This window comes from Ruegeria sp. B1, from assembly GCF_056535885.1.
Genome location: NZ_JBQFJA010000001.1, coordinates 4221728 through 4452413 on the forward strand (window position 1 = coordinate 4221728; position 230686 = coordinate 4452413).

The following is a 230686-nucleotide window of genomic DNA, read 5'->3' on the forward strand; positions in this document are numbered from 1 at the left end:
CACCCGCCCAGACCGCGTTTATTGAAGCGGAAGCGACACGCAGCGGCGTCACGCCAACGGAGATGGCTCAGACCATCACCACCAAAGACGCAGAATACCTGGGCCATATCGGACAGGGCGCTGCCCTTTGTGACTCGGGCTGCGCCGCCGTCGAGGCCGCAACCACCCATGAAGCGCTGCAAGCCGCGCTGGACGCGTTCGCCTCGGAGGCGCAGGCGGCGCTTCAGGCGCTGGCGGGAGGCTAATCCTTTTAAAGGAGGAGTGGCGCATGAAGTTGGACTTCGAAAAGCTGACCAGATTTTCACTTCAAACGCCGGGCCAGACACAGAGTTTTCCGGCATTGAGTTGATCCCGTCTCATATCATGCCGGAAGCATGGTTCGGGATACGCTATGATAAAGTCATCACTTGCATCGTTCCGAAGAGCGGCTTTTTCGTTCCAGCGTTTGATCTGCAAGAGCATATGAACCGCCCGCTACCACTACACAAAAACGAGGACCTGGGAAGTTAGTGCGGATCGCAGCCTTGGCCGTAACCCCGGCCAACGGAAACGGCGTTTCTTTCCCACACATGGTGAAATCCTGCTATAAGCAAACCACTATCGAATCATAGGGCTTGGCAATTAAGTCACCCGAGTGTATCCGGTCAGCATCCCGATAGTTTAAGAAGGTCATTTGGTAGCACGCGCTACCATAATACCACCCGTCCGCGCATGCGAGGAACGCTCCAGATGAACGAGACGATCTCGACAGATGGAGTAAGCTCATGCCAGTCGCTTTTCACAAGGGCATCGGGACGGTTGAAAACCTGAAAGGCGGACGGCCCGTTGAAGTGGCGCAGGCCTCGACCGTGGCAATCGCTTTCACCGCACCCGACGCGGACAATGCCAAGTTTCCGATGAACGAACCGCTCGCCTTGGTGGGCGGCGCTGAGATTCTCGAAGGCATGGGCACCACTGGCACCGGCCAGGATGCCTTCGCGCAGATCTTCGCTGAAGGCACGGGCGTGAATGCAATCGGCGTTCGCGTCGAGGAAGGGGCCAATCTGAACGCGACGATCGCCAATATAGTCGGTGCGGCCGGGCCCCAATCCGGGGTGCATGCTTTCAAGGCCGCGCAATCCGAACTGGGCCTGACGCCGCGCCTGATGCTGGCACCGGGCTTCACTTCGCAGCGCATCGATGGCGCCCGTAATCCAGTCGTGGCCGAGATGCTGGGCATTGCCGATAGGCGTCGCGGTATCATCCTGAAAGACGGGCCAAATACCACGAAGGAAGATGCGCTTAAATCCCGCGAGGACTGGGGCTCGCACCGCATCTATATGATCGACCCGGCCGTGAAGCGGTTTGTGAATGGCCAGACGGTTGTCAGACCCGCCAGCGCCTCGGTCGCGGGTGTCATCCTGCGTGTGGACAAATCGCTTGGGCCGCACCATTCGCCCTCGAACCATGAGTTCTTTGGCATTACCGGCATTGCGCGCCCGATCGACTATGCGGACGGCGATCCCGACACCGAAGCCGATTACCTGACCCGCAACCAGATCGCGACCATCATCCGCGACGGCGGTTTCCGGCTCTGGGGCAACGAGACCACCTGGACCGAGCCGCTTAACAAGTTTCTTCCGGTGGTGCGTGTGCATGACATCATCATGGACAGTGTGGCGCAGGCCCATCGTTGGGCGCGAGACAAGCCGTTCTCGACCCAGCTCATCCTCGACATCGCAGAAACCGTAAACGGGTTCCTGCGCACCATGCGCGCGGCGGGCTGGACCATCGGCTATGAAGTCTGGATCGACCCTGCGCTGAACACCAGAGAGACCTGGCTGAATGGCGATCTCTATGTCTCCTACGACAGCGAAGCCCCGGCACCGCTTCAACGGCTGATCTTCCAGTTCAACCGCAACACCAACTACTACGCCGAGCTGGCGCGCGAGGCGATCAGCGAGGTCGGGCGGCTGGCCTGAGGCCGCTGATCCTGTCCTGACAAGGAGAGAAAAATGACCCAGGTCCTACGCAAGTTCAACGCCTTCGTGGAAGGGTACTCCACCCATCTCGAAGTCGAGGAACTGACCCCGCCCAACGTCCGCGACCAGGTGGAAGCTATTACGGGTGGCGGTCTGCTTGCCGAATACGATGTGGCCCTTGGCCTGCAAAAGCTGGAAGCGTCGATAAAGCTAAATTCCCGCCAGCGCGAGCTGATGAAGCATGTCGGTCTGGCGCCAGGCGTTCACAAGATGATCACCTTCCGGGGCGTCAGCGTCTCTGAGGTGGATGGGTCGCAGCAAGACGAGGTGATGAGCATCACCGGCCGTCTGAACCTCGACCAGGGCAACTGGCAGGCCCAGTCCAAAACGACGACCGACTACAGGATCGGCTCGATCCTCTTCTACAAGCACGTGATCGATGGATCTGTGGTCCATCACATCGACCTGAAGAACTTCATCGGGATCGTTGATGGCACCGATGTCTGGGCCGACATGCGCGGCGGTTTGGGCTTTTGATTTGAGCGCGGGGTAGAGCAGCGGTAGCTCGTCTGGTTCATAACCAGAAGGTCGCAGGTTCAAATCCTGCCCCCGCAACCAAGTTTCAAGCGCCTGTTTTGGACCCCTCGAATAGAGCGCTTTAACGTGAAGGGAAAACGATGACCAAGAATGCGAAACCCTCTGAAAAGGCTCCCGTGATCGAATTCGCCGAAGGCGGCAAAGCCCGGTTCCGCGACGTGCCTCTGGCCTATCCGCTCAAGGTGGATGGTGAGGTCCTGGACAAGATCACCGTGCGCCGCCTGACGGCGCGTGAGGTGAAGGGGCTTCAGGAGGCCATGGATGACAACGGTTTCCTCTTCGAACGAATGATCCAGCCCTTCACAGATCAACCGCAATGCGTCCTCGATGAGCTGGATCAGGATGATTTCGCCGAGCTTGCGGAGACCGTCATCGATTTTTTGCCGGAGAAGATGCGGGCCGAGTTGGAAAACGCGCGCGCAGATGGAAGCGATGCTGAAGCAGCGGATGGAAGACGCCACCGACGCGAAAGCCGAGCCATCGCCCCCCGAATTGCCCCGTGGCGCAGCCTCATCGCCGACATCGCCTATGCCTTCAAGTGGGACGAAGACAAGCTCCTAGACAAGAACTGGGACGATTTACTCGCTTACCACGCGGAGGTTCAACGCATCCACAAACAGATGGGACTGAAAGATGGGCGGGAATGATCTGAGCTTTTCCATGCTGATCCGTCTGATGGATGGATGGTCAGGCCCGGCCGATAAGGTCCGCCAGTCGATGCGCAACATGACCCAGGGCGCCCGCGAAATGCAGCGGGAGATGGGCCGCAGGATCAGAACAGGCTTCTCGGCCGATGAGGTCGAGGCTGCACTTTCCCGAAGTGAACGCCGGATCAGCGAAGCCCGAGGGCGTCTCATGGGTGCTGCCGCCATGGCCGTCACGCTGGGTGCGCCGGTCATTCAGGCGGGCAACTTCGAAGAAAGGCTGATCGACTTTGCCAACCTCGCCGAGATCGATCGCGAGCGCGTCGTCCAACTCCAACAAGAGCTGAACGCATTGCGCGCCCTGACTGGGCAATCGAACGTTCAGCTTCTTGATGGTCTGGCCACCTATGTCGGCAGAGGCATGGACCTGGACGCGGCCCTTGCGGCCCTGCCCGCGACCGGCCGTGCCGCCAAGGCCACCAGATCCCAATTCGATCAGATGGCCAGTTCCGGGTATGCGGTGATGGACAACCTTGGCGTTGCCCCAGACATGCTGCGTCAGGCCTTCGACATCATGGCCCAGTCAGGCAAGGAAGGTTCGTTCGAACTGGCGGCAATGGCTCGGAAATTCCCCGAGATCACTGCTGGGGCCAAATCGCTCAAGATGGAAGGGGTGGACGCCGTGGCTTCCCTCTCTGCCGCGCTTCAGGTCGCTATGAAATCCGCCGGGTCCGAGGATCAGGCGGCCACCAACATGACCAACTTCCTCGGCAAAATAACCGCGCCCGATACGGTCAGGAAGTTCCGCGAGTTCGGCGTCGATGTCGAACAGGAAATGCGCATCGCCCTTGAGCGCGGGGCCGATCCTCTCGAACACATGCTCCTGGTCATCAGGGAAATGACCGATGGCGATCCCTTCAAGATGGGCGAACTCTTCGCCGACAAACAGGTTCTCGATTTCCTACGGGCGATGATCCCGAACATGGAAGAGTATCAGCGCATCAAGGCTGCGGCCCTTGGCGCAGATGGTATCATCGATGACGATTTCGAGCGCGTGATGCAGGGCTTTAACGAAGAATGGCGTCAACTGAAGAATTCAGTGTCCGCGGTTCTGCTTCCATCCGGTGCACTCCTGCCGATCATCACCGACATCATGCGCGAGATCCGTTTCGGCGTCGAAGCCGTCTCCGCCTGGACTGCCGCAAACCCTGAGCTGACCGCCACCATTGTCAAAGGCGCTGCGGCACTTCTGGCATTCGGGATCGCAACGCGGGTGGTGGGCTTTGGCTTTGCCGTCATACAAGGCGGCGTCCTGCGCACCGCCGCGCTCTTCCTGAAGTTCGACAAAGCAGGGAGGAATGTCTCGCTGTTAGGGCGCGCAGCGCGTGGTGCGGGCTGGTCGATTGCCCGTTTGTATCGTGGTGGACGTGGCTTGGCACGTCTAATGAGGACCCCGCTGCGTTGGTCGATTGCGCCTCTTCGCTGGACGGCCAGTCTGATACCGGCGATCCCATGGCGTCGGTTGGCCACGATGTTGCAGTGGGGAAAACTGGTGAAGCCGCTGCAATGGACGGCGCGGCTGATCCCCGCGATCGGTTGGGGTGCCATGGCTGGTAGGCTTGGCACCTTTGGGATGAATGCTGCCGGATGGGGGCGGCTTATTACACCTCTCAAATGGTTTGCCAAGACTGGGCTACGTTTCATTGGCCCGATTGGTTGGGCGTTCTTTGCTTGGGAACTCGGCAAGTTTCTTTGGAGTTATGTCATCGAGCCGCTGGGTTGGGATGAATGGATCAACGCAGAAGGGTTACTCAAGGCTTGGAATGCGCTGCCCACCCTGTTTTGGAGCGACAAGATCAAGCAGGAAAGGCCCGCGATTTCCGGGACACGCGGCTTCACATCGCTTCCTGAAGAAACACAGGTCGCAGCAACCCGGATTGATGAACAGCTCCGCGAAGGCACCAACAGCGGTAATCTTGCGACGGATGAGTACACGGCTGATCTGTCAGCCCATATCGCCGAACTTGGCGGACAGATTTCCGCACTCGAACAGCAACTCTCCATCGTCAAGGACGGCCCAACCGCAGAAACCCTGCGCCGCCCAATTCGGGAGGAGCTGGCCATCCTTCAAGAGGAAATGGATTGGGCGCAATCAGAAGCCGCCGCCGCGGCCGCTCGCAAAGAAGCTCTGCGTGATGCTCTCACCGAGACAACCGGCGCACCACCTGCTGACGGCGTCACCGAGGCCAGCATTCTCGCTGCGTTGGACAGAGTTCGTGTCGACGCGGCCAATGAGGCTGATCGAGCCGCTGGCGAAGCGATCCAGCAAGCCCTGACGCCACTGACCCAAGCCATCCGCGAAGGCAAAGAGCGCAACCTGGCGCCAGAGGTATCACTGCGCCCTGAAGCGCGGCCTGAGCCTCAATCATATGAAGCGGCCCAGCCGAACGTGACCGTTGAAAGCACCTTTGAAAGTCATCCGAATATCGATGTGAGTGTGCAGGTCAGTATGCCGATCAGCATCACAAGAGTGCAGGAGGTCGATAACCGCGCCATTGCGGCGCGTGCCGGTCGCGAAGCCGGAGCCGCCACCGAACGCGCCGTGCGGCGTAGCCTCGATGACGCGGCAAATGTGGAGTGATCTGACATGCTCTTTGCCCTTGGACCTTTCCGAATTGCCCTGGATACCCAAGCTCTCGAACGACTTGAGGATCGCGAGACCGCGCGGATTGCGCGCAGGGATCGCGCCCTGACCATGCCGACAAAGCAGTTTCTTGGCCCTGGCGATCGCACGATCACGCTCGATGCCACAATCTACAAGGAGGTGCTTTCACCCGGTGGTCCCGCCCAGATCGAGATGATGCGTCTCTGGATGCGCACGGGGCGGCGCTTACCGCTGATTGCCCGATCAGGCCACTTCTATGGCTTCTATCTGATCGAGGAACTCGCCGCAGAGAAGACCCATGTGCTGCCCAACGGCACATTCCAGAAGATCACAACGCAAATCACGCTGACCCGCGCGCCCAGTGGCTTCAGCATCTTCGGCATTCAGGTGTTCTGATGTCTGCGCCGCTTCCCTTGTTCGCTGTCCAACTCATCAAAGAGATCGAGCAGTTGGCCTTGGAACGGGTGGAGCTGGCCGATCGCATCAAGGACCTGCCACCCACATCCCATCGCAGCATCGCGCTTCAGGACCGCCAAAAACGACTGACATGCCGGGCTCTGAAAGCCGAATGCGCCCTGTCTGAAAAGGAGACACCCCATGGCTAACCCAATTATGAGGCATTTCGAATGCGCACATCTGCCCGAGCATCTTCAGGATGTCAGCGCCCCGATCGCTGATCTGGCCGAGTACCTGGACGACACTTTGCCCGATGGACCTGAGAAGTCGGCCGGGCTGCGCAAGTTGCTAGAAGCAAAGGACTGCATGGTCCGGGCGGCGTGTTCTTAAAGGAAGGCCAAGGGGCGCTGTAACGCCTCTCAACACGGGGCCGAAATTCTCAAAGACGACCCCGCCGACCAGCCGAAGCCTCATGGTCGCTTCCACCCTGTACAGGGACGGCCAGATTGAGGTGAGTCGCCTAAATGAGGCAGGAGGAAATCCGATGCACGCAATGTGCAAAACTATTATTCAAGATGGAGCCGAACGGGCTGAAGGGCGCATTGTCCATCAAATGCCCGCGTTGTCGGTCCATCAATATCATGAGGCCAGCGCCGAGCCCCAAACCAGAGCACCCCGAGTGCGATGGAAAGGAGGCCCCATGTGGCTGTTCATCCCACCGCAAAACATGACGAGTTTCTCGGCATCAGCCTTTGCGCAGGCGTCGGCGGACTTGACCTCGGACTGCACATCGCAGAACCCGGATATCGAACTGTTTGCTTTGTCGAGCGAAACAGTTTCGCCGCGGCCGCTCTCGTGGCGCGGATGGCAGATGCGTCCTTGGCACCGGCACCTGTCTGGGACGATCTCAAATCCTTCGACGGCCGACCATGGCGCGGCCGCGTTCATATCCTCACTGCCGGTTATCCGTGCCAACCGTTCACACTCTCGGGTCTCAGAAAAGGCGAGAACGACCCCCGCCACTTATGGCCGGAGGTCGCGCGCATCACGGGAGAGATCGCGCCCGAATGGGTCTTCTTTGAAAACGTCCCCGGCCATCTCACCCTTGACGTCCAGGACGTCACCCGAGACCTTCAGGCAATGGGCTACCGGGTTGCAGCGCGCGTCGTATCAGCGGCGGAAGTCGGCGCGTCGCATACCCGCGAAAGGCTCTTCATTTTGGCCCACGCCGACCTTCAAGGGCTCAGGCAATCGGGCCTGCATCGTGGGATCGCCAGCAGGCATCCAGTTCAAAACGGACGAGAACCAGACAGGCAGTCAGATCGGAATCAAGAACGCGGCCAGCGCCTGGACGCTGATGTGGGAGCTGATGACAGCCGCAGGCTGGACGCCCCAACCATTCCGCTTTTCCCACCGCTTCCGGGTGATCTTGATCAATGGGGAAAAACACTCGACCGATCCGCTGAGCTTAAACCCTGCCTTCACGGATTGGCTGATGGGGTGGCCTTCGGGATGGACCGATCCGCTGCGGCCGGTAACGGGGTGGTCCCTCTGGCTGCGGCGCATGCGTATTGCGCTCTCCGAACTGAACTTGGACAATAGTGCCATGGAATGACCATTGGAGATTTGAAATGCGTTACTTGAGCCTCGGATGTGCTGTCTTGTTGATTGCCGGAAACCCAATCAAAGCGGACACGACATGTGACATTTCGGCAATCGAGCTGGAAATCCAAAATCCACGCATAATCGCGAACTCGGTCGCATTTGATTTGTCGATCGACAATGGAATGGAATTCGATCTCGGTGGGGTTCTCATAGAATACACTGTGTGGGCGGATGACCGTCCGAGGCCATTACATAAGTGGTATTCCGAGCTGGCCTACGACCTCGGTGGCGGCTTGCTGGCGGGTGAAAGAACAGAGTTTCGGGACTTCGTGGCGCTGTTCCAACGCGAACTCGGATTGGCTGAGAACGCCGAAAATCTGACTGTTGAAGGCGAAGTTTTGAACGCTGCCGACGCTGACCTTTTCGCTCTTACAGACGCCGATGATGTTTACGGCATGTGGAACGCCGATAACTCAAAATACCTCTGTGATGGGGGCAAATCAGCAAACTGAGGACGCAATGCCAGAAACATACCGCACCATAGAAGGAGACACGATCGACGCCATCGCCCACCGTCACTATGGGCGACACAACGGCACGACCGAGGCCATTCTGGAAGCCAATCGTGGGCTTGCCAAACAACCCATGATCTTGCCCGAAGGCCTTGTCCTGACGCTTCCTGATCTCGACGAAAACGAACCGATCCGAACGGTGAAGCTCTATGATTGAAGCCTTTCTCAGCCCCGGCGCACTGACCCCGATTTTCGAACTCTATGTTGATGGTGCGATTTTCCCACCTAGTCGGGTTCTGCGTATTGAGGTCACGGACACGGCCGGGTTTGAAAGCGACGAACTGACGCTCACGCTCGATGACGCGCCGCCCCAGATTGCTCGGCCGCGTGAGGGCGCAAAGTACGAGCTAAGGCTGGGTTATCTGGAATGGGGACGGCCGTTCTATGTGGGCACCTACGTGTTCGAAGAAATCGAGCGCAACGGCTATGAGCGCACGCTCACACTTATTGCAAAAGCGGCCGATCATGCGGAGACACTGAAGGAACCAAAGACCCGCGCCTGGGAGAACATGACGTTCGGCGATATCGCAGGCACCATCGCCCGCGAGCACAACCTGCAGCTGGCTATCGCCGATGCCTTGGCCAAGCATCACATTCCCTATGCCGCTCAGACCGAGGAAAGCGATCAGCATTTCATGACCCGCATCGGCCGTAAGATCGGGGCCATCATCGCCCCGAAGGATGGGCGTCTTCTGGTCAACGAACGCCGCTCGGGAAAGACCGTCTCCGGCAAACCCATGCCGACAATCTTTGTCACCCCAAACCGCCTGATCGCCGACAACGCCTATTACGTGCGGATCAAACCCCGCTCGCGCTATTCCAAGGTGATCGCCAAGTGGCAAGATCGCGGGGCCGGCCGCACGCGACAGGTTTCGCTTGAAGCGGCTGAAAAAGGCCCTTCGATGACGCTTCGAGAGGTCTTTCAAAGCGAGGCTGAAGCCCGCAAAGCGGCCAAGGCCAAGGTGAAAGAACTGCGCGCCGGAGAAGGTGAGCTGAACTGCGATATCGTCGGTTCGCCCAAGGCACACGCCGAAGCTCCGATCAAGGTACTGGGCGTGGCACCCGACGCCGATGGCGACTGGATCGCCTCAAGCGTCACCCATGTCTGGGACTACTCTGACGATGGCGGAGCGACCACCACCATTTCTGCGGAGTTTGGCATGGAAGAAAGTGATGATAAGAAGGGTTCAAAGAAGAACACCCCGAGCTCTCAACAATCTGGTGAATATGTCTCGATCCTTGATCGATAATCACGCCGCTACAAGTAGAAATTCTCCTGACAGATCATGTGATCCATTTTGCCAATCCGCGCGATCCGCTACACCCGATGACCAAGCCCCGCTGGCACCGCCCCACCCCGGGGCGTGGGCCCGCTTTGGGATTTCCCCGTTCCCGTCGGCGGCAAACTTGGCCCGATCGCAACAGAACTTGGCCCAAACGCATCACCGTTCGTTAACAAATTGCCTATAAGGGCGCAGCTACCCTTCAGGCCGCCGTCAGCCTTCGTCTCACGAAGGACCTACTCAACTATACGGGTCGAACCATGTCATTTGACGCGAATTGCGGGGTCAAAGCCTCTGCCGGGCTCCTTGCTCTGTTCTTGAATTCAACCCTGATCGCAGGCTCTGCCCTTGCCCAGGAAGAGACCACCGATCTCGGTAACATCACTATCAAGGGGGACGAAGACAGCCCGATCTCGGGCGGGTCGATCTATACGGCCCCAACATCGGGCGCGGGTCTGAAAACCGGGCTGCCGATCAACGAAACCCCGCGCTCGATCTCGGTGATCACTGAACGCGAACTGATCGACCGCGACCCGGCACAGATCGAAGACGCAGTGGCCTACACGCCCGGCGTGCAAGCCTCGCAATGGGGCGTGGACGACCGGTTCGATCAGTTCAGCATCCGCGGTTTCAATGTCGGCTCGACCAGTGGGATTTTCCGGGACGGGCTGGTGCAGCGCACGCAGAACTTCTCGGGGTTCAAGATCGACCCCTACATGGTCCAGCGGATCGACCTGTTCCGGGGTCCCACAGGTGTCACATTCGGCAGTGGCAGTGGTGGCGGCCGGATCAATGTGATCACCAAGCGCCCCTTGTTCGAAGAACACTTTGAAGGTCGTTTAAGCTATGGCTCATATAACACCGGCGAAGTCGCGCTGGATTTCGGCGGGGTGCTGAACGCGCAAAACACACTCTCCTATCGCTTGATCGCGCTGACGCGCAATGGCGAGAACGAGCCGAACGGATCGGTGGATTGTCTTGGCCCCCTAAAACTGTGCCACAGTTGGCTTAGTTTTGGAGACGGGATTGATGGCGCGGAAACGGTATTCGGACGAAGATATTCTGCGGCTTTTGCGCGAGATTGAGCTGGGCCTGGCATCTGGTTCGGATGTCGCGACGGCGTGCAGAACGGCTGGTGTCAGTGATGCGACCTATTACACATGGCGCAAGCGGTTTGGTGGGATGGGACGATCTGAGATGGCCAATCTGAAGGCGCTGCAGAAAGAGAATGATCGGCTCAAGAAAATCGTGGCTGAGCTTGAACTGGACAAACTCATTCTCAAGGAGAGCCTTGATTATCTAAAGCCAAAGGCCTGACGGCAGACCAGCTTCGTCAGGCCGTGGTCCACACCCGACAAAAGCTGGCAACCTCTGAACGGCGCACCTGTCGCGTGATTGGATTGGCGCGGAGCACGCTGCAATACCGCGCAGCGCCAAAGGATGATGAGGCGTTACGTCTGGCGATGATCCGATTGGCCAAACGGTATGGGCGCTACGGCTACCGCAAGGTCGCCGAGCTGCTGCGTGTCGAAGGCTGGGCAGTCAATCATAAAAGATCGAACGACTATGGCGCGAAGAAGGCTTGCAGCTCCCACAACGGCACAAGAAACGCAAACGGCTGTACCACAAGGACAGCTCGATCATCCGGCTCCGACCGCAACATCCCAATCACATCTGGAGCATTGACTTTGTCCACGACAAGCTGAGCAACGGACAGAGCTACAAGATGCTGACGGTGCTGGATGAGTATACCCGTGAGGCGCTCTGCGTAGCGGTCAAGCCGAAGATGAACAGCGCAGACGTGCTGGATGCGCTCTACCCACTCTTATTGCGGCACGGGAAGCCCGAACACATCCGTTCCGACAACGGCGCGGAGTTCATCGCAACGGCCCTGCAGACCTGGTTAAGAAAGGTGGGCATTAAGCCGATCCAAATCTACCCGGGATCACCTTGGGAGAATGGATACAACGAGCGCTTCAATGGCACTCTGCGCCGGGAAGTCCTCAACGCAGAATGGTTCCACACCACCAAACAGGCTCAGATCGTCATCAATACCTGGCTTAGACAGTACAATCGTGTCAGACCCCATCAGGCTCTAAACATGCGACCGCCCGTTCCAGAAACCTTGCTCAAAACTGGCCCATAGAATTGGGGCTGGACACCGGGCCAACTGCTTTTTTCAACTCTCCACCCATTGCGTGATGCCCAAGCCGATCTAGCATCCGCATCTGGCACGTTGCCATATGGTTCATCGACAAGCACGAATTGACCATTTTCTTGATCGATCCAACTGGTCGGATGATCGGTGTTTGGGAGGTCGTCTCTATCTAGAAGCTTTGGATATTTCCGTTGATCACGGTTTGGTATAAGGCCCGTGTGCTCCATAAAACGTAGCGAGCGTTCGGCAGTGCAAAGCCTGTCGCGTGCGTAGTCTTGGCTGTGATCAACGCTGTCGCAAACAAAGTGGTCATCAGCCACCATTCTGAGGTCGCCGAAACCACGTGCATATTTAAGTGTGTTCTTCGCGCACAACTCGGAAATCGGAATTGACAACTGCACCCGCAAAGTCTCCCGCCCTAAACTTGGGCGACTGTCTTTGTCGTACCAGTACCTTGTTAGTAAGATATAAAGTTTGTTGTTCGGGTTTCCGCCAATTGGCAAGGTACGCTGTGCGTGCCGGAAACTTTCACAGTGGGCAGCTTTGGATGCCAGTTCTAACGCGTCAGAGTGCTTTATGCCCTTGCTCTTTTTGAGCTGAGAAGCGAGGCGTTTAACGCCGGTGATAGTGGTGGGACTAAGATCCTCAATCAACATAGCAGTCTCCTGGCTCGAAATGAGACGTTGCTCGCCAAACGCCCTTCAAGCCGGAGTGTCAGCTGATAGGGTTCTGCAAAAAAGAATTTTGAAGCAGTGCTGCCAGCAGCTTTGGAACGGCGAGCGCCTTGCTCCTGCCAAGAGCAGATCGAAAATGGCCTCTACTTCAATGCATTTCAATACCTAGACTTACGGCTGGCTTGCGATATTTGCTGTTCTGTTGAAGAATGCCGTTCTGTACGCTTGGCTAGGAATGTAGGCGTTTGGCTCAGAATTGAATGACGTGAGTGGCTGATTTTCTGAGCCTTTGGTGTCGATTAAAACAAAGTTTCGTGACCTTCTATACATCCACACTCTTAATGATCAAAGTCCGCATTGGAACTTCCCGAGTGTCTCCGCTGCAGAGCGGCGAATTCACACTTTCCGCCCTAAATAATGGAACACGCAAAAGGCTGCTAGGAAAGTTGCAGGTTTGACGCCGAGAAATGGCAACTCGGCGTCAATAAATGTCACCTTATGTGTCGTTCCACACCACATTTACATTATCAAATTGCTAACTACATTTGGAGTAGCCACAACTTCGGCAGGTCATGCACCCTTCGATCATGACCATGTCATACTGACCGCAAGCCGGGCACGCCTTTCCGCGTGGCGCGTCCAGGTTGACCACTTGTGCCTGAGGGTCGCTTTTAAGCCCCATCCCTTCGCCTTCCAGAAAGCCGATGGCGACCATGTGCTGCTCAATCACACCGCCAATGGCCGCAAGGATCGACGGAATATACTTGCCCTTAACCCAGGCCCCACCGCGCGGGTCGAAGACTGCCTTTAGCTCCTCGACCACAAAAGACACATCGCCACCCCGCCGAAACACGGCCGAGATCATGCGGGTCAATGCAAGGGTCCAGGCATAGTGCTCCATGTTCTTGGAGTTTATGAACACTTCAAACGGGCGACGGCGGCCGCCGATAACGATGTCATTGATGGTCAGATAGATCGCATGTTCACTGTCGGGCCATTTCAACTTGTAGGTCGACCCCTCCAGCGATTGTGGACGATCCAGCGGCTCGGACATATAGATCACATCGCCCCCATCAACCTCCTGTGGCGCATCCGCGCTTTCGCCCGGGACCTTGTCCGAGCTCTCCGACACCGTAAGAACCGATCCGGTCACATCATTCGGTCGATAGGTCGTGCATCCTTTGCAGCCCTGATCCCAGGCCTGCATGTAGACATCCTTGAAGGCGTCAAAGCTGATGTCTTCAGGGCAGTTGATCGTTTTGGAGATCGAACTGTCGATCCATTTCTGCGCCGAAGCCTGCATCCTGACATGGTCGGAGGGAGACAGCGTTTGTGCGTTGACGAAATACTCGGGCAGTTCGGTATCGCCAAACTTGTCGCGCCACATCTGCACCGCGTAGTCGACGACCTCTTCTTCGGTGCGTGAGCCGTCTTTCTGCAGGACTTTGCGCGTATAAGCATAGGCAAAGACCGGTTCAATGCCGGACGAGACATTCCCAGCATAAAGCGAAATGGTCCCGGTCGGTGCAATCGACGTCAGCAAAGCGTTGCGGATCCCGTGTTCACGGATGGCATCGCGCACATCCTCGTCCATCTGCAGCATTGTACCGCTGGCCAGATATTTCTCGGCATCGAACAAGGGGAAGGCCCCCTTCTCCTTCGCCAAGTCGACCGACGCCAGATATGCGGCGCGGGCGATCGCGTGCAGCCAGCGCTCGGTCTGACGCGCCGCCTCGTCGGACCCGTAGCGTAGGCCTAACATCAAAAGGGCGTCGGCAAGCCCAGTCACGCCAAGCCCGATGCGGCGCTTGTCCTGCGCCTCGGCCTCTTGCTCGGCCAACGGAAACTTCGACGCGTCGACCACGTTGTCCATCATACGTACGGCCGTCGCAACCAACTCTTGCAACGCCTCTTCGTCCAGATGTGCCGCGTCCTCAAAGGGGTCCAGCACCAGCCGCGCGAGGTTAATCGAACCCAGCAAACACGCGCCGTAAGGAGGAAGGGGCTGTTCGCCGCAGGGATTCGTGGCCGCAATGGTCTCAACGTAACTCAGGTTGTTGGCCTGATTGATCCGGTCAATGAAGATCACGCCGGGTTCAGCATAGTCATAGGTGGCCTGCATGATCTTGTTCCAAAGATCGCGCGCCTGAACGGTGTGATAGACCTTGTCGCCAAAAACCAGCTCCCATGGGCCGTCCGCCTTGACCGCCTCCATGAACGCATCGGTCACCAGAACCGACATGTTAAACATGCGCAGGCGTGCAGGGTCGGATTTGGCGGCAATGAACTGTTCGATATCCGGGTGGTCGCAGCGCATGGTCGCCATCATCGCCCCGCGACGCGACCCCGCTGACATGATCGTGCGGCACATCGCGTCCCACACATCCATGAACGACAGCGGGCCGGACGCATCCGCTGCCACGCCGTGGACATCTGCACCGCGCGGGCGGATGGTCGAGAAATCATACCCGATCCCTCCGCCCTGCTGCATGGTCAGCGCGGCCTCTTTCAGCATGTCGAAGATACCACCCATACTGTCCGGGACCGTGCCCATGACAAAGCAGTTGAACAGGGTCACCTGACGTGCAGTTCCAGCCCCCGCTGTGATGCGACCGGCGGGCAGATATTTGAAATCCTCCAACGCCTGATAGAATTTCTCTTCCCAATGGCTCGGGTTTGTCTCGACCCGGGCAAGATCACGGGCAATCCGCCGCCAACTATCCTCGACCGTTTGGTCGATCGGCGTGCCATCCGCTTTTTTAAAGCGGTACTTCATGTCCCAAATCTGCTCAGCAATGGGGGCGGCAAAGCGGCTCATGTCTGATTCCCTGGCTAGGAAGAGGTACCCAGAGTAGCTCAAGTACACCCCAAACCACAACACCTTGATGACAGCGCCCTACAGGCTACAATATCAAGACGGGTCTCGGGACGACTCTGTGGGAAAGCTGTGGATAAGTTTACTAACCTCATAAAACTATCGGTTGGATCGGACAGCGTTGAAACGCTGATCGCGTGGCAGGACAGCCGCAAACTGCTTTATGAGGACGGATGCCCGCGCCATGTCACCCGCATGTGGCCCAAGCGCGAGGCCGAGGTTCTGAATGGCGGTTCAATCTATTGGGTTATCAAAGGCGTCGTTCAATGCCGCCAGCGCATCCTGCGACTGGATGAGGTCATCGGTGATGACGGTATCCGCCGCTGCGCCATTGTGCTGGAGCCTGAGGTCCATCGCACCCAAAGCGCCCTGAAACGCCCGTTCCAGGGATGGCGCTACCTGAAACCCGAGGACTCTCCGCCCGATCTGCCCAAAGGCCGGTCGCAGGATGATGCCCTGCCCGATGACCTGAACCGCGCGCTGGCCGAAATCGGCGTGCTATAGGGTCAAGTCAGGCGGTCCAAAACTTCGCTGAGCACCTTTTTGTCTGCATTGTCATAGTCGGCAACTCGGCTGCGCCACAGCGTCGCTTGCGATTTAAGGATCAGCCCATCCGACAGAATTTTCAGGTGATTGGCCCGCAGTGTCTCACCCGTCGAGGTGATATCAGCAATCGCTTCGGCGGTCTCATTCACAACCGTTCCCTCGGTTGCGCCCTGACTATCCACCAGCGTGAAATCGGCCACTCCGGCATCGGACAGAAACTCTCGCACCAGACGGTGGTATTTCGTCGCGATCCGCAAACGGTGACCGTGAGTTCTGCGAAAGGCTGCAGCAGCGGCGTCGAGATCATCCAGCGTATCCACATCCACCCAGCAGGCCGGTGTCGCGATGATCAGATCGGCCTGTCCAAACCCAAGGGTCGCGACTTCCTCGACCTGCTGTTCCCAGCGTGGCAGCTTCTCGTGCACAAGATCGGTTCCCGTCACGCCAAGATGGATGCGCCCAGAGGCCAATTCACGGGGCATTTCACCTGCTGACAACAGGACCAGAGAAACACCGTCTATGCCTTCGACCTTCCCCGCATATTCCCGCTCGGACCCGCTGCGAGACAGGGTGAGGCCGCGTTTCTGGAACCACGAGAAGGTCTTTTCCATCAACCGGCCCTTGGAGGGCACGCCAAGTTTCAAACTCATTGCGCGGCCTCCTCAATCTCTAGCATCAGATCGGGGCGCAAAACACCGCCCACCGCTGGGATCTCTGCGCCGTTGCCCAACTGCCGGGTCAGCGCATCATAGCGCCCACCAGTGGCAACCGGCGGCAGATCGGGGCGCCCCTCGGCATAGAATCCAAATACGAACCCGTCGTAATACTCCATGGATGTGCGACCATAGGCGGCTTCGAAATCCAGATTTTGGACATCGACGCCGCGCGCCTGCAAGGCCGCGATACGCGCCTCCAGCCGGTCGAGTGCGGCGGTGATCTGAGGCAGGTCCACCGCGACATCCCGCAACTGTTCGAGTGCAAAAGGCATGGCTTCCCGCACCGCCAAAAGCGACTCCAATCCAACGAGCTCTGTGTCGGAGATTGGAGGCGATTGGCGATCGTCGCGCAGCGCCTTGATCCGCGCCGCGATTTCAGAGGCGCGCCGTTTGCCGATCATCGGCGCGTCGAAGCTCATCGGGTCTGAAGAAACCAGCAGCGCCACCCTTGCCTCGGGTTCCGGAGTCCGCCCGGAAAACCGATCCAACAGAGCCCGAAAGCGCCGCGGACGCCAGAGGTGCCTCATCAACGCGGCCTTGCGTCGGTCGGTTGTGCGCAAACCTTCAACAGCTGCTGTCAGGATGCCGATATCGCCCGTCGCCGCCCGCAGCGGCAAACCCCGCAGTTGCAAGGCAAACAGCGAGAACACCTCGGCATCCGCACCGGCGGGGTCTTTACGGTCAAAGACCTCATACCCGACCTGGACGTATTCGTTGGCTCGGTCCGGGTCGTGCTCCTGCCGCCGAAACACCTCGCCCGAATAGGTATAACGCGCCGGTTCCGCCCCATCCTTCATGTGCATTTGCACGACAGGCAGCGTGAAATCCGGGCGCAGCATCTGCTCACCACGCAGCGCATCTGAGGTGACATAGGCGCGGGCGCGGATATCCTCGCCATATAGATCCAGCAGTGTTTCCGCTGGTTGCAAAAGCGGTGGGTCCACAACCCGCGCGCCAGCGGCCTCGAACTGAACGCACATCTTCGCAGCCCGCGCCTGTATCTGGGATCGGTTGGGCATGCCTAATCCTGACTGCCCAAGATTTCGCGGACCTTTGCGACCAGATCCCCGCGCGGCACTTCGAACTGGCTGGGACGTTCTTTCCATTCTTCTAGCGTGGCGCTTTCGGCAATCTTTGCGCCCAGGATCAGGTCCTTGATCTGCACGATCCCATTGGCTTTTTCGTCGCCCCCCTCGATCACTGCAATCGGTGAATTCCGCTTGTCGGCATATTTGAGTTGGTTGCCGAAGTTCTTGGGATTGCCCAGATAAACCTCGGCCCGGATGCCTGCGTTGCGCAACTCTGCAACCATCGCCTGATAATCAGCCATACGGTCCCGGTCCATTACGGTCACGACCACGGGGCCCTTCGTATCGACCCCGATCCGTCCTTTTTCACGCAGCGCGGCCAACAGACGGTCGACGCCGATGGAAATACCGGTGGCGGGGACTTCCTGCCCCGTGAACCGCTTGACCAGATCGTCATAGCGCCCGCCGCCCGCGACAGACCCGAACTGCCGCTTGCGACCCTTCTCGTCAAAAATTTCAAAGGTCAGCTCTGCCTCGTAAACCGGCCCTGTGTAGTAGCCCAAGCCCCGCACGACCGAAGGGTCGATCTCGATCCGATCCGCACCGTACCCGCCAGCGTCCAGCAGGGCGCCGATCTGCTCAAGCTCGGCAATCCCGTCTGCACCGATCTTGCTGTCGCCAACAGCCGCCCGAAGGTTGGCCAGGGTTCCGCTTGTATCCATAGCCTTTGACGTGAGGAACGCAATTACCGGTTCGGCTTGATCTTCGCTGAGACCGACGCCGTCGATAAAAGCACCGGACGCATCCAGGCGCCCTTTGGTCAGCAACTCTCGCACGCCTTGCTCGCCCACCTTGTCGAACTTGTCGATTGTACGCAGGACGTTGTCGCGCGCGGCGGCATCGTCACCCAGCCCCATTGCTTCAAGCACACCATTCAGGACCTTGCGATTGTTGACGCGCACCAAATAGTCACCGCGCGGAATACCGACGGTTTCCAACGTGTCTGACAGCATCGCACAGATCTCGGCGTCCGCCGCCATAGAGGCCGTGCCTACGGTGTCCGCATCACATTGATAGAACTGACGATAGCGACCCGGGCCGGGCTTTTCATTGCGCCAGACCGGACCCATCGCATAGCGGCGGTAAGGTGTCGGCAGATCATTGCGGTGCTGCGCATAGACACGCGCCAAAGGGGCGGTCAGGTCATAGCGCAAGGCCATCCAGTCACCATTGCCGCCTTCTTCAAATTCCTGCCATGCAAAAACGCCCTCATTCGGGCGGTCGACATCGGGCAGGAACTTGCCCAGCGCCTCAACCGTTTCAACCGCACTGCTTTCCAGCGCGTCAAAGCCGTACCGATGATAGACACCTGCGATGGCCCGCAGCATCTCCGTGCGCTGCGAGACTTCCTGGCCGAAATAGTCGCGGAACCCTTTTGGCGTTATGGCCTTGGGGCGAGGCTGTTTCTTGGGCTTGGCCATGTGCGGCGTCCTTGGGATTCAATCGCTTGCGCGCGCGGTCTATCCCATGGTCCGGATCGGGGCAAGCCAAGCCTCTGTGGCCAGGCGCGGTTTCTCTGGTGCAGACGCCACCTGACCGTTATCAGCGACACAAAAGACAGGAGCCTAATATGCAGCATCTGGAAGAACAGATCGCCCATCTGACCCGCACCGTCGAAGAGCTGAATAGCATCGTCACCAAACAGCAGGACGAGATCGACCGGCTGACTCGCCGCGTCGAGATATTGATGCGACGCGAAGGTGAACGGGCGCAAGAAGGATCAGGCGGCGTCGTGCTGGGGGACGAGCGACCACCGCACTATTAGGATTAAAGACCCAGCGTTGATTTCACGGCATTGTCAACGACACCGGCCAGCAATGCGTTTTTGTCGTCAGCACACCCATTGCGCAACGCGGCCACAAAGACCTTGTGCAGATTGGCTTTGTCCTCGTCCGAGGTCGCGTGGTCATTGATGTCGATCTCTCGATTATAAATTGACACGATGGTCAGCTTTTCCACGACAGCATAGATAAACGCCTCATCCCCGTCGGCCTCTTCAACAACAGTGGCACAGGTATGGTACATCACGGGCAGCGCATCCTGAACCATTTGCTCGGCCGCCTCATCAGCGAAGGTCGCGCCCGGAAGAGCCACGCAAGAGCTTGCCAATACAGTTTTCAAAAGGGTCATATGCATCGCATTCACTTCCAGTTATGTCCGATAAACGCACCGGCCACGCCACCGATGGCTGCGCCCTTGCCGTCTCCAATCAGCGCTCCAACGCCTGCGCCGATCAGCGCGCCTTCTATCGTATTTTTCTTCTTTTTGTTTTCGGCAAGCCCGGCTGATGCTGTCACCAGCGCCAGCGAAGCGGCCGCTGCAAAAGTAAGTGTTCTGAACCCGATACCCGCAATTGTCATAGGGGTGCTCTCCTGTAATCTGATCCCAAAATACACGTTCTGAAGTCAGCCTAGCGAGGCCCGGACTTTCTGGCAACAAAAGGCTTTGCCGATCAGATTTCCTCGACCGACACGACACCGTCCAGCGATTTGAGCGCTCCTTTGATTTGGGGGTTGATCGGAAACTCTGTCACCAAATCCATCTCGACATCACCCGGCAGATCAGGATCCAATAGAAGCATTTGGATCGGCCCTTTCGCCGCACAATTGGACGCGTTGCCAGCTTCTTCAAGCACGCGCGCCACCCTCGACACAGCCGAAACTCCGTCCACAAACACTCGGAACCCCTTTGATCCGGCTTCGGCAACCGTGTCCGCGTCGGTGACAGTACGAACCAGAAGTTTGAGTTGATCCGCCTCGAAGGTCGCATCTGCAGTAATTATGACGTTGTTTCCGGTCTCTAGGCTATTGCGAAACTTCTCCAGCACTTCCGAGAACAGCGTAACCTCATATGCACCCGTCGGATCAGACAGCTGGACGAAGGCAAAACGATTTCCGCGCGCAGATTTTCGCTCCTGTCGCCCGGCGACCACACCCGCCATCTTAACCTGCCTTGCTCTCTCAACTTGCAGACGTTCCAAGACCTGATCCAAAGTCAAAACATCCTGACGTCTTAGGGATGGCATATAGTCGTCCAACGGGTGACCGGACAGGTAGAAGCCGATGCCCTTGAACTCTTCGCTCAGCCGTTCAGCGGGCAGCCAATCGGGCGAAGGCGACAAGCGCGGTTCCGGCAGGTCATCGCCTGCCTCGCCGAACAGCGACACCTGGTTCGAGTTCTTCTGATCGTGGATCGCAGCCGAATACTGGACCATTGGGTCAAGGCTTTCAAAAACCCGCCTGCGGTTCTTGTCGAGTTGGTCAAACGCTCCTGATCGCGCCAGCATCTCGAGCGGGCGTTTGCCAACCTTCTTCAGGTCAACACGTCTGGCAAAATCGAACAAGTTGACAAAGGGTTTGTCTCCGCGCGCATCAACGACGAGGTTCATCGCCTCAACACCCACGTTCTTGAGCGCGCCCAGCGCATAAACCAGATGTCCATCGGTCACACCGAAGGTGGATTGGGATCGATTGACGCACGGGGGAATGTAAGGCAACTCCAGCCCCTTGCGCACCTCTTCGAAATAGACGGCCAGCTTGTCTGTCAGGTGAATATCGCAGTTCATAACGCCGGCCATGAACTCGACGGGATGGTTCGCCTTCAACCAGCCGGTTTGATAGCTGACCACCGCATAGGCAGCGGCGTGGGATTTGTTGAAGCCGTAGTTGGCGAACTTGTCGAGCAGGTTCCAAACCTCGGTCGCTTTGTCGGTGTCGACGCCGTTCTCTGCCGCACCTTTGAGGAATTTGGGCCGCTCGGCATCCATCGCCTCTTGGATCTTTTTGCCCATCGCGCGGCGCAGCAGGTCAGCGCCCCCAAGCGAATAGCCGGCCATTTCCTGCGCGATCTCCATCACCTGTTCCTGATAGACGATGATGCCTTGTGTCTCGTCCAGAATATGATCGACCGTTGGATGCAGCATATCGCGCTTGCTGAGTCCGTTTTTGACCTCGCAATACTTCGGGATGTTTTCCATCGGGCCGGGACGGTACAGTGCAACGAGGGCCACAATGTCTTCGATACAGGTCGGTTTCATGCGCTTGAGCGCGTCCATCATGCCCGAGGATTCCACCTGGAACACCGCCACCGTCTTGGCTGCCGAGTAGAGTTTGTAGGTAGCCTCGTCATCCAAGGGTATGGCATTTATCTCGTTTTTGGCCCCTTCAGCGGGTTTATAGAGTTCTGTGCCATCGGCGGCGATATGCAGATCCCGCCCGGATTTGAAGATCAAATCCATCGCATTCTGGATCACGGTGAGTGTTTTCAAACCCAGAAAGTCGAACTTTACCAGCCCGGCCTGTTCCACCCATTTCATGTTGAACTGGGTCGCGGGCATGTCTGAGCGTGGATCTTGATAAATAGGCACCAGCGCGTCCAGAGGGCGGTCACCGATGACAACACCCGCCGCATGCGTCGACGCGTTCCTCAATAAACCTTCAACCTGCTGACCGTAGTTCAACAGACGCTCTACGACTTCCTCACTGCGCGCCTCTTCGCGCAAGCGCGGTTCGTCTTTCAGGGCCTTTTCGATGGACACCGGCTTGACCCCTTCGACCGGGATCATCTTGGACAGGCGATCCACCTGTCCGTAGGGCATCTGCAAAACCCGCCCGATATCGCGCACAGCGGCCTTGGACAAAAGCGCACCAAAGGTGATGATTTGACCGACCCTGTCACGGCCATATTTCTCCTGCACGTAGCGAATTACCTCCTCGCGGCGGTCCATGCAAAAATCGATATCGAAGTCGGGCATCGAGACCCGTTCGGGATTCAGGAACCGCTCAAACAGCAGCGAATAGCGCAGCGGATCAAGATCCGTGATCGTGAGCGCGTATGCCACAAGAGAGCCCGCACCCGAACCCCGCCCCGGCCCCACCGGAATGTCATGGTCCTTGGCCCATTGGATAAAGTCCGCAACGATCAGAAAATAGCCGGGGAAGCCCATCCCTTCGATGATGCCCAGCTCGAAGTCCAATCGCTTCTGATACTCCTCAACCGTCACAGCATGAGGAATAACGGCCAGTCGCTTCTGCAAACCTTCGTTGGCAATACGACGTAATTCAGCGACCTCGTCATCCGCGAATTTCGGCAGGATGGGGTCGCGCCTGTAGGCCATGAATGCACAGCGTTTGGCAATCTCAACCGTGTTTTCGACCGCCTCTGGCAAATCGGCGAACAGAGTCACCATCTCTTGCTGTGACTTGAAATAGTGCTGTGCCGTCAGACGACGCCGATCTTCCTGCTGATCGACATACGCGCCTTCGGCGATGCAGATCAGCGCATCATGCGCCTCATACATGTCAGAGGTCGCAAAATACACGTCATTGGTGGCCACCAAAGGCAGGTTTTTGGTATAGGCTATCTCGACATGGCCGCGTTCGGTCAGGCGCTCGGCTTCGGGCTGGCCGCCCTCACCGGGGTGGCGTTGCAATTCGATGTAAAGGCGATCCGGGAACATCCCTGCCAATCGATCAACCAAAGCCTCAGCTGCTGATCGCTGCCCTTGCTGCAACAACCGCCCGACCGGACCGTCCGGCCCACCGGACAAGCAGATCAAACCCTCTGACCGCTCGGCAAGCTCATCCAAGGTGATCTGGGGCAATTGCCCGCCTTTATCCACGTAAAGACACGAGCTGAGTTTCATCAGGTTCTCGTATCCAAGTTCCGACTGGGCCAGCAGCACCAGAGGCGCCGGGGGCTTGGCCTTTTCACCGGGTTGCGCGTGAACATAGGTCAGATCGACCTGGCATCCCATGATCGGCTGAATACCAGCGTCGCCGACGGTCACCGAAAACTCCAGCGCCGAAAACATGCTGTTGGTGTCAGTCACCGCTACGGCGGGCGTGTCCATCTTCTCGCAAAGACCGGGAAGTTTTTTCAGACGTACCGCGCCTTCCAGAAGGGAATATTCGGTATGCACGCGGAGATGGATGAATCGAGGAGTGCTGCTCATACACCGCAAGCTATCTGAGGCGACGGCCATGCAAAAGGCAGAACTGCGGACATCAATTGCCTGAAAAATCACCTTTGATTATTCAGTCTTTTTTGAAGGTGCTTCGGTGTTCCGCATGAGCTAGATGTAAAAAATGCTTAAGTTTCAGGCGCCTGAACACCAGCCAGCCGCACCTTTCTAAGGCTTTTTCAGCGTAATGATACATCATATAGGCAGTTTTTCTTGCCAGATAAGCCATGCTGTTTCTAACATCTGACGGCAAGCTATCCGCCCGCCGCTCTTTCTACGTCGCATCGAAGGAGGGCACCCAAGGGCGCAACCGGGTAACGCGACGGGTTTCACGAATGAACATCACGTTTCTTCTGAACGGAGAGACAGTGGAGCTGGCGGATATCAATCCGACGGCGACTTTGTTGGACTGGTTGCGCGAGGACCGAGGACTGACTGGCACCAAAGAGGGTTGCAACGAAGGCGATTGCGGTGCCTGCACTGTCATGGTGACAGATGAAGCAGGTCACAAAGCGTTGAATTCCTGCATCCTGTTTCTGCCTCAGCTTCACGGCAAGGCCGTGCGCACGGTGGAAGGTGTCAGTGGCCCGAATGGCGAAACACATCCGGTGCAGCAAGCCATGGTTGATTTACATGGATCGCAGTGCGGATTTTGCACGCCGGGTTTTGTTATGTCGATGGTGGCGGGGCACACAAACGGCGCAACGGACCATGATGTCCAGCTTGCTGGAAACCTGTGCCGCTGTACGGGGTATGCACCGATTATCCGCGCTGCAAAAGCGGCCGAAAAACACCCCGTTCCCGTATGGGTTCAAGATAAACCCATGGCCGCGCAGCCATCCCCCGCCATGCTGCCTTCATCCTCCGACGAACTGGCATCACTCTACGCCGAACATCCGGACGCCACGCTCATTGCCGGCGCAACCGATGTGGGGCTTTGGGTAACCAAACAATTGCGGGATCTGGACCCGGTGATTTTCCTGAACGGGTGCGATGATCTCAAGAAAATCGAGATCGGCGATACCGAAATCCGCTTTGGCGCAATGGTGGATATGAACCGCATGGGCGATGCGCTGGACGACCTGCACCCGTCATACGCGAAAATGATCCGTCGCTATGCCAGCGTGCAGGTACGCCATGCTGCTACAGTTGGCGGAAACATCGCCAATGGCTCGCCGATCGGCGACAACCCTCCGGCGCTTATTGCTTTGGATGCGACGCTCTGCCTGCGCAAAGGGGATAAACGCCGACAAATACCGTTGGAAGACTTTTTCCTCGATTATGGCAAACAGGATCGCGCGGCCGGCGAATTCGTCGAAGCTGTTGGCTTTCCGCGTCAAAAGGATCGGCTAAAAGTCTACAAGCTGAGCAAACGCTTCGATCAGGATATCTCGACCGTGTGTGGGTGTTTCAACATCACAGTTCAGGACGGATTGGTATCGATGGCCCGCATCGCATTTGGCGGACTGGCCGGCATTCCGAAACGCGCCAAGACCGTTGAGTCAGCACTGATGGGCGCACCTTGGACGCATGAAACGATCAATGCAGCCCTTTCATCCTTTCCCTCGGACTTTGAACCTCTTACAGACATGCGGGCCTCGGCAACCTATCGACTGGAAACGGCCAAGGCGATGCTTGAGCGGTATTTCCTGGAAGATCAGGGTGCGGTGACAGACGTACTGGAAGTGTCGGCATGAGCGTGACCAAACCCCTCCCACACGACGCGGCGCCGCTGCATGTTGCCGGTACGGCCCGCTATGTGGATGACATTCCAACACCCAAAGGAACGCTGCATCTCGCTTTTGGGTTTAGTCCGATAGCCAAGGGCAAGATCACAGCGATGGATTTGTCGACTGTAAGGGCGGCGAACGGGGTCGTATCGGTCATGACCGCGGACGATCTGCCATTCGCAAATGACGTCTCGCCATCGATCCATGACGAACCGCTATTATCTGATGGGTCGGTTCATTACATCGGCCAGCCCGTGTTCCTTGTGGTCGCCACCAGCCATCTGGCTGCCAGAAAGGCTGCACGGCTGGGTGAAATCGAGTATTCTGAAGAGCCTCCTATCCTGACTGTTGAAGAGGCCTTGGCCGCCGACAGCAGGTTCGAGGATGGTCCGCGCATTTACGCCAAAGGTGACGCAGTCGCAGCCATTGCCAATTCTCGTCATGTGATCGACGGCAGTTTCGAGATCGGTGGTCAGGAGCATTTTTATCTGGAAGGTCAGGCCGCATTGGCGATGCCGAATGAAGGCGGCGATATGCTGGTGCATTCATCCACACAGCACCCGACAGAGATTCAGCACAAAGTAGCAGACGCTTTGGGCGTTCCGATGCACGCAGTGCGGGTCGAAACCCGGCGGATGGGCGGCGGTTTCGGGGGCAAGGAAAGTCAGGGCAATGCACTGGCTGTAGCATGCGCTGTCGCGGCACAGGCAACCGGAAAAGCCTGCAAGATGCGCTATGACCGGGATGACGATATGATCATCACCGGAAAACGACATGCGTTCCGCATCACGTATGAGGCCGGGTTCGACGAATATGGCCATATCCAGGGTGTCTCCTTTCAGCACTATGCAATCTGCGGCTGGGCGCAGGACCTGTCCTTGCCGGTCGCGGACCGGGCCATGCTGCATTCCGACAATGCCTATCTTTTGCCCAATGCACGGATCGAGAGCCATCGGTTGAAAACCAATACCCAATCCGCGACAGCCTTTCGCGGGTTCGGCGGACCGCAGGGCATGGTCGGGATCGAGCGGGTCATGGATCATGCCGCGCATGAACTGAAGATGGATCCGGTCGAATTACGGCGCCGGAACTATTACGCACCCCCGCACGCCGCCAAAGAAAGCCCTTCGATCGAAAAGCCTCTTGGGCATCCCGATCCGCATGAAGACCTCACAAGCCGCGGCGCGGTGGAGATGGGAAGCGCTCCGGTTCGACCTGTACCTGCGGGCGGCAACACGACGCCCTACGGAATGGACGTCAGCGACTTTGAATTGCACGGTCTGACCGAAGCCTTGCTTAAGTCCAGCGATTATCACGCGCGAAAGGCTGCTATTGAAAAATGGAATGCTGATAACAGCGTCATCAAGAAAGGAATCGCCTTTTCTCCGGTCAAGTTCGGCATCTCATTCACATTGACCCACCTTAACCAGGCCGGCGCATTGGTGCATGTCTACCAGGACGGCTCGGTTCACTTGAATCATGGCGGAACCGAGATGGGCCAGGGCCTGTTTCAAAAGGTGGCGCAGGTTGCTGCGTCGCGCTTTGGTATTCCGCTGGAGATGGTGAAAATCACCGCGACCGATACGGCCAAGGTGCCGAATACGTCGGCCACTGCGGCGTCTTCGGGTAGCGACTTGAACGGTATGGCGGTGAAGGCGGCATGTGACACAATTCGCGACCGCATGGCCGACTATCTTGCCGAGCGACATCAGGCCGAACCTGCGTCGGTCATTTTTGCCGATGGACACGTGTCCGTTGGCCAGGAACGCTATACGTTCGCCGAGGCGGCTGCAATAGCTTATCAGGGGCGCATCAGCCTGTCGGCAACAGGCTTTTACAAAACGCCCAAGATTGAGTGGGACCGAATAAAAGGGCGCGGGCGGCCGTTTTTTTACTTTGCCTACGGCGCATCCGTTACCGAAGTCGCCATAGATACACTGACCGGAGAGAACCGCATCCTGCGCACAGATATTCTGCACGACGCCGGGGCATCGCTGAACCCGGCCCTCGACATTGGGCAGGTCGAAGGTGGGTATGTGCAGGGCGCGGGCTGGCTTACGACCGAAGAATTGGTCTGGGACGGTCAGGGCAATCTCAGGACCCACGCGCCGTCAACATATAAGATTCCGGCCTGTTCCGACCGACCGGATGTTTTTAACGTCGCGCTTTGGGATGGCGAAAATCGGGAAGACACGATCTACCGGTCCAAAGCAGTGGGGGAACCGCCACTTATGCTGGGCATTTCAGCCTGGCTTGCCCTATCCAATGCGGTGGCGGCGTGCGGTGATGTCTATCCGGCACTCAATGCTCCAGGAACGGCCGAAGAGGTGTGGCGCGGGGTTCGAAGGGTAAAAGGAGGCGCGTAATGGGATTTGATCGGGAAGCTTTGAGTGAGGCCGTCAAAATCCACGGGACAGTTGTCCGGGTGGTCATCGCCGCCATCAAGGGGTCATCCCCGCGCGAAGTAGGTGCCGCGATGCTGGTTTGGAAGGATGGGCAGTCCGGCACCATTGGGGGGCCAGCTGGAGTATCAAGCGGCCGAGGCCGCGCGCGCTCAAAAGATGGCTTCTCGCCTGACTCACCACGCACTCGGCCCGGGTCTGGGACAATGCTGTGGTGGGGCAGTGACTCTGCTCAGCGAGGTCTATAACTCGGACCGCCTTAAGCTGTTGGACGATACCGTCATTGCCCGTGCGATTGCAGGCTCTGACATGCCGTTGACCGTGAAGCGCATGTTGATGCAGGCGCGAAATCAGGGCGTGCGACCCGAGGCGCAGCTGATCGACGGCTGGATGGTGGAGCCTGTTCACAAACCGGCGCGCAGCCTGTGGATTTGGGGGGCGGGTCACGTGGGCCGGGCTTTGGTCGAGGTTCTGTCGCCCTTGCCCGATGTGGCGATTACGTGGGTGGATACCGGACCCAAGCGTTTTCCTGACAAGATTCCAAGCGGGGTCACCGTCATACCGGTTGCAAAGCCATCGGAGCTGGTAAACCACGCACCGCATCATGCAGAGCATCTGGTGCTGACATATTCGCACAATCTGGATTTGGAACTGTGCAACAGGCTGCTTTTGCACGATTTCCGCTTTGCGGGGCTGATTGGCTCGGCTACGAAATGGGCGCGATTCCGGTCGCGGCTGGCGGCTCATGGGCATTCGCCCGAGCGGATCGGGCGGATCACCTGCCCAATTGGCGACCCGTCACTTGGTAAGCACCCGCAGATGATCGCCGTTGGCGTTGCCGCACAAATCCTGCGTCCGGCCCAATCGAACGACTTGAAGAAGGACCTGAGCGCGTGACCACTCCACTGTTAAGCTTGCAAGGGCTGACCAAAGCCTATCCCGGTGTCGTGGCCAACGATCAGGTGTCTTTTGACATCGGAGAAGGCGAAGTGCATGCGCTGCTTGGTGAAAATGGTGCTGGCAAATCAACGCTGGTCAAAATGATCTATGGCTTGGTAAAGCCGGACAGCGGATCAATGCTGCTGCGGGGGCAGCCCTATGCACCTCCCGAACCGCGAGCCGCGCGCGCCGATGGGATCGCGATGGTATTCCAGCATTTCTCATTGTTTGACGCTTTGAACGTGGCCGAGAACATCGCCTTGGGGATGGAGAACCCACCCGCGATGGGGGATCTGGCCTCGCGTATCCGCGAAGTGTCCGAAACCTATGGCCTGCCGCTGGACCCTTACCGCACCGTTGGAGATCTGTCCGCCGGTGAACGACAGAGGGTTGAGATCATTCGATGCCTGTTGCAGGACCCAAAGCTGTTGATCATGGACGAACCGACCTCGGTGCTGACCCCTCAAGAGGTCGAGATCTTGTTCGAAACCCTTAACAAATTGCGGTCAGAGGGAACTTCGATCCTTTATATCTCGCACAAACTGGAAGAGATCCGCACACTCTGTGATCACGCCACGATCCTGCGATTGGGCAAGAATGTGGGAGAATGCGTGCCTTCCGAGACCTCGGCGCGGGATATGGCCGAGATGATGGTGGGCTCGACTCTGCAGACGCCTGAGCGTGGGGCGCGCGCGTTCGGCGATGTCGCACTGGATGTCAGCGGCTTGTCCGTGCCGTCCCCGTCCGAGTTCGGGACCGACCTGCGCAATGTTCATATGACAGTCCGCAAGGGCGAAGTTCTGGGCATCGGCGGCGTGGCCGGCAATGGGCAGGACGAATTGCTGGGCGCGCTGTCCGGAGAAATCCTGACCGCAGCCGATGCCATCAAGTTCGTAGGTCAGCCGATCGGAAAACTGGGACCAACCGCGCGGCGGAAGCTGGGTGTTCTGACCGCGCCCGAAGAACGGCTGGGGCACGCTGCTGCACCTGACATGAGCCTGACCGAAAACGCGCTACTGACCGGATCGGTCCGCGAAGGATTGGAACGCAGTGGATTTCTGAAATGGGCCGAAACCCAAAGCTTTGCCGAGAAGATCATCTCTGCCTTCGACGTCCGCACACCCGGCGCTGAGAACGCCGCGCGATCCTTGTCCGGAGGAAACCTGCAGAAATTCGTGATCGGACGAGAGGTTTTGCAAGATCCCGACGTTCTGGTGGTCAATCAGCCAACATGGGGCGTAGATGCGGCGGCGGCAGCGGCGATCCGGCAGGCCATTCTGGATTTGGCGGCCAAGGGCACGGCGGTTGTCTGCATCAGTCAAGACCTCGACGAGCTTATGGAAATCTCGGACAGCTTTGCCGCCCTGAACGAAGGCCGACTGAGCGCGCCGCGCCCGACGACCGGTCTGACCGTAGACGAGATTGGCCTCATGATGGGCGGCGCACATGGCATGGAGGTGGCCCATGTGTGAGCGCAAGGCAGAACCAGAAAAGTATAAGAAATACAGGGGGATGGGTCTGTGATTGTGTTGGAGAAACGGCCTCAGCCGTCCAAGGCTTGGTCCTACGCGACCCCTTTGGTGGCTGTTCTGGCAACGATGGTGTTCGGGGGCGTGTTGTTTGCGCTTCTGGGCAAGAACCCGGTTGAGGCCATCGGCACCATCTTCTGGGAGCCTCTGTTCGGTGAATTTGCATTTTACTACCGCCCGCAACTGCTGGTGAAGGGCGCGCCTTTGGTGTTGATTGCCATCGGCCTGTCGCTGGGCTTTCGCGCGGGCATCTGGAATATCGGTGCCGAAGGTCAATACATCATGGGGGCCATCTTTGGCGCCGGAGCGGGCCTCGCATTTTACCCGCTGGATGCGTTTTACATCTTCCCAATCATGGTTCTGGCCGGCGCTTTCGGCGGCTGGGTCTGGGCCATGATCCCGGCAATTCTAAAGGTTCGCTTTGGCACCAACGAAATCCTCGTCTCGCTGATGTTGGTCTACGTGGCCGAGCAGATGCTGGCTTCGGTCTCGCTGGGGTTGCTGAAGAACCCAGAAGGCTTTGGCTTTCCCGGCTCGCGCAATCTGCAATCTTACGAGAGCGCCCACAATGCCGAGCTGATCGCCGGTTCGGGGATGCATTGGGGCGTCGTAACGGCGCTGATTGCGGTGATCTTCGCCTATGTCCTGCTGAACAGGCATATGCTGGGGTTCCACATCCGTCTTACGGGTGAAGCCCCTCGCGCGGCGAAATTCGCAGGTGTGAACCCGGCGCGGTTGATCCTGTTCTGTCTTGGCCTGTCCGGTGCTCTGGCCGGGCTGGCAGGCATGTTCGAAGTTTCCGGCCCCTCCGGCGTTGTTAGCATCGACTTTAACGTCGGTTACGGATTTACCGCGATCATTGTCGCTTTTTTGGGGCGCCTGCATCCTGTTGGCATCCTGCTGGCCGGCTTCCTGATGGCGCTCACCTATATCGGCGGCGAAATTGCCCAGTCTCAGCTGGGTCTGCCCGCTGCGGCCATTCAGGTCTTTCAGGGGATGCTGTTGTTCTTCCTGCTGGCCTTCGATCTTTTGACCAACTACCGCATTCGTGCGGCCCGTAGCGAGGTAGCCTGAGCCATGGACCTAGGTGAAATCAATCCCGTCCTCCTGATCGCCTCGCTTATGGTGGCCGCAACCCCCCTGCTATTGGCAGCCATCGGAGAACTGGTCGTTGAAAAGGCAGGCGTCCTGAACCTCGGCGTCGAGGGCATGATGATTGTGGGTGCCATCAGCGGCTTTGCGATCTCGGTCGAAACAGGTTCACCCTGGCTGGGTTTCGTTGCTGCGGCAGTCGGGGGGGCGGCGTTGTCGCTGCTGTTCGTTTTATTGACGCAGGTGGCGTTGGCCAATCAGGTGGCCAGTGGCCTTGCGCTTACGTTGTTCGGTCTCGGGTTCAGTGCACTGATGGGCCAGGGTTACGTAGGTGTTAAGCCGCCGGATATGGCCGAGATCCATATCCCCGTGATCAGTGATATCCCGGTCATAGGGCCCATTCTGTTCCAGCACGACCCAATTCTCTACGTTGGCATCGCTTTGACCGCAGCGGTTTGGGCCGTTCTGAAATACACCCGCGTCGGTCTGATCCTGCGAGCGGTCGGCGAGAACCACGACGCAGCGCATGCGCTGGGCTACAAGGTTATCAAAATCCGTATCATGGCGATCCTGTTCGGCGGCGCCTGCGCGGGCCTCGGTGGAGCTTACATCAGCCTGATCCGCGTGCCGCAGTGGACCGAAGGTATGACCGCTGGCGTCGGCTGGATTGCCCTTGCGCTGGTGGTCTTTGCCAGTTGGAAGCCATGGCGCGCCTTGCTGGGTGCCTATTTGTTCGGCGGCATCACCGTGTTGCAGCTGAATTTGCAGGCAGCGGGCGTTGCCATTCCTGTCGAGTATCTGGCAATGTCGCCCTACATCATCACGATCCTTGTGCTTGTGATCCTTTCGGCCGACAAGAGCAGCGCACCTGCCGCATTAGGCCGGATTTTCCATGCCTCGCACTAGACGGGGCCAATTGAACCAACTTGGGGAGTAACACATGAAATTCACGACACTTCTGGCAAGCGCCGCCATAGCGCTGGGTCTGGCCTCGGGGGCAATGGCTGACGACAAAACCAAAGTCGGTTTCGTTTATGTCGGGCCTGTCGGTGACGGCGGCTGGACTTATGAGCACAACAAGGGTCGTCTGGCTGTAGAAGAGCACTTTGGCGACAAGGTCGAAACCGTGTTTGTCGAATCAGTTCCCGAGGGTCCGGACGCAGAGCGCGTCATGACCCAGATGGCGCTAGAGGGCGCGGATCTGATTTTCACCACCTCGTTCGGCTATATGGACCCCACCATCAACGTGGCCAAGAAATTCCCGGACGTGAAGTTCGAGCATGCGACCGGTTACAAAACGGCTGACAATGTCTCGGTCTACTCCGCTCGTTTTTACGAGGGTCGTGCCGTTCAGGGTCACATCGCGGGTAACATGACGGAGTCGAACATCATCGGCTACATCGGATCCTATCCGATCCCCGAAGTCATCCGTGGCATCAACTCGGCTTACATCCATGCCCAAAAGGTTAACCCGGATGTCGAATTCAAGATCGTTTGGGCCTACACTTGGTTTGATCCCGCGAAAGAGGCTGACGCCGCCACCGTTCTGATCGAACAGGGCGCAGACGTAATCCTGCAGCACACCGACTCGACCGCGCCTCAGGCGGCTGCGCAAGAGGCTGGCAACGTTGTGACCTTCGGTCAGGCCTCGGACATGAGCGAATACGCTCCGTTCCCGCGCGTGTCATCGATCATTGATGATTGGGCGCCCTACTACATCGCACGGACTCAGGCCGTTATGGATGGCACATGGGAAAGCGCCAATACATGGGATGGCATCCGCGAAGGCATGGTTGCAATCGGCGAGATCACGGACGCGGTTCCCGCCGATGTCAAAGAAGAGGCACTGGCACTGAAGGCCGCAATGGCCGCAGGCGAATACCACCCTTTCACCGGTCCAATCAAAAAACAGGATGGCAGCGATTGGCTTGCTGAAGGGGAGGTCGCGGATGATGGCACCCTGGCAGGCATGAACTTCTATGTCGAAGGTCTGGAAGGCGAAATTCCGCAATAAACAGCGATGGACGAATACATGGGCCGGTCAAATGACCGGCCCTTTATTGTTTTGGATTAGGTCGAACGAAATTCTTGACGGACAATTAATGTTGCCGGACTGATAGATCAGTCGCAGAAAGGAACTCACAACCCCGATGGCAACCCAGACACAAGGCGCCACCCGTTGGTGGATATTGGCGGCCATGGGGGCCATTCTGGGCGTGATCCTGTTGGATGAAACGGTGGTCAGCGTCGCCCTGTCCACGATCAAGCAGGACCTTGGCCTGACGCGGCTGCAATCCCATTGGGTCGTCAACATTTACCTTCTTGTTCTGGCCTGTTTTGCAGGCGCAGCCGGACGTTTGGGCGACATTCTTGGGGCCCGCTGGCTGCTGAGTGCTGGATTGCTGATCTTTGGTCTGGCTTCTGCCTTAGGCGGCTTCGCAGAAAGCGCGTTGGACCTTCTTTTGGCCCGCGCGGTGCAAGGCCTAGGCGCGGCGCTCATATTCCCCCTGTCTCTGTTGATCTTGATCCGATCCTTTGAAACCGACGAACAAGGATTGGCACTGGGTCTGTATGGCGCAATCGGAACGGTGTTCCTGTCGATGGGTCCACTGGTCGGAGGGCTGTTGACCGAACATCTGTCATGGCGCTGGATTTTCTGGGTGAACCCGCCAATCGTTCTGATCGTAGCGGCCATTGCCTGGACCTGTTGGCGTGATACGCCGCAAGAGCCAGAGCTAGGGTTCGACTGGAAAGGCGTCCTGTTACTGGTAACTGGCTTGGCTGCTATGGTTTTTGGCATCATGGAAGGACCGGATCGCGGGTGGCTGCAGCCTGAGGTTCTGGCGGCGCTGATTACCGGGATCCTGCTGCTTGCAGTTTTCATTCCGGTCGAACGCGCCGCGCCATCTCCGCTGATTGATGTGGCGCTTTTTGCAAATCCCAGTTTCGGCGCAGCCAACATGATTATCTTTACCGCGCAATTCGTGAAAATCGTGCTGTTCGTGTTCGGGGCGCTGTATTTCCAGTCCGAACTTGGATTTTCGCCCCTTGCGGCGGGTGCTGCGCTGCTGCCAGTTGCAATCCCGCAGGTCTTCATTGCGCCTTTGGCAGGGAAGGTCGCGGATCGTTTCGGCACCCGGGTGCCTTCGATTTTAGGCGTTGCGTTTGGCTTGATCGGAGTGGTTTTGGTTGCCGGTGGGATGCAAATCGGGCAGAGCCGGTTGATCGTCGCCGGTTTTCTGATCTGGGGGTGTTGTGCCCCATTCCTTTTTGTCCCGCCACGTCGGGCTGTTATGACCTCGGTGCCACAAAACCTGCATGGTCAGACAAGCGGAATATCCATGACGTTCCAATTGTTGGGTGGAACCATGGGTATGGCCTTGGCCAGTACCACTTTCGCAATTACGAGGTCGTACCCGGTGGTCTTTTGGGTGATCGCTACATTTGTTGCTTGCGTTTTTGCGTATGCGTTCTTGGCGCTCGACCGTCCGAATAACTCGGAAGAGCAGAACAAGGTCGCATGACGGCTAAGGCCCGCGCTTTAGCGGGCCTTCGAAACTTCTGTGGTCTTTTTCTTGTGTTGCCAAGCAATCGCCGGATTTATTCGTGCATTCGAATGACATCCTCGCCGTCTTGATCGGTGCAGAACCACAGCGCCGCTAACGGTTTTAGTGACCTGTCAGAACCAGCGTGTTGACCGGCATCAGGATCAGACGCAAACGCAGACCCGCCGCGTGCACAACACCAATGGTGTCGACGACGTGCAGAAAAGCCCTATCCCAGAACCCAAGGCTCTCATCCTCGAGCTTTTCATGATTGTCGGTATAGACATTTGCCAAACAGTTGCTGCCCGGTGGAATTGCGTCGGCCATGCCTTTGTACAGAGGCTCCAGATAGACCAGGATGGACCCCGGAACCCTGTTGCTCTGCACGTCGCGCAACTCGTCGGACGGCCTGATCTGGCCGGATGGGATCACATCCTGGACCTCGACCACAACAACCGGGATCACTGTGAACGGCTTGGTCATGCAGCCCAGTTCCCCGATCATGCCGGGTTTGATGACCTGCGCGGAAAGCTGGTTGAAGGCAGCCTGAAACCGGTCATGCCCGGACGCGGACGGCACAAGTATGCCGGCCGGGCGCAGCAGCGGGCTGACATAATCCCCAGCCTGCAATCCGAACTGTTCGATCCGGCCGGTCACCCCTGCGTTGATCACGGTTTTGTCCAGCTCGGTAAGAGCCGCATCCAACTGCGCATTGGCGCTGGCGAGTTGGGCGGGGATCAGTTCCTCGATCTGCTGAACGACGGCGGCGCGCTGCGACTCGGCCGCTGTGACCTGAGCTTCTCGTTCGGCAACCAGATTTTCCAGCCGTTCGATTTCAGCCAAGCGCACAGCGCTGGAGCCTTCGTCGCGCAAAGTGGTATTGCGTTCCAAATCCTCAATAGACTGCGCCAGCGCGGCGCGGGCACCGGCAATACCGGCCTCGGCCTCGGCCAGATCCGTTTCGGCCACTTTTAACGATGCCTGAACCTGAGCGATCTGCGCGTGTGCAGATTCCACCTGTGCCGTCTGCGTGAAATCCTCGATCCGGAATATCGGCTGACCTGCTGTCACCAATTCGTTGTTGCGAACATAGACTTCCGAGACGCGGCCGCCGAGTTGAGGCAGGATCGTTACCGTCCGGAAATACGAGGCCGCCGTTTTACTGGCCGGGTGAAAGTAGAACAACGTAGTGATCACCGTCAGCGCCAGAATTGCGCAGGTGGTCAAACCCCAGCGCAACTCATACCACATCGTGAACAAGGTGATCTCGCGCCCGATCCGCTTGCCCTGTACGAAGCGGCGGAACAGATAGTCGGGCAGCACGGTGACAAGCGCGCACATCATTGTCTCAAGCATGTCTTAATGCTCCTGCGGCGCTGTGGGTTCGGGGTGTTCGACCGGCATTTCCTCGATCACCGGTTCGGGCTCGCGTTGCGGCCCAAGGGACCGGATGGCGTCGGCGATTGAGCGCAGAGGGGCGGCAAAATCGGGGAACTGAAATCCGGCAACTAAAATGGCGGCCACCCAGAACAACCCGTTATGCGTGAACAAGGCCAGCAACGCCAGAATGCCCACCAATTGAAACTGGGGGTGATTTGATTCATGCGCGATCTTTTCTGGTATCGAGTGCAGGGTGAAGTACGCAACACCAATCAAGATGATCAATACAACTGTGAAAACGACCATGAACGTGAATAGGAAATCACTTCCGTCCGCCTGGGTCACGTAGGACGGAATATGTCCTGTGGCCATCGGGTGCAGTTCTGCGGTGTCCACCCTACCCTCCTGCTTATGCTTTTCCCTTGTTTGGATGGGTTGATGCGCAAATTCAAGCCTGCATATAGTGGCTGCGATGGATTGCAGACCCCTCCACTATCTCACAAGGCTCAGATGACCAACGAATTTATCCTTTTGCCAAACCGAGCCGGACCCGGTCGGTATTCAAGCGAGTTATGATTGATTTCCTCGTTATTGGCGGCGGCATCGCCGGGTTGAGCGTGGGTGCACGCCTATCCGGCAATAGCACCGTCACCGTGCTGGAGGCGGAAGATGCGCTTGGGTACCACAGCTCGGGCCGGTCGGCGGCCATGTTTGCACCCAATTATGGCCCGCCTTCGGTCCTTACCTTAAACCAGGCCAGTTCCGCGTTCTTCGAAACGCAGGGCTACCTGTCGCCGCGCGGTTGGGTGCTGGTGGGAGGAAAAGATCAACGCAATGTGTTTGAGCAAGACACCATGCACCTTGGCGGAGAGCAGATTTCGATCGATGAGGCGATCCGTCTTGTTCCGATCCTGAACCCAAAAACCGTTGGATATGCGGCCCACAGCATGGATGAGTCGGACATCGACACCGACCGTATGATGCAGGATTTTGCCCGAACCATTCGGCGCAATGGCGGTTCGGTTCTCACACAGCAAAGCGTAAAGGCGATGCGCAAATCCGGTCACTGGACCGTCGAAGCCGCCGAGGTGTTCGAGGCCCGCAACGTTGTGAACGCGGCGGGCGCATGGGTCGATGAAATCGCTCAGATGGCTGGTATTGCACCCATTGGAATCACGCCTCTGCGCCGGTCGATGGCGCGCATCTCCGCGCCGGGTGATCACGACCTGAGGAACTGGCCGATGATGCTGGGTGCGGGCGAAAGCTGGTACGCCAAACCTGATGCCGGCAAGCTGATCGTGTCCCCTGCAGAAGCGGACCCAACAACGCCGCATGATGCCTATGCCGACGATATGGTACTGGCCGAAGGGCTGGCACGGTATGAGGACATGGTGACCGAGCCGGTGACGCGGTTGGAATCCAACTGGGCCGGGTTGCGGAGCTTTGCTCCGGATGGAACCTTGGTTCTGGGTCCCGAGCCTTCTGACCCTTCGTTCATATGGTCTGCCGGTCAGGGTGGGTACGGGTTCCAGACCGCCCCCGCTGCCTCACAACTGGTGGCCGATCTTGCAACGGGCGTGCCACCACAGATTGATGCGGCCAGCGTCTCGGCCCTGAAACCGGAAAGACTGCGCCAATGACAAAGCGCACGCTGCCTCCAAACGCCAGCGTTGTCACCGAGGGTGCTGGCGCCAAACTGGTCGCTCCGGCAGCAACCAGAAATGCCGCGGCGTTGTGCGATCTGCTGGATCGCTTCGCGCCACGGTCTGGCCGTGCGCTGGAACTGGCCAGCGGGACCGGGCAGCATATCATGGCGTTTGCCCAGCGCTTGCCAGATTTGCAGTGGCTGCCCAGCGAAGTGACCGCTGAACGCCGGGCCAGCATTGGTGCCTATACCCACGGCATGCCGAATGTATCGGCGGCGGCGCATATCGATGCAGTTCAGGTCGGGTGGCATGAGGCATTCGGAAAACAGAACCTGATCGTTCTGATCAACCTCCTGCACCTGATAAGCTGGCCGGAGGTCGAAACCCTGATCACCGAAGCTGCGTTGGCCCTTGAGCACGGTGGGCGCTTGGTTCTGTACGGGCCTTTCAAGCGCGCAGGGCGGCTGACGAGTGACGGTGACCAGAGGTTTCACGATGCGCTAAAGCAGCAAGACCCCGACATTGGCTACAAGGATGATGGTCAGATGCGGGACCTGCTGCACGCCCGCGGTCTTCAACTGGAGGAGAGCGTAGAAATGCCCGCCAATAACCTGGCTTTTGTGGCAAAAAAGCCAATCACCTGATCAAGATCAAGGCTGGTCTCATCCTTCGCGCATCATATGCGGTTTATCATATGTTTAAAGAAGGATGCCACAATGACATGGCAGAACGCATTGTCGGGAACACGCGACGGATTGCGCAACCTACACGGAGCGATCCCCGATACCGCCCGCGCCTTTGGTGCGCTTGGGAAAGCGGTCAAGGAAGGCGGCGCACTGGATTACAAGACCAAAGAACTCATCGCCTTGGGCATGTCGATCGCCATCCGCTGCGAACCCTGCATCACATTGCATACCGAGGCCCTGATCAAGGCCAGAGCTACGCGCGCAGAATTCTCGGATGTGCTCGCCATGGCCGTGCAGATGGGCGGCGGTCCTTCTATGATGTACGCGGCCAAGGCTTTGGAGTGCTTTGACGAGCTAAGCGCATAGACAACCCACCAATGGTGGTCCGTTCACAGGCGGCACCTTGTGGTGCCGCCCGTTTTAATATGCTCAACCGTCTTTGCGGATGGTCTCGTTTTTCGGATCATAGGGGCTGTCGCAGGTGACGACCGCATCCCACAGCTTGTCTTGCATCTTGACCTGCAGCTTTGTGCCTTCGACCGCCAGTTCTGGGGTTACATAGCCCATACCAATGGATTTTTCGAACGCGACCGAGTACCCGCCCGAGGTCAGACGCCCCACGCGCGCGCCTTCCGGTGTATACAGCACCTCGCGGCCCCATGGGTCGGCGTCGTCCGGTCCGTCGATCAGTAGCGTGCAGCACTTCACGCGCACACCGGTCTCTTCCAGCTTGGCCTTGCCGTAAAAGTCTTTCGACAGGTCGACAAAGCGCGGCAGGTCGGCTTCCAGCGGGGTCGCGTCGCGGCCCAGTTCAGTACCGAAGGCGCGATAGGATTTTTCCTGACGCAGCCAGTTCTGGGCGCGGGCGCCGACCAGTTTCATACCATGCTTCTCACCGGCTTTTTCAAGCAGGTCGAACAGGTAGTTCTGCATTTCGATCGGGTGGTGCAGTTCCCAACCCAACTCACCAGTATAGGCCACGCGGATCGCGTTGACCGGGCACATGCCCAGTTCGATCTGACGGGTCGACAGCCACGGGAAGCGCTTGTTGGACAGTGCGGTTTCCGGATCGGCGTCTTTGATGACCTCTTTCAGAACATCACGCGATTTGGGGCCGGCGATGGCGAAGACGCCCCACTGAGTGGTCACGTCCTGGATCTCGATGTAACCGAACTCCTTTATCTTGTCGTCAGCCGCCTTGCGCAGGTAGTCGGCGTCGTACTCGGTCCAGGCACCGGCAGAGACGATGTAGTAGGTGTTGTCACCATTGCGGACGATGGTGTATTCGGTACGGGTGGTGCCGTGCGCGGTCAGTGCGTAGGTCAGGTTGATGCGTCCGACCTTGGGCAGCTTGTTGCAGGTGAACCAATCCAGGAACTGGGTCGCACCGGGGCCTTTGACGACATGCTTGGTGAAGGCCGACGCGTCGATCAGGCCAACGCCCTCGCGGATCGCTTTGGCTTCTTCGACAGCATGTTGCCACCAGCCACCACGGCGGAACGAACGGCTTTCTTTGTCGAAACTGTCAGGTGCATCGACCGGACCGAAGTAGTTCGGGCGTTCCCAGCCATTAACCCAGCCGAATTGAGCGCCGCGCGCTTTCTGGCGCTCATAGGCCGGAACAGTCCGCAGCGGACGGCAGGCTTCACGCTCTTCATCTGGGTGGTGCAGGATGTAGACGTGCTCATAGCACTCTTCGTTCTTGCGCGCCGCGAATTCGGTGGTCATCCAGTTGCTGCTGTAGCGTTTGGGGTCTAGCGAGGCCATGTCGATCTCGGCTTCGCCATCGACCATCATCTGTGCCAGATAATAGCCAGTGCCGCCTGCAGCGGTGATACCGAACGAGAAGCCCTCGGCCAGCCACATATTGCGCAGGCCCGGAGCGGGGCCAACCAGAGGGTTGCCGTCGGGGGTGTAGCAGATCGGGCCGTTGAAGTCGTCTTTCAAACCAGACTCGGCGCAAGACGGCACACGCTCAGCCATTGCCATGTACTGATCTGCGATGCGGTCCAGATCCAATGGGAACAGGTCTGCACGGAAGCTGTCCGGCACACCGTGTTCGAATTGCGCGGGTGCGCCATGTTCGTAGATACCCAGAATCCAGCCGCCGCGTTCTTCGCGCGCGTAGGATTCATTGTCGGCGTCACGGACAACGGGGTGCTCCGGGTTGCCCGCTTCGCGCCATTTGACCAACTCGGGGTCTTTGTCCATGACGATGAAAGTGTGTTCGACCGGGATCGCAGGCATCTTGATGCCCAGCATCTTGGCGGTGCGCTGTGCGTGGTTGCCCGATGCGGTCACGACGTGTTCGGCGGTGATCACCACCTGCTCGTCTGACGGGATGAGGTTAGCGCCTTTTTCCACCATCTTGGTGCAGGTGACTTCCCAATGGGTGCCGGTCCAGTAGAAGGCATCGGCCTGCATCTTGCGCACAATGTCGACACCGCGCTGACGGGCACCCTTGGCCATCGCCTGTGTCACGTCGGCAGGGTTAATATAACCGTCCTCGGTGTGATAGATCGCGCCTTTCAGGTCCGAGGTTTCGATCAGCGGCCAGCGTTCCTTGATCTGTTCGGGCGTCAGCCATTCATAGGCGACATCGCAGGTCTCGGCGGTCGAGGCATAGAGCATGTACTCATCCATACGCTCCTGTGTTTGCGCCATGCGCAGGTTACCGACTACCGCGAAGCCGGCGTTCAGGCCGGTCTCTTCCTCAAGCGTCTTGTAGAAATCGACCGAGTATTTGTGGATGTGGGTCGTCGCATAAGACATGTTGAACAGCGGCAGCAGGCCAGCCGCATGCCAAGTCGAGCCCGAGGTCAGCTCATCCCGCTCGATCAGCATCACATCATCCCAGCCCGCCTTGGCCAGATGATAGGCAATCGAGGTTCCGACGGCGCCGCCGCCAACGACCAGTGCTTTGACTTGGGTTTTCATTCGCCCGCTCTCCGGATTGAGTCTGTTTGGCATGGTTTATGCCCAACGCGGGACCAAATCGCCAAGTCCATCCGACGCAATTGCGCGCAAAACCGACGCAAGCGACCCCAACTGGCCCTGTGCCCGTGGGTCGACGGTTGAAATTCGCCAATTACGAAAGGTGAAATCTGTGCCGCGTCAGACGATTTTGCCGGGATTCATGATGTTGTGTGGATCAAGCGCGGCTTTGATCGCGGTCATGTACCGGGTGGCCGCGCCCAATTCCTTGAGCAGATAAGGGCGTTTCCCCTGCCCTATTCCGTGCTCGCCAGTACATGTCCCCTCCATCGAGATGGCAAGATCATTGAGCCACCCAACAAATTCATCCGCCTTGGCAATTTCATCCGCATTCTGCATGTCGATCAGTGGCAAAGTGTGAAAATTTCCGTCCCCAACATGCCCGACAATGGGGGCGATCAAACCCAGTTCGGCAGCCTTGCCTTGCGCGGCTGTAACGGCCTCGGCCAGCCGAGAGATCGGAACGCAAACATCTGTCGAAATCCCCTGCGCACCCGGACGCAGTTGCAAACAGGCCCAATACATATCATGACGCGCCTGCCAGAGTTTGTTGCGTTCTTCTGTGGTGGAGGTTGCCGCGAAATCTGCCCCCCCAAATTCCTGCGCAATCTGCCCAAAAGTTTCGGCCTGTTCGGCGGCCCCCGTTACCGAACCATGAAACTCCAGCAACAGCAATGGCGTTTCCGGCAAAGCCAGACCGGAATAGGCATTGGCCGCCCTGACCGACATCTCATCCAGCAATTCGATCCGGGCGACCGGAATGCCATATTGGATGGTCATTATCACTGCCTGACAGGCGGCATCAATCGTTGGGAAAGAGCAGCGGGCTGAACTGATCGCTTCTGGGATGCCATGCAACCGAAGAGTGAGTTCTGTGATGATACCCAACGTGCCCTCTGCGCCGATCAGCAGGCGCGCCAAGTCGTATCCTGCCGACGATTTTCTGGCACGGTTGCCGGTGCGGATGATCTGCCCGTCTGGCATGACAGCCTCTAAGCTCAAAACGTTGTCTTTCATGGTTCCGTACCGCACCGCGTTGGTGCCCGAGGCGCGGGTGGCGGCCATCCCCCCCAGCGAGGCGTTGGCCCCGGGATCGATTGGAAAGAACAAACCCTTGTCGCGTAGATGGGTGTTCAGATCTTCTCGTGTGACTCCCGGCTCGACCACACAATCCAGATCCGCTGCGTTTACGGCCAGAACTCGGTTCATTTCAGTCAGATCAACCGAAATCCCGCCGGCCGGCGCATTCACATGCCCTTCCAGCGAGGTACCGGTTCCAAACGGGATCACCGGCACCTGATGCGCGGCACAGGTTTTGACGATTTCGGACACGTCTTCGGTGGAGTGTGGAAAGACGACCGCGTCAGGGCTTTGATTTTCAATCCACGTCGTTGTGTGGCCATGCTGTTCGCGGATTGCGGCCCCCGTCTGCAACTGGTCTCCGAACCGCTGCTTCAGAATACCGACGGCTGTCTCGATACCAGACTCGTTTCGCGGCATTGCAGATGCCTGCACCATTGTAGTCCTCCCACACCCGCGCGCAGCAGGCCTTTCAGATCATGACTAAAAGGCATGCCAGATCGCGGCAATACCTACAAAACGGGGTGCTTACTCGCCCAGCGCGATCCCTTCGCGCCTGGGATCAGCACCGCCGCGCAAACCATCCCTGATTTCGATGGCGTGAAGGCCAGAGGTCAGGTCGCGCGGGTTCACTTCGAACCCGATCTCAGTCAGCACGTCGACATATCCTTCCGCATCCGTGCCAAGCTCGACATCATAGGTGCCGAACCGGTTAACCAGATGCGGTAGCGATACGGCCTGCTGGATGTCCATGCCCCAATCTGCCCAAGCGATGATCGACTTGGCGACGTAACCGATAATGCGGCTGCCGCCCGGCGATCCAATCGCCAGCACCGGCGCGCCATCCTGCATCACAATCGTCGGGCTCATTGACGAACGGGGCCGTTTTCCAGGCGCGAGCCGGTTGGCGATCGGCACGCCCTCGCGATGGGTGCGGAACGAGAAATCCGTCAGCTCGTTGTTCAGCAGAAACCCGTTGGTCATCAGGCGCGAGCCAAATCCATTTTCAATGGTCGTCGTCATCGACAGAACGTTGCCGTAGCTGTCCACAATCGAGATATGCGAGGTCGAGGGCAGTTCTAGTGACTCATCGTCCACCCAGTTCGAAGCGTGATCAAATTCCGGATTGCCGGGTGCGACCTCAATCAACGCGCTTTCCGCATCCAGCAATTCGGCTCGCTGAGACAGGTAAGCAGGGTCGACCAGACCCTTGGTCGGCATGGGGACGAAATCACTGTCGGCCATATAGCGTCCACGGTCTGCAAAGGCGAGGCGCGAGGCTTCTCCGATCAGCCGCCATGCTTCTAAGCTTTCTGGTCCCATCGCTGCCAGATCATAGCTGTTCAGCATGCCCAGAATCTGCCCTACGGTCAGTGCGCCGGATGACGGCGGCCCCATCCCGCAAACCTCATAAACCCTATAGGCCGCACAGACCGGCTCGCGCTCGATGACCTGATAGAGCGCAAGGTCAATCCCGGACAGAACGCCGGGATTGCCGGGTGCAGTACGGACGGTACTGATAATCCCGGATGCAATGTCACCGCCGTAGAAGCCTGCAGCCCCTTCGGACGCCAGAACGCGCAGCGTTTCGGCATAGTCCGGGTTCATCAGGCGCTGCCCTTGCTGCAAGGGCTGACCACCCGGCAGGAAATACTCGGCAGTTGCCGAGAACCGAGACAACCGCTCGGCATCGTTTTCGACAAGGCGGGCCAGTCGGGGCGACACCAGAAAACCCTCATCCGCCAAGCGGATACCATCGGTAAACAGCCCGGGCCATGGAGAGCGTCCCCATTTGCGATGCGCCTCTTCCAGCAGCGCAGGCGTGCCCGGCGTTCCAACTGACAGACCGCCAACAACGGCGTCAAAGAACTTCATCGGCTCACCGTTTTCGTCCTGGAACAGGGTCGGTGTGGTCGCCAGAGGTGCGGTTTCGCGCCCATCCAGCGTGGTCAACTGGCCGGTGGCTGCATCATACCAAACCAGAAATGCACCACCACCCAAACCCGACGATTGCGGCTCGACCAGCCCCAAAACGACTTGAACGGCAACCATTGCATCTGCCGCTGAACCGCCCGCACGCAGTACCCTGGCGCCAGCCTCAACCGCCAGAGGATTGGCTGCAGAGACCATCCAGTTTTCAGCCACGACCGGAACACCGGTGGACTTCGCTTCCAGCGCCGCAATGACCTCGTCGGTCAAGGCCTGAACCTGACCTTCAGACGCACCTTCAGGTGCAACGGCATCGGCGGTTTCCTGAGCAAAGGCCGGAGCGGTAAAGGCAATGGCAGAAAACAGTAACCCGGAAATTCGACTGGTGTGCATTTTATCCTCCAATTCGTTCATTGCTTTCAACGCTGTACCGGCCTCACCTTCCGGACAACCGCGAACTGAAACGCGTCTGATCCGCGGCAGCCTTCGCTGCGCAGTTTGGGGCCCAAGTGTCAATCACATACGACGTTAGACGATGTTTCGCGATCTTTTTCATACTGATCCAAACAGGGAAACTCGGGCAACCATTCCTCGCGGTGGCGCACCCAGCATTCATAGGTTGGGGTCAGCTGGTTGGGTTGATCAAGCGCTCCCAGATGGATTTCGATTTCGTCACCCGTGCGGGCAAAGACCGGCGAGCCGCAACTCGGGCAAAAGAATCGACCAGCATAGCCGCGTGTTTCGCCTTCGATCTGCACCGAATTCTCAGGGAAAATTGCGGCCGTATAAAACAAAGCACCGTGATGCTTGCGGCAGTCGATGCAATGGCACAACCCAACCCGCACAGGCTGGCCTGATGCCACAAATCGTACCTTGCCGCACCCGCATCCCCCTTGAAACTGATCCATATGCGACCCTTTCCCGACGCCCTAAAGCATCGATGGGACAACCTGATCCGGTGGGCGATGGCCATCCTCAAACGTCTTGATGTTGATGATGACTTTTTCGCCCATTTCGATTCGACCCTCCAATGTAGCCGATCCCATATGGGGCAGCAGAACCACGTTGGGCAACTGACGCAGGCGAGGGTTCACGTTAATGCCGTGTTCATAAACGTCCAGACCGGCCCCGGCGATGTCTCCCGTGCGGATCAGACGGGTCAGCGCGTTCTCGTCGACAACCTCGCCCCGAGATGTGTTCACAATCACTGCCGTTGGTTTCATAAGCTTCAGGCGACGTGCGTTCATCAGATGAAAGGTGGATGGCGTTGACGGGCAATTGACCGAGATCACATCCATGCGCGCAACCATCTGGTCTAGGCTTTCCCAATAGGTTGCTTCCAAATCCTCTTCGATCTCTGGTCGCAGCCGTCGGCGATTGTGATAATGCACCTGCATGCCAAACGCGCCCGCACGCCGGGCCACGGCCTGTCCGATCCGTCCCATGCCCAGAATGCCCAGACGCCGCCCGCCAATCCGGCCGCCGAGCAAGGCGGTGGGTGCCCAACCGGCCCAGTCCCCCTGCTGCATGACACCAAGACCCTCGGGGATACGGCGCGTCACCGCCAATATCAGCGCCATCGTCATATCGGCCGTGTCATCGGTCAGGACACCCGGCGTATTCGATACCAGAATACCGCGCTGCCGTGCGGTCGCGACGTCGATGTTATCGACGCCAGCCCCGTAATTGGCGATCAGGCGCAGGTTTTCTCCAGCCTGCCCAAGGAGCCCGCCGTCAATTGCATCCGTGACCGTCGGAACCAGCACATCGGCCTCTTTGACCGCGCTCACCAACTCTTCCCGTGACATGGGGGTGTCGGCCTCGCGCAACCGGACATCGAACAACTCACTCAACCGGGTTTCCACCGCTTCGGGCAACCGTCGCGTGACGACAACACTCAGACGTTCTCTTGGCACCTCTGCCCTCCCACTTCTTTGCAATCGTGCGCGCGCCATGGCATCGTGGCGCAGGATAAGGCGGGGCACAAGAACCCTGAGGCATTGAGTCCACCTTTTTTCGAAAGCAGATCAACAGGCATAAGAGCAGATAGTCAGTGAATGGTCTTCTACCGGTAAAACGTCGTTTATTGGCGATCCTACCCGTAATCGTTCTTGCGTTCAGCCCGCTTGCGGGGGCTGCGCAGGACAAGCGCGGTCCGGTGACCAATCTGCCACTGCCGCGCTATGTGTCGATGAAAGCCGCCGAAGGCAATGTACGGCGCGGTCCGTCTTTGACCCATCGGATCGACTGGGTGTTCAAGCGGCGCGGCATGCCGTTGCAAATCACGGCCGAGTATGGGAACTGGCGCAAGGTTCAGGACCGAGACGGCGCCGGCGGCTGGGTTCACTATGCGCTGCTATCCGGCGTTCGAACGGTATTGATCGACTCTGAGATTCTACCAGTCTATTCCCGGCCAGACCCGAGTTCGCAGGTCAACGCGCATTTCGAAACTGGTGTGGTGGCACGCCTCGGAAGTTGCTCGCTCGACTGGTGTCGCATTTCCGCAGGCGGCTACCGCGGTTGGGCGCTGAAATCGAACCTGTGGGGCGTCGATCCGTCGGAAATCCGCGACTGACCTGCGATCGTTCGTTGCGACGGTGTGCGCTCTTCAGGCCTCGCCGTCGCCCTCACCGCCACGTGCGCCCAGTTCCTTATCCAAAAGCAAAAGGTTCCAGCGATCTCCGTTGGCCGCCTTGGTCTTGTCCAGAATCTGAGTGAACAGGTCTTCTTCTTCGGTTTGTTCGGCCAAAAACCAGTTCAGCATGTTCTGTGTGCTGTATTCCTTGACCTTATGCGCCAGCTCAAAAAGTGCGTTGATCTGACCGGTCACTGTTTCCTCGTTTGCCAAGGCGTGCTCGAGCGCTTCGACAGGGGACGCGTAGTCCGCCTTTGGCTTGGCAATTCCGTCCACGTCAATACGCCCGCCGCGCTTTGCCATGAAATCAAAGATGCGCATCGCGTGGGTGCCTTCTTCGGCAGAGTGTTCCCGGAACCAGTGCGCAAAGCCCGGCAATTCCTGGGCTTCGAAATAGGCCGCCATGGCAAGATAGGTGTAGGACGCATGAAGCTCGCTATTGATCTGACGGTTCAGCGCATCCGCAACGTCTGGATTCAGTTTCATGGACCGTTCCTTTTTTTTCGGTTTTCGAAGTGCACCCGTAAGCTAGGCAGTTCCGATGCGGATTGCAACGACGATCAGGGCTTTTACCAATTGATTTCATTGTGTTAATACGCCATCTCTGGTAATGAAACGCAGTCGCAACCAAACGTGGCGACCACCGATACAAAGGGCAGAAAATGAGAGCTGTCACATATACCAAATTTGGCACAGCTGCGGACGTTTTGCGCATTCAGGACCTGCCGCCGATACCTCCGGGCCCCGGCGAGGTGACGGTCGATCTAGTTTATTCGGGTGTGAATCCATCGGATGTCAAAGCCCGTGCCGGTGCCCGACCCGGCGTGACCAAACCACCCTTTCCGATGGTTGTGCCGCACAGTGACGGATCGGGGGTGATCTCAGCGATGGGCACCGGTGTAATGCCTTCACGGATCGGCGAGCGTGTGTGGATCTGGAACGGGCAATGGCAACGCGCCTTTGGCACAGCCGCGTCGCAGATCACGCTGCCAGAGGCTCAGGCAGTCCCGCTTCCGGATGCTGTGTCTTTGCAGACCGGCGCGGTGCTGGGGATACCGGGCCTGACGGCAGCCCATGCGGTCTTTTCCGGCGGAGATATCGCAGGCCAGACCGTTCTCGTCCACGGCGGCGCGGGTACGGTCGGGTATCTGTGCGTGCAGCTAGCCAAATGGGGTGGCGCGCACGTGATCGCGACGGCCAGCCCCCATAGCTTCGGCCGGGTGCAAGAGGTCGGTGCAGACCGTGTTGTAGATTATGGTGCCGATGATGCGGCTGCGCAAATCCTTGACGCAAACGCCGGACAGCCGATCAATCGAATCATAGACGTGGAGTTTGGCCAGAATGCCGAGACCAATGCGGCTGTCATTGCAGAAAACGGCCGCATCAACACATACGGCTCAGCACGCAACATGGCCCCCAGCCTGCCGTTCTATCCCCTGATGTTCAAGGCGGTAACGGTTGAACTGATTCTGGTTTACCTCCTGCAACCCGACCAGCGCCGCGCAGCCGCAGAAAAACTGCACAGCGCATTGACCCAAGGCGGGCTGACCTGCCCTGTTCAAAAGGTTCTACCGATGCAGGACTGCGCGGTAGCGCATGAATTGGTACACGCCGGTAACCGGACCGGATCGGTATTGATGGAGACTGTATGAACGGGGTTCTTGCTCTTGTTCAAACTGTTCGATGTTTTTGCCTAAAAGCTCTTGAACACCACCGGCAACAATCGTAGATAGCCGCTCACCGTTGGGGTGTAGCCAAGTGGTAAGGCAGCGGTTTTTGGTACCGTGTATCGTAGGTTCGAATCCTACCACCCCAGCCATAAATTTTCCCTACTTTACAATAGCTTACGAGTATCGTTTTTGCGTGGCTTCGCAAATCCAAGCGTAAATTACTGTGGAAAACTGTGGAAAAACTGTGGAAACGGCAAAAATGTTACCGGAAAGAAACCGGTAACATTCTGTTTTCATTATAAAAATGAAACCTACGATGTATGGTAATTGAATCTGGGAATAATTGGCTGTTCACGCCTAGCTCGTGGCCTAGCGGTCAGCGTCCCGATACCAGCGCATTATCATCTTCTCTAAAACGTCTTCACGAACCCGACGATACTTGCCAACTTTTGTGCAGGGTAGTTGCCCTCGGTCGATGCGATTATTAACCCAAGTTACGTTGACGTCAGTCATCCCTATCCCTTGCAGTTTTTCTACGACTTGGTCTGTGCGCAGTAACCGAACTCCCTTTAGGTCGGCATTCTTTTTGTAGCTCATGGTAATTTGCCTCCTAGCAACTTACCAACACCAAAGCTGGTCTCAGCGCTGTCATCTAGGTAAGTCTCCCTGACACTCGAAAGTGAAGCTTGAGGGTCACACAAGCATCTGATGCCATCACCAAAAATCGCCTGCAACGCTCCGGTTCGCTCGCTGCGCGGCATTTTGAATCATCCCGGCGTCAATGGCCTTGGCTGTTGGAAATCCCGGCACTACACTATCTGAAAGCTCCTATAACACGCTACAACTCTTAAGTTATTTTAAGTCTACATATCCGCGAACGTCGAAATGCGATTCATACAAAACGGCCCAAACATCCCTGACGAACTCTTGCACGCTTTGGACGAAGGAAGAGTGGTGTTTTTTTGCGGTGCTGGTGTCTCTAGAGCCAAAGCCCAGCTTCCGGACTTTTTTGGGCTGGCTGAGCAAGTCCTTGCGTCTCTAGGCGTAGGGGACGACAGCCCTGCGGCCAAGATTCTCAAGGCAGCGCAAGACATGGAAAATCAAACTGGGGTGCCGGGTCTCATCTCGGCAGACAGGGTTTTCGGTCTTTTGGAGCGGGATTTCCTGTCGGCTGACATAGATCGAGCCGTAGCGAAGGCTCTTATCCCGAAGGATAACGCGGACCTGTCAGCACACGAGCTCCTTCTTGACCTTGCCACATCAAACGACGGGGTGACAAAACTCGTCACCACCAACTTCGACAGGCTTTTTGATGATTGCGGACGTGAACTTGAGGTCTGGCAACCTCCGCGTTTGCCAAACCCGGGACACCCGGGCGAGCTCAATGGTGTCGTGTACCTCCACGGTCGCGCCACAGAGAAGTATGATGGGTCAGAAGGCGAAGGGTTTGTTCTATCCAGCGCTGAATTTGGAAGAGCCTATTTGGCAGAGGGCTGGGCAACAAACTTTTTCAAGGATGTAATCGATCGCTATGCGGTTGTCTTTCTTGGTTATGCCGCCGACGATCCACCCGTGCAATACCTGCTTGAGGCTTTGAACAAGTCGCGTGGGCGCTTGGACGAAGTCTATGCATTCCAATCGGGCACAGACGATGACGCTAACGCACGCTGGCAGCACAAGGGTGTGGCGGCTATCCCCTACGCCAGTGACAACCAGCACGAGGCGCTTTGGACCTCTCTAGCAGAATGGGCCGACCGTGCGAGGGAACCTGAAGCATGGCAAGACCGCACAGTTGAGCTCGCTCTGCGCGGTCCAGAAGCACTGACGCCGATAGAGCGCGCGCGAGTTTCGCATTTGGTCTCGACCAAAGAAGGCGCACGAAAGTTTTTCGAAAGCGATCCGCCTCCACCTGCAACTTGGCTTTGTGTGTTTGATAGAACGATCCGCTATTCTCCGCCTCGTGAAATCCGTTTCGGTGAAGATGAAGGCAAGTTTGCTGATCCGTTCTTGCTTTATGGTTTGGCAACGGATCAGGTTCCGCCACCGGTAAATCCAGATGATTTGAACCCGAAACGAGAAATTCCGTCGACGGCATGGGATGCGTTTACGTTGAACCGGAGGGACAGGGCTGGGCTTAGAGACGATCATGTAACATTGCTGCGTGGCGGTGCTACCCTGAAAGCAGGCGTATTACCCGATCGCTTAAACATGTTGGGGCTTTGGTTGTCCAAAGTATCCGACCAGAACGCGGCGGTTTGGTGGGGTGCAAGGCAATATGGATTACATGAATGGATTCAAAAGAACATCCGATGGCACGTTGGAAGCGCTCAAACGAAATGTGAGCCGCACGTTTTGCAGGCTTGGTATTACCTTTTCGAGCACTGGCGTTTCGCGAGCGATGACGACAGATTGGATTGGTACAGGTTCTTGGATGAATTGGAAGTCGTCGGTTGGAGCAAGGCAACGGTACGAAAATTTGAAACTCTTTCGCGCCCCAGATTGGCCGCGAAGCACAATTATTTCGGGTCGGCCGTACCTCCTCAAGTTGAGGAGAAAACCAAACTTAGTGATCTGGTTCATTTAGAGCTCAAATACCTTGAGCATGCTCCCGAAATTGGCATACCTGACGAGTGGCTTGCTGACGTAGTCTCTGCTTTGAAACGCAACCTAGATATTGGCATTCAGCTAAAAACCGAGAGCGGAAACTACAAGTGGCTAAACATACCTCCGATTATCCCGTCTGACGATCCAGACATCAGTGGGCACGAACGAAGCGAAGGCTTTCGTGGAGCAGTTCTAAGATACTCCACTGTTTTTGAGCGCTTAGCTGAACTAGACGCTCGAAAGGCACGCCAAGAGGTTGCGAGTTGGCCTACCAATGATGACATCACGTTTGCCCGGCTTCGGATTTGGGCCAGTCGATTTGCAGAAGTCGTGCCAAACGATGAGTTTGAAGACTATTTCGAAAGCGTCACCCGGGAGGCCTTCTGGAACATTCGCCATCAGCGAGACCTGCTTCTAGCTCTGAAAGAGCGATGGGCTACGTTGCCTATGCCTGCAACGAGAAGACTTGAGCAGCGAATTCTTGAGGGGCGAGAGCGTTGGGAAAACGAACCCGAGCACGAGTTTGCAATCAGACGCGCGTGGGGAATTGCCGACAGGATTCACTGGCTGCATTCCAATGGCTGCAATTTGAATCTCAACTACGATGCTGAGATCGAACGACTGCAAAAGGCTGCTCCAGATTGGTCTCCAGAACGTGGTGAAAGGGCTGATGAATCTCTCGAAAGCCGTGGTGGTATTGTTCGCACTCATACCGACTTTGATGAGCTACTAGCCGAACCTTTAGCCAACATTCTGCCCAAAGCTCAGGAATTGTCGAATAAGTCCGGGTTTGGTCTTGATGAACGAGACCCATTCTCAGGCTTGTGTACAAAACGGCCAGTCTTAGCGATTTCTGCTCTTCGTCTCGAAGCAAGGAAAGGTATCTTTCCTGAATGGGCTTGGCGAAGATTTCTAAATCGTGAGAGCCGGAAAGAGGACTTAATTCGACTTAAGAACTTTATTGCCGAAGTCTTGTTAACGGCCAACGATGAAGCTCTAGGAGGTGTCATTTATCCTGTTTCCGACTGGCTTCTAAATACCTCAAAGGAGCTTCCCCACGAATGCGTGCCGATATTTGAACGATTGACTTCAAGGTTACTAGATACGCTTACCAATAACCCCGATGTAGGCGGTTCTGGTATTGTGAGAGGCGGCAACGAACCAGATTGGGCATCTGAGGCGCTAAACTCGCCAGCAGGTAAAATCGCTCAGGCTCTGTACAACGATCCACGGCGAAACGACTTGGACTTAGGGCAAGGGTTACCAAACGAATGGAGGGTGCTTGTTGAAAGAGCTTTGTCGTTGCCCGGAGACGACGGTTGCCTTGCCTTGGTGTTTGTCAGCCACATGCTGCATTGGCTCTACGCTATTGACCCAGAGTGGGCGGATGAAAAGTTACTAAGTGTTTTGAATGGGGATTCCACTGCCAAAATTGACGCTTGGTGGACAGGCTATCTTTGGGGTGCCAAAAGCATTCCCAGCTTCGAATTATCCGAAAAACTGAAACCTCACCTATTTGACAAAGTGGCCAGTAGAGCAACCGACGATCAAGAAAACAGAGACGGTTTGGTGGGTCTCGTACTGGCAAGTTGGGTGTACTCAGACAGTGCCAACGGGGAAGTGCGGATAAGCGACGCCGAACTTCGTCATTTGTTACTTAACGCAGGGGATTCTTTCCGAGCGCAAGCGCTTTGGCAGTTGGAGAGACGTGGCAAGGGCGATGACGACGATTCCAAGCTCTGGAAGTCTATGCAAGATCGCTTCCTGCGGAACGTCTGGCCAGTTCAGATAGCCGCTCGCACACCAAAAAACACTGCGAGATTGATTGAGTTGGCTTTCTCCAACCCAGATACTTTCATGCAGACATCCGAAGCTATCTTACCGCTCATTGGCCCAATCGAGCGCGATCATATTGTCCTGCCTTCTATTAGACGAGGCGAAGGCAATATCGTCGACAAATACCCTGAGCGAGTTCTAGAAATCCTCTATATCGCTCTGCCCGAGGACGCCAACTCATGGCCTTACGAGATTGACGCCGTATTGGAGCGGATAGTCGTGGCGGATTCAGAACTACGCGCTAGCCCTAAGTGGGTTGAGTTAATGCGTCGCTGGAATTCGAGATAGCGTCATCGGTTGGGTCAACCAGTTGAATAGAATCAGCACACAACTGTGGAAATTTTCCACAGCAATGGACGGCCAGTAAGGATTTGTGATGTGCGCTGCAATGGAAACACGGCTCGATCCACAACATTGTAAGTAAAAATGCACATCTCGCGTTTTTTAGCCACGCAAGCTTTTGTACTTTAAGTAAAAAATGTAAGGCAAAATTAGCACCCGGTAAGGCATTTTCGCATTTTGGTACCGTGTATCGTAGGTTCGAATCCTACCACCCCAGCCATGATTTTCCTTGAAGTCAAAAAACCTTGAAGGAATGTGAATTTTATGTTGATTTTTCAGAACCTTAAGTTCTGGCGACTTCAATTGAGACCCGAGCATGCGCGCAACAATGGTCGATTTCGAGCCGCAGTCTCAGTTTGTGATTCCGGCGGTACGAGTTTGGTGACTTTGGGAGAAACACCATCCTTCGAGGACTCCAAAAGAGGCCATACAGGTCCAGAATGACGATCTCGGCTGTGGCGCAGCCAAGAGCGTCATCGCGAAAGTGGTTTGCGAGATCCAGCGTTTGCAACAAAACTTGTGCAAGTTCGCACCGGGTTGTTCTACCGACGTCGCCTCAAGCGGGACACTAACATGCACGTACCGGCTGTGAGGTTCCAATGGTCTCTTGGACAAGTTGGGTCGCGTTGTCCAGTGCCGCCAAGTTCGCTTGTTCAGGCATGACACTGCGTACAAGAACAAGCCCAGGTTGCTGAAGTTCCAGCCGGAGGATCGAGAGCGCAAGCCTATGGTGTGCGGCAACGTTGGCGCCACGTTCCTTCAGTTTGGCATCTAGGCCGCCAATTTCGGAAATAAAATCCAGTTGAGCAATACGCTCGGCGGTTTGCAGAATTTTCGCGTCAGGCGGCCTGGGTCGCAGACCCAGGGTCAGAGCGCGCCGCAGACTGCCCTTCAGGATCAACGGCTGCTCTGTGACTATACCGACGCATCGACGCAAACTGCCGGGTGTCAGATCGGCAATATCCGAGCCACCCAGTTTGAGTGAGAAATCCGCGGTCACCGCGTTGCCCGTCAGGGACTTTTCCACCAGATCCATTGCGGTGCTGGATACAACGGCTGTATGACCTGCGGCCAGTTTCAGAATGGGCTCTTCTCCACGAAACATCTCGACAGTACACGGTTTGCGGCGCAAACGAATCCTTTGGTGCCTCGGCGCAACCATGGGACGCCCTAGCGCACGCTTTAGACTGCTGTATGCCGCATGAAATTTAGCAGCCTTGTCGCTGGAAGACATGATGTTGCGCAACGGCCGGATCATAAGACCCAGCGCTGCCAACGCGGCGGCAATGGTGGCTGCGGGCAAACCATTAAGGCTGCCAATGACCATAGTCAGGCTTGCAGCGACAGCAGCTGAAATCTCCGGAATCGCCATTCGGTTTTGATAAATGGCGCGTCTGTAACGAGCTGTTTCTATAACTTTTTCAGCACCCCGTTCCAGAGACCTTAGTTCCAGTTGCCGGCGCCCGAGCGCAGCGAGTTTCGGGGCAACCGGAAGTCGTTCTGTAATGTCGGCAGCAAGCCGGGCGCGGCGCTTTCGAAGAAGAACATGGGCTTCAAAAAGTCTTCGATGCGTTGCGATCGCCCAAACGGCCGTTGGCAAAATTGCACCCGCCGCGCCCCAAACAAACCTGGGATCCAAGTAAACCAAAACAGCGGTTGACGCAGGCAGCAATACACCCGCCTGCACAAGTCGCGGCAGGCCCAAACCCGGCCAGTCTTTCAGGGCGTTCAGATCGCCCGTCGAACGCAGCACCTGGTAGCCCATGCGCCGGAGGTCAAGATCATGCTGGTCACTGCGACTGGCATGCTCGAACAATGCTAAACGAACATCTTTGGCGTAGTCCTGACCCAGGTGTTCGGCAACATTTCGAAAGAGCAACTGGCTTAAGGCAGCACAAATTCCGGCAATACCCACCGCGAGTATTGAGACGATCGGGATCCCCATTTCGGCATGTATCGCAACAAATACACTGCGCGTGGCAATGGCCGCCGCTGCAAGAGCGGCGGCCTGCGCCAGTGTCAGGAACAAAATCCGCCCCAGCAGGCGGCGCCTGAGACCCGCAAAGAGCTCGGGAGGGGTCATGCTGCTTGCGGGGCACGTCCGATCCCGGTTCGCGCCGCCAGTGTATTGGCGTAGGCTGGGTCAAGGAGTTGGCCGCGTGTCAGTACTTGCACGCCTGTCACCGACTGCGCCTCGGTGGCAGCCATCGGAGAACACGACAGCATTCCTGTCAGCGCCATCGGTCGAATACCGTTACGCGCGAGTTCCGAGACGCCCCCTGCCGCAGCCACCGGGTCGGCACAGGCAAACAGGTATTTCGAGAACCGGGTCCGTGCGTCCGCATCTGCGAGCAGTGCAGCGGTCTCTCGTTGGTGGATCCCGTCCGCCAGTTCCATGACCGCAATGTTGCAGCCCCGTGTTTCGGCTTCGCCCAGAAGTGCGTCAATTCCGGCGATGATCCTCGACAATGGCTCCAGGTATGTCGTGACCATTCCCGCGTCGGTGAAATCTGCGACGTAGGACGCTCCGGCATCGGCGTAGGCATTGTAGTCTCCGAACGCACCTGTCCCTGTGCCTTTGAGCACCGCAACCTGCCAGCCGGCCTTGCTCAGGCCATGCGCCAATGCGGCAGTTGCTGTTGTCTTACCGGAATTCATCGATGTGCCCACAACGCCGATTACGGGAAGCTGAAAGGGCCGCGTTTGTGCGGGCAATGCATAATCGATCGTGTTCAGGACTTTCCCGTCATTTGACGTGATGCGCCCCAATGGCTGAATCCGGGTGGGTGGTCTAACGCGCTCATTGCGTTGTGTCATTCGACCGATACATCCCCCACCCGCAAGCATGTCACAGCCGGTTTCGCTGATCTCGGCCAGCCCTTCAAATTGGTCCGGGGCATAGCGAGCGCCGCAGGGCAGAACCACAAGGTCACCGGGATACAATGCCGACGGGCGGCCCGCCCTCAGTTGAATGCGCCGGTGATTTCCAATTTCAGACACGCGCCCCAGGATGAGATCGCCCGGCTTCGAACTGGAAAAATCCTGGCATAGCCCGTGGGCAAGCCCGGGATCAATGCGCCTGGTCGTAAAACTCCATTTTGCATCTTTGAAATTGCAACGGTCCATAGTTAAGCTCCTCTATCTAAAGGTTTTCAATTGCTGCAAACAAGCCGCGTCAAGCCGGCGTTTGCGCAGTCAGAAAAGCTGTGAGCACAGCCGGGAAGTTCCGTCAGGGACACGTCCGGACTGATCCCTCTGGCCTCTGCGGCGGCTCGAAATGAAGTGCAATAGTGCCGTGCCCGCGCTAGACGATGGCGTCCCTGCGCTTCGTCGATCAGTGGCCCCTTACGCAAGGCGTCATCACGATGGTGATCTTCAGATCCAACATAGACCCGCAGCTTCAGGGCTAGGTAGTTGCGCAGCTGGTTGTGGGCCAAAGCGGGTATGTTTGCTTTGCTCGACTTCTCGGATGGGGCAAGCCCCATCGGAAAGGGCTGTGTCAGATCGGGCAGGCAATACCATCCTGCGGCCGCCAGATGCAGCGTCTCGGTGCGTTGCGGATAAAGCATCGCAAATCGATGCGCGAGCTGGGCGCCGCCGGAGTAACCGAATATCTCGACCTTATCAGTCGTCGCAGCACCCATTTGCTGCACCAAATCAAGCAGTGCGAGGATGGCACGATCCGGCCGGTAGGCACCGATCCTCTGAAAGTGAGGCCAGCTTCTACCGGAAAACAGAGGAGTAATCAGGATTTGGCCTTTCGCTTCGCAAAGGGCCGAAAACGAGTTTGCTATGCTGGCCGCATCGCGTGAGATTCCGTGCAGAGCCAACAAAGGCGGCTGTGTTGGAGAGGCTAACCTGGGTATCCGAACTTCTGCGGATAGTATTCTTTTTCCGACCGTGACGGAAAGTGTGTGGACCGACATCGGTCTCGCTACAGGTATAGTATCCATGGCAGTGTCAAACATCTGTTGCTCCCAAAATTCGCAATCTTGCAGAGACAACGGAGGGCTTGGCGATCTATTCCAAAAAAACTTAGGCGCCAAGTGACAATTGAACCGAGCAAAACCCTGCTAGCGGTTGGATGCGTGCCGCACCACCTCCTGGCTTGTTTCAGCAAACAATTACGTCTGAGTTTCATTTTTCGACCGGATTGGAATAAATGTCTGACAGATCCGTTGTTAATGAAGAAAACGCGCAACAGGAGAAACAAATGTCGGATCGGTTCCGCAAAGATCTGGTGATCCTTGTCCCAAAACTGCGCCGGTTCGCGTTGACTTTGGCAGGTAACCAGCCGGACGCAGACGACTTGGTGCAATCCGCTTGCGTCAAGGCGCTGAGAAACGCCGCCCAGTTTCGCGAAGGAACCCGGATGGACAGCTGGATGTATCGCATCATCCAGACCCTCTGGATCGACGACTGCAGACGCGCGAAAACGCGCGGGGCACAGATCGATCCGGAGGTTGTGAGCCTCAGCGACGGAGGGCGCGGCGCGCGCCTGCCCGAAGATCGCATGATGCTTGATACTGCGCGTCACGCGATGAGTGCATTGCCCGAGAACCAGCGCGTTGTCCTGTCGCTCGTGGCCATTGAGGGGATGAGCTACAAGGAAACGGCCGAGGTTCTCGAGGTTCCTGTCGGCACCGTCATGAGCCGTTTATCGAGGGCCAGAGAGGCATTGCTGCCGCAACTGGGGATGTCGAGGGGACCGATGCAATGATTTCTGCCACTGTAATGGATCAGTCTCGTCTTGCCGCTTTTGTTGACGGGGAACTGTCGCCGGAAGAAGCAGCGGAAATCGTTCTGCATCTGGCAGATCATCCGCAGGATCAGGCCTATGTCGACGCGCTTATGACGGCGAACGAGGCGTTGTCACAGGCGTTCTCCGACCCTTTGGACGAGCCTGTTCCAAACGCGATCAGGGAAACGGTTTCGGGCAAGTCAAAAACCGCCAATGTATTGCCGTTTCGCAAACGCAGTGTCGTTTGGCTGGGTACCGGATTGGCAGCCGTATTGGCGTTGGCCGTGACCATCGGTCCAGAGCTTGCTGGTCCAAACGACGCGCTTAGGCTCGCGGTCGGACCGGTCGAAAACGGGTCCGCACTGGCCACGTCGCTTGACCATCTGCCGTCCGGAGTTCCTGAGACACGAAATTCCGAACAGAGCCTGATGGTTTTGGCAACGCTGCCGGTGAATGACGGATACTGCCGGGAGTTCGAGATTATCAGCTACGAAGATGAACGGGTCGACCTTGGCATTGCCTGTTTTCAGTCAGACGGTTGGGTGGTCGAAGTCACCATGTCAGAGCCGCTTTCGGCCACCGGAACGGAAGACGGCTTTGTGACTGCCAGCGGAACAGAGATGCAGGGCTTGATGCCTTTCCTCGATCGGCTTGGGGCAGGCGATGCTCTGGCTCCCGCACAGGAAGCCAGCCTGATTGAACGCGGTTGGAAAGATTAACACAACCAACCCGCGTTCAGCAGCCCATGACCAAATATGTCGTCAACGCCCGGTGCGCCAAGATCCCGGGCGGATTGCAGTAACCGCGTACTGACCTCATCCGGTGTCAGTGTTTCGTCCTCTGACAACATGAGGGCGACAGCAGCGGTGACAAATGGGACCGCAAATGAGGTGCCGGATTTCAGGCGTGCGCCCCGGATCGAGGTCGCTGACAACATGTTTACACCGGGCGCGGTCAGATCAATATGTGGCCCACGTTGGGCCTGACGATACACACGCGCCCGCGCGTCGACCGCTGTTACTGCAAGCACGCCGTCAAAAGCGGCCGGAAAGGCTGGCTTGCCGGACGGACCGGCATTTCCTGCCGCCGCGATCAGGACGATCTGGTCCTCTACGACCAGCTGATTAACGACGTCTTCAAGAACGTTGTTCTCGGGACCTGCGAGTGACAGGTTGATTACGCGAACGCCGCGCTCTTTCAACAGATCGAGTCCCCGCAACAGTGAAACCAGATCCGCGCGTTCGTCAGAGCCTTGGCGCGCAAACGCATCGACGGCTATGATTTCTGCGCCGTGAATGAGACCCGGAACTCGGCTCTCCGGATCACCGACCATAAGAGAAGCGACTGCCGTCCCATGGATCGCTTTGGATGGAGCCAGAGACTGATCCGACAGCTGTATCAGTTCCAGCCGCGCGCTCGACATGATTTCATGGTTGGAATTGATTCCGGTGTCGATCATCCCAACAGTTACACGCACAGAACAGGCGCCGACCGTCTCCGCCATTTTTGGCCATTCGATCATCTCCCAGGCAGGACAGTTTTCATGCGAGCAGCTGTCAGAGGCCGTCTCAGGCGTTTCGTTTTGTTCGAACCGGTAGAAATGATTAAAATCCGCATTGCTGCCCGACGGCAGCGACCGGACCCGATCGCGGGCCGCCTCCAGATCCAAGTCTTCAGGAAAAGACAAACGAGTCAGAACCCGGTCCACAGCGTCCAGATTGACAGTGGCATTTATCGTGAACCCCTCGGAGACGAGTTGTTCAAGATCTTCAGCCGTGGCATCCGAGACAACAATTTCGGAAGATGCCTGTGTCGGAAGCGCAGCGACAGCCGTCGGCCGCACAGCCTGGGTTTGTCGGGGTCTGTTGAACAGTTGCCCTAGGACTCCGCTGCCGGGTCGCTCTCCCGACGATCCGCTACCGCCCGGGGAACCAGAGCCATTGTCATCGTCGTCGTCATCGTCATCATCATCATCGTCGTCGTCATCATCTGCCCAAGCTGCAGAGACGAAAGATAGTTTTGGTTCAAACGGCAAAGCCAGTTCCAGAGGGAGCCAGAAACCGAGTATCAGGCAAACCTGAAGGAGAAGCTTTGCGATCTTTTTCATTTCGGTTTCCACCCTGGTTGAACAGCTTTCGGGACGACAACGCGGCGCAAGGCGTTTTATTCCATATCAATGGAATTCGAGGACTACCGGATTTACATCACTCGGTGTCACAAAAAAAATCGCAGCCGCACTGCAGCAGCGAACAAAGGGACCTGCCAGAAGCACTTATCTTGAGGCGGGATGAGGGCTTTCGTAACCTCGGTCCATGAATAAGAGATTGCCATTCAAGTACTTCAAAACAAGTGCTGAGATCATCCGTCTGGCCGTAACGTTACACGTTCGGATTTGTTTATCTCTTCTGCGGAATACTGTCTGCGGGTCGCACGGCGGATGTCTTTGACAACTTTCTCGCCGTGGCTCGGCTTAGTTCCGGATTTCTTTCTCATCTTATGGAATGGACGCCCCTTGCACCGATGCCGATAGTTTTCGGCAGACGTATCAAGCAGAAGGAGTTCACAGAATGCAGTTACTTGCGATTGATTTAGGCAAACAGTCGTTTCACATCCACGGAATCACCAATGAGGGCGAGGTAATCTCGAAGAAGGTGACCAGATCAAAACTCGCCGCTGCCGTTCAGGAGTATTCCCCGGAAACAGTCGCCATGGAGGCTTGTGCCAGCGCTCATCACTGGGGCAGACAGTTTGAGGCGCAAGGCTATGCCGTGCGCCTCGTTCATCCGCGGTTCGTAATGCCGTTTGTCAAAGGCTCCAAGAACGACGCTGTTGATGCCGAGGCGATCTATGAGGCCGCACTGCGCCCGACTATGCGATTTGTCCCAGTGAAGACGACGGAGCAACAGGATTTGCAGATGCTGCATCGAACACGTGATCGTCTCATCACACAACGGACCGGATTGATTAATCACATTCGGGGCCTTCTGGGGGAGTATGGCGTTGTCATTCCAGTCGGTGCCTTTCGGTTCCGAAAGGATATCAGAAACGCCGTCGCTGAGGCCAAGTTGTCAGCGCTGGCAACGGAAAACTTCAACGCACTTATCGCCGAATTCGAAGCGTTGGACAAACACGTCGCTGAGCTCGACCGTAAGCTAATCGCGATCTGCCGGACCGATGAGCGGTGCAAACGTCTTGCAACCCTCCCCGGCGTCGGGCCTGTGATCGCCACCGCCTTGATCGCTGCCGTTGATGACGGTCGACACTTTTCGTCTGGCCGGGCACTCGCGGCATGGATAGGCTTGGTTCCCAGACAATATACGACGGGCGGCAAGCCCCGGCTTGGTGGCATAGGCAAACGAGGCAACCAATACCTGCGGCGCCAGCTCATCCACGGCGCCCGGTCCGTCCTGATCAGGATCGCCAATCGTGATGATCAACGCGCGAGATGGGCGCAGGGCTTGCTGGCACGCGCAGGTCACAACAAAACGCTCGTGGCTATCGCCAACAAGACAGCACGCATTGCCTGGGCGATTTTGCGGAGCGGAGAAGGCTACAAAGCGGCGTAGCGGGCAGCCCGGAAAGTACTGGCGCTCTAAGAATGCGAGGTGACGAGACGATGGTGTAACGGCAGGGGCCGCAATTCACAGCCTGTAAGGAGTGGTGGCCAGGAAAGGCCGGTCATCTTGGAAGGCACTGAAACCAGCGGATCCCATCGAGGCCAGGAGCAAAGATGCTTCAATCAAAGGCCGGATAGATTCACGCATCCAATGCCGTCAACATCATCACAAAAAACACCTTGCGCAGGGGGCGTCCATAGATCCACTCCTTGGCGGTTACGATGAACCAGAAACCCTCTCTTATCAAATCAACCTAAACTGTCCCATTGGCGCTGACGTCAGGCAAACTGAAGGAAAAGCGGTGTGACGCGCGTATCTGCAGCGTCGGGGAATTTTTCAGCGGTTTCGAAATCCGCCACAGGCTCTTCCAAGCTCTAAATCTTGAAGCCGCTTAGAGGAAGAAGACAACGCCAAGAAGGAACAGGATACACGCCCGTCGCCTCCACCAGATACGTCTCGCAAGACAAACGTAATTTAGGGCTCGGTCATGGAAAGCCGTTTAATAACATCTGAAATTGCCTGCGCTTCTGCACAATCAGTGCGCATGATTTTTAGGCGTGCCGGGGTTGTAACGAGCAGATCACGGAGTTCCACAACTGTGCCAGTGCGTAGGGCCGCCGGCTTTACGGCTTCCATGTCACCGCCAGAAACGCGGATTGAGGCCGCTTGTCCAGTGCATTTTGCAAAGAAGCAAATGTCTGTTCATGGATTTGGTTTGATTAGTTTCGATCAAACCAATTCATTAGAAACCTCCCATTAGAACATCAATAACGCGAGTAATCTCATCTCCTTGCCTTTCAGCACTACCAACCCGGCGGAGAGCCGATCTGTGAACAGCAGCGATCAGCCTGGTGGCTAAAACCAAATCCCAGCCGTTAAACCGGATGACGGGATTGAGATGACGTACAGCGGGATAGTCAGCCAGCAAGGGAATAACGACAATCGCTGCGTCGGGAGGCAACAGATCGCTTTCGATGACCACCATCGCCACATCGCCATGCACGGCAATGTCGAAGCGCTTTAGCTCTTCCATGAGTCACTGCCAGGACCTGCTAGGATGTCCTTCAGGGGATGGCCATTTTTCTCATGCCAGCTTGCCTGGGCAGCAAATGCGTCTGCATTCTCCTCCAGCCATTGCCGGCGCTGCTCCTCAGCAACAGCACGAACGAGCGCCTCGTCTGCAACTGCGGACACATTGACGCCGAGCTCGCGTGCGGCATCCAGCGCATGCGCACTCAAGGTCAGTGATGTCTTACGTTTTACGGCTGCAGTCATGGGCCTCACTCACATCAAGCATACCGTCATAGTATACCGCATCCGAGTAGTGCGCAAGCTCGAGTAGCAAAATATGGATCGGGATATAGTATCGAGACCTGGCACCCTTAGAAAACGCGATCAAAAGTGGAAACCGAGCTTCCGACTTACGATCGCTCAAAAAGGAGCAGGGGGAGACTGCAACCCGTCATTGACGCAAAAAGCGGTTGGCCTGCAATCGATTTTCTATGCTCGTCAAGGCATTGCTCCTATTTGTCGTCTACTTTTTCACTGACAGATTGAGGACAGTCTTCGAGATCAGTAGAGGCCTCAAAAAAATCCACAGAAACCATCGCCATCATGGCGGAAATCCCAGCGACAATCACAAACGACCCCAAATCTGCTGCTCGGTTTTGAGGAAGAAACCTAAGATAAAACGCAAGAAGAACGTCCAGGAGAATTCCAACAGCCAATAATATAAGAAAAATCGCCGCTATAAGGAGCGCAGTGTAGACGAACCAGCTTGGAACTGGTCCGGTTTCACAGCGAACATAGTATTCCGTACTCGTGTAAAAAAAACCCTAACAGTACAAATAGGGCCACAGCCTTCAACAGACTTTCGGTTGCGTAGATTGACAAGGTATTTTCCTGCATTCACCTAAATTCCTCAATCACTGTTTGTTTGAATTCCACTCCAATGATCCGGCTTGTCGCGTTGCCCAGTGCCAACGTATTTGATCAACAGATTGTACACCCACGATGATTTCATATCGTGGACATCCGGCAAACCCAGAATTTTCCTGGTCAGGTCAACAATCTCAGAGCGCTTGCGCTAAGGCTCTTCGAGCCAATCACCCCATGACTCCAGCTTTTGTTTCCCTTTCCGTGGGCTGCCGGCAATCAAGTAGAGCTGCCGCTATGGCATAGATGCCGCTTTTGATCCGTAGCGCCTGCAGGTCAGTCCCCTGCCCCGGCAGCGTGTCCGGAGCCTCGTAATAGTGATGCTCGAAGACCAGCGGCCGCCGACCAAGCGTCTCAAGATCCGCGATTTCACCAGGTTCAACCTAAGGAGTTTGGCACATGGTCAAGCATTCACCGGCAGTTTCGAGGTTGGACGTTCCAATAGTTTGCCTCACATCCAAACTTTTCGTCATCATTCGGGCTTCCATCTGAAAAAGTCAAAACAGACCCGCCTAACGACGGGCCTGTCTTTCAGCCTTCCGATGTAATGGGAGGAACATCGATTAGCCGATGTGCAATCGTTAGATTTTCAGTCAAAATGCTCTTTGAAACGACCGACGCAACGACGGAAACCATCTTCGTAGTTGCCATTTCCCGGATGGTATACGCTCTCGAATGAGATGACGCCATTATAGGCGTCGGCCCGCAGAGCGTCCGCCATCGGCTGAAACTGATCTGCCAACTGGCCCTCGCCCATTTGTTTCACCGTCAGGGTTGCGCGGGGCGTGTCGACCTGAACATCCTTGATGTGAACGTGTCCCAGATAGCCGTCTTTCACCTCTTCATACCCGGCAGGATACGCTTGTTCATGGCACCAGCAATTGTTGGCCGGATCCCAAAGCACTTTCAGTGTGCCCTTGGCATCCAAGTCGTCGATCAGCTTACGCCCGGTGTAGTTCGAGTTCACCATCGTGCCATTGCCGGTTTCGACAACAAGCGTCACGCCGCCATCCTTGGCGACATCAATCGCCGGGGCAATCAGGGGCAGCATCGCATCCCACGCGCCCTTGGCGACATTCCATTTCTCGGCCCCTCCGAAACCCCAAAGGATTTGTTCCTTCTTCGGGGTCATGATGCGCACGAGCGGGCTGCCGACCACATGGGCCATATCGATCACGCGCTTGAGGGCATCCATATGTTTGGAATGCAACTCATCCCCCGGCTTGTTCGCCCCGGTCATCCCCGCAAAGATGTGGCGGGACAGGCACGATACCGGCTTGCCCCGATCCCGTAACAGCGTGTCAATGTCGCGGATTTCGTCGGCCGAATGATCGCCGACCTCGGTGTCGCTGACAAATTGCAGTTCGGCATATTCGAGGTCAAACTCATCCATCACATCGACCGCGTGTTTCAGATCACGGCTGATGCCATCGCAGATTACGCCAAGTTTCATGTTCTTATCCTTTCTCAGCGATGCAATTCAGCGCCGACAATCTCTTCGATGACGCGGGTACAGGCCCAGTTGTCCCCGTCGGGAAACTTGGCCTTGCCGGCATGGAAAATCTGCATGGCCGAGGACGCCACATGCATCGGAACGCCCAGTTCCTCGGCCAGATCCAGTGAAATGGTCAGGTCTTTGTGCATCGTGCCGATGCCGGACCCGGTGTTCTCGAATTTGCGGTCGATGATGTTCTCAAGGGCGGTATTGGTGCAGCCGCAGCCGGCACCGGATGTCGAAAAGACCTTGAACAGGTTCTCGCCCTTGACCCCGGCCTTGGCGGCCAACACAGAGGCCTCAAACGTTGCCGAGAAGATCGAGCCGATCAGGGTCTGCAGACACGCTTTCACAGTCTGGCCCTGACCGGGCGTGTCACCCACATGGTGAATTGTGGCCGAAACTGCCTCCATGACCGGCCGAAACGTGTCCAGCACCGCATCGGGCGCTGCGGCCATCATTGTCAGGGTGCCGCCCTGCGCGCCGGGGAAACCGCCCGAGACCGGGCTGTCGATCAGGTGAATGCCCGATCCTGCCATGGCGTCGCCGATCTCACGCGCCTCGCGGGGTTTGATGGTGGCCGTGAGGATGATTGCCCCGCCATTCGGCATGTGGCTGATCAGACCATCTTCGCCAAAGATCACCGCTTTGGCCTGATCGCCGTTCATGACCATGACGTAGACCGCATCCGAATTTGCGCCGACGTCTGCCACGCTGGTTCCGGGCCTGCCCCCCATGTCGACCAAGGCGCTCATCCGCGCCTCGCTCAGGTCGAAACCGGTGGTCTCAAACCCGTTCTTGATCAGGTTCTTGGCCAGCCCGCTGCCCATATCGCCCAATCCTATGACACCTGCACGTTGCATTTCTGTCTTCCTAATGTGTCGTCCGGCCTGGCCGGAATTGAGATTTGGCGCCCCCAAAAATTGTGAGCGTCGATGTGTGCGGAGTTTCAGGCTCTGATTGACCAAAGCCGGGCAGGTCCGGAAGACACCCCGCTGCCCAATTCTGTCACGCTACGGCCCCATAACCGCGTTCGGTATCCACATGACCAGTTGCGGGAAGACCGCAATCAGGATCAGTACCAGGACGTTCGCCATCAGAAACGGCGCGGCACCGACAAAAATCCGCCCGATCGGCAACCGACAGATCGCTGCACAAACGTTAAGGCAGTTGCCAACCGGGGGGGTACACGCGCCAACCGCGAGCCCCGACACCATCACCACGCCAAAATGTACTCCCGACACACCCATCTTCTCGGCCACGGGCAAGAGAACCGGGGTCAGCAGCAAAATGGCGGGGCTGACGTCGATGAACGTGCCGGCCATCAGGATCAGAAGCGCCGTCAACACCATGAAGGCAACCGGCCCAAGCCCCAATCCTGAAACAAAATCCGCAATCTGGTTCGGCACGCGCTCAAGCGCCAGAACCGTGATAAACACCTGGCTGAAGGCGATGATCATCATGATCTTGGCCGACATGATGATGGCATGGCGCATCGCGCCGGGCAGGTCGCGCAGAACCCCAAATCCGACAATGAACAGACCTATGATCAGGCCGTAAATGACGGCGGCGCCTGCGGTTTCGGTCGGCGTAACGAACCCAAAAACAACGGAACCAACAATCAGAACAGGCATCAAGGCCACAGCCGCAGACCGACGCGCCTGCCGCGCGGCTTCGGCCAGCGTGAACGGCACGTTCTCTGTCGGATAGTTGTTCTTTTTGGCAACCAGCCAGACGATGATCAACTGCATCAGCCCGACCATGATGCCGGGAATGATCCCGCCCAGAAACAGGCGCCCAATACTCTCTTCGGCAGCGACGGCGTAGATGATCATCGGAACCGAGGGCGGGATGATCATGCCCATGGTGGATGAGGCCACCGTGATCCCCGCAGCGAAACTCTTGGGGTAGCCGCGCTTTTCCATCTCGGGGATCAGAACCGATCCGATGGATGCCGTGTCCGAGGCGGAGGACCCGGAAATCCCGCCAAAGATCATCGATCCGACCACGTTGACCAAACCAAGCCCGCCCTTGAGCCGGCCGACAAAGAACATCGACAGGTCCAGTAAGCGCCGTGTGATGCCGCCGGAATTCATCACCAGCCCCATCAGGATGAAGAATGGCAGCGACACCAAGGGATAGTTGTTGATACCCGAAAAGAAGCGCTGAACGATAAATCCGGTTGCTGCCGGGGCTTCCAGCAGGAAGTAAGCCAGAGAAGCCAAGCCAAGCGAATACGCGATCGGCACGCCGGAAATCAGCAGAATTCCCAATGTTGCGAACAGGATCAGCATTTCAGTCCTCCGGCATCCAGAGGGCGTCAATGGAATCACGACCGCTGACTGTCATGACGATCCGAACAAAGCAATAAAAGACGGCAATCGCGCAAGAAATCGGAACAATAACGAACACATAGGCCTGTGGCATTCCAAAGGGCTGCCAAATGTTTTTACCGGGACCGGCGATCCAGTCGATGGACAGCCAGACCAGCGCCGCGTTCATCACGCCAACCAGAACCAGCCCCACCAGATAAAACGCCCTTTTGATTTTGTAGGGCATCAAGTCGACAAAATAGGTGATCGCGATATGTTCGCGTTTGGTGATTGCGACCGCTCCGCCAAGTGCGGAGGTACACAAAAACGCAATCTTGACCTGCTCGTCGACGCCATAGATCGCCATATCGAAGGGGCGCATCAGAACCTTGGTGACAACGATCACCAGAAACACTCCAAACAGCACGACCATCAGCCATTCGATTGCGCGCGTTAGAACGCGGTCGATTGCAGAGAGCGTATCCATAGTCTGATCCCAAAAAGTGAAGAAATCCGGGCCCGGTGATCCACCGGTGCCCGGAGATGTTACGGCAGATCAGCTACAGGATGCAGCAGCGGTCCGCGCGGCGTCGACATCTTCCATCGAGAAATGTCCGGCGTCGATCATCTGCTGATACACAGGCCCGACGGCTTCCTGGAACCCGACAAGGGCCTCGGGCGTCAATTCATTGATTTCCATGTGTTTGCCCAGTTCGCCGATGATGTTTGTTTCCGCATCCCGGTACAGTTGATCTGACATGGCCATCGCCTCGACAGCAACTTCGTCGAATGTGGCCTGCAGATCGGTGGGCAGACCGTCATACCACGCTTTGTTGACAATCAGCGGATCGGGACCGGTCATGTGGTTCGACAGCGTCAGATAATCCTGAACTTCGTGGATGTTGAAGTCCCAGATATTCTGCGGCGGGTTGTGCTGCCCGTCGATCACGCCCTGCTTAAAGGCCTGATAAGCCTCGGAGAATGGCATGGCCACAGGAACCGAGCCGATGGCTGTACCGGTTGCGATCATCAGGTCCGACTGGGGTTCACGGATACGCAGGCCCTGCAAGTCATCGACCGACGCGATCGGCTTGACGTTATTGGTATAGGCGCGGAACCCCTGGCTGATGCCGGTGGCCGGAATATGGTAGCCGTTTGCCTCGGCACGGGCCTGAACGCCTTTGGTAAAATCTGAGGCAACCAGACATTCCATCTCATCCCAGTTCGCGACGAGGAAGGGCAGCTGGTACAGGTTGAACGCACCGGACGCATCGGCAAAGAAACCGCCACGTGTACCCTGCAACAGGCCAGCCGTCACCTGGTCCATCATCTCGCGCTCGTTGCCCAATGCCGCGCCAAAGAAGTTCTCGACCTCGATGCGGCCGTTAGTGCGCTTTTCGAGTTCGGTCTTGAACCAATCCATGGACTGCGACCGGATCGAGGTCTCGGGCTGCTCGTTTCCGTACTTAAAGGTGAAGTCGGCGGCCAGTGCCGTGCCGGCGGTCATCATCAGGCCGGCCACTCCGGCCAGCAGTTTGGCTGTGTAGGTCATATCATCCTCCCTGAACGGGACTCGATCCCGCTGCATGCCGTTGAGATATGCCGCCGCTGCAATGGCTGGCAAGCGAAACCACATCAATTGGCGGAAATGATGGTTTTTGATTTATCATGTGCTCATAATGAGGATGATTTTGATCTTAAATGATGGTACGTCACAGACATGAACGACGATGCCCCCATCATAACGAAGAAAGCGCGCGTGTCCGAGATCGCCAAACTGGCCGGCGTGGGAACCGCCACCGTTGACCGGGTGCTGAATAACAGATCCAATGTCAAAACCGAAACCCGTCAGCGCGTATTACAGGCCAAACACGCCATCGAATCCGGTGCGCAACTGGACCGGCGGGCCCGTCCTTGGCGGCTCAAGATATTCCTGCCTGAAGAGGCCGGTCCTTCAACCGAATTTCTTGCGGATTGCTTTCAAAACGTTTTCACCAATGGCCGCGCTACGGTGGAGTGCGTGTTCTCAAAAAGCTGGAGCCGCCCGTTCTGGCCCGCAAGCTGCGCGCCTGCGCCGGGCAAGGTGTCGACGCGGTGGGTTTTCAGGCCCTTGACGACCCGCGCGTGCGAGACGCCGTAGAGGAGCTGCACGCGCTGAATATCCCCTGTGTTCCCGTGGTGTCTGATCTCATCAGCCCTGTTCTGGGGCAGTTTGTGGGAACGGATAACATGGCCGCAGGGCGCACGGCCGCGTATCTGATGGGGCGCATGCTGCGTCAGGCCGGTCCGGTCGGCGTCGTATCCGGCGAGCAGTTGTATCGCAATCACTCTGACCGGGAGATGGGGTTCCGATCTGCGCTGCGGAAGGATTTCAGCCATCTTGCCGTCGTGGGCACCTATATCGGGCATGATGATGTGGAAGAAAACCGCGCTCTGGTCGGCAAGATGCTCGACGAGCATCCCGGTCTGCTTGGGATCTACAACGTCGGTGGCGGAAACGAGGGTATTGTCGCGGCGCTGAACGATCGAGGCGTGTCCGGCGAGATCATGTTGATCGGGCACAATCTGACTCCCAAGACGCGGAACTACCTGCTGGAGGGGTCAATGGATCTGATCATCCACCAGAACATGCGCCGCATCGCCGAACAGACGGTTCAGACATTGATTGCCAAACTAGAAAACCGCCCCTTTCAGGCCGAGGTCGTGCCAGTTGAGGTCATTACGCGTGAAAACATCAACGGAGCCACATTCGGCTGACTGTTCTTACAGGTTTTCTGGCGTGCAGAGTTCGAACGACACCAGCCCATCCTGTGCCGAAAGCGATTGCCCGGTCAGACGCCGTGACATCATGCGTGTCACACGGTCGGCGACCTGATCCACAGGGTTGTGGATCACCAGATTGATGCTGCCATCCGCCAGCGCGGCCTCTGTCACTGGTGTGCGTTCATGGCAAATGTAAATCATGTCCTGAGCGCGCCCCGTTTCGCGTAGTGCCTTCAGGGCTCCTGAAACCCCGCCGCCGCAATGGTAGATACCCGAAAGGTTCGGGCTAACCCGCAGCAATTCGGCGGTCGCCTCATAAGCGACAGCTGCGTCATCCAGATAGACCACGGAATCGCGGATCGAAGTTTGCTGTGCAAACTCGCGCATATAGCTTCTGAACCCGCTCTCAAGAGCCTCATGCCCAAGATAGCGATGTGATCCGATCAGGATGCCGACAGGGCCATTGGATCGGTTCAATCGTGCCATGGCCCAGCCCGCAGTGCGCCCAGCCTTTCTGCCGTCGATCCCAACGTAGGCGGCAACATCCGGGGATGACAGCGGGGACAGCAACGCAAATACAGGGATATCTGCGGTCGCAATCGCCCGGTTGATATCCGCATGATCAATGGCGACCAATCCGATGGCGTCCGCACGGACGCTCATTTCCTCAACCGCTGACGCAAGGTCTGATGGCGACAGGCTTTCAACAAAGCGGATGTCGACCGTGGCCCGAATGTTTCGCAGCTGTTCTGCCTGTCTTTGTAGTGCAGTTGCCAGTTCTCGATAGAACCATTTTCCTTCTTTCTGAAGGACGAAACCCAACCGCTTTGCCGGGGCCATCTCCTCGATCCGGCGACGCAACAGTCCTGCCGAGCGATAGCCCAACGCATCAGCTGCGGACAGAACCCGCGCAGACGTGGCCGCAGAAACAGGTGCCCGCGCGTTCAGAACCCGGTCGACAGTTGCAACGCCGACCCCGGCCTTCTGAGCTACGTCTTTGAGGGTGACACGCGCCACGATTAGGCCCCATGATAGATTTCATCACCTTATTTGCAGTGCATTGTGAAAGAAAAGATGAAAAATATCATCTGAAATTTGACCTGGGACTGATGCAACTGCTCTGCTCTCTGTGGAAACGCAAAGAAGGATGTTGATGTGTCTTCTGAAACCACACAGCAATGGCGGGACTACTCGCTGACAGGCCGAGACAGCGGTCCAAGCTTCACGCCGAAGCAGTGGTACGCCACGCCGGTTCCTCGCAAACGGATGAAAGAACTGATAAAGCGTCGCGACGGGCCGGCTCTGATCGACTACGGGATCTGGCTGGGCATGGTGCTGATGACAGGTGCCATAGTGATCGTGACATGGGGCACCTGGTGGGCCGTTCCGTCCGTCATCCTCTACGGCATTTTGTACGGGTCCTGCGCCGACAGCCGTTGGCACGAATGCTGTCATGGGACCGTCTTCAAGACGTCATGGCTGAACACAGCCGCCTATCAGCTGGCCTCGTTCATGTCGTTGAAGAACCCCTATCTCTGGCGGTGGAGCCATACACGGCATCACACGCATACCGTAATTGTCGGCAAGGATCCCGAGATCGCCTTTCCGCGGCCCCCGCATCCACTGAACATTCTCTGGAACATGCTTCATCTGCAATCGGGATGGACCGAATTGAAAAAGATGGCTCTGCTTTCGGCAGGCCGGCTGACCAGGGATCAGAAGACGTTCCTGATCGAAGCTGACCGGTCCAAGGCCTTCTGGGCCTCGCGCATTCACCTTGCAATCCTGTTGGCGACGCTCGCCGCATCACTGGCCCTTGGATCGTGGCTGCCGATCGTTCTGATCGGCGGGCCCACCTTCTACGGCTCCTGGCTGCATCACCTTTTGGCGTCGCTGCAACATGCCGGGCTGGCCGAAGATGTTCCGGATCATCGGCTGAATTCACGGACCGTCTATATGAACCGGTTCTTTCGCTTCGTGTACTCAAACATGAACTACCATGTCGAACACCACATGTATCCCATGGTGCCCTTCTACAACTTGCCTGCGCTGCATGAGGAGATCAAAGGCGATTGCCCGCCCGCATATAACGGGACGCTGGTCGCTTTTCGCGAGATGCTCCCCGCGATCCTGAAACAGCGGCGCGATCCGCTTTATTTCGTGGACCGGAAACCGCTGCTGCCACAGGACGCTCATCCGAGCCCTGACTATACGCGCCACATCTCAATGGCGGCGGAATAAAGCACTCTCTTTTAAGGACAGCAAACACCATGACCCAATGGACCCGCGCCTGCGCCTGTGACGATATTGAAACTGAGGATCTGATCCGATTTGACCACGGGCACCGTACATTTGCGATCTATCGCAGCCCCAAGGATGAATTCTACTGCACTGACGGTTTATGTACGCACGAAGAGGTGCATCTCGAAGATGGGTTGGTGATTGATCACCTCATCGAATGCCCAATGCACAACGGCCAGTTTGACTATCGCACCGGTGAAGCAAAACGCTCGCCGGTCTGTGTGAACCTGAAAACCTACCCCGTTAAAGTCGAGGGAGGGAATGTCTTCATCGACATCGGATGAGATCGGGAAACGGAACTGTGATCGGTACGCGAGAGGCTCGTACAACGCCGATGCCGCCAACCAAGGTCGCAAACGCTAAACGCGTTCAAGGAACACACCTAAAGTAAACTTGTCCGGATATGCCCCCTGCGACTAGAGCGATTCAGGTAAGACAACCTCAGGTCTCAGCAGTCTTTCGCTTCCAGTTGGCTTCTTGGTGCTATGCACGGCTTCAACCAACTCATCGACGACAGCCCGGGCCAACGCATCCACCGGTGTTTCGATGAGCATCGAGAGCTGACGTTCAGATAGCGCGAGGCGTGCCATGTCTGATGAAGAATGGGCGACAACATGCGGCAGGTCTGACCGATTGCTGGACCTCAGCGCTTCGATCGCACCTTCGACGCCGCCGCCTGTAATGTAGACACCCCGCAGATCCCTCCAGGTTTCCAGTACATCCTGAATCAAATCATGCGTGACAGTGTTGGTCTCAAGCGTCAAAACCGCATCGCGCAGGGCAAAATCGGGCGCGTGCTCGCGGACGTAACTGCGCAATCCGCTTTCGCGCAACTGGTGCGCCTGCCAGAGATTGCCACCAACAAGCACCGCAATTGTTCCCGGAGTCCGGGACAAACCCGCAAGCATCCATCCCGCCAAGCGCCCCGCCCGGTAATTGTCGATGCCAACGAAACGGCGGCGCTCTTCCTTTGCGAAGTCGTTCAGCATTGAAACAACCGGCACCTCTTCGGCACTCAGCTCGCGCGCGGCCTTTGTCACCAGTGGGTGATTTACAACAGATGCCGCGATGACGTCTGCCGTTCCGACAAACCCCATCATTAACTCCGCGTGTTCCTGCGGCGTTTGCGTCTGCGCATAGCGAACAATCGCGCGGCCGCGCACATCGGTGCGCAAAGCGACCGCGTCCTCCAGAGCGGCAGACAGGCGTTTGTAAAACGGTTGCTTTTGTTTCGGAAGAATGAAGCCAAACGTCATCGGCGGTGCCGTTTGACTAAGCCTGTACCGAATGACCGGGGTCGCATGATAACCCAGTTTGGACGCCGCCTCATAGACGCGGCGGGCGTTCTCTTCCCGCACCTTGCGGCGCCCCGTCAGAACCCGATCCACGGTCGCGATGCCGACACCCGCCAAAGCTGCGATATCGGCCATTGTTGGTCGTTTAGCCATGGATAGATTTCTATCCGAATCTATCTTGTTTTGGAAAGGTTTTGATAGATATTTTCGGCAGTTCTCGAACTGCGCGAGATGTGTTGGGTATCCTACTCCGAAATCGGAGGAACTCATCCATGAGTCAACGCGACTACAGCCTGCTGGGCGAAAACGCCCGGCGCGCGAAGGAAACAGGTTTGGCGGATGCCAACTGGTACATGACAGACATTCCGCGTAAGGAGATGAAGGCCTTGATGAAAAGGTCGGATGGCCCCGCGATCCGCGACACGATTATCTGGCTTGCCTGTCTCGTTGGGTTTGCTGCTGCCGGGATCGCGCTGTGGCCAAGCTGGTGGTCGGCCCCCTTTTGGCTGGCATACGGCGTGCTTTACGGGTCGTCGACAGACAGCCGCTGGCACGAATGCGGTCATGGCACCGCCTTTCGGACCCGTTGGATGAACGATGCCGTGTATCAGCTTGCGAGCTTCATGATCATGCGCAACCCGGTCACCTGGAAATATGGGCATGCGCGTCACCATACCGACACGACGATCGTCGGGCGCGACCCCCAGATCCTGTCCCGACGCCCGCCGAACCTGCTCAAAATGTCCGCCAATCTCTTTGGGTTGCTCGACGTACCGCTGGCCTTCAAGTCGATGATTGAGCTTTCGGCCGGGCATATGAACGCCGAGGAACGATCGTACGTCCCTGAGGCTGAGCGCCCAGCCGCCATTCGGATCGCACGCATTTGGTTGTCAATCTATCTGGCGACCTTTGCCCTCGCCTTTTGGACATGGTCCATTTTGCCACTGATGGTGATCGGGCTGCCACGGTTCTATGGCGCCTGGCACATGACCATCACAGGAATTCTGCAACACGCTGCCTTGGCCGATAACGTTATCGATCATCGTCTGAACAGCAGAACGATTCTGATGAATCCGATCAGCCGATTCATCTACTGGAACATGAACTACCACGTTGAACATCACATGTTCCCGATGGTGCCGTATCACAATCTTCCAAAGCTGTACGAGCGCATGAAACAAGATACGCCTGCCGCAAACACGTCGATAGTTCAAGCCATTGGAGAAACTGTTCCGGTCCTTCTGAAACAGCTGAAGGATCCCGAGTTTTTCCTGGTCCGCGATCTGCCAGAAACAGCGAAACCCTACAGGTGGACCGGGCAGGAATACGCAGCGGATGCAGCGGAATGATCCACTCGTGCAGGCCGAAGAGGAAAGAAGGATGAAGCGCGTTTATACATGGACGGCGCAGCCGGCATTGCGGTCGGTGACGGTTGCCGGGATGAGAGCCGCCAAGGGAACGCGGAAATGGACGCAAGTAACTGCGAACACAGGAGAAGAGGCCGCAGCTGCCGAAACCGCCGGAATCGACATGGCAATCGGGAACTTCCGCAACACCAAAGCGGTTCGGGAAGGATCGAAAACGATCTTCTTCACTGCGGCCATCGGGATACCCGACTTTGCCACTGCGGACGATTTCTTGCGGGCGGCGCTTCAGGCCCTGTCTGACGGGGCCGATGCGGTGATGACGGCGCGCGGCATGAAGGTTGTCCAAACCCTTACCGAAGAGGACATCCCCGTAATGGGTCACCTCGGTCTGGTGCCGCGCAAATCAACCTGGACCGACGGGCTGCGCGCTGTAGGCAAGACAGCAGACGAAGCCTATGACCTGTTTTGCCGTTTCAAACGGCTGGAGGACGCTGGCGGCGCTCTGGTCGAGGCAGAAGTCATCCCGGGTCCGGTTCTTGCAGAAATCAGTAAACGCACAAAGATCATAACTGTCTCACTTGGCTCGGGGCCGGATGGAGATGTCGACTACCTGTTCATGAACGACATCTGCGGTGAGCAGGAAGAACTGCCACGGCACGCCCGTGCATTTGGAAACCTGAAACGACTTCACGATCAGATCAGGGAAGAACGGGTCTCAGCGGTGCGCGCTTTCCGCGAAGCAGCGGTTACCGGTGAGTTCCCTGGTAAAAATGAGACGGTAGGCATGGTTCCAAGAGAGTTTGATGCCTTTCTGGAGAAGCTCGAACACCATCGGATCTGACTCAAACTCCCTCACCAATCTGGCGTCACGTTCCAGCCACCGAACACGGCGGACCGTTGCCGGAACCCTATCAACAACACTGGAAAAACAGAAAATGGCAGAATGGATTCGCGCCTGTACCCGGGACGACATAGAAACTGAAGACCTTATCCGGTTTGACCATGGATCAAGAACATTTGCAGTCTATCGGAGCCCGGAGGACGAGTTCTTTTGTACAGACGGCCTGTGCACACATGAAGAGGTCCACCTTGCTGACGGTCTGGTTCTGGATCACCTGATCGAATGCCCGGCACATAATGGCCAATTCGACTACCGCACAGGCGAAGCGGTTCGCAGCCCGGCCTGCGTGAACCTCAAGACATATCCCGTCCGCATCGACGGCGATGACGTTCTGATAGACGTGGGTTCGTAAAGAACACCAGACGGCGGTGAAACCACTGCCGTCTATTGTCGTGAGGGCTCGCGCATATCAAAGTCGGGCGTCGTGCGTTGCACACGCTTGGACTAAGACGCCAGAAGTTGACGCACTTCGTCGTCGGCCATTTCCTTGCCAAGATACGCTTCGATCACGGCGTGATCATCCCTGACTTCATCAGGACGGCCCTCAGCAATCTTTTCGCCATGATCGAGCACGGAAATCCTGTCGCAGGTTTCCATAACGACCTTCAGGATGTGCTCGACAATGATCAGTGTCAGGCCATATTTGTCCTTCAGTTTCATCACGATCGCCATCAGATTGTCGACATTGACCGGCGACAGCCCGGCTGCCGGTTCGTCCAACATCAGAATGCGAGGTTTCATGGCGATCGCACGCCCCAGCGCCAACAGACGACGCTGACCGATCGACATCTCCGACGCAGTGACATGCGCGTAGTCCGCCAGACCGATGGTTTGCAGGATGTCCATCATCTCCTCCCGCAAGACCTTTTCCTCACGCGCGATGGTCAGAGGTGCAAATGGTGCGCTGAGGGCGCCATAGTTTACCTGACAGTGACACCCTATCATCAGGTTATCCAAGACCGACATCTCGGTGAACATGCGCAGCAGCTGGAATGTGCGCGCAATCCCATGAGACGCTATCCTGTGTGGCTCCCACCCGGCGATATTGTGCCCGTCATAGATGATGGTGCCTTCGTCCGGAGTGTATATGCCTGTCAACAGGTTGAAGAACGTGCTTTTGCCAGAACCATTTGGTCCGATTATGCCACGGACCTCACCTTCCTGCAGACTGAAGTCGATGTTGTTCGCGGCGTGCACGCCTCCGAAGCTCTTGCACAGACCGGTGACTTTAATGATCTCTGTCATCAGCCCTCTCCATCTTCATCAAGCTGGGTGCGAACGCGTTCAGCGGTTTTATCCATTGCCGCGACGAACGAGCGCGAGACAAAGTATCGATCAATCAGCCCCCCGATCCCTTTTGGCATGAACAGAACCGTGCCAACGATGACCAGACCAAAGGCCAGAAGCTGGTAGTGATACAAATCGCGGGTCAGATCGGCGATGATTGTGACCAGAATGGCCCCGATAATGGCCCCCCAGATGTTGCCGATACCGCCCAGAACAACCATCAACAAGACCACGACCATCTCAATGATGGTGAAGTTGTTGGGATGGATGTACCCCGGCCGCATATGCGCCAGCAATGCACCGGCCATGCCAGCATAGGCTGCACTGATAACGAAAGCCAACAGTTTGTAGCGCCTCACATTCACACCCGTCGCAGCCGCTGACACAGGGTCCTCGCGCACTGCCATAAACGCGCGCCCGGTAGATGATTTCAGCAATGCAAAGGCAAAATAGATCGCAAACAGCACGAAGGGCAGCATGAGGTAGTAGTAGGTCTGATAGGTATCAAACGAGAAGCCAAACAAAACGGGTGCCTTGATGCCACCCAGGCCAGAGGCTGATCCCAGATAATCGGTTACACGGATGAACACTTCGACGGCCTGCGCAAATCCAAGGGTTGCGAGCGCCAGGTATGCGCCTTCCAGTCGGAAAGACGGAAAGCCGACCAAAACGCCAAACATCATGGATACGATCATCGCCGATGGCAGGGTGATCCAGAACGGCATGGCGAAATAGACCGAAAGCACGGCGGCGGTGTAGGCTCCGATCGCATAGACCGCTACATGCCCCACAGTCACCTGACCGCAATATCCTTTAACGATGTTAAGCCCGGTGGCCAGGATGATCATCACCCCGATGTGATTGATCAGATAGATTTGGTAATTGTTCGTCGTCAGGTAAGGCAACGGTAGCAAAATGAAAAAGGCGACAATCCACGGCAAAACCGGGTGAATCGCAGCAAGCCGCGCAATTCCATTCTTAGGTGCCTGAAGTACAACATCCATGTTTAAGTGCCTTTTCTGCCCTAGGTGAACCGCGCGGCCTCCGCGCGGTTCAGTGAGTGTCGTGAGTGCTTATTCCAGACCGAAATCAACCGGCATCGTGACGCGGTCGAGAATGTCGACCTCGAAATCCTCGCCACCAGACAGGTATTCGATCAGCACAGGCGTGCGATTTCCGTCCCGGCATTCGGGTGTGGAATCTGCGCAAAAGCTGATCGGCCCCGAGGCCAGCCCTTGATAGTCACTGACATTCGCAATCGCATCGCGGATTGCGGCGCGGTCTGCTGTCAGAGACCCGTCGGTCAGCTCCAACTCGGCATTGTTAAGCGCAATCTCGACGATCCGGATAAGATCCCAGGCCTGACTGAAATCGTGATCGACCTTGTCGACGTCATATCGCTCTTTCATCAGTTGGTTGAAGTCCTGAGCGATCTGGCAATCATCCGAGTCGGAATAGGCGGCGGAGAAGAACACACCTTTGATCGCATCACCGGCCAGCTTTGGCACCGGTGCGTTTGAGGCGCTTGAGTTCGCCAGACGCTTCACATCTGCCGGAATGCCCACCTCGTAGGACTGCACCAGGAAACGGGCCATTGGTTCCTGCAACGCACCAATAAAAACCGCGTCGACATCCAGTGCTTTGATCTTCAGCAGGTGGCTGCGGAAATCGATCTCTTTCTCCTGAGTCTGACCCCAGTACGCAGGCTCGACCCCGAACTGTTTGCGCATTTCGTCCCGCAAACCTTCGGTATCGGCTTGGGCCGCAGCGTCCGACGCGTAGACATAGGCGATATTGGTACCGATGTTCTCACCGACGTATTTCGCCATCACGCCTTTGTAGTATCTGGCCGAGATTGGCACCCGGAACACCCATTCAGAACCTTTCTGGGTGATCTCGTGATTGGTCGAATGCGGTATGATCTGGGGAACTTCGGCCTGCGCGGTGACATCGACAATCGGCAACGAAACCGACGAACAAGTCGAACCGATCACCAGATGCACGTTGTCCTGATAGACAAACCGGTTTGCGTTTGCGACGCCCTTGTCGGACTTACACTCGTCGTTCAGCAGGATCAGCTCGACTTCCGCCCCATTGATGCCGCCCGCCGCGTTGATCGCGTCGAATTCATCCTGCATCATCTGGCCGTATTTCTGACCGTTCTCCGAGATCATTCGCATAGTTGCCCCGATCCGGATGGTTTCGGCGCTTGCTGCCGTTGCGGCCACTGTTGTCATCAAGGTCGCCAGCACAGCGCAGGTTCCAAGTCGTTTCATTTTCACCTCCATTGTTTTATTGACTCCGCTTACGCCTTGACCTTCGCAAGGACACCGAGGAAGCCGGTCGGCTTGACAAGAAGAACGATGATGAGCAGCAGGAACGCGTAGATGTCCTTGTGACTGCCCGAGATGTAGGCCGCACCAAAGGTTTCAAAGACACCAACCGTCAAACCACCAAGGACGGCGCCGGGGAGCGAGCCGAAACCCCCGATCACGGCTGCTGCGAATGCCTTGATGAGGATCAGGTACCCCATCTCGACCTGCACATAGTTGATGGGACCGATCAAAACGCCACCGGCGGCAGCCAATGCACAGGCAACACCAAAGATGAGCGAAATCATCAGCGGAACATTGACCCCCATCAGGTAGGCGATGTCCTTGTTGGCCGCGACTGCGCGAATGGCGAGACCGAGTTTTGTCTTTTTCAGCAACAGGTGCAGCAGCACCATCAATGAGACAGAAACCAGCAGTATCCAAAGATAGGCCTTCGGCAACGCAATGCCGCCGATCTGCATGGGCATGCTGAATGGCAGATCGAAGGCGTGACCTTCGGCCCCCCAGATGAGAAAAGCGATGTTCTGCAAAATGATGGCCATGCCAAATCCGCAGATGATCATCCCCATTCCTGCGACGGTATAGCCGCCGCCCTGTGACGTGAGACGCCGATAGAATACACGCTCGAGGATCACACCCATGATGCCGGTCAGGATCATCGCCAGGAACAGGGTGATCGGGTAGGAAAATCCCATATTGTTATACAGGACCAGCCCGAAGAACGCCCCGAACATGAACACTTCACCATGGGCGAAATGCACAATGTCGAGCCCGGAATAAATCAGGGAAATCCCAAGTGCGACAAGCCCGTAAACAAGTCCAATCGACAGACCTACCACCAGAAAATCAAAGAACATTTCAGACCTCCTCTGTCTCTGCAACTGTTCCGCCAAGAAAGGCGAGGCGCACTTTATCGTCATCGATCATTTCATCGGCGTTGCCCTGCAACCGGATGCGGCCGTCGTGGATGACATAGCCATATCGCGCGAGCAGCAACGCCATTCTGACGTTCTGCTCGACCACCAGAATGGTCATGTCCATCTCGCGGCGAATGCGATTGATCTGTTTGAAAATGTCGAGCACCACCAACGGGGCCAGCGCGGCCGAGGGCTCGTCGAGCATGATCAGTTTCGGCGCCGCCATCAGACCCCGTCCAATCACCAGCATTTGGACCTGACCGCCCGAGAGAAGGCCGGACAATTGGTGCCGCCGCTCCTTCAGGATCGGGAAAAAGTATAGACCCGGTCGAGGTCCTGCCGGATCGCTTTTTTGTCCGACCGGGTGAACGCGCCCAGCATCAGGTTCTCTTCGATGGTCAACCCGGGATAGGAATCCTTTCCCTGGGTCACCTGAACCAGGCCAGCGCGGACGATTTCATGTGGTTTGAGGTTGTGGATCGGCACACCATCCAGATGGATTTCTCCGCCCATAAGCGGGATGAGGCCCGAGACAGCCTTGAGAAGGGTCGATTTACCCGTTCCATTCCCACCCAACAGCGCAACCACATCGCCTTTGTCGACCGTCATGTCGATGCCCCGCAGGATCTTTAGCTTTCCATATCCGGCTTCGACGCCTTTCAGACTCAGCACGCGATCTCCTCCCCGGGCTGCGAGCCCGTAATCTGTTCGACGCGTGACAGGATCGTTTCGACCAGCTCGTCCGGGTCGGCCTGCCACAGTATTTTTGAAAGAATCTCCACCTCGATGTCCGGCGCACTACCTCCGGCGCAAAGGGCAGCGTAGGTCTCTGCGATATCGATCACCCCATCCCCAGGGATGCCCCGGTCCAGCCTCAGATCTTTGGTCTCCGCTAGCCAGTCGGACGCATGAAAACTGATAATTCGGTCCCTGTGTCGACCGATCTGAGCCAAGAGCGTTTCGTCCCACCAAAGCGCGTAGGTATCCAGAACCAGCCCGGCCCGTGCCCCCGCATCGATCTTGTTCAAGACCACGGCCGCTTCGTCCAACGTCGACCAGAGGCTGCGATAGCCGCAGACCATCGGGTGCAAAGGCTCCAAACCAATCTGAAGACCACTGGCATGAGCTGGTTCAAGCAACCTCTCAAGGCGCTCTGCCGCCGCCGCTCGGGCACTTGTGATGTCACGGCTGCCCGGAGGCAGACCGCCGGAAATCACGACGATCGTTTCTGCACCCAGTTCTGCGGCCTGTTCGATCTGCCGCAACACGAGGTCCGCTGATCCTTTTTCGTGCGGCGACAGCAAGGCCACACAGAAAGAGGTCGCGCGCACGCCCTCGTCCCGCAGGGTTTGCCGGGCACTTGCGATTGACAACCCATCAAGCTTTTCATGCCAAATCGCTGTTTTGCCCACCCCATTGCGTGCCAGACACCTGACCGACTCGGCAAAGTCGCATTGCATCAGTGTCGCCTGATGAATGCACAACTCGTGATTTGCCGGTGTCGAGGTCAAAAGGTTGTCCTCCCACCCGTTACGTCGAACAGTTGGCCTGTGGTAAAAGAACAGCGGGGACTGGCCACAAAAGCGGTCATGTCGGCGATTTCGCTGACCGTGCAGAACCGTTTCATCGGAATACGCGACAGCTTGTCGGCGATGTAATCCTCGCTCATTTCCGAAAATAGATCGGTTTCGGTTATTGCCGGGCCGATGCAATTGACCGTTATGTTTGAGGGCATGAGTTCACGCGCGAGGGTCTTGACATACCCGTGCACCCCGGCCTTTGCCGCGCCATAGGCACAGGCCCCGGGGTTGCCTTCCTTGCTGGCGACCGAGGCGATGACAATGATGCGTCCTTCACCGCTTTCGCGCATGTCGAGAACGGCCTCGCGCGTGGTCAGAAATACCCCAGTTAGATCGACATTGATGACATGCTGCCACTCCTCCAGCGAGTACTCCCATGCGGGTCTCGTCGAACCGTTGACGCCGGCATTTGCAATAACGATATCGATACCACCAAGGGCTTGCTTGGCAGCGCGATATCCTTCTTGAACACCCTTCTCGTCGGTGACATCGACCGTCTGAACCAGTTCGAAATCAGTGTCATTAAGGATGGGTTCAGGGGCAATGTCCCAGCCGACAACTCGCGCCCCAAGCTCTTGGAAGCGTTTACAGATACCCAGCCCGATACCCCGGGCCGCGCCGGTCACCACTACGCGTTTGTTGTCCAGCTCAAAACTCATGCGCCCGCATCCTCGTTTGGCACCCATTTCAGGATGTGCTGCGCGACCGTGGTCAACTCGTCATGCTGATTGAACAGTTTGATATCCGCGACGGATCGGCGACGTTCGACGTCGATTTCGACAATCTCGTACCGGACAGTGATCGTGTCACCCAGGAACACCGGCTTGAGGAAGCGAACCCGGTCATATCCAAGCGATACGGGCGTTTCATCCGCATCCCTGGAATGAGCAATGGCCATCGTCGATGCCGTCGACATGTATCCAACCATCAAGGCGCCATGTGCCATCAAACGCCCGTAGGACGACTTTTCCATATACGCCTTGTTCACATGGTTCGGAGACAGGTCGCCGGTAATCCCTGCGAAGAGATAGACATCACTTTCCGAGACGGTTTTGGAAAATGTCACCGTGTGACCAACATCCACGTGGAACTCACTCATGAGCGCTCATACCTTTTTGTCAGAATGGTTTTTGGCAGGCCGCGCGCTTCCGCGCGGGTGCTGGACAAATGGGTCAGCGTGCCCCTTGTAATGCGATCACGCCACAACATGAGTACCGTCCTTTGTGAAACATGTCGGGTTCATCGATTTGAGGTCATCGGCAACCACCGGGCTGAAACCCAACCGATCCAAGATATCCCTTTGCAGGTCGACACCCGGTGCGATTTCAGTCAGCGTCAGCCCTTGATCGGTCAGGCGAAAAACGCAGCGTTCAGTGACATACAAAACCTCTTGTCCCTGCCTGCGCGCCTGTTCACCGGAAAAGGTCACCTGTTCGACCTTCTCGACCAGCTTTTGGATGGTGCCCTGCTTAGTGATGGTCATCTGTCCATCGCCGGTTTCGAACGCGGCGCCCTTGGCGTCAAACGTGCCGCAGAAAACCACCTTTTGCGCGTTCTGAGCGATATCCATGAACCCTCCGGGGCCAACGGGCAGCCCTCCGAACTTCGATGCGTTTACGTTGCCTGCGCCGTCAAACTCGCCGAAGCCGAGGAACGCGATGTCCAGCCCGCCGCCGGAATAGAAGTCGAACTGGGCTGGGCCATCGATCATGGCTGACGGATTGCGGGCATATCCGAATAGGCTGCCATTCAGCAGTGTTCCGCCATAGGTCCCGTGCTCGATCGTCTGGTAATACAGGTTCTGTTCACCGCGTGCCGCGATGATGGCGGCGACAACGTCGGGAATGCCAAATCCGAAATTGATGACGCTTTCAGGAACCAGTTCGTCATGCGCACGCATCGCGATGACACGGCGGATAGTGAATTCGGGCATCCTCGGCAGCGTTTCCGGCATGAAGCGTTCGCCCGAAATGGCCGGGTCATAGGTGAACTCATACCCCTGGCGTTGATCGGGATCGACTACGACCGCGTCGACAAGCGCGGACGGAACGCGAACGGAACGTGCCGGTAAGGCACCATTCTGGACAATTTCGCGCACCTGAAAGATGACCTTACCGCCGGAGTTTCGCGCGGCCGCCGCCATCGCATAGATGTCTACATTGGCGGGCTCTTCGTCAAGGCTGATGTTTCCGTCATGATCCGCACGGCTGCCCTTGAGCAGCGCAACGTCTACGGGAATAGGCAGATAGCGCAGATACTCCTGGCCGCCGATCTGAAAAACCTCGACCAGATCGTCTTGAGCCGCCTCATTCATCTTGCCCCCACCCAGACGGGGGTCGACGAAAGTACCAAGGCCGACATGAGTGACCAGACCGGGGCGTTTTGCAGCAACCTCGCGCAGCAACTGCATTGCGACACCGCCGGGCAGGACATAAGCCTCGATCTCGTTGTCGCGGGCCATCTCCTGCATTTTCTGAGACCAGACCCAATGGCCGCCAATAACCCGTTTGACCAACCCGTTATGGGCAAACCGGTTCATGCCCCGCCTATCCTTGTCGCCGATCCCCAGGGAATGCAGAACGGTCAGGTCTCGGGGGGTGCCAGTTGACAAAAACCGCCGTTCCACTTCTTCGTGCAACAGAGTGGCCTCGACCAATCCGCCACCGCCGCCAATCAGCCCGACAGTGTCACCGTCTTTAATCAATTCGACGGCTTCGTCGAGAGAGGTTTGTTTACGTCGCACCATGATCACACCGCAATCTGATAGGGGTCAGAGGCGTCTCCGCGCAGGTTCTGCGCGACGATCTGCTTTTGGATGTCCGAGACACCGTCAAAAATCCGGTAGATTCGGGCGTCACGGTAGTAGCGCTCGATCGGCAGCTCCTTGGAATAGCCGGATCCGCCATGGATTTGCACGGCGCGGTCCGTCACGCGATTCAGGAGTTCCGAGGCCTGAAGCTTGACCATGGCGATCTGCGCCCGCCCATCACTGCCTTGATCGAGTAACCATGCGGTCTGATAGAGCAGTAGCCGAGCGGACGAGATCTCGACAGCGCTCTCGGCGAGCATGGATTGAACCGCCTGAAACTCAGCGAGCGGCTTGCCGAACTGACGCCTGTTCCGGGCGTGTTGGACCGTCTTTTCAAGAACCATGGCGGCTTTGCCGATGGCACGTGCCCCGACCTGTGCCAGCCTTACCCGTCCCAGCGTTTTGAGCGCCAGTTTGACGCCCCCACCCTGCTCCCCCAGCAAGGTCTCTGCCCCCAGTCGCACATTGTCGAACGTAAGGGACGCATGAGTGGTGCCACGCAGGCCCATCATTGGCTGATCCGCACCGATCTGGAATCCGGCGAGACCCTTGTCCACGATGAAGGTTGAAACGCCTCCTCGGTCGTCCCGGCCCTTTGTACGGGCGGTCACAACAAAAAAGTCCGAGAAATGCGCATCGGAGATGTATTGCTTGTACCCGTTCAGCACCCATCCGTCGCCATCGGGCGTGGCCTGGGTTCTGACAGCGCCCGCGTCCGAGCCTGCCTCGGGTTCTGTGAAGGCAATCGAGCAGGTGCGCTCCCCCTGAATACAGGGAACCAACCAGCGCTCCTGCTGCTCGGGCGTTGCGGCCAGCAAAAGATCATAGATGTTCCCGAAAGCCCGCCGGATCAGGATATCGGTGGTCCGTCCAAACTGTTCTTCGGCGATGATCCAATCCAGTGTTGAAAGCCCACCACCGCCAAGTTCGGCTGGCATGCTCATGGCATAGAAGCCGTTGGCGCGAGATTTCTCGAAAATGTCCCTGGCAGATGTGGGGTCCAGTCTTCCCGACAGCTCCACCTTTTCTTCCAGCGGTAGCAATTCGCGGTCGATGAACCTTCGCAAAGAGTCGACCAAAATGCGTTGATCAGAGGATAGCCCGAATTCCATCAGTAATACCCTCTTGAGCCGCCGCCATCGACACTGATCCCGGTTCCGTGGATATGCCGTGCTTCGGGGCTGCAAAGATACGCAACAAGGTTTGCGACATCTTCGGGTTGGCCGAGCCGGCGCAGGCCTTCGCTGGCAAGCGCGGCACGCTCGATCTCTTCGGGCGAGGTTTGTTGCTGTGCGGCGCGATCGGCGAAAATCCTTTGCAACCGCTCGGTGACGGTCAGCCCGGGGTGAATCCAATTCACGTTCACATCGTCGCGCAGCCCCTGCTCGGCCAGCGCTTTGGTGAAATTGGCAAGCGCGGCGTTGACAGCACCTCCAACCATGAAATCCGCCGCAGGCGTTCGGGCAAATCCACCAACAATGTTTATAACTGTTCCATTCGACGCAGTCAGCGCGGGCCACAGAGCACGCGACAACCGTACAGCGGCATGGAATTTCAGCGCGAAACCATCGACCATATCGGCATCAGGCTGATCCGGAAACAGACCGCCCTTGGTCGCACCGGCAGCATTTATCAGAATGTCGCAGGCTTCAAATCGATCCAAGGCCTGCTGCGCTGCGGCTTCACAATTGGCCAGATCGCGCAGATCTGATGCCGACCATGCGACATTGACACCGTAATCGCGCGCGATGCCATCTGCAGCAGCAGCGAGACGTTCGGCGTCGGACGCAGCCAAAAACACGTTCGCCCCGTTCGAGGCCAACCGGCGCGCCACGGCCAGCCCGATCCCCTGCGAGCCACCGCTGACAAACAGCACTTTTCCAGCAATATCGGACATCAATCCGCCTCACTTTCAAGATACTCGGCCTGACGCGCCCGGACCAAACCGTAAAGCGTGTCAAGGGTGGGTGTGGACAGGCCTTTTGCCTTACCGGCGGCAATTGCAGAGCCGTAAATTACCTCAACCTCGGTTGGTCTCTGATGGTTCAGATCCTCACACAGAGATGATTTGTTATCCCCCGTTCCACCGGGCTCCGAGATCATCTCGATACCTGCGATCACTGCGTCGCGGTCGAGGGAAATGCCTTCGGCTGCCGCAACCTCCAGCGCTTCGGTGGCGGCCTGACGCGCGATGGTCTTGAGAAAGGGCGTGCGCATGCACGCAGCGGCCGTCTTGTTTGTCAGACCGGAAAGCGCGCTCAGACTGATATTCCCGATGAGTTTTTTCCAGATGTCGTCCTGTATCGCGGCGCTGTCATGCGTTTCCAGACCTGCGTTCGAGAAGGCTGTGGCCAGTTTCTCGACGCGGGCGCTTGAACGCCCCTGCATCTCGCCAATGTAAGACGGCACCCGGGAGAAATCGCGGATGACACCCGGGGCGAGCTTGACTGCTGCCATCGCTGTCAGACCACCAAGTACATTCTCGGCGCCCACTTCCTCGGCGATGATCTGTTCATTGCCAAGGCCATTCTGGAAACTGACGCAAATCGCACCGCCCTCGACAAGAGGCTTGAGCCTTTGCGCAGCAGAGCGCGTGCCGTGCGCCTTGCACTGAAAGAGGATGACGTCGGCCCGATCAATCTGACGGGGGTCTGTCGTGGCCTGCATTTGCATGACCCGGTTCCCGCCAAAGCCTTCGATTTTCAAACCCTTCGCGGAAATAGCGCCGATATGCTCGGCATCCACATCGTACAAGACCACGTTATGCCCGCCATCCTGGAGAATGCTGCCGAACAGGCTGCCCATTCCACCGGCACCGGCAATTACGATATCAAGAGCGTCCGACATCTAGGTAAACTCCAGCTGAATCTGGCCAAGACGCCCGAAATCCGCATGAACGAGGCTGCCTTTCTTGACTGGCTGAGGGACGCTTGCTGCTCCTGTAGAAACAAAATCACCTTCTGACAGCGCCACCCCACGCGTTGCGAGGTGATTGGCCAAATCCGCCACCGCTTGAATGGGAACGCAGCGCATCTCACCCAGAAAGTTCTCGGCAGGATCACCATCATCGACAGTCAAGTTGACGACATGTGACTGAAAATCGACGCCATGCCAGTCGGCTACCGGATCGCCGAACACAAAGCCGATACCACCGCCATTGTCAGCGATAGTCATTAACGAACACATCTCGCGCGGCGCCTCTGGCAAGGCAAAGCGGTTTCCAATGATCTCGATAGCGGGGTGAAGAACGGCGTAAGGCGCGATCTCATCTGCCTTCCAGGGATCAGACCGCAAGGGCAAGTCCCGGGTGAGGCGAAAGGCAAACTCGGTTTCGGCCCTTGCGCCTGTCATACTATCTGCGGGAATGGATACGTTGGAACCCAACCAAGTCTTGGGGGCAAAGACACGACCGGGGATGACGTCACTGTGACCGTCAAGCTCTCGCATCTTCTGACTGGTCGCGCCGACCTTCCAGCCCGATTGGTCGAGGGACAGCATCTCGGCCATATAGTCCTGCACAAAATACGCCTCGGTGCTGTCCTGTGGCAAACTATCTGACGCCCGCAATGGCAACACGCGATGCGTCACCCAGGCACTCGCCAAGTCAGCTCCCAGCGCTTCGAGCGCTTTTGCGCGAATCTCAGGTATGACACGAATCAAGTCCCACCCCTCCCTTATCCGATTCGTATCAGGTTTTGCTCTTGGGTAGATCACTGTTTTACCTCATTTGATGTTTTTAGTTGTTTTTTTTGTTTTTTGATGCATCATTTTTAGAAAGTTGATAGGTAGAGCACTAATGAAGACCCCAAACCCGAAGATTCTGGAAATCGCTCAGATGGCGGATGTTTCCACGGCCACTGTCGACCGCGTGCTTCACGACCGCAGTGGCGTCCGCAGCAAGACCCGTGAGAAGGTGTTGGCGGCAGCGGAAGCCTTAAAGAAGGGCGAACAGTCGGCAAGCACACGTGGTAAGAAGAAGGATTTGCGCGTTTGCGTCTTGCTGTCGGAAGGTGGCGGGTCGGTCAATCAGACCTTGCGCGCCGCGCTCAAAAAAAGCGCCCAAGCCGCGGATGTGCAGCTTCATTTTGAAAGCTCGCCGCGGATGGATGCAGCTACACAGGCCAAAGCCCTGAACAAGATTCGGAGCGGCGGGTTCGACGGCGTGATCTTGCAACCTTTCGAACACCCTTTGGTTCGAGAGGAAGTTGCGGCACTAACCGAGTCGGGTGCTCCGGTAGTCACATTGCTGACCAGCCTGACACACCCCATCGGGACATATTATGTGGGGTTGGACAATCGCTCGGCCGGGCGCGCGGCCGCCTTGCTTCTTGGCAGGCTTATACGCAAACCGGGCAAGGTTGCCCTTTTGATCGGTGGGCCGCTATACCGCAGCCACGAAGAACGCGAGATCGGCTTTCAATCGGTTATCCGGCGCAGTTTCGATGATCTGCGGCTGCTTCAACCCCTGGATTGCAGCGACGATCCAGATTTGATCTATCGAGAAGTTACAAACCTGCTCGAAACCCATGACGACCTTGTTGGAATCTGCTCGATCTGCGGCGGCGTCCGCGGTCTGGATCGCGCGCTCCGTGAGGCAGGCAACAGACCAGATCTGGTAACTATCGCGTTCAACCTCACCCACCTGACACGCAATGCGCTGGTTTCTGGAACCTTCGATGCCGTAATCCATCAGGATATGACCCGTATCGCAGAACGCGCGATCTCGGTCATTCGCGACAATGGCCAGAACGCCGAAAGAGTCAGTATCGTTCCCACTGAAATCATAATGAGTGAGAACGTGCTTTGATGCATCAAACAGTGCTATTGAGGGTGTTCCGAATCGATTTTTGCGCTCATGATGCGCCCGATGCAAAGCAATACCACATCAAATGAGTGAAAGCGGGCCAAGCATCGATTCGATCCGGTTCCTCGCCCAAATTGATCCGCCAAAGTGAGAAAGACCATGCAGACGAAAACCCGACTTGCACTTGTGGGTGCAGGAGCAATCGGCAAAGCCCATGTTAACGCCATTCATCGCTCGACACGGGACATTGACTTGGCTGCGATCGTTGATCCAACCGACGACGCGCGCGCCTTCGCCGAGTCTGTGGGTATTCCGTGGTATCACGACCTGACTGCGATGTTTGCAGATCACAGTCCTGACGGGGCGATCATCGCAACACCCAATAAACTGCATGTCAGCAATGGCCTGGACTGCATTGCCAACGGTTGTCCGATTCTTGTTGAAAAACCCATCGCCTCAAGCGCCGCTGACGCTCGGGCGCTGCTCATCGCGTCGGAAACTGCTGGCGTTCCGATACTAGTCGGCCACCACCGTAGGCATAACCCTCTTGTCCAGGCCGCAAAACACAGGATCGAACAGGGCGACATCGGAGAGATCACCATGATCCAGTCGTCATGCTGGTTCTTCAAACCGCATGACTACTACGACCTCGAATGGAGGCAGAAACGCGGTGCTGGTCCAACCATTGTAAACGCAATCCACGATGCGGATCTGTTGCACTATTTCTGCGGTGACGTGGTTGAGGTCAGTGCCATGGCGTCAAATTCCTATCGCGGCTTTGAAATTGAAAACAGTCTGGTTGCCAATCTCAGGTTTCGATCCGGCGCGCTTGGCACGCTCAGCGTATCGGATGCTGCCGTGTCCCCTTGGAGCTGGGAACTGACAGCCGGCGAGAACCCGGATTATCCAAAAACAAACCAGGATTGTTATCACATCTCTGGAACCGAAGGCGCGATTTCGCTGCCGCACAACCTGATCTGGCATCACCCAGCGGGGCCGGACTGGAAAAGCCCGATAGCAGCGGTCAACACGCCGTCCATTGCCGCTGACCCTCTGGTCGCGCAGCTTGCGAACTTTGATGATGTCATACGGGGACATGGTAAGGCAGTTGTCACCGGTCAGGATGGTCTTGCTGCGCTTGTCACCATTGAAGCGATGCTGAAATCGGCCGAGACAAAAGCGCCCGTCGCCATCCCTTAAAGCCCATTGGCAAAACCGGACACAGACAATCAGGTGCGCGGGATGTTTGACGGGCGCGAATACTGTTTTAACGCGGCAGTCCGATAGGATGCGTTCGACGCGCCATATCCGTCATAGCCGCCCCTCCGTTCGACAACCTCGAAGAAGAAGCCGTTGCCGTAGGGTTTGCTGTACAGCTGAAAGAACTCTCCGTTTTCATCCCGGTCATACAGCAGGTTATGCGCGGACAGGTTCACGGTGAACGCCTCATCCAAGCCAAACCGAGCTGCGAGATCAAGGTAATAGTTCGGCGATACTTCCAGCGCTTCGAACCCGTGCTCGGCCAGCGCGTTCGCCGTCGCAAAAATATCTTCTGTGGTGAACGCGATGTGCTGGACCAGCGACCCAAAACTATCAGCCATGAAGCGCCCAGCAAATGTCTTGTGAGTATCTGCACCGTTCATCGTCAACCGGAGTGTGCCGTCCGAGTTCTTTAGGGCGAGGCTGCGGACCAACCCCCCAGGGTCCTCGACATCCACGATGGGCGTTTTGACCACATCGAAGATGGACGTGTAGAACAACGTCCACGTCAGCAACTCGTCGGCTCTCATGGTTTGCGCAATATGGTCTATCGCAGACAAACCGGCAGAACGGTCGCTCTCCTGTGACACCGGGTCGAACTCGGTGGTCCAGACATCCATGTATGCCGGGCTTTGATCCAGAAAATGCAGAACTGACCCCCCGACACCGCGCACCGCGGGGATATCAATCTCGTCCTTGCCCTTACGCTGCGAGAATATGCTGGACCCCATCGCAACGGCGCGCCTTCTGGTTGCATCGGCATTGTCGACCCGGAAGCCGATGTCGCACACACTGGTCCCGTGCATCACATAGGCAGAATGCGCAAATCCTTCCTTTTCTGTGTTGATCACCAGCCTGATCTGACCCTGTTGCCAGACTTCGACCTTCTTGGCGATGTGCTGCGCAACATGCGAGAAACCTAGCGTTTGCAGCATACGTCTCAACGCCGCAGCTTCTTCTTCGTTTGCTGTGAACTCGACAAACTCCACGCGCTCGATGCGGCTTCTCCCGGGCATATCCGGCAGGTCCAGCTTTGCCTGAGGATCAGCGGACCGAACCTGATCCATCAGAAACAACAACGAACGATAGCCATCCTGCGCGATGATACGCGGAACGCCGCCGCGAAACTCATCATTCATGATCTCAAGCCACTACAAGTAGCCACCGTTCTGAGGCAGGTACGCCGCAGGATTTGATTCAAAGGCTTTCATATTGACTTCCGAGGTGAAGTAGTAAGCCACGTCATCGTGGACGGCGGTGAATGCAGCGGAGCCCTCAACCGGGTTCGCAGTTGCGATGAACTCAACCGGATCCACCCCGTGCAGGCCCAAAGGCGCACCGGCGGCAGTGATTCCACGCGATACGTTGTATTCGTCAGCTGCCATTGCCGCTGTGCCGCTCAGAGCGAGACCGGTCAAAAGAGCGGAGGCGATTGCGAGTTTCTTTATCATTTGGAGTTCCTTTTTTGACTGCGAGTACACGACCATCGAGCACTCGTCTCGTGCTCAAAGAGTGGTTTTCTTAGAATTAACAATCAACAGAACTGCAAATAAAACGAACTGATTGTATGATGCTTCGAACGATCTGAACAAATTGTGCTGGAATAGCCTGCCTCATATCGAAACGGCGCCGTGGGTTAGGGCCAACAGCCGTGCCTTGAAACGCGAAAGGAGCCGCATCAAATGTGGAGCCCCTAGCGACGTCAGTGCGTTTCAAGCGCTCAATGCCGCGTCTTCTGGTTGATGCAGTCCAACAACCAAGAGGACCGTCCCGCCGAACACTGCGTAGTACCAGAAATCAAGGCCCATGAAGCCGAGTAAGAAGGGGGCGACAACGAAGGTCACACCGACGAGGAAGTCGACCGTGAGATGCAGGCTGTATGGCAGCACTCGAATGAGACCGAGGTGATGATCCGTCAGGACCGTCAGTCCGAAGGCGGCGACCCCGGTGGCAACTGAGAGCCAAAGCGCCAGTGGGTTTCCCGCGCCCAGTCCGAAGACAAACGGCATGACAATGAGGCCAATGGCGACAGGATAGTCCAGATATGCGTGGATGGATTTGGTGACGAAGCGTAGAGACATGGTAATTTTCCTCTTGTTAATAACTGCGACGCAGCATTGATGAGGTCAAACTAAGCCTTAGGCAGAAGCCAAACCATGTCAGCAAGTTTCAAATAATGCGCATAATGCGCAGATCGTTCAGACCTACGAACGAACGAGATTTTGCGATTTCCGGAACTCTGCCGGCGTCATCCCGGTCTCTTTCTTAAAGACCCGTGTGAACGACGAGTCCGAGGCATATCCGGCAGTTTCGGCAGCCTCAGAGAGAGACGTTCCCGGCTCTTGCAAAACTTTCTTGGCAAGTTCCATACGCCACCTCGTGACGTATTCCATGGGCGTCATGCTCATTGTTTTTTGAAACTGCACCGCAAAGCTGGTGCGTGACATCCCTGCGGTGTGTGCAAGTGTTTCAACAGTCCAACTGTTAGTCGGAGACTTGTGAAACGCATCCAGAGCACGGCTCAGGTTCTTGTCCGAAAAGGCACTCAAGCCCCATTCGGTTGCCTCGTCACCCTCAATGAAACTACGGATTGCTTGGGCGAGGATCGCTTCAGACATTTTCAACGCGATCAGGTCTCCACCCAGTTTTGTCCCACCGGCCTCTTCGCCAATCATGCGAAGTGTGGCTTCCATCCAGCGACCGGCGCTTTCACCATAGTTTTTCAGATGGATATACGTTGGCAGGCGATCCAGCAGAATGTGCCTTGAGCTTGGGTTGAACGAGAAATGCCCGCACACAAGCTGCGTTTCGCTCTGCGGCTCGTCACCACCAAAAACCAGTACGCCTGACCCATCGTAGCCCGATTTCTCTAAAACGGCGTCAAGCGGCAGGACTGTCTTCTCTGGCTCATGACCGCAATAGAGCGCATGCGACGCCCCATGCGGAATGATAACAAGATCGCCCTGCGCCAGATCTATGACCGTATCCGTGCCTTCGACGGTCACAAGGCAGTTACCGCGATGGGCAAAGTGAAACCGGGCCACGTTCTCGTAACTCGGTACGGCGACGCCCCAGGGTTTGGTGAACGATGTACGGAAGTACAGCGTCCCGCGCATCGACAGGCTGGTCAGTATGTGGCTTAGAAGATCAAGCATTGTTTCTGTCTAAGCCGTTAGTTTCGAATGTACAGCTCTGTGAACGATCTGCACAGTTCTTTGAATGCTTTGCGACAACTTAGTACAGCGGGTAACCACTTGTCCTGGTTGGAACTCACGGCCCAGAGCCGACATCCAACCCACTGCCTAAATGCTGCCGTCGCAGCCCGTATTCTGTTGAAAAACTCTGTCTTGATCGAAGGCCATCTGGCTGATTCAATTCTCTTATTGAATGGGAGTTTGGATGATGATGGGACCAAAACAGGAAACTCAGGCTGAGCTGTTCTATGAGTTCTCCCTGGAGGAACATGTCCCGGACAATCATCTGCTGCGGTCGATTGATCGATTTGTTGACCTGAGTAGTATTCGCAGTCATTTGGCGGATTTTTACAGTCATACTGGTCGCCCTTCCGTCGATCCCGAGTTGCTGATCCGCATGCTGCTGGTGGGCTATTGCTTTGGCATCCGGTCGGAACGGCGGTTGTGCGAAGAAGTGCACCTGAACCTTGCGTATCGCTGGTTCTGTCGCCTCGATCTGACTGATCGAGTGCCGGATCACTCTACCTTTTCCAAGAACCGCCATGGTCGGTTCCGCGAGAGTGAACTCTTGCGGCACGTGTTCGAAACGACAGTGGCGCGGTGCATCGCAGAAGGTTTGGTCAGCGGCCAGCGTATGGCGATTGATGCCAGCTTGATTGAGGCAGAAGCGACCAAGCAGTATTCAGCGTCACAAGAAGAATGGGATGCTGCACAGATCGATGCCAAGACCGCACCGCGCGCTGTTCGGGAATATCTGGAAACCCTGGATGAGGCCGCGTTTGGTGCTGCCTCGCCAGTCAAGCCTAAGTTCATTTCATATTCGGACCCTGCCAGCCAATGGACAGCGGCGCACAAGGCACCAGCCTTCTTTGCTTACTCTGATAACTACCTCGTTGATACAGATCACAGCGTGATTGTGGATGTGGAAGCGACCAGATCCATCCGGCAAGCCGAAGTGGGGTCGACAAAGACGATGCTGGACCGGGTGAAGGACAAGTTCGACCTCGTCCCCGACTGGATGATCGCCGATACCGCCTACGGCTCAGGCCCGATGCTCGGCTGGCTCGTGGATCGCAAGATCGATCCTTACATCCCGGTCATCGACAAGGCCGGACGCCCCGACGGCACCTGGACACGCACAGACTTCGAATGGGACGCTGAGCATGATCAATATATCTGCCCAGAGGGTCACGCGCTTAAACAGTTCCGCCGGAATTACTCTGATCCAAACCGGGGCCGTCGGGCAAGGGCACAGCCCGCTATCGCGCCTTGAAAGAAGTCTGCCAGGTATGTCCGTCCAAACAAAGATGCTGCCCCAACGCTGATGCACGCAAAATCACCCGCGAAGAGCACGAAGATGCGCGCCAGGTCGCCAGAGATCTGGCCAAAACTGAAGAGTACCAGATTGCGATGAAGCTCAGAAAGAAAGTTGAGATGCTCTTCGCCCACCTCAAGCGCATCCTAGGCCTTGGACGGCTCCGATTACGTGGACCGTGCGGCGCAAATGACGAATTCCTCCTCGCCGCCACCGCCCAGAACCTCCGCAAATTGGCGAAAATCTTTCCCGCACCGCAGCAAACGCGAAACGCCTGACCAGAAAGGCGCTCGTGCCGTGCTCAGGTCACCCCATTCTGCGACTGCAACACGTTGTTTTTCAACAGAATCCTCACTTACCGGACGTTCGCCGCAAGCGCATTGTCTAGGTGATTGCTGGCGCTCAGTTTGAGAAACAATGCCACTTTCCGTCAGGTGGCGGTGCCAGCTTTGTTTTTCTGTAGGATTTGACGATTTCGGTATGATTAGCAATGTGGTCGCCACGGGCGCACTTTAGTCAGCCCCACTGCCAGTGCTTCAATCGGAGATGGACCCACTCCCAGTGCTGTAAGCAATCGCGGATGCCTGGACCCAAAACTCCGGCGGTATGTTTCCGCTTTGGATGGCAGCGGCGTTTTCGGCCAGGCGACTGGAATGACTGTTGCCCAGGAGGACTGTGGACACCGCATCATGGCGCAACGGAAAGACCAGCGCGGCGGTCGGCAAAGAAACACTGAAGGCCTCAGAAAGCTCTGCGAGGGCTGAGACTTTTTTCAAGATGGCCTCTGGTGCCGGGCCGTAATCCCAATGCGCGCCGTGTCGTGCGCCTGTGGCGAGAATGCCCGAATTGAAGACACCCCCGATCACCAGCTGGGTGCTCGCCACTCGGCAAAGCTCCAGAAGGCGCGCCTCGGCTGACCGGTCCAGAAGCGTGTAGCGACCGGCAAGCAGGATGAGATCGAGCGGCTGAAATGAGAGGATTTCTTCACACACTTCAACCTCATTGACGCCAATGCCAATGGCTGAGATTGCGCCGGACCGCTTGAGATCTTCTAGGGCCCGAAAACCGCTCTCGCGCAACTGATCCAAGTAGAGGTCGTGGTTGTTTCCATGTGTTCGCGTACCGATGTCGTGTACAAAGAGGATGTCGACACGGTTCAATCCAAGCCTTTGCACACTGTCCTCAAAAGATCGCATAATGCCATCGTAAGAGTAATCATAGTTCTGATCGAACGGAAGCGGCTCGACAAATCCGTTGAGCTTGGGCGGCGGTTCTGTCGCGGGGGTCAGGATGCGCCCCACTTTTGTCGATAGAATAAAGCTACCTGGGTCCTGCCCGCGCAGAAAATCACCGAGTCAGCGTTCGGCTTTCCCCTGCCCGTAGTGAGGGGCTGTGTCGAAATAGCGGATGCCGAGCGACCAAGCGGTCTGCAGCGTATTCATCGCTTTGGCGCGGTCGACCGTCTGATAGAGCCCGGCCAGCGCCGCAGTGCCTAGACCGAGTTTCGGCATTTTTAAAGGCATTGGCTTATTCGATCCTCATATCTGTGGCTGTATCAAAGAGATGCACTTTCGTGTCATCGACCGACAGATTGAGAGTCTCGCCCGGGGCTGCGGAATGGTGGCCGCGCAAGGCCGCCAGAACCTCGCTTTGACCAAGATGAGACATAACCAGCGTCTCGGCACCCGTAGGCTCGACGACCGACACCGCGATCTCGAGGTCACCTGTTCCACTTTCGGAGAGGGTGAGATGCTCGGGGCGAATACCAAACAGAATCTCGCGACCCGCCTCGACATCGGTGGGGAGCGCAACGGTCTGGCCATCGTCCAGGGTTGCCCTGGAACCACCAGTAGATATTGCAGGCAGCAGGTTCATTGAAGGTGAGCCGATGAAAGCGGCCACAAAACTGTTCTTGGGCCGGTCGTAAAGCTCCAGCGGCGAGCCGATCTGAGACACGTGCCCACCGTCCAGGACGATAATCTTGTCGGCCATCGTCATTGCTTCGATCTGGTCGTGGGTAACGTAAACGATTGTTGTCTTTAGTTTCTGATGCAATTCTTTGATTTCGGTGCGCATCTTCACCCGGAGCTTGGCATCGAGATTGGACAAGGGTTCATCGAAAAGAAACACCGACGGTGCCCGGACTATCGCACGCCCCATGGCCACACGCTGGCGCTGCCCCCCTGAAAGGTGTCGTGGATAGCGATCAAGGAGGTTTGACAAGCCGAGAATTTCAGCGGCGGCCTCGACCTTGGCGCGCGCCTCCGCCTTGTCGGCCCGCGCCAGGCGCAGGGAAAATCCCATGTTCTCTGCGACAGTCATATGGGGATAAAGCGCGTAGTTCTGGAACACCATTGCGATGTCCCGTTCTTTGGGGCGGAAATTGTTGACGACAACGTCACCAATTTCAATCTCGCCCCCGGTGATAGATTCCAAACCCGCGAGCATCCGCAGTAGCGTGGATTTTCCACAGCCCGACGGCCCCACCAGAACAGCGAATTCGCCGGGTGCGATATCTATATCGACGCCGTGGATCACATCCGTCTTGCCATAAGCCTTGCGGACTTCGCGCATCGCGATAGTTTTCACGTCACATTCCCTCTATTGCGCGCCGCATCGCGACCGATAGGTGTTCTGAGAGCTTTTCCCTGGCGGCAGCTGCATTGCCCTCTGCACAGGCCTCAAGGATGGCCAGATGCTCTTCAAGGGCACCAAAAACCCGGTCAGCACTGAGCCGAATGTTGGTCCGGATCAGGCGCAGCCGCACAGCGTTGATCTGGTAAAGCTCTTCGACCAACGAATTGTTCATTGCGGTGACCACTTCGTCATGGAAACGCCAGTCGACTTCAACAGCGTCATTGAGCGTTTCAGTTGAGGTATCGGTGCGGGCTTTCAGAAGAACTGCACGTGTGTCCTCAAGTGTCGCGCGCGCTTTGTCTTGCCCGTCCCGGCAATAATCCTCCACCGCCGCGACTTCGACCATAGACCGCAACTGAAACGCCTCACGGATGAACTTGATCGTAACATCGGCCACTTGAATGCCGCGCTGCGGGTGCACGCGCAGAAGCGAGTCGTGCTCAAGTTTTTGGACAGCTTCGCGTGCGTTTCCAAGCGACACGCCAGCCAGTTCGGCCAACTCGCGCTGCGTCACGAACTGGCCCGGCTGCAGCTCTCCGGCAAACAGGCGTTCTCGAAATCTCTCATAGGCTGAAATGCGGGACATAGGTTGCAGTCTTTCTCACGGGCCGCTCTGGCAAAGTGGTTTGGATCATACAGAACCACGCCTTCGTTACCAGTGCGTAATGGTATATTGATCAGTAACTGCACTGTTGTCAACTACTGATTAATCAGTTAGTAATCAGGTGCTGAATTTGGAGCGACTCGCCGATGCGTCCCATAGTTATTGATAGAATTCAGGCCTTTGCGATCTCTGCAACGCCATCGCATGGCCCCGAGTCGTCACTTGCGTCGATGCCGGTGCGTAACGGGCTCTTGGTCAAATTGACGACTCTGGACGGAGTTGAAGGCTGGGGCGAAGCTTGGTGCAATTTTCCGCCGCGCGGAAATTTGTCCCGCCTGTTTCTTTTGGAAGACGTGATCGCGCCGCCGTTGCTCGGACTGGCTCTGAACGACTTTCGCACGTTCCGACCGCAATACGAGGACCAGTTCTTCCGAATGGCGCGCCATACCGGGGAGATCGGGCCTTTCGCGCATTGCCTTGCCGCGATTGATACCGCGCTTGCCGACATTGCGGCGCGCATCGCTGGGCTGCCTCTCGCGGAGTATCTGAATCCAGTTCCGAAACCCGACGTCGCCGTCTACGCGAGCACCCCCAACGTGGCTCAGCTTGAAGCCTCAGTCGAAGACATGGTGACAGCCGGTCATGTCTCGACAAAGCTGAAGATCGGGTTCGACAGAGAAACGGATACCGCGCTTCTTGCGGCATTTGAGGAGCTGTCCGCCAGCCGTCTGTCTGTGATGGCGGATGCCAACCAGAAGTGGTCGCTTGAAGAGGCCAAAAACGCCATCCGGGACCTGTCGGGTTTCGCCCTGCAGTTCGTCGAAGAACCTATTGCCGCCGATGCGCCGCAGGAAGAGTGGGCCGAGCTGACAGCGACCTCGGAAATACCCATTGCAGCAGGTGAAAACATTCTGTCCGAGCAGTCGTTTCGCGACTTCGCCGGGCGAGGTGGTGTACGTGTTTTACAACCCGATGTCGCCAAGTGGGGCGGTGTCAGCGGAGCCATTAATGTCGGCCTGGCAGCAAAGGAAACGGGTGCGGTCTGCGCCATGCATTACATGGGTACCGCCGTTGGCCTTGCCGCATCCGCCCATGTGCTAACCGCAACCGAAAGTAAGGGCCCGGTCGAGTTGGATGCGAACCCAAATCCCCTGCGCACAGAGCTTGGTGAGATCAACCTGACAGTTCGGGGCGGACGCATAACCGTGCCCGTAGGAAACGGGATTGGATTTGAGCCCGACCCAGGTGCTCTGCGCGCGATGATGGTCGGACGTGTGGACATCCACTGAACCCAAGCAAGCAGACTTCATAGGGAGGAAGACATGCAAAGACTACTCACATGGACAGCAACGGCGGCGGTGGCATTGTCCGCTGGCGCTGTTTTTGCGCAAACAGAGTTGACTTTCCGCTTCAACGACAGCGAGCGCGACGAAATGCGGGCCGCATTGGACGAGTTTGAAGCGGCCAATCCTGGGATCGCCGTGGAGCTACAGACAATCGCTTGGGGAGATTCCCGCGACCAGTTCCTGCGCGAAGCCGCCGTCGGCCAGGGGCCGGACGTTGTGCACATCGCCTTTGTCTGGACGCAAGAGATGGCCGAGGCCGGGGTCGTTCTACCGATCGAGCAATTGACGGAGTATGGTGAGTTTCCCAATGGGTTCGACGATTTCATCGCCACGGACTTAACCGCCTATGAGGGACAATCCTGGGGTGTTCCGTGGTCGGCGGACACTTGGGCCATGGTCTATCGCACGGATGTCCTTGCCGCCGCCGGGATCGAAGACCTGCCCGTGACCTGGGACGATTTGCTCGCCGATAGCCGCCAAATCGAAGCAAACACAGACGGCATTGGTTTCGCGTTTCCGGCGGCAGATCAAGTTTGGTTTCCGTTCAACTACTACCTCTGGTCCAACGGCCTTTCCATTGTCGAGGGTGATGGCGCGGGCGGATTTCAGGTTGGCGCGTCGGTCGAGGAATTGGCCGCCGCGATGGATTACTTCAAAACCTATATCGAGGACGGTCTGGTTCCGCGCTCGGTTCTGTCGGTCGAGGTCCCCCATGATCCGTCGCTTTTGCAGGCCCTGCTGGACGGAACTCAGGGAATGGCCGCGATGCCGACTAACACCTACCGCCAGTTGTTGAGCGCATTCGAAGAGGCCAACCCTGGCGCCGATGTGCCATTCGCATCCGGTGTGATGATGGCAGGAAGCGAAGGGCCAAAAACCCATTTGGGTGGCCGCACGCTGGTGGTGAATTCCAACACCGAAAACCCCGAGGCCGCTTGGGCGCTGGTCCAGTACCTGACGGAGGCTGGTTTGTTTGAAACCTACTACACCAACCAATTCCCGGCGCAGCGTACACTCTTGGGCCAGATCGAGTATCGGCCCGAGGAAAGCGGGTTTGCCGAGCAACTCGTCAACAACACCCGAACCTGGGGCGCATATGCCGATAGTGGCGCAGGCGTAGGGCAGTTGTGGAACCTGACGGCACGCGCGGTCGCCACCTCGCTGTCTGGGCAGTCTTCTTCGATGGAAGCCGCTGAAGGGCTTGTCGCTGAAATCGAACGGTTGCTGTCGAACTGACGCGTTACACTGCAGGGGTCGATCCGTTCTGGGTCGACCCCATTTTTTGATTGGCAAGGACGTCGCGGTGACACTTACCCCCACGACACGAGATAGGATCAGCGCCTTTTGGATGCTGCTTCCGACCTTCTTGCTGCTGTTTGCCTTCTACCTTTATCCGACACTCTACAATCTCGAACTCAGCTTCACCGACATCACGCTGCTGCAATTGCGTCAGGGCGGCGATTTCGTTGGGTTTGCCAACTATGCCGAGTTTCTGCAAAGCCCAAGCTTTCTGGACATCGCAATCAACACGGTTTTTTGGCTGACATTTGTCTCGGTCAGCATGATGTTGATCCTCGGCCTGCTGATGGCCTTGCTGCTCAACTCCGAATTCGTGCGGCGCATGCGGATGACCACCTTCGCGCGCCTTATTTTGCTGGTCCCTTGGGCAACGCCGCCGGTTGTGGCAGTGATCGCCTGGCGCTGGTTGTTCGATCCCACGCATGGCGCCATAAACGAAGCGCTGCTTTGGACCGGCCTGATCTCCGATCCAATCGCCTTTCTGGCGGACCTCAGCACCGTTTGGCCCTCAATCAACACAATCATCATCTGGAACTCGACACCGCTGGTCGCGGTTTCACTCCTGGCCGCACTGCAGACCATCCCCGAAGAACAGATCGAAGCCGCCGAGATCGACGGCGCGACCCGGTGGCAGCAGTTCCGCTTCGTGACATTGCCTTATCTGATGCCGACTTTGTCGATCCTTGGCCTGATGTCGGTGATCTGGACTTTCAATAACTTCGTCTATGTCTGGCTCGCGACCGGTGCTGGACCCGGCACTTACACAAACGTTCTGGCGACCGAGGTCTATATTGGCGCCTTCATCGACCTGCGTATCGGCTACAGTTCGGCCATTGGCGTGGTGATGGCGGTGGTCATGGCGGCATTCGGCGCGCTTTACTTCCGGTTTTTCGGGCTGATGGACATGCAGGACAAGGTCGGATGAGCGCCATCATACAAAAGCGGGGCCTCACAGGCCTGATCGAAAACGGTGGCATGGTCATTGCGCTGGCGTTTTTGTCATTTTCCTGCTCGCACCTGCTGTCTTCGACTTCAAAGGGTCGGTCGAAAACATCTCGATCTCGCTTGTTGCAAGCGGCGGTGGCCTAACGCTCGACAACTATCTCGGAATTATCGAGGACGGATATTTTCGGTACGTTTTCAACAGCTTCTACATCTGTGTCGCGGCCACGGGGTTGGCCTGCCTGATCGGTCTTTTGGCGGCATACGGCCTGTCGCGGTTCCGGTTTCCCGGGCGCGGGTTCATCTTCGGCGCGATCATGGGCGGGCAGTTCTTCCCGTGGATCATTCTGGTCAATCCGATCTTCATCTTCTTCGCACGTGCGGGCCTGATCAACAGCCATCTGGGGCTGATCCTGTGCTACACGGCCTTTATCACGCCTTTCACGATCTATCTGCTGGTCGGCTACCTGACGACCATTCCCAAAAGCCTGGATGAGGCCGCCTTGGTTGACGGGGCGTCGCGGTTGCAGGTGATCTTTCTGGTCATTGTGCCGGTGATGTGGCCCGGCCTGGTCGCCGCCGCGACCTTCGGGTTTCTGCAAAGTTGGTCTGAGTATCTGTTGGCGCTGGCCCTTATCACCGACAACGACCTGAAGACCATTCCGCTTGGGCTTTACCAGTATTTCGGTGATGTCCAGATCGACTGGGGCGCGGTTATGGCCGGCTCCGTTGTGGCAACTCTGCCCACACTCCTGTTGTTCCTACCGCTTCAGAAAAAACTGGTCGCCGATCTGACTTCGGGGGCGGTGAAATGAGCCGTGTTCTGATGGCGACCCGCCTTCGGCCCGAGCGGGTAGAGGACTACCTTGCGATGCACCGCGCGCCTGATCCAGCGGTCCTGCCGATGCTGGAACGGTATGGGCATTGCGACTACACCCTGCATCTGGTCGAGGACCTGGTCATCGCAAGCTTTGAGTACACCGGTTCGGATCTTGGTGCTGATCGGCGCGCGATGCGGGCCCGGCCAGAGCTTGCCGATTGGATGCGCTGCACCAGCGCGTGTCAAATCGCCTTGTCGCCGGGCACGGGCGCCCCGGTCTGGCTGCAACTGCCCCAGATCTTTCCGGTGCCGAAAGGGTTGGGCCCGTGATCGACACACATGTGCATTTCTGGCGTCTGGAGCGGGGCGACTATGGGTGGCTCACCCGAGAGCGCGCTGAGATTTATCGCGATTTCCTGCCGGAGGAATTTGCGGGCGCGATCGACGGCGCCCCTGTCACCGAAGTGATCGCCGTGCAGGCCGCACCGAGCGAGGCTGAAACGCAGTGGCTGCATGAACAGGCGCGCAGATATGAGTGGATTGTCGGGGTCACCGGCTGAATTGATCTCACCGGGCCCGACCCGGTGGCGGCTTTACGCCGGGTTTGCGGGGATGGCAAGCTCGTCGGTATCCGCCCGATGGAAGGTGTCAGCCGCGGCCCGGATTGGTTGAACGCGCCAGCCTTCGCAGGCGGGATAGACGCCATCGCGGCCTCTGGCCTCGTGTTTGAAGCACTCCTGCTGCCGCATCATTTGCCGGGGCTCCTGGCCATTGCACGGCAGCACAGCGAGATGCCGATCATCATTAACCACGCCGCCAAGCCGACGTCCGAGACCTTTGAGGCATGGGTCACAGATCTTGAACCGTTTGGCGCCCTAGACAACGTATCCTGCAAATTGTCGGGCCTGACGGCACAAAGCATGGATGCGGACTTCCACACCCGCGTGTTTGACACGCTTGTCGAGGTCTTCGGGATGGATCGGCTGATCTGGGGCAGCGATTATCCGGTTCTGCTTGAAAGCGTACGCTATCAGACCTGGGTCGATACAACCTTTCGCCTTCTTGATGGTCTGGATAGCGGAGAACGCGACGCCGTGCTTACCCGAAATGCAAGCCATCTCTACGGCCTGAAACAAGGACAAAACCATGCACAGACTTGAGGGAAAAACCTGTATCGTCACCGCCGCCGGACAAGGCATCGGTCGCGCGTCGGCGCTGGCCATGGCGGCGCAGGGCGCGCGCGTTCTGGCCACTGACATCAACCCCGATGCGCTTAAGGCCCTGCAAAGCGAAGGCGTTGAGACGGCTGTTCTGGACGTTTGTGACTCAACCGCGATTGCGGCCTTTCGAGACAATAATCCTGCGCCAGATGTCTTGTTCAATTGCGCCGGGTTTGTCGATAACGGTACCATCCTGGACTGTGATGAGGCCGCTTGGACACGCTCGATCGACCTGAACGTGACCGCGATGTACCGGATGGTGCGGGCCTTTCTGCCGGGTATGATCAGCGCAGGCGGAGGATCGATCATCAATATGGCTTCTGTTGTCTCTTCGGTCATCGCTGCGCCAAACCGGTTCGTATACGGCACCACGAAAGCAGCGGTGATCGGCCTGGCCAAGGCCATCGCCGCAGATCATATCGGCGATGGCATTCGCTGCAACGCCATCTGCCCCGGCACCGTCGATAGCCCGTCGCTCCATGACCGCCTGAAGGCTACAGGCGACTATGAAGCCGCCCATGCGGCATTTGTGGCCCGTCAACCCATCGGACGGATCGCCAGTGCTGAGGAAATTGCCCATCTCGTTGTCTACCTGGCCTCCGATGAAAGCAGCTACACAACCGGCGTTGCCCATGTCATCGACGGTGGCTGGGCCAATACTTGAAGGAAGACAGATGAAGCTTTTGCGTTATGGGCCAGTCGGCCAGGAAAAACCCGGCATCCTCGATCCGGGTGGGACGATCCGAAGTCTAGAGGGGCATGTCGAGGATATCGCCGGTGAGACGCTGGCTCAGGAAACCCAGTCTCGCCTAAGGGCGCTCGATCTATCTGCGCTGCCCAAGGTCGAAACTGGTGTGCGTATCGGGCCCTGCGTTGGCGGTGTCGGCAAGTTCATCTGTATCGGTTTGAATTATGCGGATCACGCCGCGGAATCCGGCATGGCGCTGCCCGAGGAACCCGTTGTCTTCTTCAAGGCAACCTCTGCGATCATTGGCCCGAACGACACCGTTGAGATCCCGCGTAACTCGGTCAAGACCGATTGGGAGGTCGAACTTGGCGCCGTCATCGGCGAGCCCGCGAAATACGTCTCGGACCAAGAGGCGCTGGACTACGTGGCGGGATATTGCGTGGTCAACGATCTGAGCGAACGGGATTTTCAACTCCATCGGTCCGGCCAATGGGTCAAAGGCAAGTCCGCAGACACGTTTGGCCCTATCGGTCCCTGGCTCGTCACCCGCGACGAGGTTCCCGACCCGCAAAACCTTGACATGTATCTCGACGTGAACGGCCATCGGTATCAAGACGGCAGCACGCGGACAATGCATTTCGGGATCGCGCAAGTGATATCCCATTTGTCGCAGTTCATGAGCCTTCAGCCGGGGGACATCATCTCCACCGGGACACCGCCGGGTGTCGGAATGGGCCAAACCCCCAAGACCTACCTCAAACCGGGCGACCAAATGGAGCTTGGGATTGAGGGATTGGGAACGCAACGACAATGCGTGGCGGCGTCGAAGTAAGGTTCTTTTCCGACTTACGCGACTGATGGACCATACCGCCAGACCAGTTCTGGCTGGCATGCCGAGCTGCCAGAAACATCGCGTAGGGCGGAGAGTGGAATGACCTGTCAGTTGACGGCATTCTTGCACCTCTCCACGTTTGGTTTTTTGAAAGACTTTGTATGGACCTCCGAGGCAGCGCGGCTTCTTGTGATACGCTGGCCCGGTCAACGTCGGGTTGTCGTTCTGGGAGGGCATGGCGGATCGGAGGAACAGTCATGGAAACACCAAACCTACCAGTCATTCGCGCGCTACGCCCCGCGTGGAACAAAGGGCGCATCGTAGGTCAGAAGAGACCCTTAAGTTCAAAGCATGTCTGGGCAATTCGCGTCCGGCTTGAGTTGGCCGAGAACCATCGCGACCTCGCTTTGTTCAACATGGCGATCGACAGCAAGCTCCGAGGGTGTGATCTTGTGGGGATGAAAGTTGTGGACGTCATGGCATCTGGTCAGATTAAGGAACGGGCATCGGCACTTCAAAGCAAGACGCAGAAACCTGTGCGCTTTGAGATATCGGAAGGCACTCGCACTTCAGTCGAGAAGTGGATGGAAGACGAGCTCATGGTCGGCTCCGAATACCTTTGGCCTGCCCGCTTCCATGAGCGCCTTCATATCTCGACCCGCCAATATGCGCGGATTGTTCGAGATTGGGTGACTTCGATCGGCCTCGAGGCGAGCGCGTATGGCACTCATTCAATGCGGCGGACAAAGGTGACCCAGATCTACAAGAAAACAGGCAACCTTCGTGCTGTTCAGCTCTTACCCGGACATGCCAAGATGGACAGCACAGTCCGATACCTTGGTGTTGAGCTTGAAGACGCTTTGGCCATCGCAGAAGCTATCGAAATCTGACCAATTGGGCCGCCTTCACGTGGCGGCCCTAAGCCGACATTTGCTTCATTAAACAACGCTGCAATGCGGCTTCAGCAAAGCGGTCATTGAGGCCTGGTCGCACTCATCAGCTCGCGAAGCAGTTTCTTATGCGTCACTCCCGTCATCTGACTCACGTTGAAGCGCATAAACGAATTCTTGGACTGGGTCGGGCTGAAGACATTTCCAGGGACAAGCACAAGGCCTTGTTTGAGAGCCTCCCGTGCCAGCATGGCCGCCTCCCTTCCGTCTGGCAACTCACACCATAGGTAAAATCCGCCCTTGGGATTCACAAAGGGCTTGATGTCCAGGGTGCCCAACTCATCGATAGAACGCGCGCGGGCGCGATCCAGTTTGGCCCTCAGCACGTCCATCGGTGAGGGCTGCGTGCAGCAATTCTGTTACCATCGGGCTCGGCCCACCAAAGCTGATTGCGACCTGAAGGTCGGTAAGGGCCGCAATCCAGCTAGGCTGGGCAGCTATGTATCCGCATCGTAGCGACGCCGAAAGCGTCTTGGAGAAGCTGCCAATCGTAAGAACACGGTCCAGTCCATCCAACGCGGCTAGACGCGGAGACAGGTCCGGCTCGAACTCGGCAAAGATAGCGTCTTCCACGATAAGCAGATCATGAGCCTCGGCCAGGGATAACACGCGATGCGCGGTCGCTGCTGAGAGCGTCGCGCCAGTTGGATTGTGCCGTGCCGAGTTGGTCAGATAGAGCCGGGGACGCTCTTTGCGTAGGACACTTTCGAAAATCGTGAGATCGGGGCCATTGGCGTGTAGGGCACACAAACAAGGGCGACCTGATGCGCGCGCAAAAGGGCTTGAAAATTGAAATAGCACGGATCGTCCACCAGAACTTTATCACCCGGCTTGAGCAGCAATCTGCAGATCAAATCCAGCGCTTGTGATCCAGAATTTGTGAGCAAAACGGTGTTTGGGTCGACATCTATATTTTGATCGCCCAACATGCGTGCCACGTGTTGGCGCAGGCCCGCATGCCCCTTTGCATTACTGTAATCGGTCAACACATTGCTGTTGCCCCGTGCCACACTGCGCATGGCCCGACGCAGTGACTCCAGAGGCATCCAGTCTGACGGCATCCACCCGCATCCGGGCTTCTGCATGTTGTCTTCTGCATCAATGGATTGCCGAGCGACCCAAAGCGGATCTATCTCTCGCATAAGCTGTGGCCCGGTTTGCGACACGACAAAGGGTTGAACGCGGTCGGAAACAAAGAAACCAGAACCGCGTCGGGCAAAGATAGCGCCCTCAGCGGCCAAGACGTCGTAGGCCTCAACTACGGTCGAGGGCGAGACGCCCAATTTACGCGCGAGCACCCGGACAGACGGCAGCTTGGTGCCTGCGCTATATGTACGAGACCGTATCCTACGTGTGATATGGTCCATCACGAGGGTGCGACGGGTCGCTTTGGCCATAGTACTATCAATCTGTTTGGGTTCATCTATCATTACAGTTTGAGTGAACTGTAATGTTCTGTATCTGCATTTACCACAGCGCTTCCACTACAAGATCCAAAAAGGATTGTGTGGCGATGACGTCTTCATTTTCGGGTTGGGGCAGTGGATTGATCGGTGTACTGATCTTTAGTGGCTCCTTGCCCGCGACAAGAGTGGCTGTAAGTGGGTTTGACCCTCTTTTTCTGACCTCAGCTCGTGCCGTGCTGGCGACTGCTCTGGCACTGTGTTTGCTGGTCTTATTCAAAGAGCTCAAACCGTCGCTGGCGGATCTGGGATCCCTCATAACAGTGGCATTGGGCGTCGTGATCGGCTTTCCTCTGCTGACGGCCTTGGCCCTTCAGCACATCACGGCTGCGCATTCAATCGTCTTCATCGGGCTTTTACCCTTGAGTACCGCTGCATTTGGCGCGTTGCGCGGCGGCGAACGTCCGGCCGGAATGTTCTGGGTGTTTTCCGTCTTGGGGAGTGCGGCCGTCGTTGGTTTTGCCCTCACGCAAAGTGCGGAAGTGTCCCTGATCGGAGACCGGCATTGCCAACTTGTTTGTACGCGGTTGATGGCTGTTTGGCCCGCGTCCGTCAAGCGGCCATCTCGAGAGCGTACCCGTTCCAGAGGTCAAAAGCATCGGCTCTGGCGTGTCGGTAGGAGGCGGTGGAGAGTTGATAGCGGCGGGGTCGAAAGACGATGTTAATCTGGTCGTGAGCGGCAAGGAACCTTTGCGCTTGCTTCAGCGACTTGAAGCGACCCATGAGCTTTTCGCGCTTTCGAGTGGGTCTGTGTGATCCTTCGATCCGATTGTTCAGCCTTTTGTGTGCTCGGTGATCCGCATCCGGTGCGAGATCCCGTATCGGCCTGAAGTAACTTCGCAACTTATCCGTAATCACAACACGGGGCTGGCAGAACTGCGAGATCAACCGCCTCAGAAAGCGCCGGGCCGCCTTGGCACTCCGCCGTGGTTGGACGAGGATATCAAGAGTATCTCCGTTCGCATCAACCGCCCGCCAGAGCCAGCATTTTCGACCGTTGATCGGGATGACCACTTCGTCCAAATGCCATTTGTCGGCTGCCCCTGGCCGATCTCTCCTTATGCAATTCGCGAAATGGCCGCCAAAGCGGTTGACCCATTGCCAGATCGTTTCCCGACTGACCATCACACCGCGCTCCGCGAGCAGATCCTCAACATCGGCAGTGCTGAGTGTGAACCGATGGTAAACCCAGACAGCATAGGCGATGATCTCGCGTGGAAAACGACAGCCCTTAAGGCGGGGCATCTTGGACGGCATCTTCATGCGTGAGACATAATCAGATCACACCGCGCAAACAAGTTGGCAATGCCCCTCTTGTAGTCGTTTTGACACCGCTACCTTGTCGGGTAGACGGGGTCGTTACCGATCCCCGCCCCCCACAGATCCGGACGTGCGGATTTCCCGCATCCGGCTCCTCACAGGCCAGTTTCGCTCATGGACTACGCCACTGACGGACAATCTTGGCTGGCGGCAATGGATACCTCCTTAGTAGTCCCTGCATTCGGTTCCAGGTAAGAGCATCCTTCTGACTTCGGCTTCCCAGCCATCGCTTCCAGATGCGCCCGACCTGGTAGCGATACCAGTTCAGACGTTTCGCATTTCCCGTGACCCCGTAGTAGGCATAGTGGCCCCGCATCACCCGAACCAAGTGCTCGTGCTGCCGCTTGAGCGGCAGGTGCCGGTAGGTCTTGCACCAGTTCCAAATCGCCTTCAGCGACTGCGCGTAACGGTCCTTGGCCGTGACTTGGCGAACAACGCGGTTGCCCTTCCGCGACCTTCCCCAAACATGGGTAAAGCCGAGGAAGTTGAACGTTGTTGCGTCCGTCACAGGGTGTTGTTGCCCCTTCAATCGATGGGGCCGGAAGTCCACGTAATGCGTCTTGCCCACATGGAGCGTGAGCCCATACTTGGCTAGACGTCTGCCCAGAACGCCAAGCATGCGCTCGCCGCTCACCGGGTCTTCTAGGGTTATGACAAAGTCATCAGCGTAACGCACCAGCTGGCTCCGCCCGGAAAGGCGCGGTCGCGCCACCTCCACGAACCATTCGTCCAGCACATGGTGCAAGAAGATGTTCGCGAGAAGCGGGCTGATCACACCCCCTTGCGGGGTTCCAGCCACCGAGTGCTGCCGGGAGCCTCCTTCGAGGACTCCTGCCTTCAGCCATTTGTCGATCATACGTCGAATAACGCCGTCTGTGATCCGCAGGTCGAGGAAGGATCGCAAGTGCCTGTGATCGATGCTGTCGAAGTACTTCGAGATATCCGCGTCGATCACCCAATACTGCCGTTGTCCCATGATGCCATCGCACAATCGGCGCAAAGCATCATGGGCAGAACGGTCCGGCCGAAAGCCGAACGAACAGTCCAGAAAGTCCTGCTCGTAGATCGGTTCCAGAAGCATCAGGATCGCCCGTTGCGCCACCTTGTCTTCAATGGTCGGAATGCCCAGAGGTCGTTTCGACCCATCTGCTTTCGGTATGTAGTGACGCCGCACCGGCGGCGCGCGATAGCTGCCCGACTTGATCCGCGACAGAAGGCTTTCAAGGTTCACCTCCAGGTCCCGCTCATAGTCGGCAGCCGTGCGTCCGTCGATGCCCGCCGCGCCATCCTTGCGCGTCAGGGCCCACGCCTCGAACATCCAGTCAAGGTCGATAAGATGGTGCAGGGACGTAAGCACCCGGCCCGGGTGCTCTCTCGCCTGTTTGGCGATCCACTGCCGTTTCGTGTACACGTTTGTAGGGCTCAGGGTCCCCTCCGATGTTTCCCGTCAATGGGTCTGACATGTGACGCCCCCCTTCCCTCCACCGGGTTCCGCTGGCCACGGTTCCCCGCTTTCGACGGTACTATGAGGGCGCTCCGACTTCCCGCACCGCATGCCCTTCGGCTTATTGTTTTCGCCAGCCGGGTCCGCAGGGTCCTGCCTGTTCGTGCTCGCCGCAGCGCTCCCGGGGGTTGCAGGTCAGCCCACGGGCCTGGAGCCTTTGGATCAGCCGGCGCTCCCTATTCCGGCTATGCCCCTGCGGGCAAGTGCGGGACCTCCCAGGTTCCGTGGCAATCCATCCCGTGACTCTGCGGCAGTCCAAGACCCCGGATGACCCCTATTGCCTCGCCCGTACCGGCAGGTTGGGTGCTGCCCCCAGGTGTGCCACACCGAAGGCGTCATCAAGTTCGCATTTCGAGGCTTACATCACCGCTTTATCACCCGCTGTCTACGCTTCATGAGCGCCGTCGCCGAGGCCCACGCAAGACTCGCTTCCGGCTGGCGGGCTGCGCCTTTACCGGGCAGGAGTAGAACCTGCTGGATTGCTAAGAAAGGTTTCAGCTCATGTCATTCTCCTTTCCACGGCTTTCCTGGCGCACGGCACATTGCGATGCCGTCGAGGGAGGAGGCGTCCACTCCATCATATTTGGGCGTTTCGAAGAACTATAGTGGAACTTACCGGACATGCCCAAACTGCCGCGCCGGAAATCTGCAGATCAAATATGGTGGTTCGCGTCGTTTTTTTGTATGAAATCTTGCGCCAACCCCCAAGGGTTGGCATGATATTGGTCGAGCAGATTCAGATCCCCTATTTCACCAAGGAACTGCTTTTGAAAATGTTCGATGAACGCGATCCTGTCATGTGCAATATCCCGCGCCTTTTTGGTGTGAAATGAGTTGCAATCGCAAATGAGCCTAAGCTTAAAATGGTCTAGTGCATTGCTCATGTCATCTAAAGTACGATCCTGTGCCGTAGGGTCGGTCTGGTTGTACAGCACCGATCCTATCCGCCCAGCCACATAGAAACAACGAGCAATCCCGATGGCGCCAGTTGAATCGAGACGGTCGGCATCATGAATGATACGTGCCTCTAGAGTTGTCGGCGGAATGCGGGCAGATCGGCTGTGGGCGCTAATGGCGTGGCACACCTGATCTATGCGCTCAGCTGGCCAATTCAGATCGCGCAGGGCTTCACCAGCGCGTCTTGCAGACCAGCGCGACGCGTACTGGCGAAGTGGATCACTCTTTTCGACCTGCACGCAGTCATGTAAAAACGCCGCCGCAAACAAAACCAACGGGTCGCCGCCTACTTCTGAACGGATCTGGCACGCAAACCGCCAGACCCGCGATAGATGACCACTGTCATGCGAGCCATCCCTGCAGTCGGGTAGCAAATTCGCCAGCTTCTGCGCAAGCTCACCATAGGGGCTGAACAATTTTGAGTACACTTGCTTCATGGTTGCTATTGGATTCTTTGTGGGGCAGGCTGAATCTGACGGGCAGTTGCGCGCCGAGAAACCCACAGTCCGATCAAACAGATTAGGAAGAGCGTGGTACAGAATGTTATGCTAGCAGCCACCAGATCCGTAGCTGTGATCAACAGGCCGACTCCAAAACTCGACAGGGCCGTTCCAGCATAGCAGAAAAGGAAATAAGCGGCGATCGCGCGTCCAGCCTGATTGGCATCGCTGTGCTGGCTGACCGCCTGTGTGCCGCCTTGAAGGCCAAAACCCTGTCCAACGCCAGTCAGTGCAGCCGCAGCGAGAAACATCCAAAGGTTTGCAAAAATGATTGCTAGGGCCATACCCAGGACACCCACTGCAACAAAAACAACGCCAATCGCAATCGTTTCCGATTCTCGGCGTCGCAGCTTTATTGCGCCGGTCACCGCTGACAATGCGAAGCTAAGCGACACGACAAGACCCTGGATAGCGGCGTTTTCTGCGCCCATAACACTATCTGCCAAAACCGAGCCGAGCGCAGCAAGCAGCCCACCTGACGCAAAAGCAACAAAGCCGACCATCGTCGCTGCCAGGGTAAGGGCGTCTCTGAAGGACCGACTCAGACCTTCTGAGGTAAGGCCCGTGTTTTGTGCCGGGACTCTGGGCAACGAGACCTTCATAAACGGTGTGATCAAAAGTGTCATGGCAATCTGTAGCCACCAGACCAGCGTGTCGCCCGAAGGAACATAGGCTAACATTACACCGCCCCACAGCGGCCCTGCGGTCAGCCCGACCGCATTGGCGGAGGTGGTCAGTCGCCCGGCAATCTTGGCTTCGCCGGAAAAATCAATCCGGCCCAGGACGACGGGGATGACAACTGTAAACACCCCAAGCACGATGCCATGGATAAAATGGCCCGCATAAATTTCCAGAACAGAAGAAGACCGCAACAGAGCAAGGTCTCCAAAGATAGACAGCATACAGGCCACGACCAGGATGTAGTCAAAGAATAGGATTCGAGGCGCTAGGATAAGTCCGATCACAACGCCCAGAATATAGGTGGCAAAAAACATCGAGATTGTGTTCGCGCCAATGCTAAAGGTGTCTTGAAAAATTGGGTAAAACGGCGCTGGAATCCCGCTTGGCATATGCAGTAGTGCAAGACTGAAAGCGAGCAGCAAGATCGGTGCCGAGATCGGGCGTTCTGGAGCCTCATGCATTCGTTATGGTACCCTTAAGTTCTTGAATATTCGTTCGGTCTGGGTCGATCTGCCAAGCGGGAGGAAGATGGGAAGTGCTCGGCCCGTAGACCCGGATGCCTTGTCTTGGCTGTGCCGAAATGCGTACGACTGACGAGACATGAAATCCTGGCAATGTGCGAAACACCGCTACCGGCGTTCCCATCAAGTGAGCTGTCAGCAGACGAATAGGTGTTTTATGCGTCACAACGATAATCTGCGGATTTTCGTTCAAGGCCCGGGAGAGGAATGCTAGTAGGCGCTGCAACACCTCGGCCCCGGTTTCACCGTCCGGCGGGCGGTTGTGATAAGGCTCAGCCTTCCAGCTTTGATAGGCGGGCAGATCGGAAAGGTCGTCGCTATGGAGGCCCTCCCATCTGCCAAAGTCACGTTCGCTTAATCTTTGATCGCTAGAAATCTTCGGGATTTTCAGTGATTGGGCGAGGGATTCGGCGGTTTGCTGCGCCCTCTTATAGGGGCTGCACCATATCTCGGGTGCAAAAGATACCAGCGGATTAAGGTGCAGCCGACACGCCATGGCCTTGCCCGAAGGTGTCAATGCAAGGTTGCGGGTGCCGCAAAACGTGCCATCTAAGTTCGTAGGGGTTTGTGCATGGCGGATAATAGTGAGGGTGAAATTATCAGGCAGACGTTTAGTCATGCGCGTACCCTAGCTGGCAAATCTAACCCCGAGGTATTGATACCGAGGCTTTCTGCAATCAGCCGTCCAACCTCGCGTTCGCTGTCGTCTGGAAGTGAGTACAGTCCGGGTTGAAGGTTCTCGCCAGTGGCGTGGAGCAGCCCCAATACTTGGCTCGAAAATGTTGTGTCCATGACACCGTTTGGGTTTCCAGTTCCGACGCTGAGGTTTGCGATGTTACCGTCTGCCATCAGGTAAACCGTCTTGCCGTCTTCGAACCGATGTTGCGTCAGGCCAGAGGCGTATGGCGCGCTTTCAGTCAACTTCGACAAGGTGGGGACATCGATTTCAAGCGGCAGGTGTCCGCCATTCACCAATACTGTCCCGTCGCTTAGATGCGAAAACATGTTTTGAGCGATTACACCGGTTTGCCCAGTCACCGTCAGCACAATGTCCGCCTGCGGCAGGGCCTCAGCCAGCGGCAGCAGCTCAAAGCCTGAAAGTGTGGCAATCAGTGCTCGAGTCGGCCTGGTCTCGGCAACTAACACGCGCGCACCCAAGCCACGTGCCTTGCTGGCGACGCCGGTTCCCACGCGTCCAAAACCGCAGACAAGTATCGTTTTCCCAGCGATAAGTTCCCGCGTTACGTCAATGATAGTTTGCAATATTGACTGGCTTGTTCCGTGTGGATTATCCACCAGACGTTTCCCGATGGACATGTCGCTCATCAGGACTGGCATTGTGAGCCCCGCTCCGAGGTTCTTAATCGCCTGAATCCCTTCCGGTGTTTTTTCAGCTGCGATACAAACTTGTGACGCCGTAGAATTTTCCTGATGAAGCTGCCCGATAAGCCGCGCGCCCTCGTCAAGTACAATGGTTGGGCCTTTCGGCCAATGCTCAAGCACTTGGGTAACGCCATCGCGCATATCTTGCTCAGACATGCCCCGCTCGCCGCAGACTAGGCTGATCTCATGTTGCATCAACGTGCCGACTGCATCGTCTGTCGTTGATGTGCTTGAGGCACACCAAGCGATGTCGGCACCAAGCATTGCAAGCGTCCGAACCTGGATAGATGTTGCTTCGGTGATGTGACCGCAGAGAGCGATGCGATGACCTTTTAGGGGTTTGTCACCTTGAAGGCGGTGTGCGATGGCGGCCAACACCGGCATTTCTCTAGCGGCTCGCTCCAGTCGGTGCTGGGGATCGTTTACGAAATCTGTAAACTGAACATTATTCATGTTGTCTCTCTCTCCAAGCTGATGCTGTCAAAGCGCACACCCATGGCATTCAGCTTGCGCAAGGCCACGCTTTCGTCCTGCTCGCTCGTTATGTCGTGCAATCCCGGGCGCAAGCCTGTACCGGCTTGGGCAGCTTCGAGCACCGAAAGGGCTTGGTTGGCAAAGGTGACATCCATCACCTCACTTGGATTGCCCGTGGCGGCGGAAAGGTTCACTAAACCTCCTCGACCGATAAGGTCGATCTGTCGCCCGTCCGGCATCTGATATCGCTCGATGGTGCTGGAGACCCGATGGATCGCGTCCGCTGCATGGCTAAGCGCTTCTACGTCGATTTCCGTCACCGAATGTCCTGTATTGCACAGAGTGATTCCATCGCGGGCAAGGGCAAGGTGCTCGGCTTTGACAATCCCAGGAAATCCGGTTGCAGTGCATAGAATGTCGGCTTTGGTTATCGCTTGATCTAACGGAAGCACCTGGAACCCGTCCAGCGTGGCCCTTACAGCCGTAGCCGAACTGCGGCAAACCACAATGACCCGAGCGCCTTGTCCCGCCCCTCGCATGGCTACGCCGCGTCCCACGTGCCCATAGCCGCACACGCAAATACACTTTCCAGCAATCAGTTTTCCGGTTGCCCGAAGTATACCGTCCAGCGTGGATTGACCGGTGCCAAATGTGTTATCAACCTCCCATTTTGTAACCGCGTCATTCACGAGGTAAACTGGCAGGCCAATCTTGCGCCGAAGTGCGATCTCACGCAATTCGGCACAGCCCTCAGTTGTTTTTTCGGTGACGAACCGCAGATTTGAGAACCGTTTAGGCTGATCGAGCGCTGTGCGGATCAGGCGTGCGCCATTGTCGATGATTATGGTTGGCCCATCGGCGTGATGGGCCAGCGTGTTTTCAATTTCGGTATTCACTTCTTGTGTTGTCATCCCGCGTTTGCCGTAGACCGCGATACCGTCGTTTCGCAATGCGACTGCGACCTCGTCTTGGGTCGAAACCTCGTCGCCTCCTGTCCATGCGATGTTCGCTCCAGCCGCCTGAAGCAATTGCACCAGAACGCCGGTCTCCTTCGTCAAGTGCAGGCAGCCGGCGACGCGTGCGCCCGCCAATGGGCGATCCTCTCCCAATTCGGCCCGGATTGCCGCCAACACCGGCATTTCATCGCGCGCACGCGCAAGTGCGGCATGCCCTAATGACAGCAAGGTCTCAGTCATGTGCGCGCCTCTTCCAAATCGTATCCATCGTCATCGTCTTCGATTTGACTCACAGCGACGACCATCGCGCGGATGAATTCCATGACCCGAGGGCTTCCAGCGGCGAACGCCTGCAACACGCCACGATGCGAAACAGGCACGGCAGCGTCTTCTCCAACCACTTCTTTTGCAGCGACGTCATAATCGGTGATATACGATACGTTGGCGTAACGGAGTTCCATTTCGCGAGCGATGACGACCTCAGGGTATTGGGTCATATTCACGGTGTGCCAGCCCTGGCTGCTGAACCAGCGGCTTTCAGCAGCACTAGAGAAGCGTGGCCCTTCGATGACCACCACTGTCCCCTCATCGTGATAGGGCGCGTGGATCTTTTTTAAGCTCGCAATCGCTGCGGATCGCATGTTGGGGCAATAGGGATAGGCAGAGCTTATATGCGCGCCTTCGTTGCCCGTGAATATGGTGTCATTCCGCCGCCGGGTGCGGTCGACGAATTGATCAGTAACCACGAAATCACCGCGGCGGTAATTTGATTGTAGGCTGCCTACAGTGTTGAAGCCCAGTACATGACGCACGCCGAGGGCCTTCATAGCAGCAAGGTTTTCGATGTACGGTACATCGGATGGTAGGAAGTCGTGATTGCGCCCGTGGCGAGGCAGAAATGCGACTTTGTGTCCGTCAATCGTACCGAGGCTAACTGGTGCACTGGACGGACCATAGGGGGTGTCAGGTTTGACATCCTCAACGTCGTCCAGCAGGGAATAAAACCCGGTGCCACCGATAATTCCCAAAGTGGGTGTCATAGTCTTCTCCCTTATCTCTATACGGAAAGGCGGCGTGCTATCACCGCCTTGACCTCAGTGATATTTTGTGCAGAGTTGAACAGCTCGCCGTAAATGCGCAATCCGCCTTCGGTTGTGGAGGGGCGAAGCATGATCCAAGCGCCGCTCGCAGCGCGCAGTCTGACTGCACCACCTGACAATCTTTCGCGAAGATCCGGGGCAATGCCCACTACATGGGCAGCCTGGGTTAGTGCGACGTCAAGCTCTTCCTGGCGCGTGCCGCGGGTCTCGGGCAAGTGCAGTTCGATCCAACTGAGACCCGTAGTGCCTAGTCGAAGCCGTAGGTGACTAAGCGCGGTGGATAGCGGTACATCCGAGTGATTAAGCAACTGCGACAGATGGGCTGCGACAAAGAGTGGATCGCGATCTAATGTGTACGAGCGGAATGCCATGTCTCCGACAGCTCCAACGCCAGCGTCGATCAGTCCGTCGCTTAACAATTTCGATATATATTTGAACCCGATTGGTGTCTCGATGACGTTAGCGCCTATTTCATCCGCCGCGCGCCGTACAGACAGGCCGGTGGATTGGGTCACTGCAATCCTGCTAAGTGGCTTTCCGCTGTGTGTTGCGTGCATAACTAACAGAGCCATCAAGTCGTGGCTGGGAACAATGTCACCCTCTTGCGTGATGGCAAAAATTCGATCCCCGTCACCGTCCAACGCCAAACCGAAATCGGCTTTTTCAGAAACAGTGCGCGCACATAGCTCTCGCAAGACTTCCGCCTTCGATGGGTCGGGGGCTTGGTCGCACAACGTCGTATCGATCTTTCGGTGACTTGGAAGAATGAACCAACCCAAATGGGCGCCGACTGTTTTAAGTGCGGGCTCAGCAATTCCGCCGAGCCCGTCAATCACGACGCGAAATGGCTTTTTAGAAGTAGTTGGAAAAGCGGCAGCGGCTGCTTTCGCGTGGCGTTTCAAAAATGCGCCCGCGTCATGTGTCGTGGTTATCGTGCTGTGTTCGTCGGATTGTATTTTCGCGGGGGAGCCGCGGCGAGCATCGACTCCAGCAACAAATTCTGGAGGTGCTGAGATTCCCGGTGCAATCTTTACTTTAATCCCGTTCCAGTTTGCCGGGTTGTGGCTGGCGGTAACCAAAATCGCCAAGTCATACTCACGTGACACCAGAAAAGATGCAGTAGACGTTGGAAGATGTCGAACCAAGGTGACCTCATGATGCGGGCCGCGCTGTCGTACAGCAACGCAGGCCATTTGAGCCACCTGTTCGCTCAGATGCCGAGAATCGAAACCCACAAGTACGCGGGATGGTCGTCGCCATCGGTCCTGCGTGTGCTGGTCGATGATCGCCCGCACAATGGCGAGCGCACGCTCTGGTGTGAACTCGATACCAATGCGTCCGCGCCACCCGTCTGCGCTGCTTTCAAGAGCAGTGGGCTGGCGACTAGTTCCGGCGACCGTCTTCTGGTATGAGATAGCGGTCATTGGAATAGCTTTCTGCGTAGGAATTCAACCTCAATACGGTCTAGCGTGAGGTCTTGTGCCCGAGCGCCCACAGTTTCGACAGCGATCATCCCCCCAAGATTGGCAAACCGCAGGCTGACATCTAGGGAAAGACCGGCCTGATCTGCGAGAATGAAGCAAGCAGCAAAATGATCGCCAGCACCTGTCGGGTCTACGCAGTTGGTCAGATAGCCCGGCGCATGCGTCAAGCATCCTGAAGCTGTACATGTTGCGCCCGAGGCACCGTGGGTTTCGATCAATAAGATTTCAGGATGAGCAGCAATGCTGTTCTGGTGATGTTGCCTAAAATCCTCCGCCTCTGCCGCATTGAGAAATAGCGCACGCAGGAAAGGGTACATGCGCGGTAGGATAGAGTGTGACGAATAGCGCCCGCCCGGGGTCCAATAGATTGCAGGCGGCGATTTTGACTTTGACAAAATATCTATCAGACTTTCGAGTGCCGGAAGCCCCGGATCAAAGACAGTGAGTGCATCAAACTGTTCAAGAATCGTAGGATCGAGTTGTACGAAGTGATCGTTCGCACCACGCTCCAGGATCATGAAATGGCTGTCATCGAAAATCGGTATGATTGCGCGTCCGGTAGGTGCATCGACCTGAGCGACGTTTGATGCATCAATGCCATGCGCTATCAGATCCTTGATCAGCCAGATTCCGAGGGAATCTCGACCGACCGCACCCATGACGGCTGGGTAACCCCCTAGACGGGCGAGAGCCGATGCGCAATTGGCCGCATGGCCGCCAGCGAGTAGGCGTTTCTCGGTGACATAAGATGCCCCGTCATCCCGCATTTTTCCGGGCAGGATGAAAATCTCATCGTAGTTGACAGCACCAATAGACGCGATTCTGGTCTGAGCAGAAGCTTCCCGTAATGTACTAACGATTGTCGGTTCAGAAATGATGGCAATATCCTGCATCAGACCAGTGCCACGCCACAGATTTCGACCAGACAGCCGGTTTCGACTAAGCCCGCAACTTGGACCAGCGTGCTGGTTGGGGTCACATTCTTCAGAATTTCGTTTCGGGTACCGGAAATTGCAGCGAAGTGGGATAGGTCAGTGACGTAGATTGTGATCGAAACCAAATTGTCCAAAGTTCCTCCCGCTTCAGTTAAAACGGCAGAGATGCGGTCAAAGACCACACGGGTCTGTCCAGCGGGATCGTCCGGGCAAAGCACGTTCGACAGCGCGTCGGTAGCTACCTGTCCTGTGATGAACACCAAACGACCCTTTGACGCTGGAATGGCAATGCCCGGTGCATATGCGCCAACCGGCTTGGAGTGTCCTTTCGGGATCAAGACATCTTTCTTAACTTGCGTCAGCATATGTTTCCGTCTCTAGGCCAAAGGTTACGTTAATGGAGGAAAGCTCGATCTTTCGAATTTCGACCATGTGCGGCACTCTGAAGATCCAGCGCACGGTATCAGCGACCAGATCCGCCGAAAGTCCATCAGACCGCATGCCCGGTTGTGCGCTTTCGTAGCTGCCCGAAAAAAATGTATCGACGCGGCTGGGGTAAATTTGCGAAACTCTCACGCCCTTGCTACGATATTCGCGTCGCGTGGTTTCCAGTAGCGTCTCCAGGCCCGCTTTTGCGCTAGCATAGGCAGCACGGTTGGGAAACGAACATACAGCGCTATCGGACAGCATGCCGAGAACAATCGGATAGGCTGACATGTCCAGCGTTGGTATGGCCGCCTGGAGTGTCAGGAAAGCTCCGGTAAGGTTCGCTGACAGTGTGCTTGACCAGTCGTCGAGAGTGACATCGCTGAGCGCGCGCCACCGTCCGTGACCGGCATTCAGAATGACGCCCTTTAGCGGCCGGGTGTTTCCAAGTGTTCGATCGGCAGCACGCTCCACCGATTGCGCGTCGCCGACGTCTGTGGACGCCCAGCACACGCTGGTCCCGGTCGCGTCCAGCTTGTCAGCAAGTCTTTGTAGTTCCGTGCTGCCCCGCGCCCAGAGAATTACGCCGTGCCCGTCTTGGTGAAGCGCGGATGCGATTGCCGCGCCGATCCCGCGACTTGCCCCGGTCACTAGCACCCAACCGCGCTCGTTAATGTTCATTTCAGACGCAGGCATCAAGGTGACTCCAAGAAATTTCGGTGCGTTCTGCAATTTGAGGGGGCAGTGAATCGTCGAGGTCGCTGAGGACGCGGAAGGCAAGCATTACTGATTTTACGCCTTCAAAGGATTGTCCACCGATGGAAAAGATCCCGCGACTGTCCGCAATGCCACCGATAATCTCACCACCAAAGAACGTCCGCAGATCATCCTGTTTGCGTTTGTGAATAGCCATCTGGCCATCCAGAGGTGTCAGTGCAGCGGCTACAATCAATGCTCCAGAACAACAGCAATAGATGCGTGCCGTTCTACGATGAGCTTGCCTGACCACATCAGCCAGTTGGCCAGCTTTCGCGGCTGTGAGGGCGCCGCTTCCACCAGGGACAATAAGGATATTGCACTCATCCAACCCCGTATCCATTTTTCGGGTATTGATTTCGACGCCGCCGGTTGCACGAATGGCGCCCGTGCGAGACCAGATATCAACTTGCGCTATCTTCGAATTACCGGCCTTCGACAGGATTGCGTATACCCCGAATAGGTCAAGTTCATCCACGCCGTCGAAGCCGAGGATTGCAACGCGGGCGGCACCGCGTTGCGAGAGTTTTGATGGAAACAGCACGCTCATTCCGCTGCCGTTTCGACTACGGTACGCAAATCCGTCAACGCTTGCTGAACCTCCGTGGCTGTGATGTTCTCGTGACCACAAGAGGGTGATTTCAGGCAGCTGGCTGCCGCCAACGGAAAGCCGCTGATCTTCTTGCGGTGCGCGAGAGCGGCAATCCGGATCAGATCGATGATCACCCCTGCCGCATTCGAGCTATCCTGCACTTTGAGCTTGAGGTCCACTGACACTGGGCGTGCGGCCCAGCCGTAGCCTTCAAGATTGATGATTGCGACCTTGTTGTCTTGGAGATGATCGACATAACCCGCCGAGGGAATGATTTGGATTTTGTCTGTTTCTAGCCCTTTCTGGCGAAGCGCGTTGATCTTAGATTCCGCCTTGCTGGCGCCACAATCACGTAGGTTGCGGAAATCCTCGTTACCGCCGAAATTGAGTTGGTACGTGCTGCGCAGCGTCAGGCCGCGATCGCCAAGCAGCCCAAGCAACGTGCGATGCACGACTGAAGCCCCAAGATGGCTTGCTAGATCGTCACCGACACAAGGCAAGCCCTCTGCTTCAAATCGAGCCAGTATCTCGGGATCGCGCGCGATTTTTTCTGGTGTGCAGTTCACGATCGCGACCCCGGCAATCAACGCTGCCTTCGCATAAGCCTCAGCGGCCCATTGCAAACCTGTCGGCAAGGAGTACAGCAGCACTTCAGCACCTGATTTTCGTAGAGTGTCTGTAACATGTGCCAAAGACATTTCTGAGGTGAGGTTCGCTTGGGTAAAGCCCTGCTCAATTTTGAAATCATACTGGGTCAGTGAGACGTCGAGCAGTGGGTAGTTGTTTGGTGGGGCGATAGCGGCCTCGGAAAAAGTCTTGCCTACCTTCTCGGGATGCACATCGAATGCAGCAACAAATTCGATATCTTCCACTCGCAGCCCGCCGATGTCTTCACAGCGTACACCCAGGCTGGCGTCCTCTGAGTGGCCTTGCGCTCGCATTTTTCGGTAGTAGTCGGCACCCTGATAAAGGGCGGAGATATTGTTTCCGACGCCGGCAACGGCAAGCTTGATTGGTTGTACCATTTCTGTGATCTCCTAGTTCTTGGTTAGGTATGCAGGTTTTGCTGCAAGGACTGCTGCGGCCATCAGCTTCTGGGCTGCAAGACCGTCTGAAGTACAGGCTGGCATGGTGCCGTTTCGGCTTTGACCACTTAGGGATTCGAGGATCATCTCGTAGGGATTTGAACTTTCTATATCTTGGGTGCAGGTGTCGTTTACTGTCTGAACCAAGAGGGAAGCGGCACCGGTCTCCGGGTCGAACGTGACCGCAGCTACACCGTCTTCGCCATAGACTCGAATCGCGATTGACCGATGGCCCATCGAGATTCGGGATGTCGTGACACGGGCGGTTAGAGGAGAGGAACTGGCTCGGAGGGAGACTTGCGCGAAGTCATCAGCGGCACACTCAATTATCCGCGCCCCCGCCCGGCGCCGGAGGTGAGCAACTCCGATCAGTGCTCCTACAACGGTCCATTCCTGACCAGTGACAAACCGCACTAGGTCAAACAGATGAACCCCCATATCGCTAAGCGAGCCTGCTCCGGCGGAGGTCTCCTGATGACGCCAAGGCCAGTTGGTTTCGTTCCCTGCAAGGAAATCATGGTCGAACGTGGCATCGACGTGCGTCACAACGCCAAGTGCGTTTTGATCCAGTAACACCTTCAGTTTTTGAGCCGCTGGGTGCAACCGCCACTGAAAGAAGACAAAGATAGGCGTGTCTTGCGTCCGAGCAAGGGCGTGTATGATCTCGGCTTCTTCTAGGTTTTGTGCCAGCGGTTTGTCGAGGACAATCGGCACGCCAAACGCAATGGCTGAACGGACGCATTCGACATGGGTTTCAGGTGGCGAAGCGATCGAAATGAAATCCAGTGGACCGGCTTGAAGTGCATCTGAGATACACTCGAACACATTTGGAATATTGTGCACGGCTTGTAAGGAGGCCGCTCGCGAACGATCTGTGCGGTAGATCAGACTAGTGACATCAACCCCCGGTAGATCGTTCAGCCATGCAACGTGAACACCTCCAAAACCAGTTCCAACAACGGCGCACTTCATCACTAAGTTCCTTAGTAGAATGAAATCCAGATGCTATTTTGATTTGACAAATACACTCATTGAGAGAACCTACAGACTTAGTCTCAGCCAATTTTAAGATAGGATTTGGGTAACGAACGGAGCAATCGACAAAACCTCAAACGAATGTTCTACTGGAACAAAGGAGGAACTGTGGATAATCTCATCAAGTATCAATTGAATGGATTACGCGCATTATCAGCTATAAATCAACATGGTACATTGAACAAAGCAGCTGCTCAGCTGTGTGTTTCTCCCGGCGCAATCAGCAAGCAGGTTGTGCGTATCGAAGAACAACTTGGCCACCGAGTATTCGACAGAACGTCCAATGGGTTCATCCCAACTGCAAATTGTAAGGACTTTCTTGCCGAATTATCAGAAGGCTTCGAGCGGATCGATTCGGCTATCGCTTCGTTGAGCGACTCGCCACCTGTTTCCCTGCGAGTGACTGTGACACCGGGATTGGCCAGGAGCTGGTTGATTACCAGGCTTGGCAGGTTTTGCGAGCAGAACGAGCACATTCGCCCTATCGTCGATTCCAGCGTGCAACTTGCGGACCTCGGCTCAGGTCAGTACGATTTTGCCATTCGCTTCGGGACCGGAAACTGGCCCGGCTTAAATATGATACCCCTGATAGAACTCGAGTTGTTTCCAGTTTGTGCCCCGGCGCTTGCGGCCAAGCTGACCAGTATCAAGGATCTGGAGCAACTGCCAATCATAGTCGAACAGGGTCGGTCGGATATTTGGAAACACTGGTTGTGTTCGACCGGCCACGAAGATTTGAGCCTGAAGATCGGGCCGGAGCTGTCTTCTCCAGACCTATGTGTGGAGGCAGCCTCATCTGGTATGGGTGTTGCTCTAGTCTGGCAAACACTAGCTATCGATGCGTTAGATAATGGTGACTTGGTTGTTCCGTTTACCCAGACAGTTAAGACGGGTCAGGCGTATTGGTTAGCGGATTTAGGATCAAACGGTAAAACCGCAGCAACGCATGCTTTCGGGCGCTGGTTGAAACACGAATTCCGAAGTTCGCAAAACCAGTTTTCTTCCGTGATCTCCGATCCACGTGCAAATCCATCAAGAACGGATGGACGCTCCAACCCTTGATGGGCGCCCTGTTAGTTGTCGAAATGGGATCTTATCGCGGATTAGACAAGGCGCATCAACGCGCCGTTCTGAGACTGTTTCACATGAATGGCGCCGAAGTAGTGAACATGAGGTCGAATGCCGGAAGGGGCAGAATCCTACGCATTAGTGAGCGTTTTTTTAGTCTTCCCAGCACGATGAGGCTACCCCGCTGGTGCAAGATGGGAATTGATTAAAGTCTGTGTAACGGTTTGGCTTTCATGCCACCGGGAATCACAACGCTGATTTGAGTCTCAGATAATCTGAGCCAGAAATAGCGATGATTTCGCGCCCGAGCTCGGATAATCTAAAGCCACTGCAGCTATCCGGGTCGTCTGCTGACGCCAAGTGAGATATCCTGGAACCGGTCACGCGATTTCTGGCGGCTCAACTTGAGTTACGACCTGGTGAACTGAACGATCATAGGAGCAGACGTCTCCTGCGAGTGTACCCAATTGTGCCACTACATTCATGCTTCCGCCTCAAACACCTCAAGCGCAGCGTTCAAGGCATTAATGGCTGCGGGAAATCCACCATACAATGCCATCTGCCAGATAACTTCTGCGATTTCCTTTTGGGAAAGGCCTGCTTTCCGACCTCCCGCAATGTTTACTTTCAATTGAGGCCGCGTCTGTCCACCAACTGCGGCCAACGCCGCTATTGTCGCCAAGTATCTGTCACGCAGGGGTAATTCTGGTCGAGTATATTGGCGACCATAGGCAAAATCCACTACACCCCCAGCCATACCAGGAAATAGGTGACCGTATCTGGATCCCAATGCGGCTTCCATTCCCGGATTCAAGTATTCAGATAGTTCTCTACCAATTTCCGTTGTGTTTTCGGTCATGCAAGGCCTCATCTAATTAATGTAACCGGCGACCAATTGGTATTCTGGCAGCCGGGAGACGAGGGTTGTTGATCGAGTGTTTCTGATTTGTTCCCGAGAATGTCCAGATACACAGCTCCTGACCAATCGGGCCTCAATCAGTGATCATTGATACTGCATGGATCGATAGGCAAGTCTGCAACCTCTCTTACGCTCATTTTTTTGATATCGGGGTGCGATAGTGGGTCACGTCGCCAACAGGTATCATTGTTATCGACCCCAACATGTTTTCCATCCAACAAACACTCAATGTAGCTTCGGAAACGGTTGATGTTTAAGTGTAGCATTTCTAGATAAAAACACAAAATCCAAGATATTTCATCGATCTTAAGTCGAACACAGTATAGAAAATCTATATGAAAAAGCTAAACGAAGTTCACTTAAAGGGCCTTAGGGCGGTTGAGGTGTTGGGGCGCAAAGGCAGTCTGCGCGACGCAGCTTTGGAACTGGGCGTGACGCCGGGCGCGGTGAGCCAGCAAGTTATCAAAGTAGAAGCACAACTGGACTGCCGCCTGTTCGAACGTAGTCCGAAGGGGATGATCCTAACCAAAATTGGCCAGCAAGTTGCCAACAATTTAACCGAAGGATTTCACTTGCTTTCGCAGGGTGTCGCCGTCGCGACAGATAGACGATCCGATGCGATTACAATTGCAGTACCTCCCATCTTTGCCGGGAAGTGGCTGGTTTGGCGGCTTGATCGCTTCTATTCTGCGCGACCCGGTATTAAAGTGCGTATTGACGCGTCTATCGATCTCGTTGATCTACGTATTAAAGACGCAGACGCATGCGTACGTGTTGGATTTGGTAATTGGCCGGGTGTTTTCGCGACTGAGTTGTTTCCACAGCGTGTCCTCCCTGTTTGTGCACCGCATCTGGCCAAACAATTGCGAACCCTAGAAGATCTGAAGCAAGTTCCGATCATCCGGGATACAAATGCGATGTTTGACTGGAACGTATGGTTGGGTCCAAACGAAATGAAGGAAGAACAGCTTCGAGATGGCCCCGAGCTTTCTGATGCGGCTTTGTGTCTAGACGCCGCAATTGCGGGACTGGGCGTGTTTCTAGCATGGGAAACCCTTGCACAAGATGCCTTGGCAACGAACCAGTTGGTTGCACCATTTCCAGGCCGCTTCAGAACCGGCATATCCTACTGGTTTGTTGAACAAAAGGATCGACATAGACCAGCTCAGGTAGAAGCCTTTCGAAGCTGGCTAGTTGAAGAGCTAGCGAGCGGGCGAGAATGACCTCTCTGCGCACCATCGCAGTGACCGGTAGTGCGGGGCGCATCGGTGCGGGCATTTGCAACCTTGCCCGCAGGCGTGGATTGCAGGTCATTGCTATTGATATGATGCCAGACGCATTGTCCATCAGAGCCGATATCCGAGATCTTCACGCGCTCATCAGACATTTTGAAGGTGTGGACTGTGTGTTCCATTGCGCTGGATTGCACGCACCGCATGTTGGAGCTGCTTCAGATGAAGCATTTTGGTCAATCAACTTGAAAGGCACTGCCACTGTCTTGCAGGCTATTGCGGCGGCGGGTGTTTCTCGAATGGTGTTGACAAGTTCAACTGCGCTGCTCGGCGGCGGTTCTGCACCGAAGCAACCTGCGCGCTGGATCGATGACAATGTGCAAGTCGCACCGCGCACAATTTACCATGAGACGAAGCTGGCCGCAGAGGAAAAAGTTCGCGATGCGACCGGAACCCGCCTCAGGGCGTCGATTGTTAGGTTAGGCCGATGTTTCGATGAAGGCCCGCGCCTTACTACATTTTATAGGCTGTCGCGTGGGATCACCGTTGCCGATGCCGCAGCTGCCCATTTCAGTGCGGCAGCTTGTTGCGATCTTGAAAGCACCCCCCTAATCGCTTGCGCTACCACGCCATTCAAGCGCGCTGACGCTCCCGCACTCGGAAATGATGCTCGGTCAGTGATCGCAAAGAGAATCCCGGAGTTACTGTACACCTATGCGGCGCGGGGCTGGGATATTCCTGAGCGAATAGATCGCGTTTATGACAGTTCGACTGCCCAAAAGAGCTGGCGCTGGAAGCCGAAAGATAATGTACATGCCTCTATCGCCGAGCCGTCATGACACTTAGTTGTAACGAATTACGCTTAACGGCATCCAACTGTTTACGCGGCAGGCATGTTGTCAAAGCCGAGCGCATTACACCGCATGGTATTCCACGGTTGGTCGTGATGCCATCTGTGCGAATCTTTGCGGTTCGATACGTGGTTAAAGGAGCAACATCAAACCGTGACAGGTCAAAACTGGCTGGTTACTTTTCCAATCTTAGTCAGCGATAAACGCGTGGTTTGTACCAGCGCCGTGCAAATTGATTGTTTGACTAGGAACCAAATTGCCGCCACGGGTGCCAAAACAACAACAACTGTGCCAACGATATTGCCCAAAACCTCGGAATAGGGGCTTATTGCCTTCTCAGCCGCCCGCCCAAGTTGACCGACGACAGACACGGCGACAAGAACCAGAATAAACCGCAATAGCATGGTCACCAGCGGCGGTCGGCGCAAGACGGCACCGCACGCTGAGCAACCGCGATAGCCGCCTTTGATTTCGCTTCCACAAAATCCACAACTCAATGCCATTTTCTTATTCTCCTCTGCTCTTTGGTCTCAATTTTCACTTCTGCCGCAATACCCTGACAGCGACCGGTCGCCTCTGATCGCCGGTTTTCCGAAACTGGATAATGACGTCGATCATCGAGCGGCAGTATTCAAGGATTTCGGAATAGGTCAGGCCGGTATCCGCCTGCAGAACCATCAGGGCCAGGCGCGATAGTGCGGATTCCGGTGACGCGGCGTGCAGCGTGGAAATCCCGCCCGGATGACCTGAGTTGATAGCAGACAGGAAGTCATAAGCTTCGGCGCCGCGCAGCTCCCCCATGATGATCCGCTCCGGCCGGAATCGCAGACAGGCTTTCAAGAGGTCACTGCTCGATGCGTTCTTGTTGACCACCAAAGACACGGCATTCGGCTGGCTTGGCCGGATTTCCAGCACGTCCTCGATGGTAATGATCCGCTCTGAGTGGTTGACTTCGCCAAGACAGGCGCGCAACCAGGTCGTTTTGCCGGAGGATGTCCCGCCCGATAACAGGATGTTCCATTTGGCCTTGACGGCCGCGCGCAGAAAATCTCCAAAGCCCTTGTTCTCGTATGCATCAAAAACAGCCTTATCGGCGGGATCAACTCCAGATTTCAGATCGTCCATATTGGCGTCCAGGTCCGGCAAGCCCTGCATCAGATCCTCAAGCGACAGTTGCTTTGCCACGGCCCGGCGCAAGGCAAACGCAACGCCCGCCTCAACGGCAGGTTTGACCGCGACTTGCGCCCGCCACAATGACCCGTCGATTTCAAACTGTGATCCGGCCAGCGATGTTTTTTCAGAAATTGGATTACCGCCAGCAAGGTCATGTGCAAGCACCTCTGCATCATCTTCACCCATGCGCTCGTCCAGCTGACGCATGGCGGGCTCACCGCTGCGCTTGATCCAGATTCTGCCGTCTGGATTCAGGACGATTTCAGACAAGAGGGGATCGGAGAGCAATTGCCCTCCGAACACCCGATTCAACGTGCTTTTCAGATGACGGCTCATCGGCGTACGCTCCGGTCGCCCTTGGCGCGTTCTTCCCGCTCCCTGCGCCGCAGGATCACGGTCAATCTGTCGATCGACGTTCTTCACATCCCAGGCCGTGCGGGTGACATTGACGCGTTCCGGCTCGTCGGTCTCAGGGTTCCGGCGTGAAAGTGTGACTTCTTCTTTGCCCGCTTTGACGAACGTGGCTTTGTCACCGATAGAGATATTGTTCCGCGTCATCTGGTCCTGCAGAGCGGTGCCCCAGATCCGTTCCGGCTCGTCTTTGCCCTCGATCTTCATATCCACATAGAAGGACTTTCTGTTAGGATCATCAGGGCGCGCCAGAGCTTCTTTGGCATCGACGATGACGCCGGTAACGCCGGTTTCAACAGAGACCTCCTGCCGGACGGCACGGTCCTGCTGGCCCTTTTCTTCGGGCCGGTCTTGGGGCGCATCCCTTTTGATACCCGCAGCCTCTTGCAGTGGTTCAAGCCCGTGTTGTTCCTCACGCGGCGCACACTCGATGTCAGATGCTTTCCAGGCTCGCCGGTTTGCCTCGATGTTCTTCTCTTCACCGGTCTTTGGATCGATCTTGCTGACCGTCACCCTCTTGTAGCCGTCATGGGCAAGAGTGGCCGTGTCACCGACTGACAAGTTTTCGCGCTGCATCAGGTTGGGCAGATCGACACCCCAGACGCGGAACGGTTTGTCGCGGCCCTCCACCTTCAGATCGACGTATGGGGCATTGCCAACTTGTTTGCGCGGTGTGATCTGATTATGTCTCACGCATGAAGATGCCGTCCAAGATGCCCCGCCTTAAGGGCTGTCGTTTTCCACGCGAGATCATCGCCTATGCTGTCTGGGTTTACCATCGGTTCACACTCAGCACTGCCGATGTTGAGGATCTGCTCGCGGAGCGCGGTGTGATGGTCAGTCGGGAAACGATCTGGCAATGGGTCAACCGCTTTGGCGGCCATTTCGCGAATTGCATAAGGAGAGATCGGCCAGGGGCAGCCGACAAATGGCATTTGGACGAAGTGGTCATCCCGATCAACGGTCGAAAATGCTGGCTCTGGCGGGCGGTTGATGCGAACGGAGATACTCTTGATATCCTCGTCCAACCACGGCGGAGTGCCAAGGCGGCCCGGCGCTTTCTGAGGCGGTTGATCTCGCAGTTCTGCCAGCCCCGTGTTGTGATTACGGATAAGTTGCGAAGTTACTTCAGGCCGATACGGGATCTCGCACCGGATGCGGATCACCGAGCACACAAAAGGCTGAACAATCGGATCGAAGGATCACACAGACCCACTCGAAAGCGCGAAAAGCTCATGGGTCGCTTCAAGTCGCTGAAGCAAGCGCAAAGGTTCCTTGCCGCTCACGACTAGATTAACACCGTCTTTCGACCCCGCCGCTATCAACTCTCCACCGCCTCCTACCGACACGCCAGAGCCGATGCTTTTGACCTCTGGAACGGGTACGCTCTCGAGATGGCCGCTTGACGGACGCGGGCCAAACAGCCATCAACCGCGTACAAACAAGTTGGCAATGCCAGATGGGATCATCCCGGATTTCGCAAGCGTTTTGGTCAGCCGCAGTACAGCATCCCCGGAATGAACGATGGTGCCATGAAACCTGATCTCACCTCCGCGACCATCCTCAGCTACGGCCACTGCAATCGTATCCTTGTGGACATCCAGTCCCACATAAAGTGTCTTGTTCATGCTCATTTCCTCTGTCGAACAAATCCATGTTCGCCAAGAAAAACATGGCAACGCGCGCTGCCGCAAAACGCTCATCTGGTCTAAGAGGTTGGAAGAGCGGTTTTGCCTCGTATTTGGCGGTGCGGGCTTGCAATCTGACAGCTTCTTCGGCCAACTCCGACTGAAAGGTCATTCTATGATGCGTGTTTTCTTTGTTCTCTTTGCCTTCTTGCTATCGGCGACCACCGTGCTTGCTGACATACGCACCGATGTACGTGAGCTGTTTACCCGCGATATGAACACCCTCGATTTCGCCCGCGTGAAAATCGAAGTGGATCGCATGATCGATCCGTTGATCAACGCGGACCGTGCCCTTGGCGACATCGACCGGATGGTGGCGACAATCGAGCGCATGCTGCCACCCGGTGCCAACAGCTGGGACAAGGTTCAGGCCATCCGGCAGTACATCTACCAGCCTGGTCCGTGGAACGAACACCGTGCGTTTTCGTATGACCACGACGACCCCTACGGCGATGATGTCCGCAACAAGCTTCTCACCGATTACATCCAGGACCGGCGCGGGAACTGCATCACTATGCCGTTCCTGTTCACCATCCTGGGCCAGCGGCTCGGGCTCGACGTGACACCCGCCATGGCTCCGCTCCATGTTTTCGTGAAGTTCACCGATGACCATGGCGTCATACACAATCTGGAGGCCACGAGTGGTGGCGGGGTCACCCGCGACCAGCACTATCGGAATCTGCTGCCGATTACAGATGCGGCGATTGCCAACGGAGTGTTCCTGACCCCGGTCGATGCCGAGGAATCCGTTGCCGTGATCGCGGTTGTCCTAGTCGAGGATCTGATGAAGCAGGGCCGCTATCACGACGCGATGGCAGTCGCCGATATCCTGCTCGAACACTACCCGAATTTCGCCTACGCGATGGTGAAGAAGGGCACGGCAGCCTACTACCTGTTGAAGGCGAACTTCTACGACCGCTACCCGAACGCGGATGATGTGCCCGAGGATCAGCGCCCGTATCTGGCCTATCTCCAACGGATCAACCAGAGCACGTTTGATCGGGCGGAAGGTTTGGGCTGGCGGGCTTACGACAGGTCGGTTAACATCTCACAAAACTGACCAAGGGATATCTTGATGACGCATCGCCTTTTGAAACTGTTCTGTGCCCTTCTGTTCACCGCTTGGGCGCCTGCATCTTTCGCGATGTTCATCTCGCCCGATCCGCTCGACCCAACGACGCCGGGTGTCGGAACGAACCGCTATGCCTACTCAGGGGGAGACCCGATCAACCACGCTGACCCCAGTGGACATGCCTGGGTCGATAGGACTTGGGACGGTGCTTTCGGGGAAGGGTCGTTCGACCGGACCTTCGGTAATGGCGCGTCCGAGCGCATGGACCGAGTGGCTGACAGCCTCTTTGGGGATTCTCATGATCGCGCAGCGGCTAGCGCCTATGGAGGCTATTCCCGGGGTGGCGGTTCTCTCGGATACGATGCGTGGCGCGATGCCACCCAGAATTATACCCTTTCGTTCGCTCGTGATTATCTGGCGGGAGGGGCAGAAGTAGGGGCCTTCACGCCCAGGAGTGGACCTGGTGCCGAGACAAGAACTCTTCACGTCGGCGGCTTTCTGGACAACATTACCCCAAATAGTCCGGTCAAAGGACAGGGTTATGCGCCATTTTATACTTGGGGCGACAAAGGTAGATTGGCTCGTGATGTTCTTGCGTGCGCAGGTAGTTCCGGGTGTAATGCGAGAATTGCTGGGCACAGCATGGGAGGACATACCGTTGGTACAGTGGTCGGGGCCATGCCGCCCGGGTCTGCGACTGGCCTAATGATCGATCCGGTTCCAGTATTCACACGCAGTCCTATTCCAGGAAACCCAAATTTAACGCGAATATACGCGGTTCCGTTTAATCGAAATTTTCTGATTTCGTCGCCGATCTAGGAGCGTCGGTTGCTGTTCGATCAAGTGTTTATCCCAATATTGTCTCTTTTCCTTCGTATGGCGCTAATCACTATTCGTACACGCGGATGATTCGTGATGCAGGTTGGTAATGATCTCGAGGCGCCCATAGCCAAAAGGTATGCTTCGAATATAATTTCGGCTCTAGTATTTATCAGTCTGTTATTATCAGGATGTTCGCGTGAAGTAGATTTTCTACTCTCAGCGTCTGGGGAGGAAATATCTGATGGAGCTACGATTTCCTTGGTAGCGGCAAAAAATGATCTTGAGCGCTTGAAGCAGCAAAACCCCGGTGGCTACTATGTTGAGGTGCGTGCCGGGCCACAGGGAGTGTCCTACTTCTCATATGATTTCGCGGATACATCAGAACGAGATTTAGGAGACAATAGAACCCAAATAGATGCTAGATTAATTAAAAGGTCAGGGGACGGAAGTCTGCGGACCGATAGTGATGCCACTTGTGCTCAGATTGTTTTCGCCGATTTTGGGTTTAGTGTGGCAAGTAATATTGTTTGCATAGAATAATTTGGATTTGGGCCTGAATGTAGTAGCTCTATGGTCGGTACCTTGGTGACGGTTGGTGCTGTGAATTTGTTTGGTGGGCAGAGCCCGATCTCAGGTTCATCGGCGTCGCGATGGACAAACATTCAGGCTAGACCATCGCGCCTTGGATGGAGTGACTATGTTGGACTTGCAGGAGCAAGCTATGGCTCTCGCGCAGCCCGTTATGGGAACGCGCATGTCAACATTGTGACGACCTTTAGTCACGGGAACTTTAGGGCGATGCTTGGTTACTCTGGCCTGCACTAATGAAAACAGCCACATTATTTTTCCTGATCGTTGCGGCTTGCTCGCGTGTCGACAGTAATATCCTGGTAGATGTTGACAGATCGTCGTTAGTTTCAGTGCGCAATGGTTCAGAGATATCTTTGACCGTCAACACCAGTGAATTCCAAAGCGCCATTGAGCGCTTCAGTGGGATTTTTATTGTGGGTGTGTTCGATAACTCATCGGACACGTATTTTACTTATATATATCCGAGTCTTGATGGTTCTCAGTTTCCAGAATTTGATAACGTCGGCTCTGGACAAGCAGCGTTGCGCTTCCAAATGCAAAAGGTATCTATTCGTGAAGGGGAAACCAGAGTTTATCCTGATGGACTCAAGGATGATTCTTCGTCAGTGTGCGTAGGGTTACATTTCGCTGATGTCGGAAGAGTCATTCGTAGTCAGCGAATATGTGCTGAAAAATAAAGCGCGTATGTCCGTGAAGTGCAAAAACGGCCCCGAGCAGTACGCTACGGCAATGCTCACGTGACAATACCCACGCCCTATTTGCACGGAAACTTCTTTGGAATGCTTGGCTATTCGGGCCTCTACTGATGAAGTACATTGTTCTTGCGTTCTGTATTATTGCTGGATGCACACGGGTTAACGATGATATTTCGATCGATATCGAAAGCAGCTACTTACTGAACATCCGCGACGGTTCCGAAGTTGTGCTGATGGTCGATTTCTTCAGTTTCGTAGGAAACGCCTTTTTCGTGTAGCGCTATCTGCGCGATGCGGTTGTAGGCCGCATCGAAAGGTTTCTCCGTATGCTCTGCCCCCTGAAAACTGGATCGTTCGGAGCTGGAGTTTTCCGCTAAATTTCCCTGGCTGGGAGAGGAGCGGAATCGCATGAAAGCATCGAAGTTCACGGAGGCGCAGAAGGCCTTCATCCTGAAGCAGGGCGAGCAAGGCACACCGGTCGCGGAGATCTGCCGAAAGGCTGGGATCAGCCAGGCGACATACTTCAATTGGAAGAAGAAGTACGGCGGCTTGTTGCCTGACGAGATGCGCCGGCTGAAGGCGCTGGAGGACGAGAACACCCGGCTGAAGAAGATCGTGGCGGACCTGACGCTGGATCGGGAGATGCTTCAGGATGTCATTCGGCGAAAGCTCTGAAGCCTGGCCGTTTGCGCGAGATTGTCACCGGGATGTGCGTTGATTGGGGTGTGTCGATCCGGAAGGCTTGTGGGGCCATCTGCTTCGACACATCCACCTACCACTACAAGTCCCGGCGGACGGATCAGGCTGCCGTCGAACGGCGGATCAAAGAGATCGCAGAGACGCGTGTGCGCTATGGCTACAGGCGCGTCCACGTGCTTCTTAGACGGGAGGGTTGGGTGATCAACATGAAGAAGACACGCAGGATTTACAACGAGTTGGGCCTGCAGCTCAGGAACAAGCACCCCAAGCGCCGGGTGAAGGCAAAGCTCAGAGAAGACCGTCATGAAGCCGTCGGGCCTAACGATGTCTGGGCGATGGACTTCGTTCACGACCAGCTCGCCCTGGGTAGGAGGTTGCGCATCCTGACCGTCGTTGACACGCATTCCCGGCTCTGCCCTGCAGCCGATCCGCGCTTCACCTATCGGGGCGAAGATGTTGTGCAGACGCTCGAACGGGTCTGCGGGCAGATCGGCTACCCCAAGACGATCAGAGTCGATAACGGCAGCGAGTTCATCTCGCGGGACCTCGATCTCTGGGCCTACGCCAACGACGTTACCCTCGACTTCTCACGGCCTGGAAAGCCCACGGACAATGGCTTCATTGAGGCGTTTAACAGCAAGCTCCGGGCGGAATGCCTGAACGCGCACTGGTTCATGAGCCTTGCAGATGCCCGCGAAAAGCTGGAGGATTGGCGTCGGCACTACAATGAGGACAGACCCCACAGCGCAATCGGATACAACGTCCCGATTGCCATGCATTATCCCGATGGCGTCACCAGCCCGTCATCGTGATAGAGCCGGAAAAATCTAGCTTCTGGCGGTCCAAGGTTGGGGCTCAAGGCAAGGTTGAGCAAACTCTACATCAGAACGAGGGAAGTTTCGGGGAGCAGGTCATCTCCCCTATGCAAACACCTCAGTATTCTGAAAAACTTCGCCGGTGGACAAGACAGTCTAAAAAACAGCCGGTTTATACCATAAAATTCGATCACCTCTATCATCTTTCAGAAAAGGCCTCTGTTGCTTTAAAGAGGGGTTTCAAAATATACTGGAGGACAGTTTTGCTTCCAGAATTTAATTCCACCTGAGCTTGCATACCTGGTTTGATTTTTACATAACCCGTAGGACCTTTCAAGGTAGAGGTGTCAAGTTTGATAAAGACTTCATAATAAGGTTCCCCATTACGCTCATTTTTATCGAGAATTGTATCTGCTCCTACGTGCACTACTGTGCCGGTAAGTGCCCCATAAATCGAAAAATCAAACGCAGACAATTTAATAGTTGCGGGCATTCCAGAATAAACGAACCCAATATCCCTCGGATCGATCTGTCCTTCAATATGGAGTTCATCCTCGAGAGAAAGTATTTCGATGAGCGGGTCGCCCGGCTGTACTACTCCTCCGATCGTAGTTGCAATTACTTTGTTAACAACACCGTGTATCGGTGAACGCACATCTGTCCTCAGTAATTGATCTTCTCGACTGCTAATTTGCTCGTTAATCTTTTGTAAGGAAATTAGTGCCTCGGAATACTCTTGAGATCTCGTTTGCTCAAACTCAGTAATCACAGCATCCAAACGCGATCTAAGATCCTCAGCAGCTTGCTCCGCCCGTATCAAGTCTATTTCCGGCATCGCTGATTTCTCTGTCATTGCTCGCAAAATTTTTAATTCAGCTTCTTTTAATTCAATTGTCTTACTTAAGTTATCAATACTTTTATTTATCTTATTTCTACGCGCCAAGTACAGCTGGTGCTCCGATGCGACTTGTTCTGGTGCCAACTCCCGCAGCTCGGAATCAGGCTCAAACTCTCTTGAAAAGTCCGCTTCAACCCGAAGTCTTTCTAATTTTAAAGTCAACGCCCATTGTTGAGACTTAAGCTCTTGGTAAGCGCTTTTAAAACGTGTTCTGTCCATCTCCGCTATAGGTTGCCCCTTGCGCACAATATCGCCCTCAGTGACATAAATATGTTTCACTATTCCTCCTTCCAGATTTTGGACGATCTGATTTTTTGTAGATGGCACAACATAACCCACACCACGAACGACCTCGTTCAAGGGAGCAAAATTAGCCCAAGCGATAAATACGGAAACAATCAATACTATAAGCCTTATTTGCACACGACTAGACCGCACCCCCTGAGCGTTGATAAACGCATTAACTTCACAACCTAACTTCATGACGATTCGGTGGTTTGTAAAGGCATAGACGACGATATAGAATTTTTTCTCGTCGCATCACGCTTCCCCTGCAAAACAACTTGTCCTTGTTTCAGCACCGCTATATGCGACATTTCGGAAAGTATTTCTTGTCTATGAGTAGCTATAATACAGGTCCTTGATCCAATCCAACTACCAATACGCTTCACTACTGCCTTTTCAAGATGCTCATCTAGAGATGACGTTGGCTCATCAAGTAAAATAATAGAAGGATCTTGGAGATAAATCCGAGCAAGACCGATACTTTGTTTTTGGCCAATTGACAGGCCGTCCCCACCGTCGCCTATTCTTAAGTCTAATCCCTCGGGACTTTGCTTCACAAACTTCCCCAGACCCCCAAAAGTTAATGCTTGATGGAGTTCCTCGTCGGTACTTTTATGAGTAGTGGGAGACAGGTTTTCCCTTAAGCTTCCTCGAAACATTTTTATCTCTTGCGGCAACAACCCAATGTTTCTTCTTAAATCACTGGGATCAATTTGCCGAAGATTCAACCCATCAATTTCCACTTCTCCATCCGCCGGTTGATAGAGCCCAGCAATCAGGCGCAATAACGTTGACTTCCCAGATCCATTGCTACCAAGTAAGGCAATCCGCATTCCAGCCTTAATTTCGAGATTGCCTATATCTATTGCCATTCCACGCACTTCTGAATGCGAGTAGCGTAGATTTTTTACAGAAATATCGCCATGGACTCTAGGCTTGCTAACGTACACACATTCTAGTGACCTTTCCTGTTTGGCTAACATCAAAGTTTCAAGTGCGGCTAAAGCTGATTTCATGTTCTGCCAAATCAAAAGTGAATTAGACAGCTGAGAAATAGGAGATAAAGTACGTGTTGTAAGAATAGCGACAGCGATAAGTACACCACCGGAAAGCTCTCCGGCAAAAATGAGATATACACATGCAATAACAGCGCACACGTAAGTGGCTTGTTGTATTGATGTTGCCCAATACGTTAGTAAAGCGCGTAATGTGCGTTGCTCTGTGGTTTTCAGTGCATTCAAAGCAATAACTTCCTCCCACTGCCTTTGAAACAACGATTCAGAACGGCTAATTTTAATTGCCTCCAGACTGTAGGAGGCTTCTATTAGTATTTTAGACGCTGAAGTCAAACCGCCCATAGTCTCGTCCGATAGGCGCGCCATACGACGTTGTAGTAGAATATTAGGAAGCGCTATTAAAACGGCCCCTAACATAATGATCCAGACTATAGGTCCAGCTATCCCATAAATCAAAAGTAAAAAAATAAACGAAAAGGGAAGATCAGAAATAAGGCCAATGGCGACATTCGAAAAAAATTCCTTTACTGACGAAAATTCACGAATCATATTTACAACTGCACCCGGAGAAGATGGCAGATTATCCAATTTCACACCAAGTAACCGAGCAAACATATTGCTTGTGATCTCTATTTCTGCCTCCTTCCCAATATGATCAATTATTCTGGCTCGCCTTACACGCAAGATTGCTTCGAAGAGTATCGCCAACCCAACACCACTCGCGAGAACCCAGAGCGTAGGTTCGGATTGTCCCGGGATAACCCGATCGTAAACTTGTAAAGTGAAGAGCGAAACCGTTACTGCCAATACATTAGCAAATAAAGACGCCGTAATTACATCAAAGAGATAGTGCTTTTGGAGTACCAATCTACCCCAAAACCAGTGCTTATTTTCGCTACTTAATACGTGCTGGCGCAAGAGAAAGGTCAAATTCGGCAAAATCCGAAAAGCTTGCCCCGAATGCCCTTCATCAACGTCCGATAATGAAATGGAACGAACCGCTGTTGGATTGACAACGTCGAGAACGTGCAGGTCGTCGGTATCTATATCCACAACGACAAGGAATTCGTCCGATCTTAATTTTAAACAACACGGTACTACTAAATTTGTTACTTTATCCACGTCAGTCCATACTATTTCATGATCAAACCTATGCCCAACTCTCTCCAATAGCTCTTCTGTTAGTATCCCGTGCTCAACGGGTAAACCCTCCATTAAGCGTTGAGCATCCACCCCCAGAGACCTAAAATTCAACAAGGCAACAACTGCGTCTTTCAACGAGAACAACGGCAAACTGTATGCTTTTCCATTAATTTTTTTAGTCATTTTCATCCAGCGCCGCTTTTTCTGCTAGCAGACCTCTTTTCTGCGAAGATGTTAAACAGTTTATCAAGGTATTTGCTTGAACATCAATCAGTGCAATTCTGGTATCAGTTTGCTCTCTGTACAAGTCAGCACCTTCAGTCAATAATATTGATCCGACGTCTAACTGCTCCTTAAACAACATAATAGAATCGTTATTTTTTTACTTAATGCACGCAGCGATGCTGCATCGGATAGTAGACTTTCATAACTGCTGTTTAACGCCTCAAGTTCGGCCTTAGTTTCCTTACCTTGAAGATAATAAGAGATACCTGCGGAACGAATTGATGCACGCGCGGCTTCTATCTTCCCTTTTCGACCCGGGCCCAATATATTGTTTGCATCAAGGCGAATCCCTATTGATGGCTGATCTAGGTTTCCTGAATTAAAGTTTACACCGGCATCAAGTACGATCCGAGGAAGTCTTGATGTTCGGACTATTTTTTCTTGCACCTGAGCACGCGAAAGACTTACCCGCGCTATAGCATCTTCAGGAGCTTCACCATATTGCCAATCTCTACGACAGAGCCGAATAGCGGCATCTAAATCAGTCAATGGACTTATTTCACTTTCCGGTAAAAGCTCGAAAAGATTCATTTGTGCTTGGCGCAATTTTGAATTGTCAGCGATAATGCGGCGTTTTACGCTTTGTAGTAAGGTGTTCAGTCTTAAGACCTCTCCTCTGTCTGCCACGCCTCCTTTTAAGCGAATACTCAATAAGTCGCCTATGCTTTCCAATGACTGAGATAACTTATGCAGCTCCGTAAGACGTACAGAGTATCGTGATATTTCGACAAATTCGCGCACACCCTCGAGGATAATCTCATTCCTATACTGCCAATCACGGAGATTGGCTGCTTCTACCTGTAAACTCGCGTCTTGCATCCGGGCTTGATTATGACCATTATCCCAAATCACTTGTTCAATCGATACTCCTATTGATTCTGTATGGCCCCCCCAAAAAAACCGAACCTCTCGGAACAACTTGTGGATATCCATCATATTTACGCGCCAGTAATGTAGCTTGAGCGGCAGTTACATCTTGTGCGGCAGTAGACTGTGTTAAGGCAACCTGTTCCAGGGCTCTCGAAATTACCGCCAATTGAGAATTTAGAGGTGATTTAGTTGCACTTGCCCCATCACTATTTTGACTGGTCGATTCAGTATTGGGCTCTTTAATCTTACCTAAAGTTATACTGTTTCCATCGTGATATTTTCCTGAGTCAAAACTACAGCTTGATTGAGCTAAGTAGATTATCAAAAAAATTGAAGTGCGACCTTTTAATTTACTTATAGTTTTTGCAGCATACAACCTTATATGCGCAGGTATAATATAACCAAGCTTTCTAGAAGCCTTGGATACAAAACTCTTCATAATGAATCTTCACTTCCATAGCGCAGATTTACCTGAGTATGATTTTTCATATGGCTCACAGAATTTCAAAGATTAAAAATGAATTTGATGTAGGTGCTGATCCAACTACTTCGACGTCTCCATCACCATTGAGATCAGCTATAGAAGAATGTTGTGCGCCTGTGGTGTTAGTTGAGAGAAACTGGGTACCTGTGTCGAATTGCCCTGAGCCATCATTCTGGAACACAACAAACGCACCGGATTGTGCACCAGCGTGAATAGATGACCCAATGATGTCAAGATCCCCGTCCCCGTCTACGTCTGCAATCGACGTGTGAGCTGCTCCAAGATCCAACGATGTATTGATCTGGGTATTTGCGTTGAAGTTCCCGGAACCGTCATTCCGGAAAACAACAAATGCATTAGAACCTACGGCTGATCCAATGATGTCAAGATCTCCATCCCCATCTATATCCGCAATCGACGTGTGGAACGCAACACTATCCAATGATGTATTGATCTGTGTCCCGGTATCGAAATTCCCGGAACCGTCATTCCGGAAAACAACAAACCCGCTCCCTCTCGCTGATCCAATGATATCAAGATCTCCATCCCCGTCTATGTCTGCAATCGACGTGTGGAACGCACCGCCATCCAATGATGTATCGATTTGGGTCCCGGTATCGAAATTCCCGGAACCGTCATTCCGGAAAACAACAAATGCATCGGAGAATGTTGACGATCCAATGATATCAAGATCTCCATCCCCGTCTATGTCTGCAATCGACGTGTGGGTCGCACCGTCATCCAGCGATGTATTGATCTGTGTCCCGGTATCGAAATTCCCGGAACCGTCATTGCGAAAAATAACAAACGCATTAGAATCTACGGCTGATCCAATGATATCAAGATCTCCATCCCCGTCTATATCCGCAATCGAAGTGCTGTTCGCACCGCCATCCAATGATGTATCGATTTGGGTCCCGGTATCGAAATTCCCGGAACCGTCATTCCGGAAAACAACAAATGCATCGGAGGATCTTGACGATCCAATGATATCAAGATCTCCATCCCCGTCTATATCCGCGATTGATGTGTGGGCTGCTCCATTATCTAAAGCCGTGTCAAGCTGGCTCTTTTCAGTAAATTTAATATTGGTATCCACAACAACATTGAAGGCGGCAGAGGCGGCCGAAGGACCATTGCCCGCAACATCCGTCTGTGTCGCCGTGATCGCATAGCTGCCATCCGCAAGCGCGGTGCCGCTGTGATCAAAACTCCAGTCTCCCGACGCATCCGCAACAACCGTCCCCAGGGGCGCACCGTCAAGAAAGACCTGAACCGTTGCACCCGCCTCGGCGGTGCCCGAGATCACCAGCGTGGTGTCGCTGGTCACACCATCATCCGCAACACCGGTATCGTCGCTGATCCCCGTCACAACAGGTGCTGCCGGTACAGCCGGCGTCACGCCGCCGCCATTGGTATCCACAACAACATCGAAGGCGGCAGAGGCGGCCGAAGGGCCATTGCCCGCAACATCCGTCTGTGTCGCCGTGATCGCATAGCTGCCATCCGCAAGCGCGGTGCCGCTGTGATCAAAACTCCAGTCTCCCGACGCATCCGCAACAACCGTCCCCAGGGGCGCACCGTCAAGAAAGACCTGAACCGTTGCACCCGCCTCGGCGGTGCCCGAGATCACCAGCGTGGTGTCGCTGGTCACACCATCATCCGCAACACCGGTATCGTCGCTGATCCCCGTCACAACAGGTGCTGCCGGTACAGCCGGCGTCACGCCGCCGCCATTGGTATCCACAACAACATTGAAGGCGGCAGAGGCGGCCGAAGGACCATTGCCCGCAACATCCGTCTGTGTCGCCGTGATCGCATAGCTGCCATCCGCAAGCGCGGTGCCGCTGTGATCAAAACTCCAGTCTCCCGACGCATCCGCAACAACCGTCCCCAGGGGCGCACCGTCAAGAAAGACCTGAACCGTTGCACCCGCCTCGGCGGTGCCCGAGATCACCAGCGTGGTGTCGCTGGTCACACCATCATCCGCAACACCGGTATCGTCGCTGATCCCCGTCACAACAGGTGCTGCCGGTACAGCCGGCGTCACGCCGCCGCCATTGGTATCCACAACAACATCGAAGGCGGCAGAGGCGGCCGAAGGGCCATTGCCCGCAACATCCGTCTGTGTCGCCGTGATCGCATAGCTGCCATCCGCAAGCGCGGTGCCGCTGTGATCAAAACTCCAGTCTCCCGACGCATCCGCAACAACCGTCCCCAGGGGCGCACCGTCAAGAAAGACCTGAACCGTTGCACCCGCCTCGGCGGTGCCCGAGATCACCAGCGTGGTGTCGCTGGTCACACCATCATCCGCAACACCGGTATCGTCGCTGATCCCCGTCACAACAGGTGCTGCCGGTACAGCCGGCGTCACGCCGCCGCCATTGGTATCCACAACAACATCGAAGGCGGCAGAGGCGGCCGAAGGGCCATTGCCCGCAACATCCGTCTGTGTCGCCGTGATCGCATAGCTGCCATCCGCAAGCGCGGTGCCGCTGTGATCAAAGCTCCAGTCTCCCGACGCATCCGCAACAACCGTCCCCAGGGGCGCACCGTCAAGAAAGACCTGAACCGTTGCACCCGCCTCGGCGGTGCCCGAGATCACCAGCGTGGTGTCGCTGGTCACACCATCATCCGCAACACCGGTATCGTCGCTGATCCCCGTCACAACAGGTGCTGCCGGTACAGCCGGCGTCACGCCGCCGCCATTGGTATCCACAACAACATCGAAGGCGGCAGAGGCGGCCGAAGGGCCATTGCCCGCAACATCCGTCTGTGTCGCCGTGATCGCATAGCTGCCATCCGCAAGCGCGGTGCCGCTGTGATCAAAACTCCAGTCTCCCGACGCATCCGCAACAACCGTCCCCAGGGGCGCACCGTCAAGAAAGACCTGAACCGTTGCACCCGCCTCGGCGGTGCCCGAGATCACCAGCGTGGTGTCGCTGGTCACACCATCATCCGCAACACCGGTATCGTCGCTGATCCCCGTCACAACAGGTGCTGCCGGTACAGCCGGCGTCACGCCGCCGCCATTGGTATCCACAACAACATCGAAGGCGGCAGAGGCGGCCGAAGGGCCATTGCCCGCAACATCCGTCTGTGTCGCCGTGATCGCATAGCTGCCATCCGCAAGCGCGGTGCCGCTGTGATCAAAGCTCCAGTCTCCCGACGCATCCGCAACAACCGTCCCCAGGGGCGCACCGTCAAGAAAGACCTGAACCGTTGCACCCGCCTCGGCGGTGCCCGAGATCACCAGCGTGGTGTCGCTGGTCACACCATCATCCGCAACACCGGTATCGTCGCTGATCCCCGTCACAACAGGTGCTGCCGGTACAGCCGGCGTCACGCCGCCGCCATTGGTATCCACAACAACATCGAAGGCGGCAGAGGCGGCCGAAGGACCATTGCCCGCAACATCCGTCTGTGTCGCCGTGATCGCATAGCTGCCATCCGCAAGCGCGGTGCCGCTGTGATCAAAACTCCAGTCTCCCGACGCATCCGCAACAACCGTCCCCAGGGGCGCACCGTCAAGAAAGACCTGAACCGTTGCACCCGCCTCGGCGGTGCCCGAGATCACCAGCGTGGTGTCGCTGGTCACACCATCATCCGCAACACCGGTATCGTCGCTGATCCCCGTCACAACAGGTGCTGCCGGTACAGCCGGCGTCACGCCGCCGCCATTGGTATCCACAACAACATCGAAGGCGGCAGAGGCGGCCGAAGGACCATTGCCCGCAACATCCGTCTGTGTCGCCGTGATCGCATAGCTGCCATCCGCAAGCGCGGTGCCGCTGTGATCAAAACTCCAGTCTCCCGACGCATCCGCAACAACCGTCCCCAGGGGCGCACCGTCAAGAAAGACCTGAACCGTTGCACCCGCCTCGGCGGTGCCCGAGATCACCAGCGTGGTGTCGCTGGTCACACCATCATCCGCAACACCGGTATCGTCGCTGATCCCCGTCACAACAGGTGCTGCCGGTACAGCCGGCGTCACGCCGCCGCCATTGGTATCCACAACAACATCGAAGGCGGCAGAGGCGGCCGAAGGGCCATTGCCCGCAACATCCGTCTGTGTCGCCGTGATCGCATAGCTGCCATCCGCAAGCGCGGTGCCGCTGTGATCAAAGCTCCAGTCTCCCGACGCATCCGCAACAACCGTCCCCAGGGGCGCACCGTCAAGAAAGACCTGAACCGTTGCACCCGCCTCGGCGGTGCCCGAGATCACCAGCGTGGTGTCGCTGGTCACACCATCATCCGCAACACCGGTATCGTCGCTGATCCCCGTCACAACAGGTGCTGCCGGTACAGCCGGCGTCACGCCGCCGCCATTGGTATCCACAACAACATCGAAGGCGGCAGAGGCGGCCGAAGGACCATTGCCCGCAACATCCGTCTGTGTCGCCGTGATCGCATAGCTGCCATCCGCAAGCGCGGTGCCGCTGTGATCAAAACTCCAGTCTCCCGACGCATCCGCAACAACCGTCCCCAGGGGCGCACCGTCAAGAAAGACCTGAACCGTTGCACCCGCCTCGGCGGTGCCCGAGATCACCAGCGTGGTGTCGCTGGTCACACCATCATCCGCAACACCGGTATCGTCGCTGATCCCCGTCACAACAGGTGCTGCCGGTACAGCCGGCGTCACGCCGCCGCCATTGGTATCCACAACAACATCGAAGGCGGCAGAGGCGGCCGAAGGGCCATTGCCCGCAACATCCGTCTGTGTCGCCGTGATCGCATAGCTGCCATCCGCAAGCGCGGTGCCGCTGTGATCAAAACTCCAGTCTCCCGACGCATCCGCAACAACCGTCCCCAGGGGCGCACCGTCAAGAAAGACCTGAACCGTTGCACCCGCCTCGGCGGTGCCCGAGATCACCAGCGTGGTGTCGCTGGTCACACCATCATCCGCAACACCGGTATCGTCGCTGATCCCCGTCACAACAGGTGCTGCCGGTACAGCCGGCGTCACGCCGCCGCCATTGGTATCCACAACAACATCGAAGGCGGCAGAGGCGGCCGAAGGGCCATTGCCCGCAACATCCGTCTGTGTCGCCGTGATCGCATAGCTGCCATCCGCAAGCGCGGTGCCGCTGTGATCAAAGCTCCAGTCTCCCGACGCATCCGCAACAACCGTCCCCAGGGGCGCACCGTCAAGAAAGACCTGAACCGTTGCACCCGCCTCGGCGGTGCCCGAGATCACCAGCGTGGTGTCGCTGGTCACACCATCATCCGCAACACCGGTATCGTCGCTGATCCCCGTCACAACAGGTGCTGCCGGTACAGCCGGCGTCACGCCGCCGCCATTGGTATCCACAACAACATCGAAGGCGGCAGAGGCGGCCGAAGGGCCATTGCCCGCAACATCCGTCTGTGTCGCCGTGATCGCATAGCTGCCATCCGCAAGCGCGGTGCCGCTGTGATCAAAGCTCCAGTCTCCCGACGCATCCGCAACAACCGTCCCCAGGGGCGCACCGTCAAGAAAGACCTGAACCGTTGCACCCGCCTCGGCGGTGCCCGAGATCACCAGCGTGGTGTCGCTGGTCACACCATCATCCGCAACACCGGTATCGTCGCTGATCCCCGTCACAACAGGTGCTGCCGGTACAGCCGGCGTCACGCCGCCGCCATTGGTATCCACAACAACATCGAAGGCGGCAGAGGCGGCCGAAGGACCATTGCCCGCAACATCCGTCTGTGTCGCCGTGATCGCATAGCTGCCATCCGCAAGCGCGGTGCCGCTGTGATCAAAACTCCAGTCTCCCGACGCATCCGCAACAACCGTCCCCAGGGGCGCACCGTCAAGAAAGACCTGAACCGTTGCACCCGCCTCGGCGGTGCCCGAGATCACCAGCGTGGTGTCGCTGGTCACACCATCATCCGCAACACCGGTATCGTCGCTGATCCCCGTCACAACAGGTGCTGCCGGTACAGCCGGCGTCACGCCGCCGCCATTGGTATCCACAACAACATCGAAGGCGGCAGAGGCGGCCGAAGGGCCATTGCCCGCAACATCCGTCTGTGTCGCCGTGATCGCATAGCTGCCATCCGCAAGCGCGGTGCCGCTGTGATCAAAACTCCAGTCTCCCGACGCATCCGCAACAACCGTCCCCAGGGGCGCACCGTCAAGAAAGACCTGAACCGTTGCACCCGCCTCGGCGGTGCCCGAGATCACCAGCGTGGTGTCGCTGGTCACACCATCATCCGCAACACCGGTATCGTCGCTGATCCCCGTCACAACAGGTGCTGCCGGTACAGCCGGCGTCACGCCGCCGCCATTGGTATCCACAACAACATCGAAGGCGGCAGAGGCGGCCGAAGGGCCATTGCCCGCAACATCCGTCTGTGTCGCCGTGATCGCATAGCTGCCATCCGCAAGCGCGGTGCCGCTGTGATCAAAGCTCCAGTCTCCCGACGCATCCGCAACAACCGTCCCCAGGGGCGCACCGTCAAGAAAGACCTGAACCGTTGCACCCGCCTCGGCGGTGCCCGAGATCACCAGCGTGGTGTCGCTGGTCACACCATCATCCGCAACACCGGTATCGTCGCTGATCCCCGTCACAACAGGTGCTGCCGGTACAGCCGGCGTCACGCCGCCGCCATTGGTATCCACAACAACATCGAAGGCGGCAGAGGCGGCCGAAGGGCCATTGCCCGCAACATCCGTCTGTGTCGCCGTGATCGCATAGCTGCCATCCGCAAGCGCGGTGCCGCTGTGATCAAAACTCCAGTCTCCCGACGCATCCGCAACAACCGTCCCCAGGGGCGCACCGTCAAGAAAGACCTGAACCGTTGCACCCGCCTCGGCGGTGCCCGAGATCACCAGCGTGGTGTCGCTGGTCACACCATCATCCGCAACACCGGTATCGTCGCTGATCCCCGTCACAACAGGTGCTGCCGGTACAGCCGGCGTCACGCCGCCGCCATTGGTATCCACAACAACATCGAAGGCGGCAGAGGCGGCCGAAGGGCCATTGCCCGCAACATCCGTCTGTGTCGCCGTGATCGCATAGCTGCCATCCGCAAGCGCGGTGCCGCTGTGATCAAAGCTCCAGTCTCCCGACGCATCCGCAACAACCGTCCCCAGGGGCGCACCGTCAAGAAAGACCTGAACCGTTGCACCCGCCTCGGCGGTGCCCGAGATCACCAGCGTGGTGTCGCTGGTCACACCATCATCCGCAACACCGGTATCGTCGCTGATCCCCGTCACAACAGGTGCTGCCGGTACAGCCGGCGTCACGCCGCCGCCATTGGTATCCACAACAACATCGAAGGCGGCAGAGGCGGCCGAAGGACCATTGCCCGCAACATCCGTCTGTGTCGCCGTGATCGCATAGCTGCCATCCGCAAGCGCGGTGCCGCTGTGATCAAAACTCCAGTCTCCCGACGCATCCGCAACAACCGTCCCCAGGGGCGCACCGTCAAGAAAGACCTGAACCGTTGCACCCGCCTCGGCGGTGCCCGAGATCACCAGCGTGGTGTCGCTGGTCACACCATCATCCGCAACACCGGTATCGTCGCTGATCCCCGTCACAACAGGTGCTGCCGGTACAGCCGGCGTCACGCCGCCGCCATTGGTATCCACAACAACATCGAAGGCGGCAGAGGCGGCCGAAGGACCATTGCCCGCAACATCCGTCTGTGTCGCCGTGATCGCATAGCTGCCATCCGCAAGCGCGGTGCCGCTGTGATCAAAACTCCAGTCTCCCGACGCATCCGCAACAACCGTCCCCAGGGGCGCACCGTCAAGAAAGACCTGAACCGTTGCACCCGCCTCGGCGGTGCCCGAGATCACCAGCGTGGTGTCGCTGGTCACACCATCATCCGCAACACCGGTATCGTCGCTGATCCCCGTCACAACAGGTGCTGCCGGTACAGCCGGCGTCACGCCGCCGCCATTGGTATCCACAACAACATCGAAGGCGGCAGAGGCGGCCGAAGGGCCATTGCCCGCAACATCCGTCTGTGTCGCCGTGATCGCATAGCTGCCATCCGCAAGCGCGGTGCCGCTGTGATCAAAACTCCAGTCTCCCGACGCATCCGCAACAACCGTCCCCAGGGGCGCACCGTCAAGAAAGACCTGAACCGTTGCACCCGCCTCGGCGGTGCCCGAGATCACCAGCGTGGTGTCGCTGGTCACACCATCATCCGCAACACCGGTATCGTCGCTGATCCCCGTCACAACAGGTGCTGCCGGTACAGCCGGCGTCACGCCGCCGCCATTGGTATCCACAACAACATCGAAGGCGGCAGAGGCGGCCGAAGGGCCATTGCCCGCAACATCCGTCTGTGTCGCCGTGATCGCATAGCTGCCATCCGCAAGCGCGGTGCCGCTGTGATCAAAACTCCAGTCTCCCGACGCATCCGCAACAACCGTCCCCAGGGGCGCACCGTCAAGAAAGACCTGAACCGTTGCACCCGCCTCGGCGGTGCCCGAGATCACCAGCGTGGTGTCGCTGGTCACACCATCATCCGCAACACCGGTATCGTCGCTGATCCCCGTCACAACAGGTGCTGCCGGTACAGCCGGCGTCACGCCGCCGCCATTGGTATCCACAACAACATTGAAGGCGGCAGAGGCGGCCGAAGGACCATTGCCCGCAACATCCGTCTGTGTCGCCGTGATCGCATAGCTGCCATCCGCAAGCGCGGTGCCGCTGTGATCAAAACTCCAGTCTCCCGACGCATCCGCAACAACCGTCCCCAGGGGCGCACCGTCAAGAAAGACCTGAACCGTTGCACCCGCCTCGGCGGTGCCCGAGATCACCAGCGTGGTGTCGCTGGTCACACCATCATCCGCAACACCGGTATCGTCGCTGATCCCCGTCACAACAGGTGCTGCCGGTACAGCCGGCGTCACGCCGCCGCCATTGGTATCCACAACAACATCGAAGGCGGCAGAGGCGGCCGAAGGACCATTGCCCGCAACATCCGTCTGTGTCGCCGTGATCGCATAGCTGCCATCCGCAAGCGCGGTGCCGCTGTGATCAAAACTCCAGTCTCCCGACGCATCCGCAACAACCGTCCCCAGGGGCGCACCGTCAAGAAAGACCTGAACCGTTGCACCCGCCTCGGCGGTGCCCGAGATCACCAGCGTGGTGTCGCTGGTCACACCATCATCCGCAACACCGGTATCGTCGCTGATCCCCGTCACAACAGGTGCTGCCGGTACAGCCGGCGTCACGCCGCCGCCATTGGTATCCACAACAACATCGAAGGCGGCAGAGGCGGCCGAAGGGCCATTGCCCGCAACATCCGTCTGTGTCGCCGTGATCGCATAGCTGCCATCCGCAAGCGCGGTGCCGCTGTGATCAAAGCTCCAGTCTCCCGACGCATCCGCAACAACCGTCCCCAGGGGCGCACCGTCAAGAAAGACCTGAACCGTTGCACCCGCCTCGGCGGTGCCCGAGATCACCAGCGTGGTGTCGCTGGTCACACCATCATCCGCAACACCGGTATCGTCGCTGATCCCCGTCACAACAGGTGCTGCCGGTACAGCCGGCGTCACGCCGCCGCCATTGGTATCCACAACAACATCGAAGGCGGCAGAGGCGGCCGAAGGGCCATTGCCCGCAACATCCGTCTGTGTCGCCGTGATCGCATAGCTGCCATCCGCAAGCGCGGTGCCGCTGTGATCAAAACTCCAGTCTCCCGACGCATCCGCAACAACCGTCCCCAGGGGCGCACCGTCAAGAAAGACCTGAACCGTTGCACCCGCCTCGGCGGTGCCCGAGATCACCAGCGTGGTGTCGCTGGTCACACCATCATCCGCAACACCGGTATCGTCGCTGATCCCCGTCACAACAGGTGCTGCCGGTACAGCCGGCGTCACGCCGCCGCCATTGGTATCCACAACAACATCGAAGGCGGCAGAGGCGGCCGAAGGGCCATTGCCCGCAACATCCGTCTGTGTCGCCGTGATCGCATAGCTGCCATCCGCAAGCGCGGTGCCGCTGTGATCAAAGCTCCAGTCTCCCGACGCATCCGCAACAACCGTCCCCAGGGGCGCACCGTCAAGAAAGACCTGAACCGTTGCACCCGCCTCGGCGGTGCCCGAGATCACCAGCGTGGTGTCGCTGGTCACACCATCATCCGCAACACCGGTATCGTCGCTGATCCCCGTCACAACAGGTGCTGCCGGTACAGCCGGCGTCACGCCGCCGCCATTGGTATCCACAACAACATCGAAGGCGGCAGAGGCGGCCGAAGGACCATTGCCCGCAACATCCGTCTGTGTCGCCGTGATCGCATAGCTGCCATCCGCAAGCGCGGTGCCGCTGTGATCAAAACTCCAGTCTCCCGACGCATCCGCAACAACCGTCCCCAGGGGCGCACCGTCAAGAAAGACCTGAACCGTTGCACCCGCCTCGGCGGTGCCCGAGATCACCAGCGTGGTGTCGCTGGTCACACCATCATCCGCAACACCGGTATCGTCGCTGATCCCCGTCACAACAGGTGCTGCCGGTACAGCCGGCGTCACGCCGCCGCCATTGGTATCATCACCTTCCAATGAAACCACAGCACCCAAAACACCAACTCCTACACCAAGCAACCCGGATGCAGAAATAGGCGAGGCCGAAAGCGCCAGTGATGTGGATGTCAAGGCTGAGCCATCAGCGAGGATCAGAAGGTTGTCAAGCCCATCTGCATGTGTTTCAAAAAAATTGACAAGCTTGATTTCAGAGCCATCTTCCAAGACTAAAATCAGGTTGTCTCCATTGCGGAATGTCGCCGCAATGTCTTCAGCTCCAGCATCGATCCAGACTTCAGACGGCTCCGAAAGACTAACTTCAAGGTCACCTTTCGCAAAATTTAAAGAGATATCTGAAACACGGGATTTAACAAAAGCGATTAACGACACAGTATTCTCCAGCCATCAACTTATTTCCATTTTCTTTCAGCTTTTCAAAATCGCTTGACGAAGCGGAATATACCCGCCTGCAGAGCACTCTCGCCTCGTCAAGCTCCTCCCTTCCAATGAACGGCTTCCGTGAGTGGGGGTTTTCGGTTACCCGTTCGAGTAAGGGAGTTGATCGTATTGAGGTGCAGCGAAAGCTCTTCGCTGACAGCCCTCAGTGATTGATATAAACCTCGAAAGACTTGCAATGTTTGGCCGGCCATCCTCAGGAAAACAATCCGCCAAACTGCCTCAGCGCCAATACAAACCCATCATTAGAAGATGATCCTGGGGCATTCACAACACTAAGAATTCAATTGCCAAAGATTCACTAGAACATACTACGCGCCCTCACTATCTGACGTCGTCGCCAACAGAGGTTGTTTTGTCGCGCCCTCCAAATAGCCTTACGCAATCGATCTTCGGACACCGGAGAGTGGAGACTCGCGTCCGCGATTGTCAATCGATGAGTGTCGAATTCATCTCTCTGAAATTCACGGGAGAGCAAGACCACGGGAATATCCGCGACCTCTTCCCTCAGCAGCCTCAGATCGTCAAGAATCTCACTCAACGGCAAAAACTGCTGGAGAAAATCCAGATCGAAAACAGCGAGCGTCCATCCCCGCTTCTTTAAGTTTCTTCTCGCTAACAAGGAACCGACAGCCGCTTCCATATCGTCCAAAATATCAAGCTCGAAGCCACAATCGGCTAGCCGACGAACAACGCTATCACCGGACTGGCATCCAGCCGCAGAAACTACAATGCAGCTCCCACAGCAAGGAACCGTGAGATCCCCATTCATTTGCACCCAATTCGCCAACTTGAGCCCTGATTGCGAAGCATCCAGATCGCCTGTGAGCACCAAAAATGGCCGCCCCTCAGTTTCCTCTGCTCCTTTAGCATGACTTAAAAGCGTGCAACTCTTGGCTTCCGAGCGCCGACCAGCACCAAGCGCGGTCCGCATCACCTCGTTAATGCGCCCAAGGAATGATGTTCGAGTCATCCCTTTACGCCCTGCCCGCATCGATAAATACGCGCCAAATCAATAAGGCGTTAAATGCCAGATTCCCAATCAGGCAGTAAGAGATCAAACCAACCCAAACGCCGAAACCAACCCATACCGAAACACATGCACCCAAAAAACCAAGCGACACTGAGAGCACAAGATACCCAAGCCCGCCCGAAACGACATCGGTCGAACCCCATGTCAAAATCGGTCCTTTTTGTCGCACTGATACCATTACCGAGCCTCCATCAGGATCGCGACCTCATCGCCTTATAAAGCGCGCGATTTTCACTTTTCAGATTATCAACCTCTACTCATGACGTAAGTTACCGCTTATGTCACTTACTGTCAATGCTATTTGAGTGAAGGTTTAAAAAATAAAATTGGCCACTTAACCCCTTGTAAAATCATCCATAAAACAATAAGAGGCAATGATGAAGATTGGATATGCACGCGTGTCGACCGACGAACAAAGGTTGGACCTACAGATTTCCGCACTTGAGAAGGCCGGCTGCCAGAAAATATACAAAGATATTGGAGTTTCCGGGTCCGAGATGTCTCGGCCCGGATTGGATGCTGCTTTACATTCACTAAGCGAAGGCGAGTCTTTAACTGTCTGGCGCCTAGATCGGTTGGGCAGATCGTTAGGTGGCGTCATTCAGCTAATCGATTTATTGGGCAATCGAGGGATAAATTTTCATTCCATTACTGAACTAATCGATACTGCGTCAAGTTCTGGTAGGTTCATCTTTCATATCATGGCTGCCTTATCGGAGTTCGAACGTTCTTTGATTAGCGAACGAACGCGAGCTGGCCTCGTTGAAGCAAGGGCAAGGGGTTCGCGCATTGGACGTCCGCGTGCACTCTCGGACAGGAAAATGAATTTAGCGATCAGAGATGTTAAGATAAACGGAATAGCTGTGGAACTTGTCGCAAAAAAGTATGATGTTTCGAAGCGCACAATGCAAAGATATTTGTCTAATCATAACGCAAACCCTTAATTCAAGGTTGGGGCTTCGGGCCGTAATTTTATGAATTCTGATGTCTGAATTTAATCGCTGACCATCCGACTCTACGCAACTAAAGGAAAGTAAGACTACAGCTATGGATAAACTGAGACGATTTGCAGAGCTCGCAAACCGAATTTTTAAATGCCAGCATTACCGGCCGGATACAAAAAGTACACCTCAGCGCTGCACCCGTGAGCAAGCTCTAATAGCCCTGATCAGTATAGCAGTTCTGGGCGCGCCATACCCAGCCATAGCGCAAACGGTTCATCGTTTTGAGCATACTGGAGCCATCGTTGATTGGACCGTACCGGTAGCGGGTACGTATCGCATTGTCGCCATTGGCGCCCAAGGTGCCGCTGGAAACCCAAGTTTTTCCGGTGGTCGAGGCGCGCAGATAGAAGGTAAGTTCGAGTTTAGCGAAGGTCAGCGCTTGCAAATTGCTGTAGGTGGAGCGGGCACTGCGACCTCATCGAATAATTCGGGCAGTGGCGGCGGCGGCGGCGGCACGTTTCTTGTCGATGAAAACGATAACCCGCTTCTGATTGCAGGTGGAGGTGGTGGAACCCGTTCTTTTTCTAGTCAAGACGGTACTGATGCTTCAATCACGGAAAGAGGGTGGAGCGGGAGTGGCAACCTAGAAACATATACGCCCGTACCTGCCGCAAACGATGGGGCCGGTGGCGCCGCCCCACGGCACGGATGGGGTTCAGCTGGTGCTGGCTTTTTTGGGGATGGCGCAGACGATGCTCCTCTAGGCACCGGAGGAAGAAGCTGGGCGAATGGCATGACAGGAGGAGTCAAAACCGGATCTTGTGCTGGCGCGCCAGCTTTCGGAGGGTTTGGCGGCGGCGGCAGTGGTGACGGGTGTTTTGGCGGCGGCGGCGGCGGCGGCTATTCCGGTGGCGACGGCGGTCGGGTTGCTGGTGGCGGTGGGTCCTTTAACAGCGGCGCCAATCCAGCCGCCATTGCAGGCGTCGGCGTCGGGAATGGATCTTTGACCATTACCCTATTGTCCGAATTAAAAACCGAGGAGAGCACACCTGTCGAAACCACAACCGCCCTGATCAGCGATTTTCAGCAGGTGCGCGGCCAAATGATCGTTGCCAATGGCCCAAAAACCAATCGCCGGATCGGTCGCCTAAGGGGCGAGCGCCGTTCGGATGGCGGTGTATTCGTCGAAGGTGCTGCACTGCGCAACAGTGCGCTGCCGCTTCGGCTGGAGCTTTCTTCGGGTCGCACGAGCTTTTCGTTCAGCACCCGGGATACCGTTGCCGGATCAACCGAACTGGACTTCAAGCTGCCCAGACCAGGCCAACCTGAGGCGGATAATGATGGCACAACACCGTCGGATAATGTTGGCAACGCACAACAAGGCAACGTAGCGAACCATGATGCATCGTCTCAGGGCATTGTCGCCCGTGCGAAGAATGCCATAAGTGCAACGCCTGTCATCCGGGACAGCTCACCGTGGGAATTCTGGACGGAAGGCACCATTGCAGAGATGCAATTCAGGGGCCGTGATGGCAACTTCACCATTCTGCATGTCGGGTTGGATTATCTGGTGACGCCGGACGTTCTGCTGGGTTTTAGTCTGCAATATGACAGGGCATCGCTGAGCGGCACGTCAGATCGCATTGACGGTGAGGGGTACATGGTCGGACCGTATGTGACTGCCCGTCTGTGGGACAACCTGTACTTTGATGGACGCCTCGCCTGGGGTGAGTCGGACAACACTGTCTCGCCATTCGGAACCTACAGCGATGACTACGATTCCGAACGCAAGCTGGTGACGGCGGCTCTGATCGGTGACTACGCCCTCGGAGATGCGATCACCTTCAGCCCCGAGGCGCGCCTGTCTTGGTACGAAACAAAGTCTGATGCTTATGTGGACAGCCAGAACATAGATATCCCCTCGGTGACGACGTCTTTCGGGTCGCTTGAATTGACGCCGACGCTTTCGCATAGCTTTGAACTGTCGGAAGGCATTCTGACAGCGCAGGTCGGTGCATCTACGATTTGGGCGTTCGATGTTGATACCGACGGTGCGTCTGGCGAATTGATCGAAGGTGCCCGCGGGCGTGTCGAACTGGGTGCAGAATATAGCAGCCAGTCCAACTATCTGCTCAGCAGTTCGGTGTTCTATGACGGCATCGGGCAATCGGGCTTCAATTTCTGGGGTCTTACCCTCGAATTGGATGTGAGATTCTGATCACGCTCGATCAGGACAAAAAGCAGCGGTCGACCTGTCTGACGTCAGCGCCAATGGGACAGTTTAGGTTGATTTGATAAGAGAGGGTTTCTGGCTCATCGTAACCGCCAAGGAGTGGATCTATGGACGCCCCCTGCGCAAGGTGTTTTTTGTGATGATGTTGACGGCATTGGATGCGTGAATCTATCCGGCCTTTGATTGAAGCATCTTTGCTCCTGGCCTCGATGGGATCCGCTGGTTTCAGTGCCTTCCAAGATGACCGGCCTTTCCTGGCCACCACTCCTTACAGGCTGTGAATTGCGGCCCCTGCCGTTACACCATCGTCTCGTCACCTCGCATTCTTAGAGCGCCAGTACTTTCCGGGCTGCCCGCTACGCCGCTTTGTAGCCTTCTCCGCTCCGCAAAATCGCCCAGGCAATGCGTGCTGTCTTGTTGGCGATAGCCACGAGCGTTTTGTTGTGACCTGCGCGTGCCAGCAAGCCCTGCGCCCATCTCGCGCGTTGATCATCACGATTGGCGATCCTGATCAGGACGGACCGGGCGCCGTGGATGAGCTGGCGCCGCAGGTATTGGTTGCCTCGTTTGCCTATGCCACCAAGCCGGGGCTTGCCGCCCGTCGTATATTGTCTGGGAACCAAGCCTATCCATGCCGCGAGTGCCCGGCCAGACGAAAAGTGTCGACCGTCATCAACGGCAGCGATCAAGGCGGTGGCGATCACAGGCCCGACGCCGGGGAGGGTTGCAAGACGTTTGCACCGCTCATCGGTCCGGCAGATCGCGATTAGCTTACGGTCGAGCTCAGCGACGTGTTTGTCCAACGCTTCGAATTCGGCGATAAGTGCGTTGAAGTTTTCCGTTGCCAGCGCTGACAACTTGGCCTCAGCGACGGCGTTTCTGATATCCTTTCGGAACCGAAAGGCACCGACTGGAATGACAACGCCATACTCCCCCAGAAGGCCCCGAATGTGATTAATCAATCCGGTCCGTTGTGTGATGAGACGATCACGTGTTCGATGCAGCATCTGCAAATCCTGTTGCTCCGTCGTCTTCACTGGGACAAATCGCATAGTCGGGCGCAGTGCGGCCTCATAGATCGCCTCGGCATCAACAGCGTCGTTCTTGGAGCCTTTGACAAACGGCATTACGAACCGCGGATGAACGAGGCGCACGGCATAGCCTTGCGCCTCAAACTGTCTGCCCCAGTGATGAGCGCTGGCACAAGCCTCCATGGCGACTGTTTCCGGGGAATACTCCTGAACGGCAGCGGCGAGTTTTGATCTGGTCACCTTCTTCGAGATTACCTCGCCCTCATTGGTGATTCCGTGGATGTGAAACGACTGTTTGCCTAAATCAATCGCAAGTAACTGCATTCTGTGAACTCCTTCTGCTTGATACGTCTGCCGAAAACTATCGGCATCGGTGCAAGGGGCGTCCATTCCATAAGATGAGAAAGAAACCCGGAACCAAGCAGAGCCACGGTGAGAAGGTCGTAAAGGACATTCGCCGTGCGACCCGCAAACAGTACTCCGCAGAAGAGAAGATCAGGATCGTGCTGGACGGCCTAAAAGGCGAGGACAGCATTGCAGAGCTCTGCCGCCGTGAAGGCATCGCGCAGAGCCTCTACTACAGCTGGTCCAAAGAGTTCCTAGAGGCGGGCAAAAAGCGGCTGGCAGGTGACACGGCACGTGCTGCGACAGCGACCGAGGTCAAAGACCTGCGCCGTGAAGCCCGCGATCTGAAAGAAGTTGTGGCAGAACAGGCCCTGGAACTGCGGCTTCTCAAAAAAGCATGATCGCGGATAGGGACGACGACGAATGAGATATCCTGCATCCGAAAAACTGGAAATCATCCGCTTGGTTGAGCAATCGCATCTGCCGACCAAACGCACTTTGGAAAAGCTGGGTATTCCGAAGACCACCTTCTATCGCTGGTACGACCGATATCTCGTCGGTGGCCCCGAGGCGCTTGAAGATCGAAGACCCACGCCGTCACGGGTCTGGAACCACATTCCCACGCCAGTGCGCGAGAAGATCAAGGATCTGGCCCTGAAGGAAAGTGAGCTTTCCCCGCGTGAGTTGGCTGCACGCTTCACCGACACAGAAAAGTACTTTATGTCAGAGGCTTCGGTCTATCGCATCCTCAAGTCCTACGATCTGATCACCAGCCCGGCTTATGTGGTTCTGTCCGCTGCGGATGAGTTCCGGGACAAGACAGCGAGGCCGAACGAGCTTTGGCAGACAGACTTCACATATTTGAAGGTCATCGGTTGGGGCTGGTTCTATCTCAGCACGATCTTGGACGACTACAGCCGATACATCATTGCCTGGAAGCTTTGTACGACGATGAAGACTGAGGATGTGACAGCCACGCTGGACCAGGCGCTACAGGCGTCGGGCTGTGATCAGGCAACTGTGCTGCACAAACCGCGTCCGCTCAGCGACAACGTCCTATGTGCAGAATGGTCGGCAGATTTGGCATCAGGTCATTGTCATGCTGGGGTGTTCCAGCATGGTCGAATGTGTGTCAGTTCGGCATTTTGGTCAACAACATGTCTCTCCCATAACAAACACAGAGTACGCATCTGCGGCTCTCACCGTCCTTAAGACGAGATCTTCGAGTCGTTGAGCAGAAGGCCTGAACATTATCTACGAGGTCAGAAACCTGCCTCTACGGCCCTGTCAGAGAAGGGTCCTTCTGCTGTCGATCACCCCTGAAAGAAGGGGCGATATGGTTCTCCGCTTTTGATGATCCCATGTACTGTGCGGGCCATCTTGGCGGCGATTGCGGTATACGCCTTTCGGCGCAGATGGGCGTTATGCCGATCCTTCGTTATGTAACGTTCGAACTTGTCACGAAAGCTGTTGGTTGGCTGCATGATGGCTACCTGACCAGCCATCCATAGCGTGCGGCGCAATCTGGCATTGCCGTATTTGGACAGCTTGGTCTGGCCCCGGAAGGTGCCGGACTGGATGGTCGCGAGGTCCATCCCGCAGAATTTGAGAAACTGCCGGTGATGCCGGAAGCGGCGCAGGTCGCCAGCCTCTGCCAGAATGGTCAGGGCGTTGATGGGCCCGATCCCTGGGATCGAAGTCAGGAGTTTGTAGTCGCTGTTGTCTTTAAGCAGCCCAATGGCGCGATCCTCAATCTCATTCCGCTGGGCAATCAGGCAGCGCCCTTCGCACAAGACCAAGCGAAACATTCTGGCCGCGTCAGAATCCAATGCGATTGGCAAGCCAACCGAAGACTTGGCGGTCTGATAAATGTCTGCAAGCAAGCGTTCTTTTGAGACCTTGCGGCCGACAACCTCCCATGCATCGGCAATGAACGCATCTTGATCCATGGCGGAGATGAAATGCGGTGACGGGTAGCGCTCCAGGAAGGCAAAGAACCAGTCGCTGCGCGAGCTGCGATGGAAGCGCTCTGCTTCGGGAAAATACAGGGGCAGATAATGAGTCAGTACCCGGTGCCATAACTCAGTCTTACAACGAGAGACGATGTCGTGTGTTTTGGATAGTTCCTGTAAGTCATTTGTGCCGCTCAGCAATGGATCGTGATAGAATTGTTCGTTCCCGATTCGCATCATGTGCAGGATAACCTGCGCGTCTTTCGGGTCATTCTTATCCCAGCTGTTGTTCAGGGCCTCGCGGGTGCGCGCCAAGGCCACGGAGGACACCAGCTTCACCTCGAAACCAGCGACACCAAGCTGATAAGCCAGAGCGCGGTGGTAATTGCCGGTGGCCTCAAAAGCCACACGGACAGGACAGTCATACTCCGTGAGTATGGCGATCAACCGATTGAAGTCGGCAAGCTGGTTCAGAATGGTGAAACGGCGTCGACGCTTCTTACCAGGGATCTGAAGCAGAACTTCGTGGCGGGATTTGGCAATATCGATCGCCACCAAAACAGCTTCTGACTGTGCAATAGTGGTGTCGGTCATAGTCGGTCTCCTCTTCAGTGTGGTTTGTCGCAAAACCACTGTAGAGACCTGAGAACCGGCTATGATCACCTGTTGCGCTATTTGAGGGCTGCACAGGCAATCATAGCCTCTGCATTAATATCATTCCGAAGGTGTTACGGGTCCAGCTACATTTCCGGAGAGTTGGCCGATTGGCTGCAAGATCAGCAAATGGATCACGTGCGTGGTGCGCCATATCATCCGCAAACCCAAGGCAAGATTGAGCGCTGGCATCAGACCCTCAAGAACCGCATCTTATTAGAAAACTACTATCTACCTGGCGATCTCACGCAGCAGATTGGTGCTTTCGTCGAGCATTACAATCACCGTCGCTACCACGAGAGCCTGCAAAACCTCACGCCCGCTGACGTCTACTTCGGACGAGGCCAAACCATTCTGAGACAACGAGAAAGGATCAAACGAAAGACAATCGAAACGCGGCGCTTGCTTCACCGCAAATCCGCCGCATAATTACGCGAACCGGATGAGCCAGAGCCTCTCTTAGGTCAGATTACCAACTGGCCCAAAACTCCTGACGACGGACAATCGAGGTCCATAAACTTGCCGCGCAGAACTGAGGCCTGGGTCTCATCAAGCGCGCGACCGAGCAAGGCAGGTCCCTCCTCCGGCTGCACCCGGTAAATGCGAGTATTGTCACCTGGGATCTCCGTCCAGATCGGCAGGATTAACCCCGTCAACAGATGCAGTTGGCGTGTCTCCGTATCGGGCAGCCCGGCAGCCTCCGCATCCCAGAGAGTTCGGAACATGGTAGTATTTACTGGCTCCCAGTTGGAACGCTCGAAGGTTTCTTCGGTAAGGAAGCTTTTCTTCGCTGGCCGCACTATGCGCCGCTCAAGCAGCAGCTCACCGCCCGCGCCGTAGACCTGCTCCGGCCGGGAAGCGATCAATGCAACCGAACCGGAGGTCGCACTGCGATAGAACAGGCGGTTCTCGATCGTCAGCGGAACCAATGAGGTGACCGCACCCGTTTTGTCGCACTTGCGCAATTCCTGCGATGTTCCGGCCGTGATCCTGTCGCCACGCAGGATCTCCAAACCAACATCCAGCGTACCGGCTGCCATCGCGCGCGCCGTGGCAATCTCGATCTTCTCCATAAACTCGACGAAAATCGCGTTCTGCATGGCGATCGGCAGCGCCAGAACCCGGTTGAGGAAACGTTGAATAGGGGCAACTCCTCGCACTTTGCCACAATCAGTTCGGACGACGCGGAAGAACCGCGACTGCTCTTCGGCTGCGGTTCGCTTCTTGTTGAGGCTGGAGCAAAGTTTCCGGCCGATGCCACTGCCAAGTCCCGGATTTATGCCAACCAACGGATCGCGTTGCGGAACAGCCGGTGCCTGTTCCCGATCGTGTTCAAACACGTTAGCGATGCCCCTCACAGGAGAGTTTCAGTATGACGGGGTCGATTAAACGAAATTTTATTTCAACTCTGGGTTTATATTTTTACGAGTAATTACAATAATAAATTGTGGTGCTTCATATTGCTACACGCTTCAGGGCCTGAGGGGCTCCAAGCCGCCTGCGCTGCGGACGGCTTGGGTCTCTGTTGGATCACTTGCCCGCAGTGGCCGTGCCGTCGGGGGCCCTCGTCTGTTTCATCAGCCTCAGATGTGACGTCCTCGATGCGCGGGTGGGCCATCAGATCAGGTGCCCAGCCGGTCACAGCGAAGAACCTGTATCGCTGCTTTCTACCCCGATGTGGTATCGCGTGCGCGTCAAGCCGATTATTTTCGCTAGCACTGGAATGGCGACATATCGACTTTGCCCAAAAAGCTCTCGGGCCGACGCACTATGTTCGAGCTTGAGAAGAGTGAGGGCTAAGATCGTTGAAGATTGGCCCCGGCAGCCGCTGTTTGGCCAGCCGCCGGAAGTCGTGGAAGTTGTGGTAATCTGTCAAACGCATGGTTCTTCCACTTTGAAGTGAAAACCGCTGTCTGGTTTCAAAAAGTGGTTCAGGAGCCGTCGGGCATATGTCGAAATACGTCGTGAAACTCTTCCGGTGTTGCTTGCGCCATTGCTTCGATGTTTCGCGTCAGGCTAGTCGCCTTCGACGTGCCGATCAGGACGGATGATGTCAGTTGGTGTGACTTCGCAAAATGCAATGCGGCTGTGGCCAAAGGCATGCCAAGCCCATCGGCTTTGTCCTGTAGCGCTCGAACCTTGTCCAGAATTTCGGAGGAAGCCGGCTGATAATCATAGGTCGCACCTTCTACCGGGCCGGTGGCAAGAATACCCGAGTTCAAAATACCGCCCAGGACAAGGCTGGTGCCCTGCGCATGGCATTGCGCGGTCAGCGCTTCCTCAGCCGAGCGGTCCAGCAAAGTCAGGCGGCCTGCAAGCAGAATGACATCAATCGGGCCGTGGCGCATGACATCGAGACAGATTTCGTTTTCGTTCACCCCCAAACCAAACGCACGGATGCGGCCTTGTTCCTTCAGCTTCACCAGCCGGTCGTACCCGCCGCCCAAAAACGCCTCCATCTGGGTCGCGTTGTCGGCACCGTGAGTGAAGATGCCGATGTCATGCACGAACACGATGTCCGCCATGGTGGTTTGCAGCCGTTCCAGACTGCTTTCCAGCGAAGCCTCGATCCCATCGCCTGAATAGTCATAGCGCACGTCGTTGGGCAACGGGTTTACGAACCCGTCAGCCTCGGCCATGGGTTGCCCGGGTGACAGAACCCGGCCCACCTTGGTCGAGATCACATAATCCGATCGTGGTTTATCGGATAAAAACTGCCCCAGACGCTGTTCCGAGAGGCCGCGCCCATAATGCGGGGCCGTGTCGAAATACCGAATTCCGACCTCCCACGCGGTGTCGAGAACGTCCCGTACGTCCGCATCCGAGGCTTCCCCGTAGAGGTTGCCAATACTGGCGCAACCAAAGGACAGCTCGGTCACTTTCAGGTTGGTATTGCCGATTTGGTTGGTTTTCATCTTTGTCTCCAGGAAAGGGGCCGGATTTTACGACCCGTAAAGCATGTTGGGCAACCACAGGACCAGCGCTGGAACGAATGTCAGCAGCAGCAGAACACCCAACAAAGGCACAAGGAACGGCAAGGTCGCGCGCACGCATTGTTCGAATGGAACTTTCGAGACACGTGACAGCACGAACAGCACCATGCCGACAGGCGGGGTCAGCAGGCCCAGCATCAGATTCAGGATAACGATGATCCCCAGATGCACTGGGTCGATGCCGAATTGCGCAGCCACCGGCATCAGCACCGGCACAAGGATCGAGATCGCGGCGATGGTTTCCATGAACAGGCCAGCGATCAGGACCACGGCCATGATCAGCAAGAGGACGACGGCCTTGCTATCAGTGAAGGACAGCACGAATTCGGCAAAATGCGCGGCAACCTGATTGGCGGTCAGAATCCAGGCAAAGACCGAAGCTGCGCCCACGATCATCATGATCGCGGCCGTTGTCTCGATGGTTTCCAGAGAGATCACGGCCAGTTTCCGAACGGTCAGCGTGCGATACAAGACGGTGCCCAGGATCAGCGCGTAGGCTACCGCGCCAATGGCGGCCTCGGTCGGGGTGAAGGCACCCGACACGATGCCACCCACGATGATGACCGGTGTCATCAGCGGCAGGAAGGCTGCTTTGAACCGCGTGGCGATAACCGATGGGCTGAAGCTTACGTCGCGCGGATAGTTCCGCTTGCGCGACATCCACCAGATCATGACCGACAACGACAACGCCATCAGAAGGCCGGGCACAATCCCGGCGACAAACAGCTTGCCGATCGAAACCGAGGCCATGACGCCAAAGATCACCAGCGGCAGCGAAGGTGGAATGATCGGCCCGATGGTCGACGAAGCCGCCGTTACTCCAACGCTGAAATCATCATCATAGCCAGCTTCACGCATGGCCTTGATTTCAATCGCACCAAGTCCGCCCGCATCTGCGACGGCAGCACCGGACATGCCGGCAAAGATGATACTTGCCCCAACGTTTACGTGGCCCAACCCGCCATGCATCCATCCGACGATGGCCCGGGCGAAGCCAAAGATGCGCGCGGTGATCCCGGCCGAGTTCATCAGTGCTCCGGCCAGAATGAAGAAGGGGATGGCCAGCAGCGGGAAGCTGTCCATGCCGTTGACCATGTTGTGCATCAACAAAACCGGCGGCAGACCGGAATAGAGGATGTAGGCAAAGGACGACAGCGCCAGCGCAAACGCGATTGGTACGCGCATCAGCATCAGACCAAACAGGGATACGAAAAGAATGATCAGGCCCATTTGTCGACGCCTTCCTTAAGTTGCTTCACCCGCGCGACGATCTGATAGGTCACAACCCCCAGATTTCCGACCGCCAGTATCATGACCGCGGTGTGCAGGTAGTATTTCGGGAATGGCAACGAGACCATTTGCTGGAACGAGGTGCGCTGGATCAACTCCCACGCCGACCAGATGATGACGGCGAACAGAACGAAGGTTGCAACCAGTGCAAAGACATGCACCCAGCTGAGCAGGCGGCCATAATACTTGTCGACGAATTCCAACACGATATGGCTACCGACAGCCTGACACCGGATCGCACCGGCAAAACCCAGAAGGATCAGCAGATACCGCGCCGCTTCTTCGGTCCAGGCGATGGAGTCGTTCAGCACATAGCGGGTGAAGAACTGCAAGAAGACCACGCCGAACAGCAAACCGAACAGCGCCAGCAGACCATAATCTGCCACGGTGATACGATAGTTCCGAAAATGCGCGTCATCTTCGGCGGCAAGGGCGTCAAAATCTATTTCGGGCGGGGCGTCGGACATCGGGACATTCCTCGTGCATAAAGGCCGGGCCCGACGGTGCGACGGGCCCGGTATTGCAGATTATTCCTGGATCGCCTGCAGACGTTCGAAGGTTTCAGCGTCCCACGGAACGGTGTCACCGCTCAGCAGAGGTGCAACCGCTGCCATGAATGGCGCACGATCCACTTCGTTCACGGTCACGCCCTGCTCGCGGAACCAATCGGCCAGTTCGGCCTCAGACTGCACGATTTCATCCGACGTGGCCGATGCGGCCTCGGCCAGCGCATCAATCAGCGCCTGACCATCATCACCCATCTTGCCCAGCGTTACGGGCGAGACCACAACGGCCAGCGAGTTGGTGATGTGGCCGGTCAGGTTGATGTTCGACTGTACTTCGTAGAACTTCTTGAACTGGATGGTCGGCAGCGGGTTTTCCTGCGCGTCCACGACACCTTGCTGCAAGGCCAGATAGACTTCGGCAAAGGCCATCGGTGTCGGGTTCGCGCCGGTTGCTTCGGGGAACATCTGATAGGCAGGCGCGTTCGGCGTGCGGATCTTCAGACCTTCCATGTCACCGGGTTCAAGGATCGGCTTGTTCGAGGTGACGTGACGCGCGCCATAGTAGGTCATGGTCGCGATCGTATTGCCCGAGATGTTCTTGTATTCACCGGCCATCTCATCGAACAGGTCCGAGTTCACATAGGCTTTCCAGTGGTCATACGACCGCATGGTGAACGGATAATCCGAGATGCTGATCGGGCCATAGGACTGACCCAGGAACGCAACGCCGGTAAAGATCGCATCAACCGTGCCCAGCGACAGCGCCTCGTTCAGCGCAGCCTCTTTGCCCAGCTGCGAGGCCGGGAACACTTCCATCTTGTAGCGACCGTCGGTCTTTTCCTCGAGCAGCTCGGCGGCCTTCACAGCGGCGGCGTGATAAGGCGTCGAGGCCTCATACACATGGCCAAAACGCAGCGTCTCCTGTGCCAGACCAGCCGTTGCGCCAAGCGCAACAATACAGGCGGCCCCAAAGGCCGTTTTACCAAAGTTCAACATTTTGTCTTTCCTCCAGGTTGGGTGATAAGCCGCCCGACTGTTGTTGCTTTTAGGGTCAGACGGCGGGGGTTTATTCCGCTGCCAGTTTGGGCAGGAACCGGAAATCTCTGATGCTGTCGGGTTTCATCTCGATGGAAAAACCCGGCTGGTCGGGGGCCATGTAGGCACCGTTCTTCACGACGCAGGGATCCAGGAAATGCTCGTGCAGATGGTCCACGAACTCGATCCGTTTGCTGTCTTTCTCGCCCGAGATCGCGACGTAGTCGATCATCGACATGTGCTGAACGTATTCGCACAGGCCCACGCCGCCCGCATGGGGCCAGACCGGCAGATCGTATTTCGCCGCCATCAGCATGACCGCCAGCACCTCGTTCAATCCGCCCATCCGGCAGCTGTCGATCTGAACGATGTCGATCGCGCCTTCCTTGATGAACTGCTTGAAGATGATGCGGTTCTGGCACATCTCGCCGGTGGCCACCTTGACCGGAGCGACACCGTCGCGGATCGCCTTGTGGCCGAACACGTCGTCGGGGCTGGTGGGTTCTTCGATGAAGAAGGGCCGCGCAAAGGACAGCGCCTTGACCCAATCCACGGCCTGATCGACCTCCCACACCTGATTGGCGTCGATCATGATGTTCATGTCTTCGCCCAGCACTTCACGCGCAATGGTCAGGCGGCGGATATCGTCGTCCAGATCACGGCCGACCTTGAACTTGGTGTGGGTAAAGCCCGCCTCCTTGGCCTCACGGCACAGGCGGCGCAGCTTGTCGTCGGAATAGCCCAGCCATCCCGCCGAGGTGGTGTAGCAGGGATAGCCCTCGGCCTTCAGCTTGGCGACACGTTCCTGTTTGCCGGGCTCGGCGGCGCGCAGCAGCGCCAGCGCTTCATCCGGCGTGATCGCATCGGTCAGATAGCGGAAGTCGATCAAGCGCACGATCTCTTCCGGACTCATCTCGCCGACCAGTTGCCAGACGGGCTTGCCCGCCTCTTTGGCCCACAAATCCCACGCAGCGTTCACGACCGCGCCGGTGGCCAAATGGATCGCGCCCTTGTCGGGGCCAATCCAGCGCAACTGGCTGTCGCCGGTGATATGGCGCCAGAACCGGCCCATATCTTCGGTGATCCAGTCCCGTTCCAATCCAGTGACCAGCGCGCCAAGCGCCTCGATCGCGGCCACGCAGATCTCATTGCCGCGCCCGATGGTGAAGGTCAGGCCATGGCCCTCATGCGCGCCATCGGTCTCAAGAACCACATAGGCCGCCGAGTAATCGGGATCGGGGTTCATCGCGTCCGACCCGTCCAGACTGTCCGAGGTCGGGAAGCGCAGGTCTTCGGTACGAATACCAGTGATGCGGGTCATTTGCTTGCCTCCACGGTTTGACGCTGGACGCCCAGCCCTTCGATCCCCAGCTCCATGGTGTCGCCCGGTTTAAGGTACGTTTGCGGGTCCTGCCCCATACCCACGCCGGGAGGCGTCCCGGTCGAAATAACATCGCCCGGCTGCAGCGACATGAACTGCGACAGGTGCGAGATCACGGTCGCCACATCAAAATGCATCGTCTTGGTCGAGCCGTCCTGATAGCGGTGGCCGTTGACCTCAAGATACATTGGCAGGTTCTGCGGGTCTGGCACCTCATCCCGCGTCACCAGCCAGGGGCCGATGGGGCCGAACGTGTCGGCAGACTTGCCCTTGACCCACTGGCCCGAGCGGTGCAGCTGAAAGTCCCGTTCAGACAGGTCGTTGATCACGCAGTAGCCCGCGACGTGGTCCAGCGCATCCTCGACGGAGACGTATTTGGTATGCTTGCCAATCACCACACCCAGCTCGACCTCCCAGTCGGTCTTGACCGAGTTGCGCGGGATTTCCACGGTGTCATCGGGGCCGATGATGGCCGAGGTTGCCTTGAAGAAGATCACCGGTTCTTCGGGCAGCGCCATACCGGATTCAGCGGCGTGGTCGGCATAATTCAGGCCGATGCAGATGAACTTACCCACCTGACCGACGCAAGCGCCGATACGCGGCGCGCCGTCGACCACGGGCAGCGCATTCACATCCAACGCGCGCAGGGCATCAAGCCCGGCATCCGACAGCGCGTCGCCCGCGATGTCGCTGACTTTGCCAGACAGATCGCGGATCGCGCCGTTTTCATCCATCAGGCCGGGTTTTTCTTGTCCAACGGGACCGTAACGCAGCAGTTTCATCTCAAATCTCCCTGATCAAACGGTCCAGCCGCCATCGATGGCGAAGGTCTGTCCGGTGGTGAATGCGGTCTCATCGCTGGCCAGATAGACGGCCAGGGCGGCAATCTCATCCGCGTGGCCGATGCGACCCATGGGCTGGCGCGCGATGAAGTCTTTCATTGCCTGTTCATAGTCGCCGGTGGCGCGCAGGCGGTCATGCAGACTGGGGCTGTCGACGGTACCGGGGCAGATTGCGTTGCAGCGGATGCCCTGCGTGATGAAGTCAGCGGCGATGGATTTAGTCAGGCCGATCACGGCCGCTTTGGATGCACAATACGAGAAGCGGTTCGGCACGCCTTTCATGGACGAAGCGACCGAGGACATGTTGATGATCGAGCCGCCGCCATTTTCCAACATGCCCGGCAGCACCAGCTTGGCCAGCCGGTACATCGCCTTGACGTTCAGATCAAAGCTGAAATCCCACTGGTCATCGTCGCATTCAAGGATCGAGCCAGCCCCAACGAAACCGGCGCAGTTGAACAGCACGTCCAGCGCTCCGGCGGTCGCGACGACCTCGGCCACGGCGTCTGCATTGGTGACGTCCAGCTTCAAGGCTGTCACGCCGTCGATTGCGGCCAGTTCCGCAAGTGTTGCATCGTTGATGTCGCAGGCAATCACCTGCGCGCCTTCGGCCACGTATTTCTCGACGCTGGCGCGGCCAATGCCCTGCCCTGCGGCGGTGATCAGCGCTTTCTTTCCGGCCAGACGGCCCTGTGCTTTGGTCATGTCGTCCTCAATCCGTGTGGAATACTTCAATCATGGGTGCCCATTTTTCGCCTTCGGCGCGGCTGGGCAGTGGGTTTTGGCAAGGGTCGGTGAAACGCCACCATTCCTGCGTTCTGGGGTCTTGCGCCATGCGGGCCATGTCCCCTTCGAAATCGGTGCCGTGATATTCCCAATAACCGAACAACAGGTTCTCGGGCTCACGTAGGAAAATCGTGTAGTTGCGGATATTGCTGTTGGCGATCTGCGCTAACACATCAGGCCAGACGGCTGCGTGCAGGCGTTTGTATTCGTCCAGTTTTTCGGGTTTTACGCCGATCACCATACCCATACGTTTCATCATGCGCCCTCACTGATTGTGATCGGCGAGGATTGGGCTTCGATCGCCTGCCAGTCCCACGCGATGCCAAGCCCGGGCACGTCTGACGGAATGGCAAAGCCATCCTCGATGCGCATCGCGTCCGTGGTCACACTGTCAAGCTGCGGGATGTATTCCAGCCATTTCGCGTTGGGTACGGCACAGACCAGCGGCAAGTGCAGTTCCATCAGGAAATGCGGGCAGACCATGACGTTATACGCCTCGGCCAGATGCGCCACTTTCAGCCACGGGGTGATCCCCCCGATCCGCGCGACGTCGACCTGCACGATGCTGGCCGCGCCCGCTTGCAGGTAATCCTTGAACTGGCTCAGCGAATACATGCTCTCGCCGACGGCAATCGGCACCGAGGTGCGGCGCGACAGCTCGGCATGACCCGCGACGTCGTCGGCGGGCAGAGGCTCCTCGAACCAGCCGATATTATAGTCTTCCAAGACCTGCGCCCGGCGGATCGCCTCGGATAGGGTAAAGCCCTGATTACCATCGGTCAGGATTTCATAACCCGGCCCAACGGCCTCGCGCACCGCAGCCAGACGGGTGGCATCCTCGCTCAGATGGTCGCGCCCGATCTTGATCTTCGAGCCCCGGAACCCCTGCGCCTGCATCGCCAGTGCGTCATCGACCAAGGCTTGCGTGTCCAGATGCAGCCAGCCGCCCTCGGTCGAATAGAGCGGGATGCGATCCCGCGATCCGCCGGCGGCTTTCCACAGTGGCAGCCCCTGTTTGCGACAGCGCAAATCCCAAAGCGCGGTATCAATCGCGGCCAAGGCCAGCGAGGTGATGGCCCCCACCACCGTCGCATGGGTTAGGAACAGCAGATCGCGCCAGATGCCTTCGATCCGATCCGCATCGCGCCCGATCAGTGCTGGTGCCAGCGTTTTCTCAAGCAGTGCCATCACCGACGGGCCGCCGGTACCGATGGTATAGCAATAGCCCACACCCTGCGCCCCGTCGCTGTCGGTCACGGTCACGATGGGTGTTTCCTGACTGACAAAGGACTGAATCGCATCGACCCGTTTGACCTTTGGGATTAGGTCAATCATGCGCAGTTCGATATGGGTGATGGTGGCCACGGTTGCTTAATACCTCAGCGCCGCGCCGGTGCCCGCGTCGAAGACGTGGCATTTGTCGAGAACAAGGTGGAACGGCAACGTTTCACCCGGATGCACCGGGCGCGGGTTGAACATCTTGGCCTGAACCTCGACGCCCACCAGATCCGCAAACAGCAGGGTTTCGGTACCCAGAGGTTCTTCCAGCGCGACGGGCATTTTCAGATCGACCAGATCGCCCTTTTCCTCGACCGCATGGCCGACCGGCATCAGGTTGTCAGCGCGGAACCCGAACTGTACCACCTGTCCTGCACGCACATGATCGCGCGCCGAGGCCGGGACGGGCACCGTGACCGCGTCCTTCAAAACGATGGTTCCCGCATCGGTGACAACCCCATCGACAAGGTTCATCGGAGGCGAACCGATAAAGGTCGCGGCAAATGTGTTGACCGGCGTGTTGAACAACTCCAACGGGGTACCGACCTGGACGATATGGCCATTGCGCATCAGAACGATCCGGTCGGCCAGCGTCATCGCCTCGACCTGATCGTGGGTCACGTAGACGATGGTATTGCCTACGCGCTGGTGCAGTTTCTTGATCTCGACCCGCATCTGGGTGCGCAGCTTGGCGTCGAGGTTCGACAGTGGCTCATCAAACAGGAACACGTCCGGGTGCCGCACGATGGCACGGCCCATGGCAACGCGCTGGCGCTGACCACCGGACAGTTCCGCCGGTTTGCGGTCCATCAACTCGTCCAGCCCAAGGATCGCGGCGGCTTCGGTCACAGCCTTGGTGATCTCGGCCTCGGGACGCTTGGCGATCTGCAGCGTGAAGCCCAAATTTTCGCGCACCGTCATATGTGGATACAGAGCGTAGTTCTGGAACACCATCGAGATGTTGCGCTTGCGCGGGGGCAGGTCGTTGACCACCCGGTCGCCGATGGAAATCTCACCATCCGAGATATCCTCGAGCCCCGCAATCATACGCAGCGTGGTGGATTTACCGCAGCCCGAGGGGCCAACCAGCACCAGAAACTCTCCGTCGCGGATGTCCAGGTTGATGCCATGCACAGCCTGTTGCTTACCATAGCGTTTGACGACGTTGTTGAGTGTAACTTCAGTCATTTCGTTATCCTTTCACGCCGCCAAAGGTCAGGCCCGCGATCAGGTGCTTCTGCACGATAAAGGTCAGGATCAGGGCGGGCAGGATCATCAGCACGGCCAACGCGCACATACCGCCCCAGTTAATGGTGAATTCTGCGGTGAAATCCAGCAGGCCCACAGGCATCGTCTTGGAGCCCACCGAGCGGGTCAGCTGCGAGGCCAGCGCGAATTCGTTCCACGAGGTCAGGAAGGCGAAGATCGCCGCCGAGGCCACACCGGACCGCGCCACCGGGAACTCGACCCGCCAGAAGGCCTGCCAGCGGGTGCAGCCGTCGATTTCAGCAGCTTCGTGCAGTTCCTTGGGGATCTGGCGGAAGAAGCCATCGGTCAACCAGATGGTGAAGGGCACGTTCATCGCCACATAGACAAGGATCAGGCCGAAATGCGTGTCGATTAGGCCCGCCTTGGCAAAGACGATGAACAGCGGCAGCGACAGGGCCACACCGGGTACGGCGCGGAACAGCATCAAGCCAACGAAATAGCCGTTCTTGAACTTGAACCGATAGCGCGCAAAAGCATAGCCGCCGCCCATCCCAATTAGAATGGCGATCGCGGTCGAAGTGACCGAGACGATCAGCGAGTTGCGGAAGTAGTGGAACACAGGCACACCGCCCTCACCCGCGCCACCGAACATGGCGCGGTAGTGATCCAGCGTGAAGGTCGGAGTCCAGACCGGCGGTTTGGCCATGATCTCGACTGTCGGGCGGAACGAGTTCAGCACGATCCACAGGCCGGGAATACAGATGATCGACATAACCAGAAACAGACCGGCGAGGTGCAGCACTTTCATCAGGCGGCGCTGGTTGCGGTAGGATTGATTACGGTCCATGCGCTTAGCCCCCCATGCCCAGCTCGGCGCGCGCAGCGCTGAGTTTGCGGAAGAAATAGATGGTGAAGGCAATCGACAGCAGGACCGAGACATACCCCATCGCATTGGCCAGCCCCATACGGGCGTCGACATATCCGGTGCGGCTCATCAGCGTCCACAGCAGCTCGGTGCGGCGGGCAGGTCCACCGCCGGTCATGATCTGCACGATGTCATAAGCCCGCGCCACGTCCAGCGATCGGATGGTCATCGCGATATAGATGGACGGCATCAGGAAGGGCAGCGTGATGTGACGGAAGGTCTGCCATGCGGTGCAGCCATCGACCTTGGCGGCCTCAAGCGGGTCGCGTGGCATGGCAAACAGACCGGCGAGGATCAGGATCGCGAATACGGAGGTGCTCATCCAGACCTCGGCGAAGATGATCGAGAACATCGCCAATTTGCCATCCACCAGCCACGGCAGCGCCGCATCGGTGAAGCCCAGCGATTGCAGCACATTGTTCACTAGTCCGATGTTGTCGTTGAAGATGAATTTGAACTGAAAGCCCACCAGAATGGGTGAAAACATCATCGGAAACATCAGGATCGTGCGCAGGGTGCGCTGCCCCCATGTGACCTTGTTCATCATCAGTGCGATACCCAGACCCAGCAGCAGTTCCAGGTTCAGTGCGATAGTCAAGAACAGGACGGTACGGCCAAAGGCGGACCAGAATTTCCAGTCTCCAAGGATTTTCTCGTAGTTCGCCGTGCCAATCCAGCGCCACAGCGACGACGGGCGCGTCAGCTTATACGGCGTAAAGCTGGAATACAGAGAAAAGAGAAGCGGGATCAGAACAACGGCTGCGATGATGATAAATGCAGGCAACAGAAGGACAAACCACTCCGGTAAGCGGCGGCGCATAACGTCTTTCCTTGGATGAGTGAAGGGTGCGGGGGCGTCGGCCACCCCCGCTTGGGCAGGAGGAGCCCTTAGTAGTAACCGGACTCGCGCATCAACTCGTCCACCGCGTCGGCCGCGTCGTTCAGCGCATCCTCGACGGATTTGTCACCGACGATGGCAGCCTGCAGTTCGGGGAAGACGATATTGGTGGTCTCACCCCATTCCGGGATCGGCGGAACTGCGAACGCGTACTCGGCACCGGCGGCAAAGGCAGCCAGAGCTTCGGCGCGGAACGGATCGTCACCGGCTTGCGCTGCGGCCACGTTGGCTTCCCAGACGGCGCTGCGGGTCGGCAGCGAACCACCGGCGGATTCAGCCAGCTGGCTGTCTTCGCTGGTCAGGAATTTTACAAGCGAGACGGCGGCTTCTTTGTTTTCGCAGTCATTGGTGACCGAGAAACCGTGATGGCCCGACCAGCCAGTGCGCGTGACCGACCCCATCGGCTGGATCGCAACACCAACATTGCCCGCTGCTTTGGAAGATGCAGGATCGTTGAAGAACCCGGCCCAGCCCGGCCAGTCCAGGTTCAGCGCGACCGTGCCGCTGGCAAAGCCCTGACCCAGATCGTCCCACACATAGGACGTGGTGCCTGCTGGAACCGCTTGCGCCTCGTACAGGTCGACGAACCACTGCAATGCGCGCTGGCCCGCGTCTGAGTTGAAGATGGGCTTCTTGTTTTCGTCCAGATAGTTGCCGCCTTCGGCCACAACCATCTCGTAGAACCGGCCAACGATGGCCTCGTCCTTGCCTGCATATTGTGTACCATAGAAGTTCGGTGGGTCTGCAAAGAAGATCGCCTGATCCTTCACCTGCTCCCATGTTTCGGGAACGGCCAGATCATAACCGTATTCCTCTTCGAACTTTGCGGCCTTCTCGGCCTCTTCGTAGTTCGACTTGAGATAATACAGGACCGAGACGTCAAACTGCGCGCGCGGCAGCATCAGAAGCTCGCCGTTTACGGTCGAGGCGCCAATGTTGCCCGGCACGAATTCGGCAATCGTGTCTTCCGAAACCAAACCGTTCAGGGCGACATACAGACCTTCGTACTGAGGCGCAAAGGACGAGTGGTTCGAACCCACGCACCACGAAGTCGTGCCAGCGGCCATGTCCGACTTGATTTCCTTGTCGATCTCAAAGTGGCTTTTTTTCGAGATGATATCGACCTTGGCGCCTGTGGCTTCTTCCCACTCAGCGATGCGGCCATACAGGCCCTCATATTGCTGACCACCGATCAGCTTGGCTTCGACAACAACCCCAGGGAACGACCCCCAGTCTGATTCGGCGTGCGCTGGACCTGCGACTATGACCGCGCAGATGGCAATCAACCCGCTGATTGTACTGGACGATTTCATCACTTGCTTCTCCCTAAATTCTGATTTGGCGACTCTCTTGCACCACCAATATTCGTATTTAAACTATATATTTACAAATAAATCAACATTGACATTTGCTGTGTATTCAAGTCACTTTCTCAGGCATTTGCCCTCAAGCGCGAATTGGGAGGAATACGTGTCAGCAACTTCAGAGAAATATCGCGCCCCTGCCCTTGAGAAGGGTTTGGACATTATCGAGCTGCTATCGCAGCACGCCGACGGACTGGCGCAAGGTGACATTGCACGCGCGCTCGATCGCTCCCAAAGCGAGATCTACCGGATGCTGTCCACACTTGTACGACGCGGTTATGTGATCCGATCGTCGGATGATGATCTCTATTCGCTCAGCCTGAAGATGTTTGCGATTTCACAAAGGTATCCTCCGGTCGAGCGGTTGCTTGAGATGGCTACACCCAAAATGCGGGCCGTTACGCGAAAAGCCTGGCAATCCTGCCATATGGGGATGGAGAGCAATGGAGATATTGTAGTTGTTGCGTCAATAGCCTCTCCCGGAAACTGGGGTCTAGCGTTGCGCGTCGGAACTGTGATTGGCCTTGGGAATACCGGCACCGGCCGTGTACTTGCCGCGTTTCGCAGTGATGTCGAACTTGATGAACTGCTGGACAATCACAGGCTGGCGCAAGGTGAGCCGGAACTGGACGCCGTTGAATTCAGGGAACATGTCGCACGCATCCGAGAGTGCGGCTATGAGCGAATGCCGTCAGCCACAGCGGTTGGGGTGACGAACCTCGCCTATCCCGTGCTAGACTATGAAGGGCAGGCAATCAGCGTCGTGAACTGTCCATTTTTGGAAAGGATCGATCAGCTTGACGTTCCGGGAGTCGAAGAAGTGCATCAACTCTACAAATCGCTGGCGGAAGAGTTGACCGATTTCTATACGGGCAAGTCGCAAGTCTGATGCGCTGGCCTACCAGTCGCTTGTCACCACAGGAAATACGTCATGGATCAGAACGCAAAACCGATGATCGACACCCATCAGCATTTCTGGCGCCTGTCGCGTGGCGGCTACGCCTGGATGCCCGAAGATCTTCCCGCGCTCTATCGTGATTACGAACCAGAGCACTTGCAGCCGCTTTTACAAAACAACGGGATCACCAGCACCATTGTCGTTCAGGCTGATGACAATGTCGCCGAAACCGAGTTTCTGTTGGACCTTGCACAAAATCATTCGTGGATTGCCGGAGTGATTGGTTGGGTGGACCTCGAAAGCAAAACCGCAACTGACGTAGTGCAGAGGTTAGCCGCATCACCGAAGTTCCTGGGAATTCGGCCCATGATTCAGGACATCGCAGACGATCAGTGGATGCTACAACCGGCGCTCGAAGATGGTTTGGCAGCGGTCGCAGAAAACGACCTGACATTTGATGCGCTTGTGTTGCAGAAACATCTGCTCGTGCTTAGCACGTTTCTGGGACGCTATCCCGATCTACGCGTCGTCCTCGATCACTGCGCCAAACCCGAGTTTGCTCGGGGTCGTTTTGAAGATTGGGCGCAGAACATCGCAGCCATCGCCGCACACCCCAATACCTTCTGCAAACTCTCGGGCCTTTTGACTGAGGCCCCCAAGGGTGCGGGCTTTGAGGACCTCAAACCCTATCTGGACCATGTAATTGGCGTGTTCGGACCGGATCGCGTACTGTTCGGCAGTGATTGGCCGGTTCTCAATCTGGCGGCTAATTATGATCGCTGGATCAAAATGCTGCGCCAGTACACAGACACCTCGGACGTATTGCACTGGGGTACAATGCTATCTGAAACCCCCTATCACGCCTATCCAAGGCTGATGGAAGAGTGAAATGACTGACTTCAAGAAGATTCTGATCGCCAGTCGCGGCGAGATTGCCACCCGCGTGATGCGCGCAACTAACGAGATGGGCAAACGCACCGTCTCGGTCTTCGCCGAATAGGGCAAGCTGGGCCAGCACCGCTTCAAAGCGGATGAGGCCTATTGAGCCTCCCCATTTGAACTGGGCCAGCGCTATGTTTAGGAAACGGAGGACCAGGAATGGCAAACAAGCGACCAAAGCCCGAAGAGATTGTCTCAAAGTTACGGCAGGTTGAAATGCCGATGAGGCAAGGGAAGTTCCGTCTCGATGCAATTAGGCAGATCGGCGTTGTTGCGCTTAGTGCGTTGAAGATTTACTTCGCTCAATTATGGAAAATTATAACATAGTCTTGAATGCTAACCATGCTAGAGTTAGTGTGCTAAACCATGTTAGATAGAAGCAGAATAAAATCCAAAGAGCTGAGCGGCAGGCTGAAGAGCTATCTTCAAGCCACTCTTCACATTCGCGTCGATCTCAAACCATGGAAGAGCAGAGACAGGCTACCCATGTTCTTAGCGAAGGCGTTTGACTTCTTCCATGCCGACCTGCTTTCGACGCAATGCCTTTTTGTCCTTATACCCAAAGGCAGCGAGCTTACCCCATCGGAACTTGAGAAGCGCCACGCCAACCTTCGCAAAGATAGCGATGCCGTTATCGTTTTTGTGTTCGAGACCATGTCATCGCATGTGCGCGCCCGGCTAATCGAAAAGGCCCTTCCCTTTGTTGTGCCTGACAATCAACTCTATATCCCAGCTCTTGGCATGGATCTGCGAGAGTATTTCAGATCCAAGATGCCCACCTCGTCAGAAAGCTTGTCTCCGGCGGCACAGGTAGTGCTGTTCCGACATCTTCTGGTACCAAACCAAGACACCTGGACCCCGAGCAATCTTGCGAAGAAACTTCGCTATTCGGCCATGACGGTCGGCCGGGCGTTTGACCAGTTAAGCGCCAACAAGCTTGCATCTGTAGAACCGCTTGGCCGCAGCAAGCTTCTGGTGTTTGGCATGTCGCCGGATGAAATCTTCGAAAAAGCCCGACCGTTGCTCCGATCTCCGGTAAAATCGACCCACTTCTTTCAACCGAAGGACATGCCAAAGGGCTTTTACGGAACCACCTTGCCGCAAACCTTCGTCGCTGGCGGCGAAAGTGCCCTGGCTGAGCGCTCGATGCTGAATCCTCCGCGGCATCCCCATTTCGCTGTCGGACCCAAAGATTGGAAGTCCCTGCAAGCTGATGAGTTTGGTCAGGAGGTTGAAGACCGCGAAGAAGCCAGCTTCGGCATCGATGTCTGGCGGTATGATCCGGATATTGTTACTGGGGACAACAAAGCTGATCCCCTGTCTCTCTACATGCAGTTCCAAGTCCATGAAGATGAACGTGTCGCGGATGCAGCCGCTCACTTGTTGGAGAACTTGCATTGGTACCAGGGATAGAGAAGTTTCGAAAGCACTTTACCGGACATGAAGACAGCTATGCCCTGATCGGGGGTGCCGCATGCGCTTTGATCTTCGAGGAAGTTGGCTTGGAATTCCGGGCCACGCGGGATGTCGACATGGTGCTCTGTGTCGAGGTCGTCGATTCTTCGTTTGGAACGGCTCTCAAGGGATTCCTGGATGCTGGCCAATATGAGGCCCGGGAACGCGGCGAAGAACGGCGAGAGTTCTATCGGTTCCACAAACCGAAGGACACCAGTTATCCCGAAATGCTGGAGCTTTTCTCAAGCCCCGGGGCTGGAGTCGACCTTGAGGTCGGCAACGAGCTTGCGACGGTCGCCGTTTCGGACGACATGCTGAGCCTCTCGGCAATCTTGCTCGACAAAAACTACTATGACGCGCTCGTCGCCTCGCGCCGGGCCATTGATGGGATTCATGTTTTGGATGAACGCCTTCTTATCCCTTTTAAAGCGCGGGCGTTCGTAGATCTCACCCGCAGGCGCTTGGAAGGCGACAAGAAAGTGAAGAGCAACGATATTGCAAAACACCGGCGCGATGTCTTTCGTCTGCTTCAGCTTCTCAACCGCAATGAGATGATTGACGTCAACGAGTCTTTGAAGGCTGATCTTCGCGCCTATCGCGACATGTTGATCGATGACGAGACTTTCAACCCGCCTGATTTTGGTGTCGCAATTGAGCGCGCCGAAGGTTTTGAACTGCTGTCCGCCCTTTACGAATTGTAAGTGGAAACTGTCGGTCAACGGTCATCGGTGCGGCCGAACCCAGTGGACCCTGCCCTTGCGAAACCAGAAGTGAGATCCACAATCCTTCTTGCGCCAGACAGAGGGGTGCAATGAAGCGGTCCGATTTGGGTGTTTGATGATTGCCGTCTTCTCGTTGTAGAGTTTGCAGATCGCCACGCGGGCATCGGTGTCAATGAAGGTCTGCCGGTAGATCCGGCCCACGCCTTTCATCGTGCCGACGTGATACGTGTTCCGGGAACTGAGATAGCCTGGATGGTGGCTCTCGATCTCGCCATGAGCCTCCTTCTGTTGCTTCGCCTTTTCCAGCGCCGCTAGCTGTTCCTCGGTCAGCAGGATGCCATCCTGGGCGGCACGTGCCTTCAATGCCTTCAGCGCTTCTTCATGGTTTCCGGGTCATTGCGCAGCCAGATCGAACGGACACCGGACAAGGATACCATTATGCCCTGCTGCTGGAGTTCCCAGGAGGCGCGCTTTTGCCCCGGCGCCGGGTTTTCAATGGCCAGTTCGATCACCGCCCGCTCGACGTGCTCCGGCACTAGGTCCTTCGGGATCGGCTTCTTGCGGCTGCGGTCCATCAAAGCCTCTTAACCGCCTTGCTCATAGAGTTCTTTGAACCGGTAAAAGCTGTCCCGCGAATACCCCATCACCTTGCAGGTCTGCGAAACACTGCCGAGTTGATTTGCCAACTCCAGCAGCCCCAGTTTCGGTTTGATGATCTTGTCCTGAATGCTTGTCATTGATCGACACTCCTTGCTTACGCTCCAAAAGAGCAGAAATGTCACATCAAGCCCCGTGTTCTAAAACTCACGGTTACATTGGAGTTTATCCTTTGAGCGAAAAGCTACGTAACATGTGATCTGGCAAGAAACGCGACAAGGCAATTGCTCGCTCAAACTGGGCATCGCTCAGTTCATCATTTATTCCTGTCCGGACTAAAGCAGTCTTGAACCCAGCGGACGCACCACCGGCAATATCGTGCGAGATACTGTCGCCGAGGCAAAGCGTGGCATCCTGACCCACGCTCTTCAACATGTCTCGCGCACGGTTGTATATCCTTCGGTGAGGTTTTCCAAACCAACACACATTTCCGCCAAACTCCTCAAACATCTGCGCCAAGTAACCCGCCGATTTTATAATCCCGTCAGGTGTCAGCATTTTGAGATCAGGGTTAGTGCAAATACAGGGGACCTTGCGCACCGCAAGCCGCTGCAGAATTGTCTCGTAATCCGCGATCCCGCGTAACGGGTCACGGTTTATGATCAGAAGAATATCAGCGGCCTCTGGATTAATTGTTCGGCGCAAGGGCAGATCATCAAATGGGGACCGGTCGCCGTCTCGCAGGATCAGAAATGCATTTGCCTGGCAACGGATTTCCGTCCCAAGTGACTGGCAAAGATAATCGTGTGCGACCTCACCGGAGGTGAGAACAGTTTCAAAATGATGGCGATCAAACCCGTTCCGAACAAGTCGTTCATTGTTAGTCTCGGATCGCTTGCCGGAGTTGGATAGGATCACCACGGGTTTCCCGCGTGCAGCAAGGTCAGCGAGGGCGTCTTGTGCGCCGGGGTAAGGACCGTTCCCACTCATGAGCACGCCGAACTGATCAATAAGAAACCCCTCATAGCGGTCGAACAGGGCAGTAAGGTTGTCGTACGTCAAGCTCACTGCTGCATCCCGTACCGCGCAAGAACTGCAGCGCCAAACGCAGCTTGGGCATTGGTCGGTCTTCGCATGTCAACGCCGAGCGTGCGTTCTCGAATTTTGCTCCACGCAGCGTTCCGAGCACCGCCTCCTACGCTGCATACGGACTTCAGTTTTAGTGCGCCAAGCTCGTGCAACTTGCGATACCCAAGGGCCTCTACCTCTGCGATCCCTTGCAACATGGCCTTCAGAAAGTCTGCTGGCTTGTCGGGACGAGGTGACATTTTTGGCGGCAGTTGTCACTGTACCCTAATTAATCAGATTCTGCGGATTCAGAGCCTTTTGAGGCGAACTTGTACCCTTAATTGCAATATGCCCACAGGCTGTGCTGCAGGCAGTTCCTCAACGCTCTGTACTTCGTAGAATGGCTATATCCGTCGGCGTACGACAAGGAGGGAATGGATTTTTCCACAGGTTCGACCGTCTGGCAATTAAGGGTGCAGTATTGTAATTAACGGTCCAGTGCGAAAATTAAGGGTACAAAGCCTCGTTGATATTGCAGGATAATTTCTGGGTGGATTCTGGTTAATAAGGGTACAGTGACAACCCACGACATCCTCCGCGCGCTCGGACCCGATCAAATCCGCGATCTCGCCGGGTCCATTCGGTCGAAGCCGTCCTCTATCCCGCCAGAACGCCAGCAGATCGCCATCGGGACCTCGCGCCTCGCCGGGCGACGTCAGGTGGTAGGCGTCGCGGATATCCACCTCCCGCGCCAGCCGGCCCTCCAGTTTTGAGGTCGCGGTTGCTGCGCTGAGCGCCAGCCGGTTGGCGAGCAGTTTCACCGGAACGCCATGCCTAGGATCGGACACGAGCTGGTCGAGCACCGTCAGCGCCGCGCCTGACCGAAAGCCCACAGTCTCAAGGGTTTCTGCACGCCGAGTGATGACCCAGCCCTGCAGCTTCGGTAGGTTGTTTAGGTCGTCAGAGATGGTCGTGGGCTGATAGGTCATACCACAACACTAGTCTCTCGCGGCGCTTTCGGCCACAATATACTGTATAAACCGCCCCACCCTGCGGTTCTTTTCTATGTCCAATAAGTATATCTTATCATGTTTTATTGATTTTGTCGCAAAGCCGGCGCAGAATGGTGCCCAAGCCCTACCTGCCCAGCCCCTCCCCTGCCTTGTCTCTGGCGGATCAGGAGGCGCTCACCGATCTCTACATCCGCGGCACACCTGCCAATACGCTGCGGGCCTATGAGCGCGACCTGCTCTACATCACCGTGTGGAAAACAGCACGCTTTGGGACGGCGCTGGACTGGCCGGAATCCGAAACCACCGCGCTGGCCTTCATTCTCGATTACGCCCGCGCTCTGGACGATGCGACAGTGGAGGATGTTGCGTGACAGACGGCAGAGAGGCTGATCGACCAAGGGCTGCGCAAAACCCTTGCCTGTCCGGCGCCCTCGACGCTGGACAGGCGCATCGCCTCCTGGCTGGCGTTTCATCGGATGAAGAACCTGACCAGCCCGTTTGACACCCCCCAGGTGAAACAGGCCCGGTCCAAGGCAAGACGAGCAGCGGCCCGCCCCCCCCTGCCCCAAAATCCGCCCATCCCATCACACGGGATGTGCTGGAACAGCTACTGGCCACCTGCTGCGGCTCGCGACGGGACTGCCGCGACAGGGCGATCCTGATGCTGGGCTGGGCGTCGGGCGGTCGGAGGCGGTCGGAGATCACCGGGCTCATGCGGGAAGATGTGTCTCTGAAGGAGTTCGACAAAGGCGGTATCGTCTGGTTGTCCCTGCTGGAAACCAAGACCACGGCCAAAGGTGAAACGCCGCGGCTGGTGCTGAAGGGCCGCGCCGCCCAGGCGCTGGTGCATTGGATCGAGGTCGGCGAGATCCGCGATGGCCCGCTATTCCGACCGATCTCCAAGGCGGATCGGGTTCTCAAACGTCGCCTCAGCCCGGATGCCATTGCGCAGATTGTCCGACACCGCCTGAAACTGGCCAGGCTGCCAGAGGGTTTTGCCTCGCCACATGGGCTGCGTTCTGGGTTCTTAACCCAAGCCGCACTGGACGGCGCCCCGATCCAGGCTGCCATGCGCCTCTCGCTGCACCGCTCCATGGCCCAAGCGCAAAAGTACTATGACGACGTCGATATTGCGGAGAACCCGGCAGCGGACTTGTTGGGGTGAGCACTTACTGATCGTTTAAAGAAATCCCAACCTGAAGGATACTCTGGCTGCACCGCCTATGTCCTGTTCCCCGTCGCATCAGTCAACGCAGCCAGCGCAGAAACATGTCGCGGCAGATTGCAATCAAACAAGACATAACTGCCCGGTTCTCGCCGAAGCGACCGGCCGCTGAAGAGGAGAGCGAGTAATGCTGAATGCCGAGATCATGGTGCGATATAGGTTGATCAAGGATTGGCGGGCTGCCGGGTTCTATGAAACCGAGAACCATCGCCAGATCACCCACACTGTCCGGACGGGCATTGGAACCGGACGCCTGATTGCGGTGACTGGCCCCGTTGGCATCGGCAAGACCGTGTTTCTGCACCGGTTGCAGGATGAAATTGCGCGGGAGAAGAAAGTCACCGTTGCCGAAAGCCTGTCAGTGGACAAAGCCCGCACGACCGTTCCGACGCTAATCTCAGCCCTGTTCTACGATCTCTCACGAGAGAAAGAACCAAAGATTCCAACCCAAGGTGAAAAGAGGGAACGAGAACTTCAGAAGCTGGTAGCCCGCTTCGGAAAGCCCATGGCGCTGTTTGTCGATGAGGCCCATGATCTGTATGGCAAGACGCTGATTGGGTTGAAACGCCTGATGGAAGTGATCGCACGTGGCGGAGGCAATCTGTCCGTTATTCTGGTAGGCCATCCGAAGCTGCGAAACGACCTTCGCCGCCCAACGATGGAAGAGATCGAGCATCGCACTGATATCCTGCCCTTCGAAGGATTGGGGGAAGAGTCCCGAACCTATCTCGACTGGCTTTTGGACCAGTGTACCGAGGACGACGCTCCACTTGACGAAATTATCGAACCGGCGGCGCTGGCCCTGCTGGCAGAGCGCCTGACCACACCCTTACAGTTTGCCGAATGTTTAAACCGGGCATTGAAGGCCGGGTTCCGCACCGGCCAGAAACCAATCACGCCGGATATTGTGCCGGCCACCCTGGCCCCCGACTTTGATGACCTGGAGCCACGCCTCACCCGGCGGGGCTATTCCGTGAAGGTATTGGCGGATTAGTTCCAGTCCAAGCCTGCCGAGATCTAACGCTTCCTGAGTGGGCACCTTGAACTCGCGCGGACACCCGAACTGGCAGAACGAATGAGGATGGCAGGGTTGTCGCTGTGACGGAGTCGGATGGTCTCACACCGACGATCCCAGTCTCAGCAATGTGAGCCCGTCTCAATTATTCTGAGCCCGGTCGCAACTAATGTGATCCCAAATCGGTTTACAGTCTCAAATTATCTGAGCCAGAAATAGCGATAATCTCGCGCCCAACAGACTATGATCTCAAGCCACTACATCTAAGCATCTGATATGCGTTCCAAACATGCGAAAATTTTTCGCAAGATCACCAACCGCACCGGCATACTGTCGATTATGCTGCGTCCTTATGTTCTGAAGTCATCGATGAGGGGGCTTGGGTTCGCAAAATTCTCAAGGTCGCGTTGATCAGAAATTGTGACGTGGTTTCCATTCACCTTGACGCCGTAGGATTGCAAACTCTTAAAAGCCCGGCTCAGGTTTTCTGGTGTCATACCGAGCTTCGACGCAAGGCGGCGTTTTTCGATTAGCAACCCGAACTCAGCCTTTCCGTTGGCTCTTTTTTGCTGGCGCAGCAGGTAATTCGCCAAGCGTTCAAGCGAGGTACGCAGTTTCAGGTTTTTTGTGTTCTTAACCACCGATCGGTAACACTGTGCCAGTTCCGTTACGACTGCACGCGCGAAATGGGCATCTATGTCAAATACAGCCCGCACATCCTGACTTGGAATCAGAGCTATTCGGCTTTTTTCAAGCGTACGCGCCGACATCAAATAAGGTGCGTCTTTGATTGTAGCGGCTAGAATGAACGTCGAGACCGGTCGTACGGTCGACATAGACGTCTCGCGCCGGTTCCAGTTTGAGAACAACTCGACGGAACCGGACAATACGATATGCAGAAAATCACTCGGATCCCCTTCTTCAATAAGGTCGATCTGAGGCGGAAAGTTCTGTACGTACGACCCTCTCATGAGCAACGAGAAGTGCTCTTCACTCATATCCGCAAATATGTGCAGATTTTTTATGTGCGGTAAATCCGACTCGGGCATTGATAGACACACCTGGCTCACTCCACTTGATGTTTTTCGCGTATAAGATTGATGGATGTCAATTTTTGATTTGCTTTGTTTGGGCTGGCTGTTTGATGCAGTACTGCCAACGATATGATAATTTTTGGTAACCTATTTATTTTACAGTATTTTTTCTATTTCTTGACTCAGGTCAACTGATTTCAGGGCGAAGCTGGCTACACGGGTTCAAACGCGCAATGCGCCCACATCACGGTGCGCAGGAACGGAGGGACCCATGGAAATCATGCTGGCGTACGACCATTCGCGCAACGCGCGAATTGCGCTCGACGCAATTCAGGAAATGCTCGGACCATTAAATCCCAGCGTCACGCTGGTGTCGGTGGTCGAAGATATCGGCAGCGCCACTGACGGGGCCGATGAGCTGTTTACGGAACAATACCAGGATCAAAAAGCGGGCGTCGAAGCGGCTGCAGCTGAACTTATGGCCGCCGGGTTTGATACCAAAGTCGTCCTGGCGGAAGGCGATGCGCGCAAGATGATTTTGCGCGCAACCGAGGAACGTCAACCCGATCTACTGGTCATGGCCCGGCATAGCCACCAGGCTGATGGTGGACCGTTCGGATTCATAACAAAGCGGCTTGATGCGATAGCCGAAGAATTCGACCACATGACCTTCGGATCGGTCTCGGCCTTTCTGGCGCGGCGAGTGAAATGCCCGATCCTCATCATTCCAACTCACGAGTCCGCATCATCGATGCAAGCGGCTGAGTAACTCAAAAGGCGAGAGACTATGAAAATATCCAGCCTTGTCCGGGTCCAGGATCCGGCTATCCGTGCGCTCCACCTGACGTGGATCGCGTTCTTCATCACATTCTATGTTTGGTTCAACATGGCGCCGCTGGCATCCTCGATGCTTGCAGCGAACGATTGGCTGACCCGCGATGACATTCGCCTCTTTGCCATTGCTAACGTGGCGCTCACCATCCCTGCCCGGATACTCGTCGGTATGGCGCTCGACAAATGGGGCCCCCGGCGCGTGTTCTCGATCCTTATGGTCGTAATGGCATTGCCGACGCTGACTTTTGCGTTTGGCGATACCAAGATGCAGCTTTTTGTTTCGCGTCTGGTCCTGTCTTCGGTAGGTGCAGGATTCGTCGTTGGCATCCACATGACGGCCCTGTGGTTCAAACCGCGCGACATCGGTTTTGCTGAAGGCTTCTATGCAGGCTGGGGCAACTTCGGTTCAGCCGCCGCGGCGATGACAATCCCGACCGTGGCACTCGTCATGTTTGGCGGCGATGATGGCTGGCGCTATGCCATCGCAACATCGGGCATAATCATGGCGCTTTATGGCATCTTCTATTGGTTCGCCATAACCGACGGCCCGACTGCGGATACACATAAAAAAGCCCGCAAGAGCGGCGCACTGGAAGTATCGACATACCGCGATCTTGTCCTGCTGGTGATTTTCACCGTACCGCTGATCGGGATCCTGTCCATACTCGTCTACCGCGTACAGATGATGGGTTACATCGACGGATTTGTAGCCATAATCTGCTATGCGTCTATTGCCACCATGGTCGTTTATCAGGTCTGGCAGGTGTTGCGCGTCAACCTTCCGATCCTGAAGAAGGGTGTGCCAGAGGATGACCGCTACCCCTTCAGCTCGGTCGCGGCTCTCAACACAACCTACTTTGCGAACTTCGGCGCGGAACTGGCTGTTGTGTCCATGTTGCCGATGTTCTTTCAGGAAACCTGGGGGCTCACACCAGTGACTGCCGGTCTGATCGCAGCTTCGTTTGCTTTCATCAACCTTGTTGCCCGTCCTATGGGTGGGTTGGTGTCGGACCGGATGGGAAACCGCCGCTTTGTGATGCTGGCCTACATGATGGGTATAGCAATCGGCTTCGCCCTGATGGGTCTTTTGAACAGCTCCTGGCCGCTGATTATCGCAATCGCGATCACCATCGCCTGCTCGTTCTTTGTGCAAGGGGCTGAGGGCGCGACCTTTGGGATCATCCCGTCCATCAAACGGCGGGTCACCGGGCAGATTGCGGGCATGGCAGGGGCGTACGGCAATGTCGGCGCGGTCTTCTACCTCTTCATCTTCATGTTCGTCGACTCTGCGACGTTCTTCTTCATCATTGCCGCTGGCGCAATGGTGTCCTGGATCGTGTGTTTCTTCTGGCTCAAGGAGCCCGAGGGCGGATTCGATGAAGAATACGTGTTGAGTTCTGTAGACCGGGCGATAGCCGAAGTTGCGACCCGCAAGAAAGAAGCCGAGGCCGAACTGGCGCTCATCTTTGAAGGGTCTCAGAACGTTTCGCTCGCCGATAAGGGCAACGGTTTCACCGTCACAGCCCGCTTCAAGGACCTCGATGATCTCAAGACCGCTTTGGCGCGGATCGGATCAAACAGCAGCCAACAACCGGCCGAGTAAGACTGAATTGCCGGTCGGCTCATGCGGGCTGACCGGCCAATGCCAAAGACTAGGAGACACCTCAATGGCAAGAGACCTCACAAACTATGCGCCAGATGACGAGGCCTTCTGGGCTTCTTCCGGCAAGGGGATTGCGAACCGTAACCTCTGGATTTCCATACCTTCGCTGCTCTGCGGCTTTGCCGTCTGGCTGTACTGGGGAATCATCACTGTTCAGATGATCAATCTCGGTTTTGCGTTTGAGAACTCGCAGCTGTTCACACTGGCCGCTATCGCGGGCCTGACTGGGGCGACACTGCGCATCCCATCGACCTTCTTCATCCGGATCGCGGGCGGTCGAAACACGATTTTCTTCACCACTGCTTTGCTGATGATTCCCGCAGCACTGACCGGGCTCGCGCTTCAGGATCCGAATACGCCACTCTGGTGGTTCCAAATCCTTGCGTTCCTCTCTGGTATCGGCGGCGGCAACTTTTCCTCGTCCATGTCGAACATCTCGTTCTTTTTTCCCAAGAAGATACAGGGATATGCCCTTGGCATGAACGCTGGATTGGGAAATTTCGGCGTAACCACCATGCAGATTGTGATCCCGTTGGTCATGACATTCGGTCTGTTTGGTGGCGAGCCGATGATCCTGGAAAACACTTCGGGTACGTTCTTTGCCCGCATTCCCGCAGGTTCAGAGACCTACATTCAGAACGCAGGCTTTATCTGGCTGGTCGCGTTGATCCCACTCGCGGTTGCGGGTTGGCTGGGTATGAACAACATCCGTGACGAGCATGTGTCGCCCGACATTCCCAACCCGATCGTTGCGTTCGCAATCATCGCGTTCATGTTGTTAATCGGCTTTGTCACGGCGGCCTTTGGAGCCTGGCTGATGCTGCCCGGCGTAGATGGCGGCTTGCCGACATCGGGTCTTGGGGTGTCCAAGTGGATCGTGCTGCCCATCGTGATTGCACTGACCGTGCTTGGGCTGAAAATGATCCCGGGTGCCGTGGGCCAAAACCTGACCCGTCAGTACAGAATCTTCGGCAATAAACACACCTGGGCGATGACGGTCATCTACACCATGACTTTCGGAAGCTTCATTGGGTACTCAGCGGCGTTGGCCCTGACCATCAAAGTCGTCTTTGGTTTTCAACACCTCATGGTCGATGGTGTGATGACCCACAACACGGTAAACCCGGATGGTCCTGCGGCATTAATGTTCGCATGGATGGGCCCCTTCATTGGTGCGCTGATCCGTCCCATCGGCGGAATGATGGCTGACAAGCTGGGCGGTGCCCGTGTGACGCAGTGGATTTCGATCGTGATGGTCGCCTCTGCGCTCGGTGTGGCCTACTTTATCCAGCAGGCCTACGCCTCGGCGACACCGCAGGATTACTTCCTGCCATTCCTGATCCTGTTCCTGATCCTTTTTGCGGCAACGGGTATCGGTAACGGCTCGACCTTCCGCACCATCGCGGTTGCGTTCGACAAGGAACAGGCTGGACCGGTATTGGGCTGGACTGCGGCTGTCGCGGCCTACGGAGCCTTCATCATTCCCAAGGTCTTTGGCGAACAGATGAGCGCCGGAACTCCGGAATATGCGCTCTACGGTTTTGCAGCGTTCTATCTGCTCTGCATCGTCATCAACTACTGGTTCTACCTGAGGCCTAACGCCTACATCAAGAACCCTTGATCTGACTGAAGGCGCGCGCGCCGGCGTCGGTCCGGCGCGCGTCCACCCCGAACTTGCTCGGAGAAGGAGCCAAAAGATGAGCCACTTGCTCGACAGATTGAACTTCCTCCAGTCCAACAAGCTGGAAGAGTTCGCCAACGGCCACGGTCAGGTCACCAACGAAGACCGCGGCTGGGAAGACACATACAGAAACCGCTGGCGCCATGACAAAGTCGTCCGTTCGACCCATGGGGTGAACTGCACCGGGTCTTGCAGCTGGAAGATCTACGTCAAATCCGGCATCGTGACTTGGGAAACACAGCAAACGGACTACCCGCGCACACGCCCGGACATGCCCAACCACGAACCACGCGGCTGCGCGCGAGGGGCATCCTACAGTTGGTATCTGTATTCGGCGAACCGGGTGAAGAACCCGCTCATTTGCGGGCATCTGATGAGAATCTGGCGTGAAATGCGCAAGACCAAGACGCCGATTGAGGCTTGGACTGCGATCCAGAACGACCCCATCCTGCGCACCTCGTATACGTCCAAACGTGGCTCGGGCGGGTTTGTCCGCGCTACCTGGGATGAAGCCACCGAAATCACCGCAGCGGCAAATGCCTACACGGCCAAGACTTATGGGCCCGACCGCATCTTCGGCTTCTCTCCAATCCCAGCTATGTCGATGATCTCTTACGCGGCGGGTTCGCGGTATCTGTCGCTGATGGGCGGTGTCTGCATGTCCTTCTATGACTGGTATTGCGACTTACCGCCGGCCTCACCCATGACATGGGGTGAACAGACTGACGTGCCGGAAAGTGCGGACTGGTATAACTCCAGCTACTTGCTGATTTGGGGCTCGAACGTTCCGCAAACCCGGACACCTGACGCCCATTTCTACACCGAGGTACGCTACAAAGGCACCAAGTCGGCCGTCATTTGCCCGGACTACTCCGAGGCATCGAAGTTCGCAGACGTGTGGCTAAACGTAAAGCAGGGCACCGATGCTGCGCTTGCCATGGCCTTTGGCCACGTGATCCTGCGCGAATTCCATATCGACCGTCAGGCCGAATACTTCGAGGACTATTGCCGCAAGTACTCTGATATGCCCATGTTGGTGCGCCTTGAAGAGAAGGACGGCAACCTTGTTCCCGGCCGTTTCTTGCGTGCCGACGACCTCGACGGCAAACTTGGTGAAGACAACAACCCCGAATGGAAGACCGTCGCCTTAGACGAGGACAGCGGCACGCTGGTTTCGCCGAACGGTGCCATTGGCTATCGGTGGGGCGAGAAAGGCGAGTGGAACCTTGAAGAAAAGGCGGATGGTAAAGACGCCAAACTTCAAATGTCGCTCATCCTAGATGACGACCATGACGACGTCCGCGGGGTCGACTTCCCATATTTCGGCAGCGCAGCGACCGAAGCTTTCACAACAGGCGACAAACGCCCTGATGTGCTGACCAAGAACGTCCCGGTCAAACGGGTACAAACCCCGGATGGTGAGGTTTTGGTTGCGACGGTCTTCGACCTTTTCTGTGCCAACTACGGCGTGGATCGCGGGCTTGGCGGCGATTGGGTGGCCACATCCTATGATGAAGACGTTCCCGGAACTCCAAAATGGGCCGAGAAGATTACCGGCGTCCCCGCCGACAAGATTACCCATGTGGCCCGCGAGTTCGCGGAGACCGCCGAGAAGACCCAAGGCAAGGCCATGGTCATCATCGGCGCAGCCATGAACCACTGGTATCACATGGACATGAACTACCGTGGCGTCATCAATATGCTGGTGATGTGCGGCTGCGTGGGTCAATCCGGCGGTGGCTGGGCGCACTATGTGGGTCAGGAAAAGCTGCGTCCGCAAACGGGCTGGCAGCCGCTGGCCTTTGCGCTCGATTGGGGCCGTCCGCCACGGCACATGAACTCAACTTCCGCTTGGTACGCACATACTGACCAATGGCGCTACGAGACGCTGGAAGCGAACGAGATTCTGTCACCAACCGCTCCGGAAGGAGATTGGGACGTCAGCATGATCGACTACAATATTTGGGCCGAGCGCATGGGCTGGTTGCCGTCGGCGCCGCAGCTCAAGACGAACCCGCTGGAAGTTGCCAAACAAGCGAAAGCGGCCGGAATGGAAATCCCGGCCTATGTCGCACAACAGCTGAAATCCGGTGAACTGGAAATGTCCTGCGAAGACCCGGATGATCCTGCGAACTGGCCGCGCAACCTGTTTGTCTGGCGTTCGAACCTGCTGGGATCAAGCGGCAAGGGGCACGAGTATTTCCTGCGGCACCTGCTGGGCACGGACCATGGTGTTTTGGGCAAAGATCTGGGTGAAGAAGGCAAGACGCTGCCCAAGGAAGCCAAATGGCACGAGAAAGCACCCGAAGGCAAACTTGATCTTCTGGTCACCATCGACTTCCGCATGTCCACTACAGCCGTCTACGCCGATATCGTCCTGCCGACGGCGAGTTGGTATGAAAAGGACGACCTGAATACGTCGGATATGCACCCTTTCATCCACCCATTGCAGGCGGCTGTGGATCCGGCCTATGAGTCGAAATCGGACTTCGAGATCTTCAAGGCAATCGCCAAAAAGGTTCAGGAGGTTGCACCCGAGATCCTGGGCAAAGAGACCGACATCGTTTCGCTGCCCTTGCTGCACGACATGCCGGCCGAAATTGCACAGGATCAGGTTCGCGATTGGAAGAAAGGCGAGTGTGACCTCATTCCGGGCAAGACCGCGCCTGCCTATGTGGCCGTGGAACGCGACTACACCGCGATCTACGACCGATTCACCGCGCTTGGGCCCCTAATGGACAAGCTTGGTAATGGCGGCAAAGGCATCACTTGGAACACTCAGGGAGAGGTTGACGATCTTGCGGCGCTGAACGGTGTCAAACAAGACGGCGCAACGAAAGGACGGCCGAAAATCGAGAGCGCGATCGACGCGTGCGAGGTGGTCCTGATGCTGGCACCCGAGACCAACGGCAACGTCGCCGTGAAGGCTTGGGAGGCGCTGAGCGAAGGAACCGGGCGGGAACATGCCCATCTGGCCGATGGCGAGCATCACCAGAAGATCCGTTTCCACGATATTGCTGCACAGCCGCGCAAAATCATTTCCTCACCCACATGGTCTGGTATCGAAAGCGAGAAGGTCAGCTACAATGCGGGCTACACCAACGTGCATGAGCTGATCCCCTGGCGAACCCTGACCGGGCGGCAGCAGTTGTATCAGGACCACCTGTGGATGCGGGCCTTTGGTGAAGGCTTCATGTCTTATCGCCCGCCCGTCGACCTCAAAACCATTACCAAAGAGGTCAACAGGGATGCACGTGATGGCAATCCGCATCTGGTTCTCAACTTCATCACGCCGCACCAAAAATGGGGCATCCACTCCACCTATTCGGACAACCTGTTGATGCTGACGCTGAACCGTGGCGGTCCGGTGGTCTGGATCTCTGAGAACGATGCGGCCAGTGCGGGCATCAAGGACAACGATTGGATCGAACTCTACAACGTGAACGGCGCTCTGACCGCCCGAGCCGTTGTCAGCCAGCGGATGAAGGACGGAACCACGTTCATGTATCACGCGCAGGAAAAGATCGTGAACACACCCGGCTCGGAATTGACCGGCAAGCGCGGTGGCATCCACAACTCGGTCACCCGCGCTGTCCTGAAACCCACCCATATGATCGGCGGCTACGCTCAACAGTCCTACGGCTTCAACTACTACGGCACCGTGGGCTGCAACCGGGACGAATTCGTCGTCGTGCGGAAAATGCAAAAGGTCGACTGGCTCGACCGCGAAGCGACCCAGAAGGAGGCAGCGGAATGAGAGTGCGTGCACAAATCGGCATGGTGCTGAACCTCGACAAATGCATCGGGTGCCACACCTGTTCCGTGACCTGCAAGAACGTGTGGACCACACGGGATGGGGTCGAATACGCTTGGTTCAACAACGTGGAAACCAAACCGGGAACCGGCTATCCAACGGACTGGGAAAATCAGGCCAAGTGGAACGGCGGTTGGGAGCGGACCAGTTCCGGCAAGTTGCAGCCAAAGCAGGGCAGCAAATGGCGAATTCTCTCCAACATCTTTGCCAACCCGGACCTGCCCGAGATCGACGACTATTATGAACCGTTTGATTTCGACCACGATCACCTGAAGTCGGCCCCGGAGATGGAGGCGTTCCCCACGGCACGCCCCTATTCCAAGATCACCGGCGAGCGGATTGAGAAGATCGAGAAAGGTCCGAACTGGGAAGAGATCCTTGGCGGCGAATTCGCGAAACGGTCGGACGACTACAACTTCGAAGGCATTCAGAAAGAGATCTACGGGGAATACGAAAACACCTTCATGATGTATCTCCCCCGGCTCTGCGAACACTGCCTGAACCCGGCCTGTGCCGCATCCTGCCCCTCGGGCGCGATCTACAAGCGCGAAGAGGACGGGATCGTTTTGATCGATCAGGAGAAATGTCGCGGCTGGCGGATGTGCGTTTCGGGCTGTCCCTACAAGAAGGTCTACTACAACTGGGAAAGCGGAAAATCCGAGAAATGCACACTTTGCTATCCCCGGATCGAAAGCGGCAATCCGACCGTGTGTTCCGAGACCTGTGTTGGGCGCATCCGGTATCTAGGCGTGATGCTTTATGACGCTGACAAGATCGACACCGCCGCCAACGCACCGAGTGAACAAGAGTTGTATGATGCGCAACTGGATGTGTTCCTCGATCCGTTCGACCCCGTGGTGATCGAAACCGCGCGTGCTGACGGCATCCCCGAGGACTGGATCACTGCGGCGCAGGAAAGCCCGATCTGGAAAATGGCGATGGAGTGGAAGGTCGCTTTCCCGCTGCATCCCGAATACCGAACCCTGCCGATGGTGTGGTACATCCCGCCGCTCTCACCGATCCAGAACGCTGCTGAGGCCGGCAAAATCGGCACGGACGGCATGATGCCCAACGTGAAGGACCTTCGAATCCCGGTGCGGTACCTGGCCAACATGTTGACCGCCGGTGATGAAGCACCTGTCGTCAGTGCATTGGAGCGGATGATGGCCATGCGCGCCTACATGCGGTCGAAAACGGTCGACGGTGTCATCGATGAGGCGATCGCCGCGCGCGTTGGTCTCAGCGCCCGTGTGATTGAGGACATGTACAAGATCATGGCCTTGGCGGACTACGAAGACCGGTTTGTCATTCCGACAACGCACCGTGAACAGGTCGAAGAGGCGTACGACCTAAAGGGCGGCTGCGGATTCACAGATGGCAATGGCTGCTCCACAGGCACCTCGAAGGCGTCTCTGTTCGGAAAATCCAAAAACCACTCAAAATGCCGGAGGCGTTGCAATGACCATTGATCGTACATTCAAAGCACTCTCGCTGGTCCTCAGCTATCCGACCCGTGAGCTACAGCACGCCATGCCTGAAATCGGAGGCGTTCTTGTCTCGGACACGCGATTGACATCCGCAGCGCGCCGGGCACTGCGTCCGCTTGTCGAAGAGTTGGGCGGGCACGACATCTACGACCTGCAAGAGACCTATGTGGCGCTCTTTGATCGATCACGCACACTGTCACTGAACCTCTTTGAACATGTTCACGGAGAAAGCCGGGACCGAGGCGGCGCGATGGTTTCGCTGGTCGAGATGTATCGCGATGCCGGCTTTGAGCCTGCAACCAGCGAGCTTCCTGACCACCTGCCAGTCCTTTTGGAATTCCTGTCCACGCGTCCCTTTGCCGAGGCACAGGAAACCTTGGCGGACGCGGCCCATATTCTTGAGGCTTTGAATGCCCGGCTGTGCCGGCGAGAAAGTCCTTATGGTGCCGTGTTCGCCGCTTTGTTGCAGCTCTCCGGTGCGCAAGCGGACGAAAAAGCTGTCGCGGAATTGCTGGAAGAGCCTGACTCAGACCCCGAAGACTTGGAAGCGCTGGACAAGATTTGGGAGGAATCCGAGGTGCGCTTCGGTCCCGATCCAAATGCCGGATGCCCCGCAACCCGCGACATGCTCGCGCGGATGGATACACCTATCAACCCAAACCCCGCATCCTGTGCGGCGGAGTAAGGGAGACAGAACATGTTCGCCAATTTCGACATAGATTTCGCGCTCTTCGGCGTTATGCCCTATGTGGCTTTGACAATCCTCATTGTGGGTTCCATCGCGCGCTACGAACGCGATCCGTTCACCTGGAAAAGCTCCTCAAGCCAGCTCTTGCGTCGAAAGCAGCTGGTCTGGGGGTCCGTCTTGTTTCATGTGGGTATTCTGACCGTGTTTTTCGGGCACCTCTTGGGCTTGTTCACACCAATCTGGGTCCTTGACGCGATCGGCGTTCCATATGCTCTGAAGCAATGGATGGCCGTTCTGATCGGCGGTCCGGCTGGCATCGCTGCACTGATCGGTGCAACCCTGCTTTTGCACCGTCGGTTGGGTGACCCGCGCATCCGCGTGACCTCAAGCTACCCGGATATCATCATCATGGTGCTGATCTGGCTGCAGCTTGTCATCGGTCTGCTGACCATCACGCAGACCCTGCAACACATGGACGGTGGTACCATGGTCTTGTTCATGGAATGGTCACAGAGTGTGGTCAGTTGGAACCTGAACGCTTGGGCGATGGTCGTGGAAGTTCACTGGCTCTACAAGATCCATATCTTCCTGGGGCTTCTGATCACGATGCTTTTCCCGTTCACACGGCTTGTGCATATGCTCTCAGGCTTCGCGGCGCCGTTTCGATATCTCGCACGCTCGGGCTATCAAATCGTGCGCTCGCGCAGACACGAAGCGCTGGGAACGCCGCGCAACATCCTGACTGCAGCCGCCAAGGCCAAGGCAGTTGGTCCAATAAGCAATCCTGCGGAGTGAGCCCGGTGAAAGCGCTTTTCCCTGATCTCGTCGTCAATGGTGAAACGGTACCGTCTGCCCGGATTGCGGCAGAGACGCAAAATCATGACAGCCCAAAAGGTAAGCCAGGCATTGCTTGGCGCAAGGCCGCCAATGCGATTGCAGTGCGCACCTTGCTGTTGCAAGAGGCGCGTAAGCGGCGGATCGAAGCGCAAGTTCAAGAGGTGAGCCCTGGAAAGTTTGAAACAGACGAGGAGGCCCTTGTTCGGGGCCTTCTCGAAGAAGCTGTGCTGGTATCACGTCCATCCGAGACATCTGTTCGTGCCGAGTGGGAAAGAGACCCGGAGCGTTTCAGGTCCCCGCCTTTATGGGAGGTGTCTCACATTCTGGTTGCCTGCGACCCCAGAGATGAAAATGCGCGCCAGGCAGCACATGCTCGGGCGGTTGATCTGACAAAGCAGGCTTTGGAAAATTCCAACGGCTTTGCCAAGCTGGCATCCCGTGAAAGCGACTGCGGCTCAAAAGAAAGCGGCGGAGCATTGGGCCAACAGAGTCCCGGCGATACGGTTCCTGAATTTGAGGCCGCGCTGCGCGGCCTTGCACAAGGTACCATCACAGCCGAGCCCGTTCTTACGCGCTACGGCTGGCATATCATCAAGATGGATGCCGTTGCAGAGGGCGCTGTTTTGCCCTTTGACGCTGTGAAACAGAAAATTGCCGATGCCATAGAGAAGGCATCCTGGGCGCGTGCGGCCAAAGACTTTGTGCAAACCCTGGTTTCCTCGGCAAAGATATCCGGCGCAGACCTCCGACCGGTCTTGGATAGGCGACCGGATCATGCACCGCATCAACACTGACTGCATGAAACCGATAAGTGCCAAGTTCATTAAGAAGCCGCCTGCCGCAGCGAAGCAGGTCTGTGCTATGGTCTTGCACCTGCAGTGAATTTCCTGAGTGCGGGCTGCGATCACAACATCCAGTGGGAAGCTAATGTCTTGGTCTGCATCAGGAGCGAACAGCCACTATGCGGGCTGCGACTGCAGCATGCCAATTAAGCCTTCAATGTCGGGAGTCGGCCATTCGTTTAACGCATCTGCCCTAAGGGAGTAACCCGACATTGACCAAAGCGATTTATTACAACATGCTGATTTTCCTCCAATGGCGGCACAAATTCCAACATTTATGACTAGTGTCCTTCTCGTGCTAAGGCGGAGGCCTCTCGGAGAATGGCTTCGACTCTCTCCTTACGCAGTTTGTAGAAGACCCAATTCTTGACCCTCTTGCTCTGCACGATCCCTGCTTTTTGAAGAACCTTCATGTGGTTCGTCACTGTAGGCTGCTTGAGCCCAATCTTCTCGGTTATGAAACCTACGCAGACGCCGTCATTGATGAGGTCATCATCCACCTGCGGCGGGAAACCTACAGACCCTACGGGCCTGCTGCCTAAACACGCGACCCGACCAGAATTGGCAAAGGCAGTCAATGATGCGTAATGACCGGGCCAACGGCGAGACAAACCCGTCTGATTCAACGCGCCTCATAAGCGCGCCAGGTTGATCAGGGACCTCCCCAGCGGATTTCCATCAGGGCCAGCGGCTCCTTCGAAGCTACACAAATAGGCCGGACATATGAAAGCAACCCATCACCGCATCAGGACAAAATCAACCCTTGCCAAAGGCGGCGTCCACATATGAATCATGCCAGTCCCATAATGTGATTCCCTCTGGTCGACACAACCTGGGATGCACGAGGGCCCGTTCCAGATTTTCTTGTAACCTGCTGGTGTCCAACTTCTAATCTGCGCGGCTGTCACACTCTACTCTAGTGCCCGACAGGATTTTTCAGAAATGTCGGTCACTCCGGAAATTTGGGACAGCTTGCATCAAAAGAACGATTCCTTGCACGCAAGTTTCTGTTAGGTCAAGGGGTGTATGCACCCAGCGCGACCCGCAATGTCTGCATGAGAAGATGTAGCTTACCATAAAACCCTGAGATTTTTGTTGGTGTAGCTTCACCCGCAGGGTACTCTCTTTTCACGGGAACTTGACAGACTCTGAGTCCCAATTGCCCGGCTCTGACCGTAAGATAAAACAATAGCTCGTATCTTAGAAAAATGTCGCGGAAAGGTTGCACATTGGGATGCAGTAGATATCGCGTTGAATACGCCCTAAACCCATTTGTAGTATCGGTGAACCAATGACGACCTGCGAGGCTTAGTATGGGCGCGTGTATTAGACGGTTTGCAATTGTTCTTTCGAGTGGCGTGTTTTGCGACCCACCGCCAGACAGATAACGAGAACCCTGCACATAGTCAAAACCGCGCTCTAGTTGCTCAACAAAAAGCAAGACTGCCTCAACACCGTCTTTTCCATTGCCGTCCACGGTAATGATGCCGTCATATCCTTGGCGGATGCACCAAGCATAGGCAATGCGCAACTGTGCCGATAGCCGACCTTCACCAGTCTTGGTAAGTACTGCGCGCACGCCCGCATTTTGCAGAAACTCCCTTTCAGTCGAGCCATCGGTCGAGCCGCCATCTGCCAAAATGACATCGGTCGGCAATCCCATAGCTTGAATGCGCAGCAATTGCTGCCGGATACGATCACCCTCGTTCAGGACAGGTATCACGAGCGCGAACCGTGTGTTTTTGGCGGCCATGATGTCTTCTTGGAAGCTTGGCAATTCCCAGTTCATCTCTTGGTCGCCTACATGATCCTGGGTCATTGCTGTTCTCCGTCGGCACCGTTGGCAGAAGTATTTTCTGCATTGGCAATGAAAACAAATGCCTTGCTAAGCGCGAAATTCAGAAAAAAGGACAGGGCGGCTGCTGCGCACAATATCAACAGCTCTTTTCCATTGTCATCTATGAAGCGCGAGACCCCGGCGATGATCCCGAGCCGAAACAACAGGGTCGCAACTTGTACAAGGGCGAACTTCGAAAAACGAGCCCCAGACAGTGCTCGGCGCCGTCGCCGGAATGTCCAACATTCGTGCAGTATATAGTTTGTAAGAAGACCCAAGGAAAAACCGATGCTGGCGGCGCCCATCAATGGAAGCCCGACCCACACGGCCAAGAACCAGGCAACTGTAATGTCCAGCGCCAATCCGATAAGGGCAACGCCGAAGAAACGCGTAAACTCGGTGACCGAAGACCATCCAGACCCAAGTTTTGTCATCAAACACGGCCCAAAAGGTGGGTCAGATCGGCTTTCGTCCACTCCGGTCGCGATGTTTTGACGAGATCAAATAGGTCGTAAACATTGTCGATTTTTCCGCCCAAAACAGAGATGATCCGGCTGTTGGAAGGTTGCCTGTGAAAAAGGATCGGTCGACCATCATCGCGTTCGTTCTTGGTTAGAACCGTCTTTACTTCGACCAGCGATTTCTTGACCTCTAAGTCGTCGAGGCAAGGCATGTATCGCGCTGCGTCGTTGATCATGTGTTTTGCCATGCTTTGTCGAGGATACTGTCTGAGTACGTCGTCGGGTGGCGGTGAATCCGGGCTATCTTGCCAGCTCAGATGCGGTGTGTATCGGACATGAGTCATTGAATATAGGTCTTCAGCCGGATACGGCATAATAGAAAAAAACGGGCCGTCCATCACGGTTACAGCCAATCCGTTCATGTCCGCGGGTTGTCGCACCAGAACAATCTCGGTCACCTCATGTTTGAGTGCCGCTAAGGGTACCATAGTACTTCGAATTAGTTGGTTTACATTTGCGTATGTAACATTGAACACGGTTCCGACCCGCATTTCTCGACCGTCGGCAAATCCGACACGGACGGCATCTAGCTCCTCTTTCAACGCAATGACTTTCGCACCAAATTCCAAATCTAATCCCGCCGTGTCGACCTGGTTCAGCAGGTGTTCACGCAATCGACTGTAGTCAAATGCATACTCGGTGCAGTCGAATACAGCCTCAATCATGTCGGGCTGGAAAAGTGCCTGCCGATTTGGGGTGGTTACGCTGATCGGAGCGCCAATATTCTCGAACAGATGTCTGAAACGTTCAGCAGATACGCTCGAGTTTCTCGAAGAGATCGCGTAGAGCATATCAAAATCGTCGACGACGGCGTCTCCGAAATCACGAACAAACCGACGGTGCAGCATCATTGACCTTGCAGCAGTCAACATACTCCGCGGATAGTGGTATCCAGTGTGAACACGGGCCTGGTTGACTCGGCTGGCCCGAGTCATGGCATTTTCTGTCGCGTCAACGATCTTAATGCGCGGTATAACGGATCGTAAGAACAATGCGAGACAACAACCATAAAATCCCGCGCCGACTATCAGCACATCGGCATCATTTTCCTTGGCTTGGCTCATCTGTTGGTCTGCTCGGTGACCGCACTGGTCAGGCCATTTGGAGTGTCTTGCGACTGCTCCACATTCAACTCCTTTAGCACCTCAGAGAAGAGATCCACGTTACTCTTCTCTTCCAGAACGCTCGGACCGGTGTCGGGCAAGAGCAGATCAATGACTTTTTGAAGCCCAATTGCCAGGGCAAAAATCGCGGTACTCAGAAACGCCGAGGTCATCGATAGAACCAATGAAGTTGTCAGCCAGCCCGGCTCAACCTCGTCGAGCGTCAGCCAGGCCAGGACGGCGTAGACCATGTAAGTCAAGGAAACGAGGAAGACGCCCCCTGAAAGCAGCGTGACCCACCACAACAAACGCGGTGCCACGGCAACAATCAATTTGTGCAAAAGCTTCAGGCGCCGTTTGAAATCTCGAAAGTCCCTGGGGAAATCCTGGCTCAACTCAGGTAAGGTCAGCACGGGTACCGAACTTGCCGCAGGCACAAAACGAAGGGTCAGTTCGGTATCTGGATGGGTCAGAAGCGTGTTCAGGATCGGACGCGGAAAAGCCATGCTTTGGGTTTCGCGAGATCTGACACGATACCCGCTTAGGGTTCCGAAGTATCCTAATAACGGATCGAGGAGGCCTGTCTGTCGACGCTTTGCAACTGTTACACTTTTGCTGTCCTGCGCGTTCTCTACCATGGTTGCTAGATCCAGATGCGCTGCTTCCTGTGTTGTGGTAAGGACAACGACATCACCGATCGCCTCTACCGCTGCCAGCGCCCGGGCGCCATATGAATCGGTGCCGTTGGGCAGCAACAACTGGCGAAGATTGCGAACGCTATCAAACAATTCCGGTTCAAAGGCCTCAACCATCACCAAGATTTCCCAGTATCGGAAACGAAGACCCAGATCGCGCGCGATACGGTTGACCACCTCTGGCCGAAATGTGTCCACGGCATCGCATAAACAAATCGAGACAAGCAAATCTTCCCGACGCCGCAGCGAGTCCGAGGCATTTGGTATAGTTGTGTTCATTCTCGTGCCCTTCTCGTTAGTCCACGCCAACCGCATTCCTGGCAGAGCTGAAAAGCTGCAGAGACCGCTGTAGTACATTGAGAGACTTGTCTTCGTGCGACTTCATCTCGATTGATACGGCATGTTCGTAGGAAGAGGCCTCCAATTCGGGCAAAAGTGCCTTAACCGTTTCGGCGTTGGCTGGCGCCGGCGAGAGGTCTGGCTCACTAATGTGAACGTGAGACAGCCAAGGTCCTGACTGGTCGACAAGATTACCTATCTGGTCAAAGGTTCCATTAACTTGCAACTCGCCCAGATCCAAGTTGAAGAGAACAGCTTTGTGACCGAGCGTCCTAACAAATTCCAGAGCTGCATGTCCGGTCGTGAGAAAGTTGGTGCCATAGACTTCTGGATTGGCCTCAAGTGCGAGGTTGGTCCCTTCGGCAGCAGCGCTGTCACCAAGATCAGAAAAGTATTCGGTTGCAATAGCGTGGGCCTGCCCAATGGGCATACCTTCGGGCACCACACGCTGCCGCGGAGAGCCGAACACAAGGTTTCGAATGCCCATGCGGCCTGCCAGTTCGATTGAGCGCTGTAAACCTCTCCGCGTGTTCAACCGTTGCTCCGCGGAGCCAAAAACGGCCGCATCCTCGACACCAAAAAGCAGTGATTGCATCGAAACTAGGTTCAATCCGGCTGCTTTGATTTCGCCCATGGCACGTTTGAAAGAGGCCATGTCGGGACAAAACGGATCCTCCGCATCCGCAAACAGCAAGGGGGGCGCGATCTCTAACCCGGTTATCTGGTTGTCAGCTAATAGAGCATAGGCCTCATGACGATCCTGAAATCGCCAGGCAATATTGGAAACTGCAAAGATCATTCTCTAACGCCTCCCGCTGTGACGAATTCTGCAATATCCTTCCGAGTTACCGCTGCATCTTCAATGTAGAAACCGTCCCGCCCCCAAAGCGCAGCATACTTCGTCCGCATATCTTCCGCATGCAACCGCGCTGTTGAGGACGGCATTTTTTTTCCTTTAACGGCCTCAAAAATGACAGAGGCCAGTTGGGGCTCAGTTCCGAGGTGAAGACAGTTTAGGTTATGAGAGACGGCCATTGAGATATCACTCCAAAGCCGTCTCATGTCGTAGAACTGAAAGCTAGAGTTTGGATTCGTGAACTGCATAGAAGAAAGCCCGTTTTCTATTAGCGCGGCCTCCAACTCAGCGCGAGGCCGCAGCTTTGATAGCTTTGCGCGATCTACCACATGCATCCCTGCCTCAGGTTTCAGATCGAATATCTGAGAAATAGGGCATGTTAGTGCGGCGGGCAGAACATCCAGGACATGCGACATCTTCTCTTCGGTTAGCATCGTAGGCACAGGGTTCATCAAATCGAAAATGAAGTTTTTTTTCAGCCCCTCACCATACAAAGCCGGTAGTCTGATTATGTGACAGGCCGGAAACCGTTCGGCACAAAAACTTTCCAAGTTACGGCGGTGGCGCCCATATGCAATTTCCGTTTGATAACACGCATCGGTCTCGTTGTAGCGACCAGCAAAATCATCGAGCACAGCGATAGAAGAAATAAGGATAAATCTTCGAGCCTCTATCTGATTTAGCTCCTGGCAAAGTGCCTCAATTTGCTCGGCGTCCCTTTCAGGAAATTTGTTCGCCAGCATCATCGAACCGGGGGCAGCGGCGCAAACAACCGTGTCGAAATTCTGGCCGCGGGCTTGTACAACGGTTTCAGAGTTGAAAATCGCATCAAAACCATGCTGTTCACACAGGCTGCCGCCCACGAATCCGGTCCATCCAATTAGGGCTTTCGAGTTCTTGGTCTTCATGTTGTTCCTCTGGAAAGCACTTGGGCAGAAGTCGGTTCGATGAGATGTTGCGCCACTTTCAACATGCCGAGGGGTTTAGTGTACTGCTAACCTAGGCGCAATGTACGCAGAACAACTGCAACATTTTAATTCCCTCTTGTTGTTGCCAGTACCTAGCGACTTCCAATACTTTTGAATACGACCCAGCCGCCTGCACTATAGGTTGGCTTTGCCTGCGCGATGGAGCCATTTGCCATGGCATCTGCTGATGACATGATCACCCAGTCTGGCGATGGCACAAAGGTTTCAAATTGGCTTAGGTCCAGCGCCGCATAATGTGCGGAGGCTGCGCTGCGTCCTTCGGACCCGCTGGGGTCACCCCGCAAGTTCACATACCGGTCAAAATTTTCCTGCAAGCACATGTCAGCGAAAGGGAAACCATTGCCGCTATATGTTCCGCGACCGCTGATCAAGGGAATCGCGACACTCAACTTTCCAGGCGCTGCAATCTCGTCTCCCGGTTTTGTGTTCTCGGCAATCCAATCAATGACAGCCCGATCACCTTGATCTAAAAAATCTCCCGCCGTGTTCTGCTGTCGAAGTGCCCAAGGCGCGCCGACGGATAGCAATACTACACTGATGCTAAAGATTGAACTGGCTGATATAGGCAGCACGTTCCGTGACACGCGCGTCAGCAAGGTGCTGGCCCATAAACGCAAGGCCAACCCGATCAGTAGAACGAAAACAATCAAGGCAACTATCTCGTCAAATCCCTGCGTTGCTTCATGAAACAGAACTGCCGTTACAACGATCAAACCGAGTTGCAGATAGAGTACAAGCTTTGATGGCGCGGCTTCTTCTTTTGATGATGGACGCCTCAGCGCGACACTATCTGCCAGAACCACTGCGATCATCAGGCCGACCGACACTACAAACATCCAATAGCCGAATGCCAGGAAACGTGACGGCGACAGCAAGATGAGCGTTGTCGATACGGGATAGAGTTCCACCAGAACATACTGCGCCAAAAGTGAGCCACCGTAGTACAGACTAAACCCAATCGGTACGATAGACAGATACCGTCGACTGCTGAAGACCAACACGGTGATTGCTACGAGAAACCAGATCATTAGGAACAATACCGGATCGTACCAATGATCAAGGCCGAGTGGCAAGAAACGCGTCGGTAGGTAGTGCTCGGGGTGTAAGTTGACGAAGTACTGGACATACTCTTGTGCCGAGAGTGCCCCGGATGAGGAGTTGAGTCTCAGAAAAATAGCGCCAGCAAGGACGGTACCGACGATCTTGCACCCGTGTAACCAGCCGCTGCGGTTCGCCGTTGAAACAATCATCGCAAAAATGCTCGCTCCGATTGCGAAGGCGGGATGAAACAGGGCAGATAAGAAAATGATCAGGTACCCAAGAAAAATGAACCTCCGTAACTGGAGGCTTGTAAGGTACAGACCACCGAAAAATGCGCTCAAGCTCAGCAAAGATGGGTGGAAATAGAATCCCCACGCCTGCCACCAGGCCACAGTGAGCCTTTGAATTTTTTCGGGTTCAGCAATCGCGGCGAGAATAAAGACGAACAAGATCGGGCGCAATGCGGGAAGATCGCGGGGCAAAATGCTGGCAAGACCCAAAAAAAAAGTTAACGGCAACAGAGCGCTGTTGAGGTACATCCAGAGATATAGCGATTGATCCCATTCCAATCCCAGACGAATGGGCCAATCCGTCAAACGCCCAAAAGAGCACGCCCATTGTCGGGGCTGAAGCAACTGGTAACAAAGTCACCGGTGATGAATCCGGGACTTTGAACCTCAACGTAGTAGTAGGCCATGTCCAGGCTCGGCCACCCCCACGGTGTATGCCCGCGAACCACAAATAGCACCACAGAAATCAAAAACAAAAAAACTGCTGCAGATAGCTCTGAGGAACTAGCGCGTGTGTCAGGCTGAGCATGTGCCATCATGTTTCTGTCAGAATAGATGAGTGAATGGAATAGGGCGACACCAAAGATCCAAGCAGACCTTGACTCGTAACCTATCTCGGCACGCCGCTGTCAGCAAGATGACGAACATGGTAGAATCTGCGATAAACCTGATATACTGAGATCCAGTCCTAGAAGTTTTCGCCGCCGAATATCTAATGGAACAACCAACTCAAGGGTACAGCGTGTTGAGCAGCGACCTAGCGAGTCGGTTAGCTGGAAAGCAGTGGGCAGTTGTTGAAACGTTTAAATCGGAATCGGTGAGTGGCGACGAGGGTGATTTGTTCCCTGTGATTAGCATCACTCAGATCCATGTAAGGCGGTACCGCGTGCAATTCTGGATTGTTGGTGCTATCGCTGTTCGAGCAGCCTGATGCAATAGCCAGCTCTGACCAGGGTTGAACATTAGGGTCAGGATTCACAACCAGTGTATGACGGCTGCTGCGAGTACGATGGTTGAGAGGAAGACCTTGGAGCAACGGTCATAGCGGGTCGCCAAACGCCTCCAATCCTTTAACCTGCCAAACATGATCTCGATGCGGTTTCGCCGCTTGTATCTGCGCTTGTTTTACTTGACCGGCTTCTTGCGCTGCTTTCGACCGGGGATGCAGGCGCGTAACCGCCAACGGCTGCCTCACGATCTCTTCATAGTGCTGCAGCGCTCTTTCGAAAGCTGAGCCAAGAAGTTCGCAGGCGTTTGTTTCGCATCTATCTATGTATTTCGCTTGCGAGCCGCTGACCATCGACTGGCGTAATAGTATGATTGGTCGTAGAAATGCTGGCAAGAGAAGCTTTTGTTTGATCCGACTGTAAGAATCAGGGGCGCAATATGCGCCTCTGCATAGTTTAAAATACGAATATGTCTTCTTGCGATTGATCAAACGTTGCGGAGATGAATGCATCATGATCAAGGGTTGTACCATCTGCAAAAACAAACTCATCCAGTTGGTAACGATCAGCATTCGAACTGGCGTATTCGCGTAGCACCGTTATCGAGCCAGCAATACCTTCGACGCCAATCACTAGATCATCAATGCCGTCTGCATTCATATCTGAGAGGAAACCGAATACATCTGCTTGTTCGATCCCATCGCCGGAGAACAGACGGTAATTCTTCTGATAGTTTGAAGAGTTTTCGCCAATAGTGTCGGTGCCTTTACCACCCCGGAACACATAGTCGTCGCTTTCGCCCGACCCATTGAAATGGTCGTTGCCCGCAGTGCCGAGGGTTGCGGCCATAAACTCTTGCCGGCTCAGCACCGTGCCATCCGAGAACACAAACTCGTTGATATGCTGGCGGTCGGAAATGCTGCTGTCGCTGCCGTAATCCAGAATGGTGATCGTACCGTCGGCGTTCTTCAGACCGATGGTCAGATGGTAGATTCCGACATTGCCACCTGTATGAGTGCTGACCGCATACAGATCATCCACGGTGATCCCATCACCGAAGATCAGCCGGTCGTTCTCCTGATAGTTAGACGAGTTCTCCTCGATGGTGTCGTTGCCTTGTCCTTTAGCAAAGAAGTACGAAAATAGACCTTCGCCACCCGCCAATGCGTCATCGCCAAGGCCACCATCGAGGAAGTCGTTGCCTTCACCTCCAGAGATGCTGTCATCGCCTTGGTTGCCCGCCAAATAGTGAGCATTATTGTCTGTAGCCACTAAGCTGGCTGAGGATTCACTTCCGACATCGAATGTATAATTCGACCCATAGGCGATGCGCGTCTACATATCGGATTGACCGGGCCTGGTGGTCTACAACTTTTTAACAGTATCCACACAACGCGCCCCCCTGGCACGCCCGCATGCGGCGTTCACGAAAGATCTTCGATCACCGGCGGATCAAAAGCTTCTATGGGTAGGTCCGTCTCGTATCGCTCAAGCGCCACAAGACATGAATGCGCGACGGGCCCCTGAGCCAATTCCGAGGTCCCTGAATCTCGGGTTACGAGATTTGGGTTTCCATGGCGACACAGCAACGTTCCGTCCGTCTGCTCAACGGCGTCAAGCCACGCGCCTGTGCTCATCCGAACGACGCCAGGCAACAGGCTCCGATCAAGGACCGTGGTTGCGAGACAGGCACCGCGTGCGTTATGAACACGCACGCAATCATGGTTTGATAACCCCTGTCGACGAGCATCGTCGGGATGAATGTAAAGCGGGGTGCGACCATGTAGCTTGGCAGCTCGACTGATACGCCCATGATCCAGTTGCGAATGAAGCTTGTCGGCCGGTTGGCTTGAAATCAGATGAAACGGTAGTTCCGCCGTTGCATTGCCAAGCCACTCGCGCGGTTCGTGCCAGGCCGGATGCGGTAGGATGCTTGTCTCCGGGAAGGAGGAAATTCGATCGGATGTGATTTCGATTTTGCCACTCGGTGTTTTCAAAGGCGCCTGACGCGGGTCTTCACGGAATGCCGTAAACGCATCCCATGACACCTCGGGGATATCCGTTTCGAGCACGCCTGTTTCCATAAATGTGTTGTAATCAGGTAATTCGACCCCGGAATGCAGCGCCAGATCGCGGCTTTTTCGGTATAGGTGTTCCAGCCATTCCTCGGTGCTCCGATCTTCGGAAAACTCCGTTTTGACGCCTAGTCTTTGGCTGATCCCGCGCAGGATGTCATAATCATTTCGGGCTTCTCCGACAGGCGGCACGGCGGCTTTCATTGCGATGATGAAGCGGTCGCGTGGTGTGAGCATGAGATCGTCACGCTCCAGCGGTGTCGTACAAGGGAGCACGATGTCCGCCCGTTTTGCCAATGCGTTCCAGCACCAATCGTGCACGATCACGGTTTCCGGTTTCTGCCAGGCCATGCAAAGCCGACTGAGATCTTGATGATGATGAAAGGGATTGCCCCCCGCCCAATAGACAAGCCGTGTGTCAGGATACTGGCGCAGTTCCCCATTGTACTGATAGGTTCCGCCTGGGTCCAATAGCATGTCCGAGATCCTGGCAACGGGAATGAAGTCTTTGACTTTGTTTTTGCCCTGCGGAAAGGCAGCATACCGAAGGTTCAGCCGCTCCATCCCAACCGAGTTCGACGCACCATACCCGTAGGAAACACCACCACCTGGCAGTCCGATTTGGCCCAGCATCGCTGCCAGAGTCGTTGCCATCCAGAAAGGTTGCTCTCCGTGTTCCTGGCGTGTCAGCGACCAGCTCACGGAGATCATTGTGCGCGTTTCCGACATCCGTTTCGCTAACGCAATGATATCGTGCGCTTCTATGCTGGCGATACTGGCCGCCCACTGCGCCGTCTTGGCGATTCCGTCTGTTTCACCATTTAGATAGGCTTTGAACTGGTCAAACCCATGTGTGTATCTGTCCAGGAAGCTGGCGTCATGCCAGTTGTTTTGCACAAGTTCATGGGCCAGCCCCAACATAATTGCGACGTCACTGCCAGGGCGTGCAGGGATCCAAGTTGCACCCAGCTCGTCAGACATATCGCTTCGACAGGGAGAGATGTTGGCAAATGAGACGCCAGCATCGCGCGCCTTGCGCAATCCCTGACCGGTACGGTGGTATCCGGTACCACCCGCAGTGACCTGGCTGTTGCGCACCGGTATGCCACCAAAAGCAACAACCAAGCCAGTGTGGTCTATGACAGATTGCCAGGATGGTGGTGCGTGGATGAACCCGGTCGCATCTCCTACGATGTGGGACAGGATCACCTCGCCCGCCGCAAGTGAATAAGAGTTCACCGAACGGGTGTAGCCGCCTATGCAGTTCAAGAACCGGTGCAACTGACTTTGGGCGTGATGAAAGCGTCCGGCGGACGCCCAGCCATACGAGCCGCCAAAAATTGCCTGATTGCCATAAGTTTTGCGGACCCTGTCCAACTCGTCCGCAACCAGCTTTTCCGCCGTGTCCCAGGACACTCTGACAAATGGATCATTGCCGTTGCGGTTTGGCGGATCGCCGCGTTTGCCTTCCAGCCAGGCCTTGCGCACCATCGGGGTTTTGATGCGTAGGGGACCGTCCAGCGTATCCAGATACCCCTGCATGATATTGGAAGGCTCCGGGTCGCGCTCGAAAGGATGTAAGGCGCTCAGCTTGCCGTCTTGGACCTCGGCCCGATACACCCCCCAATGGGCCGCTGTTAGGGACAGTTTCGTGCGATCCGCCATGTCTCAGGCCTCGTTGAAGCTTTCGATCATGCCGTCCCAGACAGGCACCAGATCAAGCAACCCATCCCAAAACGACTGATCTCGGCGGCGGTCAAAATCCGCCAGCGTCGTGCCTTGCTGTTCGACCCAGGTGTAGTAGCCCAGGTTGAAGACCCGTTCGCGGTCGGTGCGGGTCATCTCAATCATGTTGTCCGTCGTCGCCCCAAGGATAGAGCGACCAAGGGCTTCGGCGGCATTCACCTCATCGAACCCGTGTGCAAAGTACTTCTTCTGAGCAATCTGCAGTTCGGTCTGATACATATTCGCACCATCGGTTGCGACGGTCATCACCACATCATCGCTGCCGAGATCCATGTATTTGGCGTATTTGATCGCCCCAATGATATTAGCCAAGGCAGACAGGCCGAAATTGCCAAGCTCTGCAATCGTTTCTTGTCCGATACCGCGATATTTGGACAGGTATTCACGCCCAGAGGTAGTGTTCGCAACCATGTTCATACCGTCGCTGGCACGATCCGAAACACCGATCACGAAATCCGCGTTCATCACGTTGTGGATCAGCGGGACATGCTTATCGCCGATCCCCTGGATGTTGTGCTCACCATAGCCATTGAGCAGAAGCGTCGGGCATTCCAGCGCTTCAATCGCGCCAATCTGAGTGCCCAGCGATGCCTTGAGGTGGTCGCCCGCTGCGATCGTGCCGGCAGAGCCAGTGGCCGAGACAAAGGCACGCGCGGTCAGATTGCCCGAGGCATTTAGATGGTGAAAAATACGTTCCATCGCCGGACCAGTCACGGCACGGTGGATGATGTAGTTTCCGTATTCGGCGAACTGATTGAGGATCAGGTTTTCCGGGTCTTTGTCCAACTCATGACAGGCGTCGTAGATTTCCTTGACGTTACTTTCAGTGCCCGGAGTTCGATAGATATCATTCGGATCGGTCAGCCATGCGTTCAACCAATCAAAACGCTCCCGGCTCATCCCTTCGGGCAAAACCGCAACGGATCTGCATCCCAGGAGATTAGCAATTGCGACCCCGCCGCGACAATAGTTGCCGGTTGAGGGCCAGACGGCACGGTGTTTGGTGGCATCAAAGACGCCAGACATCAGGCGTGGGATCAGACATCCATACGCTGCCAGCACCTTGTGGCAGTCGATCATCGGGAAACGGTTGCCAAGGGCCACCACGATCTTGGCTTTGACTCCGGTCAGATTTTCGTCCAGCACGATATGCACAGGGACATCGGCCAAGGTCCTACGGTCCTGTGCATTGTGCCAGTGAACCCGAAACAGGTTCGCCGGATCGGCAGCATCGGGGTCGGCCTCGGAAATCCCGCCCATCCTACGCGCAATATGCGTCGCGGGATCCGCGAGTTCCGCAATCCTCGGCAAGAGGACACCACGTCGGTGAAGGTGTTCCACATTGCGCTGATAGGCCTCACGATCAACAATAGTATCCTCAAGTCCTGGCGTCATGGCACCGGCCTTTCTTTTGAGTTCAATGGCCCGGCTGCTCAGCAGGGCGCGATTTCGCTATATTCAGTTGGCGTCCAGCACGGCGTGCAGGAACTGTTTGGTTCTTTCGTTTTGCGGATCGCCGAACAGCTGATCGGGCGTACCTTGCTCGGCAATTTTTCCTTCATAAAAAAAGCAGACCCTGTCAGATATCTCGCGCGCGAAACCCATCTGATGGGTCACCATGATCATGGTCAGATTATGCTCGCTGTTGAGCGAGCGGATAACATTCAGCACCTCGCCAATCACCTCGGGGTCAAGAGCCGAGGTTACCTCATCCAACAGCATCACCTGCGGCCGCATCGCAAGTGCCCGGGCGATTGCCACCCTTTGTTGCTGTCCTCCGGACAGACGCGAGGGGTGCTGGTCTTTCTTGGCGCTCATGCCGACCATATCCAGCAGGTTCAATGCCCGTTCCTCAGCCTCTTCACGGCTCAGCCCAAGCACCTGCATCGGGGCCTCGATACAGTTCTGCAGAGCTGTCATGTGTGGAAACAGGTTGAATTGCTGAAAGACCATCCCGATCTCCGAGCGCCGATCGTGCAGGTGTTTTTCATTTGCAACCACCAGACCATTGCCCTTGGGCATATGGGTCAGCGGCTGACCGTCGACATATATGACGCCGTCGTTGATCCCCTCCAAGGTCATCAGGACGCGCAGAACGGTGGTTTTTCCAGAACCCGATGGGCCGATGATCGACACCATTTCGTTCCGAGCGATATCGAGATTGAGCTGATCCAAAACGGTGAGCGCCCCGTAACTTTTGGTCACGTCGGCAAATCGCACCATTGGGCTTCCCTCTGGAAGCGATTGGGGATGAAGAGTGTCAATTGTCATCATGTGCCTCAGTGATTTGCCTTGCCCTGCGCCCGGTTAACGGCGGCTTCGAGGCGTCTGAGCCCCATGGCGGTTGGGAGTGAGATGATCAAGAAGATGAAACCGACCATCGTGTAAGGTTCCAGATATCGATAGGTTTCCGCGCCCAGCGCGTTTGCTGTGTGCATCAGTTCGGCCACTCCAATCGTGGCCAGAAGCGGCGTATCCTTGAAAATGCCCACCAGATAATTGCCCATGCCAGGCAACGCGATCGGGAAAGCTTGCGGCAGAACGATCCGGCGATACGTATAGGACGGGGAAAAATTCAACGCCTTACAGGCCTCCCATTGCGATTTTGGAACGCCCTCAAGTGCGCCGCGATAAACCTCCGATAGATAGGTGCCAAAATGCAGTCCGATGGTCAGCATACCGGCTGTCCACGCCGAGAGTTTTATTCCAAACTGCGGCGCCACAAAGAAGACAAAGAAGAGCTGCACCAGCAGCGGTGTGGACCGCACAAACTCGACGACCTCACGCACAAGGATATTGACAACCTGGTAGGGGGTCCTCTGGCCCAGCATCAACACAAGGCCAACGACGACCGCAATCAAGTAGCCAACACCTGCGGCCAAAAGCGTGTTGCCTGTCGCCCACAGCATGCGGGGTAGAATTTCCCAGGCAAATTCCCAACGCCATTCCATCACAGCCTCCTCATGCTTTGCCAACCATGCGCGCGGCGAGAAACTCCAGCCACCGCAGGAAAGGGATCAGCGCAAAGCGCGCCATGACATAGTAAACAACCAGAGCCGTCCCAAAGACTTGTGCCGAAAGCCACGTCGTTGCATTGATCTGTTTGGCGACAAACATCAGGTCGACCACGGTGATCAACGCCACAAGGGCCGTCGCTTTCAACAACTCAACCGTCAGGTTGGCTGCCGGGGGCAGGATCAGTGGGAAGGTCTGTGGAATGATGATCCGTCTCATACGTGCTACCGGAGACATATTCAGCGCCAGAGCCGCCTCGTACTGACCGCGCGGCACCGATTGAATGCCACCCCGTACGATTTCGGCGCCATAAGCTCCGAAATTCATGCCTAAAGCCAGCACCCCCGACACAAACGGCGTCAGCGTGACGCCCATGAGCGGCAGAACATAGTAGATCCAGTAGAGCTGCACCAACAGCGATGTGCCCCGGAAGAACTCGATGTAAACTGTTGCAGTTCCTTGAATGGCAACGTTTGATGACAGGCGCATAAGCCCAAAGATCATCGAGATCACAACCGCAAGGAGCGTCGCACATATCATGACCATAATGGTCGTGCCTGCACCGCTCGCGAGTTTTGGAAGGAACTCGGACAAAAACTCTATGTAACTCAAGAATGGTCTCCAGTAGTTGGCACCGAGCGGGGGGAGAGCCGCCCGGTGCCTGCCTCACGAAAAACTTAGCGGTTTGCGCAAGCGTATTCGGTCGAGGCGTCGTCGCCCGGCAGCTGGAATTCGGTGTACCCATAGGGTTCAACTGCTTCCATCCACTTCTCTCCACCGATCACCTTGGCCATCGCCTCGTTAAAGGCGGCCAAAAAGTCGGTGTCGGAGTGACGCATACCAATGCCGACCCAATTCTGGGTCCATTCCGGCATGTCTGCGGGATCGGTCACTTCGAACTGGCCGTTCGATTTGTCGACATGTTCCTTGGCGCCAAAGAAGGTCTGTACCGCCGCATCTGCGCGGCCCGCTTTCATCGCAGCCAGGATTTCGACTTCACCCGCCACCAGCATCATCTGGTCTTCTGGTACGCCCTCTTTCTTGGCCGCTTCAACCGTGTTGAACCCGGCACCCGTCACCAGAGTTGCACCGGTTTTGACCACGTCCTGGTAATTGTGGATGCCTTGCGGATTTCCCGCCGGAACGAGCATCGCATCCCCGAACAGACCGATCGGATCGGAAAAGTTGATGTTCTCACAGCGGCTCTTCAGGATGTACATGCCGCCCGTGATTATATCATACCGATTGGCCTGAAGTCCGGGGATCAGGCCGGACCACTCATTGACCGAGGTTTCGTAATTGGAGATCCCCATCTCTTCGAGAACAACCAGCGTCAGCGCATTGACGAAACCCAGAGGTTCGCCACTTTCACCGGGATAAGCCCAAGGGATCGCCGTTGCGAAGCCCAGTCGAATCGGCTCACCTGCATTGATACGATCAGTTAGCTCGTCCGCCGTCGCGGTCGATGCGACTGACATGATCGTCACTGCCCCGATCACGGACAGTAGTTTGGATTTCAGGTCAAATTTCATTTCTTTTCCTCTCTGATTGGCTTAGCTCTGATGCTCTCTTGGGATACGTCACGTTGTTCGCGATCTCCTTTTTATCTTTACGCCAACATCCCGCTTTATTTTTTTCATAATTTGCATCACCATGATGTATACAACTCAAAAAAGCAGAAATTCTAATGCCAAAAGATCATCAAGACCTGTTACCGGTGGATCGCGCCATCCTGCGAATCCTGCAAAGAGATGCCAGCTGCCGTTTGACCGAGATTGCCGAAGAGGCCGGGGCGTCGATTGCAACCGTCCAACGTCGCGTAAAACTATTGCGAGAAAACGGTGTGATCGACGGCGAGACAATCTTGGTCAATCCGCAAAGCGTTGGTCAGGGCATGACCTTTCTCATTCTTGTCGAGTTGGAAAGAGAGCGTCTGGACATCCTTGACGCGTTTCGCCGCAAGATCGCCGCAGAACCCCAGATCCAGCAATGCTATTATATTACGGGCGAGGCTGATTTCGCGCTGATTGCACTGGCCGAGGATATGGACGAATATCAGGCTTTGATCCAAAAGCTGTTTTTCGACGACAAGAATGTAAAGCGTTTCAGGACGTCGGTAGTCATGGATCGCAGCAAGGTATCACTGAACGTAAAGGTTTGACCAACCGACAAACCGGGTGAACTCTGCGCCTGTGGTCGGAGTGTACAGTCAGGCCCGTTGGGGTCTTTTGCTCTCAGGCTATTTTTGCCGGTCAAAGCGGATTTCTCGTTTCCTCTAGTCGCATACCCAAGCCTTCCAGAATACGCCTTCGGGCCATAAAAACATGGTTTCTTGCGGCCAATCCCAGCCCGATCGGGTCCTCTAGGCTTATTAAACGCCTGAGTTCATCCAATTCGTTTGAAACCGCAGTAATTACCTCCTCCCAGTCAAGCGCTGGCAGTGAGACCAGCCACATGCGGGAGGTTTGAAAGAAGAGCTTCAGCATCGTGTCGCGTAACGTGCGATTGGTAATGAGGTCTGTTAACCCGGTGTAGTAGAGGCTGTTCGCCCGGCCAAATCCGACCACATCACCAGCCTGAACAGATTGAAAGCACGCTTTATATTCGGCAAATCGCTCCACCGTCCCGTCAGGAAACGGAGACACAAAGAAGTCCCCCGCAGACTACCAAAGTATCATGCGAACTGTAAAAATCTCTACCAACTCGCGCGGTTCGATCTCTGAGACGATGTTGCCGACACCGTGTTTAACAAGCAGAAACCCATCATGTTCCAAGGTCGTCAAAACATGCCGAATCGGCGTCCGGCTGATGTTGAATTCTGTCGCAGATGGCGTGCAGCTCTAGTGTTCATGCCGCCTTTCGTGCGTCCGATCAGGCGTCCACGTCCCCCTTTTTCACCGCAAGACTGGATGCCGTGCGACGCGCTTTGAGATATGTGGCATCAATCATGACAGTCTTTTCTTCGCCGTGCTCAGCGGCCAAACCCACCATCATCTGCGCAAAGATGCCCTGTTCGTGGCGGCACTCGAACCAGTGGCGTTTGCCACTCACCTCCACCGCTTCCAACGATTGTAGAGCGTCTTGTGCGGGCCATACGCGGAGGGTGCGTCACGCCACCGTAAGCCATTGCGATTGATGAAGATAATCCCGCTCAACACTCGCCGGTCATCAACCCGAGGCCTCCCATGGGATTTCGGAAAGAAAGGCTCAAGACGCACTATCTGCACATCCGTCAGCCAGAATAGATCAGACATGTCATCGCTCGTTTTTTGAACCGTGAATCACGCTGCCAAACAGAAATCAATGGGTCCTGAGCCTAGGCCAGCGCGCCTGCAGCGAAGGTTTGATTCCTGCGGATTCTGTGGAAAAACACCCGTTCGCGAACGCAAAATATGGGCGCCGGAAAAGGGAGTGAACGCCTTTCCTGTAAGGCTTTGTGCGATTGCTGCGGTGCGAGAATGACCTTGGCCAGTTCGCGGAGTTTTTTTGGGCAGTAACGGCGACGAGGAATTCGTCATTTGCGCCACATGATCCACGTAATCGAAGCCGCCCCAACCCGAGGATGTGTTTCAGGTGGGCAAAGAACATCTCGACCTTCTTCCGTATATTGCACGTAGCTATTTGGTGATGTCGATATGTTGGCGTGTCCATCTAGGCCTAAGGCACGCCGTTGTGCGCCCGTCGAAGTGGCCGTTCGCTACATGAGCAAAACCAATATATATATGCCACTCAAAAATCGCGGACAAAACTGGAGTTGCTGGATTGAACAAACGATAGCTCAAAAAGTGGCTGTCAGACAGAGACGCTCCCTAGCAAACAGTATCAGCGTCATGGACGGCCTGCACCGACCGTCCAACATGACGCTTCTATGGTGTAATCGCTGCCTGCGGTAGGCGCGTCATCATGCATGCGATTTCGTCCAAATCCCCGTCTGTTATAGGGCAGGCTGCGTTTTGCGACATCGCTCGGTTGGCAGTGTTTTTCATTTCCGCGGCGAGTTCCGTTGCCGCAACATGGGAACATTCGAGAGGCAATATCGCAGGTATTTCGCAGGCGCGCATGAGCTCGTTGAATCTGGCTGGCAACGCATCAGCTGTCACGGCTCCACCAAGGGCTTGAGCAGCAAGACCATACTGTTCCGAACCTTCCGGACGGGCAATCAACCACGGAAGGCTGACCTCAAGCGCGAGCCCAGTTGCCAACCCATGGTGAATCCGCGCTAATGATCCCAGTGCGTGGCTGATGTTGTGCCCCATATGCGTATTGCAGTTGTGCAATGCCAACCCCGCAATTGTGCTGCCCCAAAGGACACGCCCTCGCGCCTCGATATCCGCTCCATCTGAAACAGCGCGCGGCAGGGCATCAACCAGAATTCGAAGAGCCTCCAGACCGTAGAGCTGCCCCGCCGGGCTGGTGGTACGCGCGGTTGAACCCTCCAGTGCATGGGCGACGGCATCTATCCCGGTCCAAGCAGTGAGATTGGGCGGAAGGCTCAGCGTCAACTCCGGATCAAGCACGGCCTGTGCAAACATCAGCTCTTCGCCGAAGTACCAGTTCTTCAGACCATCCGGCGTCGAGACCACCGAAGTGCGTGTCACCTCAGAACCGGTCCCAGCCGTTGTTGGGATCGCGATTGCGGGCAATCCGTTCTGCGGCAAGGGACGCGCAGCCAAAGCGAAGCTGCGCGCAGGATGGTCGCTGTTTGCAAGGGCTGCGACCAGCTTGGCTGCGTCCATGGCAGCACCGCCGCCAAGCCCGATGACAGTTTTGGATTTTGCTGCGCGGACACGCGCAGACAGATCGTCGATTAAGGTCTCCTTGGGCTCACCAGCCACTTCTGCCGCAAGTACGAACGTCAGACCCTTTGCGGTCAGGTCCTGTGTCAGTCGATCTGTGATACCCAGATCCGCAAGCACCGCGTCCGCGATGACAAAGACAGGCCCACCACCCAAATCCGCGACGATGTCCGGAACTTTCGAAATGCGCCCGGCCCCGAATGTAACCGGAGGCATCCTGCCCATGTTAAACGTCTGCATCACGACCTCATTCGAAGCTGGAAACTGTCAAAACCGAATTATTGGACGCGAGAGCTCGACCCTGGCGCCATCTCTTACTGCTGCATAGAAACAGCTTCTTCGAAAGGTGTGGCAGGCCGGGCCCGTTTGATCAACGATCAAAAGCAGACAATCGCGGTCGCAGTCAAATCGCAGGTCGATGAGCTTTTGAATATGACCCGACGTATCACCCTTGCGCCAAAAAGTTTCCCGAGAGCGGGACCAATACACAACACGACCTGTCTCTATTGTCTCTCGGATCGAAGCCACATTCATCCAGGCAAACACAAGAATTTCACCCGAGTCGCCGTCCTGAGCGATGGCTGGGATCAGTCCACGCTCGTCAAAGATCAAACTTTCTATATCAAATGCGGTCATCGTCATTCTCGCTCTCATCCTGAGATACGCGGCATTTTGAGTTTGTCTCGCCTTAGCTGCGGAAGGTTTCAGTTTGGACGACACTAGACATGTTCGAAGGTGGCAACAGACCCTTTCGGGACACTTGGGGTATAACGCTGTCTTTTGAGCGTCAGTGTGTGCAGCTAGTCGAGTCGGCGCCAAAACGCAACTCCATTTGTTACAAATAGATGTTGTCGGCTGGCTGCCAGATGCTTTATGTGATTTTGCTGAGATTTATCGCGACAAGCGAAACAGCCGCACAAGCCTTAAAGTGAACAGGAGGAAAGAAGATCTCAGAACGCAGTTTTGAACCCATGACCAAAGCTGAGGTCATTGCCGCACAACGGGCTTGGGCCAAATATGTCACCGAGCAAGACTTGGATCGGCTTTTGGATCTTTATGACTTCGGCGACGCCGACGAGCCTTTGTTGTTCAAACCGACACTGGCGGATGTGATCCGCTTGGACCGCGAAGGCGCACGCTCCTACTTCATCGGCGGCAACCCGGACTACCCGCAGGACACAGGTTTCCTGAAGCGCGGGTGGGTCAAAGTGGAATTCCAAAGCGCCGTGGGGCCAATCCTCAAAGCGGGCGGCATGGGATACAAAGACATGGGGCATTACACATTCGTCGATCAAGACGGTAACGCAACCCGTGCCGACTATACCTTCGCCTATCACAAGCTTGACGGGCGTGTTTTGATCTCACTTCACCATTCCTCGCTGACATGGTTTCCGCCGGTCGAGGAGTGACGGGCATGCGGCCTTAAATGGTCTTTTGGATCGGGCCTCCCGCAGAGCCAGAGTTCCACTCGCGCTGCGCAAGGCGATCAGTTCATTCAGACACGGGTTTATTCCGGCACGATCACTGTCCAGCCCCAATTCTATGGGCCAGTTTTGAGCAAGGTTTCTGGAACGGGCGGTCGCATGTTTAGAGCCTGATGGGGTCTGACACGATTGTACTGTCTAAGCCAGGTATTGATGACGATCTGAGCCTGTTTGGTGGTGTGGAACCATTCTGCGTTGAGGACTTCCCGGCGCAGAGTGCCATTGAAGCGCTCGTTGTATCCATTCTCCCAAGGTGATCCCGGGTAGATTTGGATCGGCTTAATGCCCACCTTTCTTAACCAGGTCTGCAGGGCCGTTGCGATGAACTCCGCGCCGTTGTCGGAACGGATGTGTTCGGGCTTCCCGTGCCGCAATAAGAGTGGGTAGAGCGCATCCAGCACGTCTGCGCTGTTCATCTTCGGCTTGACCGCTACGCAGAGCGCCTCACGGGTATACTCATCCAGCACCGTCAGCATCTTGTAGCTCTGTCCGTTGCTCAGCTTGTCGTGGACAAAGTCAATGCTCCAGATGTGATTGGGATGTTGCGGTCGGAGCCGGATGATCGAGCTGTCCTTGTGGTACAGCCGTTTGCGTTTCTTGTGCCGTTGTGGGAGCTGCAAGCCTTCTTCGCGCCATAGTCGTTCGATCTTTTTATGATTGACTGCCCAGCCTTCGACACGCAGCAGCTCGGCGACCTTGCGGTAGCCGTAGCGCCCATACCGTTTGGCCAATCGGATCATCGCCAGACGTAACGCCTCATCATCCTTTGGCGCTGCGCGGTATTGCAGCGTGCTCCGCGCCAATCCAATCACGCGACAGGTGCGCCGTTCAGAGGTTGCCAGCTTTTGTCGGGTGTGGACCACGGCCTGACGAAGCTGGTCTGCCGTCAGGCCTTTGGCTTTAGATAATCAAGGCTCTCCTTGAGAATGAGTTTGTCCAGTTCAAGCTCAGCCACGATTTTCTTGAGCCGATCATTCTCTTTCTGCAGCGCCTTCAGATTGGCCATCTCAGATCGTCCCATCCCACCAAACCGCTTGCGCCATGTGTAATAGGTCGCATCACTGACACCAGCCGTTCTGCACGCCGTCGCGACATCCGAACCAGATGCCAGGCCCAGCTCAATCTCGCGCAAAAGCCGCAGAATATCTTCGTCCGAATACCGTTTCCGCGCCATCAATCCCGTCTCCAAAACTAAGCCAACTGTGGCACAGTTTTAGGGGGCCAAGACACGTATCCGTCAGAGTACAAATTTCTTCAATGACCTCTTTGAAATCGCGACCGGACTTGGCGATCAGGCTTGGATTGGTGGTCACGCCATCCAATAATCCGAAGCCTATCAGGTCTTTGATGTCGCTTACTTCTGCAGTGTCCACGAAGAGTTTCATGAGGTTTCCTCATCGCGTATGGGGTGACTTGGATTGCACCTGAAGCTGTCCAAAGGCACTGCATCAAGGGCTGGCTGAAGCCAGTGGCAGGTTCAGAATGCGTAGCGCATCCCGAATTCGGTGTAGCTCTGGCTCAGTGTAAGATCCGCTTTCCGGCTATCACGGATGACACGTTCAGCGTTGGGCAGATCGTTCGTTTTGCGCGTTGCAGCGCGATTTGCGGGTCAAACCCATGCTTGATCCAGCGGTGCTGTAACCTGCTTTCGAGTTCTTGCAGTGTGGGGCTGACAAAAACCGTTGCGGTGTAAACGTCCTCCAACGCCCTCCACGGGTTGCTTTTCATCAAAAGGTAGTTCCCTTCTACAACCACAGTCGGAGTTTCAGGGTGCACCGCAATCGCATTGGCGATGGACAGGTCCATTTGACGGTCGAACTTGGGATGAAAGGATTCATATCGCGCTAATTTCAGCGCCCTAATTGCTTTACAAAAACCAGCTGCATCGAACGTTTCCGGTAAGCCTTTTTTGGCCCGCAAGCCTCGCGTTTCCAAAACGCGATTGTCCAAATGGTAACCATCCATTGGCACAAGCGTGGCTGAAGGAACCGCCGAGCTCTGTTGCGTGTTCAGCGATTGCACAACGGCTTTCGCCAAGGTCGATTTTCCGGATGCAGGGGGGCCGGCGATTGCAACAATCGTCCGAACCACAACCTGCCTCCGGGAGGATATCAGATCGCAAACGTGATTTGCATCCTGCTCGATCACACGGCGTCCTCTTTTGGAGGTTCCTTGGCACCCGTCATGAAGGCCACGGCGTCGGACATCGTGTAGTCCTTGGGGTCGATCGTACAAAGACGTTTGCCCAGCCGGTGCACATGGATCCGATCGGCGACTTCGAAGACATGCGGCATGTTGTGGCTGATTAAAATGATCGGAATGCCACGCGCCCGCACGTCCTGGATCAGCTCAAGTACCTTGCGGCTTTCCTTGACGCCCAAAGCAGCCGTCGGTTCGTCCATGATGATAAATTTGGTTGCAAAGGCAGCGGCACGAGCAACGGCAACACCTTGGCGTTGGCCACCAGAGAGAGTCTCAACCGCCTGATTGATCGACTGTACAGTCATCAGCCCAAGCTCGGTCAGTTTTTCACGGGCGAACTTCTCCATCGCTGGACGGTCAAGCTTACGCATGTATTTGCCCATGAACCCCTGTTTGCGGATCTCGCGCCCCATGAACATGTTGTCCGCGATCGATAGGGCAGGAGACATAGCAAGCTGCTGATAGACAATCTCGATTCCCATGCTCCGGGCGTCGATCGGAGAGGTGAAGTTGACCTTCTTTCCTTCGATCAGAATCTCGCCCTCATCCGGTATTGTTGCCCCGCAGATCGCCTTGACGATGGACGATTTGCCCGCGCCGTTATCACCGATCACCGCAAGGATTTCCCCCTGGCGCAGTTCGAAATCAGAATGGTCGATAGCGGTAACGTGACCATAGCGCTTCACGATCCCGCGCCCTTGGACGACTGGCGTTGTGTCTGACATCAGCCCGATACCTTTCTGATCCACTGGTCGACGGCGACCGCCGCGATGATGAGAAGCCCGATGAGCAGGAAGGTCCACTGCGCATCTGCGCCCAGCAGCCTCAGCCCCAGCGTAAACACGCCGACGATCAGTGCTCCGAACAACGAACCAAGAATGGAGCCTCGCCCGCCGAACAGTGAGATGCCGCCAATCACAACGGCGGTAATGCTCTCAATATTGGCCAATTGGCCGGAGGTCGGCGAGACTGATCCGATGCGCCCGATCAAAGCCCAGCCGGCAAAAGCACAGATCAAACCGGATAACATATAAACGGACATCAGCGTTCTGTGCACGTTCACACCGGAGAGCTCGGCCGCCTCAGGGTCATCCCCCACCGCGTAAACATGCCGCCCCCAGGCCGTGTGTTTGAGCGCGTAAGCCAGCACGAAAATCAGAACGAGCATGAAGATCACGCCAACCGTGAAGGTCGCGCCACCGATGCTGAATTTGGTGCCAAAGAATTGTAGGAAAGGGGCATTTGCCTCGATATCTTGACTGCGAATGGTCTCGTTCGCGGAATAAAGGAAGTTTGTCGCCAGAACGATCTGCCACATCCCAAGAGTGACGATGAAAGGGGGCAGTTTCACACGACTGACCAGCCAACCATTGAGAGCCCCGATCAGCGTTCCCATCGCCAGTCCACACATAACCGCAATAGGCACGGGGATGCCGTATCGAAAGGTGAATTGACCCATGATAACGGATGAAAACACCATGATCGCACCGACGCTCAGGTCGATGCCGGCGGTCAGGATGACAAGGCTTTGCGCAGCGGCCACGATGCCCACGATCTGAACCTGCTGCAGGATCAGTGTCATCGCAAAGGGAGAGAAGAACTTGGACCCCAGCAGAAGGCCGAAAATTACGATCGCGCCAACCAGAACGATCAAGGGCACAAAGGATGGATTGACGTGGAGAAGATGCTGCAACTTCCCCAGAACACCACGCCGGTGATCTTCAAACTCCGCAACGGTTTCTGACGCGTTGGCGGCGGTTTCGAATTCCTGGGCGTTTTGGTTTGCTTCAGACATATCTCCCCCTTTTCGTGGCTGGCGTCGCGTCCACGAACTCAGTTTACAGGAAGTTTCGGTTTGCAGGCGAATGGATTGATGAGGCGCTGTGGCGCGCCTCATCCAGAAATGCTGAGATTAACCCCAGCAGAGATCCAGGCCTTCTGCGACCGATAGCGACTCGACCCCATCAACCGGCTGGTCGGTGATGAGCGCGACGCCCGTGTCATAGAAGTCCTTGCCGGGCGTGTTTTCAGGCTTCACGCCCTCTTCGGCCCATTTCTTCACGGCCTCAACACCAAGTGAGGCCATCAACAGCGGGTATTGCTGGCTTGTTGCGCCGATCACACCGGCTTCGACGTTTTGGACACCAGGGCACCCGCCGTCGACCGAAACGATCAGCACGTCGTTTTCACGCCCGATGGATTTCAGCGCCTCATATGCACCCGCAGCAGCCGGCTCGTTGATCGTGTGAACAACGTTGATCGATGAATCCTTGGCCAGAAGGTTTTCCATCGCGCGGCGTCCGCCTTCCTCGTTGCCGTCGGTCACGTCACTGCCGACCAGACGCGCATCGGTTTCGTCACCAATTACATTCGGGTCCGCCAGTTCCACGCCGAACCCGTCGAGGAAACCCTGATTGCGCAGAACGTCCACCGTCGGCTGGCTGACGTTCAGATCCAGTGTCGCGATCTTGGCATCGGCTGCTGCGTCACCCATTTTGGCTTTGGCCCATTGACCAATCAGCAGTCCGGCTTTGTAGTTGTCAGTCGCGAATGTCGCGTCCGCCGAGTCAATCGGGTTAAGCGGCGTATCCAGCGCAATAACCAGAACACCCGCATCCCGCGCCTGTTTGACCGCAGGAACGATCGAGCTGGTATCAGATGCCGTCAGCAGAATGCCTTTTGCGCCATCAAGAATGCAGGTTTCAATGGCCTGGACCTGAGTTTCATGGTCCCCATCAACCTTGCCAGCAAACGCCTTGAGCGTCATGCCCAGCTCTTCTGCCTTGGCGGTCGCGCCCTCCTTCATCTTGACGAAGAAGGGGTTGGTGTCGGTCTTGGTGATCAGGCAGACTGTTTCACCCGCCGCATGCGCAGATACAGCCGCCAGTGTCAGCGCAGTCGCGGATGCAGCGAGCTTGAGTAGATTTCTCATCTTGTCCTCCCAGAAAATTGTTGTTGCCCCGCGCGGAATAGCGCCAGGGCGCGCCTCCATCCTCCAATGAAGGTCCTATTCAAGAAACCGTGATTCTAGCCTCTGTGTCAATAAATAAATAAAGTTTATTTATTAATTTGCCCACGCATCTTTTCATAAGAAAACAAGGTGTTTATGTTGAAGTTGATGGATAAAGAGGCGCTGAAAATACTAACCGGCGGGGTAAGCCAAAGCGGTGTTCGTGACCACAACGAACGCCTGATTTTGACGGTTTTACAACGGCATGGACCTACTGCCGGTGCCGATGTCGCGCGGCTGACGGGCCTGTCTCCGCAAACAGTTTCGATCATTCTGCGTAAGCTGGAAAAGGACGAGTTTCTCAAGCGTGGGACCCCGTTGAGAGGGAAGGTTGGGAAGCCTTCGATCCCCATGGAGCTGAATCCTGAAGGGATCCTTTCTGTGGGAATGAAGATCGGCCGTCGCAGCGCGGATCTTCTTTTGATCGATTTTAAAGGCGCGCCGCGCCATCAGCTTTCGACGACCTATGACTACCCGTTGCCCGAAGCGGTGTTCGGATTTCTGGAAGAAGGGCTGGGAAAACTTCTGGCCAATGAACCCCAGAAGTTTCGCGATCGTGTATGCGGGATCGGGATCGGAACACCGTTCGAGCTGTGGAAGTGGCACGACCTATCTGGGCTTGCGGCTCAGAAATTCAGATCCTGGAGAAATGTGAACTTTTCTTCCGAAGTGGCCAAGTTCAGTGACCTGCCGGTTTTTGTGGTCAATGACGCGACGGCCGCGTGTCACGCCGAACATCTCTATGGCCGTGGAGCCGAGTATCGAGACTATTTTTATTTCTTCATCGGCTCAATGATTGGAGGTGGCGTCGCATTGAACGGCACCGTATTTGAGGGCAACCAAGGCAATGCTGGCGCATTAGGTGCAATGCGGACAACGGGTCCTTTGGGTGAAAGTCAGCAACTGATCGACACTGCCTCGCTGTTTCTGCTTGAGGACAGGTTGATAGAAGCGGGCGTTGAACCGGATATCCTGTGGAAAAAGCCGCAAGATTGGAGCAGCATTTCTCGCTATGTCGAACCATGGATCGGTACAACGGCACAGGAATTGGCCAAGGCTGCGCTGTCTATTTGCGCGGTCATCGACTTTGAGGCGATTTTCATCGACGGTGCGTTCCCGCCTGAAATACGGGAAGAGCTGGTCTCACGGGTTCGTCGTTACCTAGTCAACCAAGACAAACGCGGTTTGATTCCTCCGGTTGTAGAAGCTGCAGCTGTTGGGGAAAACGCCCGAGGTATTGGAGCGGCAAGCAGCCCAATTTTCCGCCAGTTTCTATTGAACACTAATGCAGGGCTTTCTGGGATGTAGCCTAAGCTCATTTCTGCCAAGTCTCAATCAAGATAGAACCGTTCCTACTCAATTTGGAGGCCTTAGAACGGCTGCTTTGAAGCAGTTGCGGGTGGGCATCCAATTTGGTAATTGTGGACTGCTTTGGGCCGCCTTGAAAGCGGCCAACGCCGGCTTACTGCGCGTTGCTGTCATTGGGGCATCGCACAGCATTGGTCGAAGTGGGCTCAAAGCAGACAAACATGATCGCGAGCACAAAAAAAGCCCCCAAAAGCTGCGGGGACCTTTCGATTCTCAAAAGATGCTGCGCTTAGCCGCGCTCTTCGATGATCTCAACCAGATGCGGGATCTTGTTGACCATGCCGCGGACCGAAGGGGTATCTTCCAGCTCGCGGGTCTTGTGCATCTTGTTCAGGCCCAGACCGATCAGGGTTGCGCGCTGTTCGGCGGGGCGGCGGATCGGGGAACCGATCTGCTTGACGACGATGGTTTTTGCCATGACTCGCTCTCCTTATGCTTCGGCTTCAGCAGGCGCTTCGGCCGCAGGGGCTTCGTCCCGCTTGGGCAGGATGTCGGCAACTTTTTTACCACGACGTGCGGCAACCGAACGCGGGCTCTGCTCTTTTTGCAGGCCGTTGATGGTGGCGCGGATCATGTTGTACGGGTTCTGCGAGCCCAGCGACTTGGACACAACGTCCTTGACGCCCAGCATTTCGAACACGGCACGCATCGGACCACCGGCAATGATACCGGTACCTTCAGGTGCGGTGCGCATGACCACTTTACCAGCGCCGTGACGGCCTTCGATATCGTGGTGCAGAGTCCGACCTTCGCGCAGCTGCACGCGGATCATCTGACGCTTGGCTTGTTCAGTCGCCTTGCGGATGGCCTCAGGTACTTCTTTCGCTTTACCTTTGCCAAAGCCAACGCGGCCTTTCTGATCGCCGACAACCACCAGAGCGGCGAAGCCAAAGCGCTTACCACCTTTTACGGTTTTCGACACGCGGTTGATTGCGACCAGACGATCGGCAAATTCCGGTGCTTCTTCACGGTCGCGGCCACGGCCCCGACGGTTTTCACGTTCTGCCATTTGGCATCCCTTTTCTCATGTGGCGCATACGGCGCCGTTTGCTTCAATCCAAGTGAGCCCCGACTGTTGCCGAGGCCCCCGGATCATCGGGGCAGCCGCAAAGCTGCCCGCAAGTCTTAGATCTTCAGACCACCTTCACGCGCGGCGTCGGCAACTGCCTTCACCTTGCCGTGGAACAGGAAGCCACCACGATCGAAATAGGCCTCTTCGACGCCTGCCTTCTTGGCACGCTCAGCGATGGCCGCGCCCACTTTGGTGGCCGCTTCGACGTTGTTCTTGCCAACAACACCCAGATCCTTTTCCAGGGTCGAGGCCGAGGCCAGGGTCACGCCACGTACGTCGTCGATCAGCTGAACAGAGATGTTCTTGTTCGAACGGTGTACGGACAAACGCGGACGACCCGCGTTGACCTTGCGAAGTTTGTTCCGAACGCGCAGGCGGCGCTTCAGAAACAGGGTTCTTTTGCTGTTTGCCATTGTTTGCGTCCTTACTTCTTCTTGCCTTCCTTGCGGAAGATGAACTCGCCCTTATAGCGGATGCCCTTGCCTTTGTACGGCTCGGGACGGCGCCATTCGCGGATTTTGGCCGCGACTTCGCCCACCTGCTGCTGGTCGATACCTTCCACAACGATCTCGGTCTGCTTCGGTGCGGTGATGGTGACACCTTCCGGAGCGGTGAAATCAACATCGTGGCTGTAGCCCAGGTTTAGCTTCAGGGTGTTGCCCTGCATCTGAGCCCGGTAACCAACACCTTGGATCTCCAACTCTTTTTTGAAGCCGTTTGTTACGCCTTCAACAAGATTGGCAACCATAGTACGGCTCATGCCCCACTGCTGGCGCGCGCGCTTGGACATCCCACGGGGGTTGATCTGCACAACGTTGTCTTCGACCGATAGCGTTACGTCATCGGTTGCGGTGAAGCTGCGGGTGCCTTTCGGACCTTTCACTTCGATGGTCTGACCCGACACAGAGGCGGAAACGCCGCTGGGCAGCTCGACCGGTTTTTTACCAATACGAGACATTGCAGACCTCCTTAGAAGACGGTGCAGAGCACTTCGCCGCCAACATTGTTGGAGCGTGCGTTCTGGTCCGACATCACACCTTTCGGAGTGCTGACAATCGACACTCCCAGACCCTGACGGACCTGCGGGATGTCATTGACGCCCATGTAGACGCGACGACCGGGCTTCGAGACCCGCTTTAGTTCGCGAATGACAGGGGTGCCTTCGTAATATTTCAGGCTGATTTCGATGGCCGGATGACCGTTTTCACCGGTCGTCTTTTCATAGCCACGGATGTAACCTTCGTCCGCCAGCACGTCCAGAACCCAACCGCGCAGCTTGGACGCCGGGGTGGAAACGGTGGACTTGCCGCGCATTTGCGCGTTGCGGATACGGGTGAGCATATCGCCGATAGGATCATTCATATCTATGTCTCCCTTACCAGCTCGATTTCACCATGCCGGGGATCTGACCAGCAGAACCCAGCTCGCGCAGCGCGATACGGCTGACCTTCAGCTTACGGTAGTAAGCGTGGGGACGACCGGTCAGCTGACAACGGTTGTGCAGACGGGTAGCCGAGCTGTTGCGCGGCAGTTTCGCCAGTTTCAGACGCGCTTTGAAACGCTCTTCCATCGGCTTGCTCTCGTCATTCGCGATTTCTTTAAGCTCGGCACGCTTTGCGGCATATTTGGCCACCAGGCGTTCGCGCTTCTTCTCGCGTTCGATCATTGCTTTTTTAGCCATGTCTCAATCCTCCCGGCGCTTATGCGTTGAACGGCATGTTGAACGCTTTCAACAGTGCCTTAGCTTCAGCGTCGGTTTTCGCTGTGGTGGCAATTACGATATCCAGGCCCCAGACCTCGTCGACTTTGTCGAAGTCGATTTCCGGGAACACGATGTGCTCTTTCATGCCCATGGCAAAGTTGCCTTGACCATCGAAAGACGGCTTCACACCGCGGAAGTCACGAATACGCGGCATCGCGATGGTGATCAGACGATCCAGGAATTCGTACATCCGGTCACCGCGCAGGGTTACTTTCGCACCTAACGGCATGTCCTCACGAACACGGAAACCCGCGATCGACTTCTTCGCCTTAGTTGCAACGGCCTGTTGACCGGCAATCGCAGTCAGATCTTCGACAGCAGCTTTCGCTTTCTTCGAGTCTTTAACCGCCTCAGCACCACAACCGATGTTCAGAACGATTTTCTCCAGCTTGGGCAGCTGCATGTCGTTCTTATAGCCGAACTCTTCTTTCAGAGCGGCACGGATGGTTTCAACGTACTGAGCTTTCAGACGCGGGGTGTAGGTTGCGGAATCAAGCATCGATCACGTCCCCTGTGGTCTTGGCGAAGCGGACCTTCTTGTCACCTTCCATGCGGAAGCCAACGCGGGTTGCTTTGCCGTTCTTGTCCAGCAGCGCCAGGTTCGACAGCTCGATCGGGTTTGCCTGAGGCAGGCGACCACCTTGCGAGGTTTGCGACTGACGTGTGTGACGGATGGCAATGTTGATGCCTTCGACAACAGCTTTACCGGCTTTGGGGTCAACCGAGGAAATGGTTCCTTCTTTGCCCTTGTCCTTACCGGCCAGCACGACGACCTTGTCGCCTTTGCGGAGTTTAGCAGCCATGATTACAGCACCTCCGGAGCCAGCGAGATGATTTTCATGAAGTTCTTGCCGCGCAGTTCACGAACAACAGGGCCAAAGATACGTGTACCGACTGGCTCGTTGTTATTGTTCAGGATGACGGCGGCGTTGCGATCGAAACGGATCGCTGTGCCGTCTTCGCGACGGACTTCCTTGGCGGTGCGTACGACGACGGCCTTACGGACGTCACCTTTCTTTACGCGGCCGCGCGGGATGGCTTCCTTCACCGAGACGACAATGATGTCGCCAACGGAGGCGTATTTACGCTTGGAACCACCCAGGACCTTGATGCACTGAACTCGGCGTGCGCCGGAGTTGTCAGCGACATCCAGATTGGTCTGCATCTGGATCATGTGGTTTCTCCCGACCTGTGGGGGCTGGTCTCGTTAAATCCCCCAGGGTTTCGACAAATGAAAAAGTCCTGGGGGCTTACGCCTCCAGAACCTCCCAACGTTTCGTCTTCGATTTCGGTGCGCATTCGATGATGCGAACGGTGTCACCGACCTTGAAGGCGTTCTTTTCATCGTGAGCCCGGTATTTCTTGGACTTACGGATGGTTTTTTTCAGAACCGGATGCGTAAAGCGGCGCTCGACGGATACGGTTACGGTCTGTTCGTTGGCGTCGCTGGTTACGGTGCCGGACAGGATACGCTTGGGCATAGGATTACTCCTCCGATGCCGCGGCAGCGGCCTTTTCGTTCAGAATGGTTTTGACGCGGGCAGCGTTGCGGCGGGCCGCTTTGATACCAGCAGTGCTTTCCAGCTGACCGGTTGCCTGTTGAAAGCGCAGGTTAAAGCTTTCTTTCTTCAGGTTGGCCAGTTCCTCGCGGAGCTGGTCCGGGGTCTTGTCACGCAGTTCTTGGGCGTTCATCGCCTTTTTCCTTTGCTCAAAACACCAGAAGGCCCCCTTTCAGGGTCACCTTGGACCTGGTGGATGAATGATAGACATACGAATCGCCCGACAACGCCGGGAGATCGTAGGATGCCGCCGTATAAGGGTTTGGGGGGTGGGTGGCAAGGGAAAGTTTCGTTCCGTTTTCAGGTGGATGAATCTGCCCGTTTCCCAATTCCTGTCGCGCTAAGAACCCGGATCGTCTGATCACAACCGCGACGATTCTTGATCCTCACAAAGGAGGCCGGGTGTTCAGGCGCCCTTCTCCTGCATTTTCCGAACCATATTCAGACGAGTACGACGTGGCAGGAACGGCAAGACCCAGCCCAGCACAAACGCGAGCGACTTGTCGTTGATCACCGTAAGCTTCCCATCGATCATGGCGTCATAGCCGATCTTAGCCACAGCCTGAGCGGTCGATCCCTTTTGGGCGACAAGCTTCGTGCCCTCAAGATTTGCCGCAGCAGCAAACTCGGTCGCGACATAACCCGGCTCCAGCGCGGTCACCGTGACGCCATTACCCTTCAGCTCTTCCGCGAGCGCCTGACTGAAACTTGAAACATAGGCTTTGGTGGCAAAATAGGTCGCCTGCAGCGGACCCGGCATATGCGCGGCAGTCGAACTGACATTCAGTATCTTTCCGCCACCGCCACCGACCATATCCGTGCCGAACAGATGGCACAGAGATACAAGGGCTTCGACGTTCAGCCGGATCATATCCAGATCATCGGAAAGGCGGCGATCCAAAAAAGCCCCATGCCCTCCAAATCCGGCATTATTGATCAGGTAGTCGACCGTCAGATGTTCGCGCTTGACGGCCGCGTAAAGTTTGTCCGCGCCTCCAACAGCACCCAGGTCA

The 230686-nt window shown here is 56.2% G+C and carries 212 protein-coding genes, 2 tRNA genes and 19 pseudogenes (2 of these 233 cut by a window edge); 91 read left to right on the plus strand and 142 right to left on the minus strand.

The features are described 5' to 3' along the window. The 18 genes and pseudogenes from ACR3ES_RS20945 to ACR3ES_RS21030 all read left to right on the plus strand — a co-directional run. A protein-coding gene (locus ACR3ES_RS20945; RefSeq protein ID WP_480424422.1) for a hypothetical protein crosses the window boundary here: on the plus strand, window positions 1-245 show its 3' end. The gene continues 325 nt to the left of window position 1, outside the view; the window shows 245 of its 570 coding nt (coding positions 326-570); the start codon falls outside the window, past its left edge; it ends in the stop codon at window positions 243-245. A 16-nt stretch (window positions 246-261) separates the two neighbouring features. Further along, complete coding sequence (locus ACR3ES_RS20950; RefSeq protein WP_480493550.1) at window positions 262-510, plus strand: hypothetical protein; 249 nt, start codon at window positions 262-264, stop codon at window positions 508-510. Between the two features lie 254 nt (window positions 511-764). Beyond that, a complete protein-coding gene (locus ACR3ES_RS20955; protein WP_480424423.1) occupies window positions 765-1961 on the plus strand; it encodes a phage tail sheath subtilisin-like domain-containing protein in 1197 nt (398 codons plus the stop codon). Window positions 1962-1994: 33 nt separating this feature from the next. After that, the gene (locus ACR3ES_RS20960; RefSeq protein WP_480424425.1) at window positions 1995-2498 is read left to right on the plus strand and encodes a phage major tail tube protein; all 504 of its coding nucleotides are present in this window, start codon (window positions 1995-1997) and stop codon (window positions 2496-2498) included. A gap of 6 nt (window positions 2499-2504) precedes the next feature. Further along, window positions 2505-2579: transfer RNA gene (locus ACR3ES_RS20965), tRNA-Met, on the plus strand. A 59-nt stretch (window positions 2580-2638) separates the two neighbouring features. Next, window positions 2639-3205, plus strand: a complete 567-nt coding sequence (locus ACR3ES_RS20970; protein WP_480634749.1) for a phage tail assembly protein — start codon at window positions 2639-2641, stop codon at window positions 3203-3205. Beyond that, window positions 3192-5843: a phage tail tape measure protein gene (locus tag ACR3ES_RS20975; RefSeq protein WP_480424428.1), complete on the plus strand. Its 2652-nt coding sequence runs from the start codon at window positions 3192-3194 to the stop codon at window positions 5841-5843. Before ACR3ES_RS20970 ends, ACR3ES_RS20975 begins: the two co-directional genes overlap by 14 nt. A gap of 6 nt (window positions 5844-5849) precedes the next feature. Next, the gene (locus ACR3ES_RS20980; RefSeq protein WP_480424430.1) at window positions 5850-6263 is read left to right on the plus strand and encodes a phage tail protein; all 414 of its coding nucleotides are present in this window, start codon (window positions 5850-5852) and stop codon (window positions 6261-6263) included. Further along, window positions 6263-6472, plus strand: a complete 210-nt coding sequence (locus ACR3ES_RS20985) for a hypothetical protein (protein ID WP_480424431.1) — start codon at window positions 6263-6265, stop codon at window positions 6470-6472. Before ACR3ES_RS20980 ends, ACR3ES_RS20985 begins: the two co-directional genes overlap by 1 nt. Then, on the plus strand, window positions 6465-6653 hold the full coding sequence (locus ACR3ES_RS20990) for a hypothetical protein (protein ID WP_480424432.1): 189 nt from the start codon (window positions 6465-6467) through the stop codon (window positions 6651-6653). The genes ACR3ES_RS20985 and ACR3ES_RS20990 overlap by 8 nt, the downstream gene beginning before the upstream one ends. 134 nt (window positions 6654-6787) lie before the next feature. Continuing rightward, window positions 6788-6994, plus strand: coding sequence for a Com family DNA-binding transcriptional regulator (locus ACR3ES_RS20995; RefSeq protein WP_480424433.1), 207 nt, complete (start codon window positions 6788-6790; stop codon window positions 6992-6994). Then, window positions 6948-7442: pseudogene (locus ACR3ES_RS21000) on the plus strand (DNA cytosine methyltransferase); the annotation flags it as partial. The gene ACR3ES_RS20995 and the pseudogene ACR3ES_RS21000, both read left to right, overlap by 47 nt. A gap of 85 nt (window positions 7443-7527) precedes the next feature. Continuing rightward, window positions 7528-7878 (plus strand): hypothetical protein, encoded by a 351-nt coding sequence (locus ACR3ES_RS21005; protein WP_480425581.1) that lies wholly within the window; start codon window positions 7528-7530, stop codon window positions 7876-7878. A 46-nt stretch (window positions 7879-7924) separates the two neighbouring features. Then, the gene (locus tag ACR3ES_RS21010) at window positions 7925-8380 is read left to right on the plus strand and encodes a hypothetical protein (RefSeq protein ID WP_480424435.1); all 456 of its coding nucleotides are present in this window, start codon (window positions 7925-7927) and stop codon (window positions 8378-8380) included. A 7-nt stretch (window positions 8381-8387) separates the two neighbouring features. Further along, a complete protein-coding gene (locus tag ACR3ES_RS21015) occupies window positions 8388-8597 on the plus strand; it encodes a tail protein X (RefSeq protein ID WP_480424436.1) in 210 nt (69 codons plus the stop codon). After that, window positions 8590-9690, plus strand: coding sequence for a phage late control D family protein (locus tag ACR3ES_RS21020; RefSeq protein WP_480424438.1), 1101 nt, complete (start codon window positions 8590-8592; stop codon window positions 9688-9690). Before ACR3ES_RS21015 ends, ACR3ES_RS21020 begins: the two co-directional genes overlap by 8 nt. A gap of 293 nt (window positions 9691-9983) precedes the next feature. Continuing rightward, on the plus strand, window positions 9984-10808 hold the full coding sequence (locus ACR3ES_RS21025; protein ID WP_480424440.1) for a TonB-dependent siderophore receptor: 825 nt from the start codon (window positions 9984-9986) through the stop codon (window positions 10806-10808). Then, window positions 10753-11869: pseudogene (locus ACR3ES_RS21030) on the plus strand (IS3 family transposase). Before ACR3ES_RS21025 ends, ACR3ES_RS21030 begins: the two are co-directional and overlap by 56 nt. On the opposite strand, the gene ACR3ES_RS21035 reads toward ACR3ES_RS21030, so the two are convergent. Together ACR3ES_RS21035 and ACR3ES_RS21040 are read right to left on the minus strand one after the other, a co-directional pair. Further along, window positions 11812-12537, minus strand: a complete 726-nt coding sequence (locus ACR3ES_RS21035; protein ID WP_480424441.1) for a hypothetical protein — start codon at window positions 12535-12537, stop codon at window positions 11812-11814. The pseudogene ACR3ES_RS21030 and the gene ACR3ES_RS21035 overlap by 58 nt on opposite strands. Window positions 12538-13090: 553 nt before the next feature. Next, a complete protein-coding gene (locus ACR3ES_RS21040; RefSeq protein WP_170436034.1) occupies window positions 13091-15373 on the minus strand; it encodes an adenosylcobalamin-dependent ribonucleoside-diphosphate reductase in 2283 nt (760 codons plus the stop codon). 129 nt (window positions 15374-15502) lie between these two features. Here ACR3ES_RS21040 and ACR3ES_RS21045 point away from each other — a divergent pair, with 129 nt between their 5' ends. Next, on the plus strand, window positions 15503-15934 hold the full coding sequence (locus ACR3ES_RS21045) for a DUF1489 domain-containing protein (RefSeq protein ID WP_170436032.1): 432 nt from the start codon (window positions 15503-15505) through the stop codon (window positions 15932-15934). A 2-nt stretch (window positions 15935-15936) separates the two neighbouring features. Here the strand turns inward: ACR3ES_RS21045 and hisG are convergent, their stop codons facing one another. The 3 genes from hisG to hisS are packed head-to-tail and all read right to left on the minus strand — an operon-like array spanning window position 15937 to window position 19201. Further along, window positions 15937-16626, minus strand: coding sequence for an ATP phosphoribosyltransferase (gene hisG / locus ACR3ES_RS21050; protein WP_170436030.1), 690 nt, complete (start codon window positions 16624-16626; stop codon window positions 15937-15939). Further along, window positions 16623-17711: an ATP phosphoribosyltransferase regulatory subunit gene (locus ACR3ES_RS21055; protein ID WP_170436028.1), complete on the minus strand. Its 1089-nt coding sequence runs from the start codon at window positions 17709-17711 to the stop codon at window positions 16623-16625. The genes hisG and ACR3ES_RS21055 overlap by 4 nt, the downstream gene beginning before the upstream one ends. A 2-nt stretch (window positions 17712-17713) precedes the next feature. Then, window positions 17714-19201, minus strand: a complete 1488-nt coding sequence (gene hisS / locus ACR3ES_RS21060; RefSeq protein WP_170436026.1) for a histidine--tRNA ligase — start codon at window positions 19199-19201, stop codon at window positions 17714-17716. A gap of 149 nt (window positions 19202-19350) precedes the next feature. On the opposite strand from hisS, the gene ACR3ES_RS21065 reads away from it, so the two are divergent. Continuing rightward, entirely contained in the window at window positions 19351-19545 is a 195-nt protein-coding gene (locus ACR3ES_RS21065; RefSeq protein ID WP_170436024.1) for a SlyX family protein, read from the plus strand. Between the two features lie 2 nt (window positions 19546-19547). Here the strand turns inward: ACR3ES_RS21065 and ACR3ES_RS21070 are convergent, their stop codons facing one another. From ACR3ES_RS21070 to dnaE, 3 genes are all read right to left on the minus strand, one after another. Beyond that, window positions 19548-19910, minus strand: coding sequence for a YmgD family protein (locus ACR3ES_RS21070; protein ID WP_170436022.1), 363 nt, complete (start codon window positions 19908-19910; stop codon window positions 19548-19550). A gap of 11 nt (window positions 19911-19921) precedes the next feature. Further along, complete coding sequence (locus ACR3ES_RS21075; protein ID WP_170436020.1) at window positions 19922-20140, minus strand: glycine zipper 2TM domain-containing protein; 219 nt, start codon at window positions 20138-20140, stop codon at window positions 19922-19924. Window positions 20141-20232: 92 nt separating this feature from the next. Further along, window positions 20233-23733, minus strand: a complete 3501-nt coding sequence (gene dnaE, locus ACR3ES_RS21080; RefSeq protein WP_170436018.1) for a DNA polymerase III subunit alpha — start codon at window positions 23731-23733, stop codon at window positions 20233-20235. Window positions 23734-24077: 344 nt separating this feature from the next. Here dnaE and xdhA point away from each other — a divergent pair, with 344 nt between their 5' ends. The 8 genes and pseudogenes from xdhA to ACR3ES_RS21120 all read left to right on the plus strand — a co-directional run bounded on the left by xdhA (window position 24078) and on the right by ACR3ES_RS21120 (window position 34958). Next, window positions 24078-25439, plus strand: coding sequence for a xanthine dehydrogenase small subunit (xdhA, locus tag ACR3ES_RS21085; protein WP_170436097.1), 1362 nt, complete (start codon window positions 24078-24080; stop codon window positions 25437-25439). Continuing rightward, window positions 25436-27838 carry a xanthine dehydrogenase molybdopterin binding subunit gene (gene xdhB / locus ACR3ES_RS21090; RefSeq protein WP_170436016.1) on the plus strand — a complete coding sequence of 801 codons (2403 nt, stop codon included), beginning with the start codon at window positions 25436-25438 and terminating at the stop codon, window positions 27836-27838. The genes xdhA and xdhB overlap by 4 nt, the downstream gene beginning before the upstream one ends. After that, window positions 27838-28771 (plus strand): annotated as a pseudogene (xdhC, locus tag ACR3ES_RS21095) (xanthine dehydrogenase accessory protein XdhC). Before xdhB ends, xdhC begins: the two are co-directional and overlap by 1 nt. After that, window positions 28768-30285 carry an ABC transporter ATP-binding protein gene (locus tag ACR3ES_RS21100; RefSeq protein ID WP_170436012.1) on the plus strand — a complete coding sequence of 506 codons (1518 nt, stop codon included), beginning with the start codon at window positions 28768-28770 and terminating at the stop codon, window positions 30283-30285. Before xdhC ends, ACR3ES_RS21100 begins: the two are co-directional and overlap by 4 nt. A gap of 48 nt (window positions 30286-30333) precedes the next feature. Then, a complete protein-coding gene (locus ACR3ES_RS21105; protein ID WP_170436010.1) occupies window positions 30334-31416 on the plus strand; it encodes an ABC transporter permease in 1083 nt (360 codons plus the stop codon). A 3-nt stretch (window positions 31417-31419) separates the two neighbouring features. Further along, complete coding sequence (locus tag ACR3ES_RS21110; protein WP_170436007.1) at window positions 31420-32340, plus strand: ABC transporter permease; 921 nt, start codon at window positions 31420-31422, stop codon at window positions 32338-32340. A 34-nt stretch (window positions 32341-32374) separates the two neighbouring features. Continuing rightward, the gene (locus ACR3ES_RS21115; protein WP_170436005.1) at window positions 32375-33448 is read left to right on the plus strand and encodes a BMP family ABC transporter substrate-binding protein; all 1074 of its coding nucleotides are present in this window, start codon (window positions 32375-32377) and stop codon (window positions 33446-33448) included. A 136-nt stretch (window positions 33449-33584) separates the two neighbouring features. Continuing rightward, a complete protein-coding gene (locus tag ACR3ES_RS21120; protein WP_480424444.1) occupies window positions 33585-34958 on the plus strand; it encodes an MFS transporter in 1374 nt (457 codons plus the stop codon). 144 nt (window positions 34959-35102) lie between these two features. Here ACR3ES_RS21120 and ACR3ES_RS21125 read toward each other — a convergent pair whose 3' ends face one another. Together ACR3ES_RS21125 and ACR3ES_RS21130 are read right to left on the minus strand one after the other, a co-directional pair. After that, the gene (locus ACR3ES_RS21125) at window positions 35103-36335 is read right to left on the minus strand and encodes an HlyD family secretion protein (RefSeq protein WP_170436001.1); all 1233 of its coding nucleotides are present in this window, start codon (window positions 36333-36335) and stop codon (window positions 35103-35105) included. Window positions 36336-36338: 3 nt separating this feature from the next. Further along, entirely contained in the window at window positions 36339-36755 is a 417-nt protein-coding gene (locus tag ACR3ES_RS21130) for a hypothetical protein (protein WP_480424446.1), read from the minus strand. Window positions 36756-36931: 176 nt separating this feature from the next. Between ACR3ES_RS21130 and ACR3ES_RS21135 the strand changes: the two genes are divergently transcribed. The 3 genes from ACR3ES_RS21135 to ACR3ES_RS21145 all read left to right on the plus strand — a co-directional run bounded on the left by ACR3ES_RS21135 (window position 36932) and on the right by ACR3ES_RS21145 (window position 39057). Next, on the plus strand, window positions 36932-37999 hold the full coding sequence (locus tag ACR3ES_RS21135; RefSeq protein WP_170435999.1) for an FAD-dependent oxidoreductase: 1068 nt from the start codon (window positions 36932-36934) through the stop codon (window positions 37997-37999). Beyond that, window positions 37996-38649 carry a DUF938 domain-containing protein gene (locus tag ACR3ES_RS21140; RefSeq protein WP_170435997.1) on the plus strand — a complete coding sequence of 218 codons (654 nt, stop codon included), beginning with the start codon at window positions 37996-37998 and terminating at the stop codon, window positions 38647-38649. The genes ACR3ES_RS21135 and ACR3ES_RS21140 overlap by 4 nt, the downstream gene beginning before the upstream one ends. A gap of 72 nt (window positions 38650-38721) precedes the next feature. Further along, window positions 38722-39057 (plus strand): carboxymuconolactone decarboxylase family protein, encoded by a 336-nt coding sequence (locus ACR3ES_RS21145; RefSeq protein WP_170435995.1) that lies wholly within the window; start codon window positions 38722-38724, stop codon window positions 39055-39057. Between the two features lie 63 nt (window positions 39058-39120). Here ACR3ES_RS21145 and ACR3ES_RS21150 read toward each other — a convergent pair whose 3' ends face one another. The 5 genes from ACR3ES_RS21150 to ACR3ES_RS21170 form a co-directional block, all read right to left on the minus strand. Beyond that, window positions 39121-41628, minus strand: coding sequence for a GcvT family protein (locus ACR3ES_RS21150; protein WP_170435993.1), 2508 nt, complete (start codon window positions 41626-41628; stop codon window positions 39121-39123). A gap of 177 nt (window positions 41629-41805) precedes the next feature. Beyond that, window positions 41806-43203 carry an FAD-linked oxidase C-terminal domain-containing protein gene (locus tag ACR3ES_RS21155; RefSeq protein ID WP_170435992.1) on the minus strand — a complete coding sequence of 466 codons (1398 nt, stop codon included), beginning with the start codon at window positions 43201-43203 and terminating at the stop codon, window positions 41806-41808. A 90-nt stretch (window positions 43204-43293) separates the two neighbouring features. Next, window positions 43294-45087, minus strand: a complete 1794-nt coding sequence (ggt, locus tag ACR3ES_RS21160; protein WP_170435990.1) for a gamma-glutamyltransferase — start codon at window positions 45085-45087, stop codon at window positions 43294-43296. Between the two features lie 119 nt (window positions 45088-45206). Continuing rightward, window positions 45207-45602, minus strand: a complete 396-nt coding sequence (locus ACR3ES_RS21165) for a GFA family protein (RefSeq protein WP_170435987.1) — start codon at window positions 45600-45602, stop codon at window positions 45207-45209. 21 nt (window positions 45603-45623) lie between these two features. Further along, window positions 45624-46610 carry a 2-hydroxyacid dehydrogenase gene (locus tag ACR3ES_RS21170; protein ID WP_170435986.1) on the minus strand — a complete coding sequence of 329 codons (987 nt, stop codon included), beginning with the start codon at window positions 46608-46610 and terminating at the stop codon, window positions 45624-45626. 170 nt (window positions 46611-46780) lie between these two features. Here ACR3ES_RS21170 and ACR3ES_RS21175 point away from each other — a divergent pair, with 170 nt between their 5' ends. Beyond that, on the plus strand, window positions 46781-47269 hold the full coding sequence (locus ACR3ES_RS21175; RefSeq protein ID WP_480425526.1) for an SH3 domain-containing protein: 489 nt from the start codon (window positions 46781-46783) through the stop codon (window positions 47267-47269). A 33-nt stretch (window positions 47270-47302) separates the two neighbouring features. Here ACR3ES_RS21175 and ACR3ES_RS21180 read toward each other — a convergent pair whose 3' ends face one another. Further along, window positions 47303-47815 (minus strand): ferritin, encoded by a 513-nt coding sequence (locus ACR3ES_RS21180; RefSeq protein WP_170435982.1) that lies wholly within the window; start codon window positions 47813-47815, stop codon window positions 47303-47305. Window positions 47816-47991: 176 nt separating this feature from the next. Between ACR3ES_RS21180 and ACR3ES_RS21185 the strand changes: the two genes are divergently transcribed. From ACR3ES_RS21185 to ACR3ES_RS21195, 3 genes are all read left to right on the plus strand, one after another. After that, complete coding sequence (locus ACR3ES_RS21185) at window positions 47992-48981, plus strand: NADPH:quinone reductase (RefSeq protein ID WP_170435979.1); 990 nt, start codon at window positions 47992-47994, stop codon at window positions 48979-48981. A 92-nt stretch (window positions 48982-49073) separates the two neighbouring features. After that, window positions 49074-49148 (plus strand) — tRNA-Gln (locus ACR3ES_RS21190). 943 nt (window positions 49149-50091) lie between these two features. Beyond that, on the plus strand, window positions 50092-53727 hold the full coding sequence (locus ACR3ES_RS21195) for an SIR2 family protein (RefSeq protein WP_170435977.1): 3636 nt from the start codon (window positions 50092-50094) through the stop codon (window positions 53725-53727). A gap of 622 nt (window positions 53728-54349) precedes the next feature. Here the strand turns inward: ACR3ES_RS21195 and ACR3ES_RS21200 are convergent. Genes ACR3ES_RS21200 through ACR3ES_RS21210 form a run of 3 tightly spaced genes read right to left on the minus strand, consistent with a single transcriptional unit; the run spans window position 54350 to window position 57425 of the window. Continuing rightward, the gene (locus ACR3ES_RS21200; RefSeq protein ID WP_480424450.1) at window positions 54350-55864 is read right to left on the minus strand and encodes an ABC transporter ATP-binding protein; all 1515 of its coding nucleotides are present in this window, start codon (window positions 55862-55864) and stop codon (window positions 54350-54352) included. Continuing rightward, window positions 55861-56907, minus strand: a complete 1047-nt coding sequence (locus ACR3ES_RS21205) for a P-loop NTPase family protein (RefSeq protein ID WP_170435973.1) — start codon at window positions 56905-56907, stop codon at window positions 55861-55863. Before ACR3ES_RS21205 ends, ACR3ES_RS21200 begins: the two co-directional genes overlap by 4 nt. A 26-nt stretch (window positions 56908-56933) precedes the next feature. Next, complete coding sequence (locus tag ACR3ES_RS21210; RefSeq protein ID WP_480424452.1) at window positions 56934-57425, minus strand: hypothetical protein; 492 nt, start codon at window positions 57423-57425, stop codon at window positions 56934-56936. Between the two features lie 518 nt (window positions 57426-57943). Here ACR3ES_RS21210 and ACR3ES_RS21215 point away from each other — a divergent pair. Both ACR3ES_RS21215 and ACR3ES_RS21220 read left to right on the plus strand, forming a co-directional pair. Continuing rightward, the gene (locus ACR3ES_RS21215; protein WP_480424453.1) at window positions 57944-58501 is read left to right on the plus strand and encodes an RNA polymerase sigma factor; all 558 of its coding nucleotides are present in this window, start codon (window positions 57944-57946) and stop codon (window positions 58499-58501) included. Beyond that, window positions 58498-59241, plus strand: a complete 744-nt coding sequence (locus ACR3ES_RS21220; RefSeq protein ID WP_170435967.1) for a zf-HC2 domain-containing protein — start codon at window positions 58498-58500, stop codon at window positions 59239-59241. The genes ACR3ES_RS21215 and ACR3ES_RS21220 overlap by 4 nt, the downstream gene beginning before the upstream one ends. Here the strand turns inward: ACR3ES_RS21220 and ACR3ES_RS21225 are convergent. Next, window positions 59238-60629: a S8 family serine peptidase gene (locus ACR3ES_RS21225; RefSeq protein WP_170435964.1), complete on the minus strand. Its 1392-nt coding sequence runs from the start codon at window positions 60627-60629 to the stop codon at window positions 59238-59240. The two genes, ACR3ES_RS21220 and ACR3ES_RS21225, sit on opposite strands and share 4 nt — an antisense overlap. Before the next feature lie 205 nt (window positions 60630-60834). On the opposite strand from ACR3ES_RS21225, the pseudogene ACR3ES_RS21230 reads away from it, so the two are divergent. Both ACR3ES_RS21230 and ACR3ES_RS21235 read left to right on the plus strand, forming a co-directional pair. Beyond that, a pseudogene (locus tag ACR3ES_RS21230) lies at window positions 60835-60927 on the plus strand (IS6 family transposase); the annotation flags it as partial. A 162-nt stretch (window positions 60928-61089) separates the two neighbouring features. After that, window positions 61090-62088, plus strand: a complete 999-nt coding sequence (locus tag ACR3ES_RS21235) for an IS110 family RNA-guided transposase (RefSeq protein WP_170438367.1) — start codon at window positions 61090-61092, stop codon at window positions 62086-62088. A gap of 528 nt (window positions 62089-62616) precedes the next feature. On the opposite strand, the pseudogene ACR3ES_RS21240 reads toward ACR3ES_RS21235, so the two are convergent. The 8 genes and pseudogenes from ACR3ES_RS21240 to ACR3ES_RS21275 form a co-directional block, all read right to left on the minus strand. Further along, window positions 62617-62808, minus strand: a pseudogene (locus ACR3ES_RS21240) (DNA mismatch repair endonuclease MutL); the annotation flags it as partial. A gap of 73 nt (window positions 62809-62881) precedes the next feature. Further along, entirely contained in the window at window positions 62882-63172 is a 291-nt protein-coding gene (locus tag ACR3ES_RS21245) for a CcdB family protein (RefSeq protein WP_170437424.1), read from the minus strand. Continuing rightward, entirely contained in the window at window positions 63160-63414 is a 255-nt protein-coding gene (locus tag ACR3ES_RS21250; protein ID WP_170437423.1) for a type II toxin-antitoxin system CcdA family antitoxin, read from the minus strand. Before ACR3ES_RS21250 ends, ACR3ES_RS21245 begins: the two co-directional genes overlap by 13 nt. 1249 nt (window positions 63415-64663) lie before the next feature. After that, complete coding sequence (locus ACR3ES_RS21255; RefSeq protein WP_170437421.1) at window positions 64664-65527, minus strand: sugar phosphate isomerase/epimerase family protein; 864 nt, start codon at window positions 65525-65527, stop codon at window positions 64664-64666. Window positions 65528-65541: 14 nt separating this feature from the next. Further along, a complete protein-coding gene (locus ACR3ES_RS21260) occupies window positions 65542-66537 on the minus strand; it encodes an NAD(P)-dependent oxidoreductase (protein ID WP_480424456.1) in 996 nt (331 codons plus the stop codon). A gap of 45 nt (window positions 66538-66582) precedes the next feature. Further along, a complete protein-coding gene (locus ACR3ES_RS21265; protein WP_170437417.1) occupies window positions 66583-67863 on the minus strand; it encodes a TRAP transporter large permease in 1281 nt (426 codons plus the stop codon). Between the two features lies 1 nt (window position 67864). Continuing rightward, entirely contained in the window at window positions 67865-68368 is a 504-nt protein-coding gene (locus tag ACR3ES_RS21270; protein ID WP_170437415.1) for a TRAP transporter small permease subunit, read from the minus strand. A 69-nt stretch (window positions 68369-68437) separates the two neighbouring features. Then, window positions 68438-69433: a TRAP transporter substrate-binding protein gene (locus ACR3ES_RS21275; RefSeq protein ID WP_170437413.1), complete on the minus strand. Its 996-nt coding sequence runs from the start codon at window positions 69431-69433 to the stop codon at window positions 68438-68440. 168 nt (window positions 69434-69601) lie between these two features. Here ACR3ES_RS21275 and ACR3ES_RS21280 point away from each other — a divergent pair. Both ACR3ES_RS21280 and ACR3ES_RS21285 read left to right on the plus strand, forming a co-directional pair. After that, window positions 69602-69736 (plus strand): annotated as a pseudogene (locus ACR3ES_RS21280) (LacI family DNA-binding transcriptional regulator); the annotation flags it as partial. Window positions 69737-69897: 161 nt separating this feature from the next. Beyond that, entirely contained in the window at window positions 69898-70638 is a 741-nt protein-coding gene (locus ACR3ES_RS21285) for a substrate-binding domain-containing protein (RefSeq protein WP_480634321.1), read from the plus strand. 6 nt (window positions 70639-70644) lie between these two features. Here ACR3ES_RS21285 and ACR3ES_RS21290 read toward each other — a convergent pair whose 3' ends face one another. After that, on the minus strand, window positions 70645-71661 hold the full coding sequence (locus ACR3ES_RS21290) for a LacI family DNA-binding transcriptional regulator (RefSeq protein WP_170437409.1): 1017 nt from the start codon (window positions 71659-71661) through the stop codon (window positions 70645-70647). A gap of 138 nt (window positions 71662-71799) precedes the next feature. Here ACR3ES_RS21290 and ACR3ES_RS21295 point away from each other — a divergent pair, with 138 nt between their 5' ends. Together ACR3ES_RS21295 and ACR3ES_RS21300 are read left to right on the plus strand one after the other, a co-directional pair. Further along, window positions 71800-72885 (plus strand): fatty acid desaturase, encoded by a 1086-nt coding sequence (locus ACR3ES_RS21295; RefSeq protein WP_480424459.1) that lies wholly within the window; start codon window positions 71800-71802, stop codon window positions 72883-72885. 29 nt (window positions 72886-72914) lie between these two features. Beyond that, on the plus strand, window positions 72915-73229 hold the full coding sequence (locus tag ACR3ES_RS21300; RefSeq protein ID WP_170437404.1) for a MocE family 2Fe-2S type ferredoxin: 315 nt from the start codon (window positions 72915-72917) through the stop codon (window positions 73227-73229). A 132-nt stretch (window positions 73230-73361) separates the two neighbouring features. Here the strand turns inward: ACR3ES_RS21300 and ACR3ES_RS21305 are convergent, their stop codons facing one another. Next, window positions 73362-74393, minus strand: coding sequence for a LacI family DNA-binding transcriptional regulator (locus ACR3ES_RS21305; protein WP_170437402.1), 1032 nt, complete (start codon window positions 74391-74393; stop codon window positions 73362-73364). Between the two features lie 119 nt (window positions 74394-74512). On the opposite strand from ACR3ES_RS21305, the gene ACR3ES_RS21310 reads away from it, so the two are divergent. From ACR3ES_RS21310 to ACR3ES_RS21320, 3 genes are all read left to right on the plus strand, one after another. Then, window positions 74513-75589, plus strand: a complete 1077-nt coding sequence (locus ACR3ES_RS21310; protein ID WP_170437400.1) for a fatty acid desaturase family protein — start codon at window positions 74513-74515, stop codon at window positions 75587-75589. 31 nt (window positions 75590-75620) lie between these two features. Next, the gene (locus ACR3ES_RS21315) at window positions 75621-76448 is read left to right on the plus strand and encodes a 3-methyl-2-oxobutanoate hydroxymethyltransferase (protein WP_170437398.1); all 828 of its coding nucleotides are present in this window, start codon (window positions 75621-75623) and stop codon (window positions 76446-76448) included. Window positions 76449-76542: 94 nt separating this feature from the next. Further along, window positions 76543-76860 carry a MocE family 2Fe-2S type ferredoxin gene (locus ACR3ES_RS21320; RefSeq protein ID WP_170437396.1) on the plus strand — a complete coding sequence of 106 codons (318 nt, stop codon included), beginning with the start codon at window positions 76543-76545 and terminating at the stop codon, window positions 76858-76860. 92 nt (window positions 76861-76952) lie between these two features. Here ACR3ES_RS21320 and ACR3ES_RS21325 read toward each other — a convergent pair whose 3' ends face one another. The 14 genes from ACR3ES_RS21325 to ACR3ES_RS21390 all read right to left on the minus strand — a co-directional run bounded on the left by ACR3ES_RS21325 (window position 76953) and on the right by ACR3ES_RS21390 (window position 89094). Then, complete coding sequence (locus ACR3ES_RS21325) at window positions 76953-77753, minus strand: ABC transporter ATP-binding protein (protein ID WP_170437394.1); 801 nt, start codon at window positions 77751-77753, stop codon at window positions 76953-76955. Beyond that, complete coding sequence (locus tag ACR3ES_RS21330; RefSeq protein WP_170437392.1) at window positions 77753-78799, minus strand: branched-chain amino acid ABC transporter permease; 1047 nt, start codon at window positions 78797-78799, stop codon at window positions 77753-77755. Before ACR3ES_RS21330 ends, ACR3ES_RS21325 begins: the two co-directional genes overlap by 1 nt. A 69-nt stretch (window positions 78800-78868) precedes the next feature. After that, entirely contained in the window at window positions 78869-80071 is a 1203-nt protein-coding gene (locus ACR3ES_RS21335; RefSeq protein ID WP_480424463.1) for an ABC transporter substrate-binding protein, read from the minus strand. A 29-nt stretch (window positions 80072-80100) separates the two neighbouring features. After that, window positions 80101-80985 carry a branched-chain amino acid ABC transporter permease gene (locus tag ACR3ES_RS21340; RefSeq protein WP_170437388.1) on the minus strand — a complete coding sequence of 295 codons (885 nt, stop codon included), beginning with the start codon at window positions 80983-80985 and terminating at the stop codon, window positions 80101-80103. 1 nt (window position 80986) lies between these two features. Beyond that, a complete protein-coding gene (locus ACR3ES_RS21345; RefSeq protein WP_480634750.1) occupies window positions 80987-81328 on the minus strand; it encodes an ATP-binding cassette domain-containing protein in 342 nt (113 codons plus the stop codon). A gap of 17 nt (window positions 81329-81345) precedes the next feature. Then, a complete protein-coding gene (locus tag ACR3ES_RS21350; protein ID WP_480634751.1) occupies window positions 81346-81717 on the minus strand; it encodes an ATP-binding cassette domain-containing protein in 372 nt (123 codons plus the stop codon). Further along, window positions 81711-82556 (minus strand): sugar phosphate isomerase/epimerase family protein, encoded by an 846-nt coding sequence (locus ACR3ES_RS21355; protein ID WP_170437386.1) that lies wholly within the window; start codon window positions 82554-82556, stop codon window positions 81711-81713. The genes ACR3ES_RS21350 and ACR3ES_RS21355 overlap by 7 nt, the downstream gene beginning before the upstream one ends. Next, window positions 82553-83284: an SDR family oxidoreductase gene (locus ACR3ES_RS21360; RefSeq protein ID WP_170437384.1), complete on the minus strand. Its 732-nt coding sequence runs from the start codon at window positions 83282-83284 to the stop codon at window positions 82553-82555. Before ACR3ES_RS21360 ends, ACR3ES_RS21355 begins: the two co-directional genes overlap by 4 nt. Further along, the gene (locus ACR3ES_RS21365) at window positions 83281-83724 is read right to left on the minus strand and encodes a MaoC/PaaZ C-terminal domain-containing protein (RefSeq protein ID WP_170437382.1); all 444 of its coding nucleotides are present in this window, start codon (window positions 83722-83724) and stop codon (window positions 83281-83283) included. The genes ACR3ES_RS21360 and ACR3ES_RS21365 overlap by 4 nt, the downstream gene beginning before the upstream one ends. Before the next feature lie 96 nt (window positions 83725-83820). After that, window positions 83821-85371 (minus strand): CoA-transferase, encoded by a 1551-nt coding sequence (locus tag ACR3ES_RS21370; protein WP_170437380.1) that lies wholly within the window; start codon window positions 85369-85371, stop codon window positions 83821-83823. Window positions 85372-85373: 2 nt separating this feature from the next. Then, on the minus strand, window positions 85374-86546 hold the full coding sequence (locus ACR3ES_RS21375) for an acyl-CoA dehydrogenase family protein (protein ID WP_170437378.1): 1173 nt from the start codon (window positions 86544-86546) through the stop codon (window positions 85374-85376). Further along, window positions 86546-87331, minus strand: a complete 786-nt coding sequence (locus ACR3ES_RS21380) for an SDR family oxidoreductase (RefSeq protein ID WP_170437376.1) — start codon at window positions 87329-87331, stop codon at window positions 86546-86548. Before ACR3ES_RS21380 ends, ACR3ES_RS21375 begins: the two co-directional genes overlap by 1 nt. Continuing rightward, window positions 87331-88281, minus strand: coding sequence for a 2-dehydropantoate 2-reductase (locus tag ACR3ES_RS21385; RefSeq protein ID WP_170437374.1), 951 nt, complete (start codon window positions 88279-88281; stop codon window positions 87331-87333). The genes ACR3ES_RS21380 and ACR3ES_RS21385 overlap by 1 nt, the downstream gene beginning before the upstream one ends. Next, entirely contained in the window at window positions 88282-89094 is an 813-nt protein-coding gene (locus ACR3ES_RS21390) for a 2-keto-4-pentenoate hydratase (protein ID WP_480424470.1), read from the minus strand. It abuts the gene before it with no gap. Window positions 89095-89230: 136 nt separating this feature from the next. On the opposite strand from ACR3ES_RS21390, the gene ACR3ES_RS21395 reads away from it, so the two are divergent. Both ACR3ES_RS21395 and ACR3ES_RS21400 read left to right on the plus strand, forming a co-directional pair. After that, entirely contained in the window at window positions 89231-90241 is a 1011-nt protein-coding gene (locus ACR3ES_RS21395) for a LacI family DNA-binding transcriptional regulator (RefSeq protein WP_170437372.1), read from the plus strand. 156 nt (window positions 90242-90397) lie between these two features. Continuing rightward, the gene (locus tag ACR3ES_RS21400) at window positions 90398-91438 is read left to right on the plus strand and encodes a Gfo/Idh/MocA family protein (RefSeq protein WP_170437370.1); all 1041 of its coding nucleotides are present in this window, start codon (window positions 90398-90400) and stop codon (window positions 91436-91438) included. 29 nt (window positions 91439-91467) lie between these two features. Here ACR3ES_RS21400 and ACR3ES_RS21405 read toward each other — a convergent pair whose 3' ends face one another. The 4 genes from ACR3ES_RS21405 to ACR3ES_RS21420 all read right to left on the minus strand — a co-directional run bounded on the left by ACR3ES_RS21405 (window position 91468) and on the right by ACR3ES_RS21420 (window position 94653). Then, a complete protein-coding gene (locus ACR3ES_RS21405) occupies window positions 91468-92637 on the minus strand; it encodes a 4-hydroxyphenylpyruvate dioxygenase family protein (RefSeq protein WP_480424471.1) in 1170 nt (389 codons plus the stop codon). A gap of 12 nt (window positions 92638-92649) precedes the next feature. Beyond that, the gene (locus ACR3ES_RS21410; protein WP_480424472.1) at window positions 92650-92949 is read right to left on the minus strand and encodes a hypothetical protein; all 300 of its coding nucleotides are present in this window, start codon (window positions 92947-92949) and stop codon (window positions 92650-92652) included. 261 nt (window positions 92950-93210) lie between these two features. Beyond that, complete coding sequence (locus ACR3ES_RS21415; protein ID WP_170437366.1) at window positions 93211-93579, minus strand: SPW repeat domain-containing protein; 369 nt, start codon at window positions 93577-93579, stop codon at window positions 93211-93213. Window positions 93580-93702: 123 nt separating this feature from the next. Next, window positions 93703-94653, minus strand: coding sequence for an AraC family transcriptional regulator (locus ACR3ES_RS21420; RefSeq protein WP_170437364.1), 951 nt, complete (start codon window positions 94651-94653; stop codon window positions 93703-93705). 247 nt (window positions 94654-94900) lie between these two features. On the opposite strand from ACR3ES_RS21420, the pseudogene ACR3ES_RS21425 reads away from it, so the two are divergent. Then, window positions 94901-96285: pseudogene (locus ACR3ES_RS21425) on the plus strand (IS1182 family transposase). Window positions 96286-96543: 258 nt separating this feature from the next. On the opposite strand, the pseudogene ACR3ES_RS21430 reads toward ACR3ES_RS21425, so the two are convergent. The 3 genes and pseudogenes from ACR3ES_RS21430 to ACR3ES_RS21440 all read right to left on the minus strand — a co-directional run bounded on the left by ACR3ES_RS21430 (window position 96544) and on the right by ACR3ES_RS21440 (window position 99230). After that, a pseudogene (locus ACR3ES_RS21430) lies at window positions 96544-97530 on the minus strand (aldo/keto reductase). Between the two features lie 4 nt (window positions 97531-97534). After that, entirely contained in the window at window positions 97535-98596 is a 1062-nt protein-coding gene (locus ACR3ES_RS21435) for an ABC transporter ATP-binding protein (protein ID WP_480424473.1), read from the minus strand. A 1-nt stretch (window position 98597) separates the two neighbouring features. After that, window positions 98598-99230: a GntR family transcriptional regulator gene (locus ACR3ES_RS21440; protein WP_170438108.1), complete on the minus strand. Its 633-nt coding sequence runs from the start codon at window positions 99228-99230 to the stop codon at window positions 98598-98600. 164 nt (window positions 99231-99394) lie between these two features. On the opposite strand from ACR3ES_RS21440, the gene ACR3ES_RS21445 reads away from it, so the two are divergent. The 10 genes from ACR3ES_RS21445 to ACR3ES_RS21490 all read left to right on the plus strand — a co-directional run bounded on the left by ACR3ES_RS21445 (window position 99395) and on the right by ACR3ES_RS21490 (window position 107285). After that, a complete protein-coding gene (locus ACR3ES_RS21445; RefSeq protein ID WP_170438106.1) occupies window positions 99395-100537 on the plus strand; it encodes a mandelate racemase/muconate lactonizing enzyme family protein in 1143 nt (380 codons plus the stop codon). Window positions 100538-100570: 33 nt separating this feature from the next. Next, a complete protein-coding gene (locus tag ACR3ES_RS21450) occupies window positions 100571-101830 on the plus strand; it encodes an extracellular solute-binding protein (RefSeq protein ID WP_170438104.1) in 1260 nt (419 codons plus the stop codon). A 67-nt stretch (window positions 101831-101897) separates the two neighbouring features. After that, on the plus strand, window positions 101898-102818 hold the full coding sequence (locus ACR3ES_RS21455; RefSeq protein ID WP_170438102.1) for a carbohydrate ABC transporter permease: 921 nt from the start codon (window positions 101898-101900) through the stop codon (window positions 102816-102818). A 250-nt stretch (window positions 102819-103068) separates the two neighbouring features. After that, a complete protein-coding gene (locus ACR3ES_RS21460) occupies window positions 103069-103650 on the plus strand; it encodes a carbohydrate ABC transporter permease (RefSeq protein WP_480634752.1) in 582 nt (193 codons plus the stop codon). Further along, window positions 103647-103985, plus strand: coding sequence for an L-rhamnose mutarotase (locus tag ACR3ES_RS21465; RefSeq protein ID WP_170438097.1), 339 nt, complete (start codon window positions 103647-103649; stop codon window positions 103983-103985). Before ACR3ES_RS21460 ends, ACR3ES_RS21465 begins: the two co-directional genes overlap by 4 nt. After that, a complete protein-coding gene (locus tag ACR3ES_RS21470; RefSeq protein WP_170438095.1) occupies window positions 103982-104215 on the plus strand; it encodes an amidohydrolase family protein in 234 nt (77 codons plus the stop codon). Before ACR3ES_RS21465 ends, ACR3ES_RS21470 begins: the two co-directional genes overlap by 4 nt. Then, window positions 104216-104815 carry an amidohydrolase family protein gene (locus tag ACR3ES_RS21475; RefSeq protein WP_480425527.1) on the plus strand — a complete coding sequence of 200 codons (600 nt, stop codon included), beginning with the start codon at window positions 104216-104218 and terminating at the stop codon, window positions 104813-104815. It abuts the gene before it with no gap. After that, complete coding sequence (locus ACR3ES_RS21480; RefSeq protein WP_170438091.1) at window positions 104802-105539, plus strand: SDR family oxidoreductase; 738 nt, start codon at window positions 104802-104804, stop codon at window positions 105537-105539. Before ACR3ES_RS21475 ends, ACR3ES_RS21480 begins: the two co-directional genes overlap by 14 nt. A gap of 10 nt (window positions 105540-105549) precedes the next feature. Beyond that, window positions 105550-106395, plus strand: a complete 846-nt coding sequence (locus ACR3ES_RS21485; protein ID WP_170438089.1) for a fumarylacetoacetate hydrolase family protein — start codon at window positions 105550-105552, stop codon at window positions 106393-106395. 257 nt (window positions 106396-106652) lie between these two features. Next, on the plus strand, window positions 106653-107285 hold the full coding sequence (locus ACR3ES_RS21490) for a tyrosine-type recombinase/integrase (RefSeq protein WP_170438087.1): 633 nt from the start codon (window positions 106653-106655) through the stop codon (window positions 107283-107285). Window positions 107286-107368: 83 nt separating this feature from the next. Here ACR3ES_RS21490 and ACR3ES_RS21495 read toward each other — a convergent pair whose 3' ends face one another. Genes ACR3ES_RS21495 through ACR3ES_RS21505 form a run of 3 tightly spaced genes read right to left on the minus strand, consistent with a single transcriptional unit; the run spans window position 107369 to window position 108712 of the window. Beyond that, the gene (locus ACR3ES_RS21495; protein ID WP_480493630.1) at window positions 107369-107677 is read right to left on the minus strand and encodes a hypothetical protein; all 309 of its coding nucleotides are present in this window, start codon (window positions 107675-107677) and stop codon (window positions 107369-107371) included. After that, window positions 107625-108095 carry an aminotransferase class I/II-fold pyridoxal phosphate-dependent enzyme gene (locus ACR3ES_RS21500; RefSeq protein WP_480424475.1) on the minus strand — a complete coding sequence of 157 codons (471 nt, stop codon included), beginning with the start codon at window positions 108093-108095 and terminating at the stop codon, window positions 107625-107627. The genes ACR3ES_RS21495 and ACR3ES_RS21500 overlap by 53 nt, the downstream gene beginning before the upstream one ends. Then, on the minus strand, window positions 108014-108712 hold the full coding sequence (locus ACR3ES_RS21505; RefSeq protein WP_480581968.1) for an aminotransferase-like domain-containing protein: 699 nt from the start codon (window positions 108710-108712) through the stop codon (window positions 108014-108016). The genes ACR3ES_RS21500 and ACR3ES_RS21505 overlap by 82 nt, the downstream gene beginning before the upstream one ends. A gap of 146 nt (window positions 108713-108858) precedes the next feature. Between ACR3ES_RS21505 and ACR3ES_RS21510 the strand changes: the two genes are divergently transcribed. After that, entirely contained in the window at window positions 108859-109473 is a 615-nt protein-coding gene (locus ACR3ES_RS21510; protein ID WP_480424477.1) for an EamA family transporter, read from the plus strand. On the opposite strand, the gene ACR3ES_RS21515 is transcribed toward ACR3ES_RS21510, so the two are convergent. From ACR3ES_RS21515 to ACR3ES_RS21585, 15 genes are all read right to left on the minus strand, one after another. After that, window positions 109361-110071, minus strand: a complete 711-nt coding sequence (locus tag ACR3ES_RS21515; protein ID WP_480424478.1) for an IS6 family transposase — start codon at window positions 110069-110071, stop codon at window positions 109361-109363. The two genes, ACR3ES_RS21510 and ACR3ES_RS21515, sit on opposite strands and share 113 nt — an antisense overlap. Window positions 110072-110240: 169 nt before the next feature. Continuing rightward, window positions 110241-111539, minus strand: coding sequence for a group II intron reverse transcriptase/maturase (gene ltrA, locus ACR3ES_RS21520; protein WP_480424480.1), 1299 nt, complete (start codon window positions 111537-111539; stop codon window positions 110241-110243). 746 nt (window positions 111540-112285) lie between these two features. After that, complete coding sequence (locus tag ACR3ES_RS21525) at window positions 112286-113026, minus strand: HD domain-containing protein (RefSeq protein ID WP_170437863.1); 741 nt, start codon at window positions 113024-113026, stop codon at window positions 112286-112288. A 5-nt stretch (window positions 113027-113031) separates the two neighbouring features. Beyond that, window positions 113032-114231, minus strand: coding sequence for an MFS transporter (locus tag ACR3ES_RS21530; RefSeq protein ID WP_170437861.1), 1200 nt, complete (start codon window positions 114229-114231; stop codon window positions 113032-113034). Continuing rightward, the gene (locus ACR3ES_RS21535) at window positions 114224-114910 is read right to left on the minus strand and encodes a histidine phosphatase family protein (RefSeq protein ID WP_480424482.1); all 687 of its coding nucleotides are present in this window, start codon (window positions 114908-114910) and stop codon (window positions 114224-114226) included. The genes ACR3ES_RS21530 and ACR3ES_RS21535 overlap by 8 nt, the downstream gene beginning before the upstream one ends. Then, entirely contained in the window at window positions 114907-116127 is a 1221-nt protein-coding gene (locus ACR3ES_RS21540) for an adenosylhomocysteinase (protein WP_170437857.1), read from the minus strand. Before ACR3ES_RS21540 ends, ACR3ES_RS21535 begins: the two co-directional genes overlap by 4 nt. Then, window positions 116124-117344 (minus strand): adenosylhomocysteinase, encoded by a 1221-nt coding sequence (locus ACR3ES_RS21545; protein ID WP_170437855.1) that lies wholly within the window; start codon window positions 117342-117344, stop codon window positions 116124-116126. Before ACR3ES_RS21545 ends, ACR3ES_RS21540 begins: the two co-directional genes overlap by 4 nt. Further along, complete coding sequence (locus ACR3ES_RS21550) at window positions 117341-118144, minus strand: MTAP family purine nucleoside phosphorylase (protein ID WP_170437853.1); 804 nt, start codon at window positions 118142-118144, stop codon at window positions 117341-117343. Before ACR3ES_RS21550 ends, ACR3ES_RS21545 begins: the two co-directional genes overlap by 4 nt. Before the next feature lie 17 nt (window positions 118145-118161). Next, complete coding sequence (locus ACR3ES_RS21555; protein WP_170437851.1) at window positions 118162-119628, minus strand: phosphohexomutase domain-containing protein; 1467 nt, start codon at window positions 119626-119628, stop codon at window positions 118162-118164. Further along, complete coding sequence (locus ACR3ES_RS21560; RefSeq protein WP_170437849.1) at window positions 119625-120581, minus strand: PfkB family carbohydrate kinase; 957 nt, start codon at window positions 120579-120581, stop codon at window positions 119625-119627. The genes ACR3ES_RS21555 and ACR3ES_RS21560 overlap by 4 nt, the downstream gene beginning before the upstream one ends. Further along, complete coding sequence (locus ACR3ES_RS21565) at window positions 120581-120988, minus strand: RidA family protein (RefSeq protein WP_170437847.1); 408 nt, start codon at window positions 120986-120988, stop codon at window positions 120581-120583. Before ACR3ES_RS21565 ends, ACR3ES_RS21560 begins: the two co-directional genes overlap by 1 nt. Continuing rightward, window positions 120972-121745: an SDR family oxidoreductase gene (locus ACR3ES_RS21570; RefSeq protein WP_170437845.1), complete on the minus strand. Its 774-nt coding sequence runs from the start codon at window positions 121743-121745 to the stop codon at window positions 120972-120974. The genes ACR3ES_RS21565 and ACR3ES_RS21570 overlap by 17 nt, the downstream gene beginning before the upstream one ends. Further along, the gene (locus ACR3ES_RS21575; protein ID WP_170437843.1) at window positions 121732-122355 is read right to left on the minus strand and encodes a DJ-1/PfpI family protein; all 624 of its coding nucleotides are present in this window, start codon (window positions 122353-122355) and stop codon (window positions 121732-121734) included. Before ACR3ES_RS21575 ends, ACR3ES_RS21570 begins: the two co-directional genes overlap by 14 nt. After that, window positions 122352-123422 carry an inositol-3-phosphate synthase gene (locus ACR3ES_RS21580; RefSeq protein WP_170437841.1) on the minus strand — a complete coding sequence of 357 codons (1071 nt, stop codon included), beginning with the start codon at window positions 123420-123422 and terminating at the stop codon, window positions 122352-122354. The genes ACR3ES_RS21575 and ACR3ES_RS21580 overlap by 4 nt, the downstream gene beginning before the upstream one ends. A gap of 12 nt (window positions 123423-123434) precedes the next feature. Next, on the minus strand, window positions 123435-124454 hold the full coding sequence (locus ACR3ES_RS21585) for a Gfo/Idh/MocA family protein (protein WP_170437839.1): 1020 nt from the start codon (window positions 124452-124454) through the stop codon (window positions 123435-123437). Between the two features lie 144 nt (window positions 124455-124598). Here ACR3ES_RS21585 and ACR3ES_RS21590 point away from each other — a divergent pair, with 144 nt between their 5' ends. Next, on the plus strand, window positions 124599-125579 hold the full coding sequence (locus ACR3ES_RS21590; protein ID WP_480634753.1) for a LysR substrate-binding domain-containing protein: 981 nt from the start codon (window positions 124599-124601) through the stop codon (window positions 125577-125579). 487 nt (window positions 125580-126066) lie between these two features. On the opposite strand, the gene ACR3ES_RS21595 is transcribed toward ACR3ES_RS21590, so the two are convergent. Continuing rightward, window positions 126067-126444, minus strand: a complete 378-nt coding sequence (locus ACR3ES_RS21595; protein ID WP_170437835.1) for a carboxymuconolactone decarboxylase family protein — start codon at window positions 126442-126444, stop codon at window positions 126067-126069. Between the two features lie 395 nt (window positions 126445-126839). On the opposite strand from ACR3ES_RS21595, the gene ACR3ES_RS21600 reads away from it, so the two are divergent. Further along, entirely contained in the window at window positions 126840-127727 is an 888-nt protein-coding gene (locus ACR3ES_RS21600; protein ID WP_170437834.1) for a LysR substrate-binding domain-containing protein, read from the plus strand. Continuing rightward, entirely contained in the window at window positions 127724-128575 is an 852-nt protein-coding gene (locus tag ACR3ES_RS21605; RefSeq protein ID WP_170437832.1) for an NAD-dependent epimerase/dehydratase family protein, read from the plus strand. Before ACR3ES_RS21600 ends, ACR3ES_RS21605 begins: the two co-directional genes overlap by 4 nt. Window positions 128576-128748: 173 nt before the next feature. On the opposite strand, the gene ACR3ES_RS21610 is transcribed toward ACR3ES_RS21605, so the two are convergent. Then, window positions 128749-129090 (minus strand): hypothetical protein, encoded by a 342-nt coding sequence (locus ACR3ES_RS21610; protein WP_480426410.1) that lies wholly within the window; start codon window positions 129088-129090, stop codon window positions 128749-128751. 34 nt (window positions 129091-129124) lie between these two features. Then, complete coding sequence (locus tag ACR3ES_RS21615; RefSeq protein WP_480424484.1) at window positions 129125-130864, minus strand: ATPase, T2SS/T4P/T4SS family; 1740 nt, start codon at window positions 130862-130864, stop codon at window positions 129125-129127. Between the two features lie 2 nt (window positions 130865-130866). On the opposite strand from ACR3ES_RS21615, the pseudogene ACR3ES_RS21620 reads away from it, so the two are divergent. Then, a pseudogene (locus ACR3ES_RS21620) lies at window positions 130867-131577 on the plus strand (IS6 family transposase). Between the two features lie 21 nt (window positions 131578-131598). Here ACR3ES_RS21620 and ACR3ES_RS21625 read toward each other — a convergent pair. After that, a complete protein-coding gene (locus ACR3ES_RS21625; RefSeq protein ID WP_170438301.1) occupies window positions 131599-131799 on the minus strand; it encodes a hypothetical protein in 201 nt (66 codons plus the stop codon). 175 nt (window positions 131800-131974) lie between these two features. Between ACR3ES_RS21625 and ACR3ES_RS21630 the strand changes: the two genes are divergently transcribed. Further along, window positions 131975-132919, plus strand: coding sequence for a transglutaminase family protein (locus ACR3ES_RS21630; RefSeq protein ID WP_170635533.1), 945 nt, complete (start codon window positions 131975-131977; stop codon window positions 132917-132919). A 150-nt stretch (window positions 132920-133069) separates the two neighbouring features. Here the strand turns inward: ACR3ES_RS21630 and ACR3ES_RS21635 are convergent, their stop codons facing one another. Next, on the minus strand, window positions 133070-133231 hold the full coding sequence (locus ACR3ES_RS21635; protein WP_480424486.1) for a hypothetical protein: 162 nt from the start codon (window positions 133229-133231) through the stop codon (window positions 133070-133072). 1346 nt (window positions 133232-134577) lie between these two features. Here ACR3ES_RS21635 and ACR3ES_RS21640 point away from each other — a divergent pair. The 3 genes from ACR3ES_RS21640 to ACR3ES_RS21650 all read left to right on the plus strand — a co-directional run bounded on the left by ACR3ES_RS21640 (window position 134578) and on the right by ACR3ES_RS21650 (window position 136550). After that, a complete protein-coding gene (locus ACR3ES_RS21640; protein ID WP_170438305.1) occupies window positions 134578-135021 on the plus strand; it encodes a hypothetical protein in 444 nt (147 codons plus the stop codon). A gap of 128 nt (window positions 135022-135149) precedes the next feature. Next, window positions 135150-135317 carry a hypothetical protein gene (locus tag ACR3ES_RS21645; protein WP_170438303.1) on the plus strand — a complete coding sequence of 56 codons (168 nt, stop codon included), beginning with the start codon at window positions 135150-135152 and terminating at the stop codon, window positions 135315-135317. Window positions 135318-135447: 130 nt separating this feature from the next. Next, window positions 135448-136550, plus strand: a protein-coding gene (locus ACR3ES_RS21650; RefSeq protein ID WP_170438333.1) for an IS3 family transposase whose coding sequence is annotated in 2 segments (ribosomal slippage) — window positions 135448-135709 and window positions 135709-136550 — 1104 coding nt in all. Because the reading frame shifts where the segments join, the coding sequence is not laid out codon by codon here. A gap of 202 nt (window positions 136551-136752) precedes the next feature. Here the strand turns inward: ACR3ES_RS21650 and ACR3ES_RS21655 are convergent. From ACR3ES_RS21655 to ACR3ES_RS21675, 5 genes are all read right to left on the minus strand, one after another. Then, window positions 136753-137934: a beta-barrel domain-containing protein gene (locus ACR3ES_RS21655; RefSeq protein ID WP_170438256.1), complete on the minus strand. Its 1182-nt coding sequence runs from the start codon at window positions 137932-137934 to the stop codon at window positions 136753-136755. After that, on the minus strand, window positions 137931-140084 hold the full coding sequence (locus ACR3ES_RS21660; protein ID WP_170438254.1) for an ATP-binding cassette domain-containing protein: 2154 nt from the start codon (window positions 140082-140084) through the stop codon (window positions 137931-137933). The genes ACR3ES_RS21655 and ACR3ES_RS21660 overlap by 4 nt, the downstream gene beginning before the upstream one ends. A 153-nt stretch (window positions 140085-140237) precedes the next feature. Continuing rightward, window positions 140238-140999, minus strand: a complete 762-nt coding sequence (locus ACR3ES_RS21665) for a TolC family protein (RefSeq protein ID WP_480634754.1) — start codon at window positions 140997-140999, stop codon at window positions 140238-140240. A 37-nt stretch (window positions 141000-141036) separates the two neighbouring features. Beyond that, a complete protein-coding gene (locus tag ACR3ES_RS21670) occupies window positions 141037-141489 on the minus strand; it encodes a hypothetical protein (protein ID WP_480634327.1) in 453 nt (150 codons plus the stop codon). Between the two features lie 55 nt (window positions 141490-141544). Then, complete coding sequence (locus ACR3ES_RS21675; RefSeq protein ID WP_480426412.1) at window positions 141545-152389, minus strand: Ig-like domain-containing protein; 10845 nt, start codon at window positions 152387-152389, stop codon at window positions 141545-141547. A 1476-nt stretch (window positions 152390-153865) separates the two neighbouring features. On the opposite strand from ACR3ES_RS21675, the gene ACR3ES_RS21680 reads away from it, so the two are divergent. After that, window positions 153866-154432: a recombinase family protein gene (locus ACR3ES_RS21680; protein ID WP_170438281.1), complete on the plus strand. Its 567-nt coding sequence runs from the start codon at window positions 153866-153868 to the stop codon at window positions 154430-154432. Window positions 154433-154643: 211 nt separating this feature from the next. Here the strand turns inward: ACR3ES_RS21680 and ACR3ES_RS21685 are convergent, their stop codons facing one another. Continuing rightward, on the minus strand, window positions 154644-154877 hold the full coding sequence (locus tag ACR3ES_RS21685) for a hypothetical protein (RefSeq protein ID WP_480424490.1): 234 nt from the start codon (window positions 154875-154877) through the stop codon (window positions 154644-154646). 348 nt (window positions 154878-155225) lie between these two features. Here ACR3ES_RS21685 and ACR3ES_RS21690 point away from each other — a divergent pair, with 348 nt between their 5' ends. Beyond that, complete coding sequence (locus tag ACR3ES_RS21690) at window positions 155226-156650, plus strand: autotransporter outer membrane beta-barrel domain-containing protein (RefSeq protein ID WP_480424491.1); 1425 nt, start codon at window positions 155226-155228, stop codon at window positions 156648-156650. A gap of 371 nt (window positions 156651-157021) precedes the next feature. Here ACR3ES_RS21690 and ACR3ES_RS21695 read toward each other — a convergent pair whose 3' ends face one another. After that, window positions 157022-158020, minus strand: coding sequence for an IS110 family RNA-guided transposase (locus tag ACR3ES_RS21695; RefSeq protein WP_170438367.1), 999 nt, complete (start codon window positions 158018-158020; stop codon window positions 157022-157024). A 74-nt stretch (window positions 158021-158094) separates the two neighbouring features. On the opposite strand from ACR3ES_RS21695, the pseudogene ACR3ES_RS21700 reads away from it, so the two are divergent. Next, a pseudogene (locus tag ACR3ES_RS21700) lies at window positions 158095-159094 on the plus strand (transposase); the annotation flags it as partial. Window positions 159095-159328: 234 nt separating this feature from the next. Here ACR3ES_RS21700 and ACR3ES_RS21705 read toward each other — a convergent pair. Beyond that, a pseudogene (locus ACR3ES_RS21705) lies at window positions 159329-160587 on the minus strand (IS110 family RNA-guided transposase). Window positions 160588-160725: 138 nt separating this feature from the next. Between ACR3ES_RS21705 and ACR3ES_RS21710 the strand changes: the two are divergent. Next, window positions 160726-161076, plus strand: a pseudogene (locus tag ACR3ES_RS21710) (integrase core domain-containing protein); the annotation flags it as partial. Window positions 161077-161111: 35 nt separating this feature from the next. On the opposite strand, the gene ACR3ES_RS21715 reads toward ACR3ES_RS21710, so the two are convergent. The 14 genes from ACR3ES_RS21715 to ACR3ES_RS21780 form a co-directional block, all read right to left on the minus strand. Beyond that, window positions 161112-161987: a strawberry notch C-terminal domain-containing protein gene (locus ACR3ES_RS21715; protein ID WP_480634755.1), complete on the minus strand. Its 876-nt coding sequence runs from the start codon at window positions 161985-161987 to the stop codon at window positions 161112-161114. A gap of 591 nt (window positions 161988-162578) precedes the next feature. Next, complete coding sequence (locus tag ACR3ES_RS21720; protein WP_480424494.1) at window positions 162579-163562, minus strand: aldo/keto reductase; 984 nt, start codon at window positions 163560-163562, stop codon at window positions 162579-162581. A 27-nt stretch (window positions 163563-163589) separates the two neighbouring features. Next, window positions 163590-164870: a TRAP transporter large permease gene (locus tag ACR3ES_RS21725; protein ID WP_170437790.1), complete on the minus strand. Its 1281-nt coding sequence runs from the start codon at window positions 164868-164870 to the stop codon at window positions 163590-163592. Then, on the minus strand, window positions 164861-165397 hold the full coding sequence (locus tag ACR3ES_RS21730; RefSeq protein ID WP_170437792.1) for a TRAP transporter small permease: 537 nt from the start codon (window positions 165395-165397) through the stop codon (window positions 164861-164863). The genes ACR3ES_RS21725 and ACR3ES_RS21730 overlap by 10 nt, the downstream gene beginning before the upstream one ends. A 60-nt stretch (window positions 165398-165457) precedes the next feature. After that, window positions 165458-166432, minus strand: coding sequence for a sialic acid TRAP transporter substrate-binding protein SiaP (locus ACR3ES_RS21735; protein ID WP_170437795.1), 975 nt, complete (start codon window positions 166430-166432; stop codon window positions 165458-165460). 70 nt (window positions 166433-166502) lie between these two features. After that, complete coding sequence (locus tag ACR3ES_RS21740; RefSeq protein ID WP_170437797.1) at window positions 166503-167792, minus strand: L-fuconate dehydratase; 1290 nt, start codon at window positions 167790-167792, stop codon at window positions 166503-166505. Next, entirely contained in the window at window positions 167789-168634 is an 846-nt protein-coding gene (locus tag ACR3ES_RS21745; RefSeq protein ID WP_170437800.1) for a fumarylacetoacetate hydrolase family protein, read from the minus strand. Before ACR3ES_RS21745 ends, ACR3ES_RS21740 begins: the two co-directional genes overlap by 4 nt. Before the next feature lie 15 nt (window positions 168635-168649). Next, a complete protein-coding gene (locus ACR3ES_RS21750; protein WP_170437802.1) occupies window positions 168650-169399 on the minus strand; it encodes an SDR family oxidoreductase in 750 nt (249 codons plus the stop codon). Window positions 169400-169406: 7 nt separating this feature from the next. After that, the gene (locus ACR3ES_RS21755) at window positions 169407-169736 is read right to left on the minus strand and encodes an L-rhamnose mutarotase (protein ID WP_170437804.1); all 330 of its coding nucleotides are present in this window, start codon (window positions 169734-169736) and stop codon (window positions 169407-169409) included. Next, window positions 169736-170845, minus strand: coding sequence for a mandelate racemase/muconate lactonizing enzyme family protein (locus ACR3ES_RS21760; RefSeq protein ID WP_170437806.1), 1110 nt, complete (start codon window positions 170843-170845; stop codon window positions 169736-169738). Before ACR3ES_RS21760 ends, ACR3ES_RS21755 begins: the two co-directional genes overlap by 1 nt. Before the next feature lie 6 nt (window positions 170846-170851). Further along, on the minus strand, window positions 170852-171946 hold the full coding sequence (locus ACR3ES_RS21765; protein WP_170437809.1) for a sn-glycerol-3-phosphate ABC transporter ATP-binding protein UgpC: 1095 nt from the start codon (window positions 171944-171946) through the stop codon (window positions 170852-170854). A 4-nt stretch (window positions 171947-171950) separates the two neighbouring features. Continuing rightward, a complete protein-coding gene (locus tag ACR3ES_RS21770; RefSeq protein ID WP_170437811.1) occupies window positions 171951-172814 on the minus strand; it encodes a carbohydrate ABC transporter permease in 864 nt (287 codons plus the stop codon). A gap of 4 nt (window positions 172815-172818) precedes the next feature. After that, window positions 172819-173712, minus strand: a complete 894-nt coding sequence (locus ACR3ES_RS21775) for a carbohydrate ABC transporter permease (RefSeq protein ID WP_170437813.1) — start codon at window positions 173710-173712, stop codon at window positions 172819-172821. A gap of 68 nt (window positions 173713-173780) precedes the next feature. Next, window positions 173781-175103 carry an extracellular solute-binding protein gene (locus tag ACR3ES_RS21780; protein WP_170437815.1) on the minus strand — a complete coding sequence of 441 codons (1323 nt, stop codon included), beginning with the start codon at window positions 175101-175103 and terminating at the stop codon, window positions 173781-173783. On the opposite strand from ACR3ES_RS21780, the gene ACR3ES_RS21785 reads away from it, so the two are divergent. The 5 genes and pseudogenes from ACR3ES_RS21785 (at window position 175054) to ACR3ES_RS21805 (ending at window position 179147) form a co-directional block, all read left to right on the plus strand. After that, window positions 175054-176043 carry an IclR family transcriptional regulator gene (locus ACR3ES_RS21785; RefSeq protein ID WP_480424500.1) on the plus strand — a complete coding sequence of 330 codons (990 nt, stop codon included), beginning with the start codon at window positions 175054-175056 and terminating at the stop codon, window positions 176041-176043. The two genes, ACR3ES_RS21780 and ACR3ES_RS21785, sit on opposite strands and share 50 nt — an antisense overlap. Before the next feature lie 42 nt (window positions 176044-176085). Continuing rightward, window positions 176086-176940, plus strand: a complete 855-nt coding sequence (locus ACR3ES_RS21790; protein ID WP_480424502.1) for an amidohydrolase family protein — start codon at window positions 176086-176088, stop codon at window positions 176938-176940. 1 nt (window position 176941) lies between these two features. Continuing rightward, window positions 176942-177049, plus strand: a pseudogene (locus ACR3ES_RS21795) (biotin carboxylase N-terminal domain-containing protein); the annotation flags it as partial. A 428-nt stretch (window positions 177050-177477) separates the two neighbouring features. Then, complete coding sequence (locus ACR3ES_RS21800; protein WP_480458724.1) at window positions 177478-178404, plus strand: hypothetical protein; 927 nt, start codon at window positions 177478-177480, stop codon at window positions 178402-178404. Further along, window positions 178389-179147 carry a hypothetical protein gene (locus tag ACR3ES_RS21805; protein WP_170437823.1) on the plus strand — a complete coding sequence of 253 codons (759 nt, stop codon included), beginning with the start codon at window positions 178389-178391 and terminating at the stop codon, window positions 179145-179147. The genes ACR3ES_RS21800 and ACR3ES_RS21805 overlap by 16 nt, the downstream gene beginning before the upstream one ends. 21 nt (window positions 179148-179168) lie before the next feature. Here the strand turns inward: ACR3ES_RS21805 and ACR3ES_RS21810 are convergent, their stop codons facing one another. From ACR3ES_RS21810 to ACR3ES_RS21830, 5 genes and pseudogenes are all read right to left on the minus strand, one after another. Next, window positions 179169-179288 (minus strand): ubiquitination-like system serine protease family protein, encoded by a 120-nt coding sequence (locus ACR3ES_RS21810; protein ID WP_480425529.1) that lies wholly within the window; start codon window positions 179286-179288, stop codon window positions 179169-179171. After that, window positions 179283-179905: pseudogene (locus ACR3ES_RS21815) on the minus strand (helix-turn-helix domain-containing protein); the annotation flags it as partial. The gene ACR3ES_RS21810 and the pseudogene ACR3ES_RS21815, both read right to left, overlap by 6 nt. 85 nt (window positions 179906-179990) lie before the next feature. Further along, a complete protein-coding gene (locus tag ACR3ES_RS21820) occupies window positions 179991-180833 on the minus strand; it encodes a TIGR01459 family HAD-type hydrolase (protein WP_170438371.1) in 843 nt (280 codons plus the stop codon). Continuing rightward, on the minus strand, window positions 180830-181093 hold the full coding sequence (locus tag ACR3ES_RS21825; RefSeq protein WP_480424504.1) for an FGGY-family carbohydrate kinase: 264 nt from the start codon (window positions 181091-181093) through the stop codon (window positions 180830-180832). Before ACR3ES_RS21825 ends, ACR3ES_RS21820 begins: the two co-directional genes overlap by 4 nt. Window positions 181094-181300: 207 nt before the next feature. Next, window positions 181301-181822, minus strand: a complete 522-nt coding sequence (locus tag ACR3ES_RS21830) for a DUF1403 family protein (RefSeq protein WP_480424506.1) — start codon at window positions 181820-181822, stop codon at window positions 181301-181303. A 134-nt stretch (window positions 181823-181956) separates the two neighbouring features. Between ACR3ES_RS21830 and ACR3ES_RS21835 the strand changes: the two genes are divergently transcribed. The 3 genes from ACR3ES_RS21835 to ACR3ES_RS21845 all read left to right on the plus strand — a co-directional run bounded on the left by ACR3ES_RS21835 (window position 181957) and on the right by ACR3ES_RS21845 (window position 184065). Further along, a complete protein-coding gene (locus ACR3ES_RS21835) occupies window positions 181957-182217 on the plus strand; it encodes a hypothetical protein (protein WP_480426414.1) in 261 nt (86 codons plus the stop codon). Between the two features lie 224 nt (window positions 182218-182441). After that, window positions 182442-183011 (plus strand): tyrosine-type recombinase/integrase, encoded by a 570-nt coding sequence (locus tag ACR3ES_RS21840; protein ID WP_480424509.1) that lies wholly within the window; start codon window positions 182442-182444, stop codon window positions 183009-183011. A 187-nt stretch (window positions 183012-183198) separates the two neighbouring features. After that, window positions 183199-184065, plus strand: coding sequence for an AAA family ATPase (locus tag ACR3ES_RS21845; protein WP_480424511.1), 867 nt, complete (start codon window positions 183199-183201; stop codon window positions 184063-184065). Between the two features lie 371 nt (window positions 184066-184436). Here the strand turns inward: ACR3ES_RS21845 and ACR3ES_RS21850 are convergent, their stop codons facing one another. Beyond that, window positions 184437-185135, minus strand: coding sequence for a cyclic nucleotide-binding domain-containing protein (locus ACR3ES_RS21850; RefSeq protein ID WP_170437355.1), 699 nt, complete (start codon window positions 185133-185135; stop codon window positions 184437-184439). Window positions 185136-185391: 256 nt separating this feature from the next. Between ACR3ES_RS21850 and ACR3ES_RS21855 the strand changes: the two genes are divergently transcribed. The 8 genes from ACR3ES_RS21855 to ACR3ES_RS21890 all read left to right on the plus strand — a co-directional run bounded on the left by ACR3ES_RS21855 (window position 185392) and on the right by ACR3ES_RS21890 (window position 196918). Then, window positions 185392-185889 (plus strand): universal stress protein, encoded by a 498-nt coding sequence (locus ACR3ES_RS21855; protein WP_170437353.1) that lies wholly within the window; start codon window positions 185392-185394, stop codon window positions 185887-185889. An 18-nt stretch (window positions 185890-185907) separates the two neighbouring features. Continuing rightward, window positions 185908-187557 (plus strand): MFS transporter, encoded by a 1650-nt coding sequence (locus ACR3ES_RS21860; RefSeq protein WP_170437351.1) that lies wholly within the window; start codon window positions 185908-185910, stop codon window positions 187555-187557. A gap of 64 nt (window positions 187558-187621) precedes the next feature. Then, window positions 187622-189238, plus strand: coding sequence for an MFS transporter (locus ACR3ES_RS21865; RefSeq protein ID WP_480424512.1), 1617 nt, complete (start codon window positions 187622-187624; stop codon window positions 189236-189238). Between the two features lie 76 nt (window positions 189239-189314). Next, complete coding sequence (locus tag ACR3ES_RS21870) at window positions 189315-193055, plus strand: nitrate reductase subunit alpha (protein WP_170437346.1); 3741 nt, start codon at window positions 189315-189317, stop codon at window positions 193053-193055. Beyond that, on the plus strand, window positions 193052-194581 hold the full coding sequence (gene narH / locus ACR3ES_RS21875) for a nitrate reductase subunit beta (protein ID WP_480634756.1): 1530 nt from the start codon (window positions 193052-193054) through the stop codon (window positions 194579-194581). The genes ACR3ES_RS21870 and narH overlap by 4 nt, the downstream gene beginning before the upstream one ends. Next, window positions 194571-195284: a nitrate reductase molybdenum cofactor assembly chaperone gene (gene narJ / locus ACR3ES_RS21880; protein ID WP_170437340.1), complete on the plus strand. Its 714-nt coding sequence runs from the start codon at window positions 194571-194573 to the stop codon at window positions 195282-195284. Before narH ends, narJ begins: the two co-directional genes overlap by 11 nt. A gap of 12 nt (window positions 195285-195296) precedes the next feature. Beyond that, on the plus strand, window positions 195297-196082 hold the full coding sequence (narI, locus tag ACR3ES_RS21885; protein ID WP_170437338.1) for a respiratory nitrate reductase subunit gamma: 786 nt from the start codon (window positions 195297-195299) through the stop codon (window positions 196080-196082). Between the two features lie 5 nt (window positions 196083-196087). Then, entirely contained in the window at window positions 196088-196918 is an 831-nt protein-coding gene (locus ACR3ES_RS21890) for a peptidylprolyl isomerase (protein WP_170437336.1), read from the plus strand. A gap of 329 nt (window positions 196919-197247) precedes the next feature. On the opposite strand, the gene ACR3ES_RS21895 is transcribed toward ACR3ES_RS21890, so the two are convergent. From ACR3ES_RS21895 to ACR3ES_RS21970, 16 genes and pseudogenes are all read right to left on the minus strand, one after another. Beyond that, the gene (locus ACR3ES_RS21895; protein ID WP_480424514.1) at window positions 197248-197466 is read right to left on the minus strand and encodes an ArsR/SmtB family transcription factor; all 219 of its coding nucleotides are present in this window, start codon (window positions 197464-197466) and stop codon (window positions 197248-197250) included. Window positions 197467-197981: 515 nt separating this feature from the next. Continuing rightward, window positions 197982-198785, minus strand: a complete 804-nt coding sequence (locus ACR3ES_RS21900; protein ID WP_480424515.1) for a glycosyltransferase family 2 protein — start codon at window positions 198783-198785, stop codon at window positions 197982-197984. Then, window positions 198782-199237, minus strand: coding sequence for a GtrA family protein (locus ACR3ES_RS21905; RefSeq protein WP_170437334.1), 456 nt, complete (start codon window positions 199235-199237; stop codon window positions 198782-198784). The genes ACR3ES_RS21900 and ACR3ES_RS21905 overlap by 4 nt, the downstream gene beginning before the upstream one ends. After that, the gene (locus ACR3ES_RS21910) at window positions 199237-200388 is read right to left on the minus strand and encodes an FAD-dependent oxidoreductase (protein WP_480424517.1); all 1152 of its coding nucleotides are present in this window, start codon (window positions 200386-200388) and stop codon (window positions 199237-199239) included. The genes ACR3ES_RS21905 and ACR3ES_RS21910 overlap by 1 nt, the downstream gene beginning before the upstream one ends. Beyond that, window positions 200385-201239, minus strand: a complete 855-nt coding sequence (locus tag ACR3ES_RS21915; RefSeq protein ID WP_480424518.1) for a hypothetical protein — start codon at window positions 201237-201239, stop codon at window positions 200385-200387. The genes ACR3ES_RS21910 and ACR3ES_RS21915 overlap by 4 nt, the downstream gene beginning before the upstream one ends. Before the next feature lie 178 nt (window positions 201240-201417). Next, window positions 201418-202260: a TIM barrel protein gene (locus tag ACR3ES_RS21920; RefSeq protein WP_170437328.1), complete on the minus strand. Its 843-nt coding sequence runs from the start codon at window positions 202258-202260 to the stop codon at window positions 201418-201420. Further along, window positions 202257-203225 (minus strand): Rossmann-fold NAD(P)-binding domain-containing protein, encoded by a 969-nt coding sequence (locus ACR3ES_RS21925; RefSeq protein WP_170437326.1) that lies wholly within the window; start codon window positions 203223-203225, stop codon window positions 202257-202259. Before ACR3ES_RS21925 ends, ACR3ES_RS21920 begins: the two co-directional genes overlap by 4 nt. A gap of 152 nt (window positions 203226-203377) precedes the next feature. Next, a complete protein-coding gene (locus tag ACR3ES_RS21930; RefSeq protein WP_480634757.1) occupies window positions 203378-204916 on the minus strand; it encodes a hypothetical protein in 1539 nt (512 codons plus the stop codon). Window positions 204917-205612: 696 nt separating this feature from the next. After that, window positions 205613-205813: pseudogene (locus ACR3ES_RS21935) on the minus strand (transposase); the annotation flags it as partial. Between the two features lie 227 nt (window positions 205814-206040). After that, complete coding sequence (locus ACR3ES_RS21940) at window positions 206041-206856, minus strand: calcium-binding protein (RefSeq protein ID WP_170437322.1); 816 nt, start codon at window positions 206854-206856, stop codon at window positions 206041-206043. A gap of 152 nt (window positions 206857-207008) precedes the next feature. Then, window positions 207009-209324: a molybdopterin-dependent oxidoreductase gene (locus tag ACR3ES_RS21945; RefSeq protein ID WP_480424521.1), complete on the minus strand. Its 2316-nt coding sequence runs from the start codon at window positions 209322-209324 to the stop codon at window positions 207009-207011. Window positions 209325-209327: 3 nt separating this feature from the next. Then, window positions 209328-210800: a PALP domain-containing protein gene (locus ACR3ES_RS21950; protein WP_170437318.1), complete on the minus strand. Its 1473-nt coding sequence runs from the start codon at window positions 210798-210800 to the stop codon at window positions 209328-209330. Window positions 210801-210863: 63 nt separating this feature from the next. Further along, complete coding sequence (ehuA, locus tag ACR3ES_RS21955; RefSeq protein WP_170437357.1) at window positions 210864-211628, minus strand: ectoine/hydroxyectoine ABC transporter ATP-binding protein EhuA; 765 nt, start codon at window positions 211626-211628, stop codon at window positions 210864-210866. A gap of 56 nt (window positions 211629-211684) precedes the next feature. After that, window positions 211685-212356 (minus strand): ectoine/hydroxyectoine ABC transporter permease subunit EhuD, encoded by a 672-nt coding sequence (ehuD, locus tag ACR3ES_RS21960; RefSeq protein ID WP_480424523.1) that lies wholly within the window; start codon window positions 212354-212356, stop codon window positions 211685-211687. A 10-nt stretch (window positions 212357-212366) separates the two neighbouring features. After that, complete coding sequence (gene ehuC / locus ACR3ES_RS21965) at window positions 212367-213032, minus strand: ectoine/hydroxyectoine ABC transporter permease subunit EhuC (protein ID WP_170437314.1); 666 nt, start codon at window positions 213030-213032, stop codon at window positions 212367-212369. 65 nt (window positions 213033-213097) lie between these two features. Next, the gene (locus ACR3ES_RS21970; RefSeq protein ID WP_170437312.1) at window positions 213098-213952 is read right to left on the minus strand and encodes a transporter substrate-binding domain-containing protein; all 855 of its coding nucleotides are present in this window, start codon (window positions 213950-213952) and stop codon (window positions 213098-213100) included. 155 nt (window positions 213953-214107) lie between these two features. On the opposite strand from ACR3ES_RS21970, the gene ACR3ES_RS21975 reads away from it, so the two are divergent. Then, window positions 214108-214581: an Lrp/AsnC family transcriptional regulator gene (locus ACR3ES_RS21975; protein WP_170437310.1), complete on the plus strand. Its 474-nt coding sequence runs from the start codon at window positions 214108-214110 to the stop codon at window positions 214579-214581. 91 nt (window positions 214582-214672) lie between these two features. Here ACR3ES_RS21975 and ACR3ES_RS21980 read toward each other — a convergent pair whose 3' ends face one another. From ACR3ES_RS21980 to hisI, 6 genes and pseudogenes are all read right to left on the minus strand, one after another. Beyond that, window positions 214673-215065: a hypothetical protein gene (locus ACR3ES_RS21980; RefSeq protein ID WP_480424524.1), complete on the minus strand. Its 393-nt coding sequence runs from the start codon at window positions 215063-215065 to the stop codon at window positions 214673-214675. Between the two features lie 18 nt (window positions 215066-215083). Next, a complete protein-coding gene (locus ACR3ES_RS21985; protein ID WP_480424526.1) occupies window positions 215084-215203 on the minus strand; it encodes a hypothetical protein in 120 nt (39 codons plus the stop codon). 37 nt (window positions 215204-215240) lie between these two features. Next, window positions 215241-215674: pseudogene (locus tag ACR3ES_RS21990) on the minus strand (IS5 family transposase); the annotation flags it as partial. Window positions 215675-215877: 203 nt separating this feature from the next. Continuing rightward, window positions 215878-216023, minus strand: a pseudogene (locus ACR3ES_RS21995) (IS5/IS1182 family transposase); the annotation flags it as partial. Window positions 216024-216286: 263 nt separating this feature from the next. Continuing rightward, the gene (locus tag ACR3ES_RS22000; protein WP_170438222.1) at window positions 216287-217456 is read right to left on the minus strand and encodes an iron-containing alcohol dehydrogenase; all 1170 of its coding nucleotides are present in this window, start codon (window positions 217454-217456) and stop codon (window positions 216287-216289) included. A gap of 27 nt (window positions 217457-217483) precedes the next feature. Next, entirely contained in the window at window positions 217484-217858 is a 375-nt protein-coding gene (gene hisI / locus ACR3ES_RS22005; protein WP_170438220.1) for a phosphoribosyl-AMP cyclohydrolase, read from the minus strand. Between the two features lie 329 nt (window positions 217859-218187). Here hisI and ACR3ES_RS22010 point away from each other — a divergent pair, with 329 nt between their 5' ends. Further along, the gene (locus ACR3ES_RS22010; protein ID WP_170438218.1) at window positions 218188-218625 is read left to right on the plus strand and encodes a hypothetical protein; all 438 of its coding nucleotides are present in this window, start codon (window positions 218188-218190) and stop codon (window positions 218623-218625) included. Between the two features lie 131 nt (window positions 218626-218756). Here ACR3ES_RS22010 and ACR3ES_RS22015 read toward each other — a convergent pair. The 6 genes and pseudogenes from ACR3ES_RS22015 to ACR3ES_RS22040 form a co-directional block, all read right to left on the minus strand. Beyond that, window positions 218757-219874 (minus strand): annotated as a pseudogene (locus tag ACR3ES_RS22015) (IS3 family transposase). A gap of 58 nt (window positions 219875-219932) precedes the next feature. Beyond that, window positions 219933-220085: pseudogene (locus tag ACR3ES_RS22020) on the minus strand (transaldolase family protein); the annotation flags it as partial. 133 nt (window positions 220086-220218) lie between these two features. Beyond that, complete coding sequence (locus ACR3ES_RS22025) at window positions 220219-220791, minus strand: GTPase (RefSeq protein ID WP_170437288.1); 573 nt, start codon at window positions 220789-220791, stop codon at window positions 220219-220221. Window positions 220792-220844: 53 nt separating this feature from the next. Beyond that, complete coding sequence (locus ACR3ES_RS22030) at window positions 220845-221627, minus strand: ATP-binding cassette domain-containing protein (protein ID WP_480424527.1); 783 nt, start codon at window positions 221625-221627, stop codon at window positions 220845-220847. Then, on the minus strand, window positions 221627-222697 hold the full coding sequence (locus tag ACR3ES_RS22035) for an ABC transporter permease (RefSeq protein WP_170392953.1): 1071 nt from the start codon (window positions 222695-222697) through the stop codon (window positions 221627-221629). Before ACR3ES_RS22035 ends, ACR3ES_RS22030 begins: the two co-directional genes overlap by 1 nt. 117 nt (window positions 222698-222814) lie before the next feature. Continuing rightward, on the minus strand, window positions 222815-223834 hold the full coding sequence (locus tag ACR3ES_RS22040) for a sugar ABC transporter substrate-binding protein (RefSeq protein WP_170437285.1): 1020 nt from the start codon (window positions 223832-223834) through the stop codon (window positions 222815-222817). A 186-nt stretch (window positions 223835-224020) separates the two neighbouring features. On the opposite strand from ACR3ES_RS22040, the gene ACR3ES_RS22045 reads away from it, so the two are divergent. Next, window positions 224021-225220, plus strand: a complete 1200-nt coding sequence (locus ACR3ES_RS22045) for an ROK family transcriptional regulator (protein ID WP_170437303.1) — start codon at window positions 224021-224023, stop codon at window positions 225218-225220. 289 nt (window positions 225221-225509) lie between these two features. Here ACR3ES_RS22045 and rpmD read toward each other — a convergent pair whose 3' ends face one another. The 12 genes from rpmD to ACR3ES_RS22105 all read right to left on the minus strand — a co-directional run. Then, the gene (gene rpmD / locus ACR3ES_RS22050; RefSeq protein WP_008757946.1) at window positions 225510-225698 is read right to left on the minus strand and encodes a 50S ribosomal protein L30; all 189 of its coding nucleotides are present in this window, start codon (window positions 225696-225698) and stop codon (window positions 225510-225512) included. A 12-nt stretch (window positions 225699-225710) separates the two neighbouring features. Further along, window positions 225711-226289 (minus strand): 30S ribosomal protein S5, encoded by a 579-nt coding sequence (rpsE, locus tag ACR3ES_RS22055; protein WP_039523389.1) that lies wholly within the window; start codon window positions 226287-226289, stop codon window positions 225711-225713. A 116-nt stretch (window positions 226290-226405) separates the two neighbouring features. Further along, window positions 226406-226765 (minus strand): 50S ribosomal protein L18, encoded by a 360-nt coding sequence (rplR, locus tag ACR3ES_RS22060; protein ID WP_010437103.1) that lies wholly within the window; start codon window positions 226763-226765, stop codon window positions 226406-226408. Window positions 226766-226776: 11 nt separating this feature from the next. Then, window positions 226777-227310 (minus strand): 50S ribosomal protein L6, encoded by a 534-nt coding sequence (rplF, locus tag ACR3ES_RS22065; protein WP_010437101.1) that lies wholly within the window; start codon window positions 227308-227310, stop codon window positions 226777-226779. An 11-nt stretch (window positions 227311-227321) separates the two neighbouring features. Then, a complete protein-coding gene (gene rpsH / locus ACR3ES_RS22070) occupies window positions 227322-227714 on the minus strand; it encodes a 30S ribosomal protein S8 (RefSeq protein WP_039523381.1) in 393 nt (130 codons plus the stop codon). 13 nt (window positions 227715-227727) lie between these two features. After that, the gene (rpsN, locus tag ACR3ES_RS22075; protein ID WP_010437098.1) at window positions 227728-228033 is read right to left on the minus strand and encodes a 30S ribosomal protein S14; all 306 of its coding nucleotides are present in this window, start codon (window positions 228031-228033) and stop codon (window positions 227728-227730) included. 19 nt (window positions 228034-228052) lie between these two features. Further along, window positions 228053-228613 (minus strand): 50S ribosomal protein L5, encoded by a 561-nt coding sequence (gene rplE, locus ACR3ES_RS22080; protein ID WP_170437283.1) that lies wholly within the window; start codon window positions 228611-228613, stop codon window positions 228053-228055. Next, a complete protein-coding gene (gene rplX, locus ACR3ES_RS22085; protein ID WP_068340764.1) occupies window positions 228606-228917 on the minus strand; it encodes a 50S ribosomal protein L24 in 312 nt (103 codons plus the stop codon). Before rplX ends, rplE begins: the two co-directional genes overlap by 8 nt. A gap of 2 nt (window positions 228918-228919) precedes the next feature. Further along, entirely contained in the window at window positions 228920-229288 is a 369-nt protein-coding gene (gene rplN / locus ACR3ES_RS22090) for a 50S ribosomal protein L14 (RefSeq protein WP_008757934.1), read from the minus strand. 76 nt (window positions 229289-229364) lie between these two features. Then, the gene (gene rpsQ, locus ACR3ES_RS22095) at window positions 229365-229595 is read right to left on the minus strand and encodes a 30S ribosomal protein S17 (protein ID WP_008757253.1); all 231 of its coding nucleotides are present in this window, start codon (window positions 229593-229595) and stop codon (window positions 229365-229367) included. A 4-nt stretch (window positions 229596-229599) separates the two neighbouring features. Then, entirely contained in the window at window positions 229600-229806 is a 207-nt protein-coding gene (gene rpmC, locus ACR3ES_RS22100) for a 50S ribosomal protein L29 (RefSeq protein ID WP_037311745.1), read from the minus strand. A gap of 273 nt (window positions 229807-230079) precedes the next feature. Next, window positions 230080-230686: the 3' portion of an SDR family NAD(P)-dependent oxidoreductase gene (locus ACR3ES_RS22105; RefSeq protein WP_170437281.1), read on the minus strand. The gene runs 176 nt beyond the window's last position; only the last 607 of its 783 coding nucleotides appear in the window; its start codon lies beyond the right edge, outside the window; the stop codon is at window positions 230080-230082.

Coding starts and splice junctions, on each gene's coding strand:
- ACR3ES_RS21750 (WP_170437802.1), bottom strand. CDS start 169,399: ATGACCAAAGCACAGGGCCGTCTGGCCGGAAAGAAAGCGCTGATCACC.
- ACR3ES_RS21065 (WP_170436024.1), top strand. CDS start 19,351: ATGCAGCATCTGGAAGAACAGATCGCCCATCTGACCCGCACCGTCGAA.
- hisG (WP_170436030.1), bottom strand. CDS start 16,626: ATGAGTTTGAAACTTGGCGTGCCCTCCAAGGGCCGGTTGATGGAAAAG.
- ACR3ES_RS22000 (WP_170438222.1), bottom strand. CDS start 217,456: ATGCAGACGTTTAACATGGGCAGGATGCCTCCGGTTACATTCGGGGCC.
- ACR3ES_RS21630 (WP_170635533.1), top strand. CDS start 131,975: ATGATGCGTGTTTTCTTTGTTCTCTTTGCCTTCTTGCTATCGGCGACC.
- ACR3ES_RS21480 (WP_170438091.1), top strand. CDS start 104,802: ATGCACAGACTTGAGGGAAAAACCTGTATCGTCACCGCCGCCGGACAA.
- ACR3ES_RS21495 (WP_480493630.1), bottom strand. CDS start 107,677: ATGGACGTGCTGAGGGCCAAACTGGATCGCGCCCGCGCGCGTTCTATC.
- ACR3ES_RS21535 (WP_480424482.1), bottom strand. CDS start 114,910: ATGACTAAACGTCTGCCTGATAATTTCACCCTCACTATTATCCGCCAT.
- ACR3ES_RS21975 (WP_170437310.1), top strand. CDS start 214,108: ATGCCAAAAGATCATCAAGACCTGTTACCGGTGGATCGCGCCATCCTG.
- rplE (WP_170437283.1), bottom strand. CDS start 228,613: ATGCTTGATTCCGCAACCTACACCCCGCGTCTGAAAGCTCAGTACGTT.
- ACR3ES_RS21015 (WP_480424436.1), top strand. CDS start 8,388: ATGCCAGAAACATACCGCACCATAGAAGGAGACACGATCGACGCCATC.
- ACR3ES_RS21210 (WP_480424452.1), bottom strand. CDS start 57,425: ATGGGTGCTGCGACGACTGATAAGGTCGAGATATTCGGTTACTCCGGC.
- ACR3ES_RS21830 (WP_480424506.1), bottom strand. CDS start 181,822: ATGACCTATCAGCCCACGACCATCTCTGACGACCTAAACAACCTACCG.
- ACR3ES_RS21590 (WP_480634753.1), top strand. CDS start 124,599: ATGTTCTACTGGAACAAAGGAGGAACTGTGGATAATCTCATCAAGTAT.
- ACR3ES_RS22045 (WP_170437303.1), top strand. CDS start 224,021: ATGGATAAAGAGGCGCTGAAAATACTAACCGGCGGGGTAAGCCAAAGC.
- ACR3ES_RS21945 (WP_480424521.1), bottom strand. CDS start 209,324: ATGGCGGATCGCACGAAACTGTCCCTAACAGCGGCCCATTGGGGGGTG.
- ACR3ES_RS20960 (WP_480424425.1), top strand. CDS start 1,995: ATGACCCAGGTCCTACGCAAGTTCAACGCCTTCGTGGAAGGGTACTCC.
- ACR3ES_RS20985 (WP_480424431.1), top strand. CDS start 6,263: ATGTCTGCGCCGCTTCCCTTGTTCGCTGTCCAACTCATCAAAGAGATC.
- ACR3ES_RS21555 (WP_170437851.1), bottom strand. CDS start 119,628: ATGACCGCTATCTCATACCAGAAGACGGTCGCCGGAACTAGTCGCCAG.
- ACR3ES_RS21505 (WP_480581968.1), bottom strand. CDS start 108,712: ATGGACCATATCACACGTAGGATACGGTCTCGTACATATAGCGCAGGC.
- ACR3ES_RS21825 (WP_480424504.1), bottom strand. CDS start 181,093: ATGTCACCTCGTCCCGACAAGCCAGCAGACTTTCTGAAGGCCATGTTG.
- ACR3ES_RS21790 (WP_480424502.1), top strand. CDS start 176,086: ATGGATCAGAACGCAAAACCGATGATCGACACCCATCAGCATTTCTGG.
- ACR3ES_RS21510 (WP_480424477.1), top strand. CDS start 108,859: ATGACGTCTTCATTTTCGGGTTGGGGCAGTGGATTGATCGGTGTACTG.
- rpmD (WP_008757946.1), bottom strand. CDS start 225,698: ATGGCAAAAACCATCGTCGTCAAGCAGATCGGTTCCCCGATCCGCCGC.
- ACR3ES_RS21110 (WP_170436007.1), top strand. CDS start 31,420: ATGGACCTAGGTGAAATCAATCCCGTCCTCCTGATCGCCTCGCTTATG.
- xdhA (WP_170436097.1), top strand. CDS start 24,078: ATGAACATCACGTTTCTTCTGAACGGAGAGACAGTGGAGCTGGCGGAT.
- ACR3ES_RS21950 (WP_170437318.1), bottom strand. CDS start 210,800: ATGACGCCAGGACTTGAGGATACTATTGTTGATCGTGAGGCCTATCAG.
- ACR3ES_RS21410 (WP_480424472.1), bottom strand. CDS start 92,949: ATGATAAAGAAACTCGCAATCGCCTCCGCTCTTTTGACCGGTCTCGCT.
- ACR3ES_RS21680 (WP_170438281.1), top strand. CDS start 153,866: ATGAAGATTGGATATGCACGCGTGTCGACCGACGAACAAAGGTTGGAC.
- ACR3ES_RS21695 (WP_170438367.1), bottom strand. CDS start 158,020: ATGCAGTTACTTGCGATTGATTTAGGCAAACAGTCGTTTCACATCCAC.
- ACR3ES_RS21785 (WP_480424500.1), top strand. CDS start 175,054: ATGACCGCGCAGATGGCAATCAACCCGCTGATTGTACTGGACGATTTC.
- ACR3ES_RS21910 (WP_480424517.1), bottom strand. CDS start 200,388: ATGAGCCAAGCCAAGGAAAATGATGCCGATGTGCTGATAGTCGGCGCG.
- ACR3ES_RS21335 (WP_480424463.1), bottom strand. CDS start 80,071: ATGAAACGACTTGGAACCTGCGCTGTGCTGGCGACCTTGATGACAACA.
- ACR3ES_RS21655 (WP_170438256.1), bottom strand. CDS start 137,934: ATGAAGTTAGGTTGTGAAGTTAATGCGTTTATCAACGCTCAGGGGGTG.
- ACR3ES_RS21640 (WP_170438305.1), top strand. CDS start 134,578: ATGAAAACAGCCACATTATTTTTCCTGATCGTTGCGGCTTGCTCGCGT.
- ACR3ES_RS21570 (WP_170437845.1), bottom strand. CDS start 121,745: ATGCCTGCGTCTGAAATGAACATTAACGAGCGCGGTTGGGTGCTAGTG.
- ACR3ES_RS21740 (WP_170437797.1), bottom strand. CDS start 167,792: ATGACCCGCATCACTGGTATTCGTACCGAAGACCTGCGCTTCCCGACC.
- ACR3ES_RS21580 (WP_170437841.1), bottom strand. CDS start 123,422: ATGGTACAACCAATCAAGCTTGCCGTTGCCGGCGTCGGAAACAATATC.
- ACR3ES_RS21140 (WP_170435997.1), top strand. CDS start 37,996: ATGACAAAGCGCACGCTGCCTCCAAACGCCAGCGTTGTCACCGAGGGT.
- rpsH (WP_039523381.1), bottom strand. CDS start 227,714: ATGAATGATCCTATCGGCGATATGCTCACCCGTATCCGCAACGCGCAA.
- ACR3ES_RS21205 (WP_170435973.1), bottom strand. CDS start 56,907: ATGGACCGTTGCAATTTCAAAGATGCAAAATGGAGTTTTACGACCAGG.
- ACR3ES_RS21720 (WP_480424494.1), bottom strand. CDS start 163,562: ATGAAAACCAACCAAATCGGCAATACCAACCTGAAAGTGACCGAGCTG.
- ACR3ES_RS21025 (WP_480424440.1), top strand. CDS start 9,984: ATGTCATTTGACGCGAATTGCGGGGTCAAAGCCTCTGCCGGGCTCCTT.
- ACR3ES_RS21125 (WP_170436001.1), bottom strand. CDS start 36,335: ATGCTTGAGACAATGATGTGCGCGCTTGTCACCGTGCTGCCCGACTAT.
- ACR3ES_RS21370 (WP_170437380.1), bottom strand. CDS start 85,371: ATGGTGCGACGTAAACAAACCTCTCTCGACGAAGCCGTCGAATTGATT.
- ACR3ES_RS21530 (WP_170437861.1), bottom strand. CDS start 114,231: ATGCATGAGGCTCCAGAACGCCCGATCTCGGCACCGATCTTGCTGCTC.
- ACR3ES_RS21310 (WP_170437400.1), top strand. CDS start 74,513: ATGAGTCAACGCGACTACAGCCTGCTGGGCGAAAACGCCCGGCGCGCG.
- rplF (WP_010437101.1), bottom strand. CDS start 227,310: ATGTCTCGTATTGGTAAAAAACCGGTCGAGCTGCCCAGCGGCGTTTCC.
- ACR3ES_RS21120 (WP_480424444.1), top strand. CDS start 33,585: ATGGCAACCCAGACACAAGGCGCCACCCGTTGGTGGATATTGGCGGCC.
- ACR3ES_RS21525 (WP_170437863.1), bottom strand. CDS start 113,026: ATGAAGCAAGTGTACTCAAAATTGTTCAGCCCCTATGGTGAGCTTGCG.
- ACR3ES_RS21770 (WP_170437811.1), bottom strand. CDS start 172,814: ATGGACCGTAATCAATCCTACCGCAACCAGCGCCGCCTGATGAAAGTG.
- dnaE (WP_170436018.1), bottom strand. CDS start 23,733: ATGAGCAGCACTCCTCGATTCATCCATCTCCGCGTGCATACCGAATAT.
- ACR3ES_RS21865 (WP_480424512.1), top strand. CDS start 187,622: ATGGCAAGAGACCTCACAAACTATGCGCCAGATGACGAGGCCTTCTGG.
- ACR3ES_RS21565 (WP_170437847.1), bottom strand. CDS start 120,988: ATGCTGACGCAAGTTAAGAAAGATGTCTTGATCCCGAAAGGACACTCC.
- ACR3ES_RS21690 (WP_480424491.1), top strand. CDS start 155,226: ATGACAGGAGGAGTCAAAACCGGATCTTGTGCTGGCGCGCCAGCTTTC.
- ACR3ES_RS21735 (WP_170437795.1), bottom strand. CDS start 166,432: ATGTTGAACTTTGGTAAAACGGCCTTTGGGGCCGCCTGTATTGTTGCG.
- ACR3ES_RS21220 (WP_170435967.1), top strand. CDS start 58,498: ATGATTTCTGCCACTGTAATGGATCAGTCTCGTCTTGCCGCTTTTGTT.
- ACR3ES_RS21670 (WP_480634327.1), bottom strand. CDS start 141,489: ATGAAGAGTTTTGTATCCAAGGCTTCTAGAAAGCTTGGTTATATTATA.
- ACR3ES_RS21610 (WP_480426410.1), bottom strand. CDS start 129,090: ATGGCATTGAGTTGTGGATTTTGTGGAAGCGAAATCAAAGGCGGCTAT.
- ACR3ES_RS21035 (WP_480424441.1), bottom strand. CDS start 12,537: ATGTTGATTGAGGATCTTAGTCCCACCACTATCACCGGCGTTAAACGC.
- ACR3ES_RS20990 (WP_480424432.1), top strand. CDS start 6,465: ATGGCTAACCCAATTATGAGGCATTTCGAATGCGCACATCTGCCCGAG.
- ACR3ES_RS21405 (WP_480424471.1), bottom strand. CDS start 92,637: ATGAATGATGAGTTTCGCGGCGGCGTTCCGCGTATCATCGCGCAGGAT.
- ACR3ES_RS21855 (WP_170437353.1), top strand. CDS start 185,392: ATGGAAATCATGCTGGCGTACGACCATTCGCGCAACGCGCGAATTGCG.
- ACR3ES_RS22040 (WP_170437285.1), bottom strand. CDS start 223,834: ATGAGAAATCTACTCAAGCTCGCTGCATCCGCGACTGCGCTGACACTG.
- hisI (WP_170438220.1), bottom strand. CDS start 217,858: ATGACGATGACCGCATTTGATATAGAAAGTTTGATCTTTGACGAGCGT.
- ACR3ES_RS21300 (WP_170437404.1), top strand. CDS start 72,915: ATGACCCAATGGACCCGCGCCTGCGCCTGTGACGATATTGAAACTGAG.
- ACR3ES_RS21150 (WP_170435993.1), bottom strand. CDS start 41,628: ATGAAAACCCAAGTCAAAGCACTGGTCGTTGGCGGCGGCGCCGTCGGA.
- ACR3ES_RS21420 (WP_170437364.1), bottom strand. CDS start 94,653: ATGCTTGATCTTCTAAGCCACATACTGACCAGCCTGTCGATGCGCGGG.
- rplN (WP_008757934.1), bottom strand. CDS start 229,288: ATGATCCAGATGCAGACCAATCTGGATGTCGCTGACAACTCCGGCGCA.
- rpsN (WP_010437098.1), bottom strand. CDS start 228,033: ATGGCTAAAAAAGCAATGATCGAACGCGAGAAGAAGCGCGAACGCCTG.
- ACR3ES_RS20955 (WP_480424423.1), top strand. CDS start 765: ATGCCAGTCGCTTTTCACAAGGGCATCGGGACGGTTGAAAACCTGAAA.
- ACR3ES_RS21755 (WP_170437804.1), bottom strand. CDS start 169,736: ATGAAACGTATGGGTATGGTGATCGGCGTAAAACCCGAAAAACTGGAC.
- ACR3ES_RS21315 (WP_170437398.1), top strand. CDS start 75,621: ATGAAGCGCGTTTATACATGGACGGCGCAGCCGGCATTGCGGTCGGTG.
- ACR3ES_RS21780 (WP_170437815.1), bottom strand. CDS start 175,103: ATGAAATCGTCCAGTACAATCAGCGGGTTGATTGCCATCTGCGCGGTC.
- ACR3ES_RS21765 (WP_170437809.1), bottom strand. CDS start 171,946: ATGACTGAAGTTACACTCAACAACGTCGTCAAACGCTATGGTAAGCAA.
- ACR3ES_RS21870 (WP_170437346.1), top strand. CDS start 189,315: ATGAGCCACTTGCTCGACAGATTGAACTTCCTCCAGTCCAACAAGCTG.
- ACR3ES_RS21845 (WP_480424511.1), top strand. CDS start 183,199: ATGCTGAATGCCGAGATCATGGTGCGATATAGGTTGATCAAGGATTGG.
- ACR3ES_RS21925 (WP_170437326.1), bottom strand. CDS start 203,225: ATGAAGACCAAGAACTCGAAAGCCCTAATTGGATGGACCGGATTCGTG.
- ACR3ES_RS21250 (WP_170437423.1), bottom strand. CDS start 63,414: ATGACTGCAGCCGTAAAACGTAAGACATCACTGACCTTGAGTGCGCAT.
- ACR3ES_RS21200 (WP_480424450.1), bottom strand. CDS start 55,864: ATGACCCCTCCCGAGCTCTTTGCGGGTCTCAGGCGCCGCCTGCTGGGG.
- ACR3ES_RS21255 (WP_170437421.1), bottom strand. CDS start 65,527: ATGAAACTTGGCGTAATCTGCGATGGCATCAGCCGTGATCTGAAACAC.
- ACR3ES_RS21365 (WP_170437382.1), bottom strand. CDS start 83,724: ATGAGTGAGTTCCACGTGGATGTTGGTCACACGGTGACATTTTCCAAA.
- ACR3ES_RS21375 (WP_170437378.1), bottom strand. CDS start 86,546: ATGGAATTCGGGCTATCCTCTGATCAACGCATTTTGGTCGACTCTTTG.
- ACR3ES_RS21320 (WP_170437396.1), top strand. CDS start 76,543: ATGGCAGAATGGATTCGCGCCTGTACCCGGGACGACATAGAAACTGAA.
- ACR3ES_RS21340 (WP_170437388.1), bottom strand. CDS start 80,985: ATGTTCTTTGATTTTCTGGTGGTAGGTCTGTCGATTGGACTTGTTTAC.
- ACR3ES_RS21660 (WP_170438254.1), bottom strand. CDS start 140,084: ATGAAAATGACTAAAAAAATTAATGGAAAAGCATACAGTTTGCCGTTG.
- ACR3ES_RS21040 (WP_170436034.1), bottom strand. CDS start 15,373: ATGAGCCGCTTTGCCGCCCCCATTGCTGAGCAGATTTGGGACATGAAG.
- ACR3ES_RS21860 (WP_170437351.1), top strand. CDS start 185,908: ATGAAAATATCCAGCCTTGTCCGGGTCCAGGATCCGGCTATCCGTGCG.
- ACR3ES_RS21900 (WP_480424515.1), bottom strand. CDS start 198,785: ATGACCCAGGATCATGTAGGCGACCAAGAGATGAACTGGGAATTGCCA.
- ehuA (WP_170437357.1), bottom strand. CDS start 211,628: ATGGTGCGATTTGCCGACGTGACCAAAAGTTACGGGGCGCTCACCGTT.
- narI (WP_170437338.1), top strand. CDS start 195,297: ATGTTCGCCAATTTCGACATAGATTTCGCGCTCTTCGGCGTTATGCCC.
- ACR3ES_RS21275 (WP_170437413.1), bottom strand. CDS start 69,433: ATGACCTACACAGCCAAACTGCTGGCCGGAGTGGCCGGCCTGATGATG.
- rpmC (WP_037311745.1), bottom strand. CDS start 229,806: ATGAACGCCCAAGAACTGCGTGACAAGACCCCGGACCAGCTCCGCGAG.
- ACR3ES_RS21905 (WP_170437334.1), bottom strand. CDS start 199,237: ATGACAAAACTTGGGTCTGGATGGTCTTCGGTCACCGAGTTTACGCGT.
- ACR3ES_RS21485 (WP_170438089.1), top strand. CDS start 105,550: ATGAAGCTTTTGCGTTATGGGCCAGTCGGCCAGGAAAAACCCGGCATC.
- ACR3ES_RS20980 (WP_480424430.1), top strand. CDS start 5,850: ATGCTCTTTGCCCTTGGACCTTTCCGAATTGCCCTGGATACCCAAGCT.
- ACR3ES_RS21225 (WP_170435964.1), bottom strand. CDS start 60,629: ATGAAAAAGATCGCAAAGCTTCTCCTTCAGGTTTGCCTGATACTCGGT.
- ACR3ES_RS21145 (WP_170435995.1), top strand. CDS start 38,722: ATGACATGGCAGAACGCATTGTCGGGAACACGCGACGGATTGCGCAAC.
- ACR3ES_RS21645 (WP_170438303.1), top strand. CDS start 135,150: ATGAAGTACATTGTTCTTGCGTTCTGTATTATTGCTGGATGCACACGG.
- ACR3ES_RS21360 (WP_170437384.1), bottom strand. CDS start 83,284: ATGAGTTTTGAGCTGGACAACAAACGCGTAGTGGTGACCGGCGCGGCC.
- ACR3ES_RS21385 (WP_170437374.1), bottom strand. CDS start 88,281: ATGTCGGACGCTCTTGATATCGTAATTGCCGGTGCCGGTGGAATGGGC.
- ACR3ES_RS21730 (WP_170437792.1), bottom strand. CDS start 165,397: ATGTCCGACGCCCCGCCCGAAATAGATTTTGACGCCCTTGCCGCCGAA.
- ACR3ES_RS21800 (WP_480458724.1), top strand. CDS start 177,478: ATGTTCTTAGCGAAGGCGTTTGACTTCTTCCATGCCGACCTGCTTTCG.
- ACR3ES_RS21330 (WP_170437392.1), bottom strand. CDS start 78,799: ATGGATGTTGTACTTCAGGCACCTAAGAATGGAATTGCGCGGCTTGCT.
- ACR3ES_RS20975 (WP_480424428.1), top strand. CDS start 3,192: ATGGGCGGGAATGATCTGAGCTTTTCCATGCTGATCCGTCTGATGGAT.
- ACR3ES_RS21575 (WP_170437843.1), bottom strand. CDS start 122,355: ATGAGCGTGCTGTTTCCATCAAAACTCTCGCAACGCGGTGCCGCCCGC.
- ehuD (WP_480424523.1), bottom strand. CDS start 212,356: ATGGAATGGCGTTGGGAATTTGCCTGGGAAATTCTACCCCGCATGCTG.
- ACR3ES_RS21305 (WP_170437402.1), bottom strand. CDS start 74,393: ATGGCTAAACGACCAACAATGGCCGATATCGCAGCTTTGGCGGGTGTC.
- ACR3ES_RS21635 (WP_480424486.1), bottom strand. CDS start 133,231: ATGAGAATCCCCAAAGAGGCTGTCAGCCACTCGGTCCATGCGCTCGGA.
- narJ (WP_170437340.1), top strand. CDS start 194,571: ATGACCATTGATCGTACATTCAAAGCACTCTCGCTGGTCCTCAGCTAT.
- ACR3ES_RS21180 (WP_170435982.1), bottom strand. CDS start 47,815: ATGAAACTGAATCCAGACGTTGCGGATGCGCTGAACCGTCAGATCAAT.
- ACR3ES_RS21245 (WP_170437424.1), bottom strand. CDS start 63,172: ATGGAAGAGCTAAAGCGCTTCGACATTGCCGTGCATGGCGATGTGGCG.
- ACR3ES_RS21915 (WP_480424518.1), bottom strand. CDS start 201,239: ATGGTTGAGGCCTTTGAACCGGAATTGTTTGATAGCGTTCGCAATCTT.
- ACR3ES_RS21055 (WP_170436028.1), bottom strand. CDS start 17,711: ATGCCCAACCGATCCCAGATACAGGCGCGGGCTGCGAAGATGTGCGTT.
- ACR3ES_RS21725 (WP_170437790.1), bottom strand. CDS start 164,870: ATGGGCCTGATCATTCTTTTCGTATCCCTGTTTGGTCTGATGCTGATG.
- ACR3ES_RS21490 (WP_170438087.1), top strand. CDS start 106,653: ATGGAAACACCAAACCTACCAGTCATTCGCGCGCTACGCCCCGCGTGG.
- ACR3ES_RS22010 (WP_170438218.1), top strand. CDS start 218,188: ATGACCAAAGCTGAGGTCATTGCCGCACAACGGGCTTGGGCCAAATAT.
- ACR3ES_RS21440 (WP_170438108.1), bottom strand. CDS start 99,230: ATGTCCCGCATTTCAGCCTATGAGAGATTTCGAGAACGCCTGTTTGCC.
- ACR3ES_RS21215 (WP_480424453.1), top strand. CDS start 57,944: ATGTCTGACAGATCCGTTGTTAATGAAGAAAACGCGCAACAGGAGAAA.
- ACR3ES_RS21545 (WP_170437855.1), bottom strand. CDS start 117,344: ATGACTGAGACCTTGCTGTCATTAGGGCATGCCGCACTTGCGCGTGCG.
- ACR3ES_RS21585 (WP_170437839.1), bottom strand. CDS start 124,454: ATGAAGTGCGCCGTTGTTGGAACTGGTTTTGGAGGTGTTCACGTTGCA.
- rplR (WP_010437103.1), bottom strand. CDS start 226,765: ATGGCAAACAGCAAAAGAACCCTGTTTCTGAAGCGCCGCCTGCGCGTT.
- ACR3ES_RS22035 (WP_170392953.1), bottom strand. CDS start 222,697: ATGTCTGAAGCAAACCAAAACGCCCAGGAATTCGAAACCGCCGCCAAC.
- ACR3ES_RS21155 (WP_170435992.1), bottom strand. CDS start 43,203: ATGGTGCAGGCATCTGCAATGCCGCGAAACGAGTCTGGTATCGAGACA.
- ACR3ES_RS21665 (WP_480634754.1), bottom strand. CDS start 140,999: ATGCAAGACGCGAGTTTACAGGTAGAAGCAGCCAATCTCCGTGATTGG.
- ACR3ES_RS21380 (WP_170437376.1), bottom strand. CDS start 87,331: ATGTCCGATATTGCTGGAAAAGTGCTGTTTGTCAGCGGTGGCTCGCAG.
- ACR3ES_RS21540 (WP_170437857.1), bottom strand. CDS start 116,127: ATGAATAATGTTCAGTTTACAGATTTCGTAAACGATCCCCAGCACCGA.
- ACR3ES_RS21195 (WP_170435977.1), top strand. CDS start 50,092: ATGGAAAATCAAACTGGGGTGCCGGGTCTCATCTCGGCAGACAGGGTT.
- ACR3ES_RS21835 (WP_480426414.1), top strand. CDS start 181,957: ATGGTGCCCAAGCCCTACCTGCCCAGCCCCTCCCCTGCCTTGTCTCTG.
- narH (WP_480634756.1), top strand. CDS start 193,052: ATGAGAGTGCGTGCACAAATCGGCATGGTGCTGAACCTCGACAAATGC.
- ACR3ES_RS21605 (WP_170437832.1), top strand. CDS start 127,724: ATGACCTCTCTGCGCACCATCGCAGTGACCGGTAGTGCGGGGCGCATC.
- ACR3ES_RS21400 (WP_170437370.1), top strand. CDS start 90,398: ATGCAGACGAAAACCCGACTTGCACTTGTGGGTGCAGGAGCAATCGGC.
- ACR3ES_RS21625 (WP_170438301.1), bottom strand. CDS start 131,799: ATGAACAAGACACTTTATGTGGGACTGGATGTCCACAAGGATACGATT.
- ACR3ES_RS21445 (WP_170438106.1), top strand. CDS start 99,395: ATGCGTCCCATAGTTATTGATAGAATTCAGGCCTTTGCGATCTCTGCA.
- rpsE (WP_039523389.1), bottom strand. CDS start 226,289: ATGGCAGAACGTGAAAACCGTCGGGGCCGTGGCCGCGACCGTGAAGAA.
- ACR3ES_RS21185 (WP_170435979.1), top strand. CDS start 47,992: ATGAGAGCTGTCACATATACCAAATTTGGCACAGCTGCGGACGTTTTG.
- ACR3ES_RS21235 (WP_170438367.1), top strand. CDS start 61,090: ATGCAGTTACTTGCGATTGATTTAGGCAAACAGTCGTTTCACATCCAC.
- ACR3ES_RS21595 (WP_170437835.1), bottom strand. CDS start 126,444: ATGACCGAAAACACAACGGAAATTGGTAGAGAACTATCTGAATACTTG.
- ACR3ES_RS21560 (WP_170437849.1), bottom strand. CDS start 120,581: ATGCAGGATATTGCCATCATTTCTGAACCGACAATCGTTAGTACATTA.
- ACR3ES_RS21850 (WP_170437355.1), bottom strand. CDS start 185,135: ATGCCCGAGTCGGATTTACCGCACATAAAAAATCTGCACATATTTGCG.
- ACR3ES_RS21745 (WP_170437800.1), bottom strand. CDS start 168,634: ATGAAACTGCTGCGTTACGGTCCCGTTGGACAAGAAAAACCCGGCCTG.
- ACR3ES_RS21265 (WP_170437417.1), bottom strand. CDS start 67,863: ATGCTGATCCTGTTCGCAACATTGGGAATTCTGCTGATTTCCGGCGTG.
- ACR3ES_RS21115 (WP_170436005.1), top strand. CDS start 32,375: ATGAAATTCACGACACTTCTGGCAAGCGCCGCCATAGCGCTGGGTCTG.
- ACR3ES_RS21165 (WP_170435987.1), bottom strand. CDS start 45,602: ATGGATCAGTTTCAAGGGGGATGCGGGTGCGGCAAGGTACGATTTGTG.
- ACR3ES_RS21325 (WP_170437394.1), bottom strand. CDS start 77,753: ATGACAGAGATCATTAAAGTCACCGGTCTGTGCAAGAGCTTCGGAGGC.
- ACR3ES_RS21070 (WP_170436022.1), bottom strand. CDS start 19,910: ATGACCCTTTTGAAAACTGTATTGGCAAGCTCTTGCGTGGCTCTTCCG.
- ACR3ES_RS21075 (WP_170436020.1), bottom strand. CDS start 20,140: ATGACAATTGCGGGTATCGGGTTCAGAACACTTACTTTTGCAGCGGCC.
- ACR3ES_RS21775 (WP_170437813.1), bottom strand. CDS start 173,712: ATGCGCCGCCGCTTACCGGAGTGGTTTGTCCTTCTGTTGCCTGCATTT.
- ACR3ES_RS21415 (WP_170437366.1), bottom strand. CDS start 93,579: ATGTCTCTACGCTTCGTCACCAAATCCATCCACGCATATCTGGACTAT.
- rplX (WP_068340764.1), bottom strand. CDS start 228,917: ATGGCTGCTAAACTCCGCAAAGGCGACAAGGTCGTCGTGCTGGCCGGT.
- ACR3ES_RS21515 (WP_480424478.1), bottom strand. CDS start 110,071: ATGAAGATGCCGTCCAAGATGCCCCGCCTTAAGGGCTGTCGTTTTCCA.
- ACR3ES_RS21920 (WP_170437328.1), bottom strand. CDS start 202,260: ATGATCTTTGCAGTTTCCAATATTGCCTGGCGATTTCAGGATCGTCAT.
- hisS (WP_170436026.1), bottom strand. CDS start 19,201: ATGGCCAAGCCCAAGAAACAGCCTCGCCCCAAGGCCATAACGCCAAAA.
- ACR3ES_RS21970 (WP_170437312.1), bottom strand. CDS start 213,952: ATGAAATTTGACCTGAAATCCAAACTACTGTCCGTGATCGGGGCAGTG.
- ACR3ES_RS21395 (WP_170437372.1), top strand. CDS start 89,231: ATGAAGACCCCAAACCCGAAGATTCTGGAAATCGCTCAGATGGCGGAT.
- xdhB (WP_170436016.1), top strand. CDS start 25,436: ATGAGCGTGACCAAACCCCTCCCACACGACGCGGCGCCGCTGCATGTT.
- ACR3ES_RS22030 (WP_480424527.1), bottom strand. CDS start 221,627: ATGTCAGACACAACGCCAGTCGTCCAAGGGCGCGGGATCGTGAAGCGC.
- ACR3ES_RS21020 (WP_480424438.1), top strand. CDS start 8,590: ATGATTGAAGCCTTTCTCAGCCCCGGCGCACTGACCCCGATTTTCGAA.
- ACR3ES_RS21450 (WP_170438104.1), top strand. CDS start 100,571: ATGCAAAGACTACTCACATGGACAGCAACGGCGGCGGTGGCATTGTCC.
- ggt (WP_170435990.1), bottom strand. CDS start 45,087: ATGCACACCAGTCGAATTTCCGGGTTACTGTTTTCTGCCATTGCCTTT.
- ACR3ES_RS20995 (WP_480424433.1), top strand. CDS start 6,788: ATGAGGCAGGAGGAAATCCGATGCACGCAATGTGCAAAACTATTATTC.
- rpsQ (WP_008757253.1), bottom strand. CDS start 229,595: ATGCCCAAGCGTATCCTGTCCGGCACCGTAACCAGCGACGCCAACGAA.
- ACR3ES_RS21135 (WP_170435999.1), top strand. CDS start 36,932: ATGATTGATTTCCTCGTTATTGGCGGCGGCATCGCCGGGTTGAGCGTG.
- ACR3ES_RS20970 (WP_480634749.1), top strand. CDS start 2,639: ATGACCAAGAATGCGAAACCCTCTGAAAAGGCTCCCGTGATCGAATTC.
- ACR3ES_RS21465 (WP_170438097.1), top strand. CDS start 103,647: ATGAGCCGTGTTCTGATGGCGACCCGCCTTCGGCCCGAGCGGGTAGAG.
- ACR3ES_RS21600 (WP_170437834.1), top strand. CDS start 126,840: ATGAAAAAGCTAAACGAAGTTCACTTAAAGGGCCTTAGGGCGGTTGAG.
- ACR3ES_RS21550 (WP_170437853.1), bottom strand. CDS start 118,144: ATGACACCCACTTTGGGAATTATCGGTGGCACCGGGTTTTATTCCCTG.
- ACR3ES_RS21270 (WP_170437415.1), bottom strand. CDS start 68,368: ATGGATACGCTCTCTGCAATCGACCGCGTTCTAACGCGCGCAATCGAA.